This window comes from Nonomuraea pusilla (genome assembly GCF_900109355.1).
In the GTDB taxonomy this organism is placed as follows: Bacteria; Actinomycetota; Actinomycetes; order Streptosporangiales; family Streptosporangiaceae; genus Nonomuraea; species Nonomuraea pusilla.
Map to the genome: position 1 here is coordinate 5387 of NZ_FOBF01000020.1, position 183666 is coordinate 189052.

165 protein-coding genes, 2 tRNA genes and 2 riboswitches are annotated in these 183666 nt (G+C 71.9%); of the genes, 58 read left to right on the forward strand and 109 right to left on the reverse strand.

Annotation, left to right across the window (positions count from 1 at the left end; genetic code table 11):
* Positions 1 to 304 precede the first annotated feature (304 nt).
* Entirely contained in the window at positions 305 to 2632 is a 2328-nt protein-coding gene (locus tag BMX74_RS46515; protein ID WP_337959867.1) for a glycoside hydrolase family 6 protein, read from the forward strand.
* A gap of 51 nt (positions 2633 to 2683) precedes the next feature.
* On the opposite strand, the gene BMX74_RS32210 is transcribed toward BMX74_RS46515, so the two are convergent.
* The 5 genes from BMX74_RS32210 to BMX74_RS32230 form a co-directional block, all read right to left on the reverse strand.
* Positions 2684 to 3085 carry a DnaJ family domain-containing protein gene (locus BMX74_RS32210; RefSeq protein WP_055509148.1) on the reverse strand — a complete coding sequence of 134 codons (402 nt, stop codon included), beginning with the start codon at positions 3083 to 3085 and terminating at the stop codon, positions 2684 to 2686.
* A gap of 46 nt (positions 3086 to 3131) precedes the next feature.
* Positions 3132 to 4028, reverse strand: a complete 897-nt coding sequence (gene folP, locus BMX74_RS32215; RefSeq protein WP_091104378.1) for a dihydropteroate synthase — start codon at positions 4026 to 4028, stop codon at positions 3132 to 3134.
* Between the two features lie 68 nt (positions 4029 to 4096).
* Positions 4097 to 4570, reverse strand: a complete 474-nt coding sequence (locus tag BMX74_RS32220; protein ID WP_091104380.1) for an ATP-binding protein — start codon at positions 4568 to 4570, stop codon at positions 4097 to 4099.
* Between the two features lie 211 nt (positions 4571 to 4781).
* Positions 4782 to 5831: an NAD-dependent epimerase/dehydratase family protein gene (locus BMX74_RS32225; protein WP_091104382.1), complete on the reverse strand. Its 1050-nt coding sequence runs from the start codon at positions 5829 to 5831 to the stop codon at positions 4782 to 4784.
* A 53-nt stretch (positions 5832 to 5884) separates the two neighbouring features.
* A complete protein-coding gene (locus BMX74_RS32230) occupies positions 5885 to 7066 on the reverse strand; it encodes a zinc-dependent alcohol dehydrogenase (RefSeq protein WP_055509141.1) in 1182 nt (393 codons plus the stop codon).
* Positions 7067 to 7262: 196 nt separating this feature from the next.
* Here BMX74_RS32230 and BMX74_RS32235 point away from each other — a divergent pair, with 196 nt between their 5' ends.
* From BMX74_RS32235 to BMX74_RS32255, 5 genes are all read left to right on the forward strand, one after another.
* Positions 7263 to 8633 carry a carbohydrate-binding protein gene (locus BMX74_RS32235; RefSeq protein WP_091104383.1) on the forward strand — a complete coding sequence of 457 codons (1371 nt, stop codon included), beginning with the start codon at positions 7263 to 7265 and terminating at the stop codon, positions 8631 to 8633.
* A 169-nt stretch (positions 8634 to 8802) separates the two neighbouring features.
* Positions 8803 to 9852 carry a polyprenyl synthetase family protein gene (locus BMX74_RS32240; protein WP_055509137.1) on the forward strand — a complete coding sequence of 350 codons (1050 nt, stop codon included), beginning with the start codon at positions 8803 to 8805 and terminating at the stop codon, positions 9850 to 9852.
* Between the two features lie 87 nt (positions 9853 to 9939).
* On the forward strand, positions 9940 to 11349 hold the full coding sequence (locus BMX74_RS32245; protein ID WP_091104385.1) for a family 2B encapsulin nanocompartment shell protein: 1410 nt from the start codon (positions 9940 to 9942) through the stop codon (positions 11347 to 11349).
* A gap of 45 nt (positions 11350 to 11394) precedes the next feature.
* Entirely contained in the window at positions 11395 to 12762 is a 1368-nt protein-coding gene (locus tag BMX74_RS32250) for a family 2B encapsulin nanocompartment shell protein (protein ID WP_055509133.1), read from the forward strand.
* Positions 12763 to 12788: 26 nt separating this feature from the next.
* Positions 12789 to 14990 carry a terpene synthase family protein gene (locus BMX74_RS32255; RefSeq protein WP_236715122.1) on the forward strand — a complete coding sequence of 734 codons (2202 nt, stop codon included), beginning with the start codon at positions 12789 to 12791 and terminating at the stop codon, positions 14988 to 14990.
* Here the strand turns inward: BMX74_RS32255 and BMX74_RS32260 are convergent.
* Both BMX74_RS32260 and BMX74_RS32265 read right to left on the reverse strand, forming a co-directional pair.
* Complete coding sequence (locus BMX74_RS32260) at positions 14960 to 15304, reverse strand: STAS domain-containing protein (protein ID WP_055509131.1); 345 nt, start codon at positions 15302 to 15304, stop codon at positions 14960 to 14962. The two genes, BMX74_RS32255 and BMX74_RS32260, sit on opposite strands and share 31 nt — an antisense overlap.
* Before the next feature lie 562 nt (positions 15305 to 15866).
* Positions 15867 to 16112, reverse strand: coding sequence for a hypothetical protein (locus tag BMX74_RS32265; protein WP_055509129.1), 246 nt, complete (start codon positions 16110 to 16112; stop codon positions 15867 to 15869).
* 656 nt (positions 16113 to 16768) lie between these two features.
* On the opposite strand from BMX74_RS32265, the gene BMX74_RS43385 reads away from it, so the two are divergent.
* Positions 16769 to 17272, forward strand: a complete 504-nt coding sequence (locus BMX74_RS43385) for a C40 family peptidase (RefSeq protein WP_143078836.1) — start codon at positions 16769 to 16771, stop codon at positions 17270 to 17272.
* 439 nt (positions 17273 to 17711) lie between these two features.
* Here BMX74_RS43385 and BMX74_RS32275 read toward each other — a convergent pair whose 3' ends face one another.
* On the reverse strand, positions 17712 to 17960 hold the full coding sequence (locus BMX74_RS32275) for a hypothetical protein (protein ID WP_055509125.1): 249 nt from the start codon (positions 17958 to 17960) through the stop codon (positions 17712 to 17714).
* Positions 17961 to 18447: 487 nt separating this feature from the next.
* Between BMX74_RS32275 and BMX74_RS32280 the strand changes: the two genes are divergently transcribed.
* Positions 18448 to 19023 carry an O-methyltransferase gene (locus tag BMX74_RS32280; protein WP_091104389.1) on the forward strand — a complete coding sequence of 192 codons (576 nt, stop codon included), beginning with the start codon at positions 18448 to 18450 and terminating at the stop codon, positions 19021 to 19023.
* Positions 19024 to 19230: 207 nt separating this feature from the next.
* Here BMX74_RS32280 and BMX74_RS32285 read toward each other — a convergent pair whose 3' ends face one another.
* Positions 19231 to 19677 (reverse strand): MarR family winged helix-turn-helix transcriptional regulator, encoded by a 447-nt coding sequence (locus BMX74_RS32285; protein ID WP_091104390.1) that lies wholly within the window; start codon positions 19675 to 19677, stop codon positions 19231 to 19233.
* Positions 19674 to 20291, reverse strand: coding sequence for a type 1 glutamine amidotransferase family protein (locus BMX74_RS32290; protein WP_055509120.1), 618 nt, complete (start codon positions 20289 to 20291; stop codon positions 19674 to 19676). The genes BMX74_RS32285 and BMX74_RS32290 overlap by 4 nt, the downstream gene beginning before the upstream one ends.
* A gap of 61 nt (positions 20292 to 20352) precedes the next feature.
* Between BMX74_RS32290 and mads6 the strand changes: the two genes are divergently transcribed.
* Positions 20353 to 21702 (forward strand): methylation-associated defense system protein kinase MAD6, encoded by a 1350-nt coding sequence (mads6, locus tag BMX74_RS32295; protein WP_055509117.1) that lies wholly within the window; start codon positions 20353 to 20355, stop codon positions 21700 to 21702.
* Between the two features lie 117 nt (positions 21703 to 21819).
* Here the strand turns inward: mads6 and BMX74_RS32300 are convergent, their stop codons facing one another.
* Positions 21820 to 22626, reverse strand: a complete 807-nt coding sequence (locus BMX74_RS32300; RefSeq protein ID WP_143078837.1) for an FKBP-type peptidyl-prolyl cis-trans isomerase — start codon at positions 22624 to 22626, stop codon at positions 21820 to 21822.
* A 147-nt stretch (positions 22627 to 22773) separates the two neighbouring features.
* Here BMX74_RS32300 and BMX74_RS32305 point away from each other — a divergent pair, with 147 nt between their 5' ends.
* Both BMX74_RS32305 and BMX74_RS32310 read left to right on the forward strand, forming a co-directional pair.
* Positions 22774 to 23817, forward strand: a complete 1044-nt coding sequence (locus tag BMX74_RS32305; RefSeq protein WP_055509113.1) for a DUF2293 domain-containing protein — start codon at positions 22774 to 22776, stop codon at positions 23815 to 23817.
* A 10-nt stretch (positions 23818 to 23827) separates the two neighbouring features.
* Positions 23828 to 24202: an MmcQ/YjbR family DNA-binding protein gene (locus BMX74_RS32310; RefSeq protein WP_091104394.1), complete on the forward strand. Its 375-nt coding sequence runs from the start codon at positions 23828 to 23830 to the stop codon at positions 24200 to 24202.
* On the opposite strand, the gene BMX74_RS32315 is transcribed toward BMX74_RS32310, so the two are convergent.
* The 4 genes from BMX74_RS32315 to BMX74_RS32330 form a co-directional block, all read right to left on the reverse strand.
* Positions 24182 to 24787: a LysE family translocator gene (locus BMX74_RS32315; RefSeq protein WP_055509110.1), complete on the reverse strand. Its 606-nt coding sequence runs from the start codon at positions 24785 to 24787 to the stop codon at positions 24182 to 24184. The two genes, BMX74_RS32310 and BMX74_RS32315, sit on opposite strands and share 21 nt — an antisense overlap.
* A gap of 180 nt (positions 24788 to 24967) precedes the next feature.
* Complete coding sequence (locus tag BMX74_RS32320; RefSeq protein WP_091104396.1) at positions 24968 to 26164, reverse strand: serine hydrolase domain-containing protein; 1197 nt, start codon at positions 26162 to 26164, stop codon at positions 24968 to 24970.
* Positions 26165 to 26321: 157 nt separating this feature from the next.
* Positions 26322 to 27518 (reverse strand): kynureninase, encoded by a 1197-nt coding sequence (gene kynU / locus BMX74_RS32325; protein ID WP_055509105.1) that lies wholly within the window; start codon positions 27516 to 27518, stop codon positions 26322 to 26324.
* A 105-nt stretch (positions 27519 to 27623) separates the two neighbouring features.
* Positions 27624 to 28550 (reverse strand): 2-keto-4-pentenoate hydratase, encoded by a 927-nt coding sequence (locus tag BMX74_RS32330; RefSeq protein ID WP_256257396.1) that lies wholly within the window; start codon positions 28548 to 28550, stop codon positions 27624 to 27626.
* Between the two features lie 186 nt (positions 28551 to 28736).
* On the opposite strand from BMX74_RS32330, the gene BMX74_RS32335 reads away from it, so the two are divergent.
* The 3 genes from BMX74_RS32335 (at position 28737) to BMX74_RS32345 (ending at position 30542) form a co-directional block, all read left to right on the forward strand.
* Positions 28737 to 29279 (forward strand): VanZ family protein, encoded by a 543-nt coding sequence (locus BMX74_RS32335; protein ID WP_055509103.1) that lies wholly within the window; start codon positions 28737 to 28739, stop codon positions 29277 to 29279.
* Between the two features lie 152 nt (positions 29280 to 29431).
* The gene (locus BMX74_RS32340) at positions 29432 to 30184 is read left to right on the forward strand and encodes a GntR family transcriptional regulator (protein WP_091104399.1); all 753 of its coding nucleotides are present in this window, start codon (positions 29432 to 29434) and stop codon (positions 30182 to 30184) included.
* A 118-nt stretch (positions 30185 to 30302) separates the two neighbouring features.
* On the forward strand, positions 30303 to 30542 hold the full coding sequence (locus tag BMX74_RS32345; RefSeq protein WP_055509099.1) for a hypothetical protein: 240 nt from the start codon (positions 30303 to 30305) through the stop codon (positions 30540 to 30542).
* Positions 30543 to 31234: 692 nt separating this feature from the next.
* Here the strand turns inward: BMX74_RS32345 and BMX74_RS43390 are convergent.
* Positions 31235 to 33403: a DivIVA domain-containing protein gene (locus BMX74_RS43390; protein WP_143078838.1), complete on the reverse strand. Its 2169-nt coding sequence runs from the start codon at positions 33401 to 33403 to the stop codon at positions 31235 to 31237.
* A 155-nt stretch (positions 33404 to 33558) separates the two neighbouring features.
* On the opposite strand from BMX74_RS43390, the gene BMX74_RS32365 reads away from it, so the two are divergent.
* Positions 33559 to 34080, forward strand: coding sequence for a gamma carbonic anhydrase family protein (locus tag BMX74_RS32365; protein WP_055509090.1), 522 nt, complete (start codon positions 33559 to 33561; stop codon positions 34078 to 34080).
* Here BMX74_RS32365 and BMX74_RS32370 read toward each other — a convergent pair.
* Complete coding sequence (locus tag BMX74_RS32370; RefSeq protein WP_143078839.1) at positions 34052 to 34954, reverse strand: DUF1349 domain-containing protein; 903 nt, start codon at positions 34952 to 34954, stop codon at positions 34052 to 34054. The two genes, BMX74_RS32365 and BMX74_RS32370, sit on opposite strands and share 29 nt — an antisense overlap.
* A 64-nt stretch (positions 34955 to 35018) precedes the next feature.
* On the opposite strand from BMX74_RS32370, the gene BMX74_RS44450 reads away from it, so the two are divergent.
* A complete protein-coding gene (locus tag BMX74_RS44450; protein WP_091104407.1) occupies positions 35019 to 36365 on the forward strand; it encodes a hypothetical protein in 1347 nt (448 codons plus the stop codon).
* Between the two features lie 508 nt (positions 36366 to 36873).
* Here BMX74_RS44450 and BMX74_RS32380 read toward each other — a convergent pair.
* The 7 genes from BMX74_RS32380 to BMX74_RS32410 form a co-directional block, all read right to left on the reverse strand.
* A complete protein-coding gene (locus tag BMX74_RS32380; protein WP_055509081.1) occupies positions 36874 to 37155 on the reverse strand; it encodes a metal-sensitive transcriptional regulator in 282 nt (93 codons plus the stop codon).
* A 28-nt stretch (positions 37156 to 37183) separates the two neighbouring features.
* On the reverse strand, positions 37184 to 38251 hold the full coding sequence (locus BMX74_RS32385) for a glycosyltransferase (RefSeq protein WP_055509080.1): 1068 nt from the start codon (positions 38249 to 38251) through the stop codon (positions 37184 to 37186).
* Positions 38248 to 39042 carry a hypothetical protein gene (locus tag BMX74_RS32390; protein WP_055509078.1) on the reverse strand — a complete coding sequence of 265 codons (795 nt, stop codon included), beginning with the start codon at positions 39040 to 39042 and terminating at the stop codon, positions 38248 to 38250. Before BMX74_RS32390 ends, BMX74_RS32385 begins: the two co-directional genes overlap by 4 nt.
* A gap of 148 nt (positions 39043 to 39190) precedes the next feature.
* Positions 39191 to 41293, reverse strand: a complete 2103-nt coding sequence (locus BMX74_RS32395; RefSeq protein ID WP_091104408.1) for a (Fe-S)-binding protein — start codon at positions 41291 to 41293, stop codon at positions 39191 to 39193.
* 110 nt (positions 41294 to 41403) lie between these two features.
* On the reverse strand, positions 41404 to 41997 hold the full coding sequence (locus BMX74_RS32400; protein ID WP_091104410.1) for a TetR/AcrR family transcriptional regulator: 594 nt from the start codon (positions 41995 to 41997) through the stop codon (positions 41404 to 41406).
* Positions 41994 to 42770, reverse strand: a complete 777-nt coding sequence (locus tag BMX74_RS32405) for a class I SAM-dependent methyltransferase (protein ID WP_256257398.1) — start codon at positions 42768 to 42770, stop codon at positions 41994 to 41996. The genes BMX74_RS32400 and BMX74_RS32405 overlap by 4 nt, the downstream gene beginning before the upstream one ends.
* Positions 42767 to 43576, reverse strand: a complete 810-nt coding sequence (locus BMX74_RS32410) for a sugar phosphate isomerase/epimerase family protein (protein ID WP_055509071.1) — start codon at positions 43574 to 43576, stop codon at positions 42767 to 42769. The genes BMX74_RS32405 and BMX74_RS32410 overlap by 4 nt, the downstream gene beginning before the upstream one ends.
* Positions 43577 to 43632: 56 nt before the next feature.
* Here BMX74_RS32410 and BMX74_RS32415 point away from each other — a divergent pair, with 56 nt between their 5' ends.
* The 5 genes from BMX74_RS32415 to disA all read left to right on the forward strand — a co-directional run bounded on the left by BMX74_RS32415 (position 43633) and on the right by disA (position 47700).
* Positions 43633 to 44331, forward strand: a complete 699-nt coding sequence (locus BMX74_RS32415; protein WP_055509068.1) for a class I SAM-dependent methyltransferase — start codon at positions 43633 to 43635, stop codon at positions 44329 to 44331.
* A gap of 41 nt (positions 44332 to 44372) precedes the next feature.
* A complete protein-coding gene (locus BMX74_RS32420; RefSeq protein ID WP_055509066.1) occupies positions 44373 to 44744 on the forward strand; it encodes a MerR family transcriptional regulator in 372 nt (123 codons plus the stop codon).
* Positions 44744 to 45049 (forward strand): thioredoxin, encoded by a 306-nt coding sequence (gene trxA, locus BMX74_RS32425; protein WP_082535609.1) that lies wholly within the window; start codon positions 44744 to 44746, stop codon positions 45047 to 45049. The genes BMX74_RS32420 and trxA overlap by 1 nt, the downstream gene beginning before the upstream one ends.
* 126 nt (positions 45050 to 45175) lie before the next feature.
* Positions 45176 to 46582 carry a DNA repair protein RadA gene (radA, locus tag BMX74_RS32430; RefSeq protein WP_055509061.1) on the forward strand — a complete coding sequence of 469 codons (1407 nt, stop codon included), beginning with the start codon at positions 45176 to 45178 and terminating at the stop codon, positions 46580 to 46582.
* Between the two features lie 41 nt (positions 46583 to 46623).
* Positions 46624 to 47700, forward strand: coding sequence for a DNA integrity scanning diadenylate cyclase DisA (gene disA, locus BMX74_RS32435; protein ID WP_055509059.1), 1077 nt, complete (start codon positions 46624 to 46626; stop codon positions 47698 to 47700).
* A gap of 70 nt (positions 47701 to 47770) precedes the next feature.
* On the opposite strand, the gene BMX74_RS32440 is transcribed toward disA, so the two are convergent.
* Positions 47771 to 48442 carry a hypothetical protein gene (locus BMX74_RS32440; protein ID WP_055509058.1) on the reverse strand — a complete coding sequence of 224 codons (672 nt, stop codon included), beginning with the start codon at positions 48440 to 48442 and terminating at the stop codon, positions 47771 to 47773.
* 79 nt (positions 48443 to 48521) lie between these two features.
* On the opposite strand from BMX74_RS32440, the gene BMX74_RS32445 reads away from it, so the two are divergent.
* Positions 48522 to 49397, forward strand: coding sequence for an HhH-GPD family protein (locus BMX74_RS32445; RefSeq protein ID WP_091104412.1), 876 nt, complete (start codon positions 48522 to 48524; stop codon positions 49395 to 49397).
* Between the two features lie 92 nt (positions 49398 to 49489).
* Here the strand turns inward: BMX74_RS32445 and BMX74_RS32450 are convergent, their stop codons facing one another.
* Together BMX74_RS32450 and BMX74_RS32455 are read right to left on the reverse strand one after the other, a co-directional pair.
* Positions 49490 to 49906, reverse strand: coding sequence for a cupin domain-containing protein (locus BMX74_RS32450; protein WP_055509054.1), 417 nt, complete (start codon positions 49904 to 49906; stop codon positions 49490 to 49492).
* A gap of 14 nt (positions 49907 to 49920) precedes the next feature.
* Positions 49921 to 50298 (reverse strand): cupin domain-containing protein, encoded by a 378-nt coding sequence (locus tag BMX74_RS32455; protein WP_055509051.1) that lies wholly within the window; start codon positions 50296 to 50298, stop codon positions 49921 to 49923.
* Positions 50299 to 50357: 59 nt separating this feature from the next.
* Here BMX74_RS32455 and BMX74_RS32460 point away from each other — a divergent pair, with 59 nt between their 5' ends.
* The gene (locus BMX74_RS32460) at positions 50358 to 50828 is read left to right on the forward strand and encodes a MarR family winged helix-turn-helix transcriptional regulator (protein ID WP_177227602.1); all 471 of its coding nucleotides are present in this window, start codon (positions 50358 to 50360) and stop codon (positions 50826 to 50828) included.
* A 49-nt stretch (positions 50829 to 50877) separates the two neighbouring features.
* Here the strand turns inward: BMX74_RS32460 and BMX74_RS32465 are convergent, their stop codons facing one another.
* From BMX74_RS32465 to BMX74_RS32495, 7 genes are all read right to left on the reverse strand, one after another.
* Positions 50878 to 51837 carry a sugar phosphate isomerase/epimerase family protein gene (locus BMX74_RS32465; protein WP_055509049.1) on the reverse strand — a complete coding sequence of 320 codons (960 nt, stop codon included), beginning with the start codon at positions 51835 to 51837 and terminating at the stop codon, positions 50878 to 50880.
* 377 nt (positions 51838 to 52214) lie between these two features.
* Positions 52215 to 54716 (reverse strand): ATP-dependent Clp protease ATP-binding subunit, encoded by a 2502-nt coding sequence (locus BMX74_RS32470; protein ID WP_055509047.1) that lies wholly within the window; start codon positions 54714 to 54716, stop codon positions 52215 to 52217.
* Positions 54717 to 56109: 1393 nt separating this feature from the next.
* Positions 56110 to 56442 carry a histone-like nucleoid-structuring protein Lsr2 gene (locus tag BMX74_RS32475; protein WP_055509045.1) on the reverse strand — a complete coding sequence of 111 codons (333 nt, stop codon included), beginning with the start codon at positions 56440 to 56442 and terminating at the stop codon, positions 56110 to 56112.
* A 73-nt stretch (positions 56443 to 56515) separates the two neighbouring features.
* Positions 56516 to 56695, reverse strand: a complete 180-nt coding sequence (locus tag BMX74_RS32480) for a hypothetical protein (protein WP_055509043.1) — start codon at positions 56693 to 56695, stop codon at positions 56516 to 56518.
* A gap of 262 nt (positions 56696 to 56957) precedes the next feature.
* Complete coding sequence (locus tag BMX74_RS32485; protein ID WP_091104413.1) at positions 56958 to 57446, reverse strand: RDD family protein; 489 nt, start codon at positions 57444 to 57446, stop codon at positions 56958 to 56960.
* 108 nt (positions 57447 to 57554) lie between these two features.
* Positions 57555 to 59042 (reverse strand): RDD family protein, encoded by a 1488-nt coding sequence (locus BMX74_RS32490; RefSeq protein WP_091104415.1) that lies wholly within the window; start codon positions 59040 to 59042, stop codon positions 57555 to 57557.
* A gap of 196 nt (positions 59043 to 59238) precedes the next feature.
* Positions 59239 to 59808 (reverse strand): amino-acid N-acetyltransferase, encoded by a 570-nt coding sequence (locus BMX74_RS32495; protein ID WP_055509037.1) that lies wholly within the window; start codon positions 59806 to 59808, stop codon positions 59239 to 59241.
* A gap of 286 nt (positions 59809 to 60094) precedes the next feature.
* Positions 60095 to 60244, forward strand: a riboswitch (cyclic di-AMP (ydaO/yuaA leader).
* Positions 60245 to 60249: 5 nt separating this feature from the next.
* Here BMX74_RS32495 and BMX74_RS32500 point away from each other — a divergent pair.
* The gene (locus tag BMX74_RS32500) at positions 60250 to 61290 is read left to right on the forward strand and encodes a C40 family peptidase (RefSeq protein ID WP_055509035.1); all 1041 of its coding nucleotides are present in this window, start codon (positions 60250 to 60252) and stop codon (positions 61288 to 61290) included.
* Positions 61291 to 61363: 73 nt separating this feature from the next.
* Here the strand turns inward: BMX74_RS32500 and BMX74_RS32505 are convergent, their stop codons facing one another.
* Complete coding sequence (locus tag BMX74_RS32505; RefSeq protein ID WP_055509034.1) at positions 61364 to 61576, reverse strand: helix-turn-helix domain-containing protein; 213 nt, start codon at positions 61574 to 61576, stop codon at positions 61364 to 61366.
* A 278-nt stretch (positions 61577 to 61854) separates the two neighbouring features.
* On the opposite strand from BMX74_RS32505, the gene BMX74_RS32510 reads away from it, so the two are divergent.
* Positions 61855 to 63000 carry a cytochrome P450 gene (locus tag BMX74_RS32510; protein WP_082535640.1) on the forward strand — a complete coding sequence of 382 codons (1146 nt, stop codon included), beginning with the start codon at positions 61855 to 61857 and terminating at the stop codon, positions 62998 to 63000.
* Between the two features lie 57 nt (positions 63001 to 63057).
* Here the strand turns inward: BMX74_RS32510 and lysX are convergent, their stop codons facing one another.
* Positions 63058 to 64539 (reverse strand): bifunctional lysylphosphatidylglycerol synthetase/lysine--tRNA ligase LysX, encoded by a 1482-nt coding sequence (gene lysX, locus BMX74_RS32515; RefSeq protein WP_082535607.1) that lies wholly within the window; start codon positions 64537 to 64539, stop codon positions 63058 to 63060.
* Positions 64540 to 64716: 177 nt separating this feature from the next.
* Here lysX and BMX74_RS32520 point away from each other — a divergent pair, with 177 nt between their 5' ends.
* Complete coding sequence (locus tag BMX74_RS32520) at positions 64717 to 65196, forward strand: hypothetical protein (RefSeq protein ID WP_055509030.1); 480 nt, start codon at positions 64717 to 64719, stop codon at positions 65194 to 65196.
* A gap of 64 nt (positions 65197 to 65260) precedes the next feature.
* On the opposite strand, the gene BMX74_RS32525 is transcribed toward BMX74_RS32520, so the two are convergent.
* The 5 genes from BMX74_RS32525 to BMX74_RS32545 form a co-directional block, all read right to left on the reverse strand.
* Entirely contained in the window at positions 65261 to 66043 is a 783-nt protein-coding gene (locus BMX74_RS32525; protein WP_091104416.1) for a type III pantothenate kinase, read from the reverse strand.
* 3 nt (positions 66044 to 66046) lie between these two features.
* The gene (locus tag BMX74_RS32530; protein WP_091104417.1) at positions 66047 to 68575 is read right to left on the reverse strand and encodes an L-aspartate oxidase; all 2529 of its coding nucleotides are present in this window, start codon (positions 68573 to 68575) and stop codon (positions 66047 to 66049) included.
* Between the two features lie 82 nt (positions 68576 to 68657).
* Entirely contained in the window at positions 68658 to 69494 is an 837-nt protein-coding gene (gene panC / locus BMX74_RS32535) for a pantoate--beta-alanine ligase (RefSeq protein ID WP_091104419.1), read from the reverse strand.
* A 24-nt stretch (positions 69495 to 69518) separates the two neighbouring features.
* On the reverse strand, positions 69519 to 70409 hold the full coding sequence (locus tag BMX74_RS32540; protein ID WP_055508851.1) for a Rossmann-like and DUF2520 domain-containing protein: 891 nt from the start codon (positions 70407 to 70409) through the stop codon (positions 69519 to 69521).
* 324 nt (positions 70410 to 70733) lie between these two features.
* Positions 70734 to 70958: a chaplin gene (locus BMX74_RS32545; RefSeq protein ID WP_055508849.1), complete on the reverse strand. Its 225-nt coding sequence runs from the start codon at positions 70956 to 70958 to the stop codon at positions 70734 to 70736.
* Positions 70959 to 71116: 158 nt separating this feature from the next.
* Between BMX74_RS32545 and BMX74_RS32550 the strand changes: the two genes are divergently transcribed.
* Positions 71117 to 72103: an SAM-dependent methyltransferase gene (locus BMX74_RS32550; RefSeq protein WP_337959868.1), complete on the forward strand. Its 987-nt coding sequence runs from the start codon at positions 71117 to 71119 to the stop codon at positions 72101 to 72103.
* A gap of 97 nt (positions 72104 to 72200) precedes the next feature.
* Here the strand turns inward: BMX74_RS32550 and BMX74_RS32555 are convergent, their stop codons facing one another.
* Complete coding sequence (locus tag BMX74_RS32555) at positions 72201 to 73394, reverse strand: cytochrome P450 (protein WP_091104422.1); 1194 nt, start codon at positions 73392 to 73394, stop codon at positions 72201 to 72203.
* Positions 73394 to 74113, reverse strand: coding sequence for a TerC family protein (locus BMX74_RS32560; protein ID WP_236715114.1), 720 nt, complete (start codon positions 74111 to 74113; stop codon positions 73394 to 73396). The genes BMX74_RS32555 and BMX74_RS32560 overlap by 1 nt, the downstream gene beginning before the upstream one ends.
* A 151-nt stretch (positions 74114 to 74264) precedes the next feature.
* Positions 74265 to 74380, forward strand: a riboswitch (SAM riboswitch).
* A 42-nt stretch (positions 74381 to 74422) separates the two neighbouring features.
* Here BMX74_RS32560 and BMX74_RS32565 point away from each other — a divergent pair.
* Positions 74423 to 75727 carry an aminotransferase class V-fold PLP-dependent enzyme gene (locus BMX74_RS32565; RefSeq protein WP_055508841.1) on the forward strand — a complete coding sequence of 435 codons (1305 nt, stop codon included), beginning with the start codon at positions 74423 to 74425 and terminating at the stop codon, positions 75725 to 75727.
* 25 nt (positions 75728 to 75752) lie between these two features.
* On the opposite strand, the gene BMX74_RS45130 is transcribed toward BMX74_RS32565, so the two are convergent.
* The gene (locus BMX74_RS45130) at positions 75753 to 76499 is read right to left on the reverse strand and encodes a DoxX family protein (protein WP_218154118.1); all 747 of its coding nucleotides are present in this window, start codon (positions 76497 to 76499) and stop codon (positions 75753 to 75755) included.
* A gap of 123 nt (positions 76500 to 76622) precedes the next feature.
* Here BMX74_RS45130 and BMX74_RS32575 point away from each other — a divergent pair, with 123 nt between their 5' ends.
* Positions 76623 to 77768, forward strand: coding sequence for an NADH-quinone oxidoreductase subunit D (locus BMX74_RS32575; RefSeq protein ID WP_055508839.1), 1146 nt, complete (start codon positions 76623 to 76625; stop codon positions 77766 to 77768).
* Complete coding sequence (locus BMX74_RS32580) at positions 77765 to 78844, forward strand: acyltransferase family protein (protein WP_218154119.1); 1080 nt, start codon at positions 77765 to 77767, stop codon at positions 78842 to 78844. The genes BMX74_RS32575 and BMX74_RS32580 overlap by 4 nt, the downstream gene beginning before the upstream one ends.
* A 6-nt stretch (positions 78845 to 78850) precedes the next feature.
* On the opposite strand, the gene BMX74_RS32585 is transcribed toward BMX74_RS32580, so the two are convergent.
* From BMX74_RS32585 to dacB, 11 genes are all read right to left on the reverse strand, one after another.
* Positions 78851 to 79309, reverse strand: coding sequence for a DUF3180 domain-containing protein (locus tag BMX74_RS32585; RefSeq protein WP_055508835.1), 459 nt, complete (start codon positions 79307 to 79309; stop codon positions 78851 to 78853).
* Entirely contained in the window at positions 79306 to 79812 is a 507-nt protein-coding gene (folK, locus tag BMX74_RS32590; protein ID WP_055508833.1) for a 2-amino-4-hydroxy-6-hydroxymethyldihydropteridine diphosphokinase, read from the reverse strand. The genes BMX74_RS32585 and folK overlap by 4 nt, the downstream gene beginning before the upstream one ends.
* Complete coding sequence (folB, locus tag BMX74_RS32595; protein ID WP_055508831.1) at positions 79809 to 80174, reverse strand: dihydroneopterin aldolase; 366 nt, start codon at positions 80172 to 80174, stop codon at positions 79809 to 79811. The genes folK and folB overlap by 4 nt, the downstream gene beginning before the upstream one ends.
* Complete coding sequence (locus BMX74_RS32600) at positions 80164 to 80610, reverse strand: nuclear transport factor 2 family protein (RefSeq protein WP_055508829.1); 447 nt, start codon at positions 80608 to 80610, stop codon at positions 80164 to 80166. Before BMX74_RS32600 ends, folB begins: the two co-directional genes overlap by 11 nt.
* Entirely contained in the window at positions 80607 to 81464 is an 858-nt protein-coding gene (gene folP, locus BMX74_RS32605) for a dihydropteroate synthase (RefSeq protein WP_055508828.1), read from the reverse strand. Before folP (BMX74_RS32605) ends, BMX74_RS32600 begins: the two co-directional genes overlap by 4 nt.
* A 118-nt stretch (positions 81465 to 81582) precedes the next feature.
* The gene (folE, locus tag BMX74_RS32610; RefSeq protein ID WP_055508825.1) at positions 81583 to 82176 is read right to left on the reverse strand and encodes a GTP cyclohydrolase I FolE; all 594 of its coding nucleotides are present in this window, start codon (positions 82174 to 82176) and stop codon (positions 81583 to 81585) included.
* Positions 82173 to 84167, reverse strand: a complete 1995-nt coding sequence (gene ftsH / locus BMX74_RS32615) for an ATP-dependent zinc metalloprotease FtsH (RefSeq protein ID WP_055508823.1) — start codon at positions 84165 to 84167, stop codon at positions 82173 to 82175. Before ftsH ends, folE begins: the two co-directional genes overlap by 4 nt.
* 239 nt (positions 84168 to 84406) lie before the next feature.
* Positions 84407 to 84958 (reverse strand): hypoxanthine phosphoribosyltransferase, encoded by a 552-nt coding sequence (gene hpt / locus BMX74_RS32620; protein WP_055508821.1) that lies wholly within the window; start codon positions 84956 to 84958, stop codon positions 84407 to 84409.
* Positions 84959 to 84968: 10 nt separating this feature from the next.
* Positions 84969 to 85961 carry a tRNA lysidine(34) synthetase TilS gene (tilS, locus tag BMX74_RS32625; RefSeq protein WP_055508819.1) on the reverse strand — a complete coding sequence of 331 codons (993 nt, stop codon included), beginning with the start codon at positions 85959 to 85961 and terminating at the stop codon, positions 84969 to 84971.
* A gap of 265 nt (positions 85962 to 86226) precedes the next feature.
* Complete coding sequence (locus BMX74_RS32630) at positions 86227 to 87303, reverse strand: zinc-dependent metalloprotease (RefSeq protein WP_176573575.1); 1077 nt, start codon at positions 87301 to 87303, stop codon at positions 86227 to 86229.
* 24 nt (positions 87304 to 87327) lie between these two features.
* On the reverse strand, positions 87328 to 88749 hold the full coding sequence (dacB, locus tag BMX74_RS32635) for a D-alanyl-D-alanine carboxypeptidase/D-alanyl-D-alanine endopeptidase (protein ID WP_082535593.1): 1422 nt from the start codon (positions 88747 to 88749) through the stop codon (positions 87328 to 87330).
* A gap of 86 nt (positions 88750 to 88835) precedes the next feature.
* Here dacB and BMX74_RS32640 point away from each other — a divergent pair, with 86 nt between their 5' ends.
* On the forward strand, positions 88836 to 89330 hold the full coding sequence (locus BMX74_RS32640) for an inorganic diphosphatase (RefSeq protein WP_055508817.1): 495 nt from the start codon (positions 88836 to 88838) through the stop codon (positions 89328 to 89330).
* A gap of 45 nt (positions 89331 to 89375) precedes the next feature.
* Here BMX74_RS32640 and BMX74_RS32645 read toward each other — a convergent pair whose 3' ends face one another.
* From BMX74_RS32645 to BMX74_RS32665, 5 genes are all read right to left on the reverse strand, one after another.
* Positions 89376 to 90491, reverse strand: a complete 1116-nt coding sequence (locus tag BMX74_RS32645) for a C40 family peptidase (protein ID WP_055508815.1) — start codon at positions 90489 to 90491, stop codon at positions 89376 to 89378.
* 82 nt (positions 90492 to 90573) lie between these two features.
* Positions 90574 to 91230 (reverse strand): hypothetical protein, encoded by a 657-nt coding sequence (locus tag BMX74_RS32650; RefSeq protein WP_091104424.1) that lies wholly within the window; start codon positions 91228 to 91230, stop codon positions 90574 to 90576.
* A gap of 4 nt (positions 91231 to 91234) precedes the next feature.
* Complete coding sequence (locus BMX74_RS32655) at positions 91235 to 92779, reverse strand: sigma-70 family RNA polymerase sigma factor (protein WP_055508811.1); 1545 nt, start codon at positions 92777 to 92779, stop codon at positions 91235 to 91237.
* Between the two features lie 157 nt (positions 92780 to 92936).
* Positions 92937 to 93656, reverse strand: a complete 720-nt coding sequence (locus tag BMX74_RS32660) for a hypothetical protein (RefSeq protein WP_236715113.1) — start codon at positions 93654 to 93656, stop codon at positions 92937 to 92939.
* A 194-nt stretch (positions 93657 to 93850) separates the two neighbouring features.
* The gene (locus BMX74_RS32665) at positions 93851 to 95461 is read right to left on the reverse strand and encodes an ABC-F family ATP-binding cassette domain-containing protein (protein ID WP_055508807.1); all 1611 of its coding nucleotides are present in this window, start codon (positions 95459 to 95461) and stop codon (positions 93851 to 93853) included.
* A gap of 142 nt (positions 95462 to 95603) precedes the next feature.
* Between BMX74_RS32665 and BMX74_RS32670 the strand changes: the two genes are divergently transcribed.
* The 5 genes from BMX74_RS32670 to BMX74_RS32690 all read left to right on the forward strand — a co-directional run bounded on the left by BMX74_RS32670 (position 95604) and on the right by BMX74_RS32690 (position 99999).
* Positions 95604 to 96743 carry a hypothetical protein gene (locus BMX74_RS32670; protein WP_055508806.1) on the forward strand — a complete coding sequence of 380 codons (1140 nt, stop codon included), beginning with the start codon at positions 95604 to 95606 and terminating at the stop codon, positions 96741 to 96743.
* The gene (locus BMX74_RS32675) at positions 96740 to 97753 is read left to right on the forward strand and encodes a DUF4432 family protein (protein WP_055508804.1); all 1014 of its coding nucleotides are present in this window, start codon (positions 96740 to 96742) and stop codon (positions 97751 to 97753) included. The genes BMX74_RS32670 and BMX74_RS32675 overlap by 4 nt, the downstream gene beginning before the upstream one ends.
* Positions 97750 to 98520, forward strand: a complete 771-nt coding sequence (locus BMX74_RS32680) for an SDR family NAD(P)-dependent oxidoreductase (protein ID WP_055508802.1) — start codon at positions 97750 to 97752, stop codon at positions 98518 to 98520. The genes BMX74_RS32675 and BMX74_RS32680 overlap by 4 nt, the downstream gene beginning before the upstream one ends.
* Before the next feature lie 145 nt (positions 98521 to 98665).
* On the forward strand, positions 98666 to 99118 hold the full coding sequence (locus BMX74_RS32685) for a peptidase inhibitor family I36 protein (protein ID WP_143078840.1): 453 nt from the start codon (positions 98666 to 98668) through the stop codon (positions 99116 to 99118).
* Positions 99109 to 99999, forward strand: coding sequence for a hypothetical protein (locus BMX74_RS32690; protein WP_091104427.1), 891 nt, complete (start codon positions 99109 to 99111; stop codon positions 99997 to 99999). Before BMX74_RS32685 ends, BMX74_RS32690 begins: the two co-directional genes overlap by 10 nt.
* Positions 100000 to 100020: 21 nt before the next feature.
* Here the strand turns inward: BMX74_RS32690 and BMX74_RS32695 are convergent, their stop codons facing one another.
* The 10 genes from BMX74_RS32695 to BMX74_RS32740 form a co-directional block, all read right to left on the reverse strand.
* On the reverse strand, positions 100021 to 101253 hold the full coding sequence (locus BMX74_RS32695) for an enolase C-terminal domain-like protein (RefSeq protein WP_055509515.1): 1233 nt from the start codon (positions 101251 to 101253) through the stop codon (positions 100021 to 100023).
* Positions 101250 to 104252, reverse strand: coding sequence for a glycoside hydrolase family 38 N-terminal domain-containing protein (locus BMX74_RS32700; RefSeq protein WP_055508795.1), 3003 nt, complete (start codon positions 104250 to 104252; stop codon positions 101250 to 101252). The genes BMX74_RS32695 and BMX74_RS32700 overlap by 4 nt, the downstream gene beginning before the upstream one ends.
* Positions 104253 to 105062: a carbohydrate ABC transporter permease gene (locus BMX74_RS32705; protein WP_055508794.1), complete on the reverse strand. Its 810-nt coding sequence runs from the start codon at positions 105060 to 105062 to the stop codon at positions 104253 to 104255.
* The gene (locus BMX74_RS32710) at positions 105059 to 105955 is read right to left on the reverse strand and encodes a carbohydrate ABC transporter permease (RefSeq protein ID WP_236715112.1); all 897 of its coding nucleotides are present in this window, start codon (positions 105953 to 105955) and stop codon (positions 105059 to 105061) included. Before BMX74_RS32710 ends, BMX74_RS32705 begins: the two co-directional genes overlap by 4 nt.
* A complete protein-coding gene (locus BMX74_RS32715) occupies positions 105952 to 107202 on the reverse strand; it encodes an ABC transporter substrate-binding protein (protein WP_055508791.1) in 1251 nt (416 codons plus the stop codon). The genes BMX74_RS32710 and BMX74_RS32715 overlap by 4 nt, the downstream gene beginning before the upstream one ends.
* Positions 107203 to 107220: 18 nt before the next feature.
* Positions 107221 to 107919, reverse strand: a complete 699-nt coding sequence (locus tag BMX74_RS32720) for a FadR/GntR family transcriptional regulator (RefSeq protein WP_091104429.1) — start codon at positions 107917 to 107919, stop codon at positions 107221 to 107223.
* 109 nt (positions 107920 to 108028) lie between these two features.
* Positions 108029 to 109735, reverse strand: a complete 1707-nt coding sequence (locus BMX74_RS32725) for a hypothetical protein (RefSeq protein WP_143078841.1) — start codon at positions 109733 to 109735, stop codon at positions 108029 to 108031.
* Between the two features lie 98 nt (positions 109736 to 109833).
* Positions 109834 to 110358 carry a DUF305 domain-containing protein gene (locus BMX74_RS32730; RefSeq protein ID WP_063792332.1) on the reverse strand — a complete coding sequence of 175 codons (525 nt, stop codon included), beginning with the start codon at positions 110356 to 110358 and terminating at the stop codon, positions 109834 to 109836.
* A gap of 95 nt (positions 110359 to 110453) precedes the next feature.
* On the reverse strand, positions 110454 to 113957 hold the full coding sequence (locus tag BMX74_RS32735; RefSeq protein WP_091104430.1) for an ATP-binding protein: 3504 nt from the start codon (positions 113955 to 113957) through the stop codon (positions 110454 to 110456).
* Positions 113957 to 114454, reverse strand: a complete 498-nt coding sequence (locus tag BMX74_RS32740; protein WP_082535588.1) for a GNAT family N-acetyltransferase — start codon at positions 114452 to 114454, stop codon at positions 113957 to 113959. The genes BMX74_RS32735 and BMX74_RS32740 overlap by 1 nt, the downstream gene beginning before the upstream one ends.
* 105 nt (positions 114455 to 114559) lie before the next feature.
* Between BMX74_RS32740 and BMX74_RS32745 the strand changes: the two genes are divergently transcribed.
* Both BMX74_RS32745 and dhaL read left to right on the forward strand, forming a co-directional pair.
* Positions 114560 to 115975 carry an FAD-binding oxidoreductase gene (locus BMX74_RS32745; RefSeq protein WP_091104432.1) on the forward strand — a complete coding sequence of 472 codons (1416 nt, stop codon included), beginning with the start codon at positions 114560 to 114562 and terminating at the stop codon, positions 115973 to 115975.
* Positions 115976 to 116085: 110 nt separating this feature from the next.
* Positions 116086 to 116709: a dihydroxyacetone kinase subunit DhaL gene (gene dhaL, locus BMX74_RS32750; RefSeq protein WP_055509509.1), complete on the forward strand. Its 624-nt coding sequence runs from the start codon at positions 116086 to 116088 to the stop codon at positions 116707 to 116709.
* On the opposite strand, the gene BMX74_RS32755 is transcribed toward dhaL, so the two are convergent.
* The 5 genes from BMX74_RS32755 to BMX74_RS32775 all read right to left on the reverse strand — a co-directional run bounded on the left by BMX74_RS32755 (position 116672) and on the right by BMX74_RS32775 (position 121795).
* Positions 116672 to 117859, reverse strand: a complete 1188-nt coding sequence (locus tag BMX74_RS32755) for an acyltransferase family protein (protein ID WP_063792331.1) — start codon at positions 117857 to 117859, stop codon at positions 116672 to 116674. The genes dhaL and BMX74_RS32755 overlap by 38 nt on opposite strands.
* Positions 117860 to 117898: 39 nt before the next feature.
* The gene (locus BMX74_RS32760) at positions 117899 to 118939 is read right to left on the reverse strand and encodes a serine hydrolase domain-containing protein (protein ID WP_091104434.1); all 1041 of its coding nucleotides are present in this window, start codon (positions 118937 to 118939) and stop codon (positions 117899 to 117901) included.
* Between the two features lie 111 nt (positions 118940 to 119050).
* Positions 119051 to 120391, reverse strand: coding sequence for an NADP-specific glutamate dehydrogenase (gene gdhA / locus BMX74_RS32765; RefSeq protein ID WP_055508778.1), 1341 nt, complete (start codon positions 120389 to 120391; stop codon positions 119051 to 119053).
* Positions 120392 to 120476: 85 nt separating this feature from the next.
* Positions 120477 to 121013 carry a plastocyanin/azurin family copper-binding protein gene (locus tag BMX74_RS32770; RefSeq protein ID WP_218154120.1) on the reverse strand — a complete coding sequence of 179 codons (537 nt, stop codon included), beginning with the start codon at positions 121011 to 121013 and terminating at the stop codon, positions 120477 to 120479.
* 161 nt (positions 121014 to 121174) lie between these two features.
* Positions 121175 to 121795 carry a TetR/AcrR family transcriptional regulator gene (locus BMX74_RS32775; RefSeq protein ID WP_055509507.1) on the reverse strand — a complete coding sequence of 207 codons (621 nt, stop codon included), beginning with the start codon at positions 121793 to 121795 and terminating at the stop codon, positions 121175 to 121177.
* 134 nt (positions 121796 to 121929) lie between these two features.
* Here BMX74_RS32775 and BMX74_RS32780 point away from each other — a divergent pair, with 134 nt between their 5' ends.
* The 3 genes from BMX74_RS32780 (at position 121930) to BMX74_RS32790 (ending at position 125362) form a co-directional block, all read left to right on the forward strand.
* Positions 121930 to 123351: an APC family permease gene (locus tag BMX74_RS32780; RefSeq protein ID WP_055508774.1), complete on the forward strand. Its 1422-nt coding sequence runs from the start codon at positions 121930 to 121932 to the stop codon at positions 123349 to 123351.
* Positions 123344 to 124915: an amidohydrolase gene (locus tag BMX74_RS32785; RefSeq protein ID WP_091104435.1), complete on the forward strand. Its 1572-nt coding sequence runs from the start codon at positions 123344 to 123346 to the stop codon at positions 124913 to 124915. The genes BMX74_RS32780 and BMX74_RS32785 overlap by 8 nt, the downstream gene beginning before the upstream one ends.
* Before the next feature lie 213 nt (positions 124916 to 125128).
* Positions 125129 to 125362, forward strand: a complete 234-nt coding sequence (locus BMX74_RS32790) for a hypothetical protein (RefSeq protein ID WP_091104437.1) — start codon at positions 125129 to 125131, stop codon at positions 125360 to 125362.
* Positions 125363 to 125453: 91 nt separating this feature from the next.
* Here the strand turns inward: BMX74_RS32790 and BMX74_RS32795 are convergent, their stop codons facing one another.
* The gene (locus tag BMX74_RS32795) at positions 125454 to 125957 is read right to left on the reverse strand and encodes a hypothetical protein (RefSeq protein ID WP_143078842.1); all 504 of its coding nucleotides are present in this window, start codon (positions 125955 to 125957) and stop codon (positions 125454 to 125456) included.
* 138 nt (positions 125958 to 126095) lie between these two features.
* Between BMX74_RS32795 and BMX74_RS32800 the strand changes: the two genes are divergently transcribed.
* The 3 genes from BMX74_RS32800 to BMX74_RS32810 are packed head-to-tail and all read left to right on the forward strand — an operon-like array spanning position 126096 to position 128676.
* Positions 126096 to 126770, forward strand: coding sequence for a response regulator transcription factor (locus tag BMX74_RS32800; protein ID WP_055508767.1), 675 nt, complete (start codon positions 126096 to 126098; stop codon positions 126768 to 126770).
* Positions 126767 to 128227 carry a sensor histidine kinase gene (locus BMX74_RS32805; protein WP_256257408.1) on the forward strand — a complete coding sequence of 487 codons (1461 nt, stop codon included), beginning with the start codon at positions 126767 to 126769 and terminating at the stop codon, positions 128225 to 128227. Before BMX74_RS32800 ends, BMX74_RS32805 begins: the two co-directional genes overlap by 4 nt.
* Positions 128224 to 128676 carry a GerMN domain-containing protein gene (locus tag BMX74_RS32810; RefSeq protein WP_091104441.1) on the forward strand — a complete coding sequence of 151 codons (453 nt, stop codon included), beginning with the start codon at positions 128224 to 128226 and terminating at the stop codon, positions 128674 to 128676. The genes BMX74_RS32805 and BMX74_RS32810 overlap by 4 nt, the downstream gene beginning before the upstream one ends.
* A 113-nt stretch (positions 128677 to 128789) precedes the next feature.
* Here BMX74_RS32810 and lgt read toward each other — a convergent pair whose 3' ends face one another.
* Positions 128790 to 129716 carry a prolipoprotein diacylglyceryl transferase gene (lgt, locus tag BMX74_RS32815; protein WP_091104442.1) on the reverse strand — a complete coding sequence of 309 codons (927 nt, stop codon included), beginning with the start codon at positions 129714 to 129716 and terminating at the stop codon, positions 128790 to 128792.
* A gap of 244 nt (positions 129717 to 129960) precedes the next feature.
* Here lgt and BMX74_RS32820 point away from each other — a divergent pair, with 244 nt between their 5' ends.
* The gene (locus BMX74_RS32820) at positions 129961 to 130443 is read left to right on the forward strand and encodes an HIT family protein (RefSeq protein ID WP_055509503.1); all 483 of its coding nucleotides are present in this window, start codon (positions 129961 to 129963) and stop codon (positions 130441 to 130443) included.
* A 252-nt stretch (positions 130444 to 130695) separates the two neighbouring features.
* Complete coding sequence (locus tag BMX74_RS32825; RefSeq protein ID WP_218154124.1) at positions 130696 to 131148, forward strand: GNAT family N-acetyltransferase; 453 nt, start codon at positions 130696 to 130698, stop codon at positions 131146 to 131148.
* A gap of 255 nt (positions 131149 to 131403) precedes the next feature.
* Here the strand turns inward: BMX74_RS32825 and BMX74_RS32830 are convergent, their stop codons facing one another.
* Complete coding sequence (locus BMX74_RS32830) at positions 131404 to 133176, reverse strand: hypothetical protein (RefSeq protein ID WP_143078843.1); 1773 nt, start codon at positions 133174 to 133176, stop codon at positions 131404 to 131406.
* A 474-nt stretch (positions 133177 to 133650) separates the two neighbouring features.
* On the opposite strand from BMX74_RS32830, the gene BMX74_RS43400 reads away from it, so the two are divergent.
* The gene (locus BMX74_RS43400) at positions 133651 to 133839 is read left to right on the forward strand and encodes a hypothetical protein (RefSeq protein ID WP_143078844.1); all 189 of its coding nucleotides are present in this window, start codon (positions 133651 to 133653) and stop codon (positions 133837 to 133839) included.
* A 282-nt stretch (positions 133840 to 134121) separates the two neighbouring features.
* Entirely contained in the window at positions 134122 to 134622 is a 501-nt protein-coding gene (locus BMX74_RS32835) for a hypothetical protein (protein WP_091104447.1), read from the forward strand.
* 257 nt (positions 134623 to 134879) lie between these two features.
* Here the strand turns inward: BMX74_RS32835 and BMX74_RS32840 are convergent, their stop codons facing one another.
* The 5 genes from BMX74_RS32840 to BMX74_RS32860 form a co-directional block, all read right to left on the reverse strand.
* Positions 134880 to 135200 carry a transposase gene (locus tag BMX74_RS32840; protein ID WP_177227603.1) on the reverse strand — a complete coding sequence of 107 codons (321 nt, stop codon included), beginning with the start codon at positions 135198 to 135200 and terminating at the stop codon, positions 134880 to 134882.
* 245 nt (positions 135201 to 135445) lie between these two features.
* The gene (locus BMX74_RS32845; RefSeq protein ID WP_091104450.1) at positions 135446 to 135862 is read right to left on the reverse strand and encodes an NUDIX domain-containing protein; all 417 of its coding nucleotides are present in this window, start codon (positions 135860 to 135862) and stop codon (positions 135446 to 135448) included.
* A gap of 124 nt (positions 135863 to 135986) precedes the next feature.
* Positions 135987 to 136919: a carbohydrate binding domain-containing protein gene (locus BMX74_RS32850; protein WP_082535584.1), complete on the reverse strand. Its 933-nt coding sequence runs from the start codon at positions 136917 to 136919 to the stop codon at positions 135987 to 135989.
* A gap of 259 nt (positions 136920 to 137178) precedes the next feature.
* The gene (locus tag BMX74_RS32855) at positions 137179 to 138537 is read right to left on the reverse strand and encodes a hypothetical protein (RefSeq protein ID WP_091104452.1); all 1359 of its coding nucleotides are present in this window, start codon (positions 138535 to 138537) and stop codon (positions 137179 to 137181) included.
* Positions 138531 to 138929, reverse strand: coding sequence for a S8 family serine peptidase (locus tag BMX74_RS32860; RefSeq protein ID WP_091104453.1), 399 nt, complete (start codon positions 138927 to 138929; stop codon positions 138531 to 138533). Before BMX74_RS32860 ends, BMX74_RS32855 begins: the two co-directional genes overlap by 7 nt.
* A 343-nt stretch (positions 138930 to 139272) precedes the next feature.
* Here BMX74_RS32860 and BMX74_RS32865 point away from each other — a divergent pair, with 343 nt between their 5' ends.
* Positions 139273 to 142014, forward strand: a complete 2742-nt coding sequence (locus BMX74_RS32865) for an AfsR/SARP family transcriptional regulator (RefSeq protein WP_218154121.1) — start codon at positions 139273 to 139275, stop codon at positions 142012 to 142014.
* A 475-nt stretch (positions 142015 to 142489) separates the two neighbouring features.
* Here the strand turns inward: BMX74_RS32865 and BMX74_RS32870 are convergent.
* From BMX74_RS32870 to topA, 9 genes are all read right to left on the reverse strand, one after another.
* Positions 142490 to 142566: transfer RNA gene (locus tag BMX74_RS32870), tRNA-Thr, on the reverse strand.
* A gap of 93 nt (positions 142567 to 142659) precedes the next feature.
* On the reverse strand, positions 142660 to 143490 hold the full coding sequence (locus BMX74_RS32875; RefSeq protein ID WP_420538156.1) for a PSP1 domain-containing protein: 831 nt from the start codon (positions 143488 to 143490) through the stop codon (positions 142660 to 142662).
* A 115-nt stretch (positions 143491 to 143605) separates the two neighbouring features.
* Positions 143606 to 144592, reverse strand: coding sequence for a permease-like cell division protein FtsX (locus BMX74_RS32880; protein WP_091104457.1), 987 nt, complete (start codon positions 144590 to 144592; stop codon positions 143606 to 143608).
* Positions 144589 to 145131: an RNA polymerase sigma factor gene (locus BMX74_RS32885; protein WP_091104458.1), complete on the reverse strand. Its 543-nt coding sequence runs from the start codon at positions 145129 to 145131 to the stop codon at positions 144589 to 144591. The genes BMX74_RS32880 and BMX74_RS32885 overlap by 4 nt, the downstream gene beginning before the upstream one ends.
* A 51-nt stretch (positions 145132 to 145182) precedes the next feature.
* On the reverse strand, positions 145183 to 146355 hold the full coding sequence (locus BMX74_RS32890; protein WP_091104460.1) for a DNA polymerase III subunit delta': 1173 nt from the start codon (positions 146353 to 146355) through the stop codon (positions 145183 to 145185).
* Between the two features lie 9 nt (positions 146356 to 146364).
* Positions 146365 to 148407 (reverse strand): dTMP kinase, encoded by a 2043-nt coding sequence (gene tmk, locus BMX74_RS32895; protein WP_055508743.1) that lies wholly within the window; start codon positions 148405 to 148407, stop codon positions 146365 to 146367.
* A 141-nt stretch (positions 148408 to 148548) separates the two neighbouring features.
* Entirely contained in the window at positions 148549 to 149244 is a 696-nt protein-coding gene (locus tag BMX74_RS32900; RefSeq protein WP_091104461.1) for a helix-turn-helix transcriptional regulator, read from the reverse strand.
* 74 nt (positions 149245 to 149318) lie between these two features.
* On the reverse strand, positions 149319 to 150563 hold the full coding sequence (locus BMX74_RS32905) for a metallophosphoesterase (protein ID WP_091104463.1): 1245 nt from the start codon (positions 150561 to 150563) through the stop codon (positions 149319 to 149321).
* An 11-nt stretch (positions 150564 to 150574) separates the two neighbouring features.
* Complete coding sequence (topA, locus tag BMX74_RS32910) at positions 150575 to 153259, reverse strand: type I DNA topoisomerase (protein WP_055508740.1); 2685 nt, start codon at positions 153257 to 153259, stop codon at positions 150575 to 150577.
* A 191-nt stretch (positions 153260 to 153450) separates the two neighbouring features.
* On the opposite strand from topA, the gene BMX74_RS32915 reads away from it, so the two are divergent.
* Entirely contained in the window at positions 153451 to 153636 is a 186-nt protein-coding gene (locus BMX74_RS32915) for a DUF5703 family protein (protein ID WP_055508738.1), read from the forward strand.
* Positions 153637 to 154263: 627 nt separating this feature from the next.
* On the opposite strand, the gene BMX74_RS32920 is transcribed toward BMX74_RS32915, so the two are convergent.
* Positions 154264 to 156216, reverse strand: coding sequence for a chaplin family protein (locus tag BMX74_RS32920; protein ID WP_091104464.1), 1953 nt, complete (start codon positions 156214 to 156216; stop codon positions 154264 to 154266).
* A 201-nt stretch (positions 156217 to 156417) separates the two neighbouring features.
* Positions 156418 to 157206: a hypothetical protein gene (locus tag BMX74_RS32925; RefSeq protein ID WP_091104466.1), complete on the reverse strand. Its 789-nt coding sequence runs from the start codon at positions 157204 to 157206 to the stop codon at positions 156418 to 156420.
* A gap of 327 nt (positions 157207 to 157533) precedes the next feature.
* Between BMX74_RS32925 and BMX74_RS32930 the strand changes: the two genes are divergently transcribed.
* Positions 157534 to 157621: transfer RNA gene (locus BMX74_RS32930), tRNA-Leu, on the forward strand.
* Between the two features lie 104 nt (positions 157622 to 157725).
* Here the strand turns inward: BMX74_RS32930 and BMX74_RS43405 are convergent.
* Positions 157726 to 157869: an integrase gene (locus tag BMX74_RS43405; protein WP_143078845.1), complete on the reverse strand. Its 144-nt coding sequence runs from the start codon at positions 157867 to 157869 to the stop codon at positions 157726 to 157728.
* Between the two features lie 417 nt (positions 157870 to 158286).
* Positions 158287 to 159792 carry an alpha/beta hydrolase gene (locus BMX74_RS32935; RefSeq protein WP_091104468.1) on the reverse strand — a complete coding sequence of 502 codons (1506 nt, stop codon included), beginning with the start codon at positions 159790 to 159792 and terminating at the stop codon, positions 158287 to 158289.
* 138 nt (positions 159793 to 159930) lie between these two features.
* On the opposite strand from BMX74_RS32935, the gene BMX74_RS32940 reads away from it, so the two are divergent.
* From BMX74_RS32940 to BMX74_RS32950, 4 genes are read left to right on the forward strand one after another with little or no spacing between them, the layout of a single operon-like run.
* On the forward strand, positions 159931 to 161310 hold the full coding sequence (locus BMX74_RS32940) for a sensor histidine kinase (RefSeq protein ID WP_143078846.1): 1380 nt from the start codon (positions 159931 to 159933) through the stop codon (positions 161308 to 161310).
* Positions 161307 to 162008, forward strand: coding sequence for a response regulator (locus BMX74_RS32945; RefSeq protein ID WP_091104471.1), 702 nt, complete (start codon positions 161307 to 161309; stop codon positions 162006 to 162008). The genes BMX74_RS32940 and BMX74_RS32945 overlap by 4 nt, the downstream gene beginning before the upstream one ends.
* A gap of 60 nt (positions 162009 to 162068) precedes the next feature.
* Positions 162069 to 162380: a hypothetical protein gene (locus BMX74_RS44455; protein ID WP_177227601.1), complete on the forward strand. Its 312-nt coding sequence runs from the start codon at positions 162069 to 162071 to the stop codon at positions 162378 to 162380.
* Positions 162364 to 162882 carry a YybH family protein gene (locus tag BMX74_RS32950; RefSeq protein ID WP_201784781.1) on the forward strand — a complete coding sequence of 173 codons (519 nt, stop codon included), beginning with the start codon at positions 162364 to 162366 and terminating at the stop codon, positions 162880 to 162882. Before BMX74_RS44455 ends, BMX74_RS32950 begins: the two co-directional genes overlap by 17 nt.
* Positions 162883 to 163331: 449 nt before the next feature.
* On the opposite strand, the gene BMX74_RS32955 is transcribed toward BMX74_RS32950, so the two are convergent.
* From BMX74_RS32955 to BMX74_RS32965, 3 genes are all read right to left on the reverse strand, one after another.
* Positions 163332 to 164732, reverse strand: a complete 1401-nt coding sequence (locus BMX74_RS32955; protein ID WP_177227604.1) for a DUF2079 domain-containing protein — start codon at positions 164730 to 164732, stop codon at positions 163332 to 163334.
* A 216-nt stretch (positions 164733 to 164948) separates the two neighbouring features.
* Complete coding sequence (locus BMX74_RS32960) at positions 164949 to 165266, reverse strand: hypothetical protein (protein WP_143078848.1); 318 nt, start codon at positions 165264 to 165266, stop codon at positions 164949 to 164951.
* A gap of 1032 nt (positions 165267 to 166298) precedes the next feature.
* Positions 166299 to 168437 (reverse strand): heavy metal translocating P-type ATPase, encoded by a 2139-nt coding sequence (locus BMX74_RS32965; protein ID WP_218154122.1) that lies wholly within the window; start codon positions 168435 to 168437, stop codon positions 166299 to 166301.
* A gap of 69 nt (positions 168438 to 168506) precedes the next feature.
* Here BMX74_RS32965 and BMX74_RS32970 point away from each other — a divergent pair, with 69 nt between their 5' ends.
* Positions 168507 to 168890: an ArsR/SmtB family transcription factor gene (locus tag BMX74_RS32970; protein ID WP_055508725.1), complete on the forward strand. Its 384-nt coding sequence runs from the start codon at positions 168507 to 168509 to the stop codon at positions 168888 to 168890.
* A 28-nt stretch (positions 168891 to 168918) separates the two neighbouring features.
* Here the strand turns inward: BMX74_RS32970 and BMX74_RS32975 are convergent, their stop codons facing one another.
* Both BMX74_RS32975 and BMX74_RS32980 read right to left on the reverse strand, forming a co-directional pair.
* Complete coding sequence (locus tag BMX74_RS32975; RefSeq protein ID WP_055508723.1) at positions 168919 to 169563, reverse strand: LuxR C-terminal-related transcriptional regulator; 645 nt, start codon at positions 169561 to 169563, stop codon at positions 168919 to 168921.
* Positions 169551 to 170672: a sensor histidine kinase gene (locus BMX74_RS32980; RefSeq protein WP_256257409.1), complete on the reverse strand. Its 1122-nt coding sequence runs from the start codon at positions 170670 to 170672 to the stop codon at positions 169551 to 169553. The genes BMX74_RS32975 and BMX74_RS32980 overlap by 13 nt, the downstream gene beginning before the upstream one ends.
* 220 nt (positions 170673 to 170892) lie before the next feature.
* On the opposite strand from BMX74_RS32980, the gene BMX74_RS32985 reads away from it, so the two are divergent.
* A complete protein-coding gene (locus BMX74_RS32985; RefSeq protein ID WP_218154123.1) occupies positions 170893 to 172044 on the forward strand; it encodes a serine hydrolase domain-containing protein in 1152 nt (383 codons plus the stop codon).
* 166 nt (positions 172045 to 172210) lie between these two features.
* Here the strand turns inward: BMX74_RS32985 and BMX74_RS32990 are convergent, their stop codons facing one another.
* The 5 genes from BMX74_RS32990 to BMX74_RS33010 all read right to left on the reverse strand — a co-directional run bounded on the left by BMX74_RS32990 (position 172211) and on the right by BMX74_RS33010 (position 178510).
* Positions 172211 to 174337, reverse strand: a complete 2127-nt coding sequence (locus BMX74_RS32990; RefSeq protein ID WP_091104478.1) for a SpoIIE family protein phosphatase — start codon at positions 174335 to 174337, stop codon at positions 172211 to 172213.
* A gap of 83 nt (positions 174338 to 174420) precedes the next feature.
* Complete coding sequence (locus BMX74_RS32995; RefSeq protein ID WP_201784779.1) at positions 174421 to 175356, reverse strand: alcohol dehydrogenase catalytic domain-containing protein; 936 nt, start codon at positions 175354 to 175356, stop codon at positions 174421 to 174423.
* 217 nt (positions 175357 to 175573) lie between these two features.
* On the reverse strand, positions 175574 to 176875 hold the full coding sequence (locus tag BMX74_RS33000) for a glycosyltransferase (RefSeq protein ID WP_091104480.1): 1302 nt from the start codon (positions 176873 to 176875) through the stop codon (positions 175574 to 175576).
* On the reverse strand, positions 176868 to 177470 hold the full coding sequence (locus tag BMX74_RS33005) for a TetR/AcrR family transcriptional regulator (RefSeq protein WP_091104481.1): 603 nt from the start codon (positions 177468 to 177470) through the stop codon (positions 176868 to 176870). Before BMX74_RS33005 ends, BMX74_RS33000 begins: the two co-directional genes overlap by 8 nt.
* A gap of 56 nt (positions 177471 to 177526) precedes the next feature.
* The gene (locus BMX74_RS33010) at positions 177527 to 178510 is read right to left on the reverse strand and encodes a BtrH N-terminal domain-containing protein (protein ID WP_091104483.1); all 984 of its coding nucleotides are present in this window, start codon (positions 178508 to 178510) and stop codon (positions 177527 to 177529) included.
* A 232-nt stretch (positions 178511 to 178742) separates the two neighbouring features.
* On the opposite strand from BMX74_RS33010, the gene BMX74_RS33015 reads away from it, so the two are divergent.
* Entirely contained in the window at positions 178743 to 180161 is a 1419-nt protein-coding gene (locus tag BMX74_RS33015; RefSeq protein ID WP_091104485.1) for a S41 family peptidase, read from the forward strand.
* A gap of 39 nt (positions 180162 to 180200) precedes the next feature.
* On the opposite strand, the gene BMX74_RS33020 is transcribed toward BMX74_RS33015, so the two are convergent.
* From BMX74_RS33020 to BMX74_RS33030, 3 genes are all read right to left on the reverse strand, one after another.
* Positions 180201 to 182033: a serine/threonine-protein kinase gene (locus tag BMX74_RS33020; RefSeq protein WP_091104487.1), complete on the reverse strand. Its 1833-nt coding sequence runs from the start codon at positions 182031 to 182033 to the stop codon at positions 180201 to 180203.
* Between the two features lie 258 nt (positions 182034 to 182291).
* Entirely contained in the window at positions 182292 to 183155 is an 864-nt protein-coding gene (locus BMX74_RS33025; RefSeq protein ID WP_091104488.1) for a 3-hydroxybutyryl-CoA dehydrogenase, read from the reverse strand.
* Between the two features lie 31 nt (positions 183156 to 183186).
* Positions 183187 to 183666 (reverse strand): acyl-CoA dehydrogenase family protein (locus tag BMX74_RS33030; RefSeq protein WP_256257411.1); only part of this gene is annotated, 480 nt, incomplete at its 5' end.

A 183666-nucleotide genomic window follows, 5' to 3' on the forward strand; every position in this document is an offset into this window, starting at 1 on the left:
GGCGTGGTCGGCGTAGCCGGTGCGGGAGGCGACGCGATCCGTGTGCGAGAAGGGTGCGGGCGGGAGTCGGCGTGGGAGGCGACGTGGCCGTCCCGCCAGGCGACCTGGCCGTCCCGGGCTGCCGGTGATGAAAGTTTCATGCACCTTGGCGGGCATTCAGCGAGGATGCGGGCCGCGCCCCGCGCGTAACCGCACCGGACGCTGTACAGCCCGGCGAGGGCGGCTCACTATGGGAGCGCTCCCACCCCCCCGAGACTGGAGTTGATCGCCCGTGAGATTCCACTACGGCCTACGCAGATGGGCCGTGACCACGACCACCACCGTGACCGCCGCGAGCCTCGCGGCCCTCGGGCTCGCCATCGGCCAGACCACGGCGGCGAGCGCCGCGGTCGCCTGCGACGTGACCTACACCGCCAACACCTGGACCAGCGGCACCGGCCAGGGCGGCTTCACCGCCAACCTCACACTCGAGAACACCGGCGACCCCATCACCTCCTGGACCCTCGCCTTCGACTTCCCGACCACCACCCAGAAGTACACCCCCACCGGCTGGGGCGCCGACTGGAGCCAGACCGGCACCCGCGTCACCGCCAAGAACCTCCCCTGGAACGGCGGCCTCGCCACCGGAGCCTCCACCTCCATCGGCTTCAACGGCACCTGGACCGGCGCCAACCCCAGCCCCGCCTCCTTCACCGTCAACGGCACCGCCTGCGGCGACACCCAGCCGCAGACGCCCGCCGTCGTCACCTCGGCCAGTTCGCTGGCCGTGCCGGAAGGCGGCACCGCGGGCTTCACCGTCAAGCTGTCGTCCGCGCCCGCCTCCGACGTCACCGTCACCACCGGCAGGACCAGCGGCGACAGCGACCTGACGGTCAGCGCGGGGGCCTCGCTCACCTTCACGCCGTCCAACTGGAACACCCCGCAGAACGTCACCCTCGCCGCCGCCCAGGACGCCGACACCGCGGCGGGCACGGCGGCGTTCACCGTCGGCGGCGCGGGCGTCACCCCGGCCACGGTCAACGCCACCGAGGTGGACGACGACGCCACTGTCGAGCAGGCCGTCATCGTGGCGCCGACCGCCGTGACCGTGCCCGAGGGCGGCACCGCCGCCTACACGGTGAAGCTGGCCGCGCAGCCCTCCGCGAACGTGACCGTCACCTCGGCGGCCGGCTCCGGCGACGCCGACATCACCGTCGCCTCCGGCGGCAGCCTCACGTTCACGCCGTCCAACTGGAACACCGCGCAGAACGTCACCCTCGCCGCCGCCCAGGACGCCGACACCGCGAACGGCACGCGCACGATCACCGTCGCCTCCACCGGGCTGACCTCCAAGTCGGTCACCGCGACCGAGGCCGACGACGACGGCGGGCCCACCCCCGTGCACGTCGAGAACCCGTACGCGGGGGCGAACGGCTACGTGAACCCCGAGTGGTCGGCCAAGGCCGCGGCCGAGCCGGGCGGCGCCGCCGTCGCCAACACCTCCACCGCCGTGTGGATGGACCGCATCGCCGCCATCGCCGGGTCGTCCACCGTGATGAGCCTGCGCGCCCACCTCGACGAGGCGGTCAGGCAGGACGCCGCCAACGGCGCCACCCCGCTGACCATCCAGGTCGTCATCTACGACCTGCCCAACCGGGACTGCTCGGCGCTGGCCTCCAACGGCGAACTGCTCATCGCCGAGAACGGGCTCAACCGCTACAAGGCCGAGTACATCGACCCGATCGCCACGATCCTTCGCGACCCGGCGTACGCGAACCTGCGCATCGTCACGATCGTCGAGCCCGACTCGCTGCCCAACCTGGTGACCAACCTCAGCTTCCCCAAGTGCGCCGAGGCCAACTCCACCGGCGCGTACGTGGAGGGCGTCCAGTACGCGCTGAACAGGCTGCACGCCATCCCCAACGTCTACACCTACGTGGACGCCGCCCACCACGCCTGGCTCGGCTGGGACAGCAACTTCGGCCCGTCGGTCAACCTCTTCCACACCACCGTGGCCGGCACCACCGCGGGCGTGGACAGCGTGGACGGCTTCATCGTCAACACCGCCAACTACTCGGCCACCAAGGAGCCGCACTTCACGATCGGCACACTGGTGAACGGCACCTCCGTCCGCCAGTCGCGCTGGGTGGACTGGAACTACTACGTGGACGAGTCGTCGTTCGCCAAGGCCCTGCGCGACGCGCTCGTCGCCAAGGGCTTCAAGCAGGGCCTGGGCATGCTCATCGACACCTCGCGCAACGGCTGGGGCGGCGCCGCCCGTCCCGGCGCGGCGAGCGGCTCGACCGACGTGAACACGTTCGTGAACGAGTCGCGGGTGGACCGCCGCATCCACGCCGGCAACTGGTGCAACCAGAGCGGCGCGGGCCTCGGCGCGCGGCCGGCCGCGAGCCCCGAGCCCGGCCTGGACGCGTACGTGTGGATCAAGCCGCCGGGTGAGTCCGACGGCGCCAGCAGCGACATCCCGAACGACGAGGGCAAGAAGTTCGACCGGATGTGCGACCCCACCTACACCGGCAACAACCTCAACGGCAACAACATGAGCGGCGCGCTGGGCAACGCGCCGCTGTCCGGCAGGTGGTTCTCCGCCCAGTTCCGTGAGCTGGTGCGGAACGCCTACCCGCCGCTGTCGTAACCGCCCGGCACGCGTGGTGAGGGGCGCCCTGCCCGGGGCCCCTCACCACCGTCATCTCTGCCTGTCGCGCCACTCCGCCACCACCCGCTCGACGTCGAACGGCGCCAGGTTGAGCGGCGGCCCCGACAGGCCCGTCCTGATCGCCTCGCGGATCCTGCCGTTGATCTCCTCGACGATCCGCCGCGCCTCGGCCTCCGTCCGCGCGCCCCTGGCCTCCGCGAGCGCCTCCTCGGCGTCCCTGCGCAGGGCCAGCGTCGGCGGGAGCGGCATCGACAGCCCCTCGCTCTCCAGCTTCTGCCTCACCCACCACAGCTCGTCGTGCGGCCGGTCGAGGCCCGGCAGCGGCTTGCCCGCACCCGGCAGGTCGTCGAACTCGCCGCGCTCCATCGCCTCGCGGATCTGCCTGTCGACCCAGCTCTCGAACGGCATGCCTCCCGGCTTGCGCTCGGTCACGTCGCGACCCCCTGTCGTACGCGCACGCGCGGCCCGCCTGGGGGCCTCACGCGAGGTTGTGGCTCGGGGCGAGCGGCTCCCGCCAGCCGAGGACGGCCTCGGTCATGCGCACCGACGCGACCGTGGCCGCCACGTCGTGCACCCGCAGGATGCGTGCCCCCTTCATGACGGAGACGACGTTCGCGGCGATCGTCCCCTCCTTCCGCTCGCCCTGCGGGCGGTCGAGCGTCTCCCCGATGAAGTCCTTGTTGGACAGGGCGACCAGCGTCGGGTACCCGATCGAGGTGATCTCCTCCAGCCGCCTGGTCAGCTCCAGCGAGTGGAAGGTGTTCTTGTTCAGGTCGTGCCCGGGGTCGATGACGATCCTGTCGGGGGCGATGCCCGACTCCAGGGCGAACGCGACCCGCTCCCGCAGGTAGGCCGCGACCTCGGCGACCACGTCGCCGTAGCTGGGGCGGAACACCCTCCTGCCGGGGCCGCCCAGGCTGTGGGTGACCACGACCGTCGCGCCGGTGTCGGCCGCCACCCGCGCCATGCCGGGCTCGCGCAGGCCGTTGGTGTCGTTGATGACGTCGGCGCCCGCCTCGATCGCCGCCTCGGCGACCGGCGCCCTGTGGGTGTCGACCGAGATGACCGCGTCGGTGGCGCCCCTGACCTTGGAGATCACCGGGACCACCCGGTCGATCTCCTCGTCCACGCCGATCGGCGCCTGGGCGGCGCTGAACGCGAACCCGCCGATGTCGACCCAGTCGGCGCCGGCCTCGACGGCCCTGCGCGCCGCCTCGACGGCGCTGTCCAGCTCGAACGTGCGGCCCTGGTCGTGGAAGGAGTTGGGGGTCCTGTTCACGATGGCCATGACGGCGACCTGGCGCTCGAAGTCGAACTCGCGCCGACCGATGCGCCTGACCGGCGCGATGATGCGGGGGCTCCCGTGGTGTTCCATCGCCTGCGAGCCTACCCGCACGGGGGGCGGCTCACGCGGGCGGCGGGCCTGGGCGGACGGGGCGGCGGTCAGGCGGTGAAACGGCCCGAGCGGCTGCCGCCCTCGGCCATGACCCTGATGCGTTTCATCGCCCGCCCGTGCCGCGCGCTCGCCGGTCTGGGCAGCCGCATCGTCATCCGCACCGTCGTGCCGTCCGGCCCGGTGCGGAAGTCCGCCGCGTCGCACAGCCGGTTGATCAGGTAGATGCCCCTGCCGCTGTGGGCGTGCTCGGGCGGCTGCCGCCGCCCGTGGTCGTACCCGCCTGGGATGCCGGAGCCGTGGTCGCTGATCTCCGCCCGGATGACGCCGTCCACCGTCCATATCCTGACGTGTCCGTCGCCACCCCCGTGCTTGACGGCGTTCACCACGGCTTCGTGCACCGCCAGGACGAAGTCCTCCAGCCGCGGTCCGCGCAGTCCGCAGCTCGCCGCGCTCGAGGCGACGACGCCGCGCAGCGGCGTCACGTCCGCGATCGTGAACGACCGGGCCAAGAGCGTCCGCATGGGTTGCTCCTCCGTCCGCGGGTTGGGCCGGTCCGGAGGGAACGGGCCGGGGCGCCTCCCCCGGCGAGACGGTGGAGAGCCCGTTCCGCGATGGAGCGCCGGGCAGGTCCCGCTCGCCCCCTCCGTGCCGGCAACGACACGCAGGCCGCGCTTCAGGACCTGTTCGAGACGTCCCCCTTCCCCCGCGTCGCCGGAATACACCGGGTTCCCGTCAGGGCCAGGCCCCGACCCCGGAGGCGAACTCCCTGACGCGGGCGACGGGCCCGGCGTCCGGGGCGAGCGGCGGCGTGTCCATGCCGTCGCCGTCGTGCAGGCCCTCGAACAGCTCGCGGATCGCGTCCTTCGCCGAGTACGCCGGCGTCCAGCCGAGCACCTCGCGCGCCCGCTCCACCTTCATGACGGGGAGCGCCAGCGCCAGTTCCAGCAGGCCGGGCGCGGCGGGCAGGAGCCGCAGGTGCCAGCCGGCCGCGACGGCCGCCCTGGCCAGCCCCGCCGAGACGGGGACGGTCCGCGCGCCGAGCAGCTCGGCCAGGTCGGACGCGCCGAGCACCGGCTCGGCGGCGATGTTGAACGCGCCCCGCACCGGCCGCGTCAGGGCCAGCCGGTACGCGTGCGCCGCGTCGTCGGCGTGCAGGGCCTGCAGCCGCAGGCCTGGGATGTCGGGCACGAAGGGGACCCGGCCCGCCTTGACCAGCCGGCGCGGCAGGAGCGGGCCGCCGAACAGCCTGCGCTGCTCGGTCGCGGCCTGCCGCTTGAAGATGAACCCCGGCCGCATCCGCACCACCCGCACGCCGGGGTGGTCGTGCTCGAACACGTCGAGCACCCGCTCGACGTACGCCTTCTCCCGCCCGTACGCGGCGCCCGGGTAGCCGTGGGTCGGCCAGCTCTCGTCCACCGGCGTGTCCTTCGGCCCCGGCGAGTACGCGCCCACGGAGGAGGCGTGCACGAGCGTGGGCACGCCCGCCTCCGCCGCCGCGCGGAACACCCGCATGCTGCCGATGACGTTGGTGCGCCAGGTGACGGTGGCGTCCCTGGTCGGCTGGAACAGCCAGGCGAGGTGCACCACCGCGTCCGCGCCGTCGAAGATCGGCGTCAGCTCGTCGCGGGCGACGTCGGCCTGCCGCCATTCCGTGCGGTCCACGCGCCAGCCGGGCCGCCGCCTGGCGACGCCGACGACCGAGGTGACGTCGTCGTCCGTCGCCAGCGCGCGCACCAGGCTGGTCCCGACATTTCCGGTGGCTCCCACCACGACCACTCTCATGCCGCTCCCGCTGCCCGGCGGCCCGGCCGCGAAACCCCCCTTGACCTGGCGGTTCAGGGCTTCAGCAGGACCTTGATGGCCCCGTCCGCCTTCTTCTGGAACATCTCGTACGCGGCGGGCGCCTCGTCCAGCGGCACGCGGTGGGTGGTGAGGTCCATGACGCCGAGCGGGTCGGAGTCGTCGGTGACGAGCGGCATCAGGGCGCTGATCCACCGCTTGACGTGCGCCTGCCCCATGCGCAGGGTGACACCCTTGTCGAACAGCCGCAGCATCGGCATGGGGTCGGTCATGCCGCCGTACACGCCGATGACGGAGATGACGCCGCAGCGGCGCACGCTGTCGATGCACTGGTTGAGCGCGTTGAGCCGGTCCACGCCCGCGTGCGACATGAGCGGGGCGGCCATGGCGTCGGGCAGCAGTCCCGTGAGCGTCTGGGCGATCTTCGCGGCGGGCGAGCCGTGCGCCTCCATGCCGACCGCGTCGATCACGGAGTCGGCGCCGCGTCCGGAGGTGCGGGCGCGGATCTCCTCGGGCACGTCGTGGGTCTCGGAGGCGTCCACGACCTCGACGCCGTGGCGGCGGGCCATCTCCAGCCGCTCGGGGACGCCGTCCACGCCGATGACGTGGTGTCCGAGGTGGCGGGCGATGCGGGCGCACATCTGGCCGATCGGCCCGAGTCCGAAGACGGCGACGGTGCCGCCCTCGGGGATCTCCGCGTACGCGACGGCCTGCCAGGCGGTGGGCAGCACGTCGGACAGGTAGACGAAGCGCTCGTCGGGCGGGCCCTCCGGCACCTTGATCGGGCCGAACTGGGCCTCGGGCACCCGCAGGTACTCGGCCTGGGCGCCGGGCACCCGGCCGTACAGCTTGGTGTAGCCGAACAGCGCGGCGCCCATGCCGTGCTCGCGCACCTGGGTGGTCTCGCACTGGGCGTACAGCTCCATGCCGCACATGTGGCAGTGCCCGCAGGCGATGTTGAACGGGATGACCACGCGGTCGCCCGGTTTGAGCCCGTTCACGGTGGAGCCGACGGCCTCGACGACCCCCATGGGCTCGTGGCCGAGGATGTCGCCCTCCGCCATGAACGGCCCGAGCACCTCGTACAGGTGCAGGTCCGAGCCGCAGATGCCGCTGCTGGTCACCCTGATGACCGCGTCGTTCGGCTCCTTGATCATGGGGTCGGGGACCTCCTCGACCCGTACGTCGCGCTTGCCGTGCCAGGTGACGGCCTTCATGCTGTCTCCTTACTCCGGTGGCTGCGATACTCCGGTGGCTGCGATCGCCGACAAATGCCGCATACCCCCACATATGGCCGCAAACAGCTCGGTCGCCGCGGGGGCATACCGCCGTGATAGGAGCCAACTGGTACGACCGCTCCCCGCGCTCCCGCCCGTACGGTGGCGACACCCCCCAGTACGCGAGGAGAGTCACATGCTCCCCAGAAGGACCGTGACGGCGGGCATCGCGCTCGCCGCCACCCTCGTCACCGTCCCCGCCGCGGCGTTCGCGGCGAGGAGCGCCGCCCCCCAGGACGCCACCCCCTTCGAGGCCGCCAGGACCGCCGCGGCCGCCGTCGCCGACCCGCCGTCCGGGCTCGTCGGCGCGCTCACCCGCGACCTCGGCGTCTCCGCGGAGCAGGCCAGGACCCGCCTGGTCAACGAGGCCGCCGCCGCGGCGCTGGAGCCCAGGCTGCGCGCCCTGTTAGGCGACTCGTACGCGGGCTCGTGGGTGACCGGCCCCACCTCCACCCCCGTCGCCGCCACCACCGACCCGGCGCGGGCCGGCGAGATCGCCGGCTACGGCGTCGAGGCCCGCGTCGCCGCCCGCCCGCTCGCCGCCCTGGACGCCGCCAAGGCCGCGCTCGACCACGCGTCCGCCAGGGCCCCCAGGACCGCCCCCGTCTGGTACGTGGACGTCGTCGAGAACAGCGTCGTCGTCCTGACCTCCACCCCCGCCAAGGCCGCCGCCTGGGTCGAGGCCAGCGGCGCCGACGCCTCAGCCGTCAAGGTCGTACGCTCCGACGAGCGCCCCCGCACCTTCTACGACGTCCGCGGCGGCGACGCCTACTACATCGGCTCCGGCACCCGCTGCTCCGTCGGCTTCGCCGTGACCAGGGCGGGCTCGCCCGGCGGGTTCGTCAGCGCCGGCCACTGCGGCACCACCGGCAGCACCACCTCGGGCGCCAACCGGGTCGCCCAGGGCACCTTCCGCGGCTCCTCCTTCCCCGGCAACGACTACTCCTGGGTCGAGGTCAACTCCCAGTGGACCCCCGTCGGCGTCGTCTACGCCTACGGCTCCGGCCTGCTGCCCGTGCGCGGATCGGCCGTCGCCCAGCCCGGCTCGGCCGTGTGCCGCTCCGGATCGACCACCGGCTACCACTGCGGCACCGTCCAGCAGCTCGACACCAGCGTCACCTACTCGCAGGGCACCGTCACCGGCGTGACCAGGACGAACGTCTGCGCCGAGCCGGGCGACTCCGGCGGCTCGTTCATCTCGGGCGACCAGGCGCAGGGCGTCACCTCCGGCGGCTCGGGCGACTGCACCTCCGGCGGCACCACGTACTTCCAGCCGGTCAACGAGATCCTCGCGACGTACGGGCTCACGCTGGCCACCCAGGGCGGCGGCGGCAGCACCCCGCCCACCTCTCCCCCGCCCTCCGGCGGCACCTGGTCGCCCGGCGTCGCGTACGCGGCCGGGGCGCAGGTGACGTACGGCGGCGCCGCCTACGTCTGCCTCCAGGGGCACACCTCCCAGGCCGGCTGGGAGCCCCCGAACGTGCCCGCCCTCTGGCAGCGCGTCTGACCCTCTCCCCCTCCCGGGCCGGGCTCCCCCGGCCCGGGATCGCCATGAAACGGTCGGCCACTCGCACGCCGGAGGCAAAGCGGAAGTCCGTCTCCCCAAGACTCTTTACACGCTACGTGCGCACCGGGTAACTGTAGGTAGCACGAGATCGCGGACAAGGAGCCGGGCGATGACGGTGAGCTTCATTCAGGAGCGTGTGGGATCCCGCGTGGACGACCGGCTCGCCGGCTTCCTCGAGACGTGGCGGGCGCCCGTCGCCGACCCCGACGTGCAGGCGGCGTACCGGCTGCTCGGCGACTTCATCCTCGGCGGCGGCAAGCGGGTCAGGCCCCAGCTGTGCTACTGGGGCTGGCGCGGAGCGGGCGGCGGCGACTGCGACGAGATCATCAGCGCCGCGGCGGCCCTGGAGCTCTGCCACGCCGGGCTGCTCATCCACGACGACATCATGGACGGCAGCGACCTGCGCCGCGGCCGGGCCACCGTCCACAGGGGGCTCGCCGCGCTGCACGACGGCCCCGACGCCGACGCGTTCGGCGAGGCCGGGGCCATCCTGCTCGGCACGCTCAGCCTCGCCTGGTCCGACGCGCTGCTCGCGTCCTGCGGGGTCGAGCCCGCCCGGCTGCGCGCCGCGCAGCACCTGTTCGACGCGATGCGCACCGAGGTCATCAGCGGACAGTACCTCGACATCCTCGCCCACCGGCGCACCGGCGCCAGCGTCACGGCGGCGCTCACGGTGATCCGCTACAAGACCGCGAAGTACACCGTCGAGCGTCCGCTCCAGATCGGCGGCGCCCTGGCCGGCGCGCCCGGCGAGCTCATCGACTCCTACTCGCGCTTCGGCCTGCCGCTGGGTGAGGCGTTCCAGCTCCGCGACGACGTCCTCGGCACGTTCGGCGTCTCCGCCCAGACCGGCAAGTCCGCCCTCGACGACCTGCGCGAGGGCAAGCGCACCGTGCTCTTCGCCGAGGCCGTGCGGCGCGCCTCCCCCGGTCAGCTCGCGTACCTGCGCGCCTGGCACGGCAACCCCGAGCTCACCGAGGAGCACGCCGCCGAGATGCGCGCCGTCCTCCGCGACACCGGCGCGCTCGCCCGGGTCGAGAACATGATCGAGGAGCGCGTGGCCGAGGCGGTCGACGCGCTCGGCGCGGCGCCCGTCGAGGCCGACGCCCGCGCCGCCCTGACCGTCCTGGCCGACCAGCTCGCCCACAGGACCAGCTAGAAGCCCCCGTCCCGGCGGGCCCGGCGCGGGCCCGCCGGCTTCAGCCTGCCCGCAGGTTCGTTCCCTATCCCAGATTGGTGGTGCCCCATGTCCGAAACCACGGATTCGACCGTTCCAACGAACGGCAACGGCCAGCTGAGCCTCAGCACCGAGGCCGCGCGCCAGCTCGCGACCACGACCAAGACGCCGCCGCAGATGCAGGAGATCACCTCCCGCTGGCTGCTGCGGCTGCTGCCGTGGGTGCAGTGCGCGGGCGGCGTGTTCAGGGTCAACAGGCGGCTGACGTACACGCTGGGCGACGGCCGCATCACCTTCACCGCCACCGGCTCCGACGTCCGGGTCATCCCCGCCGAGCTCACCGAGCTGCCCATGCTGCGCGGCTTCGACGACATGGAGGTCCTGGAGGCGCTGGCCACCCGTTTCAGCCGGCGCGAGGTCGAGCCGGGCGAGGACATCGTCACCGAGGACAACCCGGTCGACCGGCTCGTGCTCATCGTCCACGGCCGCGTCACCAGGGTGGGCCGCGGAGCGTACGGCGACGAGCAGAACCTCGGCGTGCTGGCCGACGGCGACTACCTCGGCGAGCAGGCGCTCGTCGACGGCGGCAGGTTCGCCTTCACCGCCAAGGCCAAGACGTCCTGCACGCTGCTCACGCTCTCCCGCCAGGACTTCCAGCAGGTCGCCGACCAGGCGCCCGGCCTGCGCGAGCACCTCGACCGCTGGCGCGCCAGCGGCTCGCACGCCACCAACGACCACGGCGAGGCCGCCATCGAGGTGTCCTCCGGCCACACCGGCGAGCCCACCCTGCCGGGCACGTTCGTCGACTACGAGCTCAGCCCCCGCGAGTACGAGCTCAGCGTCGCCCAGACCATCCTGCGCGTCCACAGCCGGGTCTCCGACCTGTACAACCAGCCGATGAGCCAGCTCGACCAGCAGCTCCGCCTCACCGTCGAGGCGCTGCGCGAGCGGCAGGAGCACGAGCTGGTCAACAACAGGGAGTTCGGCCTGCTGCACAACGCCGACTTCGGCCAGCGCATCCGCACCCGCTCCGGCCCGCCCACCCCCGACGACATGGACGACCTGCTCGCCACCGTGTGGAAGGACCCGGCGTTCTTCCTCGCGCACCCGCAGGCCATCGCCGCCTTCGGCCGCGAGTGCACCAGGCGCGGCATCTACCCGCAGCCCAGCGAGGTCAACGGGCACCGCGTGCCCGCCTGGCGGGGCGTCCCGATCTTCCCGTGCAACAAGATCCCGGTCTCCAGGGCCCGTACCAGCTCGATCATGCTCATGCGGGTCGGCCAGGAGAACCAGGGCGTCGTGGGCCTGCACCAGACCGGCATCCCCGACGAGTACCAGCCCGGCCTGTCCGTCCGCTTCATGAACATCAACGAGAAGGCCGTGATCTCGTACCTCGTCAGCGCCTACTACTCGGCGGCCGTCCTGGTTCCCGACGCGCTCGGCGTCCTCGAGGACGTCGAGATCGGTCGGGAGAACTGACGCCTCCCGTGCGGGAGCTGGCCTGAGAGAGGGAGGTGTTGTCCGGTGACCGAGTCCGAGCAGCGGCTGAGCCTGGGCGTCGAGGCGGCGCGCACGCTCGCCACGACGACCAAGACCGCGCCGCTGGCCAGGGAGATCACCCCGCGCTGGCTGCTGCGGGTGCTCCCCTGGGTCGAGGTCGAGGCGGGCGTCTACCGGGTGAACCGGCGGCTGACGTACCTGGCCGGAGGCGGCAAGGTGAGCTTCTGGCAGACCGGCTCGCGGGTGCGGGCCGTGCCGCCGAGCCTGACCGAGCTGCCGCCGCTGCACGGGCTCGAAGACCCCCTGCTGCTCGACGCCCTGGCCGGGCTGCTCGAACAGCGGGAGTACGCGCGCGGCGACACGATCGCGCGGGCCGGCGACCCGGCCGGCGAGCTGCTGCTGGTCGCCCGCGGCCGGGTGGCGGAGGTCGTGGAGGGCCCGTACGGCGACCGGCTCGCCGGGCGGGTGCTGGCCGAGGGCGAGCACGACGGCTCCCTCCTGCCGGGCGGGCGCCGCGCCGCCACGCTGGAGGCCCGCACCGCCTGCACGGTGCTGGCCCTGCCGTGGCGCCAGGTGGAGGCCCTGGCCGGTGAGCGGCCCGCGCTGCGCGCCACGCTCGACCGCCACCGGGCCCGTGCGGCCGCGCCGCGCAACAAGCACGGCGAGGCCGCGATCGCGCTCGCGGCCGGGCACCGCGGCGAGCCCGTGCTGCCCGGCACGTACGTCGACTACGACCCAGGCCCGCGCGAGTACGAGATGAGCGTCTCCCAGACGGTGCTGCGGGTGCACACCAGGGTCGCCGACCTGTTCAACGACCCCATGGACCAGGCCGCCGAGCAGCTCAGGCTCACCGTCGAGTCGGTACGCGAGTCGCAGGAGCGCGAGCTGCTCAACGACCCCGGCTTCGGCCTGCTGCACAACGTGGACGCCCGGCAGCGGCTGCACGCCCGCACCGGCCCGCCCACCCCCGAAGACCTGGACGACCTGCTGACCCGCAGGAAGAAGTCCCGCTTCTTCCTCGCCCACCCGCGGGCCGTCGCCGCCTTCCACCGGCAGTGCACCGCCCGCGGCGTCTACCCCGGTGTCGTCGAGTTCGACGGCGCCGTGGTGCCGGCGTGGCGGGGCGTGCCGATCCTGCCCTGCGACAAGATCCCCGTCACGCCCGCGGGCACCAGCACGATCCTCTGCATGCGCACCGGCGAGCCCGACCAGGGCGTCGTCGGCCTGCGCCCGCGCGAGGTCCCCGACCAGCGCGAGCCGGGGCTCGGCGTCACCGTCACCGGCATCGACGCAAGAGCCGTCATGTCCCACCTGGTCAGCGCCTACTACTCGGCCGCGGTGCTGGTGCCCGACGCGCTCGGCGCCCTGGAGGACGTCGAGGTGTGGCGCTGACCATGGCCCACAGGAGAGAGAGCCGAGTGAGCAGCTCACAGCCGTTCGAACTGCCCGACTTCTACGTGCCGTACCCGGCGCGGCTCAACCCCCACGTCGAGGAGGCCCGCGCGCACTCGGCGCGCTGGGCGCACGACATGGGGATGCTGGAGGGGTCGGGCATCTGGGAGCGGGCCGACCTCGACGCCCACGACTACGCGCTGCTGTGCGCCTACACCCACCCCGACTGCGACGGCCCCGAGCTGTCCCTGATCACCGACTGGTACGTGTGGGTGTTCTTCTTCGACGACCACTTCCTGGAGACGTTCAAGCGGTCGGGCGACCGCGAGGGCGGCAAGGAGTACCTCGACCGGCTGCCGCTGTTCATGCCCATGGACCTCGCCGACGGCACGCCCGAGCCGGCCAACCCCGTCGAGGCGGGCCTGGCCGACCTGTGGACGCGTACCGTGCCCGGCAGGTCCCGGGCGTGGCGGGAGCGGTTCGCCGAGACCACGCGGAACCTGCTCGACGAGTCGCTGTGGGAGCTGTCCAACATCAACGCGGGCCGGGTGGCCAACCCCGTCGAGTACATCGAGATGCGGCGCAAGGTCGGCGGCGCACCCTGGTCGGCGTGCCTCGTCGAGCACGCCGTGGGAGCCGAGGTGCCGGCGCGCATCGCCGCGTCGCGGCCCATGCGGGTGCTGCGCGACGCGTTCGCCGACGGCGTGCACCTGCGCAACGACCTGTTCTCGTACCAGCGGGAGGTCGAGGACGAGGGCGAGCTGAGCAACGGCGTGCTGGTGCTGGAGACGTTCCTCGGCTGCACCACGCAGGAGGCCGCCGACGCCGTCAACGACCTGCTCACCTCGCGGCTGCAGCAGTTCGAGCACACGGTGTTCACCGAGCTGGGGCCGCTGTTCGCCGAGCACGGCGTCGATCCCGTCTCGGCGGCCGGGGTGCTGGCGTACGTCAAGGGGCTGCAGGACTGGCAGTCCGGCGGGCACGAGTGGCACATGCGGTCGAGCCGCTACATGAACGAGCGGGCCGGCGCGGGCCGGCCGGCCGGCGTGCCGTCCATCGTGCACCTGCTGGGGGCGCAGCGGCTGCGCTCCTACACGCACGTCCCGCACGAGCGGGTCGGGCCGTCCGTGATCCCCGACATCTTCATGCCGTTCGAGCTGAGGATGAGCCCCCACCTCGACGCCGCGCGGCGCACCGTCGTCACCTGGTCGCGGTCGATGGGCATGCTGGAGGCGCAGCCCGGCGTCGCGGGTTCCTGGGTCTGGGACGCCGAGAAGCTCGCCGACTACGACCTGCCGCTGTGCGGCGCCGCCCTGCACCCCGACGCCACCCCCGACCAGCTCGACCTGACGTCGGCCTGGCTGGCGTGGGGCACGTACGGCGACGACTACTTCCCCGTCGTCTTCGGCCGCACCCGCAACCTCGGCGCCGCCAGGGTGACGGTGGACCGGCTGTCGATGTTCATGCCGCTCGACGGCGAGGCCGTCCCCGAGCCGGCCACCGCGCTGGAGCGTGGGCTGGCCGACCTGTGGCGGCGCACGGCGGGCCCGATGGAGCCGTTCGCGCGGCGCAGGTTCCGCGCCGCCGTCGAGGTGATGGCCGAGAGCTGGGTGTGGGAGCTGGCCAACCAGGCGGAGAACCGCGTCCCCGACCCGGTGGACTACGTGGAGATGCGGCGCATGACCTTCGGCTCCGAGCTGACGATGAGCCTGTGCCGCCTGGCCCACGCCAAGGCGATCCCCGAGGAGGTGTACGCGAGCGGCACGATGGCGTCGCTGGAGAACTCCGCGATGGACTACGCCTGCCTGCTGAACGACGTGTTCTCGTACCAGAAGGAGATCGAGTTCGAGGGAGAGGTGCACAACGCGATCCTGGTGGTGCGCCGGTTCTTCGACTGCGACTACCCGGTGGCGCTGGGCATCGTCAACGACCTGATGACGTCGCGGCTGCGGCAGTTCCTGCACGTCGTGGAGCACGAGCTGCCGGTGCTCTGCGACGACCTCCGTCTCGATGCGCGGGCCAGGGCCGAGCTGGACGCCTACGTCGAGGAGCTGCGCAACTGGATGGCCGGGATCCTCAACTGGCACCGGCACTGCCGCAGGTACGACGAGGCGTCGCTGCTGCGCCACCACCGGCCGCCGCTGCCCCGGCTGGGCGGGCCGACGGGCCTCGGCACCTCGGCCGCGCTGCTCGCGTCCTACGGCCGGTCGGCGGGGTGGGGCTCGTAGAACCAGCCCATCATGCGGAGCATGCGCTGCTGGAACGGCGTGACGTTGAGCAGGCGGATCCACCGCTCGGCGGCGGGCAGCGCCGGCAGCGCCAGCACCCGCATGCCCGACAGGTCGACGAAGGTCAGCTCGCCGGTGTCGACGTCGAGGGGGCAGCCGCTCTCTCGCAGGCCGGCGAGCGTCCTGGCCAGGGCGGCGCTGTTGGTGGCGTCGACCTCGCCCACGAGTGCGACGGCGGGCGCCTGCGGGGCGAACCGCATCACGATCTTGAGCTGCTTGTCCTGGTAGAGCAGCCGCTCCTGGTCACCGTTCAAGGCCTTCGCACCCCCCAACGCTCTCACCTCGGGGGTTGTGGCCGAACCCGCCACCGTCGAAGGATGATCGTCACCCATCCTCCCGGCTGGCTGGACGCCTCAGATGGAGGTCGTGGCACGTTGCCGCGCCACGATTACAGAAACCAGGTTACACGAAATATGTTTCTCTTTGTATTTTTCGCCGGAAAATGACCGAATTAGAGTGAAATCGTGAACGGTTGCTCGCCGCTCTCCACCGGGCCCGTCACCGGCTCCTTCACGTACGGATCGGGGGCGACGCCACCTCCGGGTGCACGGCCGCGTCCCGGCCGGGATCTCCCTCCCATGGTGCGGACCTGGCGGGTCGCTGGCGGGTCACAGGCCCTCGCATGGGCCGCTCCTGGACACCCCGGACGCCCGGTGCGCGGACATGGCGAGGGCCGGCCCGGCGGGATGCCGGACCGGCCCTGCGGCAACGGTTCGAGTGGGCCGCGAGGCCCCGGCAGGCCGCCACGCAGGAGGACGTGGCTGGCCGGAAACCCGTCGCGACCCCGCTGACCTGCGAAGATCAGCGCAAGGGTGCTCAGCCGTTGTTGAGGACGTTCAGGTTGATGCGCTCAAGGTGAGCGGCGCTGAGGGCGTCGAAGTTGTTGAGCGAGTCGCCCAGCAGGTTGTTGCCGACCGTGGCGTCGGCGAGAGCCGAGAGCTGGCCGAGAACCTGCGTGCCGGAGTTGGTGGGGTTCGGGCCGACGTCGGCGGAGGCGGCCGTGGCCGGCACACCGAACGCGAAGCCCGCGATCGCGGCAGCGGCGAGAATGCGACGCATCATTTCTTCTTCCCCTTCTCGGAATCGGCGCGAAACGCGCGCCTTCGTGAATTGCTCGCACCCGGGCTGCGAGATATCGCGGTCAACGATTCCGCGCCCCAAGATCGGTCGCAACCGGAAAAAGCTAAGTCGAAGTCAAATGCGCTTCCCGATTCCTTGGGGCTTGATCATAGTTCGTCCACATTTGCCCGAAGGGCATAATTTTGCCCTAGGTGGCATGGGCGGCCATTTTTCATTTTATGGACATATGCATGCCCCACATGACCAAAACCTGTTTTATGCATATACGGGCGGAGGAAAGTTCACAGAAGACATCCTCATGACGCGTCGGCGCGCATGCCGGCGCGTCCGGTCACGGGAGCGCTGAACGAGCCATGAACGCACGACGCCTGTTTCTCGCCATGGCGGTCGCGGGCGCGATTCCGGCCGCGCCGCATTCCGCCGCGCCCGCAGGCGCGGATTCGAGCGGAGCGCCGCCCTTCGGTGCCGTTTCCACCCCGCCCGGCGTCAGCCCCATTTCCACCAGGCCGACCCCACGGCGCTTTTCCGCCCCTCTGGATGTACGGCCCCTGCCCGCTTCTCTGGGCATACGGCCCCTGCCCGCCCCTCCGCGCGTACGGCCCCTGGCCGCCCCTCCGGGCGGTAGCGCCGTCGCCGCCGTGCCGGGCGCCGGAGCGGTCAGCGAGTTGCCGGGCGCAGGAACGGCCGCCGCCCCGCGGGGCGTCGCCGGGGCGCGCTCGGCCGCCGGGATCATCGCGCTGCGGGCCGCGCTGGAGATGGTCGGCCTGCCCTACTCGTGGGGCGGAGGCGGCGTGGACGGGCCGGGGTACGGCGCCGGCAGCGGCGCGCGTACGTGGGGCTTCGACTGCTCCGGTCTCACCGAGTACGCGTGGGCGCGGGCCGGGGTGATGATCGGATCGACGACGCGCGAGCAGTGGCGCTCGGGCATCCGCGTCCCGAAGGAGCTGGTGGAGCCGGGGGACCTGGTCTTCTACGACAGCGACCCGGCGCGTCCCGGGCCCGAGCACGTCGGCCTGGCGGTGGACGCCGCCCGGATCGTCGACGCGCCGTACACGGGCGCGAACGTGCGGCTGGACCCGCTGGACAGGCCGCACTTCCGCGGAGTCGTCCGCCCGGCACCCGGACGCCCCGAGCAGACGTGAAGTCGGGCGGCGGGACCGGGGAGGCGCAGGGGAAGCACCGGCCCCAGCCCGCCACCTCCGGCGTCACAACTGACGTGACGGCACGGGCGGCACCAGGGGTGATGTGACCGCGTGCGCGGCCTCGCAACTGATGCGACGACGCCGGCGGCGTCAGGCTGACGTGACCGCGTGGGCCGCGCCACGGGTGACGTGACCGCGTGGGTAGCGGGAAAACGGCCGCGCGGCCCCGGGTCGCCCTCCTGAATCGACCCCGGACCGCGCGGCTGTGAAGAACTCGGTGCACACCGAGCATGTGCCGTGGCAGATGTCGTGGCCTCGCGAGTCACCACGACGCGGCTGCCACGTTCCCGTCGGGCGCGCGGACCGGGCGGACCTTGGTGGCGGCCGTCCCGCCTCATCGCGGGGACCGCGGGTCCTCCCCCGCGCGCGGCGGGCGGCGTCAGCCGTTGTTGTTGAGCAGGTTGGCGGTGACGTCCTCGACGTGGGCCAGGCTCAGCAGGTCGAAGCCCTGGAGCGAGTTGTTGGCGAGGTTGTTGGCCGCGGTGAGGTCGTCGAGCAGGCTCGTCTGACCGGCGATGTTCGTGCCGCTGTTGTAGGGGTTCGGGCCGACATCGGCGGAAGCGACCTGAGCGGACAGACCAAGGGCGATGCCCGCGACGGCAGCACCGGCCAGAATGCGACGGATCATGATTGATTTCCTCCATGGATAGGCGCGGAAAATGCCAGCGCCTTAGTCGTTGTGCAGGGCTTTGAGGTGCCGTCAATAACCATCGCGGCAGGGCGCGAAAATCGCAACTCAAAAACCTCTAAAGAAGGTCAAGGAGCCGCCTCGATTTCTTGGCACTCGATTTTTGCGGCTCGTCGCCTGCGGCAGGCCATATACGCGGGCTCCGGCGCCCCTGGAAAGGGATTGTTTTTGACTTGGGGCGAGCAGGATATGCCGTTCGTGCCCGGAGCTTTAAGCCTGGATCACCCTTGGCTTGGTAATCCCCCTACGCCGTCGCCCGCCGCCGGGGACGGAGCCCCCAATTCCGAGAAACACACCATTTAGCCCATCAAAAGCATCCGACGCTCATAAGGATGGGCAGAGGCACCCGCCCTACGTGAGCTCCGCCGCCCCCTCCTCCGAAGAACCGGCCGTTGAGCGGGCGTCGCCGGGGCGGTACACCTCAGGCATGACACCTGGAACGCCGTATCTCGTCAGCGTCGCCGAGGAGCGGGCCGCCGCGGCCGGTTTCCGTCGTTCGTCCGAACCGGCTGTCGGGCGGCTGCTCGCCGCCCTGGCCGCGGCCGTGCCGGAAGGGGGACGGATCCTGGAGCTCGGCACCGGCGCCGGCGTCGGGACGGCCTGGCTGGCGAGCGGGCTGTTGCCGCGTACCGACGTGACGGTGACCACCGTCGAGCGCGACCCCGCGTCGGCGGCGCTCACCGCGGGAGGCGACTGGCCGGGCTTCGTCGCGTTCCGCACCGGCGACGCCGTGGAGCTGCTGCCGGAGCTGGGGACGTTCGACCTGATCTTCGCGGACGCGCAGGGCGGCAAGCAGGTGGGGCTCGACCTGACGATCGCGGCGCTCAACCCCCGGGGCGTGCTGCTCGTGGACGACATGGTGCCCGCGCCCGGCGAGACGTGGGACGCGGGCTTCACCGCCCGTCAGGAGGCCGTACGCCGCACCCTGCTGACCCACGAACGCCTCGTGGCGGTGGAACTGTCCCACGGCTCCGGCGTGGTCCTCGCCACCGCCCGACCCTGACCAGGCCAGGCGCCGCGAACACCCATCCCACCACGCGTCCCTGCCCCTGCCAGGGGGCACGGCACCGCTCCGCGCCGTCCCCCTACCTGAGCAGGCGCGCCCGTCCCGTCGCTGCCCGCCCCGACCTCGCCACGTCAGCGGGAGCGTCGTCCTCCCCACCGCCTGCTTCTGGGACGCCGACCCCCGCTGCCCGGCCGCCGACGGAGGTCAGGGGGGCGGGGGGAGGCGGTCCAGGGCGGTGGACAGGCGGGTGAGGGCGGCGAGGCAGTCGCGGAAGGCGTCCATCCCGAGTTCCTCGGCGAGCCGCTGGGCGAGCGCGCGGTGCGCGGGCGCGATCGCGGCCACCGCCTCCCGGCCTGCCAGGGTCGGCTGGAGCAGCTTGGCGCGGCGGTGCGCGGGGTTGGGCCGGTACTCGGCCAGGCCCTTCTCCACGAGCAGGTCGGCGATGCGCTGCACGCCCTGTCTGGTCATGCCCATGGCCCGTGCGATGCCGGCCACCGGCAGCGGCTCGTGCAGGACGGCCCCGAGCACCTGCCACCACGCGGCCGTCAGCCCGGACGGCCTGGCCAGCCCCTCGGCCACCTCCAGGAACTGCCCGTTCAGCCGGAACGCCCGCAGCGCGGCCGCGGAGAGCAACTCGGCCGGCTCGTTCACGCGCGCATCAACACCTCGAAGGCCGAGGCGTCGCTCCTGCCGAACAGCCGGAACCAGGCGTCCAGCACCTCGGGACGGTAGACGTCGAGGCGGCGGAGGATCTCGCGGGCGAACGCGGCGGGCTCGGTGGGGCCGGCGGTGACGAGGTCGCCGGAGAGCACGGCGTCGCGGTCGAGGTAGCGGGCGGCGCCGCCGTAGCCCTTCTGCATCTCCAGGTACGGCAGCGCGGCGCTGGTGTGCTCGCGCTCGTCGAGCAGCCCTTCGCGGGCGAGCCCGGCGGTGGCGCCGCAGATGGCGGCGACGGGGACGCCCGCGTCGAGGAACTCCCGTGCCTTGCGCGCGAACGGCGCGAGGTCGTCGCCGGCGTCCCACAGGTCGGCGCCGGGGAGGATCAGCAGCTTGCTGCCCTCTGGGGTGAGCCGGTCGAGCGCGAGGTCGGGGGTGACGCGCAGGCCGCCCATGGTGACGACGGGGTCAAGGGTGGGGCCGACGGTGACGATCTCGTACGCCCCGGGCTCGCGGTGGAAGCGTTCGCTGCGCAGGTGGGCGGTGGCGTGCCCGGTCTCCCAGTCGGCGAGCGTGTCGTAGACGGCGTGGTGGACGATTCCCTTCATGACAACACGCTGTCATTACGACAGCATATTGTCAACCGATTCCCGTGCGAGGATAGACGTCATGGCACAGATCGTCGGCGGGGGACCTCCGGTCAACGACGCCGAGCGTCGCGTGATCGCCTACCTGCGGGACCACGCACCCGCCGACTGGCTGCTGCTGCACAACGTCGAGGTGCCGCGCGGGCACGACCTGTTCGAGATCGACCTGCTCGTGCTCACCGGCCACTCGCTGGTGGTCGTCGACGTCAAGGGCACCCGCGGGCGCATCGAGGTCTCGGGCACCCGCTGGTTCCCGCCGCGCAGGGAGGCGTTCGGGTCGCCGGTGGCCAAGCTGCGGGGCGTCGCCAAGGCGCTCAAGGGCCAGCTGGTGTCCAGGGCCACCCAGCTCGAACGGGTCTACGTCGACAGCCTGGTCGTGCTCAGCTCCCCCGACGCCGAACTCGTCGACCCCGTCGGGCGCGACGCCCCGTACGTCACCGACCTGCCCCGCCTGGTGGCCACGCTCGGCGACGTGTCGCGGGTCAGGCGCGGGTGCAGCACCGACGCGCGTCCGTACCTGACGGCGATACTCGACGCGCTCAACCAGACCGTGCGCCGCAGCACCTCGCCGCCCCGGTTCGGCAACTGGGAGGTCGAGGAGCAGCTCGGCGGCGACAGCAGGGTCACCGAATACCGCGCGTTCAACGCGACGCTGCCGGGCAGCGAGACCGTGCTGCTGCGGGTCTACCAGGCCGACCCGCTCGCCGACCAGGCCACCAGGGCGGCCGAGCGCCAGCGCATCGCCAACGCCTACCAGTCGCTGGCGCGCATCCCGCCGCATCCCCGGGTCGTGCGCTCGCGCGACTTCTTCGCCATCGACGACGAGAGCCGCTTCGTCCTGGTGCTGGACGACGTGCACGGCGAGGCGCTGCAGCTCAGCATGGGCGGGCGCGCGGGTATGGGCGTGATCCAGGATCTCCTGGCCGGCCTGGCGCACGCGCACGCCAACGGCGTCATCCACCGGGCGCTCACCCCGGCCTGCGTGCTCGTCACCGACGACGGCCACGCCGTGCTGACGGGGTTCGACTACGCCAAGCCGGGGCCGCGCAACTACACGGTCGTCCACGAGCTGGGCAACGTGCTCGACGGCCACTACGTGGCGCCCGAGTGCCAGAACCGTCCCGAGCGGATGACGGCCGCCTCCGACGTGTACGCGGCGGGCGTGATCGCCTGCCAGCTCCTCACCGGCGAACCGTCCGCCGGGGCGGACGCGGACGTCCCCGACGTGGTACGCGCGATGCTCGACCCGGTGCCCGGCAGGCGGCCGACGGCGGCTCAGGCGCTGGAGGGCTTACGCGGGGTGCCGCAGGAGTCCGCCGCGCAGGGGTCCAGGCTGCGGCGGCTGTTCCGCCACCTGGTGCCCCGCCCGTGAGCGCCGCCCCGCCTCAAGCCCGCGCCTGAACGCCCGGCACCGTGAGCCCGCGCCTGAACGCCCCGCACCGTGAGCCCGCGCCTGAACACCGCCTCAGGCCTCCACCTGAACACCGCCTCAGGCCTGCTCCTGAGCGAGGGCGTCGAGGACGTCGATCACGTACACCGCCTGGCTGGTCCGGTCGGGCACGGCCACGCGGGCGCCGACGTGCTGCCCCACGAGCGCGTCCAGCCAGGCGTCGGGCACGGCGCCGGGCCGCAGCGTGTACGCCGCCGGCCCGCCCCTGCGGTAGGACGAGTCGAGGGCTCTGCGGTCCGGCCAGCTCGTGGCCGCGTACTGGACGACCACCTTCGACCCGGCGGCGACCGGCGGCCCCGAGCCGTCGATGAGGACGCGCGGCGGGTCGGCGGGAGCCAGGTCGGCGGGCGGGGCCGGGAGCGTCCTTCCGACCAGGCGGGCGTCGGGCGGGTAGCCGCCCAGGACGTCGAAGACGACGACGAGCGTGTCGGAGGGCGAGACGCCGTCCGGCCGCGGCTCGGGGCCCAGCGCCTTCGCGGCGGGCCCCACCAGCATGACCCGGCTGCCGGCCGGGCGCCCGATGAGAGAGTCGCGCCAGGTCTCGGCGACGAGGCGGCCGTCGAGGACGACGCTGGCGGGCTGGTGGGCGTCGTACGTGCTCAGGTAGGACCGGCCGTCGGACCAGCGGCGGATGTCCACGTCGGCGAGCACGACGTCGCCGGGGGCGGTCCGCCGCCCGGCGCCCTCCGACAGCACGGTGACGCGCGGCACGCGGGCCGGCGCGGCCTTCGGGATGGTGACGACGGGCTTGCTGCCGAACGCGCCGGTCACGACGGGCATGGCGCCGTCGTCCGCCACGCCGCACGAGGCGGCGAGCACGAGCAGGGCGGGCCAGATCAACCGCACGACGCCTCCCCGGTCACGCTGCCTCCCCGCTGGCTCCCGGCGGGTACCCGAGGGGGTCGTTGCCCGGATCGGCAAAAGCGATGCCGCCGCCGCGGCCATCTCACGACAAAGCTCTCCACCGGCCGGCGGGGCCGGGAGAATGGGTCGGTGAGCAAGCCCAACCTGGCCCGCAGGGTCGCCGAGACCGCCGAGATCGCGCTGACCACCCGCAAGTACGTCACGTTCATCGACGTGGTGACGGGCCTGCGCTGGCTGCACACGCGGCACGTCGACACCTGGCGGCAGGGCCGGGCGGCCACGCTGGCCGAGCTGGCGGCCGTCGACGAGGACCGCCTGCTCGCCACGGCGGGGCTGCTGCGTGACTGGGCGCTGGCCAAGGGGCTGAAGCCGGTCGAGACGCCGTACGTCGCGGGCACTCGCGACCGCCGCGAGCTGCGTTTCACGGCGCGGCACCCGCAGGAGCCGTTCCGCGTCCACTGGCTGTCGCCCGACCTGGGCGAGGCAGCGGCCCGCAGGCTCGCCGAGCGGCAGGCGAAGGCCCCCGACCTGGTCGTGGTGGCGCCGCTCGACCCGTGGACGTGCGCGTCCTGCGGCGACACCGGGCCGTACCTGATCATGGAGGACGACCGGCCGCACTGCCTCACCTGCTCCGACATGGACCACCTGGTGTTCCTGCCGTCGGGCGACGCGGCGCTCAGCCGCCGCGCCAAGCAGGAGAGCGGCCTCGCGGCGGTCGTCGTGCGCTACAACCGGCGGCGCAAGGTCTACCAGCGGCAAGGCGTGCTGGTGGAGGAGGCGGCGCTGGCCGCCGCCGAGGAGCGCTGCCTGGCCGACGAGGAGGCGCGGCAGCGCCGCCGCGAGCGCGACCGGGTGCGCAGGGACGAGCAGGACGACGAGTTCCGCGCCCGCATGGCCGCGGAGATCGCCAGGCTCTTCCCCGGCTGCCCGCCGGAGCGGGCGGCCGCCATCGCCGGGCACGCGGCCCAGCGCGGCAGCGGCAGGGTCGGCAGGACGGCGGCGGCCAAGGCCCTCGACGAGAACGCGATCACCCTGGCCGTCGTCGCCTCGATCCGGCACCTCGACACCGACTACGACCGCCTGCTCATGTCCGGGGTGCCGAGGATGCAGGCGCGCGACATGATCAGGGAGCGTATCGAGCGGAAGCTGACGGAGTTCAGGCTCGGCCGCTAATGTCAAACACATGAGCGAATGGCAGCGTGTACGGGAGCGGGTCCTGGCGTTCGCGCTGGGGCTGCCCGAGTCGTACGAGGACCACCCGTGGGGCGAGACCGTCGTCAAGGTGAACAAGAAGGTGTTCGTCTTCCTCGGCGTGGACGATCCGGCCGGGAAGTGGACCCCGGGCTTCACGGTGAAGCTGCTGTCGGAGGCCCACGGGCACGCGCTGACCGTCGAGGGCGCCGCGCCGAGCGGGTACGGCCTCGGCCGGGCGGGCTGGGTGACGGTGCCGTTCACGGCCGACCTGCCCGAGACCGAGGTGCTGCTCGACTGGGTGGAGGAGAGCTACCGCGCGGTCGCCCCGAAGCGGGCGGTGAGGCTACTGGACGGCCAGGCGTAGCGCGAACCCGACCAGGAGCACGCCGGTGGCCCGTTCGATCCCGGCCCGTACGCGGGGCCTGCGCAGCAGCGCCCCCACCTTGTCGATGAGGACGTTGTAGAGGCTGAACCAGACGGCGTACAGGCCGGCCGTGATGCCCGACAGCAGCAGGGCGCGGCCGAGCGCGTCGCCGTGCGCGGGCAGGAACTGCGGCAGCCACGTCACGAAGAGCAGCAGCACCTTGGGGTTGAGCAGGTTCGACAGCAGGCCCCTGCGGACGTGGGCGAGCGGCGTCCCCGAGGGCCGCTCGCGTTCCCGCGGCCGGGCTCCGGCGCGGTTCGGCAGCAGCGCCTGGGCGCCCAGCCAGAGCAGGTAGCAGACGCCGAGCACGCGCACCACGGTGAACGCGGCGGGGGAGGCGACGAGCAGCGCCGACAGTCCGAACGCGGCGGCCGTCGCGTGCACGGTCAGGCCGGCCAGGCCGCCGAGCATGGTGAGCAGTCCGGCGAGGCGGCCGTGGGCGAGGGCGCTGCGCATGATGAGGGCCGCGTCAGGGCCCGGGATCATGATCATGATGAGGGTGGTGACCGTGAAGGTCAGCAGCATGGCGGGGGTCTCCCGGAGCTGAGGGCGCGCTTCCGCGCGCCCGCTCGTGCGCAGGCCGCACGGTCACGCGGGCGTCCATTGATCAGTGCCTTGTGGGCACGGACGATGATACAAGGGAGTATCCAGGACAAAACCGGCCGGGGTGGTTGATCCTCCCCGGCCGGTCTCATCCCTCGTGCGTCAGCCGGCGAAGGCGGCCAGGGAGAGGGCCATCACGCGCTCGTTCTGCCCCTGCGCCTTGGCGTCCGTCGAGCCGATCGCGTAGACGAGGGTGCGGCCGAGGTCGCGCGTCGCGCCCACCCCGGCCGCGCTGCCGTACCTGGCGCCGGTCTTGCCGTACACCGCCAGCCCGCCCGGCAGCACCGCTCGCGACATGCCCGACGTGTACGTCGCGGGCTCGCCCGTGCCGAACGTCGGCACGTCCGGCACCGTGAACATGAGCTCAAGCTGCGGAGCCGGCACCACCTTTCCGGAGAAGAGCGCGACGACGAACCTCTCCAGGTCCGCCGTGGTCGAGACGAGGTCGCCCGAGGCCCACGTGGAGGTGACGCTCATGTCGGTCATGTCCACCAGGTGCACGTCCCGGTACCTGAACGCGTCGGGGAAGCCCTCCGGCACCACCTGGTAGGCCCGGTTGTGGCGGCCCCTGATCCGGACCGTCTCACCCGGCAGGTAGCTGTCGCGCATCCCCAGCGGGCGCAGGATCCTGCCGGTGACCTCCCGCTCGAACGAACGGCCCGTCACCTTCTCGATCAGCAACCCGGCGACGAAGGTGTTGGTGTTGAGATAGTGCTGCCGGGTGCCGGGCTCGAACTCGACCGGGTTCTCCACGGCCCTCGCCACGTACTCCCGCGGGGTGTAGGTCCTGAAGCGGGTGGCGTACACGTCGGCGAAGTCGTCGGTCAGGTGCGGCGACGGCAGGCCGCTCGTGTGGTTGAGCAACTGCCCCACCCTGATCGTCGGGTACGACGCGGGCAGCAGGCCCGGCAGGTACTCCTGGACGGTGCCGTCGAGCGACAGCCTGCCCTCGGCGACGAGCTGGAGCACCACGGCCGTCGTGAAGATCTTGGTCACGCTGCCCACGCGGAACCTGGCGCCCGCGCGGGCGGGCCTGCCGGTGCGGACGTCGGTCACGCCCGCCACGCCCCGCCACGAACCGGCCGAGCCGCCCACCCTGACCTCGGCGACGGTGGCGTCGGTGGCGGGCAGGCCGGCGACGGCCTTCTCCAGCGCGGCCGGATTCACCGGCGGCAGCTGCCCGTTCCGCGCCAGGGCGCCGTGGGCGTGGTACGCGGGGGCGGCCAGGGCGGGCGCGGCCGGAGCCAGGGCGGCCAGGGCGAGGACGGCGGCGGCGACGGTGAACTTGGCGTGCTTCATGGCTGGTCTCCGAAGGGGGCGGCGTTTCCTCGAACGCCGCCCATCCTGTCGCTCGGGACCGGCCCGCCGGATCGCCGACACAGCCGATCTTCCGCCTCACTCGCGCGAGCGACCCGCTCCCCCGCTCCGGCGACCTCAGGGACGACGCCGCCGCGGGTCAGGTGACGGCGAGGCGCTGCGCGTAGCGCTCGTCGCGCCACAGCTCCTTGTCCAGCACCTCCCTGAGGGTGGCCGCGGCGTCGTACACGTCGGCGTAGCGGATGTAGAGCGGCGCGAAGCCGAAACGCAGGACGTCCGGCGCGCGGAAGTCGCCGTGGACGCCCCGGTCGATGAGCGCCCGCATCACCGGGTAGCCGTCCGGGTGGCGGAAGCTGACCTGGCTGCCGCGCTCCTCGGCGTCAGCCGGCGAGACCAGCTCCAGCGCGTCGCCCACGAGGTCCACGAAGAGCGACGTCAGCGCCTTGCTCTTGGCCCGCACCTGGTCCATCGGCACGCGCTCCCACACGTCCAGCGCCGCGTCGAGCGCCGCGAACGACACGATGTGCGGGGTGCTCACCGCGAACCTCCTGATGCCCTCCGCCGGGCGGTAGCCCGCCTCGAACGCGAACGGCTCCGCGTGCCCGTGCCAGCCCGACAGGACGTTCTCCGCCGTGTCGTGGTGGCGCGGGTTGACGTACAGGAAGGCGGGCGCGCCGGGCCCCGCGTTGAGGTACTTGTACGTGCACCCGACGGCGAGGTCCGCCTGCGAGACGTCCACCTGCAGGGCGCCCACGCTGTGGCACAGGTCCCAGATCATCAGCGCGCCCGCGGCCTGGACGGCGGCGGTCACCGCGGGCACGTCCCTGCGGGCGCCGGTGCGGTAGTCCACCTCCGACAGCAGCACCACGGCGGCGTCGTCGAAGCGGCCCTCGGACACGTCGCGCACCTCGTAGCCGCCGAGCAGCCGGGCCAGGCCCTGCGCCACGTAGTGGTCGGTGGGGAAGTTCGAGGCGTCGGAGACGATCACTCGGCGGTCCTGCCGCAGCCGCAGCGCCGCGGCCAGGGCCTGGAAGATCGCGATGGACGTCGTGTTGCCCACCACCACCTGCCCGGGGCCCGCGCCGATCAGCGGCGCCAGCCGGTCACCGAGGCGCAGCGGCATCTCGTACCATCCGGCCTGGTTCCAGCCGCCGACGAGCCGGCCGCCCCACTCGTCCTCGACGGTGCGGCGCACCCGCTCCGACGTCCCGCGCGGCAGCGCGCCGAGCGAGTTCCCGACGAGGTAGACGACCCCCTCGGGCAGGACGAACTCCTCGCGGAACGCGCGCAGCGGATCGGCGGCGTCGAGAGCGAGACAATGGTTCCGGTCCAACACCTGTGCACTCCTTTGCCCGATTCGGCTCTCACCCTACGCGTCACGCACCGGCCCGGCCATGCTCGGAAGCCGTCCCCGGCAAGCCCCGCCGACCGGCCCGCCGGCTCAGCCGTGCTCCGAGGCCGGGGGCGCCCCCGCGTCCGGCGACGCAGCGAACGCCGCCCGCACCGAGCCCAGCCCCTCCACGACGGCCTCGAACACGTCACCGGGCTCCACCGGCACGACCGGCCCCAGCGCCCCCGTCAGGACGACCTCGCCCGCCCGCAGCGGCCGCTCGGTGCGCCCCAGCGCGTTCGCCAGCCACACCGCCGCGTTCACCGGCCCGCCCAGGCACGCCGCGCCCGTCCCCGCCGAGACCTCCGCGCCGTTCCTCGTCATGAGCACCCGGGCCGCCCGCAGGTCGAGCCCCGCGAGCGGCACCGGCACGTTGCCCAGCACGAACGCGCCCGCCGAGGCGTTGTCGGCGATCGTGTCCACGGCGGTGATGTCCCAGTCGGCCACCCGGGAGTCGGCGATCTCGATCGCGGGCAGCGCGAAGTCCACCGCCCTGATCACGTCCACCGCCGTGAACGGGCCGCCCACCAGGTCGGCGCCGAGCACCAGCGCGATCTCCGGCTCCGCTCTCGGCTGCAGGAACCGCTCCGCGAGCGCGGGCAGCCCGTCGAGGAACGCCATGTCGGCGAAGAGCAGCCCGCGGTCCGGATGGTCGATGCCGAAGTGGCGCTGCGCCTGCGGGTTCGTCAGGCCGATCTTCCAGCCGACCGGGCGCCGGCCCTCCTCCATCGCCCGCCGGTTGTTCACCGCCTGCACCGCGTACGCGTCGGCGACCGAACGGATCAGGTCCCTGACCGGCTCGCACGGCTTGCCGGAACGCGCGGCCTCGGTCAGCCGGTCGGCGGCGTGGGAGCGGGCGTCCACGGCCTGCGACCATTCGTCATGCATCGGCTGCTCCAGTCTGATGGTGATCGTCGTGGGTCGAGAGGTCAGGAGCGGCGGGCCGAGCAGGAAGCCGAGCGGTCCGGCGCCCCTCACTCCCGGTATAGAGCGCGTCCGCCCATGCGAACAGATCACCACATGCTTCCTGAAAGCCCTCCGAGCCATCCTCTTCCTGCGAAACCGCCTTCCTGCCTCCCGGGCCAGGGCCCTGGGAGGCAGGCGTCCCCGGCCTGTCCTCCGGGACACCTTCCGGTACCCCCGCCCCGCCGCCATCATGGTCCGGTGGCGCGGACCTGGGAGCTATGGGGAAATGTCATCATCGCTGGCTGCCTGGCCCTTCCGCTGGCCGCGCTCGCGATCACGCTGCTCGCGCGCCGCCGTGCCCGCGCCCGCCACCCCGCGCCGCTGCGCACGGCCCTCGCCGACGTCGGCGTCGTGGTCGGCACCGCCCCCTGGATCTGGATGATCCTCACCCCGTCGAGCGGCGGGGAAGGGGTGAACCTGGTGCCGTTCCGCGACCTCGCCGACGTGCTCGCGGCCCCGTGGGAGTCGGTGTTGGTGCAGGTCGGGGGCAACCTGCTGGTGTTCGCCCCGCTCGGCGCCCTGCTTCCCGTGCGTACGCACCGCTTCGCCTCCACCGCCCGCGTGGCCGCGGTGGCCGCCGCCGGGTCGGTGCTCGTGGAGGTGCTCCAACACGTCTTGCGGCTGGGCCGATTCTCCTCGGTGGACGACGTCCTCATCAACACCGCGGGCGCGGTGATCGCCGCGCTGGTTACTCGGCGCTGGTGGGCCCCCCGGATAGCGGCCGAGACGGTACCACGGTAACGGTCCGTCAAAACCCCGGGACTTTCACCACATGGGCACGATCAGCTCAAAAGAAGCTCGTAACCATCCTTAGTATCTGTGCGATCGTGGACAAGACGGGGCAAGTTCTCTGGAGACGCCAAACCCGGTTGGTAACAGAGGGTGATCACAACGTGTCTGAATCCCCGGTACCCCACGAGTCCCCCATCTACCGTCGCATCGCCGACCGCCTCCGCGCCCGGATCCTGTCCGGCGAACTGCGCGACGGGGACCGGTTGCCGGGCGAGAACGCCCTGATGGCCGAGTACGGCATCGCACGAGCCACCGCCAGGCAGGCGCTCGCCGTACTGATCAACGAAGGACTGGCGGTGCCCAGGCGCGGCTCGGGCGTGTACGTACGCCTGTTCAAGCCCATCCGCAGGCACGGCTCGCGCCGCCTGGCCCGCGAGCAGTGGGGCCAGGGCCGCTCCATCTGGGACGCCGACACCCATGGCCGCCCTTTCAGCGTCGACGAGGTGGAGGTGACGCGGGAACGGGCCTCCGAGGAGGTGGCAGGCATCCTGGAGAGCCGTGAGGTGTGGGTGCGCAGGCGGCGCTACTCGGTCGACACCAGGCCGGTGCAGCTCGCCACCTCGTACTTCCCCGCCCACCTCGTGGACGGCAGCGCCATCACCCTCGTGGACACCGGCCCGGGCGGCGTGTACGCGAGGCTGAGCGACCTTGGCCTGTCACCCGTGCACTTCACCGAGGAGGTGCGGGCCCGCATGCCGGCGCCCCGGGAGTGCGAGCTGCTCGACCTGCCCGGCGGCACACCGGTGATCGTGATCGAGCGCACGGCGTACACCGCCGCCGGGAGGCCCATCGAGGTGAACGAGATGGTGCTGGACTCGGCGGCGTACGTCCTCCAGTACGACTTCGACGCGTGAGACGAGCCGGTTGTCAAGCGATATTGCCCTGTCCATCCCGCTCATTGATTTCTCTAGAGATGTGGCGCACCTTCTAAGGAGATGGGACCTCGCGTCAGGGCCGGGAAGGGGAGGACAGATGTCCCTTGACCGACATCTCGCCGACATCGCCCGAGACTTCCCGCACTGGACCATCTGGCGGAGCGACGCGGGCCGCTGGTGGGCCACGAGACACCATCCGCTGAACGCGGAGCAGCGCGACAGGGGATGCGCGATGACCATCGACGCCGACGACCCGGACGGCCTGCGCGACCAGCTCCGGGATCAGGAGAGGTGGGCCGCCGGGCACACGTGGGACCCCGGCCCCGCCCCTCCGTAGCGCCGACCGGCACGGCACGCAGCCGTCCGGCACGGCACGCAGCCGTCCGGCACGGCACGCAGCCGTCCGGCACGGCACGCAGCCGTCCGGCACGGCACGGAGCCGTCCGGCCGGTACGAACGCAGCCGGTCGGCACGGCCGGCACGGCACGCGGCCGGTCGGCACGGCCGGCGCGCACGAGCAGCCCGGTGCCGGGTCCAGCGTCTCGGCGGCCCCGGCACCGGGCCACCACACGGGGGCCACGAGCGCGGAAGCCCCCGACCCAATCGGGGGCGGGGGCTTCCGCTCCCACCACCCGACCCCCCGGGCCGCCCTCCGCAACGTCAGACCCACCCCTGGACGGCCCCATGAAATGGGCGACCACCCCCTCGGACACTCCCTGGAAGTGCGGCCCCCACCCCCCTCGAACACCCCTTGAAACAGCCGGCTCACCCCTTCGAGCGGCCTCTGGCATGACGGGCTGGACACCTGGGGCCGCCCCCTGGCATGACGGGCCGGACACCTCGGGCCGCCCCCTGAAATGACGGGCCGGACACCTCGGGCCGCCTCCTGAAATGGCGGGCTCACCCCCTTCGAGCGGCCTTCGGCAGGGCGGGCTGGATGTCTCGGGTCGTGCCCTGGAATGACGAAGCCCCCGCCGGTGGCGGGGGCTTCGTGGAGGGCTGGTCGCTCGTGGCGTTTCGCCTGCGGGATCAGTCCTTCTTGGCGTTCGGGAGGCGGACGATCGTCACCTCGGTGTCGTCGGCGGCGTCGCGCGCGGACCTGGCGTCGGAGACGATGATGCGCACGTCGTCCTCGGCCGACGGCTCACGACCGCGCTCGCCGCGCACCCCCTGGGCAGGCTCACCGGGACGCCCCGGCTGAGCGGCGCTCCTGCCTGCGGCGCCCCTGTCGGCGGCGGCCTGGGCGGCACCCGGACGCGCACCGTCCCGGCCCGCCGCCTCACCGGACAGGCGGGCGGCCACGTCACCGGAGGGACGTCCGGACGCCTCCCCCGAGAGCCGCGCCGCCACATCGCCGGAGGACCGGCCAGGCGCAGCAGCCCTGTCGACCGAAGGGCGGCCAGGCGCGGCGGGCGCCTCGCCTGAGGGGCGGGTGGGCGTTCCTGACGCGGCGGGCGCCTCGCCAGAGGGGCGGGTGGGCGTTCCTGACGGGGTGCGGCCGGCACCGGGCTCGGCTCCCGGCCGCACGGGGGACGGTCCCTCGCCTGCCGTGCTCCCGCCGAACCCCCTGCCCGCCGCGCCACCGCTCACGGAGGCAGCGGCCGGACCACCAGCAGCGGCACCGCCGCCACCCGGACCACCGGCACCCGGACCACCGGCACCAGCACCAGGACCAGGACGCCCGGCACCGGCACCGGCGCCGTCGCCCGCAGCGGCGCCACCGGCGGCGACACCGCCGGAAGCCGCACCGCCGCGGCCGCCCGCCCCGGGCCCACCGGCTACAGAGCCGCCGCCTGCCGAACCGCCCGCCCCGGGCCCACCGGCTACAGAGCCGCCGCCTGCCGAACCGCCCGCCCCAGGGCCACCGGCGCCAGGCCCACCGCTGGAACCACCGACCACCGAACGGCCACCGGTGCCGGCCACACCGCTGGAGCCAGCAGCCCCAGGACCATCCGACCCATGGCCGCCGACCGCTGAACGAGCCGCCCCAGGACCACCGGCTTCAGGGCCACCGACCGTCGAGCCGCCCGCCCGAGAACGAGCAGCTTCAGGCCCACCGGCCGCCGAACCACTCGCCGCACGGCCACCGGCGCCAGGCCCACCGCTGGGACCACCGGCCCCGGTGCCGCCGGACGCAGGCCCGGCGGCCGGCGCAGCGGCGGCCGGTGGCGTGGCGGGCTTGCCTTCCGTGGGCTTGCCTTCCGTGGGCTTGCCTTCCGCGGGCTGGCCCGCCGCCTGCTTGCCTTCCGCGGGCTGGCCCGCCGCCTGCTTGCCTTCCGCCTGCTTGCCTTCCGTGGGCTGGCCCGCCGCCTGCTTGCCTCCCGTCGCCGGCCCGGTCGGGGATCCCGCGGCCTGCGCCTTGCCCGACGGCCCGGCCGCGATCTCCGCGGGCGCCGACGGCGGCATCAGCGCGTCCGGCACCAGCGGCCCGGCCAGCGACTCCGCCCGCATGAGGTCGCCCAGCACCGAGTTGATCTCGTTCAGCCGCCTCACGACCTCGGTGTGCGTGTTGCCGAGGTACTCGACGCGCCGTCCCGCGTGCTCGTCGATCGCCGCGCTGCGCTGCCGCGCTGTCGTGACCATGGACTCCGCCTCGGCGCGCGCGGCCGTCACCAACTGCTCGGCCTGCGCCTTCGCCGTCTCCACGGTCCGTTCGGCCTCGGCCTTGGCGTCGCTGACGAGGCGTTCGGCCTCGGCGCGCGCGGTGGCGCGCTGCTCCTCCGCGTCGTCGCCGGCCTGGGCGAGCATGCGCTCGGCCGCCTGCGTCGCCTCGTTGACGCGCCGCTCCGCCTCCGCCTGCGCCGAGGTGAGGATCTTGTCGGCCGTCTCGCGCGACGACGTCAGCAGCCTGTCGGACTCCGCCTTGGCGGTCTCGCGCAGGTGGGTGGCCTCCTTGTCGGCCTCCTCCCGCTTGGCCGCGGCCTCCTCCTCGCCCAGTTTGAGGATCTGCGCGAGCCTGGGGCTGAGGTCGTCGTAGCTCTGCGGCGTCTCGACCATGCGCCGCCTGGCCTCCGCCAGCTCGATGCGGCCCTGCTCGGCCTGATCGATCGCCCGCGCCAGCCGCTCTTCCAGGTCTCGGATCTGGTTCCGGGTACGGATCATGTAGTCGTGGACCTGGCGGCGGTTGTAGCCGCGCATCACGACCTCGAAGGTGTCCTCTTGCATCAGATCGGGAAAGCTCTCGTGCTGGTTTGTCATGGGGGTTACCTAGGGTTTGCGTGAGGCGGGGGATAACTGCGAGTTGTGAGGGTCTGACGACGTCACGTCAGGAAACGACTTTCCTGCCATCTGCCCACGTCCGCAACCGGAACGCCACACCCGGGTCACTCCACCCGGGAATTACGATGTGACGGATGTACATAGCAGCTTTGGACAACGGGGCAGTTCCGGACATCCACCCTGAAGCGTACGTCGCGCCGGGTGCCGTCGTGGTCGGGCGGGTACGGGTGGGCCGGGCGTCCAGCATCTGGTACGGCTCCGTTCTCCGGGGGGACGACGAGCGGATCGAGATCGGCGAGGAGTGCAACGTACAGGATCTGTGCTGCCTCCACGCCGACCCCGGACAGCCCGCGGTGCTGGAGGACCGCGTCAGCCTGGGCCACAAGGCGATGGTCCACGGCGCGTACGTGGAGCGCGGGGCGCTGATCGGCATCGGCGCGATCGTCCTGGGCGGCGCGCGGGTGGGCGCGGGCACGCTGGTGGCGGCAGGGGCGCTGGTCGGGCCGGGCAAGAGGATCCCGGCGGGGGTGCTGGTCGCGGGCGTGCCGGGCCGGGTCGTGCGCGAGCTGACCGACGACGACCGGGCGTCGTTCGCCCGCACGCCGGACAACTACATGGCCAAGGCGGTCAGGCACCGGCAGGCGTCAGCAGTTTGATCAGCACCTCGTCCGACACCGACGCCGTGTTGAGCGGGTCGGCGTAGTCGGGCAGTTCGGGCCGCAGGAAGCGGACGAAGTCCACGGTCATCTTCAGGTCGGGCGTGCCCTTGATCAGCTTGGCGTTGGCCTTGGCGGCGTCCTTCTTCAGGGTGTTGAAGCTGTCCCAGTCGGTGTAGGCGGTCAGGCCCCACTGCAGCACCTCGGGAAGCTGCGCGGGCCAGCGCCGTCCGACCTTCCACGCGCCGCCGTCCTCCTTGTACAGGGCGGCGGCGACGCGGCCGACCCTGGCGAGGACGACCTCCACCCAGCCGCTCTTGACGGTGATCTCCTGCGGTTTGGAGCTGCCGTTCTCGGTGTACTTGACCTCGAGCTGGCCGGGCTGGTCGGCGGTGCCGGTGGTGACGGAGAGCCAGGTCGGCTGCGCGTACGAGTTGGGCACGCGCGCCATGAGCCCGCCGAGGGAGAACTTGCGCCTCGGCTTGCCGCCCTTCTTCCCCTCGACCTTGATCCTGGCGTGCATGACGATGTCGCCGGCGAGTTCCTGGTAGACGAAGGGGCCGCGGAAGCCGTCGAACCAGGCGGACGTCCTGGGCTCCAGGTACAGCGCGCCCTTCGCGGTCTTGTTCACGTCGAGCTTGGCGATCCTGTCGACGTCCTTCTCGGTGTCGCTGAGCTTGGACCAGACGGACAGTTCCGACGCGTCGGCGAACTCGCTGGAGGCGGAGCCGACCTCGCCTCCTGGCGTGGGGGGTTTGGCGTTCTGCATCGTGAGCACGCCGGCTCCGGTGGGCGACGGCTGTGCCTGGGTCGCCGTCCCGCATGCCGCGAGCATGCCCGTGACCGCCAGGACCCCTGCCATCTTCGCCCTCATAGCGGACATTCTGCCGTGTATTGCTGGTAGGTGATCCGGATGGGCCCTCGGGCCCTGCCGTACCATGGCCTGCGTGCGCCGCTGGGACGCGTTCACCGCCGCGGAGGCGGAGGTCCGCGCGATGGTCTCCGACCCGCGCTGGCAGGGGCTCTCCGTGCCCGATCGCGCGCACGTCCTGGCGGCGAGGGTGCTGGTCACGGGCGACGGCGACCGGTGGCTGTTCGGGTCGCACGCGCGCTGGCGCCTGCTCGACCCGGCCGACGGCCGCTGGCTGCTCGCGCCGCCGCCGAGGGGCGAGCGGGCGCGCAAGGCGGGGCACGCGGCGGGCGAGCTGCCGGGCGAGGTGGTGCCGCAGGGCCCCGACTTCGCCCCCGAGCCCGGCTCCACGCAGGCCTTCGTCGGGCCCGACGTGCCCGAGCACCTGACGGAGCAGATCAGGCTCCTGGTACGGTCCGCGGGCCGCAAGTCGGAGCTGGACTACCCGCTGACCGCGTTCGGCGAGATCTTCGCCTCGGACGTGCCCGGCACGGTGGCGGCCGTCTGGGGCACGGTCATGTGGTGCGCGTACGCGCCCGCCTTCGACGGCAACGAGCGGCTGATCACGGTGTTCGGCGAGTACCTGCGCCGGTCGCTGCCGGGCGACGAGTGGGTGCGGTGGCTGCCCGCGCCGCCGCTGCTCGACCTGGTGACGCTGGTGGCGGAGCGGCTGCGTTCCGGCCGGGAGCGCGAGGCGCTGCGGCTGGCGGCGCTGATGGCCGACACGGCGCAGATCCTGCTGTCGGACGCGAGGTTCAGGCCGCGCGCGCTCGCGCTGCTGACCATGGTGGAGCCGGCGCTGCGCAGGCACGGCCTCGACGCCGCGGCGGCGGCGCGCGGCGACGGGGAGGTGCTGCGGGCGTGGCTGGCCCGCTGCCCGGTCCGGCTGGGCCGCGCCCTGCTGTGCGAGACGGATCACGAGGCGGACTTCGCGCACGCCGTGTACGACCTGTGCGAGGCGCTGGAGTTCGCGCCCGAGCCGCGCGGGGCGGCGGCCGGGTTCCTGGCCGACCTGTCGGACTCGCGCGGCCTGCTGGCCGGCCGGCTGGACCACCGGCTGAGGGCCGCGTACGAGGCGCTGGAGTGCGCGGGGCTGACGGGGACGTCGGCCGCGGAGTCCACGGCGCCGGAGGGGTTCGCCGTCACGGGTCCGGGGGCGCTGAGCGCGGCGGTGGAGGCGGCCATGGAGACCGTGAACGCCCCGCTGGTGGCCCCTCCGGACCGGGCGGGGAAGGCGGCGGTGCTGGGGGCGGCGTACGCCATGGGCCTCGCCTGGGGGCGGTTGACGGGGGCGAGGATGCCGGAGCGCGGGCTCGCCGCGCAGGCGGCGCTGGTGCGAGCGATCATTCATGAACGCGATGATCATCACTTCTAACCCACTAAAGACACTATTTCCCGCCTTACTCGCCCATATCCCCGTAACACTTCAGACAACAGCCCTTTCGCTGAATTGTGATCTCGGATTCGGGAAATGGTCCCACTGGGGTCCCCGAGGCGACGAAAGGAATGACTCCGATGGGCCATGTCGCCCCGAGGTGCCCCGCCGTAACCTCGTAATGGGTGTGGGCTGCGGACAGGAAGGACGACGCGGTGGGGCACAATGACCTGGACTCTCGGGTCCACGACCGTGTCGCGTTGGACGAGATTGCGCTCTACGCCGAGGTGCTCACCGCCGTAGCAGGGAGCGAGCGGCGGCTCACCTTGGACGAACTCGACGACGCGCTCGGATTGCGGACTTCGGCGAGCCGCTGAAGGACCATCACATGGGTCTAGTCCCGGGCTCCTCAGGAGTCCGGGACGATGGTTTTTCACGGGCGGCTCAGAGCACGACATGACTAGTCAGTAGGAGCCTCAGGCTCCTACTGAGCGTCCTCGGAAGGCTCCTAGGAACGCACGAGGCGCGCGATCGCCGCCGACGCCTCCTTCACCTTGGCTTCGGCCTCCGGCCCGCCGCTGTTGACGGCGTCGGCCACGCAGTGGGAGATGTGGTCCTCCAGCAGGCCCAGCGCCACCGCCTGGAGGGCGCGGGTGGCCGCGGAGACCTGGGTGAGGATGTCGATGCAGTAGGCGTCGTCGTCGACCATCCGCTGCAGGCCCCTGATCTGGCCTTCGATCCGCCTGAGCCGCGTCAGATAAGCCTGTTTGTCTCCGCTGTACCCATGCATGCTTCTACGGTACCCGGAACCCGTATCCTCAGCGGAGGTCCGCGATCAGCTTCTCCCACTGCTCGGCCACGTCCGGCGCCGCGTGCCGCACGGCCGTGTCGAGCGCGCCCGCCGCCAGGGAGCGCCGCCTGCGCTCGTCGTCGATGAGGGCGAGCAGCGCCGCGGCGAACAGCTGCACGTCACCGTCGGCGGGCGGCACCAGCACCCCGTTGTAGCCGGTCGCCACGAACTCCGTGGGCCCCCTCGCGCCCTCGAACGCCACCACCGGCACGCCGCAGCCCATCGCCTCCAGCACGGTCATGCCGAGGTCCTCGCTGCGGGAGGTGTTGGCCACGATCGACGCCTTGGCGAACTCCCCCGCCAGATCGGGCGTGGTGCCCATGAAGTAGACGTGGTTGTGCAGGTCGAGCTCGCCCACGAGGGCGCGCAGGCGCCGCTCCTCCGGGCCGCCGCCGTACAGCCGCAGCCGCCAGTCGGGCCGCTTGTCGGCGACGATCGCGAACGCCCTGATCAGCCGGTCGTACGCCTTGACGGGCACCCACCTGCCGCCCGCGGCGACGATCCTGTTGTCCATGCGCGAGCGCGGCCACGGGGCCGACGGCAGCGCGTCGAGCACGGCGTGCACGGGCGGCGTGCCGTCGAGCAGCCTGCCCCACTCGTCCTGCGCCGACTCGGTGGCCGTGACGACGGCGTCGAGGCGCGGGTAGAACTTCCTGACCGGCCCCGGCACGGTGGGCCGCCCCCACTCTCTGGCGATCTTCAGGATCTCGCGCGGCGCGTGCCTGGCGGCCTGGATGCCGAGGGAGGGCCTGGTGGTGACGAGGACGTCCGACCTGAGCGAGCGCAGCAGGCGCCAGAGCGCCACCTCGGTGCGCACCTGGCCGCGCGGCAGCAGGTGCCGGACACCCGGCCTGGCGTCGACGACGCTGCGCATGGTCACCTTCGCCCCGACGGGGAAGAACGGCTTCTCCTTCTGCCGCCTGATGCTGATCACCTCGACCTCGTGCCGTTCCGACAGGGCGGTGGCGAGGTTGAGCATGGCGCGGACGTCACCCCGCATGCCGTACGCGGAGGCGAGCAGCATGCTGACCTTCATGCGCCGACCTCGATCCGCAGCTCGTCGTCGGCGGTGTAGCAGGGTCTGACGGGGACGCCGTCCACGGTGGCGGAGGGATAGTGCAGGCGGCGCCGCTTGCCGTCGACGTCGTCGAGGCGCGAGCCGAGCCGCAGCGGCGTCGGCACCCCCTCGACCTGGAGCGACGGCTCCCAGGTGCCCGACGCGTCGGGGTCGGCGGCGAGGACGTCCACGAGCGAGACGGCGGCGTGGAAGCGCACGCCCTGCACGGTGGCCGTGGACGACACCCGCGCGGCGGTCTGGCGGCGGTCGAGGGCGAGCACGGCCTCGTGGCGCGAGTCGTCGTCCTCCAGCCCGGTGTAGGCGAGCAGGCCGGTCACCTCGAAGCGGCCCTCCCTGAACCAGATGGCGCGCACCTCCGCCACCGGCTCGGCCTCGGAGATCTTCAACGCGAGGTAGCCGTTGCGCGTCCGGTACGTCCGGTACGCCAGCGTGCGCCGGCACAGCGCGTACGCGTCGAGGTGGTCGAGCGAGAAGCCGGGATCGACGCTGCGGATGCGGGTGCGCCTGCCGTCGCGGCGCAGGTACGCGTCCCAGCGGCCCTCGGTGAGCCCGAGCGGCGCGAGCGAGACGGCCAGCGTGGCCTCACGGGCCCGCGCCCCGGGGGTGCCGACCCGCACGTCGCGTTCGACGCCGCTGGCGCGGTGCCTGAGGACCAGCTCGGCGCCGTCCTCCAGGGGGTCGTCGATGGTCAGTCGCAGGGCGAGCACGTCGGCCAGGGTGACTTCGGCGTCCGTGACGACGACGCCCATCACGCGCCCCCTCCCCGTCGAATAGAGCCATGCGACGTTGAGGTTACCGTGATTTTCCCGTTATGTGGATGGCAGATTTCTCGGAGAAGACCGTTCTGACGTGCGAAACTCCTCCACACCAGGTGTGGAGGAGTTTCACTTTCACTGGTCAGACAGCTCCCTTGACCGACTTGATCAGGAGCTGGGCGACGTCCACGACCTCCAGCGACGCCTTGGTCTCGCCGTTGTTCTTCTTCTCGTTGATCGCATCACCGAGCATCACCAGACAGAACGGGCAGGCCGTCGAGACGGTGTCGGGATCGGTGGTCAGCGCCTCGTCCACGCGCTCGGTGTTGATGCGCTTGCCGATGCGCTCCTCCATCCACATGCGCGCGCCTCCGGCGCCGCAGCAGAAGCCGCGGTCCTTGTGGCGGTGCATCTCCTGGGTCTGCACGCCGGGCACCTTCGACATGATGTCGCGGGGCTGCGAGTAGACCTTGTTGTGACGGCCGAGGAAGCACGGGTCGTGGTAGGTGATCTTCTCCTCGATCGGGGTGATCGGGGTGAGCCTGCCCTCGTCCACGAGCCTGGCGAGCAGCTGGGTGTGGTGCACGACCTCGTACGTGCCGCCGAGCTGCGGGTACTCGTTGGCCAGCGTGTTGAAGCAGTGCGGGCAGGTGGCGACGATCTTCTTGACGCCCGCCTCGTTCAGCGTCTCGATGTTCTGCTGGGCGAGCATCGCGAACAGGTACTCCATGCCCAGGCGGCGGGCCGGGTCGCCGGTGCACGCCTCCATCGGGCCGAGCACCGCGAACTTCACGCCCGCGATGTGCAGCAGCTCGGCGACCGCCTTCGTGGTCTTCTTCGCGCGGTCCTCCAGCGCGCCCGCGCAGCCCACCCAGAACAGGTACTCGGCGTCCTCGGGCATCTTCTCGTCGACGACCTCGACCTCGAAGTCGAGCTCCTCGATCCAGTCGGCCCGCTTCATCTCGGACATGCCCCACGGGTTGCCCTTGTTCTCCAGGTTCTTCACCATCACTCCCGCCTCGGACGGGAACGACGACTCCACCATCACCTGGTAGCGGCGCATGTCGAGGATGTGGTCGATGTGCTCGATGTCCACGGGGCACTGCTCGACGCAGGCGCCGCAGTTGGTGCACGACCACAGCACGTCGGGGTGGATCACGCCGTCCTCGCCGACGAGCGGCTTCTCCAGCAGCGCGAGGACGTCCTGGTCCTTGTGCTGGTCGGAGCCGGCGGCCAGCAGGTACGGCGCCACCTTGAAGGCGTGGTCGCGCTGGTCGATGATGAGCATCTTCGGCGACAGCGGCTTGTCGGTGTTCCAGGCGGGGCACTGCGACTGGCAGCGTCCGCACTCGGTGCACGAGTAGAAGTCGAGGAAGCCCTTCCACGTCGTGTCCGCGATCTTGCCGCGGCCGAGCCGCTCGGGGTCGAGGTCCTCGTCCTCGAAGTCGACCGGCTTGCCGTCGACGCGCAGCTGCGGCGCCGCGCCCAGCGCGTCGGGGCGGCGGGAGAACAGCACGTTGAGCGGCGCGGTGAAGATGTGCAGGTGCTTGGAGTGCAGCACGATGAGCAGGAACACCAGCATGAAGCCGATGTGCAGGAGCAGCGCGATCTCCTCCAGCAGCGCGCTGTGCGGCAGCGCGTCGCCGAGCGCGAGCGAGACGAACGCTCCGGAGGAGTACGGGAAGTTGCCGTTGGCCGCCGCCGCGCCCCTGGCCAGGAACAGCGTCCAGATGATGTTGAAGATCATGAACAGGACGAGCCAGGCGCCGCCGAGGTGCGAGCCCGAGAAGCGCGAGCCGCGGCCGAGCGTCCTGGGCGAGTTCTTGATCCGGATGATCGTGAAGGCGACCAGGCCGAGGAGGCAGGCGACCGCGATGAAGTCCTGGAGGAAGCCCAGCACCGCCCACTGCCCGATGAGCGGGATGTGGAAGTCCGGCTCACCGGTGATGGCGCCCTGGATGATCGCGCCGTACGCCTCGACGTAGACGGTCAGCAGGATGAAGAACGCCCACATGACGAAGAAGTGCGCCACGCCGGACGGCGTCCACTTGAGCAGCTTCTTCTGGCCGAACACTTCGACGAGCTGCGCCTTGAGCTCGTCCCCCGCGTTCGCCTTGGCGTACTCGACGCGTTCGGGCGCGGGTGGGCCGACGGTGGCCAGCTTGTACAGGAACAGCGCCCTGCGGCCAGCCATGGCGACCACCAGGACGGTCATGACGAGCCCGATGATGGCTACCCAGAGCACGGTGTCCTCCCAAGACGACGATGACCTGGTCTCCCGTAATCCTACCGGTCGGTAACATTATCGGGTTACGAGATATACCCTATGGTCAACGCCCTATACAGAACAATGCTCTATTGCCCCGTCTCGGGTGTGAGATAACGCTGGATCGTGGGCGCGAGCAGCGCGACCAGTTCCTCCACGTCCGCGCTCGCCAGGGGCTCCATCTTGAGCACGTACCTGGCCATCACCACCCCGAGCATCTGCGCGAACGCCGCCTCCACCCTCAGGTGCGGCACGCCGACCCCGTCGGCCACCCGGAAGAGCACCGCGTTCATGAAGAACTCCCGCACCATGGCCACCGCGTGCTCGTGCGTCACGGCCGACCGCAGCAGCGCCACCATCGGCTCGCGGGTCTCCGGCGAGGACGTCACCCCGAGGATCAGGCGCACCAGCCGCTCGCCGATCTCCTCGTGCGGGCCGTCGAGCAGGGTGGGCACGACGTCGTCCGGCGTCAGCGGCAGCCGCATGGCCGCGACGAACATGCCCTCCTTCGTCGCGAAGTAGTGGTGCACCAGCGCCGGATCGACCTGCGCCTCCCGTGCGATGCCCCTGACCGTCGCCCTGTCGAAGCCCTTCTCCGCGAACACCTTCCTGGCCGCGCTCAGGATCTCCCCGCGGGTGTCGGCCGCACCCGGCCTGCGCCCCGGCCTGCGCCTGACCGTCACCTGCCCACCGCCAGGTACGTCCGCATCGGCACCGCCAGCACGCCGCCGGGGAACTCGGCGCGCAGCGCCGCCCGCTGCCGCTCCACCAGCTCGTCGGCCGCCCCCGGCTCCAGCGCCGCCATGTACGAGTGCGAGCGCAGGTCGAGCAGGAAGTCCTCGATCGGGACCGGCCGCGTCCACGGGACCCAGCGCTCCCCCGCGACGTCCATGGCCTGCGCGATGGGCGGCACCGCCCAGCCCTCGACCGCCGGCCCCCAGTACCGGGGGCAGGCCCGCGCCAGGCGCTCCTCGTAGGCGGCCAGCCAGCCGGCCCGCGCCGCGTGGTTGAGGTTCCAGCAGCCCGCGATCGCGCCGCCGGGCCGCAGCACCCGTCGCGCCTCGGCGATCGAGGCCGCTGGGTCCAGCCAGTGCCACGACTGCGCGTACACCACCAGGTCGGCCACCCCGGCGGCCAGCGGCAGGGCGTTGCCGTCGGCGCGCACGGCCGCCACCTCCGTGCCGTCGCCGCCGGCGACGGCACGCGCACGCAGCCTGGCGAGCATCTCCGCGCCCGGATCGACCGCGACCACCCGCGCGCCCCTCGCCCGCAGCCCCCTGGTCATGATGCCCGTGCCCGCCCCGACGTCCACCGCCGTGGCGCCGTCGAACCCGACCCCCGACACCTCCGACAGCGCCCGGTAGACCTCGTCGGGGTAGGTCGGCCTGCCCGCGTCGTACGCGTCGGCGACCTGGTCGAACACCCTGCCCAGCTCCTTCAGCGGACCGGCGTTCACCGCGATGCCGCCAGGTGCAGCCGCGCGAACGCCAGCCCCTCCGCCAGGTCGTCGATGCGCTCGCTGCGGCTCGCCGCCTTACGGGTGTTGATCTCCAGCACCACCAGGCCCGAGTAGGCGGTGTTCGCCAGGCGCTCCAGCAGCTGCGCGCACGGCTGGTTGCCCCTGCCGGGCACCAGGTGCTCGTCCTTGTTGGTCACGCCGATGCCGTCGGCCAGGTGGACGTGGGCCAGCCTGTCGCCGAGCTTGCCCGCCATCTCCATGGCGTCGGAACCCGACACCGCCGTGTGCGACAGGTCGAGGGTGACCTGGGGGAAGTCGAAGTCGATCGGGTCCCAGCCAGGGGCGTAGGGGACGACGTCGTTGCCCCTCGCCTTCAGCGGGAACATGTTCTCCACCGCGAACGTCACGTCGGTCTCGTCCCTCATGCGGGCGAGACCCGTCTCGAACTCCCGCGCGTAGTCGCGCTGCCAGCGGAACGGCGGGTGCACCACGACCGTGGACGCGCCCAGCCGCTCGGCCGCCCGCTGCGCCTTGACGAGCTTGGCCCAGGGGTCGCGCCCCCACACCCGCTGCGTCACCAGCAGGCAGGGCGCGTGGATGGCCAGCACCGGCACCTTGTAGTGATCGACCAGGCGCTCGATCACGTCGATGTCCTGGCTCACCGGGTCTGCGCCCACCATGATCTCCACGCCGTCGTACCCGAGGCGCGCGGCCAGTTCGAACGCGTCTGGAGTGCGTTCGGGATATACCGAAGCGGTGGACAATGCGATCTTCGCATTGGGCACGCGTATGACATCAGCCACGCTGCCAGCCTAAGCCGGTGAACCGGATCTGGCGCGCGAACCCCTACCGTTAGGGCATGCCGCGGATAGCGAAAGGGGCCATCCCCAGCCCGAACATCTGGAACGCGCCACAGGTGTACGAACTGGAGAACCGTGCCGTCGACCCCGAAGGCGCCGCGGACGCGGCCATGCGCGAGCTGCGTCCCTGGGACGGCGCCACCGTGCTCGACATCGGCTGCGGCACCGGCTACCACCTGCCCGGCTACGCCGCCCGCGCCGCCCGCGTGATCGGCGTCGAGCCGCACGGCGACCTGGCCGCGCTGGCCCGCCGCCGCTGCGCCGCGCTGCCCTCGGTCGAGGTGCACGCCGCCTCCGCGCAGGACCTCCCCCTGCCCGACGCGAGCGTGGACGTCGCGATCGCGCGCTGGGCGTACTTCTTCGGCCCCGGCTGCGAGCCGGGGCTGCGCGAACTGTCGCGCGTCGTCCGCCACGGCGGCGCCGCCTTCGTCATCGACCTGGACGCCACGCGCGGCGCGTTCGGCCGCTGGTTCTCGCGCACCGTGCCGACGTACTCGGCGCGGAAGGTGGAGGAGTTCTGGGACCGCCATGGCTGGCAGCGCCGCCCGCTCGACCTGCGCATGGCCTTCGAGCGCAGGGCCGACCTGGAGGCGGTGCTGCGCATCGAGTTCGCGCCCGACGTGGCCGAGCAGGCCGTCGCCGAGACCCCGGGGCTGGAGCTGGCCTACCCGAACGTCCTGCGCTGGCGCTACTACTGAGCCTTGACATTGACGTCAGCGTCAACGTTTACCGTGGAGGCATGCGCATCGGAGAGCTGGCCTCACGCACCGGGGTGAGCACCCGCTCGCTCCGCTACTACGAACAGCACGGTCTCCTCACCTCCCGTCGCGGCTCCAACGGCTACCGGGAGTACACCGAGTCCGACGTCAGGCTCGTGTCGGAGATCCGGGCGCTGCTCGCCGTGGGGTTCACGCTCGAAGACACGCGCCCGTTCGTCGACTGCCTGCGTGCGGGGCACAGCACGGGCGGGTCCTGCCGCGAGTCCGTCGAGGTCTACGAGCGCAAACTCGCGGAGATCGACGACGAGATCCGCGTCCTGCTCGCCCGCAGGGCCGAGGTGGCCTCCCAGCTCGCCTCCTCGTGCCCGGGGTGCTACTTCAGAGGAGAATGATGATCACCCTGACCACGGAGAACTTCGAGGAGCAGGTACTCAAGAGCGACAAGCCCGTGCTCGTGGACTTCTGGGCCGAGTGGTGCGGCCCCTGCCGCATGGTCGCCCCCATCCTGGAGGAGATCGAGAGCGAGCACGGCCTGACCATCGGCAAGCTCAACACCGACGAGAACCCCGAGATCATGGCCAGGTACGGCGTGATGGGCATCCCCACCCTGATCCTGTTCGAGGGCGGCGAGCCGGTCAGGCAGGTCGTCGGCGCCAGGCCCAAGCGCCTGCTCGCCTCCGCCCTGGGCCTCGCCTGAGCCCTCCCAGCGCCGCCGGCCTGCTCCGCGACCGCCAGGGCGGGCCGCCGGCCTGCTCGGCGATCGTCGGCACGCGGCCGCCGGCCTGCTCCGCGATTGTCGGCGCGGGCCGCTAGCCTGCTCGGCATGGCCAAGACAGCGCAGAAGCCCGGCTACCGCTGCGCCGAGTGCGGCTGGCGCACCCCCAAGTGGGTCGGCAGGTGCGGCGAGTGCCAGGCGTGGGGCACGGTCGATGAGGAAGGCGGGCGGGCCGGCGTCCACGTCGTGCAGGCGGGCGCCACCACCGCCCCCGCCGTCCCGATCGGCCAGGTCAAGGCCGAGGTGGCCACCGCGCGCACCACCGGCGTCGGCGAGCTCGACCGCGTGCTCGGCGGCGGCCTGGTGGCCGGCGCGGTCATCCTGCTCGCCGGCGAGCCCGGCATCGGCAAGTCCACCCTCCTGCTGGAGGCCGCCGCCCGCATCGCCGAGCGCGACACCGTCCTGTACGTCACGGGCGAGGAGTCCGCCGCCCAGGTCCGGCTGCGGGCCGACCGCATCGGCGCGATACGCGACCACCTCTACCTCGCGGCGGAGACCGAGCTGTCGGCGCTGGTCACGCACGTCGAGAAGGTCCAGCCCAGGCTGCTCGTGGTCGACTCCGTCCAGACCGTCGGCTCGGCGCAGGCCACCGGCGTGCCCGGCGGGGTCACGCAGGTGCGCGAGGTCGCCGCGAACCTCGTCCGCCTGGCCAAGGAGCAGAACATGGCCACGGTCCTCGTCGGCCACGTCACCAAGGACGGCTCGATCGCCGGCCCGCGCACGCTGGAGCACCTGGTCGACGTGGTGCTCAACTTCGAGGGCGACCGCCACTCCAGGCTCCGCATGGTCCGCGCCATCAAGAACAGGTTCGGCCCCACCGACGAGGTGGGCTGCTTCGACCTGCACGAGCGGGGCATCGAGGGCATCACCGACCCGAGCGGCCTGTTCGTGTCGCGGCGCAGCGAGCCGGTCCCCGGCACCTGCGTCACCGTCACCGTCGAGGGCACCCGCCCGCTCCCCGCCGAGGTCCAGGCGCTCGTGGCCCGCACCGAGGCGCAGCAGCCCAGGCGCACCTCGTCCGGCCTCGACACCTACCGCGTGCAGATGATCCTCGCCGTGCTCGAACGCCGCCTCAACGCCAGGCTGGGCGGCTGCGACGTGTTCACCGCCACCGTCGGCGGCATCAAGCTGGCCGACCCCGCCGTCGACCTGGCCGTCATGCTGGCCGTGGCCAGCGCCGCCGGCGACAGGCCGCTGCCGCCCGGCCTGGTCGCGCTCGGCGAGGTCGGGCTCGCCGGTGAGCTGCGCCCCGTCAAGGACGTCAGGCGGCGGCTCACCGAGGCCGCCAGGCTGGGGTTCAAACGGGCCCTCGTGCCCGCCGGATCCCTGGAGGAGGCCGGGGCCAAGCGCGGCGGCCAGCGCTCGCTCGTGCCCGTCGGGCCGGTCGCGTTCGCGCCCGGCTTCGAGGTCGTCCAGGCGGAGAACGTCTGGGACGCACTCACACACGTCACATAGCGCGGCTAAGCTGGGCCGTGACCGATCGACACGGGGGTCAGGTGGACAGGAGTCTTGACGACCGCCGTCGCGAAGCGCTGGCCGCTGTTGCGCCGGGCACACCTCTGCGCGACGGCCTCGAACGCATCCTGCGCGGGCAGACCGGCGGGCTGATCGTCCTCGGCTACAACAAGGTCGTCGAGGAGCTCTGCAGCGGCGGCTTCCAGCTCGACGTCGACTTCTCCGCCACCCGCCTGCGCGAGCTGGCCAAGATGGACGGCGCGATCGTGGTGAGCGGCGACCAGAAGATCGTCCGCGCCGCCGTGCACCTCGTGCCCGACCCGTCCATCCCCACCGACGAGTCCGGCACCCGCCACCGCACCGCGCAGCGCGTGGCCAAGCAGACCGGCCTGCCGATCATCGCGATCAGCAAGTCGATGCGGATCATCGCGCTCTACCTCGACGGCATCCGCTACGTCCTGGAGGAGTCCGCGGCGATCCTGTCCAAGGCCAACCAGGCCCTCGCCACGCTCGAACGCTACAAGCACCGCCTCGACGAGGTCTCCGGCACGCTGTCGGCGCTGGAGATCGAGGACCTCGTCACCGTGCGCGACGTCTCCGCGGTCGCCCAGCGGCTGGAGATGGTCCGCCGCATCTCCGACGAGATCAAGGGCTACGTCGTGGAGCTGGGCACCGACGGGCGGCTGCTGTCGCTGCAGCTCGACGAGCTGGTGGCCGGGGTCGACTCCGAGCGCGAGCTGGTGGTGCGCGACTACCTGCCTGCGCCGTCCGGGCGGCGTCAGCGGAAGCTCAGCGAGGCCATGCACGACCTCGACCAGCTCTCCGGCAGCGAGCTGCTCGACCTGTCGGCCGTCGCGCACGTGCTCGGCCACGGCGGCGCCGACAAGCTCGACAGCCCGGTCAGCCCGCGCGGCTTCCGGCTGCTCGCCAAGGTGCCCCGCCTGCCCGCCACCGTGGTCGACCGGCTCGTCAACCACTTCGGCGGGCTGCAGAAGCTCCTCGCGGCCAGCATCGACGACCTGCAGGAGGTCGGAGGCGTCGGGGAGTCGAGGGCGCGCAGCGTCCGCGAGGGGCTGTCCCGCCTCGCGGAGTCGTCCATCCTCGAACGCTACGTCTGACCCCGTCCTGCGGGCCGGCGCAGGCGCAGGAGGACCTGCCGGTCAGCGCAGATGGACGAGGACCTGCCGGTCAGCGCAGGTGGAACACGGCCTTCGGGCTGCGCAGCTTGCCCATGCGGGCGCCCACCACGTACGTGCCGGGCAGGGCCGACGGCGGCTCGGCACGGCAGTCGGGGCTGGAGCGGCGGCGGTTCCAGTCGAGCGTGCGCACGTAGGGCACGCCCCGGTCGAGCTGCTCGATGTCGGTGCCGGGCCCGCTCACGCAGTCGGCCGTCGACCAGATGCGGTCCTCGCCCGACATGATGCGGATCTCCATCGCCCTCGGCCCCACGTCGGCCGTGCACATCACCGGCCCGGTGTTGACCAGCGTGATCAGGAACGTCGGGTGCGCGCCGTCGGCGTAGATCTCCCCCTGACCCTGCAGGCTGAGCACGAGGTCCTTCTCGGTGCACGGCAGCCCAGGACGCCGCGTGCGCGGCGCCTTCGGCGACTTCGACGGGCTGGGCGACGGCGACGGGCTCGCCGTGCCCATGGCGAGCGTACGGAGCCCGGCCAGCAGCGGATCCGTGGACGGGCTGGGAGTGGCCGACGACTGCGCGCTGGACGTGCGCTCGGGCCCGTCGCCGCCGCTTGAACACGCCCACGCCACGACGGCCACCACCACCAGCACGGCCACCAGCACGCTCATCCGGCGGCGCCAGTAGATGTCGCCGCCGTCGCCACGCATCGAATCGGGGTCCATAGGACTAAGAATGGTAACCGAACCGCTACGGTGAGTGACGACACGCCGTAGATTGCCGGTTCGGCATACCCTAGGCGGCGTGGTCGAGCCGAACCTCCTTCACGCGCCCATCCTCGAGTGGTACGAGGACAACGCGAGAGACCTCCCGTGGCGGGCGCCCGACGCCACCCCGTGGGGCGTGCTGGTCAGCGAGATCATGCTCCAGCAGACCCCGGTGGTCCGCGTCCTGCCCGTCTGGCTCCACTGGATGGAGCGCTGGCCCGAGCCCGCGTCCCTCGCGGCAGAGCCGCCGGGCGAGGCGGTGCGCCACTGGGGCAGGCTCGGCTACCCGCGCCGGGCGCTGCGGCTGCACGCCTGCGCCAAGGCCATCACCGACGAGCACGGCGGCGAGGTGCCGTCCGACCACGCCACGCTGCTGAGCCTGCCGGGCATCGGGGAGTACACCGCCGCCGCCGTCGCCAGCTTCGCCTACGGCGGACGCCACGCCGTCCTCGACACCAACGTCCGCCGCGTCTTCGCGAGGGCCGTACGGGCCGAGGAGTACCCTCCCACGGCCACGTCGGCGGCCGAGCGGCGGCTGGCCGAGAGCCTGCTGCCCGAACTGGGGGCGCCCCGGTGGGGCGTGGCGGTGATGGAGCTGGGCGCCCTGGTGTGCACGGCCAGGTCGCCGCGCTGCGCCGACTGCCCGATCAGCGGGGCGTGCGCCTGGCGGCTGGCCGGCAAGCCGCCGCACGCCGGTCCCGCGCGCAAGGGGCAGACGTACGAGGGCACCGACCGCCAGTGCCGCGGCCGGCTGCTGGCAGTGCTGCGCGCCGCTCACGGCGCGGTGCCGAAGGAGGCGCTGGACGTGGTGTGGGACGACGCGGCGCAGCGCGAGCGCGCCCTCGACGGCCTGGTCGCCGACGGCCTCGCGGAGGTCCTCGACGACGGCACCTACCGCCTCCCCCACGCCTGACCACCGAAGCGCCCCCACCGCCGCCCTCCCTCGCGGCTGAGACCGGCTGCGGCCTGGGGCCGACGTCTTCTCCGCGCCCCCGGGTGGTCGGGTCAGCGGAGCCAGGGGGGCGTGGTGCGCTCGTCGCCCTTGGGTGCGAGGTCGCAGGCGTCCGGGTCGGACACCCCGCCCGGGTTGTACGCCTGCGCCCCGGGTGGGGCGGCCGCCACGGCGGTGAAGCCGCGCTCGGCGTCGGCGAACATCCGCCGGGGCACGCCTGCGGGCAGCACCATGGTGTCGCCGGGGCCGACCTCGTGCCGCTCGCCGTCGAGTTCGACGACGGCCGAGCCGTCCAGCCAGGTCCAGAGCACTTCGGTGTCGAACGCGTGGAGCGGCCCCTCCATGCCGGGCGTGGCGTCCACGCGCCACAGGCAGTGGTCCGCCTCCCCCTGGGTGGGCGAGGCGAGGGTGGTCATGACGCCGTTCGGCGTGCGGGTCGCGCGCGCCTGCGCGGACGGGATGACGGGCATGTTCCTCTTTCCTTTCAGACGATCCACGGGGGGACGCCGGCGTCTCCGCCTTCGGGCGTGGACGCCCTGGCCCCGGCGGGTGCGGTGACCAGCGCGGTGTATCCGGCGTCGGGGCCGGCGAGCACGCGCCGGGGGGTGCGGGCCGGCATGACGACGGTGTCGCCCGCCGCGACGGCGAACCTCTCGCCGCCCAGCTCCACGGTCGCGGTGCCCGCGACCCAGCTCCAGATCTGCTCGCGGTCGAAGTCGTGCACGGGCCCGGCGGCTCCGGGCCGGGCGTCGACGCGCCAGAAGGAGCGCGCGGCCCCTCCCTGCGTCGGTGAGGCGAAGGTGGTCATGACGCCGCCGGGCGTCTCGGACCGCCTGGCGTCGGCGTCACGTATGACAGTCACGGTGAGAACCCCTAAGATAGGCAACCACATTGTCTATATAGTTAACCAGGTTGTCTATCGTGTCAAGTGACGTCCCGGGCTTCGAGCTCCCCCTGCGCCTGCTGCTGGCCTTCCGCGTGCTCATCGACGAGCTCCACGCCGAACTGGCCCGTCAGGGCCACGCCGAGCTGCGCCCCATGCACGGATTCGTCATGCAGGCCATCGGCCCCCGCGGCACCACCGCCGTCGAGCTGGGCCGCGTCCTCGGCGTCTCCAAGCAGGCGGCGGGCAAGACCGTCGACACCCTGGAACGCCTCGGCTACGTCGAACGCAGCACCGACCCGGCCGACACGCGGCGCAAGATCGTGCGGCTGACGGCGTACGGGATGGACGCGCTGGAGCGCTCGGCCCGCGTCTTCGACGCCCTGCGCGCCCGCTGGGCCGAGGAGCTCGGCGAGGACCGCCTGCGCGCCCTGGAGTCCGACCTGCGCAGGATGACCCCCGCCAACCCGTGGCGCCTCGACATCCCCGGCTGGTTCGGCACCCTCTGAACGCGGGAAGGGCGGGCCCGCGCGCGGGCCCGCCCTTCCTCGGAAGCGATCAGGCGGCGAGCTGGAGGCCCAGGCTCGTCAGGTTCGTACGCGCCCAGGCCAGCTCCTCGGCCAGCAGCGACACCAGGGCGCCAGGGCCCTTCGCGCGGCCGGGGACCATGAGGTTGTGCGTCTCCACCTCGATGTGCGCGCTGCCGCTCACCGCGCCCGACAGCATCGCCTGCAGCGTGTCCTGCAGGACGGCGCCGGTGTTCGGCGTCTCGCCCGTGCGGCCCGGGGCGTCGCCCGCGTGGCTGTGGAGGTGCCCCAGCTTGACGACCGGCGCCCCCGCCTCGGCCAGGCCGCGCAGCGCCGCCCCGGCCTCCTCCTCGCCGCACGCCAGGTGGCAGGCGTCCAGGCACACGCCCAGGTGCTCGGAGTCGATGCCGCAGACGCGCTCCAGCGCCTGCTCGGTGGTCTCCAGGACGCAGCCGGGCCATGGCTCGAAGCCCACCCTGATGGTCTTGCCTGTGACGCTGTAGATGCCGCGCAGCTCGCGCGCCAGGCGCTCCAGCCGGCGGGTGGCGATCGTGTGCAGGTCGGCGGGCCAGTCGCGGCGCCAGCCGATGGGGATGGTGGAGATGCTGCCGAACCGCACGTCGTCGGGCAGCAGGAACGCGAGGATCCTGGCCAGCGCCATGGTGTAGCGGTAGCGCTCCGGCTTGGCCCAGTCAGGGCCGGGGACCTCCTGGTTGCGCCCGCCGGTGCCGTTCAGGCTGACGACCTCCAGGCCGCGCTCCTCCAGGGAGCGGCGCAGGCGGACGAGCTCGATGCGGTCGGCCATCAGGTGGTCGGCGACGCCGGGCGAGAGCCACAGCCCGATGCCCATCCGCTCGACGCCCAGCCTCTTGCGCACCGGAACCGCGTAGCGGGTCAGGTGGGCGATCAGGTTCTCCAGGTCCTCGGCGGGGTGGACACCTGCGTTGTAGGCGAGGTGAACGAGCGTTCCGTCATCGTGACGCAGGCGCATCGGTTTCCTCCACGGCTTACTGTTCTGTGGCGTCGCCCGCCCGGGGCGAGCGGCCTGCTGTGAGCATGCCGCCCTGCGGCCGGCGCTCGCGTCCACCCTGAGTTGATTCCTCACTACTCCTCAGGGAGCAGCCCTCACCCTAGAGAGCCGATCTTGCGGCTGACTTGGACGAGACTTGGTGACGCTCTACGCAGTGTAGTACTACTAGTCGTGGTGGTACACCTCACCATCCAACAATTCGGCAACGACCGGCCAGACCCGCCCTGACATGCGAAAACCCCCGTGTGATTCCTCACACGGGGGTTCCCGTCGAACCTCAGCGCCTCACCGGCCCCACCGGATCAAGCGCTGCCGGTCAGTGCCGGATCAGTGCCGGATCAGTGCTGGATCGGCGCGGCGATCGCGGCGGCCGAGTCGGGCACCTTGGCAACCGACTCGCCCTTGAAGATGAACTTCGCCTCGTCGCCCTCGCCCTCGACCGTCACCTTGACGACCTGCCCCGGACGCAGCTCGCCGTACAGGATCTTCTCCGAGAGGGAGTCCTCCAGCTCGCGCTGGATCGTACGGCGCAGCGGCCGCGCGCCCATGACCGGGTCGTAACCGCGGTCGGCCAGCAGCTGCTTGGCCTCGGGCGACACGTCGAGCCCCATGTCGCGGTCCTTCAGCCTGGCGTCGACCTGGGTGAGCATCAGATCGACGATCTGGATGATCTCCTTCGGCGTGAGCTGGTGGAAGACCACGATGTCGTCGACGCGGTTGAGGAACTCGGGCCGGAAGTGCTGCTTGAGCTCCTCCTGCACCTTCGCCTTCATCCGCTCGTAGTCGGACTCGGTGTCGTTGGCCCTTCCGAACCCGACCCCGATGCCCTTGGAGATGTCGCGGGTGCCGAGGTTGGTGGTCATGATGATGACCGTGTTCTTGAAGTCGACCACGCGGCCCTGGGCGTCGGTCAGGCGACCGTCCTCCAGGATCTGCAGCAGCGAGTTGAAGATGTCGGGGTGGGCCTTCTCGATCTCGTCGAACAGGACCACGGAGAACGGCTTGCGCCGCACCTTCTCGGTGAGCTGACCGCCCTCCTCGTACCCGACGTAGCCGGGAGGCGAGCCGAACAGCCTGGAGACGGTGTGCTTCTCCATGAACTCCGACATGTCCAGGCTGATCAGAGCGTCCTCGTCGCCGAAGAGGAACTCCGCCAGAGCCTTGGACAGCTCGGTCTTACCGACGCCGGACGGGCCGGCGAAGATGAACGAGCCGCCGGGACGGCGCGGGTCCTTCAGACCGGCGCGGGTGCGCCGGATGGACCGCGACAGGCCCTTGATGGCGTCGTCCTGGCCGATGATCCGCTTGTGGAGTTCGTCCTCCATGCGGAGCAGGCGCTGGGACTCCTCCTCGGTCAGCTTGAAGACCGGGATGCCGGTGGCGGTCGCCAGGACCTCGGCGATGAGCTCCTGGGTGACCTCGGCCACGACGTCCATGTCGCCGGCCTTCCACTCCTTCTCCCGCCGCTCGCGCTTGAGCTGGAGCTGCTTCTCCTGGTCGCGGAGCGCAGCCGCCTTCTCGAAGTCCTGCGCGTCGATCGCGGACTCCTTGTCGCGGCGGACGTTCGCGATCTTCTCGTCGTACTCGCGCAGGTCCGGCGGAGCGGTCATCCTGCGGATGCGCATCCGGGAGCCCGCCTCGTCGATGAGGTCGATCGCCTTGTCGGGCAGGTAGCGGTCGCTGATGTAGCGGTCGGCCAGCTGCGCGGCGGCGACCAGCGCGTCGTCGGTGATGGACACGCGGTGGTGCGCCTCGTAGCGGTCGCGCAGACCCTTGAGGATCTCGATCGTGTGGCTGAGTGAGGGCTCGGCCACCTGGATCGGCTGGAAGCGGCGCTCCAGCGCGGCGTCCTTCTCGAGGTACTTGCGGTACTCGTCGAGCGTCGTGGCGCCGATGGTCTGCAGCTCGCCGCGGGCCAGCATCGGCTTGAGGATGCTGGCGGCGTCGATCGCGCCCTCGGCGGCGCCCGCGCCGACGAGCGTGTGCAGCTCGTCGATGAACAGGATGATGTCGCCGCGCGTGCGGATCTCCTTGAGCACCTTCTTCAGGCGCTCTTCGAAGTCGCCGCGGTAGCGGGAGCCAGCGACCAGGGCGCCGAGGTCAAGCGTGTAGAGCTGCTTGTCCTTCAGCGTCTCGGGCACCTCGCCCCTGACGATCTTCTGCGACAGGCCCTCGACGACGGCGGTCTTGCCGACGCCGGGCTCGCCGATGAGAACGGGGTTGTTCTTGGTCCTCCGCGAGAGGACCTGCATGACCCGCTCGATCTCCTTCTCACGGCCGATGACCGGATCCAGCTTGCCCTCGCGGGCGGCCTGGGTCAGGTTGCGGCCGAACTGGTCGAGCACCAGGGAGGTGGACGGGGCCGACTCCTGCGGACCGCCCGCCGCGGCCGGCTCCTTGCCCTGGTAACCGTGGAGCAGCTGGATGACCTGCTGCCGCACCCGGTTGAGATCAGCTCCAAGCTTGACCAGCACCTGGGCGGCCACACCCTCACCCTCGCGGATGAGCCCGAGCAGGATGTGCTCGGTGCCGATGTAGTTGTGGCCCAGCTGCAAAGCCTCACGGAGCGACAGCTCGAGGACCTTCTTGGCCCGCGGGGTGAACGGAATGTGCCCCGACGGAGCCGACTGGCCCTGGCCGATGATCTCCTCGACCTGCTGGCGCACACCCTCAAGGCTGATGCCGAGGCTCTCCAGAGCCTTGGCGGCCACGCCCTCACCTTCATGGATCAAGCCAAGAAGAATGTGCTCAGTGCCGATGTAGTTGTGGTTGAGCATCCTGGCTTCTTCTTGTGCCAGGACGACAACACGCCTCGCTCGGTCGGTGAACCTCTCGAACATCTCGTCGCTCCTCACAGAGCGGTCAGTCAGGCCGGTTAATCCGGTCCCGTCCTCCCGCATGCTAGCCCTGGCTCGGCGAACCGTGCCCACTGCCGCTGACACGCTCTATAGCAGAGACGTTCCCCGAGAGCAGGGCGTTCACCCTCCATCCAACTACTGTTCGGGGGTGGCGTGTTCCCGATACGCCGCAAGCGAACGATGTTTAGGCCGCTTCAGCGGGGCGCCCCCATTTAGACGCCCACGACGCGCGCGGATGGAGTCAACGGACGCCGGGGCGGGCCGGCCCGGTGGGGCCTGGAGCCCGGTCATGGCACGTCCGTAACAGTTACTCCCGCCATCCTATGTGCCGCTCCAAACGGACGCCAAGTGGAGCGCTACGCCATGAGCACAACCCACGACCGGCCGCACTCCCGCTAATCGCGCATCGGGCCGCTATCCGGTCAGCGCGGTTACCGGTCGGGACGAGGTCCGTGCGAGGGGCGCCACTAAAGCCCCACGCGTCCCGCCGCCCGCAAAAGCGGTCACGGCCTGAATCGCGCGTTATCACGGAGAGTGAGGCCGACCCTAATACGGGATGACGTGCGCCGGAATCAGGACGCCTGACGGATGATGTCCGGCTAATGCCGGAACCGCCCATGGGGACGTGGAATGCGGCCGTGCCGCATTCGTTGCCGCCTCCGACAAATTCCCGCCCGCCGGGCATCAGCCGGGCAATGCGTCGTCACGGAACGTACGGGATCACTTCGAGCCGCTGAGATCCACGCAGAGCCGCCGAGGGGGTTCGGTGAGGGTTTTCAGGCGCGGCGTGCGGACGACATCGCCTCGGTGCTTCACAGGGCCGTGCCGACAATGCCAGAAGCCTGCCGCGGGGCGGGATCGCGACGCACGGGAAGGCGGGCGGGACGCACCCGCATATCAGTATTTGGACACTGTGGCCGCCTCGGCCATTGGCGCGGCGGGCCGGTCCGCGGATCGGGGCCCGGGATCGGGCCCCATTGATCCAGCGGCATTGATCCAGCGGATCGGACGGATTCGGGCCGGAGATCCGGAGAGATCCGAGAGATTCCGGCGAAAACGCGGCCCGGAGGTTTGACCCGGAGGAGTGGGCGCAGAGATTGCTGCCCGAGGATGGGATGCGGGCGCTTCCGTACAGGACGGGCGCATCATCTCCGTACAGGACGGGCGCATCATCCGGAGCCCGCCGCGACCCGGTCGAACGGCACCCGGGAAGGGACCGGGGGCGCGGGCGAAACGCGCCCTCACGCGAACGCGCGAGGATCAGCGAGGGAGCCGCCCCAGAAGGTGGAACGGCTCCGGAAAACGATCATGCGCTTATGGCGGCCGCCGGGGTCCTAGGCGAACGGCATAAGCGCATGGTCCTCGACCGGCTCGCTCAGTGAGCCGCCTCGTACTTCTCGACGACCGTGGAGGCGATGCGGCCACGCTCGCTCACCGGCAGGCCGTGAGCCTTGGCCCACTGCCGGATCTCGGAGCTCTTCTCCCTGCTCATCGCACGCTGCCCGCCCCGGCGTCCGCGGCGCGCGGCCACGGCGCCCGCCTTGCGGGCGTGCTGGACGAAAGGCGTGAGCGCGTCCCTCAGCTTCTTGGCGTTAACGTCGCTGAGGTCAATCTCATAGGAGGAGCCGTCAATAGCGAAGCTGACCGTCTCATTGGCCTCGCCCCCATCGAGGTCATCGATGAGAATCTCCTGGATCTGCTTGGCCATCTACGCAATCCTTTCCCGGAGCATTGTTTCATTCGCCTGCCCAAACATATACCCGGAAAGGCGCGGAGACAATTCAGCCCTGCGGGGATTCGCCTGACTGGCGGATCAGTTCCGGGTTCTCGGCCTGACGGCGGCGGTTAGCCCCCCTGCCGAAGCCCTCGGCCCGCAGCAACTTCACCACCCCAAAGATGAAGGCGCCCCCGACGACGAGCGGCGGGATGAGCGCTGACAATACCTCTGTTACGGCTTCCATTCGTCCTCGCCTCCACGGCTGCAGGGGTTTCGGAGCGCTTTTTGCGCACGGCCGCGGCCACAGGAGCACGGGCACGTCCCGTGCCACGCGCGCCGCCAACCACCCACACCCGACCATAGCGGCACAGAGATGCCCTTCGCCTGGCAGGGGCACCAACATCCGGCAACCCGGACGTCCCATAGCCTAATGCCAGTCTCTCCAGGCTCCTTACCGGATCAACAGAAAATTTTGCGGAAAAGGCGTCCGCGCAGGTGCGCACGGCTCAGCGAAGATCTTTGACCACGCGCGTTCCCGCGAGCCTGTCGTGCGGCCCGCGCTGCAGCGGCTTGTCGATCAGGATAGCCAGTCCGAGGGCGAACACGAGCATTCCAGCCAGGAGATTGACCACAGGAATGCCCATCAGCATGATCGCCCCTGGATAGACCAGGGACCGTTTCAGCAGCGTCCGCGGAGGAAGACCCTCCGGCGCCACGCGAATCCTCATGATCGCCTTGCCGAAGGTGCGCCCGGCTCGCGAAAGGGCCGCCCAGTCGTAGAGCGCATAACCGAGCCCCGCGCCGAACCAGGCGAGCGCGCCGGGCAGCCGGCCGCCGAACACGTCGGGCGCCCCGACAGTGCGAAAGAGGCCCCACAGCGCAATGAACAGAATGTAATAGAAGACGCCGAACGCGAGCACCTCGACGCCGCGCGCGGCCAGCCGTTCCCACCATTCCGCGGGCGCGGGACCGGCCCCGGACGGCGTTCCGGACATACCTCCACCTCGCGACGTCGGCGGTCTGGCCCCCCATTCTGGTACGCCCCGGACACACAAAACAGAGGCCGGCGCGAAGCCGACCCCTGTTTTACGTGCCGCGTGCGACTACTTGATCTTGACGACCACCGTGCCGGCGAACTTGTCGGCGAAGGTCCGCTGCAGCGGCTTGTCCCACAGCTGAGAGGCGCCGTTGACCGCGACGAGGGCCCAGGCGGCCAGGCCGCCCACGAACGGGATCACGTTGGCGATCCAGCCGCCCCACGTCCCGGCGGCCCGCTTGAGCGCCAGGTTCGAGGCCAGGCCGCCCTGCGGCATGGACACGCCCACCTGGACGACCTTGATGCCCATGACCATCTTGCCGACCGTCTGCCCCTTCATCTTGAGCAGGAAGAACTCGTAACCCACCCACAGCGCCGTCACGATGACGGCGACGATGACGCTGACCAGCGTGGCCGAGAAGAAACCGCTGGTGGCGCCCGTGCCCGACGAGTAGCTGGCCACGAGGAGGATGCCGAGGATCAGGCCGATCACGAAGTTCAGGACGAAGAGGATGACGCCGTCGATGAGCCTGGCCACCAGACGCTGCCACCACTCCGCGAGCGGCGCGGGGGCGCCGGGGGGCTGCACGCCCGCCGGCTGCGCGCCGTAGCCCTGACCGTAGGCGGGCTGGCCGTACCCCTGCTGGGGCTGACCGTAGGCCTGGCCGTACTGCTGGTCGCCGTACTGCTGCTGGGCGTACTGGGGCTGCTCGCCGTACTGCTGGCCGTACTGCGCCTGCTGGCCGGAGACGGGCTGCTGCCCGTAGCCGACCTGGCCGGAGGCGGGCTGCTGCCCGTAGCCCAGCTGGCCGTAGTCGGCCTGGGACTGCGGCTGCTGGCCGTAGCCCTGCTGGCCGTACTGCGCCTGCTGGCCCGACGGGGGCTGCTGGCCGTAACCCTGCTGGCCGTAGTCGGGCTGCGACTGCGGCTGCTGACCGTACTGGGCCTGCTGACCGTAGTCGGGCTGCGCCTGCTGGCCGTAACCCTGCTGGCCGTAGTCGGGCTGCGACTGCGGCTGCTGACCGTACTGGGCCTGCTGACCGTAGTCGGGCTGCGCCTGCTGGCCGTAACCCTGCTGGCCGTAGTCGGGCTGCGACTGCGGCTGCTGACCGTACTGGGCCTGCTGGCCGTAGTCGGGCTGCGACTGCGCCTGCTGACCGTAACCCTGCTGGCCGTAGTCAGGCTGGGCCTGCGGCTGCTGGCCGTACTGGGCCTGCTGACCGTAGTCGGGCTGCGACTGCGCCTGCTGGCCGTAACCCTGCTGGCCATAGCCCTGCTGGCCGTACGCCTGGCCGGAGGCGGGCTGCTGACCGTAACCCTGCTGGCCGTAGTCAGGCTGGGCCTGCGGCTGCTGACCGTACTGGGCCTGCTGACCGTACTGGGGCTGCTGGCCGTAACCCTGCTGGCCGTACTGCTGCTGTCCGTACCCCGGCTGGGACTGCGGCTGCTGCCCGTACGGATCCTGCTGGCCGTAACCCTGCTGGCCGTACTGCTGCTGCCCGTACTGGGGCTGCTGGCTGAAGGCGTCGTCCGCCCGGTAGCCGACCACAGTCATGTCGGGGTCGGGCTCGCCTGGGCGGCGGCCCGCATTCTGTCCGTATTCGGGAGCTCCATACGAGTTCTCGCCGGAGTCGTCCCGAGGATACGGCGGCTGTCCGGTGCTCACCGTGTCACCTCGCTTCGAGTGCGCATGTGGCACGTGTCAGGACACATGCCTGTGCTGCCCAACGTATCGACATAGGTATCAACAATCACCTTTCCATCTGGTCAAGGTCTGCGTCACCCGATGTCAGATGGAGCAGCATGCGGGTGTTGCCCAGGGTGTTCGGCTTGACGTGCTCCAGATCGAGGAACTCGGCCACACCCTCGTCGTACGAGGCCAGCAGCTCGGCGTAGACCTCGGGCGAGACCGGTGTCCCCTGGATGGGGCGGAATCCGTGCCGGGCGAAGAATTCGACCTCGAACGTCAGACAGAACACTCGTCGCAGGCCGAGATCCCTGGCCTGCCGGATGAGCGCGGAGACGATGCGGTGGCCCACTCCGGCGCCGCGGCATTCGGGGTCGACCGCCACGGTGCGGATCTCCGCGAGATCCTCCCACAGGACGTGCAGTGCGCCGCAGCCGACGACCTTCCCGTCCCGCTCCGCCACCCAGAACTCCTGGACGTCCTCGTACAGGGTCACGGTGGCCTTCTCCAGGAGCCGGGGGCCGGCGCCGGCGTACGTGTCGACGAGCCGCCGGACCCCGCGCACGTCGGGCGTGCGGGCACGCCGGACCACGACCTCGGTCTCGGGAACTGTCGACTCGGCCACCTGCTCCATGGCTCTCCAGAGTACAGATGTCATTACGGCTCAGCCCTAACTCCCATGTCCGGGGCCATCTGGGGACATCTCACAGCCTGGCGAAGGACAGGCGGGGCGCGGGCGCCCTTCAGCCTACGAACGCCAGAACCTTGGGCAAAGAGGACATAAAGTCGGTTCTGCACGGCTTTTCACGAGATCACCTTGTGACTCTTCAGTTGTGAAACCTCTACAGACTCGGCAGTTCTGGTTGAGCAGGAACCCGGAGTGCATTAGTGTCCAGCGACGATGTTCCCCGCGCGCCTCGCGCGGAGACACGCCCAATCCCTCCCCCAGGGAGCCGGGGAACCACCGGTGGCACGCCTGCGTACCACCACTCGGGGTGAATCCGATACTCGGTAGGGCTGCTCCGGCCCGAACCCGTCAGCTAACCCGGTAGGCGTCGATGAGAGGAGCTGGTTGGTGAAGCGCACGCTCGACCGTGCGGGGAAGGCCGCGGGCGAAGCCCGCCCTCCGGAACGGGCCAGGCGGTCACGCCGCCTCGCCGCGATCGGCGCCGCCGTCGCCGCGCTGCTGTTCGCCATCCCCGTGGGTTCCGCGTCCGCCGACCCGAAGCCGTCGCTCAAGGAGCTGGCCGACCAGGTCCAGGGGATGCACACCGAGATCGAGACGCTGTCCGAGCAGTTCAACGGCCAGCGGGAGAAGCTCAAGGCCGCTCAGAAGGCCGCCAGCGCGGCCGAGAAGACGCTCTCCACCAGCGAGGCCGACCTCGCCGCCAAGCGCGCCAAGGCCGCGCTGCTCGCCCAGAGCGAGTACATGTCGGGCGGGCTCGACAAGGCGCTCGCCTTGGCCTCCTCCAGCGACCCCGACGCCTTCCTCGACAACGTCGCCACGACGTACGCGCTGCAGGAGCAGCAGAGCGAGGAGGTCAAGCAGCTCACCACCGCCATGGACGCCGCCGCCCGCGCGAAGGCCAGCGCGAAGACCCGCATCGACGAGGTCAAGAAGATCGTCGCGGACCTGGAGGCGAAGCGCTCCAAGATCACCGGGCTGGTGGCCAAGCTGGAGAGCAACCTGTACAAGCGAGCGCTCGGCGAGCTGGGCAGGCTGGGCGGCAGGGCCGTACGCGTCAACCTGCCCGTCGTCGGCACCGGCAAGGCCGCGGCGGCCGCCAGGTGGGCCCTCACGCAGCAGCTCAAGCCGTACGTCTGGGGCGCCGAGGGCCCGAGCTCGTACGACTGCTCGGGGCTCGTCATGGCGGCGTACCAGCAGGTCGGCATCTCGCTGCCGCACTACACCGGCGACCAGTGGACGGCCGGGCGGCACGTCAGGCGCGAGGACATGCGCCCGGGCGACCTGGTGTTCTTCTACAGCGACCTGCACCACGTCGGCATCTACCTGGGCGGCGGCCTCATGGTGCACGCGCCGCAGACGGGCGACGTCGTCCGCGTGGTACCCCTCGGGAACCGGCCGTTCGCGGGCGCCGTCCGCATCGCCGACTAGGCGTACGGCCGGCGCACCGGTGACGTGCCGTCGGCCGGCCCGCCTCTTCGCGGCTCCGCCGTCGTGCCCGCCGTCAGATGAGCTGCCGGCGGGCCGCCCAGGCCACGGCCTCGATCGCGGTGTCGACGCCGATGCGGTCGCAGATGCCGCGCAGCCTCCTGCGTACGGTGCGGCCGCTGACGTCGAGCCGCCTGCCCACGCGATCGACCGTGACTCCCTTGGCCAGCTCGGCGAGCAACGCCACGTCCGCGTCGCTGAGCTCCACACCTTCCGTGAGCGCATCCATCGGGAGCCCTCCCCCCAACAGCAGACCCCGGCCCCTCGCCAGCCGGAGCAACCGCTCGTCCCGCAGACGGTAAACGCATTCAGGAAAGGTCGTCAAGCAGGCCGGTATCGGGGGTTGACCAGGGCTGTTGACATGATCCTGCATGTGTGACGTACTCACCGTATGTCGGCACACTTCCCGAGCTGATGAGCGGTCACTCCAGCCCTGACAGCGGCTCCGCGCCGGTCCTGCCAAACGCGGCCGACGTGCTGGGATTCGACCCGTTCGACCCGGGATTCATGCGAGATCCGTATACCCGGTACCGGGAGTTGCGTGCTCGCGGCCCGCTCGTCCGCACCCGCGCCGGACTGCTGGTCGCCACGACGTACGAGCTCTGCTCGGCGCTGCTGCGCGACCCCCGCTTCGGCCACGGCACGGTGCAGCCTGAGGGCGAGGACGAGGCGGCGCACTCGTTCCTCGTGCTCGACCCGCCCGACCACACGCGGCTGCGCGGGCTGGTCAGCCGGGCGTTCACGCCCAGGATGGTGGAGCGGCTGCGCCCGCGCGTGGAGGCGATCGCCGCCGGGCTGATCGCGGACCTGCCGGACGAGACGGACCTGCTCGACCGCTTCGCCTACCCGCTGCCCGTCATGGTGATCACCGAGATGCTGGGCGTCCCGGTGGAGGACCACGAGCGGTTCAGGACGTGGAGCGGCGACCTGGCGGGCGGCCTCGACCCGGTCCTGACGCAGGCGCGGGCGGCGCGGGCGGAGCGGGCGCGGGCGGAGCTCGGGGCGTACGTACGCGGCCTGGTGGCCGTCAGGCGGGAGCGGCCCGGCGACGACCTGCTGAGCGCGCTCACGCGGGTCGAGGAGCTGACCGAGGCCGAACTGGTGGCGACGTGCGTGCTCCTGCTCGTGGCGGGCCACGAGACGACCGTCAACCTGATCGCCAACGGCGTGCTCAACCTGGCCGGGCGCGGCCTGCTCCGCCACGCGGCCGAGCGGCCCCGCCAGGTCGTCGAGGAGGTGCTCAGGTACGACCCGCCGGTGCAGCTCACGTCCAGGACGGCGCTGACGGACGCGGACCTGGGCGGCACGCCGGTGCCCGCGGGGACGCCGGTGCTGGGGCTGATCGGGGCGGCCAACCGCGACCCGGCCGTCTTCGACGAGCCCGACAGGTTCGACGTGGGCCGCGAACCGGGCCGGCACCTGGCGTTCGGCCTGGGCGTCCACTTCTGCCTCGGGGCGACGCTGGCCAGGATGGAGGGCGAGATCGCGCTGGCGGCGCTGGCGGCGACGGCGCCGAAGCTGGAGCTCGCCGAGGCTGAGCCGCCGTACAGGGGGAACATCGTGCTGCGCGGGCTGGCCCGCCTGCCGGTACGCCTCGGACGCCGGCGGCCGGGGACGCCGCCCGCGCTCGACGGCGGCACGTCCGTCGCGTGACGCGGAACGGGGCGCGGGCCGGTGTGGCGCGCGCCCCTCCTCGTCGGGCCGGTGCGGCTACTGGGCGGGCTTGACCAGCGGGAACAGGATGGTGTCGCGGATGTTCCTGCCGGTGAACGCCATGATCATGCGGTCGATGCCGGCGCCCATGCCGCCCGTCGGGGGCATGCCGTACTCGAGGGCCTGCAGGAAGTCCTCGTCGAGCTGCATGGCCTCCAGGTCGCCGCCCGCGGCGAGCAGCGACTGCTCCATCAGGCGATGCCGCTGGTCGATCGGGTCGTTCAGCTCGGAGTAGGCGGTGCCGAGCTCGGTGCCGAACCCGATGAGGTCCCACTTCTCGGTGAGCAGCGGGTTGTCGCGGTGCAGGCGGGCCAGCGGCGACGTCTCCAGCGGGTAGTCCATGACGAACGTCGGCTGGACCAGCGTGTGCTCCACCAGCGCCTCGAACAGCTCCTGGACGATCTTGCCCGAGCCCCACTTCGCGTCGCAGTGGACGCCGTGGCGCTCGGCGTGCTTCCTGAGCTCCTCCAGCGTGGTCTCGGTCGTGATCTCCTCGCCCAGCGCCGCGGAGACCGCGCCGTACAGGGTGATGCGCGGCCACTCGGGCAGGCCGAGGTCGACCTCCACGCCGTCGTGCACGACGACCGACGTGCCCAGCGCCGCCATCACGGCCTTCTGGTACATGCGCTGCGTGAGGTCGGCCATGTCGTTGTAGTCGAGGTACGTGCCGTACGCCTCGAGCATGGTGAACTCGGGGTTGTGGGTGGCGTCGGCGCCCTCGTTGCGGAAGTTGCGGTTGATCTCGAAAACCTTCTCGATGCCGCCCACCACGAGCCGCTTGAGGTAGAGCTCGATCGCGATGCGCAGGTAGAGCTCCATGTCGTACGCGTTGATGTGCGTACGGAACGGCCGGGCCGCGGCGCCGCCGTGGATCGGCTGGAGCATCGGCGTCTCGACCTCGAGGTAGCCCTCCTCGTGCCAGAAGTCGCGTACGGCGCGCACGGTGTCGCTGCGCACCCTGGCCATCTTCCTGGCCTCGTCGTTGACGATGAGGTCGACGTAGCGCTGACGCACGCGGGCCTCGGGGTCGGTGAGGCCGATGTGCTTCTCCGGCAGGGGACGCAGGCACTTGGAGGTGATCTGCCACCGTTCGGCCAGGATGGACAGCTCGCCCCTGCGGGAGGTGATCACCTCGCCCTCGACGCCGACGTGGTCGCCGAGGTCGACGTCGCGCTTCCAGCTCGCCAGGGACTCCTCGCCCACCTTGTCGAGCGAGATCATGACCTGCAGGTCGCCGCTGCCGTCGCGCAGGGTGGCGAAGCAGAGCTTGCCGCCGACGCGGTTGAGCATGACGCGGCCCGCCACGGCGACCTTGTCACCGGTGGCGGTGTCGGGCTCCAGGCCCTCGTATTTCTCCCTGACCTCGGCGTTGGTCGCCGTGCGTGGGAAGTTCACCGGGTAGGGGTCGACGCCCTCGTTGCGCAGGCGATCGAGCTTCTCCCTCCGGATCCGCATCTGCTCAGGAAGTTCCTCGCTCACGACAACAAAGGGTAGGGGATAAGACGACTGCAAGCGGTCGTCGGCTCCCTGAAGGGATGCTGCAGGAAGGCCGCAGGGACACCGCAGGGGCGCTGCAAGCACTCTCCCTTACCAATGACTCACGAGCTCAGGGGGAACCGGCAGGGAGCCGGTCCAGGGGGCTCAAGGGAGAGAACGATGATCAAGAAGATCGCGACAGGTCTCCTCGCCGTCGCAGCCACCACCGCGCTGGCCCTGTCGCTGCCCACCGCCGCGAGCGCGACCACCTCCGACTTCCCCGACGACTACTCCGAGTTCTGGGGCCCCGTCTTCTCCAAGTACCACCTCGCCAAGGCGCAGGGCCGGATCGACGTCGAGTGGGACGACGACGAGAGCAACACGGCCAGGGTCACCGGCCGGCTCCACGACCTGGACGACCGCGACTACGACGAGGGCGGCAAGTGCGCGTACGTGAAGTTCGAGGCCAGCGACTTCGAGCACGACTGGAGCACGGTCTACACGAAGAAGTACTGCGGCTCCCCCGGCTACCAGAAGTTCTTCTTCCAGGAGCACGACGTGTTCGCCCTGCGGGCGAAGGTCTGCCAGGTCAACCCGTCCGGCGGCTTCCCCAGGAAGTGCGGGCCCTGGGACTACCTCTACACGGCCGAGAGCGAGTGAGTCCGGGAACGGGAAGGCGGCCCCACCCGAGAGGGGGGCCGCCTTTCGCCGGCTCAGGGCGTGCTCAGGTGGCGTTCCTGCTGTAGATCAGCCGCAGCCCGATGAGGGTGAGCCACGGCTCGTGCACGTCGATCGAGCGCGACTCGCCCACGACCAGGGCGGCGTGGCCGCCGGTGGCGATCACGGTGACCTCCTCGGGGTCGTCGGCCAGCTCGGCCGCCATGCGTTCGACGATGCCGTCGACCTGCCCGGCGAAGCCGTAGATGATGCCGGACTGCAGCGCCTCGACGGTGTTCTTGGCGATCACCGAGCGCGGCCTGACCAGTTCCACCTTGTGCAGCTGGGCCCCGGCCGCCGCGAGCGCGTCGACCGAGATCTCGATGCCGGGCGCGGTGACCGCCCCGACGTACTCGCCCTTGGCGGAGACCGCGTCGAACGAGGTGGCGGTGCCGAAGTCGACGATGATGCACGGGCCGCCGAACTGGTCGATGGCGGCCAGCGCGTTCACGATGCGGTCGCTGCCGACCTCCTTGGGGTTGTCCATGCGGACCGGCACGCCGGTGCGCACCCCCGGCTCCACGATCACCGCGGGGACGTCGCCGTAGTAGCGGCGGCACATCTCGCGCATCTCGTTGAGCACGCTCGGCACGGTTGAGCAGATGGCGATGCCGCTGATGTCGGCGTCCTTCAACAGCGGCGACTGCCCGAGCAGGCCCTGCAGGACGACCGCGATCTCGTCGGCGGTGCGGCGCGGGTCGGTCGCGAGCCGCCAGTGCTCGATGACCTCCTCGCCCTCGAACAGGCCTAGCACCGTGTGGGTGTTGCCGACGTCGATCGTGAGCAGCATCAGTTACCCCCGCAGATCCAGTGCGATGTCCAAGGCCGGCGCCGAGTGGGTCAGCGCTCCCACCGCAAGGTAGTCCACGCCGGTGTCGGCGACGTCACGGGCCGATTCCAAGGTCAATCCCCCACTGGCCTCAAGCGCAACCCCGTTTTCCGCCCGCTCTTTCACGATTCGCACTGCGCGGGCTGTGTCCTCGATGGTGAAGTTGTCGAGCAGGATCTCGGTGGCGCCCTCGTCCAGCACCGGCTGGAGCTGGTCGAGCCGGTCGATCTCCACCTCGATCGACAGGTCGGGGTAGCGGTCCCTGACCGCTCTGAACGCCTCGGCCACGCCTCCCGCCGCGACCACGTGGTTGTCCTTGATGAGGGCCGCGTCGGACAGCGACATGCGGTGGTTGACGCCTCCGCCGCAGCGCACGGCGTACTTCTCCAGCGCCCGCAGCCCCGGCAGCGTCTTGCGGCTGTCGCGCACCCGGGCGCCGGTGCCGCTGATCGCCTCGACCCACCTGGCGGTGAGCGTGGCGATGCCGGACAGGTGGGTCAGCAGGTTGAGCGCGGTGCGCTCGGCCGTCAGCACCGCCCGCGCCGGACCCTCGACGGTCATCAGCACGTCGCCGCGGCGCACCCGCTCGCCGTCCTTGGCCCGGCGCTCGGCCCGGCCCGCTCCCAGCCGCAGGAACACCGCCTCGGCCAGCGCGAGGCCCGCGACGACGCCGTCCTCGCGGGCGACCACGTCGGCGACCGTGCGCTGGGCGGCGGGGATGGTGGCGACGCTGGTCACGTCGCCCGCCTCGCCCAGGTCCTCCTCCAGCGCCCTGTCGATCACGGCGTTCACCTCGGCGGGGTCGAGCCCGGCCGCGGTCAGCTCCTGGGTCAGGCGCGTCGGCAGCGCGTCGCCGTGCGGCGTGTACGTCATGAGCAGGCCCTCCTCGGTCAGGGTCACGTCCAGGTGCCCCAGCCACTCGTCGTCGTCACGGTCGGGGAAGTCCTCGCGCCAGTGCGAGCCCCGGGTCTCCAGCCTGGCCGCGGCGGTGCCGGCGAGCACGGTCGCGACGGTGAGCAGGTTCGTCGCCTCCCACGACTCGGTGCACGGGGCGACCTGCACCAGGGTCCAGCGGGCGTCGGCCAGCGCCCTGACCGTGCCCTGCAGCGACGCGCGGTTGCGCAGCACGCCCGCGCCCCTGCTCATGTGGGCCTGGACCCTCGGCCTCGTCCTCGGGTCAGCCAGGCCGGGCTCGGCGGTGGCCGGCACGGGCGCGCCGGGCTGGGGCCGCGACCGGTGGATGTCCTCGGCGATGCGTTCGGCGAAGACCAGCCCTTCGAGCAGCGAGTTCGAGGCGAGCCTGTTGGCGCCGTGCACGCCGGTGCAGGCCACCTCGCCGCAGGCGTACAGGCCGTCGATGGAGGTGCGCCCGCGCAGGTCGGTGCGTACGCCGCCGCTGGCGTAGTGGGCGGCGGGCGCGACCGGGACGGGCTCGGTGGCCGGGTCGATCCCGTGCTCCCGGCAGGCGGCGTAGATCGTGGGGAAGCGGGTCTCCCAGGTGGCGCGGCCGAAGTGGCGGCCGTCGAGGTGGACGTGGTCGCGCCCGGTCTCGTGCATCCTGCGCATGATGGCCTTGGCGACGATGTCGCGCGGCGCGAGGTCGGCCAGCTCGTGCACGCCGGCCATGAACCTGTTCCCCTCGTGGTCGACGAGCACGGCCCCCTCGCCCCTGACCGCCTCGGAGATGAGCGGCTGCTGCCCGGTGGAGCCCTCGCCCAGCCACAGCACGGTCGGGTGGAACTGGACGAACTCGAGGTCGCGCACCACGGCGCCGGCCCGCAGCGCGAGCGCGACGCCGTCGCCGGTGGACACGGCGGGGTTGGTGGTGGCGGCGTACACCTGGCCCATGCCGCCGGTGGCCAGCACGACGGCCCTGGCGCGCACGGCGCCCACGCCGTCGCGCGCGCCCTCGCCCATGACGTGCAGGGTGACTCCCCTGGCCCGGCCGGCGGCGTCCTTGAGGAGGTCGAGGACGAGCGCGTGCTCGATCACCTCGATCGCCGGGGTCGCCGCGACGGCGGCGACGAGGGCCCGCTGCACCTCGGCGCCGGTGGCGTCGCCCCCGGCGTGGACGATCCTGCGGCGGCGGTGGCCGCCCTCCCTGGTGAGCTGGAGCTCGCCGTCGGGCGTGCGGTCGAAGCGCGCGCCGCGTTCCATGAGCCGCCGCAGCGCTCCCGGGCCCTCGGTCACCAGCGTCCTGACCGCCCGTACGTCGCAGAGGCCGACCCCGGCCAGCAGCGTGTCGCTCAGGTGTTCCTCGGGGGTGTCGCGGGGGTCGAGCACGGCTGCGATGCCGCCCTGCGCCCACCTGGTGGAGCCGGACGACAGGACGTCCTTGGTCACGACCAGGACCCGCGCGCCGGGCTCCAGCTCGGCGTGGCGCAGGGCCACGGTCAGGCCCGCGATGCCGGAGCCCACGACGACCACGTCGGCCTCGGCGGTCCAGCCGGGGTCGGGAGCGGTCAGCCGCAGGGGGATCGCCGGTGCGCTCATGGGGTCTCCTCACTGAGGCGATTTCGTCAACATGACGATAACGCCGCGCGCGGGGTGAACATGCCCCGGGGTCCCCCCTGACTCAGGCCGGGGTGAGAGTGAGGACGACGTTGTCGATCAGCCGGGTCGTGCCCACCCTGGCCGCCACGGCGAGCACGGCCGGGCCCGCGTGCGTCTCGCGCGCCTGCGCGAACGTGGCCGGATCGACGAGCACCAGGTAGTCGAGGCCGAGGCGGTCGCCCGCGGCGTCGAGCACCGACCGGGCCGTGGCGAGGATCGCCGAGGGGACGGACTCCGCGGCGCCCGCCCGCAGCGCCCGCGAGAGCGCGAGCGCCACCGTGCGCTCGTCGCCGGACAGGTAGCGGTTGCGGCTCGACAGGGCCAGTCCGTCGGGCTCGCGCACGGTCGGCGCTCCGACGATCTCCACGGGCAGGTCGAGGTCGGCGACCATGCGACGGATCAGCGCGAGCTGCTGGGCGTCCTTCTGGCCGAAGACGGCGACGTCGGGCCGGACCAGGTTGAACAGCTTCAGCACGACCGTCAGCACGCCGTCGAAGTGGCCGGGCCTGGAGGCGCCCTCGACGACCGTGCCCATGTGCCCGGCGTTGACGCTCACCTGGCGGTCGGGGCGGTACATGTCCTCGGCCGACGGGGCGAAGACGACGTCCACGCCTTCGGCCCGGCACACCTCCAGGTCGGCGTCGAACGTCCGGGGATAGCGGGAGAAATCCTCGTTCGGGCCGAACTGGAGCGGGTTGACGAAGACGCTGACCACGACGTGGTCGGCACGCTCACGCGCCAGGCGGATCAGCGAGCGGTGGCCCTCGTGGAGCGCCCCCATCGTGGGCACCAGCGCCACGGCCCCCTCACCCCTGGCCTTGACCAGGTCTTCCCTGTGCCTGGCGACGATCAGCTCCATGTGCCTGCCCTTCGAACGCGACGGTCAGGTCCATATATTGCCCCCCAGGGCGTCGAGGAGCCGCTCCGCCTCCTCCGGTTTGAGCAGGCCGGCGGCGAGCGCCCGGTCGGCGGTGAGCCTGGCCAGCGCGACGTACGCGTCGGCCGCCTCGGGCGCGGCCAGGATCAGCGCGTCGACGTGCTTGCGCACGGTGCCCGCGTCGCCCCTGACCACCGGCCCGGTCAGCCCGGTGATGCCGAGCCGCAGCACGTTGTCGAGGGCGGCGCCGAGCAGCGGGCCCAGCATCCTGCCCGCGTGCTCGACGCCGATGCGCCGCAGGAGCTCCTGCGACTCGGCGATGAGCGTGACCATGTGGTTCGCGGCGCCAGCCAGCGCCGCGTGGTAGAGGGCGCGGTCGGAGTCGGCGATCCAGACGGGCTCGCCGCCCATCTCGATCACCAGGGCCTCGGCGACGGGCCGCAGCGGCTCGGGCGCGGTGACGCCGAACGAGATGCCGGTGATCCTGTTGAGATCGTCGTCGCGGCCGGTGAACGTCATCACGGGGTGCAGGGCCAGCGGCAGCGCGCCGGCCCGCGCCGCGGGTTCGAGCACCGACAGCCCGTACGCGCCGCTGGTGTGCACCAGCAGCTTGCCGCGCAGGTCGGCGCCGGTGCCGGCGAGGCCGCCGACGAGGTCGGGCAGGGCGTCGTCGGGGACGGTGAGGAGGATGAGCTGCGCGGCCGCGACGACCTCGTCGGGCGGCGAGGGCCTGACGCCGAGTCTCTCGGCGGCACGGCGGTGGGAGGCGTCGGACACGCCGCTGGCGGCGACGACGCGGTGGCCCGCCTGGGCGAGCGCGGCGCCGAGCACGGAGCCGACCCTTCCTGCGCCGAGCACGCCCACGGCCAGCCGTGCCGGGCGGTCACCTGCGTCCATGCGTTCACACCCCTGTCGGACTGATGGCGCTGCCGCCCAGCGTAACCGTCGTCCGGGAGTGCCCCTGTGACCGCTGCTTTGCCGCATGTTGAGTTAACGACAAAAGCGACAAGGGCATACAAATCGTGCACCCCCTGTCGGAAGAGATGAGGAGAGGGGTTCCACGCAAGACAGCGGGCGCCGAGTTGGGACCCGACGCCCGCCGAGGATTGCGACCTCTTGGAGGTGCACCGACCGGCCAATCGCCGACTGGCCGGTCGGGGTCCGGGCTCGGACCGGTCCGCCCGACCGGTCCGAGCTCGTCGGCATGCCCAGGGGGTGCGATCAGTGACGGTGCCAGGCGGCGTACGAGCCACCCTTGCAACCGGAGACCGCGACGCCCAGGATCGCCAGCGAGTTGCCGCACACGTTGATCGGCGCGCTGATCGGGACGAACAGCTGGTTGCCGGACAGCACGCCGCCGTCGCCGCTGGTGTCGTCGGCGAGGGCGGGGGTGGCGAACGAGAGCGCGGCGGCGGCACCCGCGATGACCATGATCTTCTTCAGCATTGAGGGACTCCTTCTCATCACGCGGCCAGGGGCCGCGACGGAGAGCGGCCGTCTTCGGCGAAATGGGGATGGCGCAAAGCGACCGCTCGGTGACTGCCGGTAAACGGTAGCGCAAGGCGCGACAGTGAGTAGCCAAGAAATTGCAATACGTACCGGACGTGAACCATGAGATAGTCCAGAGCATGTGGCTCACCTGGCGTGAGGCGACCCAGCGGGCGCTGTACGGAGAGGGGGGCTTCTACCTGCGTGAGCGCCCCTCGGGCCACTTCCGCACGTCGGTCAGCGCCTCACCGGCGTTCGCCGACGCGGTCCTCGCGCTCCTGGTGGAGGTCGACGCCGAGCTCGGCGCGCCCGACCCCCTCGACCTGGTCGACATCGGGGCGGGCGAGGGCCTGCTCGTCGCGCGCGTGCTGGCGGCGGCCGAGCCGGCCCTGCGCAAGAGGCTGCGCGTCACCGCCGTCGACCTCTCCCCCAGGCCGGGCTCGCTCCCCGAGGAGATCGCCTGGCGGCGCTCGATCCCCGAGAGGGTCGCCGGGCTCGCCGTCGCCAACGAATGGCTCGACAACATCCCGCTGGACGTCGTGGAGCAGACGGCCGAGGGCCCGAGGCTGGTGCTGGTCGACGCCGCCACGGGCGAGGAGCGCCTCGGCGGCCCGCCGCCCGAGGCCGACCTCGCCTGGATGCGGCGGTGGTGGCCGCTCACGCGGGTGGGCACGCGCGCCGAGATCGGCCACCCGCGCGACGCGGCCTGGGCCGGCGTGGTGGGCGGGCTCGCGAGGGGGCGGGCGATTGCCGTGGATTATGCACATCCTGTGGATAACCGGCCGCTCTGTGGCACGCTGACCGGATACCGCGACGGGGCGGTCGTGGCGCCCGTACCCGACGGGACCTGCGACATCACCGCGCACGTCGCGCTCGACGCGTGCGCCGAGGCCGGGCGCGGGGCCGGGGCGATATCCACAACCTTGTCCACACAGCGCGAGGCGCTGCGCGCGCTCGGCCTCACCGGGGCGCGCCCGCCCATCGAGCGCGCCGTTTCCGACCCGCGGGGCTACCTGCGTGCACTGGCTCGGGCGTCGGAGGAGGGCGAGCTCATCGATCCCGCCGGGCTCGGCGGCTTCGGCTGGCTCGCCCAGAGCCGCTGACCCCGGCGCCCGGCCCACGACCCCGGCGCCACGGCTCTGGCGCCCGGCCCACGCATCGGGCGGGCGCCTCAGAGGTCGGGGGGTCGGGGGGCGGCGGTCAGCCGGAGACGGTCAGGTTCAGGGCCTCCAGGCCGCGGATCACGTAGCCGGGCTTCCAGCGCGGCTCCTCGGCGAGCTCCAGCGTCGCCGCGCGGTCCAGCAGCGCGCCGAACGACTCCGCCAGCTCGATGCGCGCCAGCGGCGCCCCCAGGCAGAAGTGGATGCCCGCCCCGAACGAGATGTGCGGGTTGTCCGCACGCGCCACGTCGAGCCGGTCCGGGTCGTCGAACACCTCCGGGTCGCGGTTGGCCGAGCCGAACAGCAGCGCCACCTCGGCTCCGCGCGGGATGGCCACCCCGTCCACCTCGATGTCCTCCAGCACCCACCGCTCGAACATCTGCAGCGGTGTGTCCCAGCGCAGCAGCTCCTCGATCGCGGTGGGCAGCAGCGAGCGGTCCTCGCGCAGCCTGGCCAGCTCGCCGGGGTTCCTGAACAGCGACCACCAGCCGTTGCCCGTGACGTTCACCGTGGCCTCGTGGCCGGCGTTGAGCAGCAGCACGCAGGTGCCGACCAGCTCGTCCTCGGTCAGCTCGGGGATCGCGGCCAGCGCGCTGACCAGGTCGTCGCCGGGGTCGGCCGCGCGCTCGCGGGCGAGGACCTTCAGGTACCCGGCGAACTCCTCGGCCGCGCGCACCGCCGTGTGCTGGGCCTCGGGGGTGGGGTTGAGCTCGTACATGCCGCAGATGTCGGCCGACCAGGGGCGCAGCAGGTGGCGGTCGGCCTCGGGGATGCCCAGCATCTCGGCGATGACGGTGACGGGCAGCGGCTCGGCCACCTCGGCGATGAGGTCGCCGCCGCCCTTCTCCACGTACGCCTCGACGAGGCTCCCGGCGATGGCCTTGACGCGGGGGCGCAGCGACTCGACCATGCGCGGCGTGAACGCCTTGGAGACCAGCCGGCGCAGCCTCGTGTGCACCGGCGGCTCGACGTCGAGCATGCCCGCCCTGACCACGCGCCAGAACGGCTCCTGGAACTCCGGCTCGGGCTCCCTGCCGAACTCCTCGTGGCCGGCCACGTGGAGGTACGACCTCCCCAGCCGCCGGTCCCTGAGCAGCGCGTTCACGTCGGCGTGCCGGGAGACGAGCCACTGGTCGGTGGGCTCGAAGTAGCTGACGGGCGCCTCACGCCTCAGCTGCTCGTAGACGGGGTAGGGGTGAGCGACGAAATCCGGATTCCAGGGGTCAAAGCGCACTATTGCATCTTAGATTCGGCCTGCGCGTGCTTGCTGCGGACCCTGATGTTGAGCAGCTCCACGACCACGGAGAACGCCATCGCGAAGTAGATGTAGCCCTTCGGGATGTGCTGGCCGAAGCCCTCGGCGACGAGCACCACGCCGATGAGCACGAGGAACGCCAGCGCCAGCATCTTGATGCTCGGGTGCCGGTCCACGAACGAGCTGATCGGCCCCGACGCGAACAGCATCACCAGCACCGCCGCCACCACCGCCGCGATCATCACACCGAGCTGGTCGACCATGCCGACGGCCGTGATCACCGAGTCGAGCGAGAACACGATGTCGAGCACCATGATCTGCAGGATCACCGCCGTGAACGAGGTGACGGCGCGGCTCTTGCCGTCCTTGCCGTGCGGCTCCATGCTGTGACCGATCTCCGTGACGCTCTTGGCCAGCAGGAACATGCCTCCGAGCAGCAGGATGAGGTCGCGCCCCGAGATGTCGTGCCCGAAGACGCCGAACAGCGGCTCCGTGAGGCGTACCACCCACGACAGCGCGAGCAGCAGGAGCAGGCGGCTCACCAGCGCCGCGCCGAGGCCGAGCAGCCGCGCCCTGTCCCGCTGCTCCGGCGGGAGCTTCCCGGCCAGGATGGAGATGAAGATGATGTTGTCGATGCCGAGCACGATCTCCAGTGCGACCAGGGTGAAGAACCCGATCCAGATCTGAGGGTCTGTCACCCAGTCCAACATCTGCGCACCTCCGGGGAAAGGCCGGCCAGGGGCGTGACCGGTCGGGGAAAGGGGGTCTGCCCGGTAGCAACGAGCCAGGGCGCGCAGAAGTTCGCGACTTGCGATCGCCGGTGGGGTGTCGGTTATAGTGCCGCTCGTAGGTCATGAGTGCCAGCGCCAAGCCCCGGCTCGCTGGCCGGCAACCCTCGCGTCCGCGGCGGGGTGCCCCGGGTGAAGACCTGGTCCGTCACGAGGTGTGGCGGGCAAGCGCGGGCTCCGTGGCTGCTCCAGGGGTCCGACGACCCCAGGAGGTTCGCCGTGCCCACTCTGACGATCTTCAACGCCGCCCCCGCCGGGCCCGCCGCCGAGCCCGCCGCTCCGCGTTCCACCGGCCGGCCGATCCCCGCCGTCGTCGGGGCCGACCTGGAGGTGCCCGTCAAGGGCGGCAGGCGGGTGCGCTACGCCAACCTCGACTACGCCGCCAGCGCCCCCTGTCTGGAGCCGGTCAGCGCGGCCGTCGCCGCCGCGCTCCCGGCCTACTCCAGCGTGCACCGCGGCGCCGGCTACGCCTCCCAGCTCACCACCGCCAGGTACGAGCAGGCCAGGCACACCGTACGCGCCTTCGTCGGCGCCCGTACCGACGACGCGGTGATCTTCACCCGCAACACCACCGACGCCACCAACCTCCTCGCCCGGTGCCTGCCCGAGGACGCCACCGTGGTCGTCTTCGACACCGAGCACCACGCCTCGCTCCTGCCGTGGAAGCGAGCCGTGCGCCTGGCGCCGCCCGCCTTCCCCGGCGAGGCCGTGCGCTCCGCCGACGAGGCGCTCGCCGCCATCGACGGCCCCAAGCTGCTCGTCGTCACCGCCGCGTCCAACGTCACGGGCGAGCTGTGGCCCATCGCCGCCCTCGCGCACATCGCGCACCGGCACGGCGCGCGCATCCTCGTCGACGCCGCCCAGCTCGTCCCGCACCGCAGCCTCAACCTCACGGCGCTCGACCTCGACTACGTCGCCTTCTCCGGTCACAAGCTGTACGCGCCGTTCGGCGCGGGCGCGCTGGTGGGGCGGCGCGACTGGCTGGCGGAGGGCGAACCGTACCTGAAGGGCGGGGGCGCGGTGCGCGCGGTGGGTGAGAGCACCGAGTGGCACGACGACCCCGAGCCGCGCCACGAGGCCGGCACCCCCAACGTGCTGGGCGCCATCGCTCTCGCCGCCGCCTGCGACGCCCTCACCGCCACCGGCTGGACCGAGCTGGTCCGCGAGGAGGAGCGGCTGATCGCGCGGCTGCGCGCCGGCCTGGCCGCCATCGAGGGCGTGCGCGAGCTCTCCCTGTGGGGCGACGACCACCCGCGCGTCGGCATCGTGTCGTTCACCGTCGCCGGGTACTCGGCGCGCGAGGTGGCCGAGGCCCTGTCCGGCGAGTACGGCATCGGGGTGCGCGACGGCAAGTTCTGCGCGCACCCGTTCGTCCGGCACCTGCTGGGCACGGCCGACGGCGGCTGCGAGGACGGCACGGCCTCGGCGGTGCGCGCCTCGGTCGGCATCGGCACCACCGAGGAGCACGTCGACCGGCTGATCGGCGCGCTGCGCGACCTCGTGTCCCGCGCCACGGCCCGCTGAGCGCGGCCGCCCTCAGCAGCGGGCGCTAGCGGTTCGGCGGCCGGCGAGGGTGCTGCGGGTCGTCGGAGATGAGGGCGTCGATGTCGCGCATGTCGTCGTCGCTGAGCCGGCCCTGGCCGGGGATGACCCCCTGGCCGGGAACCCCCTGGTGGCCGGGGCCGCCGGGCTGGCCCGGGCGACCGGAGGCGCCCGGCTGGCCCGGGTGACCGGAGTCGCCCGGCTGGCCCGGGTGGCCGGGGGCGCCGGGCTGGCTGGGCACGCTCGGAGGCTGCATGGGCCGGGTGGGCTCGGTGTCCACGCCGCGCTCGCCCCGCCCGGGGGCGTACGCGGCCAGCTCCGCCTCCGCGGCGCGGCGCTCCGCCCGCCGCCTGTGCGTCGCGAAGAACAGGCCGTCCAGGCCGATGCGCCCGCCGCCCACCGCCAGCAGGAGCAGGGACCCGGCGGCCAGCGCGCCCGCGAACTCCCAGCCGTTGCCGCTGAGCGACACCCCGTTGCCGCCGTGGACGAACACGATCGCACCGATCATGTCGATCAGGAGCACCAGCGCCGCCAGCCGGACCAGCAGCCCCAGGATGAGGAGGATGCCGCCCACGCTCTCGGCGACGGTGGCGAACGCGGCCGACGCGTCGGGGAAGGGCACGCCCATCTGCCGGAACCCCTGGACGGTGGAGGCCAGCCCGCCCTGCCACTTCTGCCACCCGTGGACGAGGAAGATCACGCCGATGGTCACCCGCGAGATCAGGGACGCCACGTCGAACAGGACTCTTCTCATGGTGGTATCTCCCCCCGTTCCCGGTATTTGTCCCCCTGTCCGGCTTAACAATGCGATCCCAGACCATTCCTTGACCTACCCGCCCGCTGGATCACCCTCGGCTGGGGTGGCAGCATTGCTGATATGACGGAACGCGTGGTCGGGCTCGGCGCCGGCGCGAAGGAGCTGGCCACCGAGGACATGATCCTCAACATCGGCCCGCAGCACCCGTCGACACACGGCGTGCTCAGGCTGAGGCTGACCCTCGACGGCGAGCGCATCACCGCCGCCGAGCCGATCATCGGCTACATGCACCGGGGCGCGGAGAAGCTGTTCGAGGTCCGCGACTACCGGCAGATCATCATGCTCGCCAACCGGCACGACTGGCTGTCCGGCTTCGCCAACGAGCTGGGCGTCGTGCTCGCCGCCGAACGCCTGCTCGGCATGGAGCCGCCGGTGCGCGCCGTCTGGGCCCGCACGCTGCTCGCCGAGCTCAACCGGGCGCTCAGCCACCTGATGTTCCTCGGCTCGTACCCGCTCGAACTCGGCGCGATCACGCCCGTCTTCTACGCCTTCGACGAGCGCGAACGCATCCAGGCCGTCATGGAGGAGATCTCCGGCGGGCGCATGCACTACATGTTCAACCGGGTGGGCGGGCTCAAGGAGGACCTCCCGTACGGGTGGCTCGACCGGGTGTCCGAGGCCGTCGCCGAGACCCGCCGCCGGGTGCCCGACATCGAGAACCTCATCCTCCACAACGAGATCTTCACCGCCCGCACCAGGGGCGTCGGCGTGCTCACCCGCGAGCAGATCCTCCAGTACGGCGTCAGCGGCCCCATCGCCCGCGCCTCAGGCGTGGACATCGACCTGCGCCGCGACGACCCGTACCTCGCCTACCCCGAGCTGCCCGTCAAGGTCGTCACCCGCGACGCTGGCGACTGCCACGCCCGGTTCGAGGTGCTGTTCGAGCAGCTCAGGGTGTCGCTCGACCTGGCCGACGCGTGCGTCGACCGGCTGCGCTCGCTGCCCAGGGGGCCGATCAACCAGCGCCTGCCCAAGGTGCTGAAGGTGCCCGAGGGCCACACGTACGCGTGGACCGAGAACCCGCTCGGCATCAACGGCTACTACCTGGTGTCCAGGGGCGACAAGACGCCGTGGCGGCTCAAGCTGCGCTCCGCCTCCTACAGCAACATCCAGGTGCTGCGCGAGATGCTGCCCGGCCGGCTGGTCGCCGACATGATCGCCATCCTCGGCTCGATGTTCTTCGTCGTGGGCGACATCGACAAGTGAGCACCCCGCCCCCGCAGGAACGCGACAAGTACGTCGACTGGCTGCGCGCCCTCAGCCTGGTCGTCGTCGTGGTCTGGCACTGGGCGTTCACGATCCTGCAGTGGAAGCCTGGCGGGCCCGAGCCGACCAGCCCCCTCGGCTTCACCTCCGGCCTGTGGATCCTCACCTGGCTGCTGCAGGTGCTGCCGCTGTTCTTCTACGTCGGCGGCCACGTCCACCTGCTGTCGTGGAACCGGGCCCAGGCCCGCGGCGTCGGCATCGGCTCGTTCGTGTGGCGGCGCATCAGGGCGCTCGCGGTGCCGGCACTGTTCCTGTCGGGCGTCTGGATCGCCGTGGGGGCCGTCGTCACCTGGACCTTCCACGTCGACTGGATGTGGCGGGTCGTGCTGCTCGTCCTCAGCCCGCTGTGGTTCCTCGGCGTCTACCTCGTGCTGATCGCGCTGCTGCCCGTGGCGCTGTGGCTGCACCGCCGCTACGACGTGCTGACCCTGGTCTGGCTCGGCGGCGCCGCCCTCGTCGTGGACGTCGTCAGGTTCCGCTACGGCCTCGGCGGGGCGGGCTGGCTCAACATGGTCGTCGTGTGGGGGCTGGCCCACCAGGCCGGCTTCTTCTACGACCGGGTCGTCGCCCTGCCCAGGCGCTACGACATGGGCCTGCTGTGGACCGGGTTCTTCGCCCTGTTCGGCCTGGTCTACTCGGGCATCTACCCCGGCTCGATGGTGGGCGTGCCCGGCGACAAGTGGTCCAACATGGCGCCGCCGACGTTCGTCATCGTCGCCCTGCTGCTGTTCCAGATCGGCCTGGTCGAGGTGCTGAGGCCGTCGATGGAACGGGTGCTGGAGCGGCCGCGCTGGGCCCGCGCCAACGCCTTCATCAACCGCTACGCGCTGCCGCTGTTCCTCTTCCACACCACCGGCATGGCGATCGCGCTCGGCCTGTCGTGGTGGCTGTTCGGCACGCTCGGCACCGAGATCCCGCCCGACCTCAAATGGTGGCTGGAACGCCCGATCGCCGTCGTCGGCCCGCTCCTTTGCACCTGGCCGGTCATCTACCTCTTCGGCCGCCGCCGCGCCTGAGCCCCGTCAGCGGGGTTCGCGGCGCTCCTCGGGCTCCTTCGGGATGCGGCACGAGTGCTCCAGGTACAGCGCCGCGCAGATGAGCACGACGAACGACAGGAACGACCCCAGCGCGACGAAGAACTCGGAACGCGGCGTCTCCCTGTCGAGGAGTTGCCCCGTGTGCAGCATGAACCCGGCGAAGAACCCCGCCAGCGCGGCCCCCGCGTACGCCGACGCCTTCGCCAGCGCCGCCAGCCTGGCCACCGCCAGCGGCTCGACCGGTTTCGTGCCCGGCTTCCTGGCGATCCTGGCCCTGGTCGTCCACCCGGTGTACCCCTCGCCCAGGGCGAGCAGCAGCGCCGTGGGGACGGCCGTCCACGGCATGATCGGCAGGCCGGAGTAGAACTGCCGGACGACCGCCCACGAGAGCAACGCGACCACGACGACGAGGCCGGTCAGCCGGCCGGGATGCGTGGGCCTCAATCCGGCCTCTGCAGCTTCAGGTCGTCGCGGCGGCGCACCCCGCTCCTGTCGAGACCGCCCAGCAGGTCGGCGATGCGGCCGTGGCCGGGCACCACCGCGTCGGGATCGACCTCGAACCACGGCACCAGCACGAACGCCCGCTCGTGCGCCCGCGGGTGCGGCAGGGTCAGCTCGGGGTCGTCGCTGACGATGTCGCCCACCACGATGACGTCCACGTCGAGGGTGCGCGGGCCCCAGTGCTCCTTGCGGACCCGCCCGAAGGCGTTCTCGACGCTCAGCGCCCGCTCCAGGATCGTCCGCGGCACCAGCGTGGAGGTCTCCGCCAGCACCACCGCGTTCAGGTACGGCAACTGGCCGGGCGGCCCTCCCACCGGGTCGGTCTCGTACACCGGCGACGCCTTGACGAACACCAGCCCGGGGGCGTCGAACAGGGTGTCGATCGCGCCCTGCAGGGTCTGGAAGCGATCGCCCAGGTTGCTGCCGAGTGCCAGCACGACTTTCATGCGCGGCTCCGCTCGATGGTCACGACGACGTCGTCGAAGGGCAGCGGGATCGGCGCCGCCGGCTTGTGCACGCTCACCTCCGCCTTGGCGACCAGCGCGCTGGCCAGGCACACGTCGGCCAGGCGCTCGGCGAGCGTCTCGATGAGCTGGACCGGCTCGCCCTCGACGACCTCGGCGAGCGCCTGCGCCAGCTCGCCGTAGTGGACGGTCTTGGCCAGGTCGTCGCCCGCGGCGGCGGGAGCGGTGTCGAGGTGGAGCGTGACGTCCACGACGAACTCCTGCCCGAGCTCCCGCTCGGCCGCGAGCACCCCGTGCCGGCCGCGGGCGCGCAGGCCCTTCAGCGTGATGCGATCAAGGCTCAAGCTCGCCGTCCTCCTCCTCGTCCTCGTCGCTCTGCAGCACCGGGGAGCCGTGGTGCATCCACAGCCGCCAGCCCTGCGCGGTGCGGACGTAGACGTTGCTCGCCACCACCTTGCCCGCCGCGAAGCTAGCCTCACCTTCCTCACCGGCCGTGAGGATGTTCTCGACGCAGGTGAGCACCGCGAGGTCGCCCAGCACGGTGGTGTTGACGTCGGTCAGCACGAACTGGATGTACGTCGTGTTGGCCATGATCAGCGCCCAGGACCGCAGCACCTCGGAGCGGCCCGTGAGCAGGCTCCAGCCGGGATGGACGCAGCTGACCTTCCCGTCGGGGGTGTCCTCGGCCCAGATCTCGGTCATCCTGTCGAGGTCGCCGTCCTCGATGGCCGTGTAGAACTCCTGGTTGACCGTCTCGATGGCGGAAGTGTCGACGCTCATGTGCTGGCTCCGGCTCTCTTCCATGCGGCGGCCACCCGCACGGCATCGGCATTGGGACCTACCTCGTGAACCCTGACGCACCAGGCGCCCTCGCGCGCCGCCAGCGCGGTGACGGCCACCGTCGCGTCGTCGCTGCCGCTGAACGGCCGGGGGGTGCCGTCGGGGGCGGCCAGCAGCCGCCCCAGGAACCTCTTGCGTGACGCGCCGATCAGCAGCGGGTAGCCCAGCTCGGCCAGGCGCGGGATGCCGGCCAGCACCGCCCAGTTGTGCTCGGCGTTCTTGGCGAAGCCCAGGCCGGGGTCGAGCACGATCTGCTCCTCCGCCACGCCCTCGGCGAGCACGAGGGCGACCCGCTTCGCCAGTTCCTCGCGCACCTCGGCGACCACGTCGGTGTAGACCGCCCTGCTGTCCATGTCATGGCTGTGCCCGCGCCAGTGCATGACCACGTACGCCACGCCGGTGTCGGCGACGACGCGGGGCATGTCGGGGTCGGCCAGGCCGCCGCTCACGTCGTTGACGAGCCTGGCGCCCGCCTCGACGGCGGCCCTCGCGACCTCGGCCCGCATCGTGTCGACGCTGACGCTCACGCCCTCAGCGGCCAGCGCCCGGATCACCGGGACGACCCTGGCCAGCTCCTCCTCCAGGGAGACCCTGGCCGCGCCAGGGCGGGTGGACTCGCCGCCCACGTCGACCAGGTCGGCGCCCTGCCGCACCAGGTCGAGCCCGTGCCGTATCGCCGCCGCCTCGTCGAACCACATGCCACCGTCGGAGAACGAGTCGGGGGTCACGTTGACCACGCCCATGACGAGGCACCTGTCGGCGTCTCCCGGCACGCTGATGGGCAGGCTAGTCATGAGCCCAAGCCTAGGCGCTTCCCCACACGTCTTGACATCTCGGGTCCTCGTAACCCGATCGAGGTGCGCAAACAGCGAGGAACCTCCCCTGGCGGGGTCGTGCCGTGATCGGCGGGGGTCAGCGGCCGAGGATGAGGGCCATCGCCTCGGCCCGGGTCTTGTCGCTCGTACGGAAGTCGCCGCGCACCGCCGACGTGACGGTCTTGGCGCCCGGCTTGCGCACGCCGCGCATCGTCATGCACAGGTGCTCGCACTCGACCACGACGATGACGCCGCGCGGCTCCAGGACCCGCATGAGCGCGTCGGCGATCTGCGACGTCATGCGCTCCTGCACCTGGGGCCGGCGGGCGAACACGTCGACCAGCCTGGCCAGCTTGGACAGGCCGGTCACCTGGCCGCGCTCGTTCGGGATGTACCCGACGTGCGCGACCCCGTGGAAGGGCACGAGATGGTGTTCGCAGGTGGAGTACACCTCGATGTCGCGGACGAGCACCATCTCGTCGTGGTCGACGTCGAAGACCTTGGTCAGGACGTCCTCGGGGGTCTGCCCGAGGCCGGAGAACTGCTCGGCCATCGCGCGGGCCACCCGGGAGGGGGTGTCGAGGAGGCCGTCACGGTCGGGGTCCTCGCCGATGGCGTAGAGGATCTCCCTGACGGCCTTCTCGATGCGACCGAGATCGACCCGGTCGAAAACCTCGTCGTTCCGGGTCACGCACCGTCTCCGGACGGGAAGGCGTCCTGGTGGCCCGAGGTGAGCGAGCCGTTGCCCGACAGCTCCTTCGGGGTCAGGATCGGCGGGCGGTCGGAGGGGAGCCGCTTGCCGTAGCCCGCATAGGACGGCCGGTGCTCCTTGACCACCACCGGGGCGAAGATCTGCAGCACCTGCTCGCGGGAGAGGGTCTCCTTCTCCATGAGCTCCAGCACCAGGTTGTCGAGCACGTCGCGGTACTCGACCAGGATGTCCCAGGCCTGGTCGTGCGCCGTCTCGATCATCCTGCGCACCTCCTCGTCGATCGCGGAGGCGATCTTCTCGGAGTAGTCGCGCTCGTGGCCCATCTCGCGGCCCAGGAAGACCTCGGCCTGCCCGGTGCCGAACTTGCGGGCGCCGAGCTGCTCGCTCATGCCGTACTCGGTGACCATGCGGCGGGCGACGGCGGTGGCCTTCTCGATGTCGTTGGAGGCGCCGGTGGTGGGCTCGTGGAAGACGAGCTCCTCCGCCGCGCGGCCGCCCAGCAGCATCGCGAGCTGGTCCATCATCTCGGACCTGGTGGCCAGGAACTTGTCCTCCATCGGCAGCGTCATCGTGTAACCGAGCGCGCGGCCGCGGGACAGGATCGTGATCTTGTGGACCGGGTCGGAGTTGGGCAGCGCGTGCGCCACCAGCGCGTGACCGCCCTCGTGGTAGGCGATCATCTTCTTCTCCTTGTCGGACATGACCCGCGACTTGCGCTCGGGCCCTGCCATGACACGGTCGATCGACTCCTCGAGGACGTCCATCGTGATCAGCTTCTGGTCGGCGCGCGCGGTGAGCAGCGCCGCCTCGTTGATCACGTTGGCCAGGTCGGCGCCGGTGAAGCCGGGGGTGCGCCGGGCGATGACGTCGAGGTCGACGTCGGGCGCGAACGGCTTGCCGCGGCCGTGGACCTTGAGGATGCCCTTGCGGCCCTCCAGGTCGGGACGGTCGACGGTGACCTGACGGTCGAAGCGGCCGGGACGCAGCAGCGCCGGGTCGAGGATGTCGGGGCGGTTCGTGGCGGCGATGAGGATCACGCCGCCCTTGACGTCGAAGCCGTCCATCTCGACGAGGAGCTGGTTCAGGGTCTGCTCGCGCTCGTCGTGACCGCCGCCCAGGCCGGCGCCGCGGTGGCGGCCGACGGCGTCGATCTCGTCGATGAAGATGATCGCCGGGGCGTTCGCCTTCGCCTGCTCGAACAGGTCGCGCACGCGGGAGGCGCCGACGCCGACGAACATCTCGACGAAGTCGGAACCGGAGATCGAGTAGAACGGGACGCCGGCCTCGCCGGCGACGGCGCGGGCCAGGAGGGTCTTGCCGGTGCCGGGCGGGCCGTACAGCAGCACGCCCTTGGGGATCTTGGCGCCGATCGCCTGGAACTTGGCCGGGGCCTGCAGGAACTCCTTGATCTCCTGGAGCTCCTCGATGGCCTCGTCGGCGCCCGCGACGTCGGCGAAGGTGGTCTTGGGGGTGTCCTTGGTGATCAGCTTGGCCTTGGACTTGCCGAAGTTCATCACCCGCGAGCCGCCGCCCTGCATCTGGTTCATGATGAACAGGAAGAACAGCACGATGATGACGAAGGGCAGGAAGCTCACCAGGAGGCTGACCAGGAAGTTCTCCTTGGGCACCTCGGTGGTGAAGCTCTTCGTCTTGCCGGCCTCGACCTGGGCCTGCAGCTCGTCCGTCAGCTTGCCGCCGTAGCCGGTGACCCAGTCGGACTGGATCATCCGCGTGGGGGTGTCACCTGGCTTGACCGAAATGGGGTTGGTGAGCGTCAGCTCGATGCGGTTGTCCTTGTCGACGACCTTGGCGTTGCTGACGTTTCCTGTGCGAATCTGCTGAAGGACCGTGGACGTGTCGGCCTGCTTGAAATTGCCACCGCCGCTCCAAAGCTGGGTGACGAGCAGGAGCAGCACGACGATGCCCAGGATCCACAGCAGTGGCCCACGTGTAAATCGCTTGAGATCCATCCGATGCGGAACCCCTTGCGGGCCCGTCCCTTCCTGACCATGGCCTGGAACCCCGGGTACGCCCCGGGGCCGCGGCATCCGACACCGCGACTTCTGACTACCCGAAGGGGACACACGGTCACCCTTCCGAAGTCAGAAGGTACACCGGCACAGCGCGCGGAGGGACCGCCCGCTACAACCGGTCTTGCCCTACCAACGTACGTCACGGTGGGCGATGTTCCCCGCCACGGTCAGGATTGCTACTTGTAAACGTGAGGGGCCAGAGTGCCGATGAACGGCAGGTTCCGGTAACGCTCCGCATAGTCCAGGCCGTAACCGATGACGAATTCGTTGGGGATGTCGAATCCGACGTATTTCACTTCGATCGGCACCTTGACCGCGTCGGGCTTGCGCACCGCCGTGCAGATCTCCAGCGAGGCGGGGTCGCGCGACTTCAGGTTCTCCAGCAGCCAGTGCAGGGTCAGGCCCGAGTCGATGATGTCCTCGACGATCAGGACGTGCCTGTTCATGATGTCGGTGTCGAGGTCCTTCAGCACCCGCACGACGCCGGACGACCTGGTGCCCGCCCCGTACGACGACACCGCCATCCAGTCCATCTGCACGGGCACCCGCAGCGCTCTGGCCAGGTCGGCCATGACCATGACCGCCCCCTTCAGCACGCCGACGAGCAGGAGGTCCTTGCCCGCGTAGTCCTCGTCGATGCGCCCGGCAAGCTCTTTGATCTTGGCCTGGAGCTCGTCCTCGGGAATGAGGACCTTCTCCAGGTCCCGGCCCATGTCGGCAGCGTCCACCTGTGGTTCCTTACGCGATGGGACTGATGGCGAGTATCAGGGTGCCATATCGCCGCAGGGCGGACAGTCCCCCGGGGAGGTCCACGGCCTTCTGCCCGCGCCAGTGCGTCACCAGCCGGTCCACGGCCAGCACGTGCGCGGCCGAGAGCGCCCCGGACGGCGCTCCCGCCGCGACGGCCGCGCGCCGCAGCACCCTCCTCCTGACCGCGTCGGGGAGCCCCTCCAGCTCCCGTACGGACAGGGTCACCTTCTCCGGGATATCGCTAAGAGCGCAATTCCGGTACGCCGACTCCGCCCATCCGTCGAGGGCGTCGGCGTCCTCCCTGGCGAGCCTCGCCGTCCTCGCGAGCGCCTCCGCCACCCCTGGCCCGAGCTCCTCCTCCAGCACCGGCAGCACCCGCCTGCGCACCCGCACCCGGGTGAAGCGGGGGTCGTCGTTGTGCGGGTCGTCCCACGGGTCGAGCCCGAGCGCCCGGCACGCCGCCACGGTCGTGCTCCTCGGCAGGTCGAGGAAGGGCCTGCGGTAGCGGCCCGCGACGGGCGCCATGCCCGACAGCGACCGGGGCCCGCTGCCCCTCGCCAGGCCCAGCAGCACGGTCTCCGCCTGGTCGTCCCTGGTGTGGCCGAGCAGCACCGCCGCCGCGCCGAGCCGGTCGGCCGCCTCGCCCAGCGCCGCGTAGCGCGCCTCCCTCGCCGCCGCCTCGGGGCCGCCCGCCGTGCCGACCGTGACGGCGAGCACCTCGGCGACGTCCAGGCCCAGCCCGGGGGCGAGCGCCGCCACCCGCGCGGCCCGTTCGCGCGAGCCCTCCTGCAGGCCGTGGTCGACGGTGAGCAGCCCGGCGCGCAGGCCCGCCCTCGGCGCGACGAACCCCAGCGCGGCCGCCAGCGCGAGCGAGTCGGCGCCGCCGCTGCACGCGGCGAGGACGAGCGCGCCGCGACCGAGATCGGCGAGCGACTCGCGCACGGCCCTGCGGACGTCGGCTACGGCTGGATGCGGACCCACCCAGCCATTCTCGCCGCTCCCGCCCCCGCCACGGCCGCTCTCAACCGGGAACCGGTCGCCGACAGCCGCCCAGGTGGAGGCTCAGACCAGGAGCGGTCGCCGACAGCCGCCCAGATCCAGGCTCAGACCGGGAGCGGTCCCCCACCGCCGCCCGGGCCGGGGCTCAGGCGGGACGCGTCGCCGCCGCCCAGGTCAGGGCTCAGGCCCTGAAGCGGCTGAGCCGTGGGCCCGCCCGGGCGGGGAGCGGTGGGGCCCGCCGCCGGGCTCAGGCGGGGAGGGCCGGGGTGCCGGTCACGCGGTCGATCCAGGCGCCCGGGTCGGAGATCTCGGCGGTCGTGGGCAGCGTCTCGGCAGACGTCCAGACCTTGTTGAAGCCGTCGATGCCGACCCGGCCGACCACCGTGCGGACGAACGCCGACCCCTCCGCGTACTGCTTCATCTTCAGGTCGATGCCGAGCAGGCGGCGGATCGTGCGGTCGAGACGGGAGCCGCCCTCGCGGCGCTGCGCGAACTTGGCGCGGATGTCGGCCACCGACGGCACCACCGACGGGCCGACCGCGTCCATCACGTAGTCGCCGTGCCCCTCGACCAGGGTCATCACGGCGGTGAGCCGGTCGAGGATCGCCTTCTGCGCCGGGGACTGGATCGCGTCGATCAGGTTGCCCTCGCCGCCGCGGACCACGTCGGCCACCGTGTCGGCGGCGCCGCGCAGCCGCTCGATCAGCGTGGGCAGGTCGAGGTCGGACGCGAGCAGGAACTCGGTCATCTGCGAGCGGACGTACTCGCGCAGCCACGGCACGCCCGTGAACTGCACGCGGTGCGTCTCCTCGTGCAGGCACACCCACAGCCGGAAGTCGTGCGGGTCGACGGCCATCTCGCGCTCGGCGTGGACGATGTTGGGCGCCACCAGAGTCAGGCGCCCCGTCGCCTCCAGGCCCGTCGGGTCGGGCGGCAGGAACAGCTCGTACTGGCCGAGGACGCGCGAGGCGAGGAAGGCCAGCACCGCCCCGACCTCGACCCCCGTGATGCGCGAACCGACGGCCGCGACGAGGGCGGGAGGCACGTTGGGGCCGCTCGCCATGCGCTGGGTGAGGGGTTCGAGCACGACGCGGAAGCCCTCGACGTTGGCCTTGATCCAGCCGGGCCTGTCGACGATGGTCGCCGGCTGCGGCGCCGCCTCCGTGTGGATCTTGGTGAACTCGCGCACGTGGCCCTCGGCCTCACGCGACAGCGTGCGGAGTTCGGTGACGGCCTGCCTGGCCTCCTCCCGGCTCACCTGAGGACCGGGGCGCACCAGGCGCGTGCCGGTCGTGACGGCCAGATCCCAGTCGATCACCTGCATACCGTCCACCGTACGTTGTTCTCCTCAAGACCGCGCGACGATGGCCGCGAGCCTGTCCAGCACGGGTTCGGCGGTCACCGGCACGGCGTCGGCCAGGAAGGCGAACGTGAGCAGCCTGCCGTCCTTCGCGGTGGCCAGGCCCGCCAGGGTGTTGACGTTGTTGAGCGTGCCGGTCTTGGCGCGTACCAGCCCCACCTGCGGCCTGCTGTCGGCGCCGACGAAGCGCCTGCCGTTGCCCAGCGTGCCGGAGAATCCGGCGATCGGCATGCCGGACGCGACGGCGCGCAGCTCGGGGTGCGCGGGCGAGCTCGCGATCGCGATGACCCTGGCCATCGCCTCGGCGCTGATGCGGTTGCGGATGGACAGCCCGCTGCCGTCGGTCACCAGCACGCCCTTCGTCACGCCCAGCCGGGCGAGCACCGCGAGCACCGCCTTGGACGCGCCGTCGAAGGACGCGGGCTGCCCCTCCTTGATGGCGATGTGCCGGGCGAGCGCCTCGGCGAGGTCGTTGTCGCTGAACGTCAGCGTGTGCTCGACCAGGGCGTACACGGGGGCGGACTCGACCCTGGCCAGTTCGGCGGCTCCGGCGGGGGCCGTGGTCTCCTTCACGGTCCTCGACACCGAGAGGCCCTGCTTGGCCAGCAGGCGGGCGAAGGCGGTGGCGGCGTAGGCGGCCGGGTCGGGCACGCGCGGCTGCCGCTGCCCCGGCGTCCGCCTGCCCTCGTCCATCGCCAGGGCGTGCACGGGGGCCACCTCGCCGTCGGGGATGTAGCCGGGCTTCCAGCCGGGGCAGATCGGGGTGCCGGTGAACAGCGAGTCGTCGTACGAGAGGGTGACCTTCTTCACGCCCTTCGCCTTCAGCGCGGCGGCGGTGCGCGCCGCGAGCGTGGCGAGCGACGCCTGCTTCGGGTACGAGGTCTGCTTGGCCGACGGGCCGGCGAGCAGCGGGTCGCCGCCGCCGACGAGGATCACCGCGCCGGGGGCCGTGCCCTGGACGACGCGGGTGGCGAGCTTGGTGTCGGGCCCGAGCGAGGCGAGCGCGGCGGCCGTGGTGATGACCTTGGTGGTGGAGGCGGGGACGATGCCGGCGTCGGCGTTGGAGGCGAAGATCCGCTCCCCGGTGGAGGCGTCGAGCACGACGGCGCCGACGTGGTCCCCCAGGGCGTCGTCCCCCAGCGCGTCGGTGAGCTGCTGCGTCAAAGTACCCTTAGTCGGGAGAGGTCCGTCCCCGGACTTCGCCGACAGCTGGGCCAGCACAGGCCCCGAGGTGACCACGGGGACGGGGGAAGGCTCCTTGGGAGACGCGGTCCGACCGGCCGGTGGAGACTGCCTCGTCAGCGCGCCCAGGCTGAAGTCGCTGGTCACCGCGTAGATGCCGGTGACGATCGTCAGCACCTGGAGCACGGCGAGCGTGGTCAGCATCACCCACCGCTCGTGCCGTGCCACGTCGACTGACCTCTCTCCTGGAGTTCGCTTACGAGACATTAACGCCCATCCGGGGGTACCCGGGGGGCTTGAGCGGAGGAACCGCGGTGGAGTTCGACGTTGTCGTTGAGATTCCCAAGGGGCAACGGAACAAGTACGAAGTGGACCATGAAACCGGCAAGATTCGCCTCGACCGGCTTCTGTTCACCTCCACGCAGTACCCCGCCGACTACGGCTTCATCGAGAACACCCTCGGTGAGGACGGCGACCCCCTCGACGCGCTGGTGCTGCTGCAGGAGCCGACGTTCCCCGGCTGCTACATCACCTGCCGCGCCGTCGGCATGTTCCGCATGACCGACGAGAAGGGCGGCGACGACAAGGTCCTCTGCGTGCCGTCCACCGACCCGCGCATGCACCACATCCAGGACATCCACCACGTGTCCGAGTTCGACCGGCTGGAGATCCAGCACTTCTTCGAGGTCTACAAGGACCTCGAACCCGGCAAGTCGGTCGAGGGCGCCAACTGGGTGGGCCGCGTCGAGGCCGAGGCCGAGATCGAGCGCTCCTTCGAGCGGGCCAAGGCCGCCGGTCACCACCACTGACCGGCTCCCCGCCGGTCACCGCGCGACCGACCGGCTCCCCGCCGGTCACAGCGGGTCAGCGGGCCTGGTGGCCCCCACCAGGTCCCCCCGCCAGATCGAGGCGACCCGCACCACGTCGCCCGTCTGCGGCGCGTGCACCATCAGGCCGCGCCCGACGTAGATGCCGACGTGGTGGATCGTCCCGGGGTCGCTGCTGACGTAGCCGAAGAAGAGCAGGTCGCCGCGCTGGAGCTGGTCGAGCGGCACGTGCGGGCCCGCCGTCCACTGGGTGCCCGTCCAGTGGTCGAGCGGCACCCCGGCCTGCTCCCACGCCCGCATCGTCAGGCCCGAGCAGTCGTAGGTGTCGGGGCCGTCGGCCGCCCACACGTACGGCTTGCCGAGCTGCGTGAGCGCCCAGTTCGCCGCGACGTCGCCCATGCTGCTGCCCTTGGCGAGCGCGATGCGCGGCAGGGCCTCGGCGCGCTGCCTGGCCAGGAGCTGGGCGCGGCCGCGGGCGGCGTCCACCCGCTCCTGGAGCTCGTGCCTGCGGGCCCGCAGCTCCTTCGTCTCGCCGCGCTGCGACTCGACGGCGGCCTGCGCGGCGGCCTTGGCCTGCCCTGCGCGCTCGGCGGCGGCCTGCCTGGCCGCGTAGGCGTTGGCCGCCTGCGTGCGCAGGATGGCGGCCACCTCCTGCGTGTCGCGCATCCGCTGCAGCACCTCGCCCTGCTCGTCGCCGACCTGCTGCAGCAGGCTCGACTGGTACAGGTAGTCGCCGGAGCCGTCCTGCCCGGGCAGCAGCCCCATCACCGAGCGCACCAGCGCCATCCCGCCGTACGCCTCCACCGCCAGCGCCGCCACGCCCTGCCGCGCCTGCTCCACCTCGGCGTCGGCCGCGGCCAGGCGCCCCTTGGCCAGCGCGTACTCCTCCTCGGCCCGCCGCAGCGCGACCTGCTCCCCGTTGTACGCCTCGACCAGCCGCTCGACCCGGGCCGTCAGGTCGTCGAGCCGCGACTGCGCGTGGACCAGCCGGGCGCTCGCCACCCCCAGCCGTTGGGACCGTTCCCGTACGGTCTCGCGCGCCTTGACCACGTCGCGGCGGGTCGGCACGCGGTCGGCGTGGACGGGCGGGCACAGGGCGGCGACGAGGCAGCCCGCGACGAGCCCTGCCGTGATCGAGCGCATGAGTCCCCCTTGCTACAGCGCGTGGAACAGCAGTAACTCCATGCACATGATTCCCGGCAATTCACTCACGTAACGTGAGGGGTCAGCGCAGGCGGAAGAGGCGTTCGATCCAGGGGCGCAGCCCCACGGCCGGCGGCGCGCCGGCCCGGGGGTAGGTGAAGACGGGCGCCTGGGTGCCGTACGCCTCGCGCAGCTCGGCGGCCCTGCACCAGTCGGCGCCCACCTTGCCGGCGGCCCAGGCGGCGGCGAGCGCGGCCCGCGACTCCGGCTGCCTGTCGTAGGTCTGGAACAGCGTCATCGCCGCGCCCGCCGCCGCGTGTCCGTCGCGCGGGTAGGCGGTGGCGGCCAGGTAGGGGGCGGCGACGCGGCCGCCGTGGCAGGTGTCGAGCGCCCACGTCCAGTTGGCGAGGACGAGGTCGAGCACGGGGTCGGGGACGTCGGCGGCGGCGGTGTACATGCGTTCCTGGCGGGGCCCGGACAGGCGGCGGGGGTCCCAGAGCCAGCCGAGCTCCTCGGGGGCCTCGCCCGCGGCCAGCCACGACAGCACCGCGAGGCCGCGCGCGGTGCGCAGGCGGCACAGGTCGAGCAGGTGGCGCAGCATGCGGGGGCCCCGGTCGAGCCACACCGGCCAGGACACGCGATGCCCCCGCTCGACGAGGTCGCCCAGCTCCCGGGGGACGGGGAGCGGGCAGACCCGCGTGCCGAGGTGGGGGTCGTCGCGCAGCTCGTACGCCTCCACGGGCTCAGCCGCTCTGGACCGGGGCGGAGGTGGCCGTAGGCTGCTGCGTGGCCGTCGGGGAGGACGAGGGCGTGCCGGACTGCGGCTCCTGGGTGGGCGTCGCGGTGGGGGTGCCGGTGGGGGTGCCGGTGGGACCGCCGGTGGGGGTGCCCGTGGGGCCGCCGGTGGGCGTGGCCGTCTTCGTCGGGGTGGGTGTGGCGGGCTTCGTGGGCGGGGACGGCGGTGGGGTCCTGGTGGGGGTCTTCGTGGGGCAGGGCGTCTTCGTGGGCCTGCCGCCGGGCCGCGGCGGCGGCTCGCCGGGCTGGACGGACGGCCCAGGCCCCCCGGGCCCCTGGCCGGGAGCGTCGCCGGGCGGCTGCTGGCCGCCGGGGCCGCCCGGGGTGGCGGGCCGTGACGCGGGAGGCGACGGCACGCCCGGGGGCGGCACCTGCGGCGAGGCCACCGGCGCCGGCTGCCCCGCGGGCGGCGTGCCCTGGACGAGGCCGATGGGGCGGGTGCCGGTGCTGTTGAGCTCGGGTTCCGCGAGCGCGGGGGCGGGCGAGGAGCCGGGACGCCAGGGCAGCGGCAGCGCCGGCTGCTCACCCGACGGCGGGAACGCGGCCGTGGCGACCGCCGACAGGCCGCCCGGCTCCCTGCCGAACTGCTGGAAGACGAACGCTATCGCCACCACGGTCGCGACCGCCGCCAGCGCGCCCGCCACCGCCTGAGGCCACCGGTGACCCGGCCTGCCGGCGGGAACGGGAAATCCGGCGGGGTCGAGCGCCCCCGCGCGCCTGGCGACGTACCCGCGGTAGGGCAGCAGTTCGGGATCGGCGAAGCAGCTCATGACCCTGACCCGCAGCGCGTCGGGCGGCGTGACGGGCGGCAGCAGCTCGAAGACCTTCGCCGTGGAGACCTGGCGGCCCCGGTGCGGCGCGCAGACCTCGCACCTGGCCAGATGCCTGACCAGCTGCTCGCGCATCTCGGGCGTCATCCGGCCGGAGAAGCCGGTGAGGATGCGGGCGCGGCGCGGGCAGTCGTAGGGGCCCTTGCCGGCCAGCACCTCGGCGGTGACGGCGTCGCGCAGCCGCTCGCGGGCGGCCTCCTGCGCCTCCTCGACCTGCCGCGCGGACAGGCCGAGCACCTGCGACAGCTCCCGGACGGGCAGATCCTGCGCGGCGGTGAGCTCCAGCACCTCGCGGTCGGCCGCGGGCAGGCCCATGACCGCGTTCCACGCCATGACGCGCAGGTCGGCGTCGGCGGGGTCGTCGAGCGGCGGCGCCTCCGCGGGCGGCTCGTCGGCGCCCGGCGGCGCGGCCAGGCGGCGGCGCACGCACTCGCCGCGCGCGAGCGCCAGCAGCCAGGGACGCAGCCGGTCGGGATCGGCGAGCGCCGCCGCGTGGGCCTCGGCCGCGATCAGCGTGTCGCGGAGGGCCACCTGGGCGCTCTCGGAGTTGAGGAGAAGGGACCAGCAGTATCGGTAGACGCTCTCGGCGTGCCCGTCGTAGAGGGCGCCGAGGGCTGCCGGATCGCGGGCGCGGAGTGCCTCGACCAGAGCGTGGTCATTCATGTGACCGAAGGTAATGGATTAGTAACTGGCAGTTCTACCGATTCCGCGCCAATGACTGAGCGAGTCGGAAGCGGCTCGTGCGGGGCCCCGAAGGGCGGCCGAGCCGCTTTATCCCGACATTTCAATAAACCCCGCTGTCAGAGAACGGTGCGGGGAATTACGGTTTCAGTTCGGACATCGCCTGGCTGCCGCGGTCCACGTCGAACGGCCGCGTGCGCGGCTTGACGGTGTGCACCGGCACGGCGCCGCCCAGGGCCAGATCCTCGTACGGCCGCCCGGTCGAGCCCCACGTCCGCGCCGTGACCTCGGTCTTCGCCACCTTGGACGTCCGCGGCAGCCCCGCCACCGTGAGGATGAACCTGGGCAGGCTGCTCGTCTTCACGTCGTCCACGAAGGCGCTGCCGCCGCCCAGCAGTTTGCCCGCGGCGTCGCGCAGCAGGGCGCTCACGACGAGCGTGCTCGCCGCGAGTTTGTACGGATTCCCCACATATCCCGTAATGAGATATGAGCCGTCTTTTTGGCGCATTGTCTGTACGCGGGAGATGGGGAACTGCTGGAACGCCGAAGGGATCCTGGCCGCCTGCCGCCACCGCGCCGGCCGGTAGGTGATCGTCACGCTCGCCGGCTTCCCGGTGGCGCTCGCCTGCCCCGTGAACGGCAGCGTGCCGCCCGGCGGCACCGCGTCGAGCGGCTGCTCCATCCTCACCACCTCGGCGCCCGAGGCGTCGCGGCCCACGACCGTCGCCACGACGTGCTCGCCGAAGTGCCACGGGTTGGCGTTGCTCAGCACGCCCGCCCAGGTGACGGCGTACCCGTCCGACGACTTGACGATGTTCGACACCTGCTCCTTGAGCGTGAGCGGCTTGAGCTGTTGCACCGGCTTGGGCTCCTCTGAGCACCCGGTGAGGCAGCCGGCGAGGCAGATCGCCCCGAGTGCGAGGAGGCTGACGGTTCGGCTAGGCGGGATCACTTTGCCGTGATAACCCGCGCCCGGACACTCCGGGCGCGGGACACGCGCCAGCCGTACCAACTCTTTAACGCGTCCCGTCCGACGCTCCGCGCCCCGCCGGGTCAGCGCTGCCGGACGACCCGCTTCTCGTCCCAGACCGGCTCGGGCGACTCGTAGACGGCGCCGTCGGAGCCGAAGACGAGGAAGCGGTCGAAGTCGGCCGCGAACCAGCGGTCGTGCGTCACCGCCAGCACCGTGCCGTCGAACGCGTCGAGACCCGCCTGCAGCGCCTCGGCGCTGGCCAGGTCGAGGTTGTCGGTCGGCTCGTCCAGCAGCAGCAGGGTCGCGCCCGACAGCTCCAGCAGCAGGATCTGCAGGCGGGCCTGCTGGCCCCCTGACAGCGTCTCGAAGCGCTGCTCGGCGATCGTGCCCGCCAGCTCGTAGCGGGCCAGCGTCTTCATCGCCTCGTTCTTCAGCCTGGCGTGCTCCGTCATGACGATCTCGACCGGCGTGCGGCCCAGCAGGTCGGGACGCGCGTGCGTCTGGGCGAAGTGCCCCGGCACCACGCGCGCGCCCAGCCGGCCGACGCCCGCGTGCGCCACCGGCTCCCCGGCCAGCAGCCGCAGGAAGTGCGACTTGCCCGAGCCGTTCGAGCCGAGCACCGCCACCCGCTCGCCGTACCAGACCTCCAGGTCGAACGGGCGCATCAGGCCCGTCAGCTCCAGCCCCTCGCAGATCACCGCGCGCTTGCCGGTGCGCCCGCCCTTCAGCCGCATGCTGATCTGCTGGTCGTTCGGCGCCACCTCAGGCGGGCCCGCCTCCACGAACTTGCGCAGCCGCGTCTGCGCCGCGTGGTAGGCGGCCGCCATGCCGTCGTTGTACCTGGCCTTGTTCTTCAGCATGTTGACCAGGGCCTTGAGCTTCGCGTGCTCCTCGTCCCAGCGCCTGCGCAGCTCGTCGAGGCGCTCGTTGCGGGCCTTGCGCGCCTCGGCGTACGTGGCGAAACCGCCGCCGTGGATCCAGACGTTGCCCGACTCGACCGTGACGATGCGGTCGGCGGCGTTCGCGAGGAGCTGGCGGTCGTGGCTGACCAGCAGCACCGTCTTGGGCGTCTCCCTGAGCTGCCGCTCCAGCCACTCCTTGCCGGGCACGTCGAGGTAGTTGTCGGGCTCGTCGAGCAGCAGCGTCTGGTCGGGGCCGCGCAGCAGCGCCTCCAGCACGAGCCGCTTCTGCTCGCCGCCGGACAGCGTCGAGACGTCGCGGTACTTCACCCGCTCGAACGGCACGCCGAGCGCCGCCACCGTGCAGGTGTCCCAGAGCACCTCGATGTCGTAGCCGCCCGCGTCGGTGTAGTCGCTGATGGCCTGCGCGTAACGCATCTGCGTCTTCTCGTCGTCGCGCTCCATCATCACCAGCTCGGCCGCGTCGAGCCGCTCCGCCGCCGCGCGCACCGCCGGGGGCGCCACGCCCAGCAGCAGGTCGCGTACGGTGCTGCCGTCGCGCACGCTGCCGATGAACTGCCGCATCACGCCCAGGCCGCCGGAGCTGGCGACGCTGCCGTCGACCGGCTGGAGGTCGCCCGCGATCAGGCGCATGAGGGTGGTCTTGCCCGCGCCGTTGGGCCCGACGAGCGCCGCCTTGACGCCCTCGCCGATGCGGAAGGACACGTCGTCGAGCAGGGGCCGCCCGTCGGGCAGCACGTACGTGAGATGTCCTACTTCGACGTGACCCATTGGCGCAGGGTATCGACTGCGACCCCGCCCTTTCACCCGGTTTTCCCGCCGCCCGCCCGGCACCGGCGGCAGGAGGGCACCCTGGACACCAAGTGATCTAATGACTAGAACTGTAGGGAACCCCCAGCCCTAGGGACGTGTCATGTCGCGTTTGCGCTCCGCCCTCGCCCCCCTGGTCGCCGCCGTCCTCGCACTGTCCGTCGCCTGCCCGCCCGCCTCGGCCGCGCCTCCCCAGCCGCCGCCCGCCGCCGCGGACGGCTGCGTGCGCACCGTCGCGGGCGCGGCCGTGGACGCCCGGCTGACCGGCCTGTTCACCGCGTACGGCAACGACAACAGCCGCTTGGACGACTGGACGGGCGCCGACGGCACGTACTCCCTGCGCCTGCCCAGCGGGCGCGAACTGTGGGTGTTCTCCGACACCTTCCTCGGCCAGGTCGACCCCGACGGCTCGCGGCCCCCCGTGGTGGAGGAGGGCGGCACCACCGTCTTCCTCAACAACTCCTTCGCCGTCGAGCGCGACGGCAGGCTCTCCACCATCCACGGCGGCACCGAGCAGCGGCCCGCCGCCGTGATGCCGCCGCGCGACGAGGACCACTGGTTCTGGGCGGGCGACGCCACCCTCGCGGGCGGCCTGGTCGAGGTCACCTACCAGGAGTACGAGCGGTTCGGCCCCGGCGCGTGGGACTGGCGCTGGCACAGGAACGTCGTCGCCAGGTTCGCCCCCGGCCGCCTCGACCGGCCGGTCAGCGTGCACGACCTGCCGTCGGGGCACGGGGTGTCCTGGGCCTCGGGGCTGCTCAAGGACGGCGGTTTCACCTACGTCTACGGCGTCGAGGACCTCGGCTCGCCCAAGTACATGCACGTCGCCCGGGTGAAGGGGCAGAGCCTGCTCGGCGACTGGGAGTTCCTGAAGGCCGACGGCACCTGGTCGCCGGACGAGGGCGACTCGGCGCGGATCATGAGCGGCGTGGCCAACGAGTACAGCGTCAGCCGGCTGGGGCGGGGGTACGTCCTGATCACCCACGACACGACCGAGGTGCTCAGCCCGCGCATCGTGGCCTCCTTCTCGTGCTCGCCCGCCGGCCCGTTCACCGGCAGGCAGGTCGTCTACACGACCCCCGAGACCGGCGGGAACGTGTTCACCTACAACGCGCACGCCCACCCCGACGTCGCCGGGCAGGGGCTGGTGGTGTCGTACAACGTCAACAGCTTCGTCAACACCGACCACTACCGGGACGTGTCGATCTACCGGCCCCGCTTCATCGACGTGAGCTTCGAGTGAGGCGCAACTGGGGGGCGCGGCTGCGCCGGGTCGTCGTCGAGGGGCTGGACGCGGTCGTGCTGGAGAACGAGCGGTTGCGCGTCACGGTCCTGCCGGGCAAGGGCGGCGACGTGGTGGAGTTCCTCCACAAGCCGACCGACACCGACCTCGTGTGGCTGTCCCCCCAGGGGCTGCGCGACCCGCGCGGTCACCTCCACGGCGCCGCCGACGACGTCGCCGCCTTCACCGACCACTACGAGGGCGGCTGGCAGGAGGTCTTCCCCAACGGGGGCGCGCCCTGCGAGTACCGGGGCGCGCGGCTGGCCCAGCACGGCGAGGTGTCCGGGCTGCCGTGGGACTGCGCCGTCGTCGCCGACTCCGAGCAGGAGGTCGCGGTACGCCTCACCGTGCGGACGCGGCGGCTGCCGTACCGGCTGGAGAAGACGTTCAGGCTGGCGGCGGGGACGGCGGCGCTGGAGGTCGAGGGGCGCGCGTCGAACGAGGCGGGCGTGGCGCTGCACGCCATGTGGGGCCAGCACCTCGTGTTCGGCAGGCCGTTCCTGCGGCCTGGCGCGACGATCAGGCTGCCGGACGGCGTGAGCGTCGTCCCGCACGAGACCCCGATCACCCCGCCGCGCCGCAGGGTGCGGGCCGGCGGCCCCTGGGCCTGGCCGGTCGTGCCCGCCGACGCGGGCGGCGAGACCGACCTGAGCGTGGTGCCCGAGCCGGGCGGCCCGAGCGACATCGTCTACCTGACAGGCTTCCCCGCCACCGGCTGGTACGAGGTCAGGGCGGACGTCGGCATGCGCGTGGAGTGGGACGCGACGCTCATGCCGTACCTGTGGATGTGGCAGGAGCTCGGCGCGTCCACCGGGTATCCCTGGTGGGGACGGGCGTACACGGTGGGCCTCGAACCGTTCGCGGGCATGCCGACCGGCGGCCTGGCCGCGGCGGTGTCCAACGGCACGGCGCTGCTGCTGGCCCCGTACGGGACGAAGGTGTCGCGATGGCGCGCGGAGGTGGTGGCGTGAGCGAGTTCGCGGGGAAGGTGGCGCTGGTCACGGGCGGCTCGACGGGCATCGGCAGGGCGGTCGTGGACCGTCTGGCCGCCGACGGCGCGTCGGTGGTGTTCTGCGGCGCGGACGAGGGGGCCGCGCGCGACACCGGGCAGGTGGTGGGCGTCGTCGCCGACGTACGGCGCGCGGCCGACACGCAGGGGCTGGTGGACCTGGCGGTGTCCAGGTTCGGCGGGCTCGACGCGGTCGTGACGTGCGCGGGCGTCCAGCGGTACGGCACGGTCGAGGACACCCCCGAGGAGGTCTGGGACGAGGTGCTCGACGTCAACCTCAAGGGCGTCTACCTCACCTGCCGGGCCGCCGTGCCCGCGCTGCGGGCGCGCGGCGGCGGGTCCGTCGTGGTGGTGTCGTCGGTGCAGGCGTTCGCGTCGCAGGCGCGGGTGGCGGCGTACACGGCGAGCAAGGCGGCGCTGAACGGCCTGACCAGGGCGATGGCGCTGGACCACGCCGCCGACGGCATCCGGGTGAACGTCGTGTGCCCCGGCTCGGTGGACACGCCGATGCTGCGCTGGGCGGCCGACCTGTGGAGGGGGCCGCTGACGCAGGACGAGCAGGTGGAGCGGTGGGGCCGCGCCCATCCGCTGGGCCGGGTCGCCAGGCCGGAGGAGGTCGCCGAGCTCGTCGCGTTCCTCGCCGGGCCGCGCTCGTCGTTCATCACGGGGGCGGAGCACCGCGTGGACGGCGGGCTGCTGGCCCGCAACCCAGCGGCGCTGCCCGACTGACACGGGCCCGGGAACGCCGGGCATGGCCCGGACACGGCAGGACAGGGCAGGGCAGGGCAGGACACGGCAGGGCACGGCAAGGGGACGGCAAGGAAAGCGTCAACGGCGGCGGGCGGCGGGCGGGGCGGCTGGTACCAGTGGGGCCGTGAGAGCGTCCACACGGGCCCGGTCCGCGCAGGGCCGGCCCTTCAAGGCCCTATCCACCTGGGTGGCCCTGGCGGCCGCCGCCGCGCTGGTGGCCGTGCCCGGCCCCGCCTCGGCGAGCCCGCGCGCCACCTGCGCGGCCGGCCGCGTCTGCCTGTACGCGAGCTTCGACTTCAACCGGGGCGAGGAGGACCGCTGGCACGACTTCATCGGCGACGACTCCGACCTGTCCGACAACATCTGGCTGGACGGCGACTTCGCCGGCACCGGCCAGAGCATGGACGACGAGGCCAGCTCCGTCAGGAACCGGGCCGGGTGCACCGTCACCCTGTGGCAGTACCCGGGCTACACGGGGGCGCACAGCACGTTCGCCGACGGCGCGAACGACGGCTTCCTCGCCAACAACTCCGTCGGCAACAACCGCGCCAGCTCCCTCGACATCTGGTGCGCCTGACCCGCGGCCGGCCCGCCGGCCTTCCGACCCCGCCGCCGCTCCCCCTCGCGCTCGCGCTCGCGGGGACGTTGGCGTCGGCCGCGTGCGCCGCGTCCGCGCCGCCCGCGGCCACGCCGTCCAGCCGGATCGGCTCGGTCTCCGACCTGGTGCTGCCGTTCGACTCGTACAAGCCGAACCCGGCGCAGCGGGCGCTGCTCGGCCGGGCCCACGGCATGCTGGTGGGACGCTGCATGGCGGAGAACGGCCTCGACGTCAGCCCGCCCACCGAGGACGCCACCGCCGCCACCGCCGACCCCGGCAACGCCCGCAGGTACGGCGTCGTCGACACGGCGGCCGCCCGGCGCCACGGCTACCACCTGGACCGCCCCTCGTCGCGGGGCTCGTCCGCCGCGTGGGCGGCCGCGCTGCCGAAGCCGGCGCGGCTCCGCCTGTACGGCACCGCCGCCGACCGCGGCTGCCTCGACCGCGCCTCGCTCGCGCTGGACCGGGGCTCGCGCAAGGCCGACTGGGCGTGGCTGGCGCTCCAGGACTCCCTGACGCTGGACCAGGCGGCCAAGCGGCCCGCCGTGGCGGCGGCGGAGGAGCGCTGGCGGTCGTGCATGACGCAGGAGGGCTACGCCTACCCCGACCCGGAGGCGGCCATCGCCGACCGCCGCTGGAACCTCGACGGGCAGAAGGTGACGGAGGAGGAGAAGCGGACGGCGACGGCCGACGCCATGTGCAAGTGGGCCTCCGGCCTGGTCTCCGCCTGGTACACGGCCGACGCCGAGCTGCAGCGGGCGGTCGTGCGCGACAACCCGGAGCGGTTCGCCCGGCTGCGCGACAACCTGCTCGACCGGCTCGGCCGCGCCGCCCAGGTCCTCGGCGGGCGGCGCGGCTAGCGCCGTGCCGGCGCGGGGAGCTCAGCCGGAGACGTCCAGCGATACGGACGGGTCGGCGAAGCGCTCGTTCGGGACGGTCGCGTACCAGCCGGGCCGGCCGGGGTCGCGGTCGTACGGGTAGCCGCCGGTCTCCTTGTACAGCTCGGCGTAGCGGGCGACCCGCTCCCTGTCCAGCCGCACGCCGAGCCCCGGCCCGGACGGCACCGCGATGGCGCCGTCCCGGTACGCCAGCTTGCCGCCCTCGATCACGTCGTCGCGCAGCTGGTGGTAGTGCGCGTCGGCCGCGTACGTGAGGTTCGGCAGCACGGCGCCGAGGTGCAGCATGGTGGCGAGCTGGACCCCCAGTTCCCCCGACGAGTGGACGGCCACCCCCAGCTGGAACGTCTCGCACACGCCCGCCGCCTTCACGCACGGCCGGACGCCGCCCCAGAACGTCGTGTCGAGCAGCACGACGTCGGCGGCCCTGCGCAGCACGTTGGAGGCGAGCTGCTCGAAGTTGACCACGACGGTGTTGGTGGCGAGCGGCACGTTGACGCGTTCGCGCACCGCCCTGAGCCCTTCGAGGCCCCAGACGGGGTCCTCCAGGTAGTCGTTGTCCAGTGCCTCGATGGCCTTGCCGAAGCGCAGGCCCTCGGCGACCGACAGCACGGCGTTCGGGTCGTAGCGCAGCCGGTCGCCGGGGAAGGCGGCGGCGAGCGCCCGGTAGCACTCCAGCTCGTAGTCCGGCGGGAACACGCCGCCCTTGAGCTTGTGGACGGTGAACCCGTGCGCCGCCTTCAGCTCGCCCGCGTGGGCGACGAGCTGGTCGGGCGTGCGGATCTCGCCGTGGCCGTCGGAGGCGTACCGGAAGAACAGGTACGACGCGAACGGCACGGCGTCGCGCAGCCGCCCGCCCAGCAGGTCGCAGACGGGCACGCCGAGGTGCCGTCCGACGAGGTCGAGGCAGGCGAACTCCAGGGCGGCGAGGAGCTGGGTGCGGTTGTTGTAGAGGGAGGCGGTCGGGTTGGCGATCTTGAAGCGCAGCGCCTCCACCTGGAACGGGTCGTGCCCCTTCAGGTACGGCAGGAGCGCGCGGAACGCCGCCTCGGCGCTCTCGCCGCCGCCGCCCATCTCCCCCAGGCCGACCAGCCCGTTGTCGGTCTCGACCTCCACGAGGGTGCGGACGAAGCGGCCCCAGTGGGCGCCGTTGCTGTGCCGCAGCGGCGCCTCCAGCGGGACGGCGACCGTGGTGGCCCGGATGTCCACGATCTTCACGCGCACGTCCCCCAGACGGCGGCCACGCCGCAGGCGGGCAGCCGCACCTCGACCGTTTCGCCCTCGACGTCCAGTGGTTCCATGTCGTGGTCGAGCCCGGCGCTGACGCGGGCGGCGAGCAGCCCAGGCACCCGCACCCTGACCCGCACCGGATCGGCGGCGAGCGAGCGCAGCCGCACCACGCGCTCGTCGCCCGCCCTGCCGATCGAGGTGACGAGCACGTCGGGGTGGTCCACCGAGGCATACGTGGCGCTCTCGGGGCCGCCGGTGACGAGGGCGGCGACGAACGGCTCGGTCAGCCCCGCCGCGGCCAGCTCGCCGAGCCGCCGCCCCGGCGCCCCTGCGGCCGAGGCGACGGCGTAGCGGAACGTCGTCTCGCCCTGCTGCTGCGCGGGGAAGTTGGTGTCCCAGATGTTGTTGAGCGCCCACGAGTAGACGGTGCCCGGCTCCTCGTCGAGCGTCGGCGGGAACGGCGCGTACGGCATGTGGATGGTGCCGAGCTGCACGAGCGGCGCCTCCAGCGTCGCCCAGGCGACGGTCAGCTCGGGGTCCTCGAACGCGATCCAGTGCCTGATGGGCAGCATGTACTCCGCCGACCCCGGCACCCTCGGCACGCCGGGGCCGCCCACGCCGCCCGTCAGCTCCCAGGCGGTCGCCGCCCCGGCCGCGAACGGGAACGCGAGGAACACCGCCTCCTTGGCCGGCGTGCCCTGCTTGGCCAGCCGGTACGTGAGGTCCAGCCGGGGCACGCCGCGCCGCAGCTCCAGCGTGACCCGCAGCCAGTCGACGCCCTTGCCGCGCAGCTCCACGACCAGCTCCTCGCCGACGGCCGTGCGGCGCGCCCTCACGACGGTGGCGTTCCTGCCGATGTCGCGGTCGCCCAGCAGGGTGCGGTCGTGCGCGCCGACGTGGCCCGACAGGTGGTTGAAGTGCGGCGCGGTGGCGTACCTGTCGTGGACGTACTGGCCGAAGCCGGCGGCGGCGTCGGCGTTGACCAGCTCGCGCCCGGCCGCCTTGTCGAAGACGGAGCTGACGTAGCCCTCCCTGACGTCGAAGGCCACCCGGTAGAACTCGTTCTCGATGACGGCGTCCCCGCCGAGCGCGGCGGGCTCGGGCGCCTGCTCCCGCCCCGGGACGACGTCCAGCCGGACGTGCCCCACCCCCGGCACGTCCCGCAGCACCGCCTCGACGTGCCTGCCGATCGGCCTGGTCGGCCACTCGTCGGGGTCGACGACCTCCTCGTGGTGCGGCACGGTCTCGCCGGTGCGGGTGTCGACCAGCGCGATCGGCACGTCCAGGGCCACGACGTCCCTCGGCAGGAAGGCCCGCACGACGTCGGTGCGCGCGGCCGTGCCCGGGTTGAAGACGGCGAACGACGCCAGGGCGTCACCCGCCGGCCCCGACTCCGAGAGGGCCGCCGCGAACCTGCGGGCCGCCGCGTGCAGCAGGTCGGCGGCGTCGTCCTGCGCCTGGTAGGCGCCCGACGACTTGCGCGTCCACTGCAGGCCGCCCGAGTCGCCCGCCTCCTCGGCGTCCTCCCACGGGTTGGCCGCGCCCCAGGTGTGCTCGTTGAACAGCGCCACCTTGTCGTACGCCGCCTCGACCGCCTCCGAGGCGTCCACCCCGGCGATCGCGTACAGCGTCTCGGCGGCGCGCAGCGCCGACTGCGCCCTGCGGACGTAGCCGAGCGGGCGGGCGCCCGAGCCGAGCCCGTCGGCCCACCAGTCGGTCCAGTCGCCCTCGTGCACGGCCAGCCGGTCGAGGTGGCGCTCCTCGACGTGCTCGAAGAAGTCGCTGTTCACGGCCGAGCGCAGGCGCGGGTAGGCCCACCGCTCGTTCCAGCGGCGCGCGATCGAGGCGGGCACGATCGACGGGCCCGCGTTGTCGGCGTGCGCTCCCTGCACCCGCAGGTGCAGCACGTCCAGCTCGTACGGCTCGCGCGGCGCGTCCGGGCCCTGCCAGCCGAACGTGCCCGGCCCGTACGGGTAGCCGCGCGTCGCCAGCGCCGACAGGTAGCGCGGCAGCAGGTCCTCGGCCAGCTCGTACGAGTCGGTCAGCCCGACCGTGTTGCCCTCCATGTACGCCATGCCGTGCGGCGTGTCGGTGAACCACACCAGCAGCTCGTTCCCGCTGGGCGCCCGCCAGCGGAACGGCCGGGTCAGCTTCTCGCCGCCGTGCAGGTACGGCACGGACCGTCCGGCCCAGTTGTGCGCGGCGGCCAGGTAGCGGACCCCGGCCGCGCCGAGCGCGTCGACCAGGCCGACGACGGCGCCCGGCACGTCGGTGTGCATGGCGGACCTGGTGGCGAAGCCGTACCGGCGCCGCAGCCGGGTGGTGAAGCGGAGCTGGCGGTAGAGCTCCTCGGTGGAGCACGCCTCGGTGTGGAGCTGGAACGGCAGCGCCGTCACCTCGATGGCGCCTTCGCGGGCGTGCGCCGCGAACGACTCCACCTGGTCGGCGGGCCGCGCGTCCAGCCACCTCAGCGCCGGCATGGACGACTCGACGGTCCAGCGGAACCGCGCGTCGTCCGGCCAGGACGCGGTCTCCTCGGCCAGGCGCAGCGCCGCGTCGAGGTAGTCGAGGTGGTGGCGCAGCACCGTGCCCTGCGGGTCGGTGTAGCCGATGTCGAGGTGCGAGTGGTGGACGACGAACACCGTCCACCTGCGCTGCGGTGTGACCGTGACCCTGGCGGTGCCGACGACGCCCGCGTCGTCGCGCGACTCCAGCGTGTAGACGCGCGGCGCGTCGTGCTCGGGCACGAGCAGCGTCACGTCGGAGCCGGTGGCGCTGTCGGCGTCCACGAGGACGTGGGTCAGCGGCTCGGTGCTGGTCACGCGTACCGCCTGCCGGCCGTCGTGCGTGAACAGCGGGAGCACCGACACGCGCACCTCCAGCCCGCGCAGGCTGATCACGGGGGTCGAGGTGCCGTCGCGCAGCGCCTGCCTGATCCCGTCGTAGTCGGGGCTCCCCAGGCTCCGCTGGAGCAACCGGCTGGTCATTCACACACTCCCTAGGGACAGGCCTCGGGCGAAGAGGCGCTGGGTGGCGAGGAAGAGGACGACTGTCGGCAGCGACACCACCAGGCCGGCGGCCAGGCCGACCGGGACGGGGGTGCCCGCGTACACGTCGGTCATCAGGCCGGCGAGCGCGGTCATGACCGGCCGCACGGTCTCGGTCCGGGTGAGCGCCAGACCGAAGATCAGGTCGTTCCAGACGAAGGTGAACTCCAGGATGAAGACCGCGGCGAGCGCGCTGAGCGACAGCGGCAGGTAGATGCGCCAGAAGATCCGGAAGGTGGACGCGCCGTCCATGCGGGCCGCCTCGAAGATCGAGAAGGCCACGCCGGTGTAGAAGTTGCGCAGCACGAACGCGGCCAGCGGCACGCTGATCCCCGTGTAGACGAGCACCATGCCGAAGCGGCTGTCGTACAGGCCGGCGTCGCTGTAGCCGACGAACAGCGGCACGAGCAGCATCTGCGAAGGGACGACGGTGCCACCGAAGATCAGCAGGAACCACCGGAACCCGTGGCGCAGCCGCAGCACGACGATGGCGTACCCGGCCAGGGCGCCGATGACGACGGCGAGCAGGGGCGAGACGACGCCGTAGAGCGCGGTGCTCGCCAGGCTGTCGGCCAGCCGCGCGCCCTCCAGCGCCCGCGCGAAGTTGCGGAACAGCGCGAACTCGCCCGAGGGCGCCCAGGCCCGCGCCGGGTCGTAGTCGGCCGCGGGCCGCGCGGCGTTGACCACCAGCAGGTACGTGGGCCCGAGCCAGACCAGCCCGAGCAGCACGAGCACGGCACGCCTGATCACCGCACCTGCCTCCTCAGGTAGAGGTAGGACGCGAGGCCCGTGACGACGGTCAGCAGCACCGCCACGGCCGAGCCGTAGCCGTACTCACTGGCGACGAACGTGTCGCGGTACATCGTCACGGCGAGCGTCTCCGAGTTGCGTCCCGGGCCGCCCTGGGTCATCACCCAGACGATGTCGAACGTCTTCAGGCTCGCCACCAGCGCCAGCCCCACGACGACCGCCGTGAGCGGCGCCATCAGCGGCCAGATGACGTGGCGGAACAGCCGCCAGCCCGACGCGCCGTCGATGCGCGCCGCCTCCACCGGCTCCTTCGGGATCGACTGCAGGCCGACGACGAACAGCAGCGTGTTGACGCCGACCTGCTGCCACGTCCACACAAGGAGCATGGCCAGCGTGTTGTGCGGCGCCACCTGCAGGAACGCGGTGTCGACGCCGAGCAGCCTGTTGGCGATGCCGTCGTGCGACAGGATCGGGCTCCACACGACCGCGAGCCCGGCGCCGCTCAGCGCGTACGGCAGCATGAACGGCAGCCGGAACCAGGCGCCGCCCCTGATGTCGTACGAGAGCACCGCCACCAGCAGGCCCACGCCGACCGGCAGCAGCATCGTGCCCGCCACCCAGATGAGCGTGTTGCGGACGGAGGTGAGCAGCGCCGGGTCGCCGAGCAGCCTGGCGAAGTTTCGCAGGCCCACCCATTCCGGCGACTCCAGCCCGTCGTAGCGGGTGAGGCTCAGGTACGCCGTCCACAGGAACGGCGCGTACAGCAGGCCCGCGACCAGCAGGGCGGCGGGCGCCACGTAGCCGTGCGCGAACCGCCCGAGCAGGGGGCGGCGGGCGCTTCCCGCGCGCCGCCCCGCCGCCCGGTCCGAGCGGTCGCTCAGGACCGCGCTCACTGGTGCGTGCTCCAGTAGTCGTCGGCGGCCTTCTGGATGCCCTCCAGGACCTCCTTGTACGTGCCGGGCTCGGTGACGAACGCGCCGAACCCGTCGAGCGCGGCGGTCAGCACGGGCGGCGGCGTGGCCTCGAAGTAGCGGTTGACCAGGCGGTACGTGCCGCTGCCCGCGTCCTTGGTGACGGCGCCGAGCGCCTGGTCGGCGATGGCCACCTTCGGGTTGGCGCTCACGTCGCCCCTGGTGGTGGCCCACTTCTCCTGCGCCTGGGCGGTGGTCCACCACTTCAGGTACCTCATGCTCGCGTCCGGGTCGGCCGCCTCGGCGAGCGCGCAGAGCGGCCCGCTCTCGAAGATCATGGACGTCTTGGGCAGCGCCGGGTTGACGTTGGGGATGACGAAGAAGCCGTAGTCGGCGCCCGCCTTCATCTCGCGCTGCGTCATGCTCGTGTTGAACCAGGTGCCGAACGACACCATGGCGGCCTTGCCGTTCTTCAGCACGTCGCCGGGGTCGGTCTTGTCGCCGGGGTTGATGAAGTAGCCGGCGTCGATGAGGGCCTTCCACCGCTCCATCACCGCCACCACGCCGGGGTCGGTGTACTTGGCCTTGCCGGTGGACAGCCGGTCGTACAGGTCGGGGTCGGTGCCGGCCATGAGCTGCTCGAACCAGACGAACGAGAACAGCACGCTGGTGTGGTAGAACGCCTTCACGCCGTTCTTCTTCAGCGTCTCGGCGATGCCGACCAGGTCGTCCCAGGTGGCGGGCGGCTTCAGTCCGTACCTGTCGAAGATCTTCTTGTTGTAGAACATGCCCCAGTAGGCGACGTTCAGCGGCACGCAGTACTGCTTGCCGCCGACGGTGTAGTACGGCGCGAGGTCCTGCGACAGGTCGCCCGCCTTGATCGCCTCCTGCCAGACGGCCGTGGTGTCGGCCACCTGCCGCTGCTTGACGATCTCCTCCAGCATCCCCCCGGTCTGCCAGGTGAACAGGTCGGGCTTGACGTCCGTGCGGAACGACGCCTTGACGAACGCCTGGTACTGCGCGGAGTCGGTGTAGCCTGACGGCTTCATGCCGAGGCCGATGGCCTGCCTGGACAGGGCGCCCATCTCCTCGAAGTACTTGCTCCAGGCGCCCTTGTCGTTGTACAGCGTCAACTCGGTCTTCTTCTTCGGCTCCGCGGCGTCGTTCGCGCCGCAGGCGGCCAGGACGAGCGCCGCCACGCCGAGCGTGGCCACACGTGACCGGAACATGGGCCGGCCTCCTCGTTCTCACTCGGGGGGTTGCAACCTGTGCTCGATGACCGTCTTCACCTCGACCAGGTGGGCCCGCATGCGCTCCTCGGCCGCCGAGAGGTCGCGCGCCTCGATGGCCTGCAGGATCGCCAGGTGCTCCTCGTAGTCGCGGCGCCGGTCGTCGAAGATCTGGAGGATCTCCCGCTGTTCGGGAGCGTGGACGGTGAGCAGCGAGTCGACGACCTGGTGCAGGACGCCGTTGCCCGCGGCGCGGGCGGTCTCGCCGTGGAAGGCCATGTTCGCGTCGTGCAGCTCGGCGTCCTCGCCGCGCAGGTGGGTGCCCGCCTCGGCGAGCACCCGCCGCAGCGCCGCCAGTTCCTCGCCGGAGGCGTGGCGCGCCGCCATGGCGGCGAGCGGCGGCTCGATGACGATGCGGGCGCCGAGCAGTTCCAGGAGCTGGGCGGCGCGCATCTCGCGCATGTTGGGGTTGGGCAGGACGACGCGCTCGATGTCGGCGCCGACGTAGATGCCGGAGCCGTGCCGCAGCTCGATCGCGCCGGTGGCCTCCAGCCTGCGCAGCGCCTCGCGCAGGGTCGGGGTGGTGACGGCGAAGCGCTGCGACAGCTCCCTCGTCGAGGGCAGCCTGTCGCCGGGCCGGTGCCCTCCCGTACGGATGAGCTCCAGCATGCGCTCGGTCAGCGCGTCGGAGAGCGTGGGCCGCGAAACCTCGGACATATCAAGTGATCTAATCACTTCTCGGCACGGGAGTCCATGGTCGTTCCCGCCGGAGACGCGGCGAGGCGCCCGGCGACGAGCCGGGCGCCTCAGAGATCGCGGGGGACGGTCAGGAGCAGGTGACCTTGTAGGACACCTGGTCGGAGAACATCGTCGTCGGGCTCAGCACCTCCACCCAGCCGGTGCTCTTCACCGTGGACTTCTGCGGGTGGTACGTCACCGTGGCGGTCCTCGTCAGCGGGCCGCCCTCGGGGAACGAGAGCTCCTCCACGCCGCTTCCCGTGCTGTTGTCGTAGAACCAGACGTACCGGACCGGCTCCTTCAACGGGGCGGAGACGGTGATGGTGACGCTGAAGGTCAACGTCGTCGGGCAGGCGCCCTGGTAGTCGTCGGGCGTGACCTTGCCCTCGACCGCGACGACGGTGCCGCCCGCGTCCACCGGCGGCTTGCCGTCGCAGATCACGGAGACCTCGGCCGGCTTGCTCTTCACCACGCCGGACGCCGTCGTCACCTCCAGCCAGGCCGAACCGACCTTGCTGAAGCGCACCGGCCAGGTGTACCTGAGCGTCTGGTCCTCCAGGAGCGTCACGTCCTGCGCCCGGGTGTAGCCGCCGTCGGCCCAGCGCCAGCGGTAGGACGCCTCCGTCCCCGCGGGGGCCTTGACCCTGACCGCGGCCGTCGCCCAGTACGGGTTGCCGGTCATGGCGCAGGGGGCGTTCTGCGGGCTGTACATGCTGACGGCGGTGTCGCCCAGCTCGACGTCGGCGCCGCAGGTGATGGTGAACGCCACCGGCACCGTCGTGGCCGCGTTCGGGGTGAGCACCTGGAGCCTGGCCGAGCCGCGCGGCAGTTTCGCCGGTTCCGCCACCTTCCAGACCATGGCGATGCTCGCGGTGAGGTCGCCCGCCTTCAGCTCGATCTCGCCGGGCACCTTCACGCCGTCGCTCCTGACCCACTGGTACGTCACCCTGGTCGGCTTGGTGACGGCCAGCTCGGCCTGGAACCCGAACTCCAGCGGCCCGGCGCAGGGGCCCTGGTAGGAGTCGGGCATGACGCGCGGGCTCGTGACGGCGGCCCGCGCCGGGTCCTCCTGCGGCGGCCGGCTGCAGGTCACCTGGTAGGCGACGCTGTTCGACCGGTGGATCACCCGGCCGGCCGCGTCGAGCACCTCCAGGTGCCTGGTGCCGGAAGCGCTCGCCAGGAACGTACGGGTCGAGGTGACCCGGGTGCCCGACAGCAGCCGCTCGGCCGGCTGCGGCCCGCCGTCGCTGTCCACCCAGCGGTAGCGCACGGCCCCGCCCTTGATCGTGCCGGTGAACGTCACCCGGTGCCCCGGCAGCGGGCAGGCGCCCTCGTACCGCTCGGGGGCGGCGACGTACGCGCTGACCCGCTCCCCGGCGCCGGGCTGCGACGTCGTCACCTTGCCCGGCGTGAGGCAGGTGACGGCGAAGCGGGCCCTCGCCGACGTCGTCCTGCGCGGGCTCAGCACCTGTACGGCCTGCCAGCCCGAGGTGCTGGAGCCGAACGTCCGGACGTCGCGCAGCAGCACGGCGCCGCCCTTCACGCCCACGGTCCTGACCGGGCCCTTGCCGCCGTCGCCACGCACCCAGCGGTAGGTGATCCGGGTCGCGCCGCGCACCGACACGCGGGCCACGAACTCGGTCGTCGCGGGGCAACCGCCCTCGTACTGCGCGGGCAGCGCCCGCGGTCTCTCCACCTTCACGGCGACGGCTCCGCTCGCCCCCCAGGCGGGGGCGGCGAGCACGCCCGTGGCCATCACGAGGGCGGCCAGCGCCGTCCCCATCGTCCTCAACACGCGCACTCCAGTTTTTCGCCGCAGCGTCTTCCCGCCGCCTTGGAACGCGCTTGGAGAACCTTGTGATCTTGGAGTTTCCCCCCGCCACTGAGCGCCGCTCAGCGGGCGAGGAGGCCGCGCAGCTGCTCAATCTGGGCGTCCCTGGACGCCCGCACCCGCTCCGCCCACGCCTTGACCTCGGGGTTGGCGCCGCCGGACAGCTCGGTCCCCGCCATGCGGACCGCGTCGCCCTGGTGGGAGATCAGCAGGGTCGCCAGGTCGCGGTCGAAGGAGCGCGACCGCTTCAGCGCCCTGATCTTCGTGGCGTCGGTCTCCGGCATGCCGCCGTGGTGGTCGTGGGCGCCGGAGGGCGCGGTGAGCGGCTGGCCCCAGGCGTGCAGCCAGCGCAGCATCATCTCGACCTCGTCCTGCTGGGTGGCCTGTACGGCCGCGGTCAGCGTCCTGAGCTCGGGCGAGGCCGCCTTGGACGCGCCGAGCGCGGCCAGGGCGATGCCCTGCCGGTGGTGCTGGACCATCATCTGGACGAACATCACGTCCTCGGCGTTGAGCGGCGCCTCCGGCTCACGCCCGCACGCGGCGAGCGCCAGCAGCAGCGCCAGGGTCACGACCAGCAGTCGTCTCACCGGAACCCCCGGGGACCGTCGCCATTAAAAAGGAAAGCTTCCTAAGCGTTACGCGAATCGCGGGGTCGCGCAAGCCTCCGGCGACTCCCGTCCGGTCAGGGCGCCGGCGCGGCTCCGAGCCTGCGCAGCAGCGACGCGCTCGCGCGTTCCAGGTGGCGCAGCCCCAGGGCCCGGTGCACGTCGCGGGCCGACCTGGCGTGCGCGCGCGCCCCCTCCACATCCCCCGTACGGTGCAGGAGCATCGCCACGACGTCGTGCAGCGTCCCCCACGAGACGCAGCCCGTGCCCATCGTCACGAACTCGTGGGCGATGGGCAGCAGGTCGGCCAGCAGGTCCTCCGGGTCCGGACGGCCCAGCATGGCCGACACCAGCCCCCACTGCCAGGCCACGAACTGCCACGTCCAGTCGCGCGGCATCGCCACGCCCCAGCGGTCCATCAGCCGGTGCGCCAGCGCGTGGTCCCCCGACTCCGCGGCGGCGAGGACGGCCGTCGGCCGCAGCGGCAGGTTCGACTCGTCCGCCCCGCACTCGACCAGCTCGGGCAGCAGCGGGCTGCGCAGCCCCCTGCCCCTGTCGATGAAGAACCCGCCGATGAGCTTCAACGCGTCCGCGCCCCACAGGCTGGTACGGCTGTAGCTGCCGGCGGCCCGCGCCGCGAGCCGCTCCGCCTCCGCCCAGTCGCCCGCCAGCACCGCACGCCCCGTCGCCGCGAACCCGACCTGCGTCTCGAACTCGGGCATGCGCACCTCCGCCGTCATGCGCAGGCAGCGGGCCAGCTCGGCGTCGTACTCGGCGAGCCGCCCCCACTTGAGCAGCCCCGGCATCCGATGCATGCGGGCGATCAGCTCGGTGGCGCGCGGCAGCCCCGGCAGGGTGAGGATCTCCTCGGCCGCCCGGTGCCGCTCCTCGTCGCGCTCCGGCATCTGCGACGCGATGAGGAAGTTGTTCAGCGTGCGGGCCAGCAGCCGCGGGTCGCCCAGCCCCCTCGCCAGCTCCACCGCCCGCAGCGCGTGCCGCCGCCCCTCCTCGCGGCGCTCCCCGTAGTACAGCTCCACGCCGAGCGTGCCCAGCAGCTCCGCCCGGGTCGCCACCGCCACGGGGTCGAGCCGGGCGAGCTGGTCCTCCAGCACGCTCACCATGCGCTGGTCCACCACGCCGTACGAGCGCCAGTTCCACAGCGTGATGCCGCCGAAGACGCTCGCCGCCTCGATGACCGCGGCGTCGTCGCCGAGCGCGGTCGCCAGCGTGACGGCCTCGTCCAGCACGATCCGCGCGCCCACCACGTCGCCCGTGACCCGCATCGCCCGGCCCAGGCCGATGAGGATCGGGCAGCGGGTGTCGGCGGGCCCCGCGGCGCACGCGTCGAGCGCCTGCTCCCAGTACATGACGGCCTCGTCGTAGGCCAGCCGGGCGCCGGCCTGCCGCGCCGCCTCGACCGCGTACCTGACCGCCCTGTCCGCGTACCCGGCGCGGGCGGCCAGCCCGAAGTGGTGCGCCAGGGCGGGCAGCCGCGCGGCGACCTCGCCGTGGCACAGCGTCTCGACGGCCTCGCCGACGCGGCCGTGGAGCTGCGCCCGCTGCCTGCGGCTCAGCCCCGAGTACAGCGCCTCCTGGACGAGCGCGTGCGAGAAGCGGTAGTCCCACCCGCCCTCGACCTCGACGAGGAGGCCGGTGGCCACGGCCGGTTCGAGCAGCATCATCAGGCGGGTGCCGCCGATGCCCGTGGCCGTCTCCAGGACGTCGGCGTCCACGTCCCTGCCGATGACGGCGGCGGCGCGCAGCAGCGTCTGCGTGTCCTCCGGCAGCCTGGACACCCGCTGGCCGATCACGTCGCGCACGCCGTCGGGCACGGCGAGCCCGGCCACGTCCGCCACCTCGACGCGGTCCCCCGGGTGGGCGCTGGTGAGCAGGCGCAGCAGCTCCCCCAGGAAGAACGGGTTGCCGCCGGTGCGGTCGTGCAGCGCGCGGGCCAGCTCGGGCCCGGCGGCGGACCGGCCGGCGGCCCGCAGGTAGTCGGCGATCTGCTCGGGCGTGAGCGGGGCGACGTTCATCCGCTCGGTGCCGCTCTGCCTGGCCAGCTCGCCCAGCGCCTCGACGAACGGCTGCCTGCCGCCTCCCGGCTCCTGCCGCACCGTGGCGAGCACCAGCAGCGGCACCCGGTGCAGGTCCGCGCCGAGGTGGGTGAGCAGCTTCAGCGACGCCGCGTCGGCCCAGTGCAGGTCCTCCATGACGATCAGCGCGGGCGCGGCGGCGGCCTGCCCGGCCAGGGCGCGGGCGACGGCGTCGTACAGCAGGAAGCGGGCGGTGTCCGGGTCGGCGGAGCCCTCGGCCGCGGGGGCGTCCGAGCCTTCCGACAGGCGGTGGGCGAGCCGCTGCGGCTCGCCGGGCAGCGCCCGCAGCGCCTGGATCCACGGCCAGAACGCGGGGGCGCCGTTGCCGTCGACGCACCGGCTCCACGCCACGTCCACGCCGCGTTCCGCCGCCGTCTCGGCGGCGGCCTCGGCCAGGCGGGTCTTGCCTACGCCCGACTCGCCGCACACGAGGAACACGCCGCCCGCGCCGCGCCCGAGGTCGTCGAGTCGCTCGCCGATCCTGCGCAGGTGCGGCTCGCGCCCGACCAGCACCCTGCCGACCTGCCCGGCACCCGCCTGCCCGGTGCCCATCTGACCGGCGCCGGTCTGACCGGCGGTGGTCTGACCAGCGGCGGGCTGTCGCGCGGGCGGCTCCTCCGGGCGGGGCACGCCCGCCGGCCACGGCCCCGGCAGCGACTCGTCCTGGTGCAGGACGGCCTGTTCCAGCCTGCGCAGCTCGGGGCCCGGCGCGAGGCCCAGCTCGTCGGCGAGCAGCGCGCGGCAGCGCTGGTACGCGGTCAGCGCCTCGGCCTGCCTGCCGTCGCGGTACAGCGCCCGCATCAGCAGCCCCCACAGGCCCTCCCGGTACGGGTCACGCGCGAGCAGCTGCTCCGCCTCGGCGGCGGCCTCGGCCGCCCGGCCCAGCGCCAGCCACGCCTCGGCCCGCGCCGTCAGCGCCGACACGCGCACGCCGCCCAGCCTGGCGATCGTGGACTTGGCGAACGGCTCGTCGGACAGGTCGGCCAGCGGCTCGCCGCGCCACTCCGCGAGGGCGGGCGCGAGGAGCCGCTCGGCCCCTGCCGGGTCGCCCGCCGCGAGCGCGGCCTGCGCCGCCTCCGCGGCCCGCTCGAACCGGTGGGCGTCCACCTGACCGGGTTCGACGTCGAGCAGGTAGCCCGGCTCCCTCGTCCGCAGGACCCGCGCGGGCGTGCGGGGGCTGCGGTGCGGCTCCAGCGTCTTGCGCAGGTGTGAGATGTACGCCTGGAGCGTTCCAGTGGCGCTGGACGGCGGCTCGTCGGCCCACAGCCGGTCGATGAGCTGGTCGAGCGGCACGACGTGCGGGGCGTTCAGCACCAGCAGCGCCAGCACGGCGCGCTGTTTGCGTGATCCCAGGTCGAGCGCGGCCCCGCCGGGGCCCAGCACTTCGAGCGTGCCGAGGATGCGGAAGTCCAGGAGGGGCGCCGTCGGCCCGGCTCGGCCGCCGGGGTCCGGCGCCGGAACCCGCGTCTCGTCGGCACTCGCCCGCATCACAACTCCCGAACGAGCCAAACAGCCCTATGCCGGATATTCGGCACATCATACTCAGATGCCGCATGACTGGTAACGGTGAATCCGGCCCTTTCCAGCAGGCCGGCGAGGCCGCCGTCGCCGGGGTCGGCGCGGCAGCGCAGCGCGCGCACGCCGTCCGCCCGCAGCTCGGTCAGGAGGTCGGCGAGCAGCCGCCGCCCGAGCCCGCGCCTCCTGTGGCCCGGCTCCACCGCCAGCGCGCGCAGCAGCGCCGACCGGCCCGACGCCGGCTCCCCCACCTCCACCAGCGCTCCCGCCACCGGCGGCGCCGCCGCCGGCGCGGCGACGTCGGCCAGCACGTACAGCCGGCACCTGGCCGCCGGCGCCTCGCGCAGCGCCACCAGCAGCGGAGACCTGAGCAGTGCCGGGGCCGCCCCCAGGTGAGCGGGCACCTCGCGCAGCAGCAGCGTGCTCGATCCGGGCTCCCGCCGGGGGTCCGGATCGGATGACCTTGGCATCGCCCCAGCGTGCGACCCCCCTCTTGGGCCCCGCTAGGAACCCGCTTGGACGGCCTGGAACCGCGCTGCAGCGACGCCCAAGCGCCGGATGCGACAACTGACCGCATGGACAACACCATGAACACCCCGATCTCCCCCCTCGACGTGCTGCGCGGCGAGGTCGCGGGCGCCGTCCTCGCGCCCGGGGAGGCCGGGTTCGAGGAGGAGGCCGCCGGATTCAACCTCGCCGTACGGCACCGGCCCGCCCTGATCGTCGCCGCCGCCCGCGCCGAGGACGTGGCCGCCGCCGTCCGGTACGCCCGCGCCCACGGGCTGCCGGTCGCCGTCCAGGCCACCGGGCACGGCGCCGTCCAGGCGGCCGACGGGGCGCTGCTCGTCAGCACGCGCGCCATGCGCGACGTCGGCGTCGACCCGACGGGCCGCACCGCGACCGTCGCCGCCGGCTGCGTCTGGTCGGACGTCATCGCGGCCGCCGCGCCGTACGGGCTGGCCCCGCTGTGCGGGGCGGCGACCGGCGTCGGCGTCGTCGGCTTCACGCTGGGCGGCGGCATCGGCCCGATCTCCAGGACGTTCGGCTTCGCCGCCGACCACGTCCGCCGCATCACCGTGGTGACCGGCGACGGCGTGACGCGCACCGTGGACGCGGCGACCGAGCCCGACCTGTTCTGGGCGCTGCGCGGCGGCAAGGGCGGCTTCGGCGTCGTCACCTCGATCACCGTGGACCTGCTCCCCCTGACCCAGCTCTACGCCGGCGGGCTCTACTACGCCGCCGAGGACGCCGCGCCGGTGCTGCACGCCTACCGCGAGTGGGCGGCCACGCTGCCCGAGTCGGTCACGACCTCGGTGGCGATGCTGCGCCTGCCTCCGCTGCCCGAGCTGCCCCCGCAGCTGCGCGGCCGCTTCACCGTGCACCTGCGCTTCGCCCACGTCGGCGCCGCCCAGGAGGGCGAGGCCCTGCTCGCGCCCATGCGAGCCGTGGCCGAGCCCGTCCTCGACGCCGTCGGGACGATCCCGTACGCGGCGGTCGACTCCATCCACCGCGACCCCGTGGACCCGCTGCCGGTGACCGCCGAGCACGGCATGCTCCTGCGCGACCTGACCGCCGAGACCGTGGACGCGCTGCTCGCCGCCGCCGGGCCGCAGGCGCAGGTGCCGCTCGCCATGGTGGAGCTGCGCCAGCTCGGCGGCGCCCTGGCCCGCGAGCCGAAGGAGCCGAACGCCGTCGGCGGGCGCGACGGGGCGTTCTCCCTGCTGGTGCTGGGCGCGCCCGTGCCCGAGCTGATGGAGACCGCCGTCCCCGCCGCCGTGCGGGCGGTGGCCGACGCGGCCGCCCCCTGGTGGACGGGCGGGGCGCTGCTGAACTTCCAGGGCGGCGCGCTCGCCCCCCAGCGGATCGCCCGCGTCTGGCAGGAGGAGACGCTGGTGCGGCTGTCCAGGCTGCGCGACGTCTACGACCCGGCGGACCTGTTCCGCTTCGGCCACGTCGTGCCGCGCCTGCCGCAGGTCACCCGGTCGCACTGAACGCGCGGCTCGCGGAGCGGGGAGTGGTCATCGGGCGCGGCTTCGTCGGACACTACATGACAGGTCCCGACAGCCCCGGCCCCGGCCGGGGCCACGACAGGAGCACGCACGTGGACACCGACACCGCCCTCGCCTGGGTACGCGCCATCGCCGAGTCCGTCGCCGCGCACGCCGACCAGCTCACGCGGCTCGACGCGGCGATCGGCGACGCCGACCACGGCATCAACATGCGGCGCGGCTTCACCGCCGTCGTCGCCGCCCTGGACGCCGCGCGGTGGAGCACGGTCGGCGAGGTGCTGACGAAGACGGGGACGACGCTGGTGTCGACCGTCGGCGGCGCGTCCGGCCCCCTGTACGGCTCGGCGTTCCGCGCGGCGGGCAAGGCGCTCGCCTCCCCCGAGGTCAGCCCCGAGGAGCTGCTCGCCGGCCTCACCGCCGGCCTGGAGGCCGTGCAGCGCCTCGGCACGGCCGAGCCCGGCGACAAGACGATCGTCGACGCCTACCGCCCGGCCCTGGACGCGTTCGAGGCGGCGCTGCGCGACGGCGCCGACCTGGCGGGCGCGGCGCGGGCGGCGGCCGACGGCGCCGAGGCGGGCATGCGGGACACGACCCCGATGGTGGCCCGCAAGGGCCGCGCCTCCTACCTGGGCCCCCGCAGCCAGGGACACCAGGACCCGGGGGCGACGTCCACGGCGCTCATCTTCCGCGCCCTGGCGGAGGTGGCGGACCGGTGACCTCGGAGCCTGCGGAGGCGACCGGGCGCGTTCCCCGCCCGCCGGACGCCGCCCGCGCGAGCCGCCTGCCGAGGCGCTGCGCGGGCGCCTCGATCAGCCGGTGCGTCAGGTACGCGAGCGGCACCAGCACCGCGAAGAACACTGGCAGGCTGGGGGCCAGGCGCAGCAGCAGCGGGTGCAGCAGGTAGAGCGAGAAGCTGATCACGCCCAGGTGGGCGAGCCACCGGGGGAACCTCCTGCGCCGCAGCGCGAACGCCCCGGCGAAGCAGGCGGCGGCCAGCAGCAGGGCGGGGGCCCAACCGGGATCGTCCTTGGCGGGCGCGCCGCAGACCAGCACGGCGAGCACGGCCACGACGGCGGTGCGCCACCTGATCACGCCCTGCTCCGCGCGGTGCACGGCGGTGCCGGCGAACATCGCCGCGAGGATCGTCAGCCCCTGCCAGGCGCCGATCCTGCTGCCGAGCACCACCAGCGCCAGGCCGAGCAGCCCGCCCGCGACGGCGGCGACCCGGCCGGCCGTGCCGCGCGCCAGCGCCGACGCGGCGATCGCCGCGAGCACCGCCACGCCGAGGAGCACGGCGAGGACGTCCCCGTTGACCACCGCCCTCGGCAGCAGCGGCCCGAGCGGGACGGCGGCCACCGCCAGCGCGACAGCCACCCCGGCCGACCTGCGTTCCTGCCCGACCGCGAACAGCCCGGCCGTCATCAGGTAGAACGCCAGCTCGTACGACAGGGTCCACATGACGCCGATGACGGCGGGGACGCCGAGGAGCTCCTGCAGCATCGTCAGGTTGCCGAAGGCGACGACCGCGGGCGGGCGCCGGGCGAGGCCCGGGTTCGGGTCGAACGCGCCGTACGCGGCCAGCAGGAGCGCCAGGGCGAGCGCGGCGGCCAGCAGGGGCAGCAGGCGGAAGGCGCGGCCGGTCCAGAAGGCGCGCACGTCGCGCCCGCGCTCCAGCGAGGCGGGGATGATGTAGCCGCTGACCAGGAAGAAGACGAACACGCCCCAGGTCCCGACGTCGATCCTGCTGTCGACGTGGGCCCAGACGTCGGGGATGAACGTCCAGGCGGAGTGGTGCAGCGCGACGGCCAGCGCGGCCGGCCCGCGCAGGGCGTCCAGCCAGGCCAGCCGGGAAGCAGTCGGGGCCATCCCGCCTGACCCTATGCGAACGGCTAGGCGGCTCGCCGGTCATCCCCTGCTGTAGGCGGCCTCGCGGAGGGCGTTGTCGAGCGCCCCGCGCGCGGCGTCCGTGACGTTCCTGTCGTACGTGACGACGACGGAGATCCCGTTGTCCCACATCGCGAAGAACGCACTGAACTCCTTCGGCGACGTGTACGGCGAGCGCCAGTCGCCGTGGTGGAACAGGTTGTAGCCGCCGTTGGTGCGGACCACGTACACGCCGAGCGCCGGCGTGGCCCGCTGCGTGCTCGCCTTCGCCCTGATGAACGCGTGCGCCGCCGGGCTGAGCAGCCGGGCCCGCGGATCGAACGCCCTGGCGAACGTCGCGTACTCGACGGCCGAGATCTCCCAGCCGCCGAACGCGCCCATCGCCCGGGTGCCCGGCCCGATCCTCGCGCCCGCCGCCCCGCGCGGAGCGAGCGCCTTCCGCCTGCAGTACGTCTCGTACGGCTCACCGGTGATCGACTGGATGGCCAGGCCGAGCATCGCGTAGTTGATGTTGTTGTAGTGCTCGCCTGAGGGGCCGAGCGGCTTGGACAGGGCCGTTCGGACGAGCGTCCTGTCGGAGGAGGCGGCGTTCGGCACGCCCTTGAGCCCGTCCTGCGTCGGGTCGTAGGTGATGCGGCTGGTGTGCCGTAAGAGCTGCTCGATGGTGATCCCGCCGATGATCCTGGTCCGCCAGCGGCCGACGGCGTACTGGAAGCTGCGCGGCAGCGAGCGCAGCGGCGTGTCGAACCGCAGCCGTCCCTCGTCGATGAGCGACATCACGCACACCGCGGTGATCGCCTTCGACAGCGAGGCCACGTTCCTGGGCGTCTCCGCGGAGATCTGGTTGTAGCCGTACGAGCCGGCCAGCTCGTTGTCGCGCATGACCGCGAGCCCGGCGCTGGTCACGCCGTTGGCGGTCATCCACTTCCTGAGCGCGGCGTTGACGCGGTCCTGGACGTCGGCGGCGCCCGCGGCGGCCGGCGGGGGCGCCCACAGCGCCAGCGCCACCACTCCCGACAGGACCACCGCCACCGCGCGCCTGGCCTCGACGATCAGGGTCATGGCCCCGCCCTCCCGCTCCGCAGGTCTCCTCCAGAGGTACCCCGGGGCGGGGAGGGCGGCAAGGCCCTGGCCGTGTCCGGCAGCGGCCGGCCGTCCTGCCGGCGCGGCGGCTCAGACCAGGCCGAGCGCGAGCATCGCGTCCGCGACGCGCCTGAAGCCGTCGATGTTGGCCCCGGCCACGTAGTCGCCGGGCATGCCGTACTCGTCGGCCGTGGCCAGGCAGCGGGTGTGGATGTCGGTCATGATGTCGCGCAGCCGCTGCTCCGAGTACTCGAAGCTCCACGAGTCGCGGCTGGCGTTCTGCTGCATCTCCAGCGCGCTGGTGGCGACGCCGCCCGCGTTCGCGGCCTTGCCCGGCCCGAACGCGACGCCCGCCTCCTGGAACACCCGGACGCCCTCGGGCGTCGTCGGCATGTTCGCGCCCTCGCCGACGGCCACGCAGCCGCCCCGGACCAGCGTCTCCGCGTCGCGGCCGGTGATCTCGTTCTGCGTGGCCGACGGCATCGCGACCTCGCAGGAGACCTCCCACACGCTGCGTCCGGGGACGAAGACGGCCTCGCCGCCGCGCCGCTTGGCGTAGGAGTCGAGCCGGCCGCGTTCGACCTGCTTGACCTGCTTGAGCAGGGCCACGTCGATGCCGCCCTCGTCCAGGACGTACCCGGAGGAGTCGGAGCAGGCCACGACGACGCCGCCGAGCTGGGCCACCTTCTCGATCGTGTAGATCGCCACGTTGCCCGCGCCGGACACCACGACCCGCTTGCCGTCGAACGACGTGCCGCGTGCCTTGAGCATCTCCTCGACGAAGAACGTGCAGCCGTAGCCGGTGGCCTCGGTGCGGACCTGGGCGCCGCCGTAGCTGAGGCCCTTGCCCGTGATCACGCCGGACTCGTACCGGTTGGTGATGCGCTTGTACTGGCCGAAGAGGAAGCCGACCTCGCGCTGGCCGACGCCGATGTCACCCGCGGGCACGTCGGTGTACTCGCCGATGTGGCGGTAGAGCTCCGTCATGAAGCTCTGGCAGAAGCGCATGACCTCGCGCTCAGAGCGGCCCTTCGGGTCGAAGTCGGAGCCGCCCTTGCCGCCGCCGATCGGCAGCCCGGTCAGGCCGTTCTTGAAGATCTGCTCGAACCCGAGGAACTTGACGATGCCCAGGTAGACCGAGGGGTGGAAGCGCAGCCCGCCCTTGTAAGGGCCCAGTGCGCTGTTGAACTCCACACGGAAGCCCCGGTTGATCTGCACCTCGCCCTGGTCGTCCTCCCACGGCACCCGGAAGATGATCTGCCGTTCCGGCTCGCAGATCCGCTCGATGATCTTCGATTCCGCGTACTCCGGGTGCTTGCCGAGCACCGGCCCGATGCTCTCCAGCACCTCGCGCACGGCCTGGTGGAACTCGATCTCCCCCGGGTTGCGCCGCAGGACGTTGTCATAGATCGCCGACAGCTTCTCGTGCACCGTGCTCCTTCTCACCCACCGGCCCGTGTGGCCTCACCGTCACCCTACGAGTGCGTGAGGAGAGCGCTCCCTCCGGGGGGCGCCGTCAGCCTGTGACGTCGAGTTCGGCGCGCATCCCCGCGGCGTAGTGGCCGGGGAAGTTGCAGATCACCTCGTACTTTCCGGGACGCAGCGTGAGCGTGGTCCAGCCGGCCGAGCCCGGCGCGATGCCCTCGCCCTCGCCCTTGCCGCAGTTCTTCGACGCCTCCCCCACGCTGCCGGTCTCGCTCGCCCGGCTGTCGGAGCCGATCGGACGCCTGCCCACGGTCTGGCCCTGCGCGAGCGGCAGGACGACGGCCTCGTGGGCGAACGTCCCGGTGTTGCGGGCGAGCAGCGACACCTGGCCCGCCTTGACCTTCGCCGGCTTCACGGTCAGCCGCATGGTGTTCCCCGAGTCGGTCAGCGTCACGTCCACCACCTGGCTGGGCAGCGGCGGCGGCGTGCACTCCTGCGCCTGGGCCTGCTGCTGGGCCTGCCCCTGCACCTGCCCCTGCCGGGCCTCGGCCGCGGGCGCCCCCGCCACCGTCGCGGCCAGCATCGCCGCGGCCGCCGTCCCCACCAGCCGTACGTCGTGAAGCCTCATCGGACCCCACCCCCGCAACTGATCGCGTGCGTGCGCCCGCCGCCGGGCGGGCGTCCCTCGTTCCAGGCTAAGGGGAGTGCCCCCGGTGGCCCCCGGCGGTGTCGGCCCTGGTCAGGAGCCTCGGCTGGAGCCCTGGTCAGGAGCCTCGACTGGGGCCCTGGTCAGCCGCCTCCCTCGCGCAGGGACTCCAGGCCGGCGACGAGGGCCGTCAGCCCCAGCTCGAACGCCTCCCTGGCCCGGTCGGGGTGCTCGCCCTTGAGCGCGATGGCCAGGCGCGGCACCGTGTCGCCCTGCGCGGCCGGGTCGATCATGACGGTGGGCGCGACGAGGTCGAGCGCGGAGCCCAGCGTGAACGACTCGATGGCGGTGAACACGGCCACCACCCGGTCGGTGGGCCAGCCGGCCTCCTCCAGCAGCACGACCGCCCGCTCGTACATGGCGAGCGTGAGCGGCGACCTGATCGTGGTGGTGGCGAACAGCCTGATCGTGTTCGGGTGCCTGGCGAAGGCTGCCAGGTAGGAGCGGGCCCAGACGGCGATGGCCTCGCGCCACGGGCCGCGGCCCAGGGCGTCGATGTCGATCTCCATGACGACCAGCTCGCGGACGCCCTCGACGATCTCGTCCCGTCCCGCGACGTGGTTGTAGAGCGACGCGGCCTGCACGCCGAGCCGGGCGGCTAACCGCGTGACCGTCAGCGCCTCGGCGCCCTCCTCGTCGATCAGCCGCAGCGCCTCGGCGAAGATGCGCTCCCTGCTCAGAATCGGCCGCTGCGGCCTGCCCACGAGCTCTCCCTTGTCCCGGTGCCTGAGCACACCATCCCACGCGGGGAGCCGTCGCGGAATTGCCTCTTCCCCTGCGGCGGTGCTGCGGCTATCGTCCTCCCAACAAACTAAAGCACTTAGTTTTTGGAGGGCCCATGTCCCTGGCCCGTAACGCCATCGGCACCGCTGACCTGGTCTTCTTCGTCGTCGCAGCCGCCGCCCCCCTCACCGTCATGGCCGGTGTCGCCCCGTTCGCCATCGGCATCGGCGGCGTCGTCGCCCCCCTGGGATACCTCCTGTCCGGCATCGTCGTGGGACTGTTCGCGGCAGGGTTCACCGCCATGAGCGCCCACGTGCGCAACGCCGGCGCCTTCTACGCCTACATCGGCCGCGGGCTCGGCAAGGTCACCGGGCTGGGCTCCGCGTACGTCGCCGTCATCTCCTACAACCTCATCGGCATCGGCCTCATGGCCGCCTTCGGCGTCTTCGCCAGCTCCACCGTCTCCAGCGTCTTCGGACTCGACGTCCCCTGGCAGGTCTGGACGCTGCTGTGCGTCGCCGCCGTCGGCGTCCTCGGCTACCTGAAGATCACGCTGAGCGCCCGGGTGCTGGGCGTGGCGCTGGTGCTGGAAGTGCTGATCCTGCTCGTGTTCGAAGGCGCCGTGCTGCTGCGCGGCGGCAGCGGGCTGTCGCTGGAGCCGTTCAACCCCGCCGGGCTGCTCTCCGGCGGCGCCGGCGGCATGTTCGTGCTCTCCATCGGCGCCTTCATCGGCTTCGAGGCCACCGCGATCTACGCCGAGGAGGCGCGCGACCCGCGCAGGACAGTCCCCCGCGCCACCTACGCCGCCGTCGCCTTCCTCGCCGTCTTCTACACCTTCACCGTCTGGATGATCATCAGCGCGTACGGCACCGACCAGGCCGTCGCCGTCGCCAACGGCGAGGGCGGCGCCGACATGGTGTTCACCGCGACGTCCAGGCTCGTCGGCACCCTGGCCGCCGACGTCATGCACATCCTCATCGTGACGAGCTGCTTCGCCGCCGCGCTCGCCTTCCACAACGCCTCGACCCGCTACTTCTACGCCCTCGGCCGCGAAGGCGTGCTGCCCCGCCCCCTGGCCAGGATCTCCCGCAACGGCTCCCCCGCCGTGGCCGTGGCCGTGCAGGTCGCCCTCTCGCTCGCCGTCATCGCGGCCGGCATGGCCGCTGGATCCGACCCGTACGACGTCATCTTCCTGTGGACCAACGGCACCGGCATCATCGGCGTGATGGCCCTGCAGGCGCTCGCGGCGCTCGCCGTGGTCGTCTTCTTCAGGAAGGACTCCCGCGGGTACGGCTTCGGCCGCGTCATCGCGGCGCCGTTCGCCGCGTTCCTCGCGCTCGGCGTGATGATCGTCCTGGTGATCAAGAACTTCGACCTGCTCACCGCCGCGTCGCCCGCCGTCAACACGCTGCTCATCCTGCCCGTGCCCGTCGTCTTCGCGATCGGCGCCGCGCTCGCCTGGCGCATCCGCCGCCGCGACTCCGCCCGCTACGCCCTGCTCACCACCATCGACGTGGAGGAGACCGCCCATGCCTGACCTGGTGTTCACCGGAGGCGCCATCTGGACCGGCGCCGAGGTCACCGGCGCGCTCGCGGTCACCGACGGGCGGATCTCCGCCGTCGGCGCCGACGCCCTGCGCCGACCCGGCACCCTGGTGGACCTCGGCGGCGGCTTCCTCATGCCGTCCTTCGGCGACGGCCACGCCCACCCGCTGTTCGGCGGGCTGGAGGCCCAGGGGCCGCAGATCAAGGGGCTGACCACGGTGCCCGACATCGTCGCCGAGGTCGCCAGGTACGCCGCCGAACACCCCGAGCTGGAGTGGATCGCCGGCGGCAGCTACGACCCGTCCCTCGTGCCCGGCGGCGACTTCGACGCCCGCTGGCTCGACGAGGCCGTGCCCGACCGGCCCGTCGCGCTGCGCGCCTACGACTACCACACCGTCTGGTGCAACACCGCCGCGCTCGAACGCGCCGGCATCGGCCCCGGCACGCCCGACCCCGCCATCGGCTGGATCGTCAGGCGCGCCGACGGCAGCCCCCTCGGCACGCTGCGCGAATGGCAGGCGTGCGACCTCGTCCTCGACCTCGTCCCCGGCAAGTCCGCCGACGAACTGGTCGAAGGGCTGGCCGAAGCCGGCAGGACCATGTCCTCCGCCGGCATCACCTGGGTGCAGGACGCCTGGGTGGAACCGCCCATGGTGGACGCCTACCTGGAGGCCGAGCGGCGCGGCGCCCTCGCCTTCCGCGCCAACCTCGCCTTCCGCGCCGACCCGGAGACCTGGCGCGACCAGCGGGCCGAGTTCGCCGCGCTGCGCGAGCGGGTCGCCGGGTCCCGGCTGGTCACCGCCGCCACCGTCAAGTTCTTCGCCGACGGCGTCATCGAGGGCGGCACCGCCGCGATGCTCACCCCGTACGAGGACGCGCCCCACTCCTGCGGCATGCCCGTCTGGGAGCCCGCCGCCCTGGCCGACGCCGTCGCCGCGTTCGACGCCGACGGGTTCCAGGTGCACATCCACGCCATCGGCGACCTCGGCGTACGCGCCTCGCTCGACGCCGTCGAACGCGCCGTCCGCGAGAACCCGGCCAGGGACCGGCGGCCCGTCATCGCCCACACCCAGCTCGTCGACCCGTCCGACCTGCCGCGCTTCGCGGAACTCGGGGTGATCGCGAACTTCGAGCCGCTGTGGGCGCAGCTCGACCCGCTGCAGACCGAGCTGACCATCCCCAGGCTCGGCCCGGAACGCGCCGCCCTGCAGTACCCGATGGGCTCGCTGCTGCGCCTCGGCGCCGCCGTGTCGTTCGGCAGCGACTGGCCGGTCAGCTCGCACGAGCCGCTGCTCGGCATCCGCGTCGCCGCGACCCGCCAGACCCTCGACGGCTCCGGCCCCTGGATCCCCGAGGAGCGGCTGACCGTGGAGCAGGCGCTGCGCGCCCAGACGGCGGGGGTGGCCTACCAGGCGTTCGCCGAGCACCGCTGGGGCACGCTGGCGCCCGGCATGGAGGCCGACCTGGTCTGGCTCGCCGCCGACCCCCGCACCACCGACCCGCTGGACGTGCACCGCATCCCCGTACTCGGCACCTGGCTCTCAGGAACACCCTGAGAACGCCGAACCCTCATCCAGGACCTCGCGACAGCCGACCGACCCTGACGACGGCGGCGGACGCCGGAGCATGGGCCGCCCTTCCCGTACGTGACCGGCAGCGGGCGGTTGCCACCACCGCCCCCGAGGTGGTGGCCGAGTGGCCCCCCGGCTCCCCCGCCGACGTCCTCGACCTCGGCTGCGGAACTACGCCCGAACGGACGGCTCGTCCTCGTGGAAGGCCGCTGGCAGACCTGCGCAGCGGGCGACGCCTACACCACCGGCACTCCAAGGCTGCCCTGGCTCGGCGGCGTCACGGCCGCCCGGCTGATCGAGGCTCTTGAGCCACTGGCCGACGTGGTCCACACCGAACACCTCACCGATCCGGCACTGTGGGGCCGGCCGATCCAGGACGAGAGGTACGTCGTGATCGCGCGCCCCACGACCTCGGCCGGCCCTGGCTCCTGATGCCGGGAGCCAGGGCCGTCCCGAGTTCCCGCCAACCCTCCCCCGTCCCCGCGGCGGGAAGGGCATGGCCAGGCGGGAGCACGCGGGGCTGCTAGCCCTCCTCGTACGGCGCGGGCGGCCGCAGGGAGTCGCACCCCTCGAAGACCTGCTTCTCGGCGGCCGAGCCGGGCTCGACCTGCTTGAACCCGGCCGGCTTCTCCTCCCCCTTGTCGATGGGCTGCCAGACGCCGCCCTTACGCAGACACTGGGCCCACGCGGCGAACTTGGCCTCGTCCTCGGGCGAGGACGGTCCTGAGCCGCCGAGGATCGCCGAGTCCCACTCCTTGCACGCCTTCATGGCGGCGTCGAGCTTGGCCTGGGTGACCTTGGTGACGGCGCTGGTGTCGAGGTCCTGCCCCTTGACGGGGTCCGGGATGTCGATCCCGTTCTCCCGCATGCACCCGGCGAACTTCACCGCGGTCTCGTGCCAGCTGGGCTTGGCGGCGGCGGGAGCCGGGCTCGACGTGCTGGCGAAGCTCTGCGCCCCGCACGCCGCGCTCAGCGCGAGGACGGGAAAGGCGGCCAGGACGGCGAGACGCCGCTTGCTGATCAACACGGTTTCCTCCCATGAGTCGGCTGACTGCCCAACACCGTGGCCCGCCGTTGTGAGCGGCCCGTCCGCGCCATGTCATGAACGTGTAATAGCTTCCAAGGCCGAACAAACCGGAAGTCGTAGCCGCCGATACTGGGACGCATGGCTCGCGTGTTGCTGATCGAGGACGACCCGAACGTCAGGGACGCTCTGACGCTCGCCCTCAAAGGCAGGGATCACGAGGTCGAGTCGGCGACATCCGGGGAGGAAGGGCTGGAGCGGCTGGCGCGCTTCGCCGCCGACGTGGTGGTGCTCGACCTCATGCTGCCCGGCATCGACGGGTTCGAGGTCTGCCGTCGCATCCGCGCCACCACCTCCACCTCGATCGTGATGCTGAGCGCCAGGGGCGACGACTTCGACGTGGTCGGCGGGCTGGAGGCCGGCGCGGACGACTACGTGGTCAAGCCGGTGCGCCCGCAGGTCCTGGAGGCCCGGATCAGGGCGGTGCTGCGCCGCGCCGACGGTGTGCCCTCGCCCGTGGAGACGTACGGCACGTTGTGCCTGGACCGGGCCTCCCTCACCGTGAGCAGGGGCGGGAGGCAGGTCGCGCTGCCGCCCATGGAGCTGCGGCTGCTGCTGCATCTGTCGGCCTCCCCCGGCCAGGTCTTCAGCAGGCAGCAGCTGCTGGAGTCGGTGTGGGAGCACGACTACCTGGGCGACTCGCGGCTGGTGGACGCGTGCGTGCAGCGGCTGCGCGCCAAGATCGAGGACGTGCCGGCCGAACCGAGGTACGTGCAGACCGTGCGCGGATTCGGTTACCGCTTCGGCCCGGTATGAACTGGCTGCGGGGGCTTCGGGCCCGGCTGGTGATCACGTTCGTGCTGGTGGGAGGGCTGAGCGCGGTGGGGGCCGCCGGGCTGACCTACCACAAGGCGCGTGACAACCTGCTGACCGGGGTGCAGGACCGGCTGCTGAACGACTTCAGGCACCGGGTGCTGCTGCTGTCACGCGACGTCGCGCTGCCCGCCGGCGACGAGGAGCTCGCCCTGCTGGCCGAGGACCTCGAGGTGGGCGACCGCGAGGTGTACGTGGTCAGGGACGGCGCCGTCCCCAGCGACGCCCGCATCACCGCCGAACTCCGGGCGGACGTCCTGCGGCGGCCGGAACTGGCCTGGCAGCGGGTGACGCGCGACGGCGTGCCGTACCTCGTGGCCGGCAGCAGGGTCATGCTCCGCGCGGGCGGCGCGCCGTCCGGCATCACCGTCTACCTCGTCGAGTCGCTCGCGCAGGCCGCCTCCGACGAGGCGGCCGTGCTGCGCGCCGCGCAGGCGGCGGCCCTGCCCGTCGTGCTGCTGGCGGTGCTGGCCGGGCTGCTGGCCGCGCGCGGCGTGCTGCGCCCGGTCGCCGACCTGGACCGCGCGGCCCGCCGGCTGGGCGAAGGGCGGCTGGACACCCGCCTGCCCGTACGCGGCGGCGACGAACTGGCGCGGCTGGCCGGACGGTTCAACGAGACCGCCGCCGCGCTGGAACGCTCGGTGGGCGAGCTGCGCGAGATGGAGGCCAGGTCGCGGCGGTTCGTCGCGGACGTCTCCCACGAGCTGCGCACCCCGCTCGCCGCCGCCACCGCCGTCACCGACATCCTCGAAGCCGGCGCCGACCGTCTGGACGCCGACGCCGGCACCGCCGCCCAGCTGATCACCGCCGAGATCGCCCAGCTCGGCAAGCTCGTCGACGACCTGATGGAGATCTCCCGGTTCGACGCCGGAGCAGCCGTGCTCAACCTCGACGAGGTGGACGTCGGCGCCGCCGTCGCCGCCTGCCTGCGCTCCCGCGGCTGGAGCTCCACCGTCACCGCGGACCTGCCGCCCGACATCCGGGTTCCCCTCGACCCGCGCCGCCTGGACGTCATCGTCGCCAACCTCGTCGGCAACGCGCTGCGGCACGGCGCGCCGCCCGTCACGGTCCGGGTGCGCGCCACCGGCCGGGCCGTCGCCGTCGAGGTCGCCGACCACGGGCCGGGCCTGCCCGCCGACGTCCTCCCCCACGTCTTCGAACGCTTCTACAAGGCCGACACCGCCCGCGCCCGTTCAGAAGGCAGCGGCCTCGGCCTGGCCATCGCCCGCGAGAACGCCCTCCTGCACGGCGGCGACCTGACCGTCGCCCCCGGCCCCGGAGCCGTCTTCACCCTCACCCTCCCCAGGAACCGTCCCGCCGTCGAACGACCCTCCGCACAGGGGAACCTCCCCACCCAGGAACCCCCCGCCGGGACCGCCCCACCGGTGGACCGCCCGTGAGAACCTGGCCCCTCGCCCTGCTCCTGGCAGCCTGTACGGCCTGCGGAGTCGGCCCCACCGACGTGATCCCCGCCGGGGAGCCCGCCCGCGGCTTCATCCAGGGCACCCGCCTGTACTTCGTGCAGCACGACCGCCTCGCCTCCGTCACCCGCCCCGAGGGCCCGCTGGAGGCAGCCGAAGCCGTCGAACTGCTGGCCGACGGTCCCACCTCGAAGGAGCGCGAGCGCTCCTTCACCACCCGGCTGCCCGAGGACATGGCCATCGAGGTGGACGACGACGGGTTCACACTGAACAAAGGCGGCTCGGTCTCCCGCCTGTCGCGGACGGCAACCGGGCAGCTCGTCTGCACGATCGCCGCCGCCACCGCCGCCAAGCGCGGCGTGGACCTGGATGACGTACGGGTCGCCGTCCCTGGCAAGCCGGAGGCCCGCTGCGCGGACTTCACGTGAATCCGCGGACGTTCGTCGCTGCTGCACAAGCACGACGAAGGCCGCCCGGACTGACGAGCCTCCACGGACACCCACTCAAGATCCGCCGGCGTCCGCCGAGCATGCCGGTCGTGTCAGCCGCTCTCGACAGGGTCGGAGCCCTGCCCGCCGTCCTCCCCGTGCGAGGCCTCGTGACGTGAGGCCTCGTGACGTGAGGGCTCGTGACGTGAGGCCGGCACCACGATCTCCTCGGTGTCCTTGTCGCGGGTCACCCAGAGATGGACCAGCGCCCCGATGAACAGCACGATCGAGGTCCACTGGTTGATCCGCAGCCCCAGGAGCGTCACCGCGTGGTCCACTCCGCCCACCGGGTCGATCCGCAGCCCCTCGATCCAGAACCGCCCGAACGTGTAGCCGGCGACGTACAGGGCGAACAGGCGGCCGTGGCGCAGCGTGAACCGCCTGCCGGCCAGGATCAGCGCGAAACCGAGCGCCGCGTCCCACAGCGACTCGTACAGGAACGTCGGGTGGTAGAGCACACCCGGCTCGCCGCCGTGCGCCTGGTCGATCTCCAGCCCCCACGGCAACGTGGTCGGACCGCCGTACAACTCCTGGTTGAACCAGTTGCCCCAGCGGGCGATCGCCTGCCCGAACGCGATGCCGGGCGCGACCGTGTCGGCCACGGCGCTCAGCGACAGCCCCCGGCGGCGGCAGGCCAGCCACATGCCCACGCCTCCCAGGGCGACCGCGCCCCAGATGCTGAGCCCGCCTTCCCAGATGAACAGCGCCTGGTAGGGCTCCTTGATCGCCCGTGGGCCGAAGTACGTCTGCCAGTCGGTGATGACGTGGTAGAGGCGGGCGCCGATCAGGCCGAAGATCACTGCGGGGACCGCGACGTCGCCGATCGTGCCCTTCTCGCCGCCGCGGGCGCGCCAGCGGCGCTCGCTCAGCCAGATGCCGAAGCCGATCGCGAGAATGAAGCACAACGCGTAGGCCCGGATCGGGACGAACCCGAGATACCAGACCCCTTCGGAGGGGCTGGGAATCGAGGCGAGGAGCATACCGGTGAGGCTAATCAACTAAAGGCCGCGTGACCGCCTTCGCGACCTGATCGCAAACCTTCCGCGACATGACCGCGGCGCAGCCGAACCGGCGCACCATTCGACGGCGCGCCTGCCATCAGCAGATCTCCGCCAACCCGGAACCAGTACAAACCAGGCGCAGCAGCCTGAGGGGATTCGTGCCTGATCATCAGCGCGACCAAATCATTCGCCGCGGACGCCGCCCGCTGTCACCATGTCGACTATGGGAGATCTTGGCGAATCGGACTGCGTCTTCTGCGCGATCGTTCGCGGCGAGGCTGAGGCGAGCGTTCCTTACGCCGACGACCGCGTCATGGTAATCATGGACACAGGAGCCGTCACCCCTGGCCACCTCCTCGTCATTCCGCGCGTTCACGCCGTGGGGTTGGAAGACCTTGATGAGGAGACCAGTGCGCACGTGTGGACGGTCGGCCATCGCATGGCCCGGGCTCTACGGCGCTCCGGTTTGCGATGTGAGGGCGTGAACGTTTTCCTCGCGGACGGGAAAGCAGCATTTCAGGAGGTCTTCCACTTTCACCTGCACGTGTTCCCCCGCTTCGAGGGGGACAGCTTCCGGATAGCCGCCGACTGGGGCACAAGGGCGCGGAGTCTGCTCGATCAGGAATCGGAAGCGGTCCGGTCCGGCTTGGCAGAGCTGGGATCGCCTACCGCGGACACGGGCGCCAATCGTGATGCGCCTGCCTGACACCAGCACTCTGCTCAGCGATCATCACCCCAGCCCGCCGACCACCCCACGGGGATGATCGCGCTGCACCTCTGCGTGTCCCTGGTCGGCGGTTGGCTCGTGCAACCCCACAAGTACCGCAGTGAGCCTCAACCTGCGCCGGGCGTTCCCGACAGCGGCGGACATCGTGTCACGGCCCGCCAGCAGGCCAACACCCATAGGCGACGTGCCGTCGTGCGATAGCGTTCCGCCCGTGCCACCGCCGGCCTGAACCTGCCCGCCACCCCGGACGCGTTCCGAGCGTTCTTGGGTCGATTCGACGAGGGGCGATCGGCCGAAGGCTTACTGGTCTGCCTGCGCGACACCGGCGCCATAGCAGGCAATGTCAACATCAACAGCATCATTCGCGGACGCTTCCAGAACGGCTCGCTGGGCTACGCCTCCTTCGCGCCTTACTCCGGACGCGGATACATGTCAGAAGGTCTTGGCCTGGTCCTGCGCCACGCGTTTGACGAGCTACGGCTGCATCGACTGGAAGTGCAGATCAGACCGGAGAACCAGGCGTCCATCAAACTGGTCCGACGCCACGGCTTCCGTTACGAGGGTTACTCCCCTGATCTCCTGTTCATCAATGGTGCCTGGCGAGGTCATGGCCGATGGGCCCTCACCAACGACATGCACGGCATCGTTCCCGACGCTCCCCATCCAACGCTGCCCGACCGCTGACACCGTCGGCCGGCCGGGACGCTGACCGTCAGCCGGAAGCCCTCCGCGATCACCACGGACGGCTTCTGACCACCCACGCCCCTTCATGGCGAGGGAACCGGCACAAGCGCCCGTGAGGAGATCCGCTGACGTCCGTGGATGTGTGCGGCGCTTGTCGGGCAGTTCCGCGGTTGCCCAAGTGGCTTCGCCTGCCGTAGCACCTGAGCGTGACGGGGTGGCAGCGCACCTCGGTGACCGTGGCGCCCCCGCCACCGCTCACGGCTTCAGTTCGAGCCTCTTCCTCGACGCACCCGGGAACACGACGACCAGGTGCTCCTCCCCCGCATCGCCGACCCGCACGTAGACACGGAGCCGGTAGCGGCCCTTCCCCGCGATCGCCAGATTCGGCATCGGCGCACCCGCTCCCACCTCGCCCTCACCCTTCTCGGGCACGGTGAGCTGGCCGCTGCGGCTGACGATCGGCACCTCGTTGACCTGATCCCACCCGGCCGTCCGCCGTGGCGGCGCGGTGCGGAGGGCCTTCACGGTGAGGCACAGATCAACGACGTCTTCGACATGCCCGATGAGCGCCGCGCTGCGGGCCACCCCGATGCCGGCGCTGTCGTCGTAGACCTTGTCCATCGCCTGTTCCGCCGCCTCTTCGGCAGCTTCGTCCGCGGGGTCGTGGACCAGATAACCGGGATCGCCGTCGACGAACAGGAAGTAGTTGGCCGTGGCCTGGACGACACCCTTCGTCCGGGGCCACGGATCGCGGCACCTCGCGTTCTCCTCGGCGATGTAGGCGTCGTGGGCCGACTTCGTCTCCGCGCTCGACCGCAGCAGTTCGGGATGGGTCGCGCCGATGACCTCGGGGCAGACGTAGACGAGATCCCACGGGTCCGCGCCCCAGCCTGACCGCGCGCTCCCGGCCCGCTTCAGAAGCGCCTCCTGCTCGTCGCGGTCCTTCGCACGGCACAGCGCCCGCCCGTACGCGAGGATCGCCTGGTCGGACAGGCTGTCCGGGAACATGGGCGGGACCCCGCCAGCTGTGCTCCGCACCAGGCACAGGAACACGGCGCCGCGTTCCGCGGGCTTCAGGTCGCCGAAGCTGGGCCGGTCATGGCAGCCCGGCGACCAGCCGGTGTAGGTGAGGTGCGGGGTCTGCTCCGGGTGGATCACGGCGATGATCGGCAGCACGACCACGGTCGCCACCGTGACGCGGACCACGCGCCGCCGAGCAGGCGGAAGATCTGCCAGGCGGTCGTCAGCCGGCAGTTCACGGGCGGTCGCCGCCATCCACACGGTGCTGACGAGACCTACCGCGTCCATCATGACCGGCATCGCCGGACTGCCGCTGGAGATCTCTTCGAAGAGGAGGTTGAGCGGGATCAGCAGCGCGTAGACGCCCACCGACGACCATCCGGCGATCAGCGTGCCGCGGCTCCACCGGCCGTCGCGCCACTGCCCGACGACCGTGATGACGGTCGCCGCCACTCCGCCCAGCATCAAGCCCAGTCCGACGATGCCGCCCGAGCCGAGCTCTGGGAGGTCGAGTTCGTCGAGCAGTTCGTCGGCCATCCCGGCCAGCTCGACCGCGAACAACGCTCCGGCCGCGGCGCGCAGCATCGAGGAGCGCCACCGGATGACGAGCAGGTACAGGACGTCGATCGCGGTCCAAAGCACGAACTGGAACGCCGCGTCGACCACGTTGGGGAGCAGCGCGATCGGCAACCACAGCAGGAGCGCGTACGCCACCGCCAGATACAGCAGCCGGCGCAGCGCCTTCGCCCGGCGATTCAGCGGTCCCGGTGCGGGGGCACGCAGGATCAGCCACAGGAGCGCGGCCTTCACCAGAGCGGCCACGAGCAGCGCCATCACCGTCAGGGTGTCGAACCCATTGGGCGCGTAGAACCGCACGTGGGTCGGCGGCGACCATTCGACGGCCGCCCAGAGCCAGGAGTCGCCGATCACCAGTCCCGCGGCCGCCGCCGCAAGGACCAGACCTACTAATCCGATCCTGATAATTCGCCATAAACCATCCGAAAGCATGGGACGCGATCTTAGCGCGGCACCGCCATACAGGCGGACTTCGATGATGACGAGGCGCTGGGTGCCCGAAATGTCGCGTGGCCGATGTCATTGTGTTACCGGTCTGCATGCTCCTTCCTCACGTCTCGTACGACTTCAAGCACAAGCAGGGCGAGACAGAAAGAGCAGCGAGAATGCCCGACGCGCAGCGGGATCCCCCGCTTCAGTGCTTCGCCGACGTTGTTCCGGGTGCGGGGCAGCGTGTTACGGCCGGCGATCCGCATGTACTGGAAGGCGTCGTCGAAGCTCGTGGCTAGCTGCACCAGAGTGGGGCCTGGATGGGGTCGGCCACCACCGCAGGCCTTGATTCACCCTCAAAGGCGCATTTATGGACGAACCAGCGCGACGTGAATGGGCATTTCAATCAAGCGGCAAGCGGAAAGACAAGAATAGATCATCTTCGTTTGCAGCCCTGATGGCAAGGAAATCAAGGCGATGCCGCACAGCCGCAACGGGCGGCCAAAACGAGTGTTTCCGATCAAAGTGGACAATTTCCACCACGTCGGAATGGATGCCCTCGAAGGGGAAACGAACGTGCCCGAGCCGAATGACATGGTGGGGGTTTCGGTGGCCAGCGCGACGCTGGCCGCCGATAAACCCGGCGACGGCGGGGGTGGCACATGACGGAAGCGCGTACGCAGCCGCGCGCATTCGCGCCCGAGCCTTCGCACTCTCGGATCCCGCGTTCCTCTCCCACCACCCGTTCGTCGCACATTTCCTGATCGGCGCGCGCTTCGCACTTCTGCCGAACAGCGGCGCTGCCCCAGTCGAGCTCAGACCTGAGCGGTCGAATGAACTCGACTTACGTCACGTCAACAAACACCAGAATCCAGGACTCAGCATAGGGCCGGCACAACGCGCCCTTTACCGCGTCCATGGCTCTACCGTCCCGCCTGAGGAGTTCCCATGAAGCGAATCTCGACCCTCCTTTCCACATCGCTGGCCACGCTCGCCGTGGCGGCCTTGCCCGCACAGGCTGTAAACCCGCACTTCCTTTCGGTCACCGGCCAGATAAGCGGCACGAACCTGATCGTCTCCTTCAAGGAAGCCGGACTCGGCAACAACCAGAACATCGACTACACCGCAAGCGCGAACTCGACCGCCACGTACGTCTGCGTCAACCGAGGCGGAAAGAACCCCAGCGCCCAGAACAAGGAAACCGTTTCCGGCCCCGTGAGCGCGACCGGCACGTTCAATTCCGGCAATAACGGCCAGGTGACGGCCTCGCTCGCGATCCTCCCGCCGTCGCCGGGAGCCTTCTCCTGCCCGCCTGGCCAGAGCCTGGAGCTCGCACGGGTGACCTACTCGAACGTCCAGCTCAGCGATGACACGAACGGCATCGTGATCGCGTTCCAGCAGACGTTCGACACCGGGTGCCTGCTGCCCAACGTGAAGGGCGCCTGCTAGGGAGCGTCTGATGCCGACACCGGCCAGGTGACGCCTGGCCGGCTTGTCGAACCGCCACTGCTTGAGCTTGCCGATGGATGCAGCGCTCTCCACCAGATTGCGCTGCTCGTAGGTCGCAGCGTCGAAAGCGTAAGGGCGGCCGCCATAGCCGCCCTTACGTTTGTGATTGGAGATCTGGCCGCGGCCCTCGGGGACGACCGCCTTGATGCCGCGACGGCGCAGGTCGAGCCGGATCCTGGAGTCCCCCTTGTCCGCGATCAGAGTGCCGGGCCGGGCGCGAGGACGACCACCGGCTTCTGCGATTGCTTCTTAGCGATCGTCCCACCGCCGTCCCCCTTCTGTTGGCTCCGGCGGCACGCTGGTGGGCGCGGGGCGAAGGTGGAGTCGATGCTGACGGCCAGCTCCACCTGCCCGACGGAGTCGTCCGTGACCTGCATTTCCTCCAGCAGCCGGGCCCAGGTGCCGTCTTCTTCCCAGCGATTGAACCGCTCATAGCAGGTCTGCCAAGACCCGTACCACTCCGAAATCTCACGCCACGGCACGCCAGTGCGCAGTAGCCACAAGATGCCGTCGATCACCTGCCGATGCCCCCGCAAGAGTCCGGACAGCCCTGCTCGACTGTCGTCTGCGATCGCCTGCCCCGTTGTCACTCAAGACGTCACTCACAGGAAGACTGGCTTCGGTCGCGACTTCGGCGCCACGTTGCCGGCGCCGCGTGCCGAGATGGTCGTGAGAACCGGCATCGCTCGTGGATCTTGAACCGAGCCGGGCGCGAGTGCGCGGATCTGCCGACGAGCGCGCACCCCTGGCTTCCTGAGCGACGTCAGGCGACGAGCACGGCGGTGAGCATCGAGAGATACGACTCATGGGCGAGACGCAGGCCGTCAAGCTCGGACATCTCGAACCACGCCACAGCGTCGTGCTCGTCCGGCGCGGCGTTGACGGGTGTTCCGGTCCACCTGTCCACCAACCAGATCTGCATGTCGAACGTCGCGGTCCGGATCTCATGCATCGGCGGGCTGGACGGCTCCGATGCCGTGATTCCCAACTCCTCGCGAAGCTCGCGGACAAGGCTCTCTTTCGGATCCTCCCCCTCCTCGACATGACCGCCCGGCAGGTCCCACACGTCGGGATACCAACGGCGTCCGGCGCTTCGATGACACAGCAACACCCGATCGCCGTCGCGAAGCACGCCCGTCACAATCCGGACCGGACCGGAGTCGTCAGCGGAGATCGTCATCGGCCCATTCTGACCCGCTGAGCGGTTCGGCTCGCTCGAGGCGTGGCAGTTCGCTTGCCCGGTGGAGGACGCAGCGGTCCGCCGGGGCTTGCGCCAGGACGGCCGGACCGCTGCGCCCGACGTTCTAGTCGGTGAGCAGGATGTCGTCCAGGCACAGCGTGTACGGCGCGTCCGCGCCGCCCACCTGGAACAACACCTGGGCCTCCCGGTCCGAGGACTTGGCGGTGTTCTGGTAGGCGTAGGTCCTGGAGCCGGTGCCGACCTCGGGGTAGCCGTCCACGATCGCGGTGTGCGTCTCACCGCTGCCCTGGACCACTGACCTGATCTTCACCGTCCGCGTCGCCGACGCCTTGAAACTCAGCCGGTACGTCTTCCCGGCCTCCACGGCGATTCCGCTCTGCCCGACCATCGCGGCCCACACGTTGTCACCACCCGCGGGGACCTGAGCGCACAACCGCCCTCCCGTCACCTCGATCGGGGTGTTCTTGGACGCCCACCAACCCTTGACCCCGTTGTCCAGCGAGCCGTTCACCACACTCTGGTGGACGGGCACGAGAGACACATTGTCCACGCACAACGTGTACGGCGCGTCCGCGCCGCCCACCTGGAACAACACCTGGGCCTGCGAGTCCGAGGACTTGGCCGTGGCCACGTAGGTGAACTTCTTCGAGCTGCCGCCGACCTCGGGGTATCCGTCGACGATCGCGGCGTGCTTCTCGCCGCTGCCCTGGACCAGCGATCTGATTCTCGTCGTCCTCGTGGCGGTCGCCTCGAAGCTCAACTGATAGGTCTGCCCGGCCTGGACCGCGACGCCGCTCTGCCCGACCATCGCGGCCCACACGTTGTCACCACCCGCGGGGACCTGGGCGCACAACCGGCCGTCCGTCACCTTGATCGGGGTGTTCTTGGAGGCCCACCAGCCCTTGACCCCGTCGTCCAGGGAGCCGTTCACCACGAGGTCGCCGGCGGGCGCGGCGGCGTACGCGGGAGTCGCCGCCGCGGCCATCGCCACGAAGGCACCGACGGCGAAGAGACGCATCGAAAGGGGATTCCGCATTCATACTTCCTTGCCTTGCTCCGACCTTTGTCCGGAGCAGCGATCTCGACGACTAATCGAAGACTTGCATTCATCGCGACACGATGCCGCGCGTCCCTACGACGCGAGCCACACGCAGATTGCGAACCGCTAAAACGACAGCGCCGCTACGCGAGTCACGCTATGGCGGAAGTTCCTCGGTTCGTCCTCGTCGGATCCTCGTCGCGTCCTCGCTCACACGAGCATTGGGCGATTGTCGGTAGCTCGCGTTCTCCTGACGTCACATCCTGTGCAGGAATGCGGTCCACTGCTGCCAGAACAGGGAGCTCCTCGTGGTGACGAACGCGTCCCTCTGCAGTTTGAGGCGGTACAGCGCGTCGAAGAGCGCGTCGCTGCCCTGCATGTTGCCGAAGCTCGCCCTCGAGACCAGCTCCACGTACACCTTGAGCGCGGTCGCGTGGCCCTTGGCCTCGGCGATGAACTGGAACAGCGACCAGCCCAGCGAGTAGTTGAACGAGCGGTACTTGTCATCGTAGAAGTGCTCGTTGTTGGGCAGGTCCGCGCGCAGCAGGCCCTTGGCCAGGCCGTCACGGATCACCCACCTGTCGCCGGCCGCCGGGGTCCCGCGGTTCTCGATGTAGCGGGCGAAGCCCTCGACGGCCCACCGGGGCGCGGACAGGCTCAGCCCCGTGCCTGGGGCGCCGCTTACCGGGCTGAGCTCGATGTCGATCGGCTGCACCGCCGTGCTGATCGCGTGGGTGATCTCGTGCTTCATCACCCCCAGCGGATTGTCCGCCTTGATGGCGATCTCCATGTTGACCACGACGCGCGAGCCCACGTAGTGGCCCGTGACATCGATCTTGTCGGTGGTGGCGCCGTGCAAGGGGATCTCCACGCCCTCCGACCAGCTGGGCGTGCCCGCGCCGAACCACTTCTTGTAGCTGGCGGGCCTGCGGGTCAGGAACAGGGCGAAGCCGGAGGGTGCCGGGTTGCCCAGCCAGTCGCGGCGCACCTCGGCGCTGGCCCTGGTGGCGACCTTGACGTAGGTGTCGAAGTCGGGCACCGACCCATCCGTGGCCAGCACCACGTCCCCGCGCTTGGCGACGGTCAGCGGGGTCAGCTCCCACGGCGAGTCGTAGGTCGCCCTGTAGTTGTCGGTGTCGGGCCCGACGTCGATCAGCGTGTACCGCCCGTTCATCATCGTGAACAGGTAAATGAAATCGCTGGCGCTGCTGGCCTCGTCGACGCCGGCCATCTTGGAGAGCATGCGGACCTTGAAGCCGTCGACGTTCTGCGGCAACGTCTTGGTGTGGCGCTGGGGCTCGGCGGCCAGCGGGCCGCTGCCAGGTCCGCTGGACAGCTGCAGGGTCTCCCACTTGAACTTGCGCAGATTCGCGAAGTGCAGCTTCTGGCTCGCCATCAGCGCGGCGTTGGACGTGTCGACGTCCGCGAGCCAGGCCTGCTCGTCACGGGAGCGCAGCGCAGCGTTGCGGCGCTCGATGAAGTGCTTGACGTCGGCCTGCATGTCCGTGGCGTCTCGCGTCTTCTCCACCCCTGTCAGAACGCCGGGCAGGCGGCACCCGCTCAGCAGGAACACCGATCCGGTGAACGTGAACAGGGCACGACGGCGTGTCAGCACGTAGACCTTCCTCCATGGACGCTGATGGTCGGGCAGTACGGCGCGGCGGCCGCCCGGTCGGGTGCGGCGCGAGCCGCGGCCTGTACCGCGGCCCGGGCGTTGATCAGGCCGTGGCCCGGGAAGACGGTGTAACCCCGCGCGGGCTTGACGGCCGTCTCGACGAGGACGCGGCGCACCTGACGCGGGCTCAGGCCGGGAGCGCGGGACATCATCAGGGCCACCGTCCCCACGGCGAGCGCGTAGGCCGGAGAGGTGCCGTCCACCAGCTGGTACCCGCCCGTGTTCGAGGCGCTGAATATGTCGACGCCCGGAGCGGCGATCGTGGTGTACGAGCGCACCTGCGAGAACCCCGCCCGCCTCCCGTCCGGCCTCATCGCGGCGACGCCGATCATGCCGGGACAGGCGAGGCGGAAGGGGCGCGCCGGGCCGGGACATGCCGGGCGGGGGCTCGGCGGCCTGCGATGGCGGTCCCGGCCAGGGCTGCGGGTATCCCTGCACGGGCGGGCGCCCTTGCGAGGGGTGGACCATCGTGGGCTCCTGTCCGATCACGGTGACGACCGGCGAGGGGCTGTCCCCCACCGGGTCCATGACGCTAGGACGGCCTGTCCTCGATCCGCCCTCATCCGCTCCTCGAACCGGTCTCGCCGGCGCATCCCTCCGGGTGTCTACACTGACGCTCGCAGATCAAGGGGGGAACGCGTGATGGCCACGGCCTGGTTCGGCATCTTGGGACCTATGGACGTCCGGTTGGACGGCCGCCCGGTGGTGCTGCACGGGCCACGGCAGGAAAGAACGCTGGCGGCGCTGCTGCTCGACGCCGGCCGGGTCGTCACCGTGGACCAGCTCGTGGACGTCGTGTGGGAGGAGCCGCCCGCCTCCGCGCGCCGGCAGATCCAGGACCTCGTCACCCGGCTGCGCCGGATGCTGGTCGATGCCGGGGCCGCTCCCGACCTGATCACCACGCAGCGCGCGGGCTACCTGCTGCAACCTGGCGAGCACGGCCTGGACACCCGTACTTTCGAGGCCTTAGCCGCCGCGGCGCGCCAGACCGCCGACCGGGACCCGGCGGGGGCCATCGCCGCGTACCGGGAGGCGCTGTCGTTGTGGCGCGGCCCCTTCCTGGCCGGCATGCGGGGCTGGGCCTTCGAAGGTGCGGCCAGGATCTGGCAGGAGCGCCGGCTCGCGGTCGTGGAGGAGTGCCTGACGCTGGAGCTCTCGCTGGGCCGTCATGGCGACGTCACCGCCGAGGCTCTGGCGCTGGTGGAGCAGCATCCGTTCCGGGAGTCCCTGGTCGAGCTGCTGATGCGCGCATTGCACGGTTCGGGCAGGCTGGCCGACGCCCTCGACGCCTACCGGGCCCTGCAACAGCGGCTGGCCGACGAGCTGGGCCTCGACCCCGGCGCCGACCTGCGACGCCTGCACGACACCCTGCTGCGCTCCCAGGCCGGGCCCGCGGCCACCACTGTTCGCCCGGCCTGGCACGTCGCCGCGATGCTGCCCCCGGACGTGTACGGCTTCACCGGCCGCGAGGGCGAACTGGCCAGGCTGGACGCCCTGCTCGCCAGGGTCGGCGAGCAGCCCACGGCCCTGGTCGTCGCCGCCGTGACCGGCGCCCCAGGCGTGGGCAAGACCGCGCTCGCCGTCCACTGGGCCCACCGCGTACGCGACCGGTTCCCCGACGGCCAGCTCTACGTGAATCTGCGCGGCTTCGACCAGAGCGGGCGGCCGATGACCCCGACCGAGGCCATCCGCGCCTTCCTCGACGCCCTGGGAGTGCCGACCGATCGCGTCCCCGCTGGGATCGAGGCCCAGACCGGGCTCTACCGCAGCCTGCTGGCCGGGCGCCGGACACTGATCGTGCTGGACAACGCGCGCGACGCCGAGCAGGTCCGGCCGCTGCTGCCCGGCGCGCCCGGCTGCCTGGTGCTGGTGACCAGCCGCGACCAGCTCCCGGCCCTGATCGCCGCCGAGGGCGCCCATCCGGTCCGTCTCGACCTGCTGTCCGACACCGAGGCCCGCGAACTGCTCGCCCACCGGCTGGGCGGCGAACGGGTGACCGCGGACCCCGGCGCGACGGCGGAGATCATCGCCCGGTGCGCGCGGCTGCCGCTGGCCCTGGCCGTCATCGCGGCCCGCGCGGCCACCCACCCCGACTTCCCGCTGGCCGCCATCGCCGGCGAACTGCCCGCCGTGCACGACAACCTGGACGCCTTCGACGCCGGTGGCCCCGGGACCCAGGTGCGGTGCGTCTTCTCCTGGTCACACCAGGCGCTGAGCCCAGGGGCGGCGCGCATGTTCCGGCTGCTCGGCCTGCATCCGGGGCCCGATTTCGGCGTGCGGTCGGCGGCCGGTCTCGCGGGCCTGCCGGTCGAGCGGGCCCGTCCGCTGCTGGCCGAGCTGTGCCGCGCCCACCTTCTCACCCAGCACGTCCCCGGCCGCTACACCTTCCACGACCTGCTGCGCGCCCACGCCGTCGAGCTGACCCAGGCGTTCACCCCGGAGGCCGAACGCCGGGCCGCGACGCACCGGCTCCTCAGCCACTACCTGTACGCCGCCCACGCCGCGGCGGTGCTGCTGAACCCGCACCGCGACCCGCTCCTCCCCGCGCCGCCGCCGACGGAGGGCGCGGCGGATGAGCCGCCGCGCGACCGCGAAACCGCGATGGCCTGGTTCACCGCCGAGTCCGCGGTGCTCGTGGCCGCGATCCCCCACGCCGCCGCCCAGGGGTTCGACGGCCACGCCTGGCAGCTCGCCTGGGCCGTCGCGGACTTCCTCGACGGCCGCGGGATGCGGCACGAGCACCTGGCCGTCCAGACCACCGCACTGGCCGCCGCCCGGCGTGCCGGCGACCGGCTCGGGACGGCCTGCGCTCACGGCGGCCTGGGCCGGGCCCACGCCCTGACGGGCCGCTTCGACGAGGCCCGCGGCCACTTCGAGCTCGCCCTCAACCTGTACGGCGAGCTCGCCGAGCCCACCGGCCAGGCCCACGTCCATCTCAGCCTGTCCACCATGCGCAGCCGGCAAGGCCACCACCAGGACGCCCTGAGCCACGCCGCCCAAGCCCTGGCCCTCTACCGCGCAGCGGGCCACCTGACCGGGCAGGCCCGCGCGTTCAACGCCGTCGGCTGGTCCCACGCCCGGCTCGGCGATCACGAGCAGGCCCTCGACCACTGCCGCCAGGCGCTCGACCTGCACCGGCGGCTCGGCGACGTCCTCGGCCAGGCCGACGCCTGCGACAGCCTCGGCCACGCCTGCCACCGCCTGGGCCGCCACGAGGAGGCCGTCTCCTGGTACGAGCGGGCCGTCGAGCTGTTCCGCGAGGCCGGCCACCGCCACCACCAGGCCGACCCCCTCACCCGCCCCGGCGGCAGCAGGTGCGGGGACGGGCCCGCCGACGCCGCCGAGCGTGCCCTGGCGATCCTCAAAGAGCTCGGCCATCCTCAGACCGATGAGGCGGTGGCCGAGCGGCGCCGGTGACCCTGTACGTGCCGTTCGTCATAGAAGTCACCCCCGGCGCCTGCACCTCCTCGGCACGACCGCCAACCCCACCGGCACTGATCAACGAAAACCGCTCGGGATGACAGCGTCTCTCATTCATGGGTTCAGCTCGTCGGCGTCTTCCTCCCAAGCATCTTGTTGCAGAGGGCCGACGGCGCAGGGGGCGGAGCCCCTTGCGGCTCTTCCCTCCGGAGCGACTCGGCGAGCTGGACCGCGTCGGCCCTGGTCGCCGTCCTGGCCGCGATGCTCTTCGATGGTCTGGCGTTCAATCCTGGTGGAGGGAGAGAGCCGCAGGTCAACGGGTGGATCATGTGGCAGCTCCCCGACGGACGAAGACTGGATGACCTTCGAGATGAGCTGGAGGGGCACGACGAGTAGCGAGCCGGTAGCTGTCCTTCGCTGCTGTACGCCCATGCGAAAGGCCCTCCCGGATCATCCGAGAGGGCCTTTGAGCTGGAGCCGCCTTGGGGATTCGAACCCCAGACCCCTTCATTACGAGTGAAGTGCTCTGGCCGACTGAGCTAAGGCGGCGTGCCGGTACAGCGTGAAGAAGTCTACAGGAGCCTGAGGGGTTCTCGCTCCCATCGGGCGACCCATCGTGGGACGGATCGCCCGCACCGGACGTCAGCCCGACGGCGACGGCCGCTCTCCGTACATCGCGTCGTGCTGTTTTCTTGGCGAGCAGACCGAGGCCGAGGGGCAGGCGCAGCGGCGGCCGCCGTCGTTGAGGCGGACCACCACGGAGTCGGAGGGGACGTTGTGGCCCACGACCGTGCCGGGGCCCTCCGGGGTGTCCACGCTCGCTCCCATGCGTGGCGCCGAGGCGCGGAACTCCTGGTAGAGCGGGTGTTCGTACTTCAGGCAGCACATCAGCCTGCCGCAGGCCCCGGCGATGCGCAGGGGGTTGACCGGGAGGTCCTGGTCCTTGGCCATGCGCACGGACACCGGTTCGAAGTCCTTCAGGAAGGTGGCGCAGCACAGGTCGCGCCCGCAGGGGCCGATGCCGCCCTGCAGGCGCGCCTCGTCGCGCGGGCCGATCTGCCGCAGTTCGACGCGGGCCCGCAGGTTGCGGGCCAGGTCGCGGACGAGCGCGCGGAAGTCCACCCGGTGCGGGGCCGAGAAGTAGACGGTGAAGACGGTGTCCTGGTCGAGGTAGTCGACGCCGACGACCTTCATCGGCAGGCCGTGCCGTTTGATCAGCCGTTTGGCGACGCTGCGTGCCTCGGCCCTGCGGCGCTTGTTGGACTCGTCGCGCGCGATGTGCTCCTCGCCCGCGATGCCCTCGCACACGGGCAGCCCGTCGATGTCCTCGCTGGTGTACTGCGGCGCCCACACGCACTCGGCGATCTCGGGCCCGGCGTCGGTGGGGACGAGCACCTTGTCGCCCACCTTGGGGCTGTGGCCGCCGGGGTCGAGGTAGTAGAGCCGTCCGTAGCGCGTGAAGCTTACGGCCATGATCATTCCCATGGGCTCGCGTTCGCCTCCTGATGGCCTCGGGGGTTCGTCCGGCCTTCCGCTGCCACACTACGTGCCGGGGCACGCCGAGCGTCAGCCCCCGCGCCTGCCGGAATCAGCACACCTTGGGCTCCCGAATGCCGTACTCGGCTGTCAGGATGAAGGTCTGGTTCAGGCACCGCTGGTCGATCACCATGGCCACGCCCGGCAACCGCTCCAGCGCCTCGGCGACCTTCTTCCGGTCGGCGCCCTCGCGCAGGATGATCCGGAACGACTCCGGCATGTCCTCGACCCTGGTCGCGTCGGTCAGCGTCTTGTTCTCGGCGTAGGCGTCGCGGAAGTCGTCGAATGCCTCCTGCCGGCTCTCGAAGTAGACGGACACGATCCCGGGCAGCTCCTTGATCGCAGCCAGGGCGGCCTTCTTCTGGGCCGGCGTCGCCGCCCGGGGCTTCTTCCCGCAGGCGGAGGACGTGCTGCCGGACATGCAGAGGAAGGCCGACAGCTCCTCACCCGCCCGCTGCCGCGAAGCCGAGGACAGCGTGGCCAGGTCCACGGAGAGGCCGACCCCCTGCAGCCCGCGCACCTCCTCCAGCAGCCGCTGCCGGTCGGCGTTCGGCTTCACCCGCACCCTGTACGACTCAGGCAGGTCAGCGGCCGTGTAGCGGTTCAGAATGCGCTCCTGACCGGCGTACTCCTGCCGGAACCTCCGGTACGACTCCTCCCGGTTCACGAATCGCACCTGCGTCACCCCCGGCCGGCCGCGCAGGTACGACTCGACGGCCTGCCTCTGAGCGCCGGTGACGTCCCGGCCGCCGCACGTCGGCCGGTAGGCCTCGGACGGCGAGCAGAGGAACACGGCCAGCTCGGCGCCTTCGACGGCGGCGGCGTCCGGGGCGGTCGCCACTCTTTGACCACCGGCTCCCGGTACGCCCAGCCAGAGCACGGCGACGGCCCCCGCCACCGCGGCTGCCGCCACGTACCGGAAGCCGCGCGGGACGGGACGTCTCCCCGGCGTCCTGAGCGGGCCGATCACGGCGGGATCCAGGCTGGAACCCGCTTCCTTCAGCGCGTCACGCAGCCGGTCTTCGAGCGGACTGTTCATGATTCCTCCCCCAGTGCACGGGCGAGAGCGACCAGCCCCCGCGCGATGGTGGACCTGGCCGTGCTCGCGCCGACGCCCATCGTCTCGGCGATCTCCTGGTCGGACAGGTCGAGGTAGTAGCGCAGCGTCAGCGCCTCGCGCTGCCTGCGGGGCAGCGCCCGCAGCGCCAGCAGCACCTCACGGCGTTCCTCGCTCAGCAGGACGGCGCTCTCCGCCGACCAGGCGGGCGGCTGGTACGGCACGGTCCGGCGCAGCGCCGTCAGCCGGCGGCGCAGCACGGAACGGCACCCGTTCAGCACCGCGGAACGGATGTAGGCCAGCGCCCGGCTCGTGTCACGCAGCCTGCCGCGCCCGGCGTGGGTGCGGGCGAACGCGTCCTGGACGACGTCCTCGGCGGTCTGCCGGTCGCCCACCATGACGTACGCCAGCCGCACGAGCCCCGTGTGGTGCTCGGCGAACAGTGACGCCACGTCGACCCGCCCGGTGTCAGGTGGCCGCGTGTCGCGGGTCTCTCGCTGCGAGAGCAGTTCGACTTCCACATGACAGAGACGCTCCACGGCCGCGTCTGCTGCGCGCCCCGGGCGAGAAAGTCAGGACCGCAGGGAGAGCATCATCGCCTCGACGGCGATCTGGGGGTTGACGCTGGCCGCCAGCCGCTCCCTGCACTGCATGATCGCGTCGATCCTGCGCAGCGTCTCCTCGGGCGTCGAGGACTTGGCGAGCTGGTCGAGGTCGAACCTGACGTCGTCGTTGGCCAGTTCGACGGGCGCCCCCAGCTGCATCGCCAGCACGTCCCTGTAGAACGACACCAGCTCCAGCAGCGCCGCGTCGAGCGAGTCGCGTTTGATGCGGGTCGCCCGGGACTTCTGGCGGTCCTCCAGCTCCTTCAGCGCGCCCGCGCCGCCCCGCACCAGCCCCCGGTTGAGCCCCTTGCCGGTGGAGCCCTCGCCGTACAGTTTGCGCAGTTCGGACGTCTCGCTCTCGTTGAGCGCGGCGGTGGCGGCGGCGGCCTCCTCCTCGGCCGTCTTGACGAGGCGTTCAGCCGCGGCGACGCACTCGCCGACGCCGGTGAGGGCGCGCGGGATGGCGAGCACGGCCTCGCGGCGGCGGCGTACCTCCTCGTCGAGGGCCAGGGCTCGGGCCCGTGCGATGTGGCCCTGCGCGGCCCGCGCGGCGAACCTGGCCGTCTCCCACGGCACGTTGTCGCGCGTGGCCAGGACGTGGGCGACCGCCTCGGTGCCCGGCGTGGTCAGGGTGACGAGCCGGCAGCGCGACCTGATGGTGATCATCAGGTCGTCGGGCGCGGGGGCGCACAGCAGCCACACGGTGCGCGGCGGTGGCTCCTCGATGGCCTTGAGCAGAGCGTTCGCGGCGGACTCCGTGGCCCGGTCGGCGTCCTCGAAGAGGATCACCCGCCAGCGGCCCTGCGTGGGCGCGCCTGCCGCCCTGAGGATGAGTTCGCGGGTCTGCTTCACGCTGTACGACAGCCCCTGGGGCCGTACCGCTTCCAGGTCGGGGTGGGAGCCGATGAGCACCTGGTGGCACTGCTCGCAGTGGCCGCACCCGCCGTCGGGGCACAGCAGCGCCGCGGCGAACGCGCGGGCGGCGTCCTCCCTGCCGGACCCCGGCGGCCCGGTGAACAGCCACGCGTGCGTCATGCCGGCGCCCCGCCCGCCGCCGACGACCTCGCCCGCCGCCGCGGCGGCGCGCGACAGCACCGCTACCGCTCGATCCTGCCCGACGAGGTCATCGAAAACCGTCACGGGCTAAGGCTAGTCGCGGATGGCCGGCATCGTGCCGGTGATGTCCTCGGCTTCGTGAGGTACGGGGTCGGGCAGGATCTCGCGGACGTGGTCCTGGATGCGCCGCGTGATCTCCTCCATGGGCAGCGTGCCGTCGACGACGAAGTAGCGTTCGGGGTCGGCGGCGGCGAGCGCCCTGAACTCCTTGCGCACCCGCTCGTGGAAGTGCAGCGGCTCGGACTCGATGCGGTCGGCGGCCCCGCCCAGCCGGCGCAGCCCCACCTCGGGCGGCGTGTCGATGAGCACGGTCAGGTGCGGGACGAGCCCGCCGGTGGCCCACGCGTTGATCCTGGCGACGTCCTCGGGGTCGAGCGAGCGCCCGGCCCCCTGGTACGCCAGCGACGAGTCGACGTAGCGGTCGGTGATGACGACCGAGCCGCGCTGGAGCGCGGGCCTGATGACCTTCTCGACGTGCTCGGCGCGGTCGGCGGCGTACAGCAGCGCCTCGGCGCGCGCCGACAGGCCGCGCTCGGCGGCGTCGAGGAGGATGGCCCGCAGCCGCATCCCGATCTTGGTGGAGCCCGGCTCGCGGGTCTGGACGACGTCGTACCCCTGGTCACGCAGCCAGATCGCGAGCATGCGGGACTGGGAGGTCTTGCCGGACCCCTCGCCCCCCTCGAACGCCACGAACAGACCGGGCAGCTCCTCCGGGCCCTGGGGCTGGAACCGCTCGCCGCGCACGGCCGCGATCAGGTCGCCCGCGAGCGGGACGCCCTTCCTGTCGTCCATGTGGCGCAGGGCCAGGATGCCGACGACGGTGGCGAGCGCGCCACCCAGCACGAGCACGAGGTTCGTGCCGTCGAACCGGTAGCTGACCTCGCCCAGCCGCAGCGCGTGCGCGCCGAACAGCGCCGCGAGCGGGTTGGCCACGGCCACCACGAGCAGCAGCGTGACCCTGGCCGTGGACTGGAGGAACGAGAACGTCCGGCCGCGGATCGCGTCGTCGACCTCGAGGCCGATCAGCGTGTAGCCGATGATCCAGGCGATGCCCGCGCACGCCCCCAGCAGGACGGTGAGCATGACCACGATCACCAGGTTGTGCACCAGCGCGATCGCGACCAGGACCAGGCCCGCGACGGTGATGCACAGACCGAACAGCCGCCGCCGCGACAGCTCGCGCAGCAGCCGCAGGCCGAAGAACATGCCGAGGGCCATGCCGACGAAGACCGCGCCGAACACGACGCCGTATCCCGCGTCGCCGCCGCCCAGCGCCTGGACGTAGATCTTGGCCACGCCCACGACCGCGCCGCCCGCCGCGAACGCGCCCAGCATGCCGATGATCAGCCCGCGCACCAGGCGGTCGCCGCTGACGAAGCGCCAGCCCTCGACGATCTGCTTGAGCACCGACGGGCTGGAGATCGCGCCGTCGCGCTTCGGCATGCCGCGCAGCGTGAAGATCAGGAGGGCGGAGACGAGGTAGGCGACCGCGTTGACGATCAGTGCGGGCGCGGTGGGGTCCATGCCGCTGAACACCGGCACGACGCTCCTGATCACGTCGGCCGCCACGGACAGCGCCGCGAACAGCAGCGCCGCGACGGGCGCGCTGCCGTAGGTGACGAGGAGGTTGAGCCGGTTGGCCGACTCGAGCTGCTCCTTCGGCACCAGGTTGGGGACCGTGGCCTCCTTGGCCGGGACCCAGAACAGGTTCACGCACTCGACGAGCACCGTCGCGATGATGACCCACTGGTAGCTGCCGACGAGCGGGATCGACAGCACCACCGCGAAACGGGCGACGTCGGCCACGACCATCGTGAGCCGCCGGTCGAACCGGTCGGCGAACGCGCCCGCCAGAGGGCCCAGCAGCACGGCGGGCAGCATCTTGGCGATGAAGACGCCGCCGACGGCCAGCGACTGCGCGCGGAAGTCACCGCGCGTGAGGTTTCCCGCCAGGGCGGTCAGGGCGAGGATGTTGAGCCAGTCGCCGAGACTGCACACCGACATGGCCGTCCAGAGCCGCCTGAACGGCGCGTTGGCCAGCACGTGAGTTGGGCGGCGTCGGCCAAGGGCAGTCATGATTTCAGCGTATCCAGGTGTTGGCCAATGGGAGGTAGACAACCGACGAGCCGGATATTCCCGATAGCTCGCCGCCGAGCGTATTACGTTCACCCGCCCGCGCGCAGGTGGCACTCGTCGAAAATGCCGCGGAAATCACCGTCAATTCCCCACTCCGCTCTCCTCTGTGACACCGCAGCCGGCCTCGGCAGCCCCGGCCCCGGCACCGTCCGCGTCGAGCCCGCCGTCCTCGGCCCCGCGCCGGGCCCCCTCCACCAGGGGGGCCCACGCCGCCCTGATCCGGGGCGGCAGCCGCAGCTCGTCCCAGAGCTCGACCAGCAGCACGCCGTCGACGTGCGCGGCCAGCTCGTCGGGCCCGCCGTCGCGCAGCAGCGCGGCGTACGCCTCCCGCCGCCGCGCCCGGTCGCCCAGGTCGTACACCTGGCCCTGGAAGCGCAGCACGCCCAGAGCCCGCGCGACCGGCTGGCGGGGCAGGCTGCCCGGTACGTGGAAGGCCCGCCCGTCGTCGCCCGGCTCGGCCCTGAACTCGACCTTCGGCTCCAGCACCAGCCGGAACCCGGCCGCGTCGAGGATGCGCCCGGCCGTCTCCAGCGTGGGCGACTTCCTGCCATGCTCGTACGCCGACAGCGTCGTCCTGGACGTGCCGCTGACGCCGGCCAGGGCCCGCTGGTTCATGCCTGCGGCGTGCCTGGCCTGCGTGAACAGCAGCGCGCCGCGCCGCGTCCAGAACGCGACGTCGGGCGGCGCGGGCTGGAGCGCGCCTTCGACCGGCGACTGGACGGCCGACGACGAAGGGACCGGCGAGACAGCCGCCGGGACGGCCGCTGACGAGACCATGCGCACCTCCGAGGTATCCGGAGGGATACTACGCCATCGTGGCGGTCAGTGACCACTCGACGGCGGACCGTCAATCAGCCGGACGAGGCAGGCGCCCGCAGCTCCAGCAGGGTGATCTCGGGCGGCGCCCCCACCCGCACCGGCGGCCCCCAGAAGCCGGCCCCCCGCGTGACGTACACCTGCACGCCCTCCACCGTCGCCAGACCGGAGACGACGGGCTGCTGCAGCCCCACCACCAGGTTGAACGGCGCGATCTGGCCGCCGTGCGTGTGCCCGGACAACTGCAGGTCCACCCCGTGCGCGGCGGCCTGCTCCACCTGGACGGGCTGGTGGGCGAGCAGCACCGTGGAGCGGCCGCGGTCGCGCCCGCCGAGCGCCTTGGCGAAGTCAGGGCCGTCGCCGGCGGTGGCGCCGTTGACGTCGTTCACCCCGGCGAGGTCGAGCACGGCGCCCCCGTGACGGATCTCCACGCGCTCGTTGCGCAGGGAGCGGACGCCCAGCTCGCCGAGCTCCTCGATCCATTCCCCGGGGCCGTTCTGCGTGTAGTACTCGTGATTTCCCGTCACGAAATATGCGCCATATCGGGATTCGAGGTCCTTGAGCGGCCGGGCCAGAGCCCCCAGCCGCGCCACGGAACCGTCCACCAGGTCACCGACGATCGCCACCACGTCCGCCTCAAGCCCGTTGATCATGCGGACGATCCGCTCGGTGTGCCCCCTGCCCGTGAGCGGCCCCAGGTGGATGTCGCTCACCACCGCGAACCGCAGGCCGCCCAGCCGCGCGTCCAGCCTCGGCAGCCTCACCGCGACCCGCTCGATCACCGGGTCGCCCAGCGCGCTGCTCACGCCGTAGCCGACGGTGCCCAGCGCCCCCGCGCCCGCCACCGCCGCCGTCGTCCTGCCGAGGAACAACCGCCTGCTCATCGGCGCGGGCACGCTCTCGACAGGTTCCTCCGCACCCGCCGGAGGGCCGCCCACCGGCACCGCGACCGGCCGCGGCTCGGGCGCCGACCGACGCCGCGACGCGCGTTCCGACCTGCTCAGCAGCGCCGACGCGACCGCCCGCGGCACCTCCAGCACGGCCAGGATCACGACCAGGTAGAACATGAGCGCCACCCAGAGGTACCCCGGCCAGGCCAGCCACTCACCCCAGCCCAGGCGCATCCCGAGGAACGTCGCCACGACCAGCAGCAGCAGCCCCGCCAGCACGTACGTCAGCGCCGTACGCAGCCGGCCGGGGCCGGTGGTGGACCGCACCAGGCGGCGCCACAGGTAGTAGTGCGCCGCCAGCACCGCCAGGAAGAAGAGCAGAACCACCACAAAAAGGAAGCCTACGGCTTGGCCGCGGGCTTCTTCGCCGTCGTCGCCTTCTTCGCCGGGGCCTTGCGCGTGGTCGTCTTCTTCGGCGCCGGAGCCTTCGCCCGCCGCTCGGCCAGCAGCTCGGCCGCCCGCTCGATCGTGATGTCCTCGACCGTGTCGCCCTTGCGCAGCGACGCGTTCGTCTCGCCGTCGGTGACGTACGGGCCGAACCGGCCCTCCTTCACCACGACCGGCTTCTTCGAGTTCGGGTCCTCGCCCAGCTCACGCAGCGGCGCCGCCGCGGCCGCCCGCCGCCCGCGCTGCTTCGGCTGCGCGAACAGCTCCTTGGCCTGCTCGATCGTGACCGTGAGAAGGTCGGGCTCCGACGCCAGCGAGCGCGAGTCGGTGCCCTTCTTCAGGTACGGCCCGAACTTGCCGTTGTGCGCCGTGACCTCCTCGCCGTCGAGCTCGCCGACGACCCTGGGCAGCGAGAGCAGCTTGAGCGCGTCGTCCAGCGTGACGGTGTCCAGCGACATCGTCTTGAACAGCGAGCTGGTGCGCGGCTTCGGCGCGTCGGCCTTCTTCGTGCGCTTCTTCGGCGTCTCCTCCTGCTGCTCCGGCAGGACCTCCGTGACGTACGGCCCGTACCGGCCGTCCTTGGCCACGATCAGGTGGCCTGTGACGGGGTCGCGGCCCAGCTCCCGGTCGCCGCTCGGGCGGGCGAACAGCTCCTCGGCCTTCTCCGCCGTCAGCTCGTCGGGCGTCATGTCCTCGGGGACGTTCACCCGCGCGCCGTCCCTGTCCAGGTACGGCCCGTAACGCCCGACCCGCAGGACGATGTCCGTGCCCTTGATCGGGAACGAGCTGATCTCCTTGGCGTCGATCTCGCCGAGGTCGGTGACCATCTCCTTCAGACCCTCGCCGCCGTCGGCGCCGTAGTAGAAGCGGCGCAGCTCCGGCACCCGCTCCGCCCGGTCGTTGGCGATGTCGTCGAGGATCTTCTCCATCTCGGCCGTGAAGTCGTAGTCGACCAGGTTGCCGAAGTGCTGCTCCAGCAGGTTCACCACGGCGAACGCCAGGAACGACGGCACCAGCGCCGTGCCCTTCTTGAACACGTAGCCGCGGTCGAGGATGGTGCCGATGATCGAGGCGTACGTCGAAGGCCGCCCGATCTCGCGGTCCTCCAGCTCCTTGACCAGCGACGCCTCGGTGTAGCGCGCGGGCGGCTTCGTCGAGTGGCCGGCGACGTCGAGCCGCGCCAGGCTCAGCGGGTCGCCCTCGGCGAGGTTCGGCAGCCGCTTCTCCGAGTCGTCGCGGTCGGCCGAGTCGTCGTCGGCCCCCTCCACGTACGCCTTCAGGAAGCCGTAGAACGTGATCGTCCGGCCCGAGGCGCCGAACTCGACGTCCTCACCCGCCGACGACCTGCCGCCCACCTTCACCGAGATCGACTCACCGACGGCGTCCTTCATCTGGGACGACACCGTGCGCTGCCAGATCAGCTCGTACAGGCGGAACATGTCACCGCTCAGCCCGGTCTCGCCAGGCGTGCGGAACTCCTCCCCCGACGGGCGGATCGCCTCGTGCGCCTCCTGCGCGCTCTTCACCTTGCTGGCGTAGACGCGCGGCTTGTCCGGGACGTACGCGGCGCCGTACAGCTTGATCGCCTGCGACCGCGCAGCCGCCACCGCCGTCTCCGACAGCGTGATGCTGTCGGTACGCATGTAGGTGATGAAGCCGTTCTCGTACAGGCGCTGCGCCACCTGCATCGTGTACTTCGCGGAGAACCCCAGCTTCCTGCTGGCCTCCTGCTGCAGGGTGGTCGTCCTGAACGGCGCGTACGGCTTGCGCGTGTACGGCTTGCGCTCCACCGACCTGACCGCGAACGACACCCCCTGGAGGCGTCCGGCCAGCTCCCCGGCGGCCGCCTCCGACAGGTGCAGCACCCCGGACGTCTTGAGCAGCCCGTCGCTGGCGAAGTCGCGGCCCTGCGCGACCCGCCTGCCGTCGACCCCGGTCAGCGTCGCGGTGAAGTCGCGCGGCCGCTCCTCGGGCTTGTCGGTGTCGAACAGCGCCGACAGGTCCCAGTAATGCGCGGGGACGAACGCCATGCGCTCCCGCTCGCGCTCCACCACCAGCCGCGTCGCCACCGACTGCACCCGCCCGGCCGACAGCCGCGGCTTGACCTTCTTCCACAGCACCGGGCTGACCTCGTAGCCGTAGAGCCGGTCGAGGATGCGGCGGGTCTCCTGGGCGTCGACCAGGCGCAGGTTCAGGTCGCGCGGGTTCGCCACCGCGTCGCGGATCGCCTGCGGGGTGATCTCGTGGAAGACCATGCGGTGCACCGGCACCTTCGGCTTGAGCACCTCACGCAGGTGCCAGGCGATCGCCTCGCCCTCGCGGTCCTCGTCGGTGGCGAGGTAGAGCTCGTCGGCGTCCTTCAGCAGCTGGCGCAGCTTGTTCACCTGCGTGCGCTTGTCGGGGTTGACGACGTACAGCGGCTCGAACGCGTGCTCCACGTTCACGCCAAGGCGCGCCCAGGCCTCCCCCTTGTACTTCTCGGGGATGTCATCGGCCTTCTCAGGGAGGTCCCGGATGTGACCGATACTGGACTCGACGATGTAGCCGCGCCCGAGGTACCCGGCGATCGTCTTCGCCTTGGCGGGCGACTCCACGATCACCAGGCGCGTTCCGCCGGCGCTGCCGTTCTTGGCTGGCACGCTGCTTCCATCCTCGCTGTTCGCTTGCAAATCCCCCTGCCGGGAGCGGGCATAGATCTGAAAGGTAACCCGACTCGCGGAAATTTCCTTCCCCCGGGGCTACCCACTAGCTTCCGGGTCCACCCACAAGCACGCAGAATAAGGCCCATCGAGCGGCATGGCGCCCTGACTCACCCTGGAGACTAATCGTTGTGCTCGACTACTCCTACATGGATATCTTCATTCCGCGCGACCTCACCCGCGAAGCAGCACGTCAGCTGCTGACCGAGCACGCAGAGTACGGTCAGTGGGAGCTGGCGAGGGTCCGCGTCCACCCCGACGGCAGCCGCCACGTGCGGCTTCGCCGCAAGGTGATGCGCGTACGCAGCACCCTCTGAACCGTACGGGACGGCCCGTGCGCGCCTGTCACGCGGGTGCCGGAGCTCGCCGTCGCCCGGCCCGGCAGGACGGGAACGTGATCTTCGGCACGATTCGGCACCGCTGACGCCCGCGAGGTTTCGCACGGCTGGAGGGACCAGCCGCCGCCTCGGAGACGCGCGACGGACGACCCGCCCTGCGGACGTACGACACAGAACCCGCCCCGGCCGGTGGACGCGCGGAGGCCCCGCGACTCCGCGGACCCGCCACTCCGCGGACACCCGACTCGGCGGACCCGCGACCTCCACGGACCCATGACCTCTGGGGACCCGCCGTTCCGCGGACGCCCAGCTCTGTGGACGCCCAGCTCTGTGGACGCCCAGCTCTGTGGACGCGCGACGCCCTCGCACCGCGACGCCGGCCAATGCCCGCGCGAGGGGCGCGGGGCGCGTGCGGTGGAGGGCGGGGATGGCTTTGCCCGCTCCGGGCCACGCCCCCGAAGCGGGCAAAGCGGCTAGCGCGGACCGCTCATCACATTCGAGCAGTCACAGCAGGACGCGCACCGGCTCCCTGCGGACTGCGAGCAGTCGCAGAGGGACACGCACCGCCTCTCAGCGGACTGCGAGCAGTCACAGCAGGACGCGCGCTCACTTCCTGCGGACGCGGAAGCGGCGGGCGGTGGCGAACAGCGTGGCCGACATCGCGAGCAGCGCGCCCGCGGCCAGGGCCAGCAGGGAGTTGCCGTTCATTCCGGTCACGCCCTCGGGCTGCTCGGCGCTCATCAGGCCGAGGTCGCCGGTGGGCAGGGTGCGCGTCGTGGCCGCCACGGCGCCGCCGACCGGCGTGCCGGCCACCGCCCGGGTGGCGGGGGCGAGCGGCGAGGACGACGCGGGGCTCGCGTGGGAGACGCGCTTGCCCGCCGTCTTCGCGAGCGCGCCGGTGGTCTTGGCGGACGGCTGGACGGGGCGAGCGGCCTCGCCGGGCAGGCCGGGCAGCGCCGGCATCATCGGCAGGCCGAGGCCCTTGGCCGCGTCGCCGACCACGGGCAGCGAGGTCAGCCCGGCGGACTGCGCCTGGCGGCCCAGGTCACCGGCGACCGGCAGGTTCGCGGGCAGCGCGGGGAGCACACCGGAGTCCTGGGCCTTGGAGAAGTGGCCCTTCCCGTGGCCGTAGTGCCCGCCGTGCCCACCGTGACCCCCGTGGCCGCCGTGGCCCGGCCCGCCGACCGACGAACCGCCGAGGCAGCCGGCAGCCGCGTCACCGAGCACGGCCGCGGCGTTGCCGCAGACGTTGATCGGCGCGGTGATCGGAGCCACCACCTGGTTCCCGCCCAGGACCGAGCCCTGCCCGGACGTACGGTTGCCGCCCGCGCCGACCCCGCCGCCCGGCGTGGCGCCGCCCTTGCACCCGGCCTTGGACGCCCCGAGCACCGCGGCGGCGTTGCCGCACACGTTGATCGGCGCCGTGATGGGCGCGACCACCTGGTTCCCGCCCAGGACCGAGCTCTGCCCGGACGTACGGTTGCCGCCGGCCCCGCGACCGCTGTTCTTCACGGTCGCCCCGCCCTTGCACCCGGCGAACGCGCGGCCGAGCACCACCGCCGAGTTGCCGCAGACGTTGATCGGCGCGGTGATCGGAGCCACCACCTGGTTCCCGCCCAGAACCGAGCTCTGCCCGGACGTACGGTTGCCACCGGCCCCGCCGCCGCCGTTGACGGCGGACGCGCCGCCCGTGCAGTGGGCGGAGCCGTTGCCGCAGGCCTCGATCGGCAGGCTGACCGGCGCGACCACCTGGTTGCCGCTGCCCGCGCCGAACCGGCCGTCGGTGTCGTTGCCGGACGAGCCGTGCATGTAACGCGGCCCGGAACCGCCGTGGCTCTCGGCCGACGCGCCGCCCTTGCAGCTCGCGAACGCCCGTCCGAACACCGCGATGGCGTTGCCGCAGATGTTCACCGGCGCGGTGATCGGGGCGAGGATCTGGTTGCCGCCCAGCACCGAGCTGCGGCCCGAGGTGCGGTTGCCGCCCGCGCCGCCGTTGCCGGAGCTCTGCGCCGACGCGCCGCCCTTGCAGCCCGCCGTCGCGTCGCCGAAGATGGCCACCGCGTTGCCGCAGGCGTTCAGCGGAGCCGTGATGGGGGCCGTGACCTGGTTGCCGCCGAGGACGCTGGAGTCGCCGGACGTACGGTTGCCGCCCGCGCCGCCGTGCCCCGAGGTGCGGGCCGTCGCGCCGCCCTTGCAGCCGGCGTCGGAGCGGCCGAACAGCGAGATCGCGTTGCCGCAGGCGTTGACCGGCGCGGTGACCGGCGCGTCGACCTGGTTGCCGCCGAGGATGCTGGAGTTGCCTGACGTCCTGTTCGAGCCGCCGGAGCCGCCGGCGTCGACGGCTGAGGCGCCGCCCTCGGAGGTGGCGTGCGAGCTGCCGGCCGCGGCGACGGAGTTGCCGCTGATGTCGATCGGCAGGGTGATCGGCAGGTTGACCTGGTTGCCGCCGCCGACTGAGGCGTCGCCGGAGGTGTCGGCCAGGGCGGTGCCACCGCCGAACGACATGACGGCAACCGCCAGCAGGGCCGCCGGGGCCGATGCCTTCGCCCACGTACGCATGATGAGTGCTCCTATATAGATCTTTTGGGGGAATTTCCTGACAGTTCGCGGGCAGCCCGAGGCCGTGCGAGGTCCTGGTACGCGCGCACGGCGGAGACCTCGGAAGTCGCGAATCGATGACTGACGTGTCACCCGTCGGCGAAGGGGCTCAGGCCACGCTTCGCCACCGGTCACCGTGAGACCGGAGTGCCTGGGGCGGGATCAGTCAGGTGAGAAGGAAGGGTCGTCCGCCGCCGTGCGAACGACAAGGGGAAGCCCGCACGCCACCGGGGCGCGCCGGATCTGGAGACGTGGGTCGAACAGCGACCGCGTGACGTCTCCCATGCCAGGCCCGAACGGGCCGTTGCCGCCGCTGGGCACCAAGCCGTTGGTGTCCAGGATCTCGGCGGCGCTCGAAGGCGCCGGCAGGCCAGGATCCTGCTGGCTGTTGACGCCGTTCACCGTACGACCGGCCATGGCGGCTGCGTTGTCGGTGCCGGCCGTGGGCACGTCGAGGTGCGACGGGAACCAGCCCATCGAGGACGCACCCGCCCGGACTCCGTCCACCTGCCCGGCCGCGGGGACCCCGGCACCCGGGGTCACGCTCGCATCCGCTGGGACCTCGGCACCCGAGGCCCCCCGGACAGGCACCGCGACCTCAGCACGTGAGGCCACCTCTTGGGACGCCCCGACCTCAGCGCCTGAGGCCACCTCTCGGGACACCGCGACCTCGGCACCCGAGGCCGTCTCCGTCGCCGTACCCATGGCCGCGGTGGTGTCCGCGGCTGCGGGCGTGGCGGTGAACGCTCCGAACAGGACGGCGATCAGCCACCCCGCGGCAACCAGGCCGCCCGTGGCGAACGCCCGCACGAGAAGCCGCCGGGCCGCCTCCGCGAACCGCGCCATCCGATGCGCGCGGCCGCCGGTCACGCCCGGCCGGGACGGGGTCACAGGCACGCGGAGCACAGCGAGGGCCATCGCCCTCGGCTGCTGCACCATCGTGCGTGTCACGTGACCTCCAGAGCTCCAGAACCACCCTCAGGCATGAGGATGACCGCGGACCCACCCGTCAACGGTCCGTAACCGTAGCACCACCCAAGGTGGCCGCAAGGGCTTTTCACCGGAGACCCACGATTTCCCCAACCCCGGTCCCGGCGAACGCTCCCGAACCCCCACAACCCCGGCCCCACAGCCCCACGAAGCCCCCCAGCCGGCCCCATGAACACCCCGGTTTCCCCTCTCGAGAGGATCCGGACCGATTCTCGGTATGACGTACCCCCGAGAGTTTGCTAACCTAACTGAGCCGACGCGAGATGACGGTCTCGCGCCAGGCACCACGTCCGGGTGGCGGAATAGGCAGACGCGCTAGCTTGAGGTGCTAGTGCCCGTTAAGGGCATGGGGGTTCAAGTCCCCCCTCGGACACCATGAAGGCCCTGAGAATGTGCAGGTCACAGACTCGGGGCATCTTCATTTCCGCCTACAGAACGAGCCGTGACACTCCGCTGATATCTGTCGGTTCGAGCACGAGATCACGCACTCTCGACCAGGGCCGCGAACCAGTCGGCGGCCTCTCTCTGGTTGCCGGGCATGACACGAGCGTAGACGCGGAGAGTGATGGCGGGGCCGGCGTGGCCGAGCCGCTCAGAGAGCACCTTCACGGGCTTGCCACCCATGAGAAGGATCGTGGCGTACCACCTGGATGCCTGCCTGACGTAGGTGCCGGGTCGGGGGCGATGGCCAGTGCCGGGCCGGTGAGGGCGGTCAGGACTGTGACGGTGCCTTCTAGGCCAAGGCCCCTATCGGGACACACTCCACGGACCGGCGCATACGGCACCGCCCCGATCCGGCCGACAGATCCACGGCAGGACACGGGGCCGGTTGTCGCACGGGTCAGGCCTGATCTGAGGCAGTACGACCTTGATTCTCACAGTTGTCGCAGGTCAGATGTACCTGGAGACCGGTGGGAACCTCGCGCGGGGCAGCCCGTGGTCATCCGGTTCCGCACACGCCGGCGAGCGTGGGCCCGCAGGCGGCCTCGGGGTCGGTGCCGGTCGCGCCTGCGGGCCCGCGGGTGGTGCGGGGCGAACGTGTCAGGCGGCCGGGCGGCCGCAGGTGACGTCCTTGCCGGGCAGGACACCGTCGACCAGGTAGCGGGTCACCTTGGTGTCGACGCAGGTGTTCCCGTCTGCGATGTAGACGCCGTGGCGGTAGGCGCCGTTCAGTGTGATCATGCGGGAGCCGGTCAGCGCCCGGTGCATGGCCTGCTGACCCGGGTAGGGCGTCGCGGGGTCGCCGGCCGCGCCGACGATCAACGCCGGTACGGAGTTGCCGATCCTGGTGGGCTCTTCAAGCGGCTTGACCGGCCAGAACGCGCACGGGGTGATGTTGCGGGCGAGCGGTCCGAACAGTGGTTCGGCGGTGCGGTGCCGCTGGATGTCGCGGTAGTAGGTCTCCGGGTCGCGGGGCGCGGCCCGGTCACCGCACAGGATCGCCGTGCCGGCCCGGTCCGAGGCCTCTCCGGCACCGGTGAACAGGCCGTCGAGGAGTTCCTTCAGCGAGGCGGGCGGCGGTGTTTCGCCGGCACGGCTCAGCGCCCGCGCCTCCTCGGCAAGGGTGGCATAGGACTGCGGGCTGTCGCTGTAGAGGCGTACGAACAGCCAGTACGGCACCACCTGGGCATCGACGTGGTATCCGCCGATCTTCACGGGATGCCGGTTGATCTTCTCTACGGTCGCCAGGACCGCGTCACGTGTGCCGCCCAGCCCGTACTCCTTGTCATGTGATGCGGCCCAGGACGCCCAGCGCCGTAGCGCGGCGTCCATCGCGGGGGCGGCACGCGAGAACATGCGCGGACCGTACACCTGCGGGTCGACGGCGCTGTCGAGCACGACCCGGTCGGCCCGCGAGCCGAACATCTGCAGGTAGGTCGCGCCCAGGTAGGTGCCGTAGGAGTAGCCGAGGTAGGACAGCTTCTGCTCGCCGAGCGCGGCCCGGATCACGTCCATGTCGCGTGCGGTGTTCCTGGTCGTGGCGTACGGCAGGGCCTGGAGATTGCCCTTGGCGCAGCCCGCCGCCAACTCTCTGGCGAGACGTACGCCCTTGTCGAAGGTACGCCGGTCGGGTCCCGCCGAGCGGAGGAAGGTGTCGGTCTGCCACCGGCAGCTGATCGGTGTGCTGCGTCCGACGAATCGGGGGTCCATGCCCACCAGGTCGTAACGGGCCGCGACCTCGGGAATCTGCGTGCCCAGGAGCGTCATCGAGAGGCCGGAGCCTCCCGGCCCGCCGGGGTTGAGCAGCAGGACGCCGCGGCGCCGCGAGGCATCGGCGGCCTTGATCCGGGAGAGCGCGATGGAGAGGGTCCGCCCCTCCGGCCTGCGGTAGTCCATCGGGACCAGGACGGTGGCGCATTGAGCACCGGCGGTGTCCAGCTGTTCGCCCATCTGATCGCCGGGTCCGGTCGCGCAGGCGCCCCAGGTGATCGTCTGATGGTGGAAGCGGTCCAGGGGTGTGGCCGCCTGCGCCGGTGCGGCGGCGCCCAATCCGATTCCGGCCGTGAGCGCTACCGCGGCGGCCGTTCCACGCTTGATGAGGAGCATGCGTCATTCCTTGGTGAAGGGGTTGTTTCCAGCGGATCCGGCGCGCGTCGGCTTCCGGCGCTCCGGCAGTGATGTGTCCGGGCCCAAGGGTGTCCCCCTGTTGATCATTGATCACTGGCTGTATCCAACGCTAGGGTCGTGAGCAGCCCCTGGACATCCTGCGGAAAGCCGATCCGGGCCTTGCCACCGGCACACCAGCCGCCCGCTTTTCTGCGACCGCTGCCCCAACGACGACTCCTCCCAAAGGAGGACAAAGCGGGCCACGCCGGCGGCTATCTTCATCTGATGAACATGGTGCGGCGATGGGGCCGCTGGTGGCGCGGCTTGCCGGTGATGGTCGCCGACAGCATGCTGGCCGGTGTGTTGACCGCGCTGGCGGTGACGCAGGCCGCCTTGTCCGCCCACAACCCGGTCGTGCTGGCGTACCTGCTGGCGGTGCTCACCACCGCGCCGCTGGTGCTGCGCAGGCGCCACCCCGTCCCTGTCCTTGCGGTGATCACCGTAGGCCTGATCGGCTGCAGCCTGGCCGACTACCCCAACGGATTCCAGGCCCCGCCGGTGCTGGTCAGCCTCTACACCGTCGCGGCCTACCGCCGGGAGGGCCACCGCGACGGCGTCCTGGCCCTGGTGTTGATGGCGGGCATCCTCGTTCCCGACCTCATCCGGTCCGGGCTGACCTTCGCGATCGTCAAAAGCCTGGTCGAGAACGTGCTTCAGCTCGGCGCGGCCTGGGCCATCGGGGAGGGGGTGCGCAGCCGCCGCCTGCGCCACCAGGACCTGATCGAGCACGCCCGCCACCTGGAGATCGAACGCGAGGAGAAAGCCCTGCGAGCGGTCGCCGAAGAACGCGTGCGAATCGCCAGGGAGCTGCACGACGTGGTCGCCCATCACCTGTCGGTCGTCTCGATCCAGTCCGGTGCCGGCGGCCGCCTGATCGACACCGAGCCCGACACCGCACGCGAAGCCTTCTCCTCGATCGCCGCCACCACCCGCGAGGCGCTGGCCGAACTCCGGAACATGCTGTCGGTCCTGCGCCTCACGTCCGACACCGGTGAGGACTCCTACGCCCCCCAGCCGGGGCTGGCTCAGCTGGACACGCTGCTGGAGCGCTCCCGCCTGTCGGGCCTGTCGATCCGGCGGGAAACCTCCGGTCAGGTACGCCCGCTGCCATCCGGCGTGGACCGATGCCTGTACCGCATCGCTCAGGAATCACTGACCAACGTGCTCAAACACGCCCCACACGCCGACGTGACCCTTACCCTGACCTACCACCCCGCCGCGGTCACGCTGCAGGTCAGCGACGACGGCCCGGCCATCACCGGACACAGCGCCGATGGGCACGGCCTGATCGGCATGCGCGAACGAGCCACCCTCTACGGTGGCGCCCTCACCGCCGGCCCACGCGAGGACGGCGGCTTCACCGTGACCGCACACCTGCCCGCCTCCCCGCTCGCCGAGCCCGTCCTCGCCACGCCCCACCCGCAGCAGAGCGCACCGCGACTGGAGGTGCCCCGATGACCGGCCCCGACACCGATCGCGGGACCATCCGCGTCCTGGTCGTCGACGACCAGGCCCTGGTCCGCGCGGGCCTGGTCGCCCTCCTCCGCACCGATGCCGGTCTCACGGTCGTCGGCGAGGCCGCCGACGGCCACGAAGCCATCGCCCGGGCCGAGGCGACCGCCCCGGATGTCATCTTGATGGACATCCGCATGCCCAACCTGGACGGCGTCGCCGCCACCCGCCACATCCTCGCCCACGCCGCCGGCCCGGCACCGAAGATCCTCATCCTGACCACCTTCGACCTGGACGAACACGTCTTCGCCGCCCTGCGCGCCGGCGCCTCGGGATTCCTGCTCAAAGACACCCCCGCCGACCAGATGCTGGCCGCGATCGCCACGGTCGCCCGCGGCGAGGTGCTGCTGGCGCCCAGCGTCACCCGACGCCTGGTCCACCACTTCGTCACCGCGCCCGAACCCAACCGGCGCCGGCCCGAAGAGCTCGCCCAGCTCACCAGCCAGGAAACCGCCGTGCTCCACCTGGTCGGCCAGGGCCTGGCCAACCAGCAGATCGCCACCCGCCTGAACATCGCCCCGGCCACCGTCAAATCCCACCTGGGCCGCCTCATGACCAAGCTGAAGCTGTCCAGCCGCGCCCAAGCCGTGGTCGTCGCGTACGAGACCGGCCTGATCATCCCTGGAACCGGAGACCGTACCTGATGCTCAACGGGCCGGGCGGAAGAGTCGAGGCCGTGCCCGGGGCAAACTGAGGGAGGACGGATGTCACCTTCCAGGTTCGTCTCGGCCGTTGCCGCCTGCCGTGCCATGGCGGGCGCCTCAACGGTCCCGGTCAGCAACTTCCTCCTTGGCTTCTCGGTGTCGGTCTTCCTCGGCAAGCCCGGCGGCGGCTTCGAGCCCGCGGTCCGCGACCGCACCGGCGGTCAGGCCGACCACGTCGGCGGGGCAGCTCAGCTGTGCAGGTCGCAGGGCGGGATTCTTGCTTTCCGCCCCCGGCAGATTCATGCCTATTCGCCCATCCCGGCCGCAACTGTCGGTGCGTACGAGGAATCATCCGGTGAGCATCGGAGTTGATGGCATCGTGATCGAGAAGACTGGCATCTCCTTCGGCCCGAGCTCGTCCCGGAATCGTCTGTCCGAGACCGGCGATCCATCCGGCGAGGGCGCCGAGGCCGCGTTGGAAACGTTCTACTACAGCCTCAACAACCGCGACCTCGACACACTCCGCGCCGACTGGTCCGCGCACCCCCTTGCGCAGCTCAACAATCCGGTCGGCGGCATCCTGCGGGGTGGAGACGCGATCTCCGATCTCTACGCGAAGATCTTCAGCGGCTCCGTAACGGTTCAGGTCACCTTCGGCGACGTGGTCGCCTACCTGGGTGATCGGCATGCCGTGTTCGCCGGACGGGAAATCGGCAGCTACACCACTGCCGACGGCATCGAGACCCCTCTTGAGATCCGCACCAGCCGGTACTTCCGCTACGAGGAAGGTCACTGGCGCCAGTATCACCACCACGGCAGCATCGACGACCCCGACGCTCTCCGCGCCTACCAGCGAGCCATCCGGGGCAGCTGACCCTCCAGCCAGGCGAACATGGCCGCCTCGCCTGTTCAATCGGCGTGCCGCATCGATCGCCATGCTGTCGCTGATGCACGCGCGGGTGCCGGCGGCCGGCTACGGCACGGTCAGCGGCTGCGAACGCCGCAACGGTCACTACTTCAGCGCGGGCCTCCTGGCCGGTGAGATCAGCGACCGTCACCCCCCCTGCCTGGTCAGTACGGCTAGGCCGGCCCGCCTGTCGACCTCGCCGCCGCCGGAGTGGCCGCCGTCATGTCGGGCTTGTTCGCGGTGGTCGAGGGACGTGGAGCTAGCGCCCGTCGACGAGCCGCGCCCGGTGCAGCCGCGTGTGCAACGGCCCGCGGCTGACCGGGCCGGCGTTCCTGTTGGCCTGTCGTTCACGACACTGCTTGGTTCTGGGGGACGTCGGGCCGCGGGGACGGTGCTCGGCCGCGGAAACCCCGGCTTCACCTGTTGGCTGGAGGAGTGGAGAGGGGTGACGCCGGATCGAAGAGGACGTGATAGCCCTCTCGTGAGAAGACTTCACGATATCCGCGTCGCAGCAACGACTCGACGTCCTCGGCTTGGGCCTGGAGTGAGGCGAAGTGTGGTTGTCTGCCTTGGAGGTCGGCCAGGATCCACGGGGCCCGCTCGGGCCGTGCCGCCGTCTTCGCGGCCCAGGCCACGACCTTGGTCCGGGCCGACATGTTCGGGCCGACGGCGTTGGCTGCTTCGACGAGGACGCCGTCCGGAATCCGGCGCATGGCCTCCGCGGCCGCGGCGGATCGGGGTCCTGCCGTGTACCAGCTTGGTGTGAGCAGCTTGCCGAGGGCGAAGAACGGCACGATGCTCACCGCCGTGACCACCGTAACCGCCGCGACGATGGTCCGGGATGGGAGGAGTCGCGGCAGTTGCCGCCCTTGCGTCGCCCGGCGAAGTCGTACAGCGCCGTCAACCGCGGCGCAGAAGAGTGCCATGACGATTGCGGCGTTGTAGTGGTAGCGGGTCCCCCACCAGCCGGCGGCGCCGGGGTCGGTGGCGAGCATGCGCTCCGCCAGCAACGCCAGCGGTGCCAGAACGTACGGCGACAGCAGCGGCAGAAAACACAGCGGGGCGAAGAGCAGCAGGAGCGTCCAGAGTTTCGTGTCGGGGGTGGCGAGAACGCGCAGGATGTCCAGCGGCCGTGACACCAGGCCCCTGATCGCCTCGCCGGGGCCGTCGCCCCAGCCGGTGTAGTACCAGTACCGGCCTGGATCGGACCCGAACGCCGGCATGATCACATAGGTGGCCAGGCAGAGGTAACCGGCCCCGCCGGCAAGCACTCCGGCGCCGACGCGACGCCACTCCGGGAGGAACAGCAGACCCGCGCCGAGGCCGATGACGAAGATCGCCATATCCTCCTTGACCAGGAGCAGCGCGCCGGCCGCCGCCAGCGCGTGCCAGCGCCGCCCCGCCTGGATCCGCTCGAACAGCACCGCGGTGATCAGGGGCACGAAGGCGTACTCATGGAAATGGAAGTTCACCGCCTCAGCGATGGGCCATGACAGGACGTAGGCGATCGCCACTGGATACGCGGCCCCGGCGCCGAGCGCACGCCTGACGTACACCCAGAAGGGCACCGCCGCGGCGGAGAAGAGGGCGGCCTGCGCCACGATGAGCGTCTCCGGGCCGTCGTGGATCCAGTAGAGCGGCGCCAGCGACGCGAGGATCGGTGAGAAGTGGTCGCCGAGCAGACTGAACGCCGAACCGAGTTCCTGCCAGTTGCCCTTCACGAACGAAAGGGGAGCGTCGAAATTCGCGTACCCTCGGACGCCCTGATCGAATATGACGAGGTCGTAGATCCCAGTCCGGAACGTATAGAACTCCACTAATCCGAGTGTCGAATACGCTGCGAACGCGATCGCTGTGAGTGCTCCTAACAAGTATCTGTGGGGCAAGCGTTCGAGAGGGCGGCGTGAAGGCATGGCATGAATAATGCCACGGCATCCACCCTCATTGTGGGACTATCGCACAATGCACTGTCATCGCAGCAAGGAAAGGCCGGGTGTGCCAGAGACATCGCCTCCGGCACACCCAGCCTCAGGCTAGGCCCTGCGCATACTGTGAGCGTTGGCCTTCATGCCGGCCGGGCAGTAGGCGGTGAGCCCGCTGCGGTCGCCGAACGCCTTGGCGCCCGAGCTGTAGCGCCAGGCGCCATCGGCGCATTTCACGGCGACCTGGTACTTCTGCGGGCCCGTTCCGTCGCACCAACCGGTGGCGTACCCTCTTCCGCCGCCGTTGTAGTGCTGGATGTCGCAGTAGCCGTTCCAGTCCGCGTGAGCGGCGGGGGCGATCAGAAGACCTCCCGCCATGGCGGCCGAGGCCAGACCTCCGAGCAGGGCCGCGCGCATGCGTATACGCATAGTATCCTTTCCGTCGCATCTACGGATGTGCCGTGGGCGGGGGCGTTCCAGGCTTTCCCGCCCACGGTGATATTTACTTATCGCCGATAATCCGGCAAGTCTTGATCTTCTTTGTCATATCTGCTTGTCGTCGCACGCGGATGCAGCTCTTCAGTGACTGGACCGTGACTCGCTGACGTTTTCTCAGCGTAAGAAAGGCAGGCAAGCTTCCGCCGGAACCGCCGTGGCCGAGCCGGACTTCGCGTCATTCTCATTACGCAAATCCGCGTTGGTGGCTCATATCACGGACTTGGTGGAGGCGCGAATGCACCATGCGAACGAACGGAAACCGCCACCCGCGGCGAAGAGGACCCGGCGAAACTCCTTGATCAGGTTCATCACAGCAGGAGTGACAGCGCGGTGGGCGCGGTCTTGTCGTGGCGAGCGGCCGGCCTGGGATGCGTCCGGCTCGGATTGTCAGTGTGGTGGGCCATACTCCGCCGAGCCGGGGTGATCACTGACGAGGCGAAGGCGTTGAAATGGCACAGTTGCTGCGGAGGCTCGACGACGAGGTCCACGTCGAGTACAACACGTTCGGGCTGGAACTCCGCCGCGGGAGCGTGCGGGGCGGTTCAAGGATCCGCTGATCGACCGCTACTACGCCGAGCAGGCGCGGCGGGGCTCGTTGTCCCGCCGGGACCTGGGCAGGGATCGGCTGCGCGAGTACGCGGACGGCGAGCGCATCGCCAAGGAGTTGTGCCGTGGCGGCACCCGGACGTTCTCCGTGCCCGTCGAGGGTCGTGGCGCCCTTCATGTGCCACCGGGTGTCAGCCGCCGCGGGAGGAGGACCCGGATCAGCGCCGGGCCGTGGACGAGGTGGCCAGGGAGAAGCTGATCGACCTGCGGGCCACCTACAGGAGCCGGGAGAGGTGAGGGCCTGCCCTCGACGCCCGGTGAAACCGCCACTGCCGGCGCGAGGCGACGATGAGCGGTGTGGGAGACGTCGAGCTCAGTGCTGAGCACGTCACCTCGTGGCAGGCGGCCGCCGGGACGTCATGCCGGTCCGGCACCGGGCGGGGTGGGGGTGGAGGCGCGCCGCCAGGCAGCGGTGCGCAGCAGGCGGAGCCCGTTGAGGCCGACGATGACCGTGGAGCCCTCGTGCCCGGCCACGCCGAGCGGCAGCGGTAGCTCTCCGAGCAGGTCCCAGGCCACCAGCACGACGATGAAGGTCGCGGCGATGGCCAGGTTGGCCATCACCAGGCGGCGGGCCCGACGGGCCAAGGCGATCACCGTGGGCACGGTGGCCAGTTCGTCGCGGGTGATGACGGCGTCGGCGGCGTCCAGGGTGAGGTCGGCGCCTGTGCGGCCCATCGCGACGCCGGTGTGCGCGGTGGCCAGCGCAGGGGCGTCGTTGACGCCGTCGCCGACCAGCGCCACCCGCGCCCCCTCCTGCTGGAGTTCGCGTATGGCGGCGACCTTGTCCTGAGGAAGCAGGCCGGCGCGGACGTCGGTGATGCCGGTCTGGGCGGCCAGGCGGGCGGCGGCGCGCGGGTTGTCGCCGGTCAGCAGCACCGGTGCGGCGTGCGTGAGGGCGGTCAGGCGGGCCACGGCCTCCGCCGCCTCGGGCCGGATGCGGTCGGCCAGGGCCAGCACCGCGGCCGGGCGGCCGTCCAGCAGCATCACCACCGCGGTGTGCCCGCCGTCTTCGAGCTCGGCCACCGGGGTGCGGGCCGGGCCGGCGAGCTCGGCCACCGGGGTGCGGGCCGGGCCGGCGAGCTCGGCCACCGGGGTGCGGGCCGGGCCGGCGAGCTCGGCCACCGGGGTGCGGGCCGGGCCGGCGAGCTCGGCCACCGGGGTGCGGGCCGGACCGGCGCCGGGCGCCGGCTCGGACAGCAGGTGGGCGGGGCTGCCGATCTCGACCAGGTGTCCGGCGACGTGGGCGCGCACACCCTGTCCTGGCAGCGAGGCGAACCGCGTGGCCGCGGGCAGGCGCAGGTCCCTGTCGCGGGCTGCGGCGACGACGGCGCGGCCGAGCGGGTGTTCCGAGCCGTCCTCGGCCGCGGCGGCGAGCGCGAGCAGCTGATGGTCGCTGAGGCCGCTGCCGGGCAGCGCGTGGAGGTGGGTCAGGTGGGGGCGGCCCTCGGTGAGGGTGCCGGTCTTGTCGAAGGCCACCTGGGTGATGCCGGCGAGCTGTTCCATGACGACGGCGGACTTGATCAGCACGCCGTGACGGCCGGCGGTGGCGATGGCCGCCAGCAGCGGCGGCATGGTGGCCAGCACCACCGCGCACGGTGAGGCGACGATCATGAACGTCATGGCGCGGAGCAGGCTGTCCTGCAGGTTCTGTCCCAGTGCGAGCGGGATCGCGAACAGCGCGACGGTGGCGGCGACCATGACCACCGAGTAGCGCCGCTCGACCTTCTCGATGAACAGCTGGGTGCGTGCCTTGGTGGCGCTGGCCTGCTCGACCATGGCCACGATCCGGGCGATCACCGTCTCGCCGGCCGGGCGGTCCACCCGTACCCGCAGCACCCCGGCGCCGTTGACGGTGCCGGCGAACACCTCGTCCCCGACCTGCTTGTCCACCGGGAGGCTCTCGCCGGTGATGGTCGACTGGTCGACGTCGCCGGACCCGGCGATCACCTGGCCGTCGGCGCCGACGCGCTCTCCGGGCCGTACCACGATGACGTCGCCGACAGCCAGCTCGGTGGTCTCGACGACCTCTTCCTGCCCTGCCGGATCCAGCCTGGTGGCGCGCTCGGGGGCCAGGTCGAGCAGGCTGCGCACCGAGTCGGCGGTGCGTTTGGTCGCGACCGCCTCCAGCGCCCCGGAGGTGGCGAAGATGACGATCAGCAGGGCGCCGTCGAAGACCTGCCCGATCGCGGCGGCGCCGATCGCGGCGACGACCATGAGCAGGTCGACGTCCAGCGTCCGCTCGCGTAGTGCCCGCAGTCCGGCCAGGCCCGGTTCCCAGCCGCCGGCGGCGTAGCAGGCCAGGTACAGACCCCACCACAGCCAGGAAGGGGCTCCGGCCAGCTGGCAGACGCCGGCGGCGGCGAACAGGACCGTGGCCGTGATCGCCCAGCGCACCTCGGGCAGCGATCCCGGTCCCGAACGCCACCACGCCGCCGGGCGGCCGGGTGGGGCCGCGGTCGCGGTCGCGGGGGTGGGACGGGTCGTCAGGTCTGCCATCACCATCACAGCATATATGCGCATACACGCAGGCAGGCAAGCAGTGAGGCTCTGGGCTATCCTGACGGCATGCACACCTCGCTGCCCGACTTCGAGATGCCGAACGAGGAACAGGTGCACCTGGCCGCCGAGTCGTTCCGGCTGCTGTCCGACCCCACCCGCATCAAGATCTTGTGGGCGCTGCTCCAGGGCGAGTCATCGGTGGCCTGCCTGGCCGAGCTCGCGGGCGCCGCACCGACCGCCGTCAGCCAGCACCTGGCCAAACTGCGCCTGGCCGGCCTGGTCAAGGGCCGGCGCGAAGGGACCTTCGTCTACTACAGCGCCGCCGACGAGCACGTGCGCCGACTGCTGGCCGAAGGCCTGTTCCACGCCGACCACATCGACCGCAGCGACCACGCCGCGCAGCACTCCCCTGCCGGCGCGACGCGAACCGCGCCCTCCGCCCTCTCCTGACGCTGCCGGGCTCGTCAACCGGGCGTCTTCACTGGCTGCTGAGGTACTTGAGGACGGCGAGGACGCGGCGGTGGCCGCTGTCGTCCGGGGAGAGGCCGAGCTTGGCGAAGATGTTGCCGATGTGCTTGTGGACGGCGTTCTCGGTGATGACGAGCCGGGCCGCGATCGTGCTGTTGTCCTTACCCTCGGCCATCAGGGCGAGCACCTGGCGTTCGCGGGGAGTGAGGTCGGCGATCGGGTCGTGGGCGTGACGGGTCAGGAGTTGCGCGATCACCTCGGGGTCCATGACGGTGCCGCCGTCGGCCACCCGCCGTAGTGCGTCGACGAACTCGCTCACCCGGCTCACCCGGTCCTTGAGGAGGTACCCGACGCCGCCGCGTCCGTCGGAGATCAGCTCGCCGGCGTACTGCTGCTCGACGTACTGGGAGAGCACGAGCACGGGCAGGCCGGGGTGCCGGCGGCGGGCGTGGAGCGCGGCGTGGATCCCCTCGTCGCGGAAGGTCGGAGGTAGCCGTACGTCGACGATGGTGACGTCCGGGTGGTGTTCGGCGACGGCGGTGACGAAGCCGGGGGCGTCCTGGGTGATCGCGACGACGTCGAAGCCCCTGGCGGTCAGCAGGAGTTCCAGCCCACTGGACAGCAGGACGTTGTCCTCGGCGATCACGACGCGCACGGCACGCTCACAGTGATCGTGGTCGGGCCGCCGGCGGGGCTGTGCACGCGGACGGCGCCGTCGAGCGCCAGGACCCGGTGGCGGATCCCGGCGATGCCGGTGCCCAGCGTCTCGTCGGCGCCGCCGATCCCGTCGTCGGCGACCTCGATCGACAGCCGGTCACCGTCACGCGCGACGCGGACGGTGGTCCGGGTGGCGTGGCTGTGCTTGGCGGCGTTGGTGAGCGTCTCGGCGATCGTGAAGTAGGCCACGGCCTCGACCGCGGCAGGGATCGTGCCGAGGTCGCCGATGTCGAGGGCGGTGTCGATCGCCGATCGGGCCCCCAGGGCGGTCAGCGCCCCGGCGAGGCCGCGATCGGCGAGGATCGGCGGGTAGATCGTCCGGATCACCGCACGAAGCTCCGTCATGGCCTCCTCGGCGCCCTCGTGCGCTTCCCGCAGGAGTCTGTCCACCATGTGGGGGTCCTCGCCCAGCAGCTCACGGGCCGCGCCCAGCCGCATCGCGATGGCCACCAGCCGGGCCTGGGTGCCGTCGTGCAGGTCACGTTCGATCCGGCGGAGTTCCGCGCCGTGCGCGTTCATGGCGCCGGCCCGCGTCTCGGTCAGGGTCTCCACCCGCTGCGCCAACTGCTCGGCGGCCGAGGGGGTTAGCAACGTGACACAGATCCGGGCGTGCAGACGCGCCAGCAGGGGAACCAGCCAGTAGGTCAGGGCCGCGAAGACGACGATCTGTACGGTCCCCAAGGTCAACGCCGTGCCCCATCCGGACAGCGGGACACCGGCGGCGAAGCCGCCCGCGGGGGTGCCGGCGGGCAACGCCCACCACAAGGGCACCGTGACGGCCGTGGCCACGGTGTTGCCGGCGCACAGCACCGCGACGAGCCCGAACGCCAGACCGGTCACGATGGAGGCGCCCAGCCACCCGAGGACACGCCACGTACCGACAGGAACGGGACCGGAACGCGGAGAAAGCAGCAACCGGCCGGCGCGGCGACGATGCCAGGACGCCCAGGCCCGCGCGATCGTCGGGACGATGAGCACGGGCAGCGCGATCAGGGCTACCGCGGCGGTGAACAGGCTTCCCAGCAGATAGCCCAGACCGTGCCACATCGCCGAAAGCCGACTGGTCCCGTGCTGGTTCATCCGCACCAGTCTGAGCCATCGCGACCGAGCCTGGCACTACAGCCTGCTACCCCTTTTTCTCACCAGTGAGGTGTATCGTCCGCCTCCCTCGCCGGACCTAGCGTCAACGTCCATGACGAGTTCACCGGTTCGTTCACCACGGCGGCGCGGCCGATCCATCCGGCGAGGCCTTGCCCTGGCCGCCGTCGTGACCGGAACCCTCTGCGCGAGCGTGCCGGGCGCGATGGCCGCCCGGCAGCACGACGACCAGGCCCGGCTCCGGCGCGACGCCGGCGCGATCACCGCACTCGGCGTGACGGGCGTCCAGGCCCGTGTGGTCACCGGCGACGGCAGGAGCCTCACCGCCACCAGCGGCGTCGCCGACCTGACGAGCCGGCGGCCGGTCCCTCGGAACGGCTACTTCCGGATCGCCAGCGTCACCAAGACCTTCGTGGCCACCGTGATCCTGCGACTGGCCGCCGACGGCGGGCTCTCGCTGGACGACACGGTCGAGCGATGGCTGCCCGGCGTGGTGTCGGGAAACGGCAACGACGGCCGCGCGATCACCATCCGCCAGCTGCTCCAGCACACCGGCGGCATCCACGACGACTACCCCGACTTCACCTCGGCGCGGGCCTTCCACCGGCACCGGTACGACGCCTACACCCCGGAGCAGATCGTCGCCCGGGCGATGCGCCACCGGCCGGACTTCCGGCCCGGCAAGAAGTGGAGCTACTCCAACACCGGCTACGTCCTGCTCGGCATGATCATCGAGCGGGTCACCGGACACCCCTGGCATCAGGAGGTACGGGATCGGATCGTCCGGCCGCTCGGTCTCCGTCACACCTTCTGGCCGGGCACCTCCCCCGAACTGCCCCAGCCGCACGCCAGGACGTATCAGAGCTTCAAACCCGGCGAACAACCCGTTGACGTCACCGAACAGGTCGGCTCGGGCACGAACGGAGAGGCCGGGCTCGTCTCCACCACCGCCGATCTCAACCGGTTCTTCCGCGCCCTGCTCGGCGGCCGGCTCCTGCCCCCGGCACAGCTGGCGCGGATGAAACAGACCATCCCGGTCGGCAAGGAGTTCGAACCGTTCATGCCGGGGGCCCGTGACGGCCTCGGGCTTTTCGCACGCCCGCTGTCGTGCGGCGGCGCCTACTGGGGCCATGAAGGCGGTGACTCCGGCTGGATCAGCGCCGCCGCCGTGACCGCCGACGGCCGGCGCAGCGTCACCGTCTCGTTGTCGGGCGTGTTCGCCGATTCCACGGACGACGTCCTGCGCGTGGAACGGGCCATGAGCAAGCTGATCGACGACGCGCTGTGCCCGCCCCCGACCCCTGGCCGTGGGCGGCGTTGAGACTCCCTCACCTCCCCCGCGCGCGGCGGGCCGGTACGGCCAGCCCGGGGCGCCCAGGACGGCAACCTGACCCGCCGCGATGGTGAGGCCCGTGCCGGGTGGCGTTGGTGAGCAGGTTGGCCAGGATGCGCGCGGTCGCGACGGGTGCTGACGCCGGTTCAGCGGATCACCGGGGCGGGGGGAGCGGATCGGTTCTGAGCATCAGGAGGGCGATGTCGTCGTCGCGGCCCGCGGACTGGGCGGCGTGGCCCAACAGGGTGTCGGCGAGGGTGTCGACGTCCTGGTCCTGAGTGTCGCGGAGCCAGGTGGCCAGGCGGGTGATGTTGTCGGCGAGGTCGGTGCCGGGGGCCTCGACGAGGCCGTCGGTGAACAGGGCGAGCAGCGCCCCCGGGGGCAGGGGGATCTCGACGCTTTCGTAGCGGGCCGCGGGGTCGATGCCCATCAGCAGGCCGGGAGGGAGTTCGACGACCTCGGTGCGTCCGTCGGGCCGGCGGAGGAGGGGCGGCAGGTGTCCCGCGCTGGCGGCGCGGGCGCGGTGGCGGGCCAGGTCGAGGTGGACGTACACGCAGGAGACGAACAGGTCGGTCTCGAAGTCGGCCAGCACCCGGTTGGTGAGGGCGAGCACCTGCTCGGGCGAGGCGCCCGCGGTGGCGTGGGAGTGGACGGCGATGCGGACCTGCCCCATGAGCGCGGCGGCGGTGATGCTGTGCCCCTGGACGTCCCCCATGACGGCGGCGGCGGTGGTGTCGTCCAGGCGGATGAGGTCGTAGAAGTCGCCGCCGACGTCCATGCCGTGGGAGGCGGGCAGGTAGCGGGCCGCGGCGGCCAGGCCGGGGACGGCGGGCAGCGCGTGCGGGAGAAGGGCCTGCTGGAGGCTGTGGGCGAGCGCGTGCTTGGCGTCGTACATGCGCGCGCGGTCGAGCGCCTGGCCGATGAGGCCGGCCAGCGAGGTGAGGACGGCGCGTTCGTCGGCGGTGAAGGCATGGGGGTGGCGGTAGGAGATGACGCAGCAGCCCACGGCGCGGCCGGAGGTGATCAGCGGCAGGAACGCCCAGGCCTGCTTGCCGCTGATCGCGGGGGCCTTGGGGTAGGTCGGCACGATCTCCCCGGGTTCGGAGAAGAAGGCGGGCACCCCGCTGGCGAGGACGCGGCCGACGGGGGTGAGATCGGTGTCCAGGCGCTGGCCGTCCAGGATGCGGATGCGCGCCTCGTCGTAGCCGCGGTGAGCGACGATCTTCAGCCGGCCGGCGTCGGGGGCGGTCAGGACCATGCCGTCGGCGCCGAAGGCGGGCAGGACCTGGCCGGCGATCACCTCGGCGACGTCCTGGACGCCGACGGTCTCGGTGAACGCCGCCGCCAGATGGACCAGCTGGTACAGGCGTCCCACCCCGGTGACGGCGGTCGGCGGGGTGGTGCGCGACGACACGGCGGGCAGCTCGGGCAGGGCCTGGTCGGAGTCGGCGGGGCTGATGAGCGCGCTGATGCCCGAGGCGTCGGGGTAGAGCTGGACGGTCAGCCACTGGTCGGGGGGACGCAGCACACCGTACGAGACCGGGCGCCGGGTGACGACCGCGGTGCGGTAGTGGTCCTCGTAGGCGGGGTCGTCCAGCCAGGGCAGCGACTGCCACGGCAGCATGCCGAGCAGCTGGTCGGGAGCGCGGCCCAGCAGTTCGGCCGCGCGGTCGGTCACGAAGGTGATGCGGCCCTCCAGATCCATGGCGAGGCCGCCGGGTAGACGCTGGGCGAAGTCGACGGCGACCAGCCCCGACTGCACCGGGGGCACCCGGCGCAGGGGGACGATGCGGGGCTGCTGGGGGACGCCGGGAGGTTGGGCCGCGTCGTCCAGCACGCGGGCCAGGCGCCGGGCGCTGGAGGTGACGGTTCCGCGTTCGCGGAGGGTGATCCGCGGCGGGTGGCCGTCCAGCCAGATCAGCAGCAGCGCGCCCCAGCCGTTCCGGCTGCCGGCGAGGGGAGAAGCCGCGATCGAGAGCTGGTACGGAGGGGAGATGGTCAGGTGGGGGTAGCAGCGGACGAGGTCCTCCTGGCGGCCCACCCACACCAGGCGGCCCTGCTGCACCGCGTCGGTGATCGGGGCGCGGGTGGTCAGGGGCAGGCGCCGATAGGGAAGCGCGAGCTCGGCCAGCGCGCCGCACACCGCCACCAGCACCAGCACCGGCTCCCCTTCGGCGAGCAGGTAGACGCCTCCACCGGAGGCGCCGGTGCGGAGCACCGCGGCGGCCAGTTCCTCGTCCAGCGGCTCGTTTCCGGCAGAGTTGTCGTCAGGCACGCTCATCGGGACCTCCGCGCAGTGCCTAGACCGCGAACCTCACCAAGTGCCCATAACAGGACAATACGCCCTTGTCCCGCGTGTAACGCCTATGAGGGCCTGCCGTCGGTCGTGTCCAGCACGACGCGGAAGCGCGGCGCGGCGGAGCGGAGGCGGGAGACGGCCAGGCCCGCCTGCTCCAGAGGCATGCGCTCGATCATCGGGCGCACGCCGGTCGTCACCGCGAACCGCATCGCCGCTTCGGTGTCGCGGGGGCTGCCGGTGAGCTGGCCCGTGATGACGTGCCCGTTCATGACGAGGCGCGCGGCGGGGACGGTCAGGGAGCCCGCGTCGACTCCGACGAGGGTGATCCGGCCGTGGACGCGCAGGCCGGTGAGGAGTTCGTCGACGGGCCCGGTCGAGGAGGCGGTGTAGACGATCAGGTCGGCGCCGCCGAGCTGCGCGAGAGCCGCCCCGGGAGCCTGCCCGGCGCTGTCGATGTAGTGGTGGGCGCCGAGGTCACGGGCCGGCTGCTCGCGCGAGTCGCCGCGGGCGACGGCGACGACCTCGTACCCGAGCTCGGCGGCGAACTGGACGGCGAGGTGCCCGAGCCCGCCCAGCCCGAACACGGCCACCCGCCCGCCGGCCGGGGTTCCGGCCTCGCGGACCGCGTTGAAGGCGGTGACGCCGGCGCATCCGAACGGCGCCGCCTCGAAGAAGTCCAGCCCGGCGGGGATGCGCGCCAGGGCGTCCGCGGGGACGGTGATGCTCTCCGCCCAGCCGCCGGGGTAGGACAGGCCGGGTACCTGGCGCTCGGGACAGTGCACCACGTCACCGGCCCGGCAGCGGTCGCAGCGCCCGCAACCGCCGCCGAACCACCCGACGGCGACGCGGTCCCCGACGCTCCAGCCCTCCACCTGCTCGCCCAGCTCGGCGATGACGCCGGCGACCTCGTGGCCGGGGACGATCGGGAACCCGGTGGCGGGGTTCCTGGCGGCGGCCGTGCCGATGTCGGCGTAGCAGACGCCGCTCGCCCTGACCGACACGCGTACGGCCCTGCCTGCCGGGCGCCGCGTCGGGACAGCCGTCGGGGTCAGGGGGCCACCCGGCTCCCTGACTGCCATGGAGATCGCAGAGCCTGACACCAGGTCCACCCCGTTCCGGACGGCGACGTTCACAGTCGATGGTCATGGGCGTGATGAGCCTAGGCGCAGGTCACCCGCCTCGGTAGACGACCTCGGTGAATGGGGCGACAAGAGCTCGCTATGACCGAACGCCTCGATCCGGGGGGACCGCGTGCGTGCCGGCGGCTGCTCCGGTGAGTGACTCCAGTTCGGCCACGGCTCGGTCGGTGGCCGTCTCGGCGGCGATCTCGGCCGCCAGACGCCGCGCCTCGCGCTGGTAGGAGGGGTCGTGGAGGACGCGTTCCACCGCCCTGGCGATCGTGCGGGGTGAGGCGTTCCTGCTCACGGTGACGCCGGCGCCGGCGAGTTCGACGTGCCTGGCCACCTCGGCCTGGTCGCGCCCGAGCGGCACGCAGACCAGGGGGACCCCTGCGGCCAGGGACTTGACGGCCGTCCCGTGGCCGGCGTGCGTGACCGTCACCGCGGCGTGGCGCAGCGCGGCGCTGTGCGGGGCGGACGCGGTGACCAGGACGTTGCCGGGCGCGCGGACCGTCGCGGGGTCCACGGCCGGGCCGGTGGTCAGCAGCCCGCGCACCGGGAGCGTGCCGAGGGCTTCTGCGATGCGCTCCAGTTGGGGGTGCTGGTTCATGAACGACGAGCTCAGACCGGCCAGGACCAGCGGCGCGTCGCCTTCCGGCAGTTCCAGGTCACCTGCCCAGGCGGGGTCGTCGAGCCGCGGCCCGACGTGCCGTACGTACGCGGGGAAGGTGCGGCCCGGGTGGTCCAGCGCGCGCGGGGACAGCACGAGCAGCCGGTCCACGCGGCCGAACGCGTCGACCACCGAGCCCACCGGCGGCAGGCCGTGCGCGGCGCGGGCGGCGTTCACCGCGGGCAGACCCTTCTCCCAGGGCTTGAGTATCAGCCGGGTCAGCACCCGGTCGCGCAGGCGCCCCAGCGGGCCCGAGGCGGGGGCGAGGCCGGGGCCGGGCGGTGGCGCCCCCGGGGTGGGGAGCGGGTACAGGGTCGTCACCAGCGAGGCCACCGGGATCCCCGCGGCCTCGCCCGCGGTGAGCACGCCGAGCAGCATGTGCTCGGCGACCAGCGCGTCGGTGGGGCGGGCGCGCAGCTCCGCCAGCGTGTCACAGGCGTAGTCGGCCGCGGGGCCGCAGACGATGCGGTCTCTGAGCCGCGCGAAGGCGCCCAGCGGGGTGCGGGCCTCGAAGTCCTTGATGACGTCCTGGGCGGGGTCGGCGGCGTCGCCCTGGGGGGCGGTGGTCCAGGCGATCGGCTCCAGCCCGGCGGCGGCGACTTCCTCGTGCAGTGACGTGTCGGCCAGCACCCGGACGCCGTGGCCGCGCTCGCGCAGCACGCGGGCGATCGACAGGACGGGCGGCACGGCTCCGCCGCCGGCCCAGGTGGCGAACAGGAAGTTCTTACGCATCGTTTCTCTTCCGGGGGTCGATCGACGTCAGCAGGTCGCGCATGGCGCGTTCGGCGTCCTCACGTGGCAGGCCGAGGTCGCGCCGCCACAGCTTCCACAGGTAGACGTCCGTGGCGGCGTAGTGCAGGTTCAGAGCGTGCTCGCGGGCGGGACCCGGGGCCGGGAGGCGGTCGGCGAAGACCTGTTCGAGCCACGCCCGGTGCTGGACGCGGGCGTGGGCGGCCGCCCTGGCCATGGCCGGGACCCGGTCGATCTGGGCGGCCCAGAGCACGTTGGCCTCGCCGTGCCGCTCGTAGTCCGCGAAGAGCACGGCCACGATCGCCGCCACGTCACCGGTCGGGGCCTGGCGGGTGAGCGCCGTCCGCGACGCGACGCGGTCGGCGACGGCGTCGGCCAGGCCGTCCTTGCCGCCGAAGTGGTTGACGATCGTCTGCACCGACACCCCCGCCTCGTCGGCGACGTGCTGCAGGGTGACGTCGTCGTACCAGCGCCGCGTCCACAGCGCGGCCGCCGCCTCCAGCACGCGGGTGCGCGTGACCTCCATGCTCGCCGCGCGGGCCCCCATGCGGTACGGGCGCCTGGTCCCACTTTCCATGGAGTCGTTTCTACATTCAATTGAGTCATCGGTCAACCGAAAGTCCGGTGACCGGGCTACAGCTGACGCAGCACCTGCATGGCGTCCCGCTCGATGCGTGCGAGCTCGTCGAGGACGACGCGGGCCTGTTCGAGATGCCCCACGTCGCCGCTCTCCCCTGCCTTCGCGATCAGGGCGGCCACGTCCGTCCACAGGCCGGCGGCCTCCGCGTACAGCCGGTGGCCGGTACGCAGGCCGCTGTCGTCGATCAGCTGGACGCACTCGCCCAGGAAGTCGCGGTAGAGGGCGCGGAACAGGCCGCCGCCGGTGCCGGCCTTCTCCATGAGGAGGGCGGCCTGCGGGAGGTCGTGCCGCGGGTCGCCGGCGCGCCGCAGCCAGGTGGGCGCCAGCTTGGCGGCCTTCTCGATGCCGCGGTGGCCCAGGTTCGCGATGGGAGCGGCCAGGAAGGCGTCCGCGCAGTGCCTGACGGCGGGGATGATCTGCTCCTGCCAGCGGGGCGGGCGCTCGGGCAGGGCGACGGTGAAGGACCGGTTCCTGGCGGTCATCGGGCCGCGCTCGGCCCGCGCCATGGCCAGGCTGGCCCTGCTGGTACGCACCGCTCCTCCCTGCTGGTCGGTGTCCACGAGGTGGACGTCGTGCTCGTCGTAGCCGTACATGGCGACGACGTGGCCGCCGAAGTGCACCTTGGACCGGAAGTACTCCAGGTGATAGCAGTCGAGCTGGAGGCCGACCGGGCGGCCGGCGTCGATGAGGGCGGCCACGTTCTCCCACGCTCTGCGCGGCGAGGTGGTCTCCTCGACCAGGAGGGTCAGCCCGAGCCTGGCGGCCAGGTTCCTGGTGAGGTCGAACGGCTTGACGCGGCCTCCGAGGAAGGGGAACGGCATGCCCTTGCTGTCCCAGTAGACGAAGGACAGGCCAGAGCCCAGCCCGAACAGCATCGGCTCCGACAGGTCGAGCCCTTCGTGCCGCAGCAGCACCCCGAGCGCCGTCGTCTCGCAGTGGCGCAGGCCGCGAGCCTCGACGTCCTTCACGATGGTCATGCGTCACCCTTCTCACGGTCCTCGGCCGGCTCGCCCGCGCCGTCAGAGCAGCATGAGGCCTCCCACGGGGGGAGAGTCCAGCCGGGCCGGGTCCCGGCGCCGCGCCTACCAAAGTGACGCGTCCTTCTCCCGATCCATGACTTTGGTAGGGCCCACCGCGCGCTCGGACGGAGACGGATGATCGGTCGCAGGGACGACGGTCCGGCCTGCCCGCGGCCCATAGCGTCATGACATGAGGATCAAGACGACGGCGGCCGTCGCCCTGGCGACCGCCGCCCTGCTCGCGCCCGCCGCGCCCGCGCACGCGTCCACCGCGGGACGACTGGACGGCTTCTGGAGATCCGACGGCTACGGCATGGTCGCCTCGATCAAGGACGGCGTCCTGCGCCTGTACGACGTCACCGCGATCAGCTGCCTGCCCCACGGCGAACCCGTCGAGCAGATCGGCCGCGGCCCCGGAGGCGCGGCGACGTTCGGCCAGGAAGGCCAGCCCTACGCGACCCTGACGCCGCGGACGCGCGACCGCGCGCGAGCCGCCTTCACCGGCGACGTCGCCACCAAGGACCTGCGCCGCGTCCCCGCGCTCCCACCGCGCTGCGCGCAGCCCGCGCGCCGGGACCCGGTGACGACGTTCGACGTCTTCTGGCGGAACTTCCAGGAGAACTACCTGGACTTCGCCGCCAAGGGCGTCGACTGGAAGGCCCAGCGCGACCGGTACCGGCCGAAGGTGAACTCCCGCACCACCGACGAGCAGCTCTTCACCGTCCTGAGCGACATGATCAAGCCGCTCGGCGACGCCCACACCGGCATCATGGCGGGCGAGAAGCGCCAGTTCATGGGCATACGGCCGGGCACGCGGCTGCCGCTGGAAGGTGCGCTGAAGAAGAAGATCGACAAGTCCGTGGCCGCGAACCTCGGCGTGCCCATGCGCGAGTGGGGCGCCGGGCAGCTCGGCTACGCCGACCTGCCCGACGGCCTGGGCTACCTGCGGATCACCGGCTTCGGCGGCTACGCCGGGGAAACCGCGACACTCGCCGCCGACCAGGCCGCGCTGGACCGCGTGCTCGACACCGTCTTCACGCCCGACCGCGTACGACGGCTGCGCGGACTCGTCATCGACGTACGCTTCAACTCCGGCGGGTACGACCTCCTCGGGCTCCAGGTCGCCGCCCGGCTCACCGAGAAGCCCTACCTCGCCTACACCAAGCGCGCCCGCGACGACGCAGGCGGCCCGTCCGGCTACACCCCCACCCGGCCGGTGAAGGTCCGGCCGGCCTCGGGAACCGTCTACGACGGCCCCATCGCCCTGCTGACCAGCGACATGACGGTCAGCGCCGGCGAGACCTTCACCATGGCGCTCGCCGGACGCACGCCAGAGCCGACCAGGATCGGCAGCCACACGCAGGGCGCGTTCTCCGACATCCTCGCCCGCGTCCTGCCCAACGGCTGGCAGTTCGGGCTGTCCAACGAGGACTACCGCACCCCGTCGGGGAAGACGTACGAGGGGGTCGGCCTCCCGCCACACATCCGCACGCCCGTCTTCACCGACGACGAGCTCGCCGCGGGACGCGACTCCGCCCTGGAGCGCGCCGTCGCCCTGCTCGCCCCGCCGAACCCGTCCGCGACCCAGTCGTCCGGCCGCGGGCAGTGACCCGCCCGGCCGGCAGCGCCGCGCACCGGGGCGGCTTCGTCAGCGGGGGCCGTGCTTCCTGTCGTGCCTGCCGCGCCAGGGGTCCTGGGTGACGTCGAGGCCCGCGCGGGCGAGGAAGTCGACCAGGGGGCCGTCGCGGAGTTCGCCCTTGCGCCAGGCCTCCCGGAGGTCGCGGGTCAGCTCCTCGATCTTCTCGCCCGCGTCCTCGGCGTCTCCCTCCACCAGCTTCTCGGCCGCTTTCCTGATCTTCTCGTGAGCCTTCCTGGCCACGTCGGGGTCGATGTTCCCGATGCGCTGCTGGGCGTCCACGGCCTGGTCGAGGTTGACCAGCCAGGTGCGGCGGTCCTGCCCCGCGGACGTGGCCCGCGGCGTGGAGGGGGTCGCGCCCGGCCTCGGGGTACGGCGGGCGGCCGGACGCGAGGACGTGGTGGACGGGCTCGGCCGGGCGGCTCCGACGGCGGACGAGGAGCCGGTCGTCGTCTTCTTCTCCTCGTCGGACGCGCTGGAGAAGAGCAGGGCCGAGAGCAGCGTGATGATCGCCGCTCCGACCGCGGCCAGGGCGAGGTGCAGCAGCACGCGCCGCCGCTGCCGGCGTCCGGCGTCCCGGTCCGCGTCCGTGCCCGGGGGCGGCGTCATGGCCGGGCCGGGAGGCGCCGGCGGCTCCGGAGGGACGGCCTCCAGGATGGCCGTGTCACCGGCCCGCGACGCGCCGCCCGGTGGAATCCCCGGCCCCGGGGGCGGCGGTAGGGGCCCGCCGCCTGTCGGAAGCCCCGGGCCGGGGGGCGGCGGGGAAGGGGTTCGCGCCGGAGGGTGGCCCGTCGAGGGGGCGCCGCCCGTCCAGGGGCCCGTCGAGGGGGCGCCGCCCGTCCAGGCGCCCGGCCCTGGCGCGCCGGGGCCCGCCACAGAGGGGAGCACCGTGGTCTGGGCGTCAGGCCGGTTCGGCGGCGGAGGCGCGGCGGAGCCCGTCAAGGGAGGGAGGACCGGGAGCGTGCTGTCAGAGCCGTCCTGGACAGGAGCCCGGCCGCCGCCCGCCCCAGGCTCGCCCTGGGGGCGATGCTGCGCGTACGTGGCGAAGTGGTGCGCGGCCTGGTCGGCGGTCGCCGGGCGGTGGGACGGGTTCTTGGCCAGCATGGCCATGACGAGGCGTTCGAGCTCGGCCGGGATGTCCGCGCGGTGCCGGCTCGGCGGGACGGGCCCGTGGTGCAGGTGCTGGTACATGACCTGCGGCGCGGCACCCGTGAAGGGCGGCTGCCCGCACAGCAGCTCGTACGCCACGCAGCCCAGCGCGTACACGTCGCAGGCGTGGCCGCCGGAGCCCTCGATCTGCTCCGGCGCGAGGTAGGCGGCGGTGCCCACGACGGTGCCGACGGCGGTCAGCCGGGCGGCCTCCCCGGCCAGGTGCGCCAGCCCGAAGTCGACGACCTTGAGCGTGCGGTCGGACGTCAGGTGCAGGTTGGCGGGCTTCACGTCGCGGTGGACGACGCCCGCGCGGTGGGCGGCGGCGAGCCCGGCGGCGGCCTGGGCGAGCAGCGCGCACGCCTCCGGCACCGGCAGCGGGCCGCGCGCGGCGAGTTCGTCGGCGAGGTTGTGCCCGGTGAGCAGCTCCATGACGAGGAAGCGGCGCTGGTCGTCGTGGCCGACGTCGAGGAGTGCCACGACGTTGGGGTGGACGACCTGGGCGGCGGCCCGCGCCTCCCGCGCGAACCGCTCGTGCGCCGCGATGCCGCTGACGAGGGGGTTGAGCAGCTTCACGGCGACGGGCACGCCGGTGTGCCGGTCGAGGCCGCGCCAGACCTCGCCCATGCCGCCCCGGCCGATCAGCTCGACGAGCTGGTAGCGCCCCGCGATCACGGCTACCTGAATTCCGGGCATGCTCTTGCGCCTATCAGTCGTGTCCTGACAATCCTGGAAAACCCTACGGCGATCCGGGAGCCGTCCCGGATCCCGTAGCCCTGAGAGGGCCGGCGATCGGGAGGCGGACACGGTGTGGGATCGGGCCGCCACGCCGCGGGGGACGGCGTGGCGGCCCGCTTCCGGGAGGCGGCGCCGGCGGCCGTCACATGACGGCGAGGCGAACGAACAACCCGCCAGGAACAGCACACACCCACCACGAAGGGCGGGCGACCGTGGTCAAGGCTGGTAGGCGTAGAAGCCGCGGCCCGACTTGCGGCCGAGGAAGCCCGCCTCCGTCATGCGGCGCAGCAGCGGCGGCGGCGCGTACTGCGGCTCGCGGAACTCCTGGTGCAGCGACTCTGCGATGGCGAGCAGCGTGTCGAGGCCGATCAGGTCGCACAGCCGCAGCGGTCCCATCGGGTGGGCGCAGCCCAGCGTCATGCCGGTGTCGACGTCCTCGGCGGTGGCGTGCCCCGCCTCCACCATCCTGACGGCGGACAGCAGGTACGGCACCAGCAGCGCGTTCACCACGAACCCCGACCTGTCGGGCGCCACGATCGTGGTCTTGCCGAGCCGCTCATCGGCGAAGGCGCGGGCGCGGGCGGTGGTGCGCGGGTCGGTGAGGATCGACTCGACGACCTCGACCAGCTTCTGCACCGGCGCCGGGTTGAAGAAGTGCAGGCCGACCACCTGGCCGGGACGCCCGGTGGCCTGGGCGAGCCTGGCGATCGGGATGGAGGAGGTGTTGGAGGCGAGGATGGCGTCGCGCCGTTCGACCACCTTGTCCAGCTCGGCGAACAGCGCGATCTTGAGGTCGGGGTTCTCGGTGGCGGCCTCGACGACCAGGTCGCGGTCGGCCAGGTCGGTCAGCTCGGTGGTGTAGGTCAGGCGGCCGAGCGCGGCGTCGTGCTGCTCCTGCGTGATCTTTCCGGAGGCGAGCGCCCGGCCCGCGGACGCCTCGATCCTGGCACGGCCGGCCGCGAGCGCCGCGTCGTCGATCTCGCGGACGACGACGTCGAGGCCGCTGCGGGCGCAGACCTCGGCGATCCCGGCGCCCATGAGGCCGCAGCCGATCACGCCGACACGCTGGACATCGGTCATCTGGGGTCGTTCCTCTCGACAGGTCGGGGGGTCATCGGAGCAGCTGGCGGGCCATGACCAGGCGCTGGATCTGGTTGGTGCCCTCGTAGATCTGGGTGATCTTGGCGTCGCGCATCATGCGCTCCACCGGGAAGTCCTGGGTGTAGCCGTAGCCGCCGAGGAGCTGCACCGCGTCGGTGGTGATCTCCATGGCCGCGTCGGACGCGGCGCACTTGGCCGCGCTCGACAGGAAGGTCAGGTCCTTCTGCGGCTGACCGTTCATCGCGAGCTCCGACTTGGCCGCCGCGTGGTAGGTCAGCTGGCGGGCCGCCTCCAGCTTCATCGCCATGTCAGCGATCATGAACTGGACGCCCTGGAAGTCGGCCACCGGCTTGCCGAACTGCCTGCGCTCCTTCACATACCCCACCGCGTAGTCGAGCGCGCCCTGCGCGATGCCCAGCGCCTGCGCCGCGATCGTGATCCGCGTGTGGTCCAGCGTGGCCAGCGCCGTCCTGAAACCCGTACCCGGCTC

What these genes read in the sequence shown, in the direction of transcription:
- BMX74_RS32290 (WP_055509120.1), bottom strand. Translation starts at nt 20,291, where the DNA reads ATGAAGGGAATCGTCCACCACGCCGTCTACGACACGCTCGCCGACTGG.
- BMX74_RS32785 (WP_091104435.1), top strand. Translation starts at nt 123,344, where the DNA reads ATGCCTGACCTGGTGTTCACCGGAGGCGCCATCTGGACCGGCGCCGAG.
- BMX74_RS32880 (WP_091104457.1), bottom strand. Translation starts at nt 144,592, where the DNA reads ATGAACAGTCCGCTCGAAGACCGGCTGCGTGACGCGCTGAAGGAAGCG.
- BMX74_RS44450 (WP_091104407.1), top strand. Translation starts at nt 35,019, where the DNA reads ATGGCCTGCGTGCGCCGCTGGGACGCGTTCACCGCCGCGGAGGCGGAG.
- BMX74_RS32805 (WP_256257408.1), top strand. Translation starts at nt 126,767, where the DNA reads ATGAACTGGCTGCGGGGGCTTCGGGCCCGGCTGGTGATCACGTTCGTG.
- BMX74_RS32860 (WP_091104453.1), bottom strand. Translation starts at nt 138,929, where the DNA reads ATGATCGGCGTCGCCGCGATGAGGCCGGACGGGAGGCGGGCGGGGTTC.
- BMX74_RS32875 (WP_420538156.1), bottom strand. Translation starts at nt 143,490, where the DNA reads ATGGCCGTAAGCTTCACGCGCTACGGACGGCTCTACTACCTCGACCCC.
- BMX74_RS45130 (WP_218154118.1), bottom strand. Translation starts at nt 76,499, where the DNA reads ATGAGAAGAGTCCTGTTCGACGTGGCGTCCCTGATCTCGCGGGTGACC.
- BMX74_RS32450 (WP_055509054.1), bottom strand. Translation starts at nt 49,906, where the DNA reads ATGCCCGTCATCCCGTCCGCGCAGGCGCGCGCGACCCGCACGCCGAAC.
- BMX74_RS32345 (WP_055509099.1), top strand. Translation starts at nt 30,303, where the DNA reads ATGTCCCTTGACCGACATCTCGCCGACATCGCCCGAGACTTCCCGCAC.
- BMX74_RS32485 (WP_091104413.1), bottom strand. Translation starts at nt 57,446, where the DNA reads ATGTCCGGAACGCCGTCCGGGGCCGGTCCCGCGCCCGCGGAATGGTGG.
- BMX74_RS32945 (WP_091104471.1), top strand. Translation starts at nt 161,307, where the DNA reads ATGACCGGCCCCGACACCGATCGCGGGACCATCCGCGTCCTGGTCGTC.
- BMX74_RS32745 (WP_091104432.1), top strand. Translation starts at nt 114,560, where the DNA reads ATGGACAACACCATGAACACCCCGATCTCCCCCCTCGACGTGCTGCGC.
- BMX74_RS32900 (WP_091104461.1), bottom strand. Translation starts at nt 149,244, where the DNA reads ATGGTCTCGTCAGCGGCCGTCCCGGCGGCTGTCTCGCCGGTCCCTTCG.
- BMX74_RS44455 (WP_177227601.1), top strand. Translation starts at nt 162,069, where the DNA reads ATGTCACCTTCCAGGTTCGTCTCGGCCGTTGCCGCCTGCCGTGCCATG.
- folP (WP_091104378.1), bottom strand. Translation starts at nt 4,028, where the DNA reads ATGGAACACCACGGGAGCCCCCGCATCATCGCGCCGGTCAGGCGCATC.
- tmk (WP_055508743.1), bottom strand. Translation starts at nt 148,407, where the DNA reads ATGACTGCCCTTGGCCGACGCCGCCCAACTCACGTGCTGGCCAACGCG.
- BMX74_RS32645 (WP_055508815.1), bottom strand. Translation starts at nt 90,491, where the DNA reads ATGCGCTCGATCACGGCAGGGCTCGTCGCGGGCTGCCTCGTCGCCGCC.
- BMX74_RS32495 (WP_055509037.1), bottom strand. Translation starts at nt 59,808, where the DNA reads ATGGAGCAGGTGGCCGAGTCGACAGTTCCCGAGACCGAGGTCGTGGTC.
- BMX74_RS32415 (WP_055509068.1), top strand. Translation starts at nt 43,633, where the DNA reads ATGCCGCGGATAGCGAAAGGGGCCATCCCCAGCCCGAACATCTGGAAC.
- BMX74_RS32275 (WP_055509125.1), bottom strand. Translation starts at nt 17,960, where the DNA reads ATGATCCGTCGCATTCTGGCCGGTGCTGCCGTCGCGGGCATCGCCCTT.
- lgt (WP_091104442.1), bottom strand. Translation starts at nt 129,716, where the DNA reads ATGCTCCTCGCCTCGATTCCCAGCCCCTCCGAAGGGGTCTGGTATCTC.
- mads6 (WP_055509117.1), top strand. Translation starts at nt 20,353, where the DNA reads ATGGCACAGATCGTCGGCGGGGGACCTCCGGTCAACGACGCCGAGCGT.
- BMX74_RS32525 (WP_091104416.1), bottom strand. Translation starts at nt 66,043, where the DNA reads ATGCTGCTCACGATCGACGTCGGCAACACCCACACGGTGCTAGGCCTG.
- BMX74_RS32665 (WP_055508807.1), bottom strand. Translation starts at nt 95,461, where the DNA reads ATGGGTCACGTCGAAGTAGGACATCTCACGTACGTGCTGCCCGACGGG.
- BMX74_RS32220 (WP_091104380.1), bottom strand. Translation starts at nt 4,570, where the DNA reads ATGCGGACGCTCTTGGCCCGGTCGTTCACGATCGCGGACGTGACGCCG.
- BMX74_RS32715 (WP_055508791.1), bottom strand. Translation starts at nt 107,202, where the DNA reads ATGTTCCGGTCACGTGTGGCCACGCTCGGCGTGGCGGCGCTCGTCCTG.
- BMX74_RS32800 (WP_055508767.1), top strand. Translation starts at nt 126,096, where the DNA reads ATGGCTCGCGTGTTGCTGATCGAGGACGACCCGAACGTCAGGGACGCT.
- BMX74_RS32380 (WP_055509081.1), bottom strand. Translation starts at nt 37,155, where the DNA reads ATGCATGGGTACAGCGGAGACAAACAGGCTTATCTGACGCGGCTCAGG.
- BMX74_RS32835 (WP_091104447.1), top strand. Translation starts at nt 134,122, where the DNA reads ATGAAGCGAATCTCGACCCTCCTTTCCACATCGCTGGCCACGCTCGCC.
- BMX74_RS32655 (WP_055508811.1), bottom strand. Translation starts at nt 92,779, where the DNA reads ATGAATGACCACGCTCTGGTCGAGGCACTCCGCGCCCGCGATCCGGCA.
- BMX74_RS32490 (WP_091104415.1), bottom strand. Translation starts at nt 59,042, where the DNA reads ATGACTGTGGTCGGCTACCGGGCGGACGACGCCTTCAGCCAGCAGCCC.
- BMX74_RS32420 (WP_055509066.1), top strand. Translation starts at nt 44,373, where the DNA reads ATGCGCATCGGAGAGCTGGCCTCACGCACCGGGGTGAGCACCCGCTCG.
- BMX74_RS33010 (WP_091104483.1), bottom strand. Translation starts at nt 178,510, where the DNA reads ATGACCATCGTGAAGGACGTCGAGGCTCGCGGCCTGCGCCACTGCGAG.
- BMX74_RS32370 (WP_143078839.1), bottom strand. Translation starts at nt 34,954, where the DNA reads ATGAGGGCGAAGATGGCAGGGGTCCTGGCGGTCACGGGCATGCTCGCG.
- BMX74_RS32630 (WP_176573575.1), bottom strand. Translation starts at nt 87,303, where the DNA reads ATGCAGGTGATCGACTGGGATCTGGCCGTCACGACCGGCACGCGCCTG.
- BMX74_RS32520 (WP_055509030.1), top strand. Translation starts at nt 64,717, where the DNA reads ATGATCAAGAAGATCGCGACAGGTCTCCTCGCCGTCGCAGCCACCACC.
- BMX74_RS32440 (WP_055509058.1), bottom strand. Translation starts at nt 48,442, where the DNA reads ATGGACCCCGATTCGATGCGTGGCGACGGCGGCGACATCTACTGGCGC.
- BMX74_RS32245 (WP_091104385.1), top strand. Translation starts at nt 9,940, where the DNA reads ATGTCCGAAACCACGGATTCGACCGTTCCAACGAACGGCAACGGCCAG.
- BMX74_RS32505 (WP_055509034.1), bottom strand. Translation starts at nt 61,576, where the DNA reads ATGGATGCGCTCACGGAAGGTGTGGAGCTCAGCGACGCGGACGTGGCG.
- folK (WP_055508833.1), bottom strand. Translation starts at nt 79,812, where the DNA reads ATGAAAGTCGTGCTGGCACTCGGCAGCAACCTGGGCGATCGCTTCCAG.
- BMX74_RS33005 (WP_091104481.1), bottom strand. Translation starts at nt 177,470, where the DNA reads ATGGAAAGTGGGACCAGGCGCCCGTACCGCATGGGGGCCCGCGCGGCG.
- BMX74_RS33020 (WP_091104487.1), bottom strand. Translation starts at nt 182,033, where the DNA reads ATGCCCGGAATTCAGGTAGCCGTGATCGCGGGGCGCTACCAGCTCGTC.
- BMX74_RS32735 (WP_091104430.1), bottom strand. Translation starts at nt 113,957, where the DNA reads ATGCGGGCGAGTGCCGACGAGACGCGGGTTCCGGCGCCGGACCCCGGC.
- BMX74_RS32390 (WP_055509078.1), bottom strand. Translation starts at nt 39,042, where the DNA reads ATGGGCGTCGTCGTCACGGACGCCGAAGTCACCCTGGCCGACGTGCTC.
- BMX74_RS32935 (WP_091104468.1), bottom strand. Translation starts at nt 159,792, where the DNA reads ATGCTCCTCATCAAGCGTGGAACGGCCGCCGCGGTAGCGCTCACGGCC.
- BMX74_RS32600 (WP_055508829.1), bottom strand. Translation starts at nt 80,610, where the DNA reads ATGAGCGTCGACACTTCCGCCATCGAGACGGTCAACCAGGAGTTCTAC.
- BMX74_RS43405 (WP_143078845.1), bottom strand. Translation starts at nt 157,869, where the DNA reads ATGGGTGGCAAGCCCGTGAAGGTGCTCTCTGAGCGGCTCGGCCACGCC.
- BMX74_RS43390 (WP_143078838.1), bottom strand. Translation starts at nt 33,403, where the DNA reads ATGACAAACCAGCACGAGAGCTTTCCCGATCTGATGCAAGAGGACACC.
- BMX74_RS33000 (WP_091104480.1), bottom strand. Translation starts at nt 176,875, where the DNA reads ATGCGTAAGAACTTCCTGTTCGCCACCTGGGCCGGCGGCGGAGCCGTG.
- BMX74_RS32755 (WP_063792331.1), bottom strand. Translation starts at nt 117,859, where the DNA reads ATGGCCCCGACTGCTTCCCGGCTGGCCTGGCTGGACGCCCTGCGCGGG.
- BMX74_RS32475 (WP_055509045.1), bottom strand. Translation starts at nt 56,442, where the DNA reads ATGGCCAAGCAGATCCAGGAGATTCTCATCGATGACCTCGATGGGGGC.
- BMX74_RS32365 (WP_055509090.1), top strand. Translation starts at nt 33,559, where the DNA reads ATGTACATAGCAGCTTTGGACAACGGGGCAGTTCCGGACATCCACCCT.
- BMX74_RS32830 (WP_143078843.1), bottom strand. Translation starts at nt 133,176, where the DNA reads ATGCTTTCGGATGGTTTATGGCGAATTATCAGGATCGGATTAGTAGGT.
- BMX74_RS32240 (WP_055509137.1), top strand. Translation starts at nt 8,803, where the DNA reads ATGACGGTGAGCTTCATTCAGGAGCGTGTGGGATCCCGCGTGGACGAC.
- BMX74_RS43400 (WP_143078844.1), top strand. Translation starts at nt 133,651, where the DNA reads ATGCCGCACAGCCGCAACGGGCGGCCAAAACGAGTGTTTCCGATCAAA.
- BMX74_RS32575 (WP_055508839.1), top strand. Translation starts at nt 76,623, where the DNA reads ATGACGGAACGCGTGGTCGGGCTCGGCGCCGGCGCGAAGGAGCTGGCC.
- trxA (WP_082535609.1), top strand. Translation starts at nt 44,744, where the DNA reads ATGATCACCCTGACCACGGAGAACTTCGAGGAGCAGGTACTCAAGAGC.
- BMX74_RS32510 (WP_082535640.1), top strand. Translation starts at nt 61,855, where the DNA reads ATGCGAGATCCGTATACCCGGTACCGGGAGTTGCGTGCTCGCGGCCCG.
- radA (WP_055509061.1), top strand. Translation starts at nt 45,176, where the DNA reads ATGGCCAAGACAGCGCAGAAGCCCGGCTACCGCTGCGCCGAGTGCGGC.
- BMX74_RS33015 (WP_091104485.1), top strand. Translation starts at nt 178,743, where the DNA reads ATGAGGATCAAGACGACGGCGGCCGTCGCCCTGGCGACCGCCGCCCTG.
- BMX74_RS32670 (WP_055508806.1), top strand. Translation starts at nt 95,604, where the DNA reads ATGTCGCGTTTGCGCTCCGCCCTCGCCCCCCTGGTCGCCGCCGTCCTC.
- BMX74_RS32310 (WP_091104394.1), top strand. Translation starts at nt 23,828, where the DNA reads ATGAGCGAATGGCAGCGTGTACGGGAGCGGGTCCTGGCGTTCGCGCTG.
- BMX74_RS32820 (WP_055509503.1), top strand. Translation starts at nt 129,961, where the DNA reads ATGGGAGATCTTGGCGAATCGGACTGCGTCTTCTGCGCGATCGTTCGC.
- BMX74_RS32280 (WP_091104389.1), top strand. Translation starts at nt 18,448, where the DNA reads ATGACACCTGGAACGCCGTATCTCGTCAGCGTCGCCGAGGAGCGGGCC.
- ftsH (WP_055508823.1), bottom strand. Translation starts at nt 84,167, where the DNA reads ATGGATCTCAAGCGATTTACACGTGGGCCACTGCTGTGGATCCTGGGC.
- BMX74_RS32965 (WP_218154122.1), bottom strand. Translation starts at nt 168,437, where the DNA reads ATGGCAGACCTGACGACCCGTCCCACCCCCGCGACCGCGACCGCGGCC.
- BMX74_RS32740 (WP_082535588.1), bottom strand. Translation starts at nt 114,454, where the DNA reads ATGCCAAGGTCATCCGATCCGGACCCCCGGCGGGAGCCCGGATCGAGC.
- BMX74_RS32315 (WP_055509110.1), bottom strand. Translation starts at nt 24,787, where the DNA reads ATGCTGCTGACCTTCACGGTCACCACCCTCATCATGATCATGATCCCG.
- BMX74_RS32235 (WP_091104383.1), top strand. Translation starts at nt 7,263, where the DNA reads ATGCTCCCCAGAAGGACCGTGACGGCGGGCATCGCGCTCGCCGCCACC.
- BMX74_RS32845 (WP_091104450.1), bottom strand. Translation starts at nt 135,862, where the DNA reads ATGACGATCTCCGCTGACGACTCCGGTCCGGTCCGGATTGTGACGGGC.
- BMX74_RS32920 (WP_091104464.1), bottom strand. Translation starts at nt 156,216, where the DNA reads ATGCGTACGTGGGCGAAGGCATCGGCCCCGGCGGCCCTGCTGGCGGTT.
- BMX74_RS32865 (WP_218154121.1), top strand. Translation starts at nt 139,273, where the DNA reads ATGGACGTCCGGTTGGACGGCCGCCCGGTGGTGCTGCACGGGCCACGG.
- BMX74_RS32265 (WP_055509129.1), bottom strand. Translation starts at nt 16,112, where the DNA reads ATGATGCGTCGCATTCTCGCCGCTGCCGCGATCGCGGGCTTCGCGTTC.
- BMX74_RS33025 (WP_091104488.1), bottom strand. Translation starts at nt 183,155, where the DNA reads ATGACCGATGTCCAGCGTGTCGGCGTGATCGGCTGCGGCCTCATGGGC.
- BMX74_RS32780 (WP_055508774.1), top strand. Translation starts at nt 121,930, where the DNA reads ATGTCCCTGGCCCGTAACGCCATCGGCACCGCTGACCTGGTCTTCTTC.
- BMX74_RS32760 (WP_091104434.1), bottom strand. Translation starts at nt 118,939, where the DNA reads ATGACCCTGATCGTCGAGGCCAGGCGCGCGGTGGCGGTGGTCCTGTCG.
- BMX74_RS32970 (WP_055508725.1), top strand. Translation starts at nt 168,507, where the DNA reads ATGCACACCTCGCTGCCCGACTTCGAGATGCCGAACGAGGAACAGGTG.
- BMX74_RS32465 (WP_055509049.1), bottom strand. Translation starts at nt 51,837, where the DNA reads ATGCGCCTGCGTCACGATGACGGAACGCTCGTTCACCTCGCCTACAAC.
- BMX74_RS32700 (WP_055508795.1), bottom strand. Translation starts at nt 104,252, where the DNA reads ATGACCAGCCGGTTGCTCCAGCGGAGCCTGGGGAGCCCCGACTACGAC.
- BMX74_RS32980 (WP_256257409.1), bottom strand. Translation starts at nt 170,672, where the DNA reads ATGTGGCACGGTCTGGGCTATCTGCTGGGAAGCCTGTTCACCGCCGCG.
- BMX74_RS32385 (WP_055509080.1), bottom strand. Translation starts at nt 38,251, where the DNA reads ATGAAGGTCAGCATGCTGCTCGCCTCCGCGTACGGCATGCGGGGTGAC.
- folP (WP_055508828.1), bottom strand. Translation starts at nt 81,464, where the DNA reads ATGACTAGCCTGCCCATCAGCGTGCCGGGAGACGCCGACAGGTGCCTC.
- BMX74_RS32990 (WP_091104478.1), bottom strand. Translation starts at nt 174,337, where the DNA reads ATGAGCGTGCCTGACGACAACTCTGCCGGAAACGAGCCGCTGGACGAG.
- BMX74_RS32770 (WP_218154120.1), bottom strand. Translation starts at nt 121,013, where the DNA reads ATGAGGCTTCACGACGTACGGCTGGTGGGGACGGCGGCCGCGGCGATG.
- BMX74_RS32850 (WP_082535584.1), bottom strand. Translation starts at nt 136,919, where the DNA reads ATGCGGAATCCCCTTTCGATGCGTCTCTTCGCCGTCGGTGCCTTCGTG.
- BMX74_RS32960 (WP_143078848.1), bottom strand. Translation starts at nt 165,266, where the DNA reads ATGCGTATACGCATGCGCGCGGCCCTGCTCGGAGGTCTGGCCTCGGCC.
- panC (WP_091104419.1), bottom strand. Translation starts at nt 69,494, where the DNA reads ATGGAGCTGATCGTCGCCAGGCACAGGGAAGACCTGGTCAAGGCCAGG.
- BMX74_RS32320 (WP_091104396.1), bottom strand. Translation starts at nt 26,164, where the DNA reads ATGAAGCACGCCAAGTTCACCGTCGCCGCCGCCGTCCTCGCCCTGGCC.
- BMX74_RS32545 (WP_055508849.1), bottom strand. Translation starts at nt 70,958, where the DNA reads ATGCTGAAGAAGATCATGGTCATCGCGGGTGCCGCCGCCGCGCTCTCG.
- BMX74_RS32720 (WP_091104429.1), bottom strand. Translation starts at nt 107,919, where the DNA reads ATGTCCGAGGTTTCGCGGCCCACGCTCTCCGACGCGCTGACCGAGCGC.
- BMX74_RS32470 (WP_055509047.1), bottom strand. Translation starts at nt 54,716, where the DNA reads ATGTTCGAGAGGTTCACCGACCGAGCGAGGCGTGTTGTCGTCCTGGCA.
- BMX74_RS32530 (WP_091104417.1), bottom strand. Translation starts at nt 68,575, where the DNA reads ATGAGCGCACCGGCGATCCCCCTGCGGCTGACCGCTCCCGACCCCGGC.
- BMX74_RS32230 (WP_055509141.1), bottom strand. Translation starts at nt 7,066, where the DNA reads ATGAAGGCCGTCACCTGGCACGGCAAGCGCGACGTACGGGTCGAGGAG.
- BMX74_RS32540 (WP_055508851.1), bottom strand. Translation starts at nt 70,409, where the DNA reads ATGGACGCAGGTGACCGCCCGGCACGGCTGGCCGTGGGCGTGCTCGGC.
- BMX74_RS32480 (WP_055509043.1), bottom strand. Translation starts at nt 56,695, where the DNA reads ATGGAAGCCGTAACAGAGGTATTGTCAGCGCTCATCCCGCCGCTCGTC.
- BMX74_RS32225 (WP_091104382.1), bottom strand. Translation starts at nt 5,831, where the DNA reads ATGAGAGTGGTCGTGGTGGGAGCCACCGGAAATGTCGGGACCAGCCTG.